Annotated in this window: 149 protein-coding genes, 3 tRNA genes and 1 other RNA gene (1 of these 153 only partly in view); 82 read left to right on the plus strand and 71 right to left on the minus strand. The window is 56.7% G+C overall.

The window, feature by feature from the left end; all coding sequences use genetic code 11:
• The 6 genes from PQU98_RS12870 to PQU98_RS12895 form a co-directional block, all read right to left on the minus strand.
• A protein-coding gene (locus tag PQU98_RS12870) for a methyl-accepting chemotaxis protein (protein ID WP_272745340.1) crosses the window boundary here: on the minus strand, nt 1–1355 show its 5' portion. Its footprint begins 328 nt before the window's first position; only the first 1355 of its 1683 coding nucleotides appear in the window; the start codon lies at nt 1353–1355; its stop codon lies beyond the left edge, outside the window.
• Nucleotides 1356–1508: 153 nt separating this feature from the next.
• Complete coding sequence (locus PQU98_RS12875; protein ID WP_272745341.1) at nt 1509–1913, minus strand: VOC family protein; 405 nt, start codon at nt 1911–1913, stop codon at nt 1509–1511.
• 1 nt (nt 1914) lies between these two features.
• The gene (locus PQU98_RS12880; protein WP_272745342.1) at nt 1915–2148 is read right to left on the minus strand and encodes a helix-turn-helix transcriptional regulator; all 234 of its coding nucleotides are present in this window, start codon (nt 2146–2148) and stop codon (nt 1915–1917) included.
• A 287-nt stretch (nt 2149–2435) separates the two neighbouring features.
• Nucleotides 2436–5261: a DNA polymerase I gene (polA, locus tag PQU98_RS12885; RefSeq protein WP_272745343.1), complete on the minus strand. Its 2826-nt coding sequence runs from the start codon at nt 5259–5261 to the stop codon at nt 2436–2438.
• Between the two features lie 78 nt (nt 5262–5339).
• Entirely contained in the window at nt 5340–5807 is a 468-nt protein-coding gene (locus tag PQU98_RS12890) for a lactoylglutathione lyase (RefSeq protein WP_272745344.1), read from the minus strand.
• A 5-nt stretch (nt 5808–5812) separates the two neighbouring features.
• Nucleotides 5813–6022, minus strand: a complete 210-nt coding sequence (locus PQU98_RS12895) for a zinc-finger domain-containing protein (protein ID WP_272745345.1) — start codon at nt 6020–6022, stop codon at nt 5813–5815.
• A gap of 192 nt (nt 6023–6214) precedes the next feature.
• Here PQU98_RS12895 and PQU98_RS12900 point away from each other — a divergent pair.
• Nucleotides 6215–6291 (plus strand) — tRNA-Arg (locus PQU98_RS12900).
• 239 nt (nt 6292–6530) lie between these two features.
• Here PQU98_RS12900 and PQU98_RS12905 read toward each other — a convergent pair.
• A tRNA-Leu gene (locus PQU98_RS12905) sits at nt 6531–6617 on the minus strand.
• Nucleotides 6618–6817: 200 nt separating this feature from the next.
• Here PQU98_RS12905 and PQU98_RS12910 point away from each other — a divergent pair.
• Complete coding sequence (locus PQU98_RS12910) at nt 6818–7774, plus strand: complex I NDUFA9 subunit family protein (RefSeq protein WP_272745346.1); 957 nt, start codon at nt 6818–6820, stop codon at nt 7772–7774.
• 52 nt (nt 7775–7826) lie between these two features.
• On the opposite strand, the gene PQU98_RS12915 is transcribed toward PQU98_RS12910, so the two are convergent.
• Nucleotides 7827–8633 (minus strand): undecaprenyl-diphosphate phosphatase, encoded by an 807-nt coding sequence (locus tag PQU98_RS12915; protein ID WP_272745347.1) that lies wholly within the window; start codon nt 8631–8633, stop codon nt 7827–7829.
• Nucleotides 8634–8756: 123 nt separating this feature from the next.
• Nucleotides 8757–9947 (minus strand): citrate/2-methylcitrate synthase, encoded by a 1191-nt coding sequence (locus PQU98_RS12920; RefSeq protein ID WP_272745348.1) that lies wholly within the window; start codon nt 9945–9947, stop codon nt 8757–8759.
• Between the two features lie 472 nt (nt 9948–10419).
• Between PQU98_RS12920 and fzlA the strand changes: the two genes are divergently transcribed.
• From fzlA to PQU98_RS12955, 7 genes are all read left to right on the plus strand, one after another.
• Nucleotides 10420–11112 (plus strand): FtsZ-binding protein FzlA, encoded by a 693-nt coding sequence (gene fzlA / locus PQU98_RS12925; RefSeq protein WP_272745349.1) that lies wholly within the window; start codon nt 10420–10422, stop codon nt 11110–11112.
• Between the two features lie 23 nt (nt 11113–11135).
• Nucleotides 11136–12299: a tRNA epoxyqueuosine(34) reductase QueG gene (queG, locus tag PQU98_RS12930; RefSeq protein WP_272745350.1), complete on the plus strand. Its 1164-nt coding sequence runs from the start codon at nt 11136–11138 to the stop codon at nt 12297–12299.
• A complete protein-coding gene (locus tag PQU98_RS12935) occupies nt 12296–13312 on the plus strand; it encodes a glycosyltransferase family 2 protein (protein WP_272745351.1) in 1017 nt (338 codons plus the stop codon). The genes queG and PQU98_RS12935 overlap by 4 nt, the downstream gene beginning before the upstream one ends.
• Complete coding sequence (gene pgi / locus PQU98_RS12940) at nt 13309–14916, plus strand: glucose-6-phosphate isomerase (RefSeq protein WP_272745352.1); 1608 nt, start codon at nt 13309–13311, stop codon at nt 14914–14916. The genes PQU98_RS12935 and pgi overlap by 4 nt, the downstream gene beginning before the upstream one ends.
• 75 nt (nt 14917–14991) lie before the next feature.
• On the plus strand, nt 14992–16413 hold the full coding sequence (locus PQU98_RS12945) for a serine hydrolase domain-containing protein (RefSeq protein WP_272745353.1): 1422 nt from the start codon (nt 14992–14994) through the stop codon (nt 16411–16413).
• A gap of 82 nt (nt 16414–16495) precedes the next feature.
• Nucleotides 16496–16801, plus strand: a complete 306-nt coding sequence (locus PQU98_RS12950; protein ID WP_272745354.1) for a hypothetical protein — start codon at nt 16496–16498, stop codon at nt 16799–16801.
• A complete protein-coding gene (locus PQU98_RS12955; RefSeq protein WP_272745355.1) occupies nt 16801–17967 on the plus strand; it encodes an SGNH/GDSL hydrolase family protein in 1167 nt (388 codons plus the stop codon). The genes PQU98_RS12950 and PQU98_RS12955 overlap by 1 nt, the downstream gene beginning before the upstream one ends.
• Here the strand turns inward: PQU98_RS12955 and PQU98_RS12960 are convergent.
• On the minus strand, nt 17958–19994 hold the full coding sequence (locus tag PQU98_RS12960) for an NAD(+) synthase (protein WP_272745356.1): 2037 nt from the start codon (nt 19992–19994) through the stop codon (nt 17958–17960). The genes PQU98_RS12955 and PQU98_RS12960 overlap by 10 nt on opposite strands.
• A gap of 283 nt (nt 19995–20277) precedes the next feature.
• Here PQU98_RS12960 and PQU98_RS12965 point away from each other — a divergent pair, with 283 nt between their 5' ends.
• Together PQU98_RS12965 and bamJ are read left to right on the plus strand one after the other, a co-directional pair.
• Nucleotides 20278–21480, plus strand: a complete 1203-nt coding sequence (locus tag PQU98_RS12965) for a threonine ammonia-lyase (protein ID WP_272745357.1) — start codon at nt 20278–20280, stop codon at nt 21478–21480.
• Nucleotides 21461–21958 (plus strand): BamJ family beta-barrel-assembly machinery protein, encoded by a 498-nt coding sequence (bamJ, locus tag PQU98_RS12970; protein ID WP_272745358.1) that lies wholly within the window; start codon nt 21461–21463, stop codon nt 21956–21958. Before PQU98_RS12965 ends, bamJ begins: the two co-directional genes overlap by 20 nt.
• Before the next feature lie 13 nt (nt 21959–21971).
• Here bamJ and PQU98_RS12975 read toward each other — a convergent pair whose 3' ends face one another.
• From PQU98_RS12975 to PQU98_RS12985, 3 genes are all read right to left on the minus strand, one after another.
• The gene (locus PQU98_RS12975) at nt 21972–24140 is read right to left on the minus strand and encodes an FdhF/YdeP family oxidoreductase (protein ID WP_272745359.1); all 2169 of its coding nucleotides are present in this window, start codon (nt 24138–24140) and stop codon (nt 21972–21974) included.
• 37 nt (nt 24141–24177) lie between these two features.
• A complete protein-coding gene (locus PQU98_RS12980; RefSeq protein WP_189484540.1) occupies nt 24178–24303 on the minus strand; it encodes an entericidin A/B family lipoprotein in 126 nt (41 codons plus the stop codon).
• 75 nt (nt 24304–24378) lie between these two features.
• Nucleotides 24379–26496: a M3 family metallopeptidase gene (locus PQU98_RS12985; RefSeq protein ID WP_438263874.1), complete on the minus strand. Its 2118-nt coding sequence runs from the start codon at nt 26494–26496 to the stop codon at nt 24379–24381.
• Between the two features lie 144 nt (nt 26497–26640).
• Here PQU98_RS12985 and PQU98_RS12990 point away from each other — a divergent pair, with 144 nt between their 5' ends.
• Together PQU98_RS12990 and PQU98_RS12995 are read left to right on the plus strand one after the other, a co-directional pair.
• A complete protein-coding gene (locus PQU98_RS12990) occupies nt 26641–27507 on the plus strand; it encodes a glutamate racemase (RefSeq protein WP_272745360.1) in 867 nt (288 codons plus the stop codon).
• A 32-nt stretch (nt 27508–27539) separates the two neighbouring features.
• Nucleotides 27540–28466, plus strand: coding sequence for a TraB/GumN family protein (locus PQU98_RS12995; protein ID WP_272745361.1), 927 nt, complete (start codon nt 27540–27542; stop codon nt 28464–28466).
• 8 nt (nt 28467–28474) lie between these two features.
• On the opposite strand, the gene PQU98_RS13000 is transcribed toward PQU98_RS12995, so the two are convergent.
• From PQU98_RS13000 to ahpD, 4 genes are all read right to left on the minus strand, one after another.
• Nucleotides 28475–29518: an alpha/beta hydrolase gene (locus PQU98_RS13000; protein ID WP_272745362.1), complete on the minus strand. Its 1044-nt coding sequence runs from the start codon at nt 29516–29518 to the stop codon at nt 28475–28477.
• 108 nt (nt 29519–29626) lie between these two features.
• Nucleotides 29627–31219 (minus strand): alkyl hydroperoxide reductase subunit F, encoded by a 1593-nt coding sequence (gene ahpF, locus PQU98_RS13005; protein WP_272745363.1) that lies wholly within the window; start codon nt 31217–31219, stop codon nt 29627–29629.
• Between the two features lie 177 nt (nt 31220–31396).
• Nucleotides 31397–31960 carry an alkyl hydroperoxide reductase subunit C gene (ahpC, locus tag PQU98_RS13010; RefSeq protein ID WP_272745364.1) on the minus strand — a complete coding sequence of 188 codons (564 nt, stop codon included), beginning with the start codon at nt 31958–31960 and terminating at the stop codon, nt 31397–31399.
• A gap of 98 nt (nt 31961–32058) precedes the next feature.
• A complete protein-coding gene (gene ahpD / locus PQU98_RS13015) occupies nt 32059–32616 on the minus strand; it encodes an alkylhydroperoxidase, AhpD family (RefSeq protein ID WP_272745365.1) in 558 nt (185 codons plus the stop codon).
• Nucleotides 32617–32762: 146 nt separating this feature from the next.
• Here ahpD and PQU98_RS13020 point away from each other — a divergent pair, with 146 nt between their 5' ends.
• From PQU98_RS13020 to PQU98_RS13055, 8 genes are all read left to right on the plus strand, one after another.
• Complete coding sequence (locus tag PQU98_RS13020) at nt 32763–33671, plus strand: hydrogen peroxide-inducible genes activator (RefSeq protein WP_272745366.1); 909 nt, start codon at nt 32763–32765, stop codon at nt 33669–33671.
• Between the two features lie 39 nt (nt 33672–33710).
• Complete coding sequence (locus tag PQU98_RS13025) at nt 33711–33932, plus strand: AbrB/MazE/SpoVT family DNA-binding domain-containing protein (protein ID WP_267525306.1); 222 nt, start codon at nt 33711–33713, stop codon at nt 33930–33932.
• Nucleotides 33929–34315: a type II toxin-antitoxin system death-on-curing family toxin gene (locus PQU98_RS13030; protein ID WP_272745367.1), complete on the plus strand. Its 387-nt coding sequence runs from the start codon at nt 33929–33931 to the stop codon at nt 34313–34315. The genes PQU98_RS13025 and PQU98_RS13030 overlap by 4 nt, the downstream gene beginning before the upstream one ends.
• A gap of 75 nt (nt 34316–34390) precedes the next feature.
• Nucleotides 34391–35227: a diaminopimelate epimerase gene (gene dapF / locus PQU98_RS13035; RefSeq protein ID WP_272745368.1), complete on the plus strand. Its 837-nt coding sequence runs from the start codon at nt 34391–34393 to the stop codon at nt 35225–35227.
• Complete coding sequence (mtaB, locus tag PQU98_RS13040) at nt 35220–36542, plus strand: tRNA (N(6)-L-threonylcarbamoyladenosine(37)-C(2))-methylthiotransferase MtaB (protein ID WP_272745369.1); 1323 nt, start codon at nt 35220–35222, stop codon at nt 36540–36542. Before dapF ends, mtaB begins: the two co-directional genes overlap by 8 nt.
• A 12-nt stretch (nt 36543–36554) precedes the next feature.
• The gene (gene ftsY, locus PQU98_RS13045) at nt 36555–37499 is read left to right on the plus strand and encodes a signal recognition particle-docking protein FtsY (RefSeq protein ID WP_272745370.1); all 945 of its coding nucleotides are present in this window, start codon (nt 36555–36557) and stop codon (nt 37497–37499) included.
• Between the two features lie 146 nt (nt 37500–37645).
• Complete coding sequence (locus tag PQU98_RS13050) at nt 37646–38278, plus strand: inner membrane-spanning protein YciB (protein ID WP_272745371.1); 633 nt, start codon at nt 37646–37648, stop codon at nt 38276–38278.
• A 93-nt stretch (nt 38279–38371) separates the two neighbouring features.
• A complete protein-coding gene (locus PQU98_RS13055; protein ID WP_272745372.1) occupies nt 38372–39037 on the plus strand; it encodes a MarR family winged helix-turn-helix transcriptional regulator in 666 nt (221 codons plus the stop codon).
• On the opposite strand, the gene PQU98_RS13060 is transcribed toward PQU98_RS13055, so the two are convergent.
• The 3 genes from PQU98_RS13060 to PQU98_RS13070 form a co-directional block, all read right to left on the minus strand.
• Entirely contained in the window at nt 39034–39345 is a 312-nt protein-coding gene (locus tag PQU98_RS13060; protein WP_272745373.1) for a hypothetical protein, read from the minus strand. The two genes, PQU98_RS13055 and PQU98_RS13060, sit on opposite strands and share 4 nt — an antisense overlap.
• Nucleotides 39346–39460: 115 nt before the next feature.
• Complete coding sequence (lra1, locus tag PQU98_RS13065; RefSeq protein WP_272745374.1) at nt 39461–40222, minus strand: L-rhamnose 1-dehydrogenase Lra1; 762 nt, start codon at nt 40220–40222, stop codon at nt 39461–39463.
• Between the two features lie 103 nt (nt 40223–40325).
• Nucleotides 40326–40733 (minus strand): helix-turn-helix domain-containing protein, encoded by a 408-nt coding sequence (locus tag PQU98_RS13070; RefSeq protein WP_272745375.1) that lies wholly within the window; start codon nt 40731–40733, stop codon nt 40326–40328.
• A 148-nt stretch (nt 40734–40881) separates the two neighbouring features.
• On the opposite strand from PQU98_RS13070, the gene rhmD reads away from it, so the two are divergent.
• The 6 genes from rhmD to lldD all read left to right on the plus strand — a co-directional run bounded on the left by rhmD (nt 40882) and on the right by lldD (nt 47350).
• Nucleotides 40882–42078, plus strand: coding sequence for an L-rhamnonate dehydratase (gene rhmD, locus PQU98_RS13075; RefSeq protein ID WP_272745376.1), 1197 nt, complete (start codon nt 40882–40884; stop codon nt 42076–42078).
• A gap of 60 nt (nt 42079–42138) precedes the next feature.
• A complete protein-coding gene (locus PQU98_RS13080) occupies nt 42139–43011 on the plus strand; it encodes a 2,4-didehydro-3-deoxy-L-rhamnonate hydrolase (RefSeq protein WP_272745377.1) in 873 nt (290 codons plus the stop codon).
• Entirely contained in the window at nt 43011–43757 is a 747-nt protein-coding gene (locus PQU98_RS13085) for an SDR family NAD(P)-dependent oxidoreductase (protein WP_272745378.1), read from the plus strand. Before PQU98_RS13080 ends, PQU98_RS13085 begins: the two co-directional genes overlap by 1 nt.
• A gap of 257 nt (nt 43758–44014) precedes the next feature.
• Nucleotides 44015–44920 carry an amidohydrolase family protein gene (locus tag PQU98_RS13090; RefSeq protein ID WP_272745379.1) on the plus strand — a complete coding sequence of 302 codons (906 nt, stop codon included), beginning with the start codon at nt 44015–44017 and terminating at the stop codon, nt 44918–44920.
• 68 nt (nt 44921–44988) lie between these two features.
• Nucleotides 44989–46065, plus strand: a complete 1077-nt coding sequence (gene rhaT / locus PQU98_RS13095; protein WP_272745380.1) for an L-rhamnose/proton symporter RhaT — start codon at nt 44989–44991, stop codon at nt 46063–46065.
• A gap of 148 nt (nt 46066–46213) precedes the next feature.
• On the plus strand, nt 46214–47350 hold the full coding sequence (gene lldD, locus PQU98_RS13100; protein ID WP_272745381.1) for an FMN-dependent L-lactate dehydrogenase LldD: 1137 nt from the start codon (nt 46214–46216) through the stop codon (nt 47348–47350).
• A gap of 75 nt (nt 47351–47425) precedes the next feature.
• On the opposite strand, the gene PQU98_RS13105 is transcribed toward lldD, so the two are convergent.
• From PQU98_RS13105 to PQU98_RS13115, 3 genes are all read right to left on the minus strand, one after another.
• Nucleotides 47426–49048 (minus strand): MFS transporter, encoded by a 1623-nt coding sequence (locus PQU98_RS13105; protein WP_272745382.1) that lies wholly within the window; start codon nt 49046–49048, stop codon nt 47426–47428.
• Nucleotides 49049–49202: 154 nt separating this feature from the next.
• Nucleotides 49203–50378 carry a beta-galactosidase BglB gene (gene bglB, locus PQU98_RS13110; protein WP_229807507.1) on the minus strand — a complete coding sequence of 392 codons (1176 nt, stop codon included), beginning with the start codon at nt 50376–50378 and terminating at the stop codon, nt 49203–49205.
• A 22-nt stretch (nt 50379–50400) separates the two neighbouring features.
• Nucleotides 50401–54351, minus strand: a complete 3951-nt coding sequence (locus PQU98_RS13115; protein WP_272745383.1) for a beta-galactosidase — start codon at nt 54349–54351, stop codon at nt 50401–50403.
• Between the two features lie 257 nt (nt 54352–54608).
• Between PQU98_RS13115 and PQU98_RS13120 the strand changes: the two genes are divergently transcribed.
• Entirely contained in the window at nt 54609–55868 is a 1260-nt protein-coding gene (locus tag PQU98_RS13120) for a rhamnogalacturonan acetylesterase (RefSeq protein ID WP_272745384.1), read from the plus strand.
• Nucleotides 55869–55871: 3 nt separating this feature from the next.
• Nucleotides 55872–56189 carry an L-rhamnose mutarotase gene (gene rhaM / locus PQU98_RS13125; protein WP_272745385.1) on the plus strand — a complete coding sequence of 106 codons (318 nt, stop codon included), beginning with the start codon at nt 55872–55874 and terminating at the stop codon, nt 56187–56189.
• 36 nt (nt 56190–56225) lie between these two features.
• On the opposite strand, the gene PQU98_RS13130 is transcribed toward rhaM, so the two are convergent.
• Complete coding sequence (locus PQU98_RS13130; protein WP_272745386.1) at nt 56226–57047, minus strand: DeoR/GlpR family DNA-binding transcription regulator; 822 nt, start codon at nt 57045–57047, stop codon at nt 56226–56228.
• Nucleotides 57048–57205: 158 nt separating this feature from the next.
• Nucleotides 57206–58588: an FGGY-family carbohydrate kinase gene (locus tag PQU98_RS13135; RefSeq protein WP_272745387.1), complete on the minus strand. Its 1383-nt coding sequence runs from the start codon at nt 58586–58588 to the stop codon at nt 57206–57208.
• 293 nt (nt 58589–58881) lie between these two features.
• On the opposite strand from PQU98_RS13135, the gene rhaI reads away from it, so the two are divergent.
• From rhaI to PQU98_RS13155, 4 genes are all read left to right on the plus strand, one after another.
• Nucleotides 58882–60189, plus strand: coding sequence for an L-rhamnose catabolism isomerase (gene rhaI / locus PQU98_RS13140; protein WP_272745388.1), 1308 nt, complete (start codon nt 58882–58884; stop codon nt 60187–60189).
• Between the two features lie 9 nt (nt 60190–60198).
• Nucleotides 60199–60954, plus strand: a complete 756-nt coding sequence (locus tag PQU98_RS13145) for a DUF1961 family protein (RefSeq protein ID WP_272745389.1) — start codon at nt 60199–60201, stop codon at nt 60952–60954.
• A gap of 82 nt (nt 60955–61036) precedes the next feature.
• Complete coding sequence (locus PQU98_RS13150) at nt 61037–62362, plus strand: oligogalacturonate lyase family protein (RefSeq protein WP_272745390.1); 1326 nt, start codon at nt 61037–61039, stop codon at nt 62360–62362.
• 16 nt (nt 62363–62378) lie between these two features.
• Nucleotides 62379–63446 carry a hypothetical protein gene (locus tag PQU98_RS13155; RefSeq protein ID WP_272745391.1) on the plus strand — a complete coding sequence of 356 codons (1068 nt, stop codon included), beginning with the start codon at nt 62379–62381 and terminating at the stop codon, nt 63444–63446.
• A 101-nt stretch (nt 63447–63547) separates the two neighbouring features.
• Here PQU98_RS13155 and PQU98_RS13160 read toward each other — a convergent pair whose 3' ends face one another.
• The gene (locus tag PQU98_RS13160; RefSeq protein WP_272745392.1) at nt 63548–65515 is read right to left on the minus strand and encodes a rhamnogalacturonan lyase; all 1968 of its coding nucleotides are present in this window, start codon (nt 65513–65515) and stop codon (nt 63548–63550) included.
• A 950-nt stretch (nt 65516–66465) separates the two neighbouring features.
• Here PQU98_RS13160 and PQU98_RS13165 point away from each other — a divergent pair.
• From PQU98_RS13165 to PQU98_RS13175, 3 genes are all read left to right on the plus strand, one after another.
• On the plus strand, nt 66466–70191 hold the full coding sequence (locus PQU98_RS13165) for a TonB-dependent receptor (RefSeq protein WP_272745393.1): 3726 nt from the start codon (nt 66466–66468) through the stop codon (nt 70189–70191).
• A gap of 204 nt (nt 70192–70395) precedes the next feature.
• Nucleotides 70396–73152: an exo-rhamnogalacturonan lyase family protein gene (locus PQU98_RS13170; protein ID WP_272745394.1), complete on the plus strand. Its 2757-nt coding sequence runs from the start codon at nt 70396–70398 to the stop codon at nt 73150–73152.
• The gene (locus PQU98_RS13175) at nt 73149–75020 is read left to right on the plus strand and encodes a glycoside hydrolase family 2 protein (protein ID WP_272745395.1); all 1872 of its coding nucleotides are present in this window, start codon (nt 73149–73151) and stop codon (nt 75018–75020) included. Before PQU98_RS13170 ends, PQU98_RS13175 begins: the two co-directional genes overlap by 4 nt.
• Here PQU98_RS13175 and PQU98_RS13180 read toward each other — a convergent pair.
• The 5 genes from PQU98_RS13180 to ccmA form a co-directional block, all read right to left on the minus strand.
• The gene (locus PQU98_RS13180) at nt 75007–75534 is read right to left on the minus strand and encodes a redoxin family protein (RefSeq protein WP_272745396.1); all 528 of its coding nucleotides are present in this window, start codon (nt 75532–75534) and stop codon (nt 75007–75009) included. The two genes, PQU98_RS13175 and PQU98_RS13180, sit on opposite strands and share 14 nt — an antisense overlap.
• On the minus strand, nt 75531–75698 hold the full coding sequence (gene ccmD, locus PQU98_RS13185; protein WP_272745397.1) for a heme exporter protein CcmD: 168 nt from the start codon (nt 75696–75698) through the stop codon (nt 75531–75533). The genes PQU98_RS13180 and ccmD overlap by 4 nt, the downstream gene beginning before the upstream one ends.
• Before the next feature lie 7 nt (nt 75699–75705).
• Nucleotides 75706–76425 carry a heme ABC transporter permease gene (locus tag PQU98_RS13190; RefSeq protein ID WP_272745398.1) on the minus strand — a complete coding sequence of 240 codons (720 nt, stop codon included), beginning with the start codon at nt 76423–76425 and terminating at the stop codon, nt 75706–75708.
• 187 nt (nt 76426–76612) lie between these two features.
• Nucleotides 76613–77302, minus strand: coding sequence for a heme exporter protein CcmB (ccmB, locus tag PQU98_RS13195; protein ID WP_272745399.1), 690 nt, complete (start codon nt 77300–77302; stop codon nt 76613–76615).
• Complete coding sequence (ccmA, locus tag PQU98_RS13200; protein ID WP_272745400.1) at nt 77292–77942, minus strand: heme ABC exporter ATP-binding protein CcmA; 651 nt, start codon at nt 77940–77942, stop codon at nt 77292–77294. Before ccmA ends, ccmB begins: the two co-directional genes overlap by 11 nt.
• A gap of 222 nt (nt 77943–78164) precedes the next feature.
• Between ccmA and acnA the strand changes: the two genes are divergently transcribed.
• The 3 genes from acnA (at nt 78165) to PQU98_RS13215 (ending at nt 84322) form a co-directional block, all read left to right on the plus strand.
• The gene (gene acnA / locus PQU98_RS13205; RefSeq protein WP_272745401.1) at nt 78165–80864 is read left to right on the plus strand and encodes an aconitate hydratase AcnA; all 2700 of its coding nucleotides are present in this window, start codon (nt 78165–78167) and stop codon (nt 80862–80864) included.
• A gap of 111 nt (nt 80865–80975) precedes the next feature.
• The gene (acnB, locus tag PQU98_RS13210; protein ID WP_272745402.1) at nt 80976–83561 is read left to right on the plus strand and encodes a bifunctional aconitate hydratase 2/2-methylisocitrate dehydratase; all 2586 of its coding nucleotides are present in this window, start codon (nt 80976–80978) and stop codon (nt 83559–83561) included.
• Between the two features lie 422 nt (nt 83562–83983).
• Nucleotides 83984–84322, plus strand: a complete 339-nt coding sequence (locus PQU98_RS13215; RefSeq protein ID WP_272745403.1) for a DUF2794 domain-containing protein — start codon at nt 83984–83986, stop codon at nt 84320–84322.
• On the opposite strand, the gene PQU98_RS13220 is transcribed toward PQU98_RS13215, so the two are convergent.
• Nucleotides 84323–85960 (minus strand): ArnT family glycosyltransferase, encoded by a 1638-nt coding sequence (locus PQU98_RS13220; RefSeq protein ID WP_272745404.1) that lies wholly within the window; start codon nt 85958–85960, stop codon nt 84323–84325. It lies immediately after the preceding gene.
• Between the two features lie 299 nt (nt 85961–86259).
• Here PQU98_RS13220 and PQU98_RS13225 point away from each other — a divergent pair, with 299 nt between their 5' ends.
• The 4 genes from PQU98_RS13225 (at nt 86260) to PQU98_RS13240 (ending at nt 93218) form a co-directional block, all read left to right on the plus strand.
• Nucleotides 86260–89553 (plus strand): TonB-dependent receptor, encoded by a 3294-nt coding sequence (locus PQU98_RS13225; protein WP_272745405.1) that lies wholly within the window; start codon nt 86260–86262, stop codon nt 89551–89553.
• 218 nt (nt 89554–89771) lie between these two features.
• Complete coding sequence (locus PQU98_RS13230) at nt 89772–90839, plus strand: agmatine deiminase family protein (RefSeq protein ID WP_272745406.1); 1068 nt, start codon at nt 89772–89774, stop codon at nt 90837–90839.
• Between the two features lie 25 nt (nt 90840–90864).
• The gene (aguB, locus tag PQU98_RS13235) at nt 90865–91734 is read left to right on the plus strand and encodes an N-carbamoylputrescine amidase (RefSeq protein ID WP_272745407.1); all 870 of its coding nucleotides are present in this window, start codon (nt 90865–90867) and stop codon (nt 91732–91734) included.
• A gap of 41 nt (nt 91735–91775) precedes the next feature.
• The gene (locus tag PQU98_RS13240; protein WP_272745408.1) at nt 91776–93218 is read left to right on the plus strand and encodes a hypothetical protein; all 1443 of its coding nucleotides are present in this window, start codon (nt 91776–91778) and stop codon (nt 93216–93218) included.
• A 354-nt stretch (nt 93219–93572) separates the two neighbouring features.
• Here the strand turns inward: PQU98_RS13240 and PQU98_RS13245 are convergent, their stop codons facing one another.
• The gene (locus PQU98_RS13245; protein WP_438263875.1) at nt 93573–94625 is read right to left on the minus strand and encodes a 1,9-bis(guanidino)-5-aza-nonane synthase; all 1053 of its coding nucleotides are present in this window, start codon (nt 94623–94625) and stop codon (nt 93573–93575) included.
• Nucleotides 94626–94884: 259 nt separating this feature from the next.
• Nucleotides 94885–96153 carry a type III PLP-dependent enzyme gene (locus PQU98_RS13250; RefSeq protein WP_272745410.1) on the minus strand — a complete coding sequence of 423 codons (1269 nt, stop codon included), beginning with the start codon at nt 96151–96153 and terminating at the stop codon, nt 94885–94887.
• Between the two features lie 382 nt (nt 96154–96535).
• Here PQU98_RS13250 and PQU98_RS13255 point away from each other — a divergent pair, with 382 nt between their 5' ends.
• From PQU98_RS13255 to PQU98_RS13275, 5 genes are all read left to right on the plus strand, one after another.
• On the plus strand, nt 96536–97357 hold the full coding sequence (locus tag PQU98_RS13255; RefSeq protein WP_272745411.1) for a phosphonate ABC transporter ATP-binding protein: 822 nt from the start codon (nt 96536–96538) through the stop codon (nt 97355–97357).
• The gene (gene phnD / locus PQU98_RS13260; RefSeq protein WP_272745412.1) at nt 97357–98406 is read left to right on the plus strand and encodes a phosphate/phosphite/phosphonate ABC transporter substrate-binding protein; all 1050 of its coding nucleotides are present in this window, start codon (nt 97357–97359) and stop codon (nt 98404–98406) included. Before PQU98_RS13255 ends, phnD begins: the two co-directional genes overlap by 1 nt.
• Before the next feature lie 10 nt (nt 98407–98416).
• Nucleotides 98417–99244 carry a phosphonate ABC transporter, permease protein PhnE gene (phnE, locus tag PQU98_RS13265; protein WP_272745413.1) on the plus strand — a complete coding sequence of 276 codons (828 nt, stop codon included), beginning with the start codon at nt 98417–98419 and terminating at the stop codon, nt 99242–99244.
• Nucleotides 99245–99342: 98 nt separating this feature from the next.
• Nucleotides 99343–100389 carry a substrate-binding domain-containing protein gene (locus PQU98_RS13270; protein WP_272745414.1) on the plus strand — a complete coding sequence of 349 codons (1047 nt, stop codon included), beginning with the start codon at nt 99343–99345 and terminating at the stop codon, nt 100387–100389.
• A 129-nt stretch (nt 100390–100518) separates the two neighbouring features.
• Complete coding sequence (locus PQU98_RS13275) at nt 100519–101565, plus strand: PstS family phosphate ABC transporter substrate-binding protein (protein ID WP_438263879.1); 1047 nt, start codon at nt 100519–100521, stop codon at nt 101563–101565.
• 59 nt (nt 101566–101624) lie between these two features.
• Here PQU98_RS13275 and PQU98_RS13280 read toward each other — a convergent pair whose 3' ends face one another.
• Nucleotides 101625–102698, minus strand: a complete 1074-nt coding sequence (locus tag PQU98_RS13280) for a glycosyltransferase family 4 protein (RefSeq protein WP_272745416.1) — start codon at nt 102696–102698, stop codon at nt 101625–101627.
• Nucleotides 102699–103019: 321 nt separating this feature from the next.
• Here PQU98_RS13280 and PQU98_RS13285 point away from each other — a divergent pair, with 321 nt between their 5' ends.
• From PQU98_RS13285 to PQU98_RS13300, 4 genes are all read left to right on the plus strand, one after another.
• On the plus strand, nt 103020–103688 hold the full coding sequence (locus PQU98_RS13285; protein ID WP_272745417.1) for a TetR/AcrR family transcriptional regulator: 669 nt from the start codon (nt 103020–103022) through the stop codon (nt 103686–103688).
• Nucleotides 103669–104217, plus strand: a complete 549-nt coding sequence (locus PQU98_RS13290) for a DUF924 family protein (RefSeq protein WP_272745418.1) — start codon at nt 103669–103671, stop codon at nt 104215–104217. The genes PQU98_RS13285 and PQU98_RS13290 overlap by 20 nt, the downstream gene beginning before the upstream one ends.
• Nucleotides 104218–104287: 70 nt before the next feature.
• Complete coding sequence (panD, locus tag PQU98_RS13295; protein ID WP_272745419.1) at nt 104288–104653, plus strand: aspartate 1-decarboxylase; 366 nt, start codon at nt 104288–104290, stop codon at nt 104651–104653.
• Between the two features lie 289 nt (nt 104654–104942).
• A complete protein-coding gene (locus PQU98_RS13300; protein ID WP_438263880.1) occupies nt 104943–106763 on the plus strand; it encodes a ribonucleoside-diphosphate reductase subunit alpha in 1821 nt (606 codons plus the stop codon).
• Between the two features lie 221 nt (nt 106764–106984).
• Here PQU98_RS13300 and PQU98_RS13305 read toward each other — a convergent pair whose 3' ends face one another.
• The 10 genes from PQU98_RS13305 to PQU98_RS13350 all read right to left on the minus strand — a co-directional run bounded on the left by PQU98_RS13305 (nt 106985) and on the right by PQU98_RS13350 (nt 116488).
• Nucleotides 106985–107953 carry a type II secretion system F family protein gene (locus PQU98_RS13305; protein ID WP_272745420.1) on the minus strand — a complete coding sequence of 323 codons (969 nt, stop codon included), beginning with the start codon at nt 107951–107953 and terminating at the stop codon, nt 106985–106987.
• 8 nt (nt 107954–107961) lie between these two features.
• Nucleotides 107962–108939 carry a type II secretion system F family protein gene (locus PQU98_RS13310; protein WP_272745421.1) on the minus strand — a complete coding sequence of 326 codons (978 nt, stop codon included), beginning with the start codon at nt 108937–108939 and terminating at the stop codon, nt 107962–107964.
• 2 nt (nt 108940–108941) lie between these two features.
• Complete coding sequence (locus tag PQU98_RS13315; protein ID WP_272745422.1) at nt 108942–110516, minus strand: TadA family conjugal transfer-associated ATPase; 1575 nt, start codon at nt 110514–110516, stop codon at nt 108942–108944.
• An 8-nt stretch (nt 110517–110524) separates the two neighbouring features.
• Nucleotides 110525–112090 (minus strand): CpaE/TadZ family protein, encoded by a 1566-nt coding sequence (locus PQU98_RS13320; protein WP_272745423.1) that lies wholly within the window; start codon nt 112088–112090, stop codon nt 110525–110527.
• Nucleotides 112091–112103: 13 nt separating this feature from the next.
• A complete protein-coding gene (locus PQU98_RS13325) occupies nt 112104–112769 on the minus strand; it encodes a CpaD family pilus assembly lipoprotein (protein ID WP_272745424.1) in 666 nt (221 codons plus the stop codon).
• A gap of 11 nt (nt 112770–112780) precedes the next feature.
• The gene (locus PQU98_RS13330; protein WP_272745425.1) at nt 112781–114226 is read right to left on the minus strand and encodes a type II and III secretion system protein family protein; all 1446 of its coding nucleotides are present in this window, start codon (nt 114224–114226) and stop codon (nt 112781–112783) included.
• Complete coding sequence (cpaB, locus tag PQU98_RS13335) at nt 114223–115140, minus strand: Flp pilus assembly protein CpaB (RefSeq protein WP_272745426.1); 918 nt, start codon at nt 115138–115140, stop codon at nt 114223–114225. Before cpaB ends, PQU98_RS13330 begins: the two co-directional genes overlap by 4 nt.
• A 293-nt stretch (nt 115141–115433) precedes the next feature.
• Nucleotides 115434–115949 carry an A24 family peptidase gene (locus tag PQU98_RS13340; protein WP_272745427.1) on the minus strand — a complete coding sequence of 172 codons (516 nt, stop codon included), beginning with the start codon at nt 115947–115949 and terminating at the stop codon, nt 115434–115436.
• A 60-nt stretch (nt 115950–116009) separates the two neighbouring features.
• Nucleotides 116010–116186, minus strand: coding sequence for a Flp family type IVb pilin (locus PQU98_RS13345; RefSeq protein ID WP_272745428.1), 177 nt, complete (start codon nt 116184–116186; stop codon nt 116010–116012).
• A gap of 122 nt (nt 116187–116308) precedes the next feature.
• The gene (locus PQU98_RS13350; RefSeq protein ID WP_272745429.1) at nt 116309–116488 is read right to left on the minus strand and encodes a Flp family type IVb pilin; all 180 of its coding nucleotides are present in this window, start codon (nt 116486–116488) and stop codon (nt 116309–116311) included.
• A gap of 373 nt (nt 116489–116861) precedes the next feature.
• Between PQU98_RS13350 and PQU98_RS13355 the strand changes: the two genes are divergently transcribed.
• Genes PQU98_RS13355 through PQU98_RS13365 form a run of 3 tightly spaced genes read left to right on the plus strand, consistent with a single transcriptional unit; the run spans nt 116862 to nt 118438 of the window.
• A complete protein-coding gene (locus tag PQU98_RS13355; RefSeq protein ID WP_272745430.1) occupies nt 116862–117293 on the plus strand; it encodes a pilus assembly protein N-terminal domain-containing protein in 432 nt (143 codons plus the stop codon).
• A gap of 9 nt (nt 117294–117302) precedes the next feature.
• A complete protein-coding gene (locus tag PQU98_RS13360; protein ID WP_272745431.1) occupies nt 117303–117869 on the plus strand; it encodes a TadE/TadG family type IV pilus assembly protein in 567 nt (188 codons plus the stop codon).
• On the plus strand, nt 117869–118438 hold the full coding sequence (locus tag PQU98_RS13365; RefSeq protein ID WP_272745432.1) for a TadE/TadG family type IV pilus assembly protein: 570 nt from the start codon (nt 117869–117871) through the stop codon (nt 118436–118438). Before PQU98_RS13360 ends, PQU98_RS13365 begins: the two co-directional genes overlap by 1 nt.
• Nucleotides 118439–118602: 164 nt before the next feature.
• Here the strand turns inward: PQU98_RS13365 and PQU98_RS13370 are convergent, their stop codons facing one another.
• Both PQU98_RS13370 and PQU98_RS13375 read right to left on the minus strand, forming a co-directional pair.
• A complete protein-coding gene (locus PQU98_RS13370; RefSeq protein ID WP_272745433.1) occupies nt 118603–120033 on the minus strand; it encodes an anthranilate synthase component I family protein in 1431 nt (476 codons plus the stop codon).
• Between the two features lie 323 nt (nt 120034–120356).
• Nucleotides 120357–121844 carry an AMP nucleosidase gene (locus tag PQU98_RS13375; protein ID WP_438263881.1) on the minus strand — a complete coding sequence of 496 codons (1488 nt, stop codon included), beginning with the start codon at nt 121842–121844 and terminating at the stop codon, nt 120357–120359.
• A gap of 251 nt (nt 121845–122095) precedes the next feature.
• On the opposite strand from PQU98_RS13375, the gene PQU98_RS13380 reads away from it, so the two are divergent.
• Nucleotides 122096–122512, plus strand: coding sequence for a PEGA domain-containing protein (locus PQU98_RS13380; protein ID WP_272745435.1), 417 nt, complete (start codon nt 122096–122098; stop codon nt 122510–122512).
• Here PQU98_RS13380 and PQU98_RS13385 read toward each other — a convergent pair whose 3' ends face one another.
• Together PQU98_RS13385 and PQU98_RS13390 are read right to left on the minus strand one after the other, a co-directional pair.
• Nucleotides 122513–123364 (minus strand): alpha/beta hydrolase, encoded by an 852-nt coding sequence (locus PQU98_RS13385; protein WP_272745436.1) that lies wholly within the window; start codon nt 123362–123364, stop codon nt 122513–122515.
• Nucleotides 123365–123396: 32 nt separating this feature from the next.
• The gene (locus PQU98_RS13390; RefSeq protein ID WP_272745437.1) at nt 123397–123600 is read right to left on the minus strand and encodes a hypothetical protein; all 204 of its coding nucleotides are present in this window, start codon (nt 123598–123600) and stop codon (nt 123397–123399) included.
• Nucleotides 123601–123702: 102 nt separating this feature from the next.
• On the opposite strand from PQU98_RS13390, the gene PQU98_RS13395 reads away from it, so the two are divergent.
• The gene (locus PQU98_RS13395; protein ID WP_272745438.1) at nt 123703–123963 is read left to right on the plus strand and encodes a hypothetical protein; all 261 of its coding nucleotides are present in this window, start codon (nt 123703–123705) and stop codon (nt 123961–123963) included.
• 38 nt (nt 123964–124001) lie between these two features.
• On the opposite strand, the gene PQU98_RS13400 is transcribed toward PQU98_RS13395, so the two are convergent.
• The gene (locus tag PQU98_RS13400; protein ID WP_303649586.1) at nt 124002–125048 is read right to left on the minus strand and encodes a ribonucleotide-diphosphate reductase subunit beta; all 1047 of its coding nucleotides are present in this window, start codon (nt 125046–125048) and stop codon (nt 124002–124004) included.
• A 237-nt stretch (nt 125049–125285) separates the two neighbouring features.
• Nucleotides 125286–126095, minus strand: a complete 810-nt coding sequence (locus PQU98_RS13405; RefSeq protein WP_272745439.1) for a tetratricopeptide repeat protein — start codon at nt 126093–126095, stop codon at nt 125286–125288.
• Nucleotides 126096–126203: 108 nt separating this feature from the next.
• Between PQU98_RS13405 and PQU98_RS13410 the strand changes: the two genes are divergently transcribed.
• A complete protein-coding gene (locus PQU98_RS13410; RefSeq protein ID WP_272745440.1) occupies nt 126204–127628 on the plus strand; it encodes a leucyl aminopeptidase family protein in 1425 nt (474 codons plus the stop codon).
• A 169-nt stretch (nt 127629–127797) separates the two neighbouring features.
• Nucleotides 127798–128664 (plus strand): C40 family peptidase, encoded by an 867-nt coding sequence (locus PQU98_RS13415; RefSeq protein ID WP_272745441.1) that lies wholly within the window; start codon nt 127798–127800, stop codon nt 128662–128664.
• Between the two features lie 71 nt (nt 128665–128735).
• Here PQU98_RS13415 and PQU98_RS13420 read toward each other — a convergent pair whose 3' ends face one another.
• The gene (locus PQU98_RS13420) at nt 128736–129377 is read right to left on the minus strand and encodes a c-type cytochrome (RefSeq protein WP_272745442.1); all 642 of its coding nucleotides are present in this window, start codon (nt 129375–129377) and stop codon (nt 128736–128738) included.
• A 267-nt stretch (nt 129378–129644) separates the two neighbouring features.
• Here PQU98_RS13420 and PQU98_RS13425 point away from each other — a divergent pair, with 267 nt between their 5' ends.
• The 3 genes from PQU98_RS13425 to PQU98_RS13435 are packed head-to-tail and all read left to right on the plus strand — an operon-like array spanning nt 129645 to nt 132001.
• On the plus strand, nt 129645–130370 hold the full coding sequence (locus tag PQU98_RS13425; protein ID WP_272745443.1) for a 3-deoxy-manno-octulosonate cytidylyltransferase: 726 nt from the start codon (nt 129645–129647) through the stop codon (nt 130368–130370).
• A 17-nt stretch (nt 130371–130387) separates the two neighbouring features.
• Nucleotides 130388–131233, plus strand: coding sequence for a prephenate dehydratase (locus PQU98_RS13430; protein WP_272745444.1), 846 nt, complete (start codon nt 130388–130390; stop codon nt 131231–131233).
• 6 nt (nt 131234–131239) lie between these two features.
• Nucleotides 131240–132001, plus strand: coding sequence for a class II glutamine amidotransferase (locus tag PQU98_RS13435; RefSeq protein WP_272745445.1), 762 nt, complete (start codon nt 131240–131242; stop codon nt 131999–132001).
• Here the strand turns inward: PQU98_RS13435 and PQU98_RS13440 are convergent.
• On the minus strand, nt 131998–132198 hold the full coding sequence (locus PQU98_RS13440) for a hypothetical protein (RefSeq protein ID WP_272745446.1): 201 nt from the start codon (nt 132196–132198) through the stop codon (nt 131998–132000). The genes PQU98_RS13435 and PQU98_RS13440 overlap by 4 nt on opposite strands.
• Before the next feature lie 145 nt (nt 132199–132343).
• Here PQU98_RS13440 and ffs point away from each other — a divergent pair.
• The 8 genes from ffs (at nt 132344) to PQU98_RS13480 (ending at nt 138973) form a co-directional block, all read left to right on the plus strand.
• An RNA gene (gene ffs, locus PQU98_RS13445) (signal recognition particle sRNA small type) lies at nt 132344–132439 on the plus strand.
• Nucleotides 132440–132522: 83 nt separating this feature from the next.
• Nucleotides 132523–133143 (plus strand): hypothetical protein, encoded by a 621-nt coding sequence (locus PQU98_RS13450; protein ID WP_272745447.1) that lies wholly within the window; start codon nt 132523–132525, stop codon nt 133141–133143.
• 33 nt (nt 133144–133176) lie between these two features.
• Complete coding sequence (locus tag PQU98_RS13455) at nt 133177–135042, plus strand: DNA polymerase III subunit gamma/tau (RefSeq protein ID WP_272745448.1); 1866 nt, start codon at nt 133177–133179, stop codon at nt 135040–135042.
• Nucleotides 135039–135368 carry a YbaB/EbfC family nucleoid-associated protein gene (locus PQU98_RS13460; RefSeq protein WP_272745506.1) on the plus strand — a complete coding sequence of 110 codons (330 nt, stop codon included), beginning with the start codon at nt 135039–135041 and terminating at the stop codon, nt 135366–135368. Before PQU98_RS13455 ends, PQU98_RS13460 begins: the two co-directional genes overlap by 4 nt.
• A 4-nt stretch (nt 135369–135372) precedes the next feature.
• On the plus strand, nt 135373–135975 hold the full coding sequence (gene recR / locus PQU98_RS13465) for a recombination mediator RecR (protein WP_272745449.1): 603 nt from the start codon (nt 135373–135375) through the stop codon (nt 135973–135975).
• Between the two features lie 289 nt (nt 135976–136264).
• Nucleotides 136265–137491 (plus strand): dual-specificity RNA methyltransferase RlmN, encoded by a 1227-nt coding sequence (rlmN, locus tag PQU98_RS13470; protein WP_272745450.1) that lies wholly within the window; start codon nt 136265–136267, stop codon nt 137489–137491.
• 156 nt (nt 137492–137647) lie between these two features.
• Nucleotides 137648–138106, plus strand: coding sequence for a DUF350 domain-containing protein (locus PQU98_RS13475; protein WP_189484429.1), 459 nt, complete (start codon nt 137648–137650; stop codon nt 138104–138106).
• Nucleotides 138107–138124: 18 nt separating this feature from the next.
• A complete protein-coding gene (locus PQU98_RS13480; protein ID WP_272745451.1) occupies nt 138125–138973 on the plus strand; it encodes a S1 family serine peptidase in 849 nt (282 codons plus the stop codon).
• Between the two features lie 14 nt (nt 138974–138987).
• Here the strand turns inward: PQU98_RS13480 and acs are convergent, their stop codons facing one another.
• Nucleotides 138988–140937: an acetate--CoA ligase gene (gene acs, locus PQU98_RS13485; protein ID WP_272745452.1), complete on the minus strand. Its 1950-nt coding sequence runs from the start codon at nt 140935–140937 to the stop codon at nt 138988–138990.
• A 258-nt stretch (nt 140938–141195) separates the two neighbouring features.
• On the opposite strand from acs, the gene PQU98_RS13490 reads away from it, so the two are divergent.
• From PQU98_RS13490 to PQU98_RS13500, 3 genes are all read left to right on the plus strand, one after another.
• Nucleotides 141196–141972, plus strand: a complete 777-nt coding sequence (locus tag PQU98_RS13490; RefSeq protein ID WP_272745453.1) for a creatininase family protein — start codon at nt 141196–141198, stop codon at nt 141970–141972.
• Nucleotides 141969–142487: a GNAT family N-acetyltransferase gene (locus tag PQU98_RS13495; RefSeq protein WP_272745454.1), complete on the plus strand. Its 519-nt coding sequence runs from the start codon at nt 141969–141971 to the stop codon at nt 142485–142487. The genes PQU98_RS13490 and PQU98_RS13495 overlap by 4 nt, the downstream gene beginning before the upstream one ends.
• A 143-nt stretch (nt 142488–142630) precedes the next feature.
• Nucleotides 142631–142807 carry a hypothetical protein gene (locus tag PQU98_RS13500; RefSeq protein WP_272745455.1) on the plus strand — a complete coding sequence of 59 codons (177 nt, stop codon included), beginning with the start codon at nt 142631–142633 and terminating at the stop codon, nt 142805–142807.
• On the opposite strand, the gene nth is transcribed toward PQU98_RS13500, so the two are convergent.
• Together nth and PQU98_RS13510 are read right to left on the minus strand one after the other, a co-directional pair.
• Nucleotides 142804–143439 (minus strand): endonuclease III, encoded by a 636-nt coding sequence (gene nth, locus PQU98_RS13505; protein ID WP_272745456.1) that lies wholly within the window; start codon nt 143437–143439, stop codon nt 142804–142806. The genes PQU98_RS13500 and nth overlap by 4 nt on opposite strands.
• Nucleotides 143429–143767 (minus strand): nucleoside triphosphate pyrophosphohydrolase family protein, encoded by a 339-nt coding sequence (locus tag PQU98_RS13510; RefSeq protein WP_272745457.1) that lies wholly within the window; start codon nt 143765–143767, stop codon nt 143429–143431. The genes nth and PQU98_RS13510 overlap by 11 nt, the downstream gene beginning before the upstream one ends.
• A 52-nt stretch (nt 143768–143819) precedes the next feature.
• On the opposite strand from PQU98_RS13510, the gene PQU98_RS13515 reads away from it, so the two are divergent.
• Together PQU98_RS13515 and PQU98_RS13520 are read left to right on the plus strand one after the other, a co-directional pair.
• Entirely contained in the window at nt 143820–144314 is a 495-nt protein-coding gene (locus tag PQU98_RS13515) for a low molecular weight protein-tyrosine-phosphatase (protein WP_272745458.1), read from the plus strand.
• Nucleotides 144315–144348: 34 nt separating this feature from the next.
• On the plus strand, nt 144349–144621 hold the full coding sequence (locus PQU98_RS13520; protein WP_272745459.1) for a DUF3144 domain-containing protein: 273 nt from the start codon (nt 144349–144351) through the stop codon (nt 144619–144621).
• On the opposite strand, the gene hslU is transcribed toward PQU98_RS13520, so the two are convergent.
• From hslU to hslV, 3 genes are read right to left on the minus strand one after another with little or no spacing between them, the layout of a single operon-like run.
• The gene (hslU, locus tag PQU98_RS13525; protein ID WP_272745460.1) at nt 144618–145919 is read right to left on the minus strand and encodes an ATP-dependent protease ATPase subunit HslU; all 1302 of its coding nucleotides are present in this window, start codon (nt 145917–145919) and stop codon (nt 144618–144620) included. The two genes, PQU98_RS13520 and hslU, sit on opposite strands and share 4 nt — an antisense overlap.
• A gap of 31 nt (nt 145920–145950) precedes the next feature.
• Nucleotides 145951–146475 carry a GNAT family N-acetyltransferase gene (locus PQU98_RS13530; RefSeq protein ID WP_272745461.1) on the minus strand — a complete coding sequence of 175 codons (525 nt, stop codon included), beginning with the start codon at nt 146473–146475 and terminating at the stop codon, nt 145951–145953.
• Entirely contained in the window at nt 146472–147029 is a 558-nt protein-coding gene (gene hslV / locus PQU98_RS13535) for an ATP-dependent protease subunit HslV (protein ID WP_272745462.1), read from the minus strand. Before hslV ends, PQU98_RS13530 begins: the two co-directional genes overlap by 4 nt.
• Nucleotides 147030–147089: 60 nt before the next feature.
• Here hslV and PQU98_RS13540 point away from each other — a divergent pair, with 60 nt between their 5' ends.
• The 3 genes from PQU98_RS13540 (at nt 147090) to PQU98_RS13550 (ending at nt 148439) form a co-directional block, all read left to right on the plus strand.
• Nucleotides 147090–147833 carry a HesA/MoeB/ThiF family protein gene (locus tag PQU98_RS13540; protein WP_272745463.1) on the plus strand — a complete coding sequence of 248 codons (744 nt, stop codon included), beginning with the start codon at nt 147090–147092 and terminating at the stop codon, nt 147831–147833.
• Nucleotides 147830–148246, plus strand: coding sequence for an MAPEG family protein (locus tag PQU98_RS13545; protein ID WP_272745464.1), 417 nt, complete (start codon nt 147830–147832; stop codon nt 148244–148246). The genes PQU98_RS13540 and PQU98_RS13545 overlap by 4 nt, the downstream gene beginning before the upstream one ends.
• A gap of 118 nt (nt 148247–148364) precedes the next feature.
• Nucleotides 148365–148439: transfer RNA gene (locus PQU98_RS13550), tRNA-Gly, on the plus strand.
• A gap of 131 nt (nt 148440–148570) precedes the next feature.
• Here the strand turns inward: PQU98_RS13550 and PQU98_RS13555 are convergent.
• The 3 genes from PQU98_RS13555 to PQU98_RS13565 are packed head-to-tail and all read right to left on the minus strand — an operon-like array spanning nt 148571 to nt 150272.
• On the minus strand, nt 148571–149251 hold the full coding sequence (locus PQU98_RS13555; protein ID WP_272745465.1) for a hypothetical protein: 681 nt from the start codon (nt 149249–149251) through the stop codon (nt 148571–148573).
• Between the two features lie 54 nt (nt 149252–149305).
• Entirely contained in the window at nt 149306–149431 is a 126-nt protein-coding gene (locus tag PQU98_RS13560) for a hypothetical protein (RefSeq protein ID WP_267525556.1), read from the minus strand.
• A 22-nt stretch (nt 149432–149453) separates the two neighbouring features.
• Nucleotides 149454–150272, minus strand: a complete 819-nt coding sequence (locus PQU98_RS13565) for a DUF6807 family protein (RefSeq protein WP_272745466.1) — start codon at nt 150270–150272, stop codon at nt 149454–149456.
• A gap of 123 nt (nt 150273–150395) precedes the next feature.
• On the opposite strand from PQU98_RS13565, the gene PQU98_RS13570 reads away from it, so the two are divergent.
• Complete coding sequence (locus PQU98_RS13570) at nt 150396–152444, plus strand: glycoside hydrolase family 97 protein (protein WP_272745467.1); 2049 nt, start codon at nt 150396–150398, stop codon at nt 152442–152444.
• 116 nt (nt 152445–152560) lie between these two features.
• Here the strand turns inward: PQU98_RS13570 and PQU98_RS13575 are convergent, their stop codons facing one another.
• The 4 genes from PQU98_RS13575 to PQU98_RS13590 all read right to left on the minus strand — a co-directional run bounded on the left by PQU98_RS13575 (nt 152561) and on the right by PQU98_RS13590 (nt 157880).
• Complete coding sequence (locus tag PQU98_RS13575; protein WP_272745468.1) at nt 152561–153145, minus strand: Smr/MutS family protein; 585 nt, start codon at nt 153143–153145, stop codon at nt 152561–152563.
• Between the two features lie 3 nt (nt 153146–153148).
• Nucleotides 153149–154579 carry a 30S ribosomal protein S6--L-glutamate ligase gene (gene rimK / locus PQU98_RS17140; RefSeq protein WP_272745469.1) on the minus strand — a complete coding sequence of 477 codons (1431 nt, stop codon included), beginning with the start codon at nt 154577–154579 and terminating at the stop codon, nt 153149–153151.
• 75 nt (nt 154580–154654) lie between these two features.
• Nucleotides 154655–157057: a PAS domain-containing protein gene (locus PQU98_RS13585; protein WP_272745470.1), complete on the minus strand. Its 2403-nt coding sequence runs from the start codon at nt 157055–157057 to the stop codon at nt 154655–154657.
• 124 nt (nt 157058–157181) lie between these two features.
• Nucleotides 157182–157880, minus strand: a complete 699-nt coding sequence (locus tag PQU98_RS13590) for a glutathione S-transferase family protein (RefSeq protein WP_272745471.1) — start codon at nt 157878–157880, stop codon at nt 157182–157184.
• A gap of 181 nt (nt 157881–158061) precedes the next feature.
• Between PQU98_RS13590 and PQU98_RS13595 the strand changes: the two genes are divergently transcribed.
• Nucleotides 158062–159240 carry a Yip1 family protein gene (locus tag PQU98_RS13595; RefSeq protein ID WP_272745472.1) on the plus strand — a complete coding sequence of 393 codons (1179 nt, stop codon included), beginning with the start codon at nt 158062–158064 and terminating at the stop codon, nt 159238–159240.
• Here the strand turns inward: PQU98_RS13595 and PQU98_RS13600 are convergent.
• Nucleotides 159230–160093 carry an alpha/beta hydrolase gene (locus PQU98_RS13600; protein WP_272745473.1) on the minus strand — a complete coding sequence of 288 codons (864 nt, stop codon included), beginning with the start codon at nt 160091–160093 and terminating at the stop codon, nt 159230–159232. The genes PQU98_RS13595 and PQU98_RS13600 overlap by 11 nt on opposite strands.
• A 153-nt stretch (nt 160094–160246) precedes the next feature.
• On the opposite strand from PQU98_RS13600, the gene PQU98_RS13605 reads away from it, so the two are divergent.
• Nucleotides 160247–161671 (plus strand): HD-GYP domain-containing protein, encoded by a 1425-nt coding sequence (locus PQU98_RS13605; RefSeq protein WP_272745474.1) that lies wholly within the window; start codon nt 160247–160249, stop codon nt 161669–161671.
• 6 nt (nt 161672–161677) lie between these two features.
• Here PQU98_RS13605 and PQU98_RS13610 read toward each other — a convergent pair whose 3' ends face one another.
• From PQU98_RS13610 to PQU98_RS13625, 4 genes are all read right to left on the minus strand, one after another.
• Complete coding sequence (locus PQU98_RS13610) at nt 161678–162196, minus strand: DUF4142 domain-containing protein (protein WP_272745475.1); 519 nt, start codon at nt 162194–162196, stop codon at nt 161678–161680.
• Nucleotides 162197–162531: 335 nt separating this feature from the next.
• On the minus strand, nt 162532–163293 hold the full coding sequence (locus PQU98_RS13615) for an ABC transporter permease (RefSeq protein WP_272745476.1): 762 nt from the start codon (nt 163291–163293) through the stop codon (nt 162532–162534).
• Complete coding sequence (locus PQU98_RS13620; protein ID WP_272745477.1) at nt 163290–164213, minus strand: ABC transporter ATP-binding protein; 924 nt, start codon at nt 164211–164213, stop codon at nt 163290–163292. The genes PQU98_RS13615 and PQU98_RS13620 overlap by 4 nt, the downstream gene beginning before the upstream one ends.
• A gap of 85 nt (nt 164214–164298) precedes the next feature.
• Entirely contained in the window at nt 164299–165195 is an 897-nt protein-coding gene (locus PQU98_RS13625) for a LysR family transcriptional regulator (protein WP_272745478.1), read from the minus strand.
• Between the two features lie 155 nt (nt 165196–165350).
• Between PQU98_RS13625 and amaB the strand changes: the two genes are divergently transcribed.
• Nucleotides 165351–166862 carry an L-piperidine-6-carboxylate dehydrogenase gene (gene amaB, locus PQU98_RS13630; RefSeq protein WP_272745479.1) on the plus strand — a complete coding sequence of 504 codons (1512 nt, stop codon included), beginning with the start codon at nt 165351–165353 and terminating at the stop codon, nt 166860–166862.
• Nucleotides 166863–166980 lie beyond the last annotated feature (118 nt).

Here is a 166980-nt window from a genome sequence, read left to right on the forward strand (position 1 = left end):
ATCTGTTGGTTAATTTCCTCAGTCGCCTTGGCGGTTTGCTGCGCCAGGGTCTTGACTTCCGAGGCCACAACCGCAAAGCCGCGACCCGCTTCACCGGCGCGGGCCGATTCAATGGTGGCATTCAGCGCCAGCAGGTTGGTCTGCTGGGCAATGGCCGAAATGATGTCGACAATGCCGGTGATGCGAGACGCCGCTTCCGACAGTTCATAGACAATGGCAGTGGTGGTATCGGCCTCGGTCACGGCTTCACGTGCCTTGGTGAGCGAGTGATCGACCTGACGGCTGATTTCTGCGACGCTGGCGCCCAGTTCTTCGGCAGAGCCTGCCACTGACGTGACGTTGGTACCGGCTTCTTCGGCGGCGGCAGACACTGAGGTCGCCTGAGCCGCAGATTCCTGCGCCGATGAGGTCAGTTGCTGAGCGGTGGCCTGCATTTCAGTCGCGGCGGCGGAGACCATTTCGACAATGCCGCCAACGGCGCCTTCAAACTGATCGGCCAGTTCAAACATAGCCTGCTTGCGTTGATATTCAGAGTCTTCGCGGGCCTTGATGGCTTCGGCTTCTAACGCGCGGGTGCGGATCATGCCATCCTTAAAGACTTCGACGGCGGCGGCCATATTACCGATTTCATTGGGTTCACCCAGGTTCGGGATCTTAACTTCGGTATTGCCGCCGGAGAGGGTGCGCATGGTATCGGCCATCTTGCCGATTGGGGCGGAAATGGTGCGGATCATCACAAAGCCGATGGCTACCGACACGGCGGCGGTGATGCCGAGCGCAATTAAAATCAACGTCGAGGCTTGTTTCCCCGCCGCGATGCCAGCAGCAGCGGCCTTGCCGCCTGCTTCGACCTGATAGGTGCGGTCATTGCGGATGGCTTCACGGAAGGTGCGGCCTTGATCCTGCATTTCACCGAGGAAGAAGGTCTGTGCGCCCATCAGATCGCCGGATTTGACCAGAGCAACATATTTGTCGCCATTAGCCTGATAGGTTTTCAGTTCGGCTTCGATCTTATCGGCGTGGGCTTTTTCGTCCGCATTGGCGATCATAGGCACGTAGTCGGCGTAAGTTTTATCCAGATCCCGGGCGGTCTTATCGACATTGCCGAAAATTTCCTGTTGCTGCTCACCGGTGGTGGTCAGGAGTTGGGATTGACGAAGCCGCAACAGTTCAAATGTTTGGGACAGATCGCCAAGCTGATTGGCGGTCGGCAGCCAGTTTGAGCCCAGATCATCAACGGTCTTATTGACCGTATCCAGGCGGTTAATCGAGAAAATCCCCAAGGCAGCGGTGCTTAAAAGGACGATGGCGAACGCGGCGATGACGCGCGCGCGAATGGTAAGACGGCTAAGCATGGAAAACCCCTAAGCTTAAAAACACAAACACTACTGACTAAAAACTTATGCCCCGACGCAACGCGCACATGACTTAAGCCTTCCTCGCTCCCGTCAGTAGGGTTAACCGCTTATGCTAAATAAAGTATGAATTGTTCCGCGCTGGCCGAAGCGTCAGGTGCTGCGGAAATTCAGTTCCAGCAGGACATTGTTGGGGTCAGCGACAAATATCTGACGCAGATTAATCGGCTTAACTTCGTTGGTGGCGTAGGTGAGGCCGCGCGCGGTTAGCCTGTCGATCATGTCCTCATAGCCTTCGCATTCAAAGGCGACATGGTGGATAGCGCCGGTCGGATCGCCGGGCACAACCTCACGCGGGATGGTGTTGTCGGTGCCAAACAGGTTGAGGTGAATAATGGCGCGGTCGCCCGTGTCATACAGCCATTGCCGCAGGGACGGATCACGCTCCGGCGCCACCCGCGCTTCAAGCCCCAAAAGGTCATGATAAAACGCAATCGTGCCCGCCATGTCGCGGGTTTGGATATTGATATGATCAAGGCGTTTGACGGTGACGGGCATTTTAATCGATATCCTTGGACAATTTCATGGTTTTTCGCCCGCCAATTTTTTGCAATGCCGGATTCTGTTCTAACGCCATAAGCGCGAGATGGGCTACTCTATCAATAGTATTAGATTGTTCCCATTTGATAATTGATTGACGAGTGATCTCTAACTCCGCAGCCAGTTCACTTTGAGTATAGCTGTTTTTTATGCGCCATTGTCGCACCCAATTGCCTTCAGGATTGAGTGTCATGGTTACGTTCCACCTCAATTTTAAAGCCGCAAAATGAAAGTGTGATGCGATAATATCGCTTGATCATCGTTGGCCAACCAACACGACTATTTTTTGTGGCTAGGATCAAATTAGTGTCAGTATTTTTTATGTCACTATTTTTTACATTTTGCATTTTTACGACTGCCCATAGCTGCTAATATAAGCAATTATCAATGAGTCTGGTTACTTAAAGGTTAATTTAGTACTAATTTTGAAATCCGGCCCAAAGTACACTGAGCGATAGCGAAGGACTTTGGGGCGAGGCCCTAATGCGCCTCATCCCAATTCAATGCTGCTTTCGCTTCGACGACCAGCGGCACGCTGATTTCAGTCGCGGGCAGGGGCGCTTTTTCCATCACCGACACAATCAGCGGCATGACGGCCTCGACCTCTTCGTCGGGGGCCTCAAAGATCAGTTCGTCGTGGACCTGAAGTAGCATTTTGGTTTTGAAACCCGCCTCAAGTAAAGCGCCCGGCATACGGATCATGGCGCGGCGGATAATGTCGGCGGCGGTGCCCTGAATCGGCGCGTTAATCGCCGCCCGCTCCGCAAACTGACGCTGACCGCCCGCCTTGGCGTGGATGTCAGGGATGTGGATTTTGCGGCCCATAATGGTGGTCACATAGGCATGGTCTTTCACGAACGCCTTGGTGGCATCCATATAGGCCTTGATGCCGGGGAAGCGCTCGAAATAGGTCTTGATGTAGCGTCCGGCCTCATCGTTCGGGATCGCCAACTGGTTAGCCAGACCAAAGGCTGAAATGCCGTAGATAATGCCGAAATTGATCGCTTTGGCGCGCCTGCGGATTTCTGAGGTCATCTCACTGAGCGGTACACCGAACATTTCCGACGCGGTCAGTGCGTGAATATCGATACCGTCCGAAAACGCCTTTTTAAGCTGTCCGATATCGCCAATGTGCGCCAGCAGGCGTAGCTCAATTTGGCTGTAGTCGGCGCTGATCAGGCGGTGGCCGGGTTTGGCGATAAAGGCGGTTCTGATCTTGCGGCCCTCACCGGTGCGGATCGGAATATTTTGCAGGTTCGGCTCATTGGACGACAACCGCCCGGTGGTGGTCGAGGCCAGATGGAATGAGGTATGGACGCGATCGGTTTTCGGATCGGCGACCTGATGCAGGGTGTCGGTATAGGTGCCTTTGAGCTTGGCCAACTGGCGGTAATCCATCAGGATCTTCGCCAGAGGAATACCCTGTTCGGCCAGATCCTCCAGCACCTTAACATCGGTCGCCCAGGTGCCGGACGCGGTGCGCTTACCGCCCGGCAGTTTTAACTCATCAAAGAAAATCTCACCCAGTTGTTTGGGGGAATTGAGGTTGAACGGACGCCCGACGACACCGTGGGCTTCCTGCTCCAGCGCCCCCATACGTACGCCGAAATCCTGCGACAGACCGCGTAAGACCTGCGGATCAATACGAATGCCGGTCAATTCCATGTCCGACAGCACGGTCGGCATCTTGCGCTCTAAGGTCTCGTAAACCGTCAGCAGACCGTTTTCCTGAAGGCGTGGTTTCAGCAAACGCCATAGCCGCAAAGTCACATCGGCATCTTCGGCGGCATACTTCGTGGCCTCAACCAGCCCGACATATTTAAAGCTTTTGGCCGCTTTGCCGGTGCCCGCCACCTGCTTAAAGGTAATCGGTGTATGGCCCAGATGCAGTTCCGACAGGGTGTCCATGCCGTGACCATGCAGCCCGCCCTCCAGCACATAGGAAATCAGCATGGTGTCGTCATAGGGGGTCACATCAATGCCGTGGCGTTTCAGAACGCTCAGGTCATATTTGATGTTCTGGCCGATTTTCAGCACCGACGGGTCTTCCAGCAGCGGTTTCAGAACCGCAATGGCATCACTCATCGGGATCTGCTGGAGCGCATCGCCAAAGGCCAGTCCGTCATCGCTTTCGTGGGCCAGCGGAATATAGCAGGCATCATTGGCACCCAGGCTCAATGATACGCCAACAAGACCCGAATGGGTGGCCGACAGATCATCGGTTTCGGTATCGACTGCGACATAGCCAAGTTTAAGTGCGCGGGCCACATAGGTTTTGAGGATGTCGATATCCTGCACACAAGCATAACCGTCGTGATTGAACGGCTCAATGACGCTGGTGACCGGCTTTTCACCGATATTGCCATAGAGCGGGCGCGATATCGGCGCGGACGGCGTTTTGGCGGCATCCAGACGGGCCTCTTCCAGCGCCGTGATCGCCCCGCCCATGCGGCGGGCCAGAGAGGCAAACTCCATCCGGTTCAGGAACGGTATCAAATCGTCGGCATTGGGATCTTTGAGCGCGAACGAATCGATATCAAATGGCGGCGGCACGTCATCGCGCAGCTTAACCAGTTCGCGCGACAGCAAAATCTGATCACGAAAATCGGTAAGGGCTTCGCGGCGCTTGGGCTGCTTGATCTCATGGGCGCGGGCGAGCAGGGCGTCAAGGCTGCCGTATTCGGCCAGCAATTGCGCGGCGGTTTTCACGCCGATCCCCGGTGCGCCCGGTACATTGTCGGCCGTATCTCCAATCAGGGCCTGAGCATCAACGACCAGTTCCGGTGGCACACCAAATTTCTCATAGACCTGTTCGCGGCCGATGGAGACGGCCTTGACCGGTTCCAGCATGGTGACGCGGTCATTCACCAGTTGCATCAGGTCCTTGTCGGAGGAGACGATGGTGACATCGAAATCCTGCTCCACGGCCATGCGGGCATAGGTGGCAATCAGGTCATCGGCTTCAAACCCTGATAATTCGACACTGGGCAGGCCGAACGCGATGGTGGCCTCACGGATCAGCGGAAACTGCGGGATCAGGTCTTCGGGCGCCGGCGGGCGATGGGCCTTATAGGCCTCATAAAGATCGTTGCGGAATGTCTTTGAGCCGGCGTCGAAAATAACCGCCAGATGGGACGGGCCGCCGTCGCCGCGGTTTTCCTTGATCAGCTTATAAAGCATGTTGCAAAAGCCGGAGACAGCGCCGACCGGCAATCCGTCGGATTTACGCGTCAGGGGCGGCAGGCCATGATAGGCGCGGAAAATGTAACCGGAGCCATCCACCAGAACCAGACATTTCCTGCTCATCTATCCTGCCCTCAATACGAATATATGGGGCTATACCTAAACCTATATACTGTCAGATCAAGTCAGGATTACCTAGCTTTACCAACTTCCGACATTCGGCATGGAGACCCACGGCTCGATAGGGGCTTTGGGTGGCCCCTTTTGCAGCAGTTCAATGCTGATATTATCGGGCGAGCGCACGAAGGCCATATTGCCGTCGCGCGGTGGGCGGTTGATGACCACGCCCATATCCATCAGGTGCTGACAGGTCGCGTAGATGTCGTCGACCTCATAGGCGAGGTGGCCGAAGTTGCGTCCGCCAGTATAGTCCTCGACCTTACCGTTTTCATCCGGCCAGTTATAGGTCAGTTCGACATGGGGTGCGGCGCGGTCGCCGCCATTGACCTCAGCCGTGGCCTTGTCAGCAGGGGCTGCCAGAAACACCAGGGTAAAGCGGCCCTGCGCACTCTCATGGCGGCGGACTTCGTACAGCCCAAGGCCCTTGCAATAAAATTCCAGAGACGCGTCAAGATCTTTAACGCGCACCATAGTATGAAGATAGCGCATCAAGATCAATGATCTTCGGGACGCGGTGACGGATCAGCATATTCGTGCGCGTGGTCCTTATGGACGAATTTGCGGTCGCAGTAACCGCATTCGACTTCGCCGTCCTGCCCCAGTTCCAGATAAACCATCGGATGCCCCAGCGCGCCGCCACCGCCATTACAACCGACTTTGTGGCTGTCCACATAGATGACTTCGGGGGGCTGGGTCGTGCTCATGTCTTGAAATACCTTTGGGCAGGGTGGGGGCCTTAATCAAGGTCATTAAAGCAATTGCGGCACCTTCGTCAATTTGGCGTTTGTAACTGGGCTGCGGAAATCGTGTGGGTGAGCCAAATTTTAAGTTGAGCGGGGCGCGGGTTTAGCATAGGTTCCGCCCGCGCAGGCCCCAAAGGGTTGCCCTGATCGTGCGCACCCGTAGCTCAGCTGGATAGAGTGTTGCCCTCCGAAGGCAAAGGTCACAGGTTCGAATCCTGTCGGGTGCGCCATAATCCATTAGAATGAATGTGTTGGTAGCTAAAATCTTGGCAGAAGTGCTCTTGATCTTCCTTATCTGATCCAAGATTATCACCTTCGCTTAAAAGGTGGTGCGTGTCGTCTCGTCGGACGCGGCATCTTGGACCCGGATGAGGGCGGACAAGCGCGTGCCACGGCGAACATTTCACCGTGTAAAGTACAAATTATAAGGGATTTTTCAAATTTTCCCGGACATATCCGGAAGACCTATTGGTGCCCAGGAGAGGACTCGAACCTCCACGACCGTTAAGCCACTGGCACCTGAAGCCAGCGCGTCTACCAATTCCGCCACCTGGGCACTTTATCATAGGTGCGGCTCTCAACCTTGTCGGCTGAGGAGGCGGACGTTTAACGACAAACTTTTATGGCGTCAATGGCTTATGTGACGAATATTCAAAACAATTTGTGCATGTTTTGGTAAGTGGCTTTCATCAGCCGTTGCGTAAGCGAAAACCTTACGCTAATTGGGGGAATGTAGCGATTATCCAGGGGTTTCCTATGGCGGAATTGGTCACGATCTTCGGTGGTTCGGGCTTTGTGGGCAAGCAGGTGGTGCGGGCTCTGGCCAAGCAAGGGTGGCGCATTCGTGTGGCGGTGCGTAAGCCAACGGTCGCCTATGACCTTAAGCCTGCTGGTGATGTCGGCCAGATCCAGGTCGTGCGCTGCGATGTGCGCAAAGAGGCCGATATCGACCGCGCGCTGGAGGGGGCCTCCGCGGTCATCAATCTGGTCGGTATTCTTTATCAATCCGGCGGTCAGAGCTTTGATGCCCTGCACCGTCAAGCGTCAACGACGATTGCTCAAAAGGCCGCGGCTCTGGGTATCAAGCGCTTTGTGCAGATGTCGGCCATTGGCGCTGATGCAAATTCTTCGTCGAAATATGCCGCCTCCAAGGGGCAGGCTGAAGCCGCTGTGCTTAAGGCTATTCCGACCGCCACCATTGCCCGCCCTAGCGTGATCTTTGGCCCGCAGGACGGTTTTTTCACCTCTCTGGCCTATCAGACCAAGATGTTCCCGTTCATGCCGTCAATTGGCGGTGGCAAGACGAAGTTCCAGCCGGTGTTTGTTGGTGACGTGGCGCAGGCCTTTGCGGCAATCATGTCGTCAGATGCGCATTTCGGTAAGACCTATGAACTGGGTGGCCCCAAGGTCTATAGCTTTAACGACGTCGTGAAATATGTCGGTCAGGAAGTGATGGCGCCCAAGCCGCTCATTTACATGCCGTTCTTTGTGGCCAGCGCCATTGGCATTGGCGGGGATTTGATGGCCGCGTTTGGTCTGCCGCCGCTGGTGACGACCGATCAGGTGCTGCTGTTGCAAAAGGACAATGTTGTGGGCGCGCAGGCAACGGGCCTCAAGGCTCTGGGTGTGGCGCCTACGGCGGTGGAATCGGTGGTGCCGGGCTATCTGTGGCGCTTCCGCAAGAACGGACAATTTGCTGTGGCCGTCGGTTAAGAGCGCTGAAGTCTTATTTAAAAAGCCCGCTGATGGTTCAGCGGGCTTTTTGTTATCTGAACACCACCCCGTAATGCAGCAGGATCAGGCCGGTAATGCCGACCGCCAGCCGCCATAGGGCAAAGACGCCATAGCCATGTTTGCTGACGAAATCGAGCACCGCACGCACCACAAACAGGGCCGTGACAAAGGCGGCGATAAAGCCGGTGGCGATCAGGCCGACATCGCTGAAATCCATCTGGTCGTAGGTTTTATAGATGTCATAGGCAAAGGCACCGGCCATAGTTGGCATGGCCAGAAAGAACGAAAATTCGGCGGCGGCCTTTTTCTCGACCTTCATCAGCATGGCCCCGATCAGGGTCGAACCTGAGCGCGACATGCCGGGGATCATAGCCAGACATTGAAACAGACCGATGGCCAGTGCCGTTTTAACGTCAATGCGCATGGCGTCATTGTGGGTGGGTGTCGGCGCAAACCGGTCAACCAGCCACAACAATATACCGCCGATGATCAGGGCGTAACAAATGGTCTGCGGCGATTCAAACAACACACCCTTAATAAAGTCGTGCAGCAAAACCCCCAACACTAACGCTGGCAGAAAGGCGACCAATATGCTGATCACAAAACCGCGGGATTGCGGATTGGACGGCAAGGTGATGACGACGTTCCACAGTCGGTTAAAATAAAGGCTGAGCAGGGCCAGCACGGCCCCCAGCTGGATCAGCACTTCAAACGTCTTGCCGGTCGTGCTGAAATTCAGGAAATGGCTGAGGAGCAGCAGGTGGCCGGTCGAGGACACAGGGATATATTCTGTCAGACCTTCGACAAAGCCCAGCAGCAACGCGATCAGATAATCCATGAATTTCCTCTTGAAGCGCAGCCTGACGGCTCACAAACACATAAGTCTATGCGACCCTAATGTACTGTGCGGGTATGACAAGAGGGTTAAGCTGCGCCTGCGAAAATGTTTATATTACGCTTTTCAGGGGTTTAAGGGGTGCTTGCCGATGTAGCGCAGGCGGGCCTTGGGGGCAGATTTGGAGGCGATCTGCTCAATGGCGTGGGCCAGCCAGCCCGCACTGCGACCTAAGCCGTAAAGGGTGAACGGCGCTTCCTTGGGCAGATCGAGATGGCGACCCAGCAAAGCAACGGCGAGCGAGAACCCGGCAGGGCGGCCGGTGAGGTCTTCGCCAACCTGAAGGATGGTTTTTAGGTCGTCGCCCATGTGAGGGGCGGCGGCCATCAGGCTTTCGGCGCGCTGCTTTTCGGAAGACGCGGTGCCGGCCTCAAAGCCGGGCAGCTCCAGCCCCTGATTGAGGTAGGTTCTGGCCACCAGTTCCGGATTGCCGTGGCGGCGCACCTGAGTGACATAGGCTTCGGCGCGGGAAATGCGGCCACCGAGCTTAGGTCCCATCAGGGCGGCAAAACCAGCCATGATCGAATTGGCCAGTGGTCCTTGCGTAGCGGCACTGACGCGCACGGCCAGAGTCGATTCATCCAGTTCGGTATCAGCCGACAGTACCAGAATACGGCGGATCAGGTCGATATCGCGCGGGTCATTGACCTTCCATCCACGCGCAAGGCGCTGGTGGAAAAAAAGACGCGGGCCGCCGTTGGTAACCGAATCGATCAGTTCGTTGAGCAGGCCCGCGGCCTCTAATTCAAGATCGCGTTCCGGCAGGATTTCCTGCATCGCCTCTTCTTCGAGGCGGCGGCTGAGCATGGCCATAACCCGTGCGCGCGGGCCGCCAGGAAAATTGACATCGGGGCGGGGCTTTAGGGGGCCGAACAGGTTGGAATTGTCGCTCTGCCACAAAAGCGTCGCCACTTGCTCGAAGTTTTCGCTCTCAGCAAGGGCAAGGCTGTCCTGGCCGCGATAATAGTGGCGCCCCTGAAAAGTAATCGAAATCTCGGAATCGATGGAGGCTTCGCCACGCGCCGGATTACCTGAGCTTATGATGTTGGGTGCGGGACGTGATGCGGGGGCTGCATGGGTATGGTCGCTGCGACCGGACAGGCGCTCAACATCGTCGAGGGAATAGAGACTTTTGCGCGGATGATCGGGATCGCTTTTGGCGGCGATACGCTGACGACTGACGTAGGCGTAGAGGGTTTGGGGCTTAACATCCAGACGCTCCAGCGCTTCGGCGCGGCTAATCCATTGACGTGTCATATGTTTTCCCTGTGTATGCGAACGCGAACTGACAATGCGATAATCAAGATTGACGACTTGCGGTAATTAGACACATTTTATATAAAAAATCCATTATTGATTCTGGTGCGAGTCAAGATGGATTTCGATAAAGATGTGCGTAAGACGCGTTTAGCTGCCGCTTAACTTAAAAACCGTCTATCCCTTGTCACACTTGAGTTTTTAGTCAGGCGTGAGCATGAGACAAATACTATCTGCTTAGGGAATAAGACGATAATGTGGCGGTGGTCTGCGTGGTCGATCACAGTGTTTTGAAACTAATAAATGTAAGAAAATCATAAGCATGGTGGGTATGGGAATGATTTCAAAGCTTTTCAGGCCTTATTTGCATCTCCTGCGGTAAAAGGCTTGCCGTGACCGTGCGCAATATGGTTTTACTCGTCCTCTTGGCTTGCGTCGCTGCGCGCGCGGCTTTTCAATTACGGTTTCGTTTATGAGCGCCATTGAGCGGCAGTTTTATCATTTTGCCTTTGACCCGGCTTCGCGCGTGGTGCGCATGGCGCTGGGCGAAAAGAAGCTTGATGTCACCGAAATCGCCGTCAAATACTGGGCGCCACCGGATGAATTGCTAAAGCTCAACCCGTCAGGTCTTTTGCCGGTGCTGGTTGAGAATTATGAAGACGGCCAAACCGTGGTGGTGTGTGAAAACCGCGCCATCTTAGAGCACCTCGAAGAACTGCCGCTGTCGCCGCGTCTGTGGCCGGTGCCGATGCAGGAGCGGGCCGAGGCGCGCCGTCTGGTCGGCTGGTTCGAGCGTAAGTTCGATTATGAGGTCAATGCCCTGCTGCTCTATGAGAAAATGGAAAAGCGATTGATGGGGCACGGTGCGCCGGATATTAACAATCTGCGCGCCGGGCGTGAGTCGCTGCGGGATCATTTAAGCTATTTTGAGGGGCTGCTGGAAACGCGCAACTGGCTGGCCGGACGGTCGATGTCCTATGCCGATTTCGTTTGCGCCGCCCACCTCAGCGTCATCGACTATTTCGATGAGATGAACTGGCAGAAATACCCACATCTTAAAACCTGGTACATGGTCATCAAGTCGCGGCCCTGTTTCCGGCCTTTGCTCAATGATATCCTGCCGGGAGTAACCGCGGCGGCGCATTATAAAGAACTTGATTTTTAGGTCAGGGTACGCCCAATGATCCCATGAAGGCGAAACCTAAAAAGCTGCCACCGGAGGCGTTTAAGGCTGCGGTCAGGACAGAGGCTCTGGCGCTTGGGTTTGCTGATCTGAGGTATCTCGATATCCCACCGTTATGGGCGGCGTCAGATCGCTTGAAAGCCTTTGTCGATGCCGGTCTGCATGGGCAGATGCAGTGGATGGAAGATACCTTGGAGCGCCGCGCTCATCCCACGGCCATGTGGCCAGATGCCAAAAGCGCAATTGTGCTGGGGTTTAACTATGGCCCCGACACCGACCCTTTGGAACAATTACAGAATCCCGATACGGCAAATATCAGCGTCTATGCCCGTGGCGATGACTACCACGACCTGATCAAGAAAAAGCTGAAAGCTTTAGGGGGCTATATCGCCCAAAACTTCGATTGCCAGCTTAAGGTCTTTGTTGATACCGCCCCCCTGATGGAAAAGCCGCTGGCCCATCTGTCGGGGTTGGGCTGGCAGGGCAAGCACACCAATCTGGTGTCGCGTCAGTTCGGCTCATGGCTGTTTTTAGGGGTGATCCTGACTGACCATGTGCTTGAGAGCGACACTTTTGAGCCTGATCATTGCGGGTCGTGTCAGGCCTGTCTGGAGGCCTGCCCGACTGATGCTTTTATCGGGCCCTATCAACTGGATGCCCGCAAATGCCTGTCGTACCTCACTATCGAATATAAGGGCGCGTGGCCGGAAGTGTTTCGCCATCAGATGGGCAACCGCATCTATGGCTGCGATGACTGTCTGGCAGCCTGTCCGTGGAACAAGTTTGCGCAAACAACACAGGAAATAAAGCTGGCTCAACGCGACGGGTTCGATCAGTTACGTCTGATCGATCTGGCGCAACTGGATGATGACGCCTTTCGCGCCCTGTTTGCCAAATCACCGATCAAGCGCATCGGGTTGGCGTCTTTTTTAAGGAATGTTCACTACGCCATTGCAAACTCATTCAAGGGCAATGCGTTGGCGGGAACTGAAAACGACGAGATGATCGCGGTGCTAAACGATAATCTGACACGCGAACATCCGGTGGTGCGGGCATCTGCCGTTTGGGCGCTGAAACAGGGTCTGAGTACGGACGTGTTTTCGGCTCTACGGGCGCTGCATATGTCCGAGACCGATCCCGATGTGCGGGCGGAATGGGACGGCGTATGACGGAAAGCCTCACATTTTCCATCCTTGTGGTCAGTTACAACAGCGCGAAGTATTTGCCGCGATGCCTTGATGCCTTGCAGACACAGGCCCTGCCACGTGAAACCTATGAGGTTATCGTGGTCGACAATGCCTCGGCCGATTTTGAGCTGGATGCGTGGCGGGCCCGCTATCCCGCTATCCGTTTTGAGCAGTTTGACGATAATCTGGGCTTTGCCGTGGCTAACAACCGCGCCGCCAAAATGGCCCATGCGCCCTGGCTGGTGCTGATCAATCCGGATGCCTTTGCGCACGACGATATGTTGCAGGCCTTGCAAGGGGCGATTAGCGATCACCCGGATGTGTCCCTGTTCAGCGCCCTGCAACTCAGCGCCAATCATGCCGGTAAGCTGGATGGTGCCGGTGACGGCATGATCGGGTTTGGGTTCAACTACCGCATGGGCTATGGCCACGATATTCCGGAGTCTCTGCCGGTGGGTGAGGTCTTCTCGGCCTGCGGTGCCGCCATGATGATGCGGCGTGATCTGTTTGAGCGGTTGGGCGGCTTTGATGAGGATTTCTATATCTATTGTGAAGATGCTGATCTGGGCTATCGCGCGCGTTTGCTGAATGAGCGGTGCCTGCTGATACCGCAGGCCAGAGTCGACCATATTGGCTCCGCCACCCTTGGGGCGCGTTCAGATTTCGCTCTGAGGTACGGTTATCGCAACCGGCTGTGGATGTATCTGAAAAATACGCCATTGCCGGTGATGGCTCTGACCCTGATTCCCCATGTGCTGATGACCATCGCGGTGATGATCAAAGATGCGCTATCGGGTAAAGGCATGATTGCAGGCGCTGCCGTTTGGGAAGCTTTGACCAACTTGGATCAGGTCTGGCGCAAACGCCGTGACATTCAGCGGTCGCGGCGCTTAAGCTCTTTACGCCTGCTAAAACTTTTGACATGGAACCCCTGTAAGATTGCCCGACGTGGTGTAGATATTCGCGGTATTGATGTGAAGGAGATGAGACAATGAGTGCGTTTGATGCGTTGAAGTCCCAGGCCAAGGCCGATGCCAAGGCCGCCATTGTCGATCATTTTGCGGCTGATCCGGCGCGGCTGGAGACCATGAGTCTTGAGGTCGCGGGGCTTTATGTCGATGTGTCCAAACAAAGCTGGTCTGACGCTGGTTTCAAATCAGCCCTTAAACTGTTTGAAACGGCGAACCTCAAGGGCGCGCAGGAGCGCATGTGGTCGGGCAAGGCGATTAATGTCTCTGAAAACCGTGCCGTTTTGCATGTGGCCCTGCGCGATTCCGACGCCAACAATCTGGGCCTGCGCGGGCCTGAGATCACTGAGGATGTCGCCTCGGCCCGCAAGGCGATGCAGGCCTATGCCGGGGCGATCCGGTCAGGCACCATCACCGGTGCCACCGGTAAAAAATTCAAAACTATAGTCCATATTGGGATTGGCGGGTCGGATCTGGGGCCACGTCTGGTCTATCAGGGGCTGGCGGGCCTCAATCCGGACATCGACATCCGGTTTGTGGCCAATGTTGATGGCTCAGAGCTGGCTTTGGCTCTGGCCGGTCTTGATGCGGAAGAGACCTTGGTGATCGCCGTTTCCAAGACCTTCACCACGCAGGAGACACTGGCGAATTTTCTGGCTGCCCGCGACTGGCTGATCAAACATCTGGGTGAGGATAAGGCCAAGGCCCATATGGCCGCCGTCTCCGCAGCGCCCGATAAGACGGGCGCCTACGGCATTGCCCCCGACCGCGTGTTTGGTTTCAAAGACTGGGTCGGCGGTCGCTATTCGCTGTGGTCGGCGGTGTCGTTGAGTGTCATTATTGCGCTCGGCTATGATGTTTACGAGCGGTTGCTGGCGGGTGCCTATGAGATGGATCAGCATTTCTACCATGCGCCGCTGAATAAGAACGCGCCGGTACTGCTGGCGGCGGCGCAAATCTTCAACCGCATTGGGCTGGATCGTCCGTCGCGCGCGGTGATCCCCTATGTCCATCGTCTGCGCCGTCTGGCGGCCTTCCTGCAACAGCTTGAGATGGAATCGAACGGCAAGCGGACCTCGCCGACCGGTGAGGTTCTGGCTTCCGCGACCTGTCCGGTGGTGTTTGGCGACGAAGGCACCAATGCCCAGCACGCCTTTTTCCAGATGCTGCACCAGAGCGAGGATGTCGTCCCGCTGGAACTGATCGCGGTTCAGAAAAATGCCGAGGCGTCCGTTGATATGCAGCAAAAACTGCTGTCGAACGTCATCGCTCAGGGCGAAGCTTTTATGGTCGGTAAATCCTACGCGACCGCCGAAGTCGAATGTAAGGCGATGGGGCTGGATGAAGCCCAGACCAAAATCATCGCCCCACAAAAGGTCTGCCCCGGCAACAAGCCGTCGACCACGGTGCTGCTGAACGAACTGACGCCGGAAAGCTTAGGCGCGCTGCTGGCGCTTTACGAGCACAAGACCTTTGCCGAAGGCATTGTTATGGGGCTGAACAGCTTTGATCAATGGGGTGTGGAACTGGGTAAGACGCTGGCGACCTCGGTGCTGAAAGACATCACGGGCGACACCATTGCCGCCCATGACACCTCGACCACGGCCTTGATCCAGCGCGTCAAGGGGTAGCGAACCTAACAGGAAATTCACTTGATTGTAGTGGCCGGTTGTCTGATCCTCCGGCCACACTTCAGGGGGATATCTATGTCTGTGTCGCGCCGTTTTCACATCAAATCTCTGCTGGCCTCTATCGGTCTGATCAGTTGTTCGGGCGTGTCGAAAGCCGCGGACTCTGACCTGATCGGCATATGGTCGGGGACTCTTACGGTGGGCGCTACATCCTTGCGTCTCCGGTTTGTCATAACTGACGCCAAAACGGCGAAGGTCATCAGCCTTGATCAGGGCAATGCCGAAATTCCGGCCAGTGAGGTCAAACTGGACGGCAACAAGGTGGTGCTCGGCTTTAAGTCGATCAAGGCCCGCTTTGAGGGCGAACTGACCGATAAGGACACACTGACGGGCACGTTCACGCAAGGGGCGGCTATTCCGCTGACCTTAAAGCGCGGTGAGACGATTGCCGAAACACCAGCCGCTGCCGCAGAACCGCTGACCCTGGCCTTGTTGCAAACCCTAAGAACCGGGGCCGGGACGCCGGCTCTGGGGGCTGCCGCTCAAGTTAAGGGCAAAGCTGCGGTTATTATTGTCAATGGGGCGCGCTCATCTGAGGACGAAATCGCCGTTCAGTCAACCGATCAGTGGCACTGGGGCTCAATCACCAAGTCCATGACGGCCACACTTGTTGCGCGTCTGGTCGAGGCGGGTAAGGTCAGTTGGGACACCCGCGTGGGGTCAGTGTTCACAAAAGACATCAACCCCGCCTATCTTGACGCGACGTTTCGGCATTTGCTTAGTCACCGGGCGGGTTTGCAGCCCAATATCGATATGTTCCATCTCATGGGCTATTCGCGCGATCCGTTGCCCGATGCCCGTGAGGAGCGCAAACGGTATACTCTGACGGCGCTGAAACAAAAGCCGGTGGGGGCTCTGGCCGAGACAATGGTTTATTCTAATAATGGCTATATAGTTGCCGGGGCCATGCTGGAAGACATCACCGGCCAGTCATGGGAAACCCTGATCAAGGCCTATGTTTTTGAACCTCTGGGTCTGACCTCGGCCGGTTTTGGCGCGCCGGGGCGGGCGGGCATGATCGATCAGCCGCTCGGCCATGCAGTCTTAGGCAAAACACGCAAACCGGCTCCGGTCGGGCCCAGAATTGCCAATGATAATCCCGTGGCACTTGGGCCTGCCGGGCGGGTGCATATGTCGCTGACCGACATGCTCACCTATCTGTCCGTCCATCGCGACCAGCCGGAAACATTTCTGAAAACGGCCTCATGGCAGACCCTGCACACGCCGCCGTTCGGCGGTGACTATGCTATGGGTTGGGTGGTGCGCAAAGATGGCGTCCTATGGCACAACGGATCGAACACCGTCTGGTACTGCGAAGTCATGGTAGACCCAAAAGCCGGTGTGGTCTGCGCCAGTGCGGGCAATGACGCCGCGCCGGAAACGCAAAAAGCGGTATCAACGGCTCTGATGAGTGCGTGCGCCGCTGTCTTGCCCTAGCTCAGACTTATCCGCCACCTGATCCCCGCATCATAAGGGCCGTTTAGCCTCAGAAGCTGGTTTTCCAGCAGAGGCTTAAACTATGCCCTATTCCCGCGATCGCGATCAGTTCCCGTCTTCCATGCCGACGCCGCAGAGTCAGGCGCGGCGCAAACATCCGATTACGCCCGGTGCGTCCGACCTTGATCCCTATGCCAAGGCCGTAGTGGTCCATGTCACCGGTGGCGGCCGCGCCAGCATCACCTACATCCCGACCGACAATGATGATACCCAGACCGTAACGGTCGAAGTGGCTGATGGCTGGGTCTCCGATACCTCGGTGCGCAGGGTATCGGCCCTGTCGGTGGTGGCCAGCGGCACGGCCAGCGTGTGGGGGCTATATAACTAATGCCCTCATTAGGATTAAAGCTGCCGCAGGTATCCGCCTTGCGCAGGCGGCGTGGTGTGAGCGGGCCGGTGGTGCCTGACCTGCCGATCTGGCGCGCCGCCCGTGCGGCGGTTACGGCGGGTGAGCGCAATGCCCGTATCCTGTGCATCGGCGATTCCACCACGGCGGGGCACGGGGCCTATGCGGCCGGCATGGGGGACAATAATAAGGCGGGGGCCTGGCCCACCCAACTGGCCGCTCTTATTAATGCCCGCGGCGGTACAGCGTCGTGGTCTTCGATCATAGGCAATAATAACGCCTCTGACACACGGCTTTATGATAACCAGGTGACCTTTCCTTCCGGTCAGGGCTGGAACTTTTCAACCGCTGCCGGTGTCGCCGGATCGACCCTGGGCGGTTACCATACAACCGCATCCGTCCATAGCCCGCCGTCGAAATACAATTTCGCGCCGATAAATGCCTGCGATACGTTTGAGGTCTATAACCCAAAAGCGGGGGGCAATGCGCGGGCGTGGATTTTGAGCGTCAATGATGGCGCTGATCTGGCAACGGTCTCGAATATGCAAACCCCATCGCCGCCGGGGGCGTTTGAAAAATATACCCTGACTACAGCTATGGGCGCCAATGTGCTCAATATTCGGGCGCAGAACACCGAGACCACCTATCTGGCCGGGATCATCGCCTATAATTCGGCGGTCAGGGAAATATCGGTGCTCAATGCGGGCTGGTCGGGGGCCAAGGCCTCCGATCTCAACAATGGCTCCGGTTATGCCTATGGCCCGGTCAATGCCATCAGCGTCTATGATCCTGATCTGGTGATTATCAATATCGGCATCAATGACGCTAATCAGGCCTCGCCCACGGCGACGGCCACGTTTATAAGCCATGTTCAGGCCGTCATTGCTGCGGCCAAGGCGGCGGGCACTGATGTGGTGTTGATGGCCCCGACCCCAATCGGCAGCAGCTATGCCGCCAATCTCAATACGCTGTCGGCTGCGATTTTGGCCCTTGGGGCCACGAACAGTTTGCCGGTCATCGATCTGCGTGCACGGTTTATCGATTATGCTACGGCTAATGGGGCTGGCTGGATGCGTGATACCCTGCACCCTAATGTCAGCGGTTATGCCCAGATCGCCACGGCGGTTGCTGATCTAATCTATAACTGATCGGGTACATTGGTGCGCAGTTCGTCCAGCCAAATCTTGGCGGTCGCATCGGACGGGGCGCGCCAGTCTCCGCGGGGGCTGAGCGCGCCGCCGGAGATCAGCTTTGGGCCGTTGGGCACGGCTGAGCGTTTGAACTGCGACGTTGTGAAGAACCGCCACAGGAACACCTCCATCCACTTTTTGATTTCGGCCAGAGTGTAGCTGCGCTTTTTATGGTCGGGATAATCCTGCGGCCATTGGCCAGCGTCCTTATCGTTCCACGCCTGCCAGGCCAGATAGGCGACCTTTGACGGCTTCAGGCCATAGCGCGTGATGTAGTACAGGGTAAAGTCCTGAAGCTCATAGGGGCCGACCTTATCTTCGGTCTTTTGCAAGGCCCCGTCGGCCCCGACCGGCACCAGTTCCGGCGAAATCTCGCGCTCCAGCACTGATTTCAAAATCCGTCCGGTACGGGCGTCGAACTCCTTAGTCGCCGCCCAACGGATCAGGTGCTGGATCAGGGTCTTAGGCGCGCCGCAATTGACATTGTAATGGCTCATGTGATCGCCGACGCCGTAGGTCGACCACCCAAGCGCCAGTTCGGACAGATCGCCGGTGCCAACCACAAAGCCCTTTTTCTCACCAGCCAGCCGGAACAGGAAATCGGTGCGCAGGCCTGCCTGCACGTTCTCGAAATTGATATCATAGACCGGCTTGCCTTCACCGTATGGATGGCCGATGTCCATCAACATGCGCTTGGCGGCCGGGCGGATATCGAGGGTTTCGCCGGTGATGCTCAGCGCCTTCATCAGCTTGAGCGCATCGGTCTTGGAGCCCAAGGTCGTGCCAAATCCGGGCATGGTGTAGCCGTGGATATTCTCGCGCGGAATTCCCAGCCGGTCGAACGCCTTGCACGCCACGATCAGGGCGTGTGTGGAATCCAGCCCGCCTGATATGCCGATAACGACATGCTTTGTGCCGGTCGATTCCAGTCGCTGCATCAGGCCATGAACCTGAATATTGAACGCCTCATAGCAGTCTTCATCAAGGCGGTGTTTGTTAGAGGGTACATAGGGAAAGCGCGGTACGTGGCGATGAAAATCGCTCAGGTCGTGGGGATGGTATTCAAAGAGCGCCGTCATCCGGCTCCGGTCGCTAAGTGTTTGCCTGGTGTCATTAAAGGTGCCTGTGCGCAGCCGTTCCTGCACGATACGGTCAACATCGACATCAGCAAAGGTCAGGGTTCCGCTGGCGAACCGTTCGCCTTCGGCCAGCAGGTTACCCATCTCATAAATCAGCGATTGCCCGTCCCACGCCAGATCCGTCGTTGATTCGCCCGGGCCCGCCGCGCTGTAGGCATAGGCACAGAACAGACGTTCTGATGCCGACGCGCACAGATTTTTACGGGCGCGGGATTTCCCAATGACAACAGGTGAGGCCGAAAGGTTGACAATGATCGTTGCACCATTGAGCGCTGACTGCGTTGCGGGTGTTTGAGGGGCCCAAAGATCTTCGCAAATTTCAACCCCGAACGTAAAGGCTTCGAAAGCGCGCGCCTGAAAGGTCTGGTTTGTGGTGACATACGCACTGTCGCCAGCCAGCTCAATCGTCGTTCCGGTCAGGTCGGCACCTGAGGCAAAGTATCGACGCTCATAATATTCACGATAGTTGGGAAGATAGGTTTTGGGCACGACGCCCAACACACGCCCACGATCAATGACTATCGCACAATTATACACGGAGCCGTCAATTTGAAGGGGGGCCCCAACCACCATAACGGCGCGGAGTGCTTGCGTTGCCTGAACCAGATCACTGACGGCTTGTTTGGCTGAGTCCTGTAACGTCTGCTGTAAAAACAGATCATCCAGCGAATAGCCGGTCAGGCTCAGTTCCGGGAAGACCACCAGGTCAGCGCCGGCCGCATCTGCGCGTTGGGCCAGCCGCAGATGTTCGGCCAGATTGGCCTGAGGATCGGCCAGATGCACCTTTGGGGTCACGCAGGCAATGCGCACAAAGCCATGAGAGGTGGATATGTCAAATTTTGGCATTTTTAAGATCTTTTGTGACGCGTGTTCGGCCATATAATGTGAATTTTAGACCAAAATTCATTATCAGGTAGCTATAAAATATGAAAAATTGTCAAAAATAATGATTTTATGAAATATGGATTGTAGAATATTGAAATATCATATCATATGAAATTAAAAGCCGTGCTTACGGGGATGTATAAAACTGCCCCTCAGAACCGTTGGTGCGGCCTTTTTTGTAGATGGAATGTAAAATCCGGTGCTAAGGGAAGGCCTCGTTTGCCCAACCGTAATCGGAATACCCATGAGTTTGACGTTTGACGATGTAAAGGCCGCCGCCCAGCGCATCGAAGGCCACGTACTAAAGACGCCGTTCGCCTATTCCCAGCGCTTGAGTGCCGTCACCAAGGTCAGCCTCTGGGTCAAGTACGAAAACCAGCAGATGACCTCCGCGTTCAAGGAGCGTGGCGCACTGAACAAGTTGGCGCAACTGACCGACGAGGAGCGCGCACGCGGTGTCTATGCGGCGTCAGCCGGCAATCACGCGCAAGGCTTAGCCTATCATGCCACGCGTCTTGGGATTCCGGCGACCATTGTCATGCCGCAGGGCACGCCGTTCGTGAAAATCCAGAAGACCCAGAGCTTTGGCGCCAAGGTGGTGATTGCCGGCGCCAATTACGACGAATCGTCGGCTCACGCGCAGGATCTGTGCCGCGAAGCCGGGGCCGTCTATGTTCACCCGTTTGACGACTATGATGTCATGGCGGGGCAGGGCACTCTGGCGATTGAGATGCTGGAGGCTGTGCCGGATCTGGATGTCATGCTGGTGCCGGTCGGTGGCGGCGGGCTTATCGCCGGCATGGCGGTCGCGGCCAAGGCGATCAACCCTAAGATCAAGGTCATCGGTGTCGAGGCGGCCATGTATCCGTCCTTTGCGGCCAAGCGCAACCGTCAGAATGTCGTCTCCGGCGGGGCGACGATTGCCGAAGGCATTGCGGTCAAGGAAGTCGGCGAACTGACCTTTGAGGTCGCCAATCCCTTGGTAGACGATGTCATCGTGATCGACGAATCCGATATCGAACGCGGCATCGCCATGTTCGTCAATGTCGAGAAGACCGTCTCCGAGGGCGCAGGGGCTACGGGCCTTGCGGCGGTTCTGCGCCACGCCGAACGGTTTGCAGGCCAGAAAGTCGGTCTCGTGCTTTGTGGCGGCAATATCGATCTGCGCCTGCTGGCCAGCGTGCTTCAGCGTGAGCTGGTGCGCGAAAAGCGCCTGGTGACCTATCGCATACTGGGCGACGACCGTCCGGGCATGCTGTCACGCATGGCCGATGTCATATCTGATAAGGGCGGCAATATCGTCGATGTGGCGCACAATCGCCTGGTGCTGGATGTGCCGGCCAAGGGGGCCGAGTTCGACATCATGGTCGAGACCCAGGACGCCCGCCATGCCTATGAAATCGAAGAAGCTTTGCGGAGAACGGGCTATGCGCTCAGAATGGATTAAACGTGCGATGGCGGCGGTTGCCGCTGTTAGCGTCATGGCGGTCGCGGCCTGCAACAAAGGCCCTGATCCGGTCGCGGTGGCGGCCAATGCCGAAGCCGGTAAGGCGTTCCTTGAGAAAACCGCCAAGGAAGAGGGCGTTAAGCCGCTCGAAGGCGGCATGTACTATAAGGTCGTGTCGTCACCGGCTCCGACCGCGCCGCAACCGGCGGTGACCGATACGGTCAAGGTGCACTATGAGGGCACGCTGATCGACGGCACCAAGTTTGATTCGTCCTATGATCGCGGTGTGCCGGCAGCGTTTCCGCTCAAAGGGCTGGTTAAGGCCTGGCAGATCGCTATCCCTAAGATGCACAAAGGCGATACCTGGATGCTCTATGTCCCGGCTGAAATGGGTTACGGCGATCAGGCGATGGGCCCCATTCCGGCGGGTAGTGTGCTGGTGTTCAAGATCGAACTGATCGACATTCAACCCAAATAGCTGACCAAGTAAATTAAGCGGCCCTTATACGCACCGGCGTCGATTTAAACGCCGGTGTGTGGCTGCGCGGATCGACGGCGGTGCCGGTCAGAATATTGGCCTCCGGATAATAGGCCATGACCGAGCCGCGCGCGATATCAAAGGCGCGCACGGTGACGTTTTCCATGATCCCATGATCGGAGCTAAGGGTTGCCTTACCGCCGTCACTGAGGCCATGTTCCGCCAGATCCGCCACATTCATCATGACGCTCCAGCGATCGTCCATACCGCGGTAGCTGTCCTTATACTCATAGACGATGGTGTTGAACTGGCCTTCTGAGCGCACCGTGGTCAGCAGCAAAGTGTCCCCACGCACCGGCGGCAGAGGCCGGGTAATAAAGCGGGCCTTACCGTCAGGTGTATGAAATTCCGGTGTGTGCATCAGCCGGCCGCGCACATGAAATTCGCGCTTGGCGACATCGATATCGGCAAGGTCTTCGAGACCGGGAACAATTTTAGCAATGGCTTCACGAATGGTTTTGTGGGCTTTAAAGGCCTGAAAATCGACGGGTGAGTCCGGCATCAAGCGCGTAGCCAGATCGCACAAAATATCGCTTTCCGGCCGCACAGTTTTCAGGCGCGTAATCCCGCCGTCCGACAGGCGCACATAGTTGAACATCGATTCCTGCGTGGTCGGCTGCCATTCTTCGTCGCGGGCCGTGACCGGCAGGATCAGGGCTTCGGAATCATCGATACCGTGGATATGGCCCTTGTTGAGCGTGGTGGTCAGATAGAGTTTAAAGCCCACCTGACTGAGCGCCTCCGCCGCCCATGAACTGTCTGGGTTAGCCTCATAAAGGTTGCCGCCCATTATCAGGGCCGCATCCATCTTACCGTCTGCTGCCGCCTTCATGCAGGCCATTGTATCAAGGCCGGTCTCAACGGGCAGGGTGAGTCCAAAGGCCGCTTCCATCTTCGCCATAACCTCTTTGGCCAGCACGGGCTTGACGCCAATGGTGCCGATACCCTGGACATTGGAATGGCCACGCAGCGGCAAAAGACCCGCGCCCACTCGCCCGATCTGGCCGCGCAGCAGGGCGAGGTTGGCGATATATTCGACATTATCGACGCCGTTCAGGTGATGGGTAATGCCCATGCCCCAGGCAAACACAGCCGATTTGGCCTTTGAGTAAAGAGCCGCCACCCGCTCAATATCGGCGCGCGTCAATCCCGTCGCGGCTTCGATCTCGTCCCAGCCGGTCGCCTCTATGTCGGCGCGGAACGCTGCGAAATCATGGCTATGCTGCGCAATAAAGTCGGTGTCCTCGGCCCCTGCGGCCAGCACGGCCTTGGCCAGCCCTTTGAGGACGGCCATGTCCGAGCCGATGCGCGGTTGCAGGTAATCCGAGGCGATAAAGTCTCCGCCCTTGAGCATGGATTTCGGGCTTTTGGGGATGGCGAATTTGACCAGTCCGGCTTCTTTGGCCGGATTGATGATCACCACTTCGCCGCCGCGTTCCCGGCATTTTTTAAGCTGATGGATAAAGCGCGGATGGTTCGATGATGGATTGGCCCCGATCACCAGAATGAAATCACACAGGCTTAAGTCTTCCAACTCAACCGTCGAGGTGCCGGTACCGATGGTGGTGCCAAGCCCTACACCGGTCGCCTGATGGCAATAGTAGGAGCAGTTATTGACATTGTTGGTGCCAAAAGCCCGCGCCAACAGTTGCAGCACAAACCCGGCCTCATTGGATGACCGGCCTGATGAATAGAAAAACGTCCGCTCAGGTGTTGTGGCCAAAAACCGGCGCGCCGCCAGATCCAGCGCGTCATCCCACGATATCGGCTCGAAACGGTCAGCATAACGGGATTTGTAAATAGGCGTCGATAGCCGCCCCAGATGTTCAAGCTCATGGCCATCCAGTTCACGCAGATCGGCCAGAGAATGGGTTAGAACTTCAACCGGAATGCCCGGCTGAATATCAGTCGACTGGGCCTGAATCGATTTGTTGCAGACGGAGGGGAACTCATCCAGTTCATTGGTCATGCCGCCGCGCTGCCCGCCCATGCCCAGCCCGCAGGCCTTGCAGGTATTGTGGGCGGTCAAGGCCTTGGCGGTGTTTTCCAAGCCGATGCGGCGGGCGGTTTTGAGCGCATAGAGCACTTTTTTGGGGCCACCGCCGACAATGGGTTTGTTCATCCTATCCTCCGCCGTGCAACAGACGGTGTACGCAAGGTTACTTGGTGGCTCTGTCCATCGCGTCACCAACCGATTCGATGTCGCGGCCAACGCCTTTGACGGTGTTGCAGGCTGACAGAACCGGCAGGGTAGCGATGAGGGCGATGATCAGCAGACGTTTCATGGGGCAACCTCTGAATAAAAAAAGGGACTCCATTGGTAAGACGGAGCCCCTGAATTAGCAATATATTTTGGTAGCTTACGCGACCGGGAAGCCGCGTTTGCGCATCAGGGGCGCAATGCCCGCATCGCGACCGCGGAAGTTACGATAGGCTTCTGCTGGATCGACCGTATTGCCGCGGCTTAAGACTTGCCGGACCAGCTTATCGGCCACGGTCTTGTCGTAGAAACCGCCTGCCTCGGTGAAGGCTTCGGCGCAGTCAGCGGTTAAGGTGTCTGACCACAGGTAGGAGTAATATCCGGCCGAATAGCCATCGCTTGAGAAGACATGGCCAAACTGCGGCGTGCGGTGGCGCATGACGATTTCGGACGGCATGCCGAGCTTGGTCAGTTCCTCACGCTCGAACTTATCGGCGTCGATATCGGCCCCGCCCGCCAGGTGCAGCTTCATGTCGATCAGGGCCGAAGCCAGATATTCGACCGTCCCGAAACCCTGATTGAAGGTGTCGGCCTTTTCGATCTTGGCGACCAGATCGGCGGGGATCGGCTTGCCGGTTTCAACATGCAGGGCGAATTTGTTGAGCACTTCGGGGGTGCCCAGCCAGTGCTCATTGAGCTGTGACGGATATTCGACATAGTCGCGCGCCACCGACGTGCCGGCCAATGACGGATAGGTGACGTTGGACAACAGGCCGTGGATAGCATGGCCAAATTCATGGAACAGGGTCGAGGCATCGTCCCAGGAAATCAGCACCGGCGAGCCATCGGCGGTTTTGATGAAGTTCGAGTTGTTGGACACGATGGTCAGGATGTCCTTGCCGTCCATGCGCGACTGCGAGCGGTAGGCGTTCATCCATGCGCCGGAGCGCTTACCCTGACGGGCATAGGGGTCGAAATAGAACAGCCCGATGAGTTTACCGGCGCGGTTAACTTTCCAGACGCGGACATCTTCGTGATAGACCGGCACATCGGTGATGGGCTCAAAGCTGAAGCCGTAAATTTGACCCGACGCCCAGAACATGCCCTCGACCAGCTTGTCAAGCTGCATATAGGGCTTGATGGCGTTTTCATCGAGGTCGTAGCGGGCTTTACGCACCTTTTCAGCATAGAAGCGGTAATCCCACGGGGCGATTTTGATTTTGGTGCCTTCTGCATCCGCGATCTTTTGCATGTCGGCCACTTCTTCCTTCACACGGGCAACCGCGGCAGGCCAGACGGCTTCCATCAGCTTAGTGGCATTGTCGGGCGTCTTGGCCATAGCGTTTTCCAGCCGCCAGTGAGCGTGGGTGGCATAGCCTAGCAATTGCGCGCGCTCAAACCGCAGCTTCAGAATCTTGGAAATCAGGGCGTTGTTATCGTGCGCCCCACCATTATCACCACGATTGACGAAGGCCTTCCAGATGATCTCGCGCGCACCACGATCAGTGCCAAAGGTCAGGAACGGATCAGCGGCTGAGCGGGTATTGACGATGCCGTACTGACCATCTTTGCCATTCTTTTTGGCAGTGGCGGCAGCACTATCGATATAGGCCTGCGGCATACCGTTTAACTGCGCCTTGGTCAGATAGGTGACCTGTTCTTCGTCGTGCAGCAGGTTGTCGCTGAACTGGGTAAACAGTCCGGCCAGTTCTTTGTTGATCTCAGCGATACGAGTCTTGGCGGCGGGCGACAGCTTGGCGCCTGAGCGCACAAAGCCGATATAGGTGACCCACAACAGACGCTTTTGTTCCGGCGTCAGGTTCATCTTGTCCTGATTTTGATAGACGCTCTCGACCCGCTGAAACAGGGCTTCATTCTGGCTGATCTCGTCGCTGAAGGCCGCCAGTTTCGGACTGATGACCTTGGACGCGGCCTGAACTTCGGGGGAGGACAGATTGCCGCTCCAGATACCGTAATAGGTATAGACGCGCTCAACCGCCTGCCCCGATTTTTCGAGGGCGACGATGGTGTTTTCAAACGTCGGCATGGATTTGACGCGGGTAATGGCGTCGATTTCCTTGCGCTGCATAGTCATGGCGTCATCAAACGCCGGCTCGAAATCCGAGACCTTGACCTTATCAAACGCCGGGACGCCACCATAGGGGCCGGTCCATACTGCCGTCAGTGGATTAGCGGCGGGTCCTTGCGCAAAGCCAACGGTGGGGGCTGCGGCAGCGGCGGCCATAAGGCCCAAAGTCGTGCGGCGGTCGATGGTCATGAATAATCCTCGTTATTTGTCACAATCGTCACAATAGAAATCATATGGGCGCTAAGCTGGCAAGTCACAAGACATATGGACGCGAACCGGGGCTTAGCTTAAGCATGGCCGTACGTGTTTGGCGAATTACGGATAGTTCAGATTATGGCGATTGGCGTTTTTGATTCCGGTGTTGGCGGGCTTACCATCCATCGGGCCCTGGTTGAGCGTTTGCCGTCTGCCGATTTTATCTATCTGGCCGATCAGAAACATGCCCCATACGGTGAACGGACGGGTGAAGACATCGTCAATCTGACCCGTCAAGGCTGTGAAACCCTGTTCGATCAGGGCGCGTCGCTGATTATACTGGCGTGTAATACGGCCTCGGCTGTGGCGCTACGGCGGCTGCAATCGACCTGGCTTTCCGACTATCGCAAAACCGCCGGACGACCGGTCAATGTGCTGGGCATTATCGTCCCGACCATTGAGGCCGCGACCGGCCTGCCGTGGGAGCATGAGGCTGAACGGCGTGGGCCGAAGATTGAAAACCTCGATATTCTGGGCCTGTTCTGCACTCGCGCGACGGCCAATTCACGCGTCTATGAGATCGAAATCGATAAGCGCCGTCAGGATCTGGCGGTTTTTGCTGAACCCTGTCCGGGGCTGGCCGATATGATCGAGCAGGGGGCGGATCGTGAGGCGTTGAAAGCCAAGATCGATAGTCATGTGGCGGCCCTCAAGGCCCGCATCGGGCGTGCGCCTGACCGGGCCATCCTGGGCTGCACCCACTATGAAATCGTCGCCGACCTGTTCAAAGCGGCTTTACCCGCCACCACTACCCTGATCCATCAACCGTCTTCGGTGGCCGAGGCGATGGGCCGCTACGTTGAACGCCATCCGGAATTTGATATCGGATCGTCGGGCAAGCGGGTGTTCCTGACGACGGGTGAGCCGAAAACCCAGTCGGCCCTGATTGAAACCTTTTGGGGCGCGCCTCTGACCTTTTCAGCAGCACAGGTCGCGGCCGCATAAAAACGGTCACATATTGGCTTTATGGGGGAATAATGCTCCGTATCGCGCTCTTTTTCACGGTTCTGATGCTCGCCGCGCCGCAGGTGCAGGCGGCGGACGAAGACTGGAACCACACCGAAGTCGTGGTGGCGGCCAAGCGTCCGCCGGGGCCGGCCCTGTGGCGCGTCAAAAAGGGTGAGGCCGAGGTGGTGATCGTCGGCATCCTGCCGGTCTTTCCAAAATCGCAAGGCTGGAGCCCAAAACGCCTCGAAAATGCGTTGCGCGGCGCCAAGGTGCTGATTACCCCGCCCGATGCCAAGACCAGTGCGGGTGATGCGGTGCGGGTTTTGCGCACCAAGGGATTGCCGGGGAAGCAGACACTGAAAGATGTCTTGCCGCCTGATCTGAATGCCCGTTTTGAAGCGACGGCCAAACGGGCCGGGGTGTCGGCCAAATCCTTCGTGCGTGACAAGCCGGTGTGGGCGGGGGCGCGCTTGCGGCGTGAGGTGCTGGAAAAGCGCCGCCTGAGCGCCGATGAGCCGACCGATACGATTGTACGCATCGCCCGCAGGCAGGGCGTGCCGGTCAGGCCTGCGGGTAAGTATAAAACCGGGCCGGTGCTGAAAGACCTGAACCGCCTGAGCGACCAGGATAGCGAGGATTGCCTACGTTATACGCTGGGCGATATTGACTTCAATATGGACCGCGCCCCCAAAGCCGCCGCCGCCTGGGCGGTCGGTGATATCCGCACCGTGCGCGCTAACTATCAGGGCGGGGTGATGGCCGCGTGCCTTGAAGGCTCAGACGTCGGGACGGCCATGCTGGAGCGCAGCGTCGATGACATTGTGGGCGCCATCAATAGCGGTCTGCAAACACCGGGCAAGACGGTGGTGATTGTGCCGCTGTCGCCCCTGCTGCGCCAAGGCGGCGCGCTGGATCAGCTACAGGCGCGAGGGTTGAAGATCAGCGCACCGGAATAGTCGAATATTCAGGGTTTGGCATCTTTGCGCGCCATTTCGACGACCCGTGTTATGGCATCAATCACGATATCGGGGCGATTGCGCTGAATGAAATGTCCGGCATCGGGGATAAAGATAAATTCGCCGCGAGTTGAGCGCTTGGCCAGTTGTTCATGGCCCGCCCGCCAGCCAGTGGTAAATTCAGCGAAACCGGCATCCGAATAAGAGGCATCCCGATACATCCGTCCTGCCGACAGGACGACCAAAGGCAGGTCGCCATAATCGCGCCGAGTCAGGCGTTCTTCCCGCCACATCAGGCTTTCGGGATGCTCAGCGGATGGGAAATAGTTCAGCGATTGGGACAGTTCGGCTTCATGCCATTTGGGATCGATCAGGGCCTGAACTGTATAGGCCTTCTCGGTCTCAGACATGCCGCCCGGTAGTTTGAAGCAGCCTTTCAGATCATCGCCGGTGAGTCGTTTCTCCCGCGCCATCTGGGCACATTTGGCTAGTTCGCCATTGCCCTTATCGATATCTTCCACAAGCTTGCGCCGGTCTTCGGGATTAGCGGGATTGTTCTGACCGGCAAAACCCGGATCGACCAGAACAAGGCCTGCTACATGGTCAGGAAAGCGATTAGTGTAGAGGGTGCCGTAGAACCCGCCGATCGAATGGCCGACGATGACAATCGGTTTAGTCTCGCCACGTAATTTCAACAGAGTACGCAGATCATCCGTGGTCGACGTGCCGGTGATGGGCACCGTTGGCGGATCGCTCAGGCCAAATCCGGCGCGGTCGTACACACAGGTTCGGGTAATTTTGGCGATATAGGGTTGCACAAAGCGCCAGTTGGGAATGGCCCCTTCGCCGCCCTGATCAAACACGACCGTCGGAGAGCCTATGCCTTCGCAGGCCATGTGCATCCGCCGCCCCCTGCCGACATCCGTCAGTTGCGGTGTGAGTAGTTCAGGATTTATGTGGCTGTCGGCGGGCTTATAAGATGCCGGTGTTTGCGCTGTTGCTACACCGGACCAAATTGCGGCGAGCATAGCTGCCGTTATAACTCTGAACATAATCATCCTCCCGTTTTTAGGCGGGAGGGTGAACTATATAGGGTTGTAATTCAAGTTATCGCGCAAAAGTACACTGAGCGTTAGCGAGGGACTTTTGCGCGAGTTAAATTACTGTGCCGCCATCGTATCCGCCGGGGCTGAGGTGCGGATCAGGTGATCAAAAGCCGACAGTCCGGCCTTAGAGCCTTCGCCCATAGCAATGATAATCTGCTTATAGGGCACGGTCGTGGCATCGCCCGCGGCAAACACACCTGACACAGACGTTTCAGCCCGGTCATTGATCTCGATCTCACCACGTGGCGACAAGGCGATGGTGCCTTTAAGCCATTCGGTGTTGGGCAGAAGGCCGATCTGCACGAAGATGCCTTCCAACTCAATCGTGTGGGCCGTGTCGTGGATGCGATCCTTATAGGCTAGGGAGGTGACCTTGGAACCGTCGCCATGAACCTCGGTCGTCTGGGCGTTGGTAATGACGGTCACGTTCGGCAGGCTATAGAGCTTGCGTTGCAGCACCGCGTCCGCGCGCAGTTCCGGTGCGAACTCCAGCAGGGTGACGTGAGCGACAATGCCCGCCAGATCGATAGCCGCTTCGACGCCGGAATTGCCGCCGCCGATGACCGCCGTGCGCTTACCCTTAAACAGCGGGCCGTCGCAGTGCGGGCAATAGGCCACGCCCTTGTTGCGGTACTGGTCTTCGCCGGGCACACCCATCTGACGCCAGCGGGCGCCGGTCGAAATGATGACCGTGCGCGATTTGACCGAGGCACCGTTTTCGAGTTTGACCTCGATCAAGCCACCGGGGACGCTGGCGGGGACTAAACCGACCGCCCGTTGCAGGTTCATGATATCGACGTCATATTCCTTGACGTGTTGCTCCAGCGCGCTGGCCAGTTTCGGGCCTTCGGTGTGGGACACGGAAATGAAGTTTTCAATCGCCATAGTGTCCAGCACCTGACCGCCAAAGCGTTCCGCGACCACACCGGTGCGAATGCCTTTGCGCGCGGCATAGATGGCCGAGGCTGCACCAGCCGGGCCGCCGCCGACGATCAGCACGTCAAATTCCGACTTGGCGTTGATCTTTTCGGCTTCACGGGCATGAGCGCCGGTGTCGATCTTGGCCAGAATTTCTTCCAGGCCCATACGGCCCTGACCGAACAGCTCACCATTAAGATAGATGCTGGGCACGGCCATGACCTGACGGGTCTCAACCTCCGACTGGAACAAGGCGCCGTCAATGGCAACGTGTTTGATCTTCGGGTTCAGCACGCTCATCAAGCTCAGCGCCTGCACCACGTCGGGGCAGTTCTGACACGTCAGAGAGAAATAGGTTTCAAAGCGCAGTTCGCCGTCGATATCGAGTGCCTTGACCTGCTCGATCACATCGGCTTCGACCTTGGGCGGATGGCCACCGACCCACAACAAGGCCAGCACCAGAGAGGTGAACTCATGGCCCATCGGCAGACCCGCAAAGGTTGCGGCCACTTCGGGGTTGTCAGCGCGCACGATATCAAAGGACGGCACGCGCTCACCGCCGGATGACACCTTGAGCGTCACCTTATCCGAGGCCGCCACGATATCTTCGAGCAGGTCAACCAGTTCGCGCGATTTTGCGCCATCATCAACATGCGCCACCAGTTCGATCGGCGTGCGCAGGTTTACCAGATAGGCTTTCAGTTGGGTCTTCATACCTGCGTCAAGCATGGCACGGCTCCAGTTTAAAAATCAGGGGAAAATCATTGTCTATATTCAGGCTCCGTAAAGCCTGGATATGGAAAATGTGAAAAGCGCCCGCAGGCCGCCCCAGAAGAACTTTCCAAGGGGCGCTTTTCTCAACGTCAAAGGGGGCGCATGGGGGAAAGATTGTTTCCCCCATGACCACTAGATCTTGCCGACGAGGTCGAGCGAAGGTGCTAAGGTCTTTTCGCCTTCTTCCCACTTGGCCGGGCACACTTCGCCGGGGTGAGACGCGACGTATTGCGCGGCCTTGACCTTACGCAGCAGTTCAGAAGCGTTACGGCCAACGCCTTCGGAGGTGATTTCCATGAACTGGATGATGCCTTCAGGGTCAACCAGGAAGGTGGCGCGGTCAGCCAGACCTACGCCCGGACGCATCACGTCAAAATTGTTGGTGATGGTGCCGGATTGATCGCCGACCATGTAGTAGTTGATCTTGCCGATAGCGGGCGAGGTGTCGTGCCAGGCCTTGTGCGAGAAGTGCGTGTCGGTCGAGACCGAATAGACTTCGACGTTCAGGTCCTTAAGGGTCGGGTAGATGCCGGCCAGATCTTCGAGTTCAGTCGGGCAGACAAAAGTAAAGTCAGCCGGATAGAAGAAGAAGATCGACCACTTGCCCTTGGTGTCGGTGTCGGAAATGTCGACGAACTTGCCTTCTTTATAGGCAGTGGCTTTGAACGGCTTGATGGGGGTGTTGATGAGCGCCATTGGTCTTCCTCGTGGTTGTGCAGTGCAGAAGTCACGGTTATTCCCAAAAGCGCCTCAAAAATCAAATCTATTTTATTTTAAATTTGTATAGATTTTTCTTATTGAGCCGCCTGCGGAATAATTTGAGCAATGCGCCCGTTTTCGGCGCGGATAACGGAAGAAATCGCATTGACCACGGCCGCGATTTTCAAGGCCGCCTGAACCTGCACATTGCTCATGCCGTGGCCCCGCAGGACTTTTTCGTGGGAATCCAGACACAGGCCACAACCATTGATGGCTGAAACCGCCAGTGACCAAAGCTCGTAATCAAGCTTAGGCACGCCCGGATTGGCCAGAACGTTCATGCGCAGGCTTGCGCGCAAGGATGCGTATTCCTGATTGTGCATCAGGTGCAGCGACCGGTAATAGACATTGTTCATAGCCATAATGGCGGCCGCAGAGCGGGCGGCGTCGGCGGCTTCGTCTGATAAAACGGCAGCGCTGGCGGCCTCAATATGCTGGATGACGTCGGCAACGCCTACGGCATAGGCGCAGGACAGAAATGTACCCCATTTCTGCTGTTCGCTAAGCAGGGTTTCATCAGCCAGATTGGTCAGATTAACCGAAAGGTCACGGGCATAGGCGGGTAATAAACGCGTAAGAGCTTCGAGCGACATATCGTTTTCCTCCAGTATTTTCTAAAGGTAATATAGGCCTCTTTTGCGATTTGTGCAGGTGTTTGGTCTGCGGCAAGAGCGCACAATGTGTTCAAATAATTTTGATTGATTTTGCATGTGCGATAAGTTTCCCTTATATGGAAGCCATGTTACCAACGCTCAGACAACTTCAGTATCTCAAACTGCTGGCCCACCACCAAAGCTTCATGGCGGCTTCCGAAGCGGCCCATGTGTCACAACCGGCCCTGTCGTCCGGCATAGCCGAGCTAGAGAAAATTCTGGGGGCGCGGCTGGTTGACCGGGCGCGCGGACAGGTGATCCTGACCAAGGTCGGCGAAGAAACCCTCAAACGCGCCGAAGATATTCTGGCGCGGGCCGAAGATCTGGTTGAGGCGGCTCAGGCCGCTAATCATCCGTTATCGGGCCGGTTCCGGCTGGGGGTTATCCCGACGGTGGCGCCCTATCTGCTGCCCAAGGCCCTGATCAGGCTGCGGCAGGATTTCCCGCATCTGAAGCTGTTCCTGCGCGAAGACCAGACGGCGCGGCTGATTTCGGCGCTGAAAAGCGGATCGCTCGATGCCGCTATTATTGCGCTGCCCTATGACTTGGGCGGACTGGATCACGCCTTTATCTGTAAGGATGCGATCGTGGCGGCGACGCCGTGCGATCATCCATTAGCGCGTGGCAGCAGCATTTCTCCGGATGATCTGAAACATGAGGAACTGATCCTGCTGGAAGATGGCCACTGTCTGCGCGACCATGCGCTGGGGGCTTGCCAGTGGAGCGGGGCCAGCGTCGATATGACCGGCCCGCAGACCCTGGCGGGTGGGTTTGCGGCGACCTCGCTCAATACGCTGGTGCAGATGGTCGGGTCTGGCCTTGGGGTGTCGCTGTTGCCGGCTATGGCGGTTGAGGCAGGCCTTGTAGGCAGCAGTGAAGTTTCAATCCGTCCACTGGCGTCCGATAAGGCGTTCCGCGATATCGTCGTCATCTGGCGCGCCGGGTCATCGCGTGCCGCCGAAGCGCGTCTGCTGGCCAAGACCTTGCAGACGTGATGGCAATTTGTTATAACTTTTGTTATAACGAGGTGTGTCATGGAACTCAAAATAACGAAAATCGGAAACTCTTTGGGGGTTATACTACCCAAAGAGGTTGCTGGGCACCTTAAGGTCGATAAGGGCGACAGCCTGTGGTTAAATGAATCTCCGGCAGGTTATACCTTAACGCCTTACGATCCAGAATTTAGCGTCCAAATGGATGCCGCCCGCGCCATTATGAAAAAGCGCCGTAATGTGCTGCGGGAATTGGCTAAGTGAGCGAATATCGCTGGCTCAGGGAAGATACGCTCTTAGCTATTCATGACGAACAACTTGCCGAACATGGCGGGCTGGCAGGGATTCGTGATCTGAAGCTTTTGCAGTCGGCGGTGGCGCGTCCGCAGCAGATCAGGCATTATGGGCAGCCCGATATTGCTGAATTGGCAGCGGCCTATGGTTATGGCATATCGCGCAATCATCCCTTTATGGATGGTAATAAGCGCACGGCTTTCGTATCAATCGAACTCTTTCTGCTTTTAAATGGTTTTGAGTTAACGGCGGATGATGCCGCCTGTGTGCTAACGATGCTAAGTGTTGCGAGCGGTGATATTACCGAAGTCACATTTGCAGACTGGATCAGAACGCATCTAAGCCCAACTTAGGCTTTTTCAACAAACCCCTACAGTTTTGCGCATTTTGCGACTATATAGCCGCCTATGACCCGTCCGTTTCTGAAGATGCCAATCCCTTTTTTAAAAATGAACGGCCTTGGCAATGATTTCATTGTCATCGATGCCCGCGATACTGGCTTTTCACCGCGCCCGGACGATATCCGCGCGTGGGGTGACCGTGCGTCGGGCATTGGCTTTGATCAGTTGATCGCCATCGAAGGGTCTGAGATCGGCGATGCGTTTATGCGGGTATGGAATTCCGATGGCGGCACGGTCGAGACCTGCGGCAATGCCCTGCGTTGTGTTGGCTGGGTTCTGGATAAAGATGGCGGTGATCTGACGATTGACACTCTGGGCGGGACGACGACGGCCAGGGTGCTTGAGGCGGATGCCCGCACCGGCATGGTCAGCGTCGATATGGGTAAGCCACGGCTTAACTGGGAGGAAATCCCGTTAAGCGAAGAGATGGACACGCTGCGGCTTGAACTACAAATCGGGCCGATTGATGCGCCGCTATATCACACACCGGTGGCGGTCAGCATGGGCAATCCCCATGTGGTATTTTTTGTCGATGATGTGATGGCGGTCGATGTTGAAAAATCCGGCAGCCTGATCGAGCATCACCCGCTGTTCCCCGAAGGCGTGAATGTCGAATTTGCACAGGTGATTGACCGCAATACGATCCGCATGCGGGTGTGGGAGCGCGGGTCGGGCATCACTAAGGCCTGCGGCACGGGTGCCTGTGCGACCTTAGTCGCAGCCGCCCGCCGTGGCCTGACTGAACGCCACGGCAATGTCATCATGGATGGCGGCCCGCTGCATATCCTGTGGCGCGCCGCGGATGATCATGTCATCATGACCGGGCCGGTTGAGGTTGAATTTGAGGGCCAGCTTGATGGCTGATACCCTGCATCCCCATCATCACGAACATGAGGCGTTGAACGAGACGCCCGACACACCGGTTAATGTCGCTACCGGCGTTGAAGTCGTGACGTTCGGATGCCGGCTGAATTCCTATGAATCCGAAGTGATCCGTAAAACCGCTGCCGGAGACGGGCTGGACGGGGCGATCATCTTCAACACGTGCGCGGTCACTAACGAAGCCGTGCGTCAGGCGCGTCAGGCCATCCGACGGGCGCGCAAAGAAAACCCGGACGCTAAATTGATCGTTACCGGCTGTGCAGCCCAAACCGATCCGGATACCTTTGCAAATATGCCTGAAGTCGATTTCCTGATCGGCAATGGCGATAAGGCCAAGGCCGGCTCATACTCCCTGACACCAGATAGTGCGCGCATTGTCGTCAATGATATTTTCTCTGTTAAGGAAACGGCGGGTCATCTGATTGACGGTCTGAAAGATCGTGCCCGCGCCTATGTCGAGGTGCAAAATGGCTGTGATCATCGCTGCACATTCTGCATCATCCCCTATGGCCGCGGTAATTCGCGCTCGGCGGCCGCCGGTGATGTGGTAGGCCAAATTCAACGGCTGGTCGGCGAAGGCTATAACGAAGTCGTCCTCACCGGGGTCGATATGACCTCATGGGGGGCTGACTTGCCCGGTACGCCGCAACTGGGGCATCTGGTGGCGCGTATCCTGAAACATGTTCCGGAGCTTAAGCGTCTTCGGTTGTCGTCCATAGATGCAGCGGAGATTGACGATACCTTGCTGCGCGCCTTTGCCGAGCAAGAGCGTCTGGCGCCTTATCTGCATCTGTCGCTGCAACACGGCGACGATATGATTTTAAAGCGCATGAAGCGCCGCCATAGTCGCGCGGACAGCATAGCTCTGGTCGAAAAAATCCGGGCGGTGCGTCCGGATATTGCTTTTGGGGCAGATATGATCGCGGGCTTCCCGACTGAGACCGATGAGCATTTTGCGGGTGCCCTGTCGCTGGTCGATGACTGCGATTTAAGCTTTCTGCATGTGTTTCCGTTCAGTCCGCGCCCGCAAACGCCAGCCGCGAAAATGCCGCAGCACCCGCGCCCGCTGATCAAGGCCCGCGCCGAGCAATTACGCGCCAAGGGGGCGCAGGCCCTGATCCGTCACCTTGATAGGCAAACGGATCGTGAGGTCATGGCTGTGGTCGAAAAGTCCGGTTTTGCGCGTGCGCCTGATTTTACCGAAGTGACCTTTGCGGGCGAGGCGGCCGTCGGTGGGCTTGCGCGGATGCGCATAACCGGCCATGACGGTAAACGCGCGATGGCTGAGCTTATTTAAGTCTGGATATTTATGAGCGACGATAAGAAAAAAGGCGGATGGCTGTCGCGATTGACGCAAGGCCTGACCAAGACCTCGACTGAGATCGGCCAGCAAATCACTTCGGTTTTCACGCAAAAACCTCTGGATGAAAAGGCGCTCGAAGACCTTGAAGACCTATTGATCGAAAGCGATTTCGGGCCGCAGATTGCTGCCGATATTGCTCAAAAACTGTCGCAGCAGAAGTTCAACGATCCTAAGGACACCAACGCCATCAAGGCTGCGCTGGCCGATGCCATTGCCGATGAGTTAAGCGGGCGCGAAGACACATTTGACGCCCTGTCGGGCCCCAAGCCCTATATCGTTCTGTTTGTCGGGGTGAACGGGTCGGGCAAGACAACGACCCTGGGTAAAATTGCCGCTGATCTGACCTCGAAAGGGGCGCGGGTTCTGATCGTGGCGGGCGATACCTTCCGGGCAGCGGCCGTTGAGCAGCTTAAGGTCTGGGCGCAACGGGCGGGTGCCGATTTCATGGGCCGCAAAACTGGCGCCGATGCCGCGGGTCTGGCCTATGATGCTTGCGTGCGCGCCAAAGAAGAGAACTATGATGTGGTCCTGATCGACACCGCCGGGCGTTTGCAAAACAAACAGCAACTGATGGATGAACTGCTCAAAATTGTGCGGGTGATTAAAAAGGTCATCGACGGCGCGCCCCATGAAACCCTTTTGGTCTTGGACGCGACGGTCGGTCGCAATGCCTTGGCGCAGGAACAGATTTTTGGCCGTCAGGCTTTTGTGTCGGGCCTGGTTATGACCAAGCTCGACGGTACGGCGCGCGGCGGCATTCTGGTGCCGATCGCCAAGGCGTCTGACGCGCCCATTAAGCTGATTGGCGTGGGCGAAGATATCGATGATTTACAGCCGTTTAAGGCACGGGAATTTGCCCGTTCTATGGTCGGCCTTGAGCCATTAGGTTAATTCTTTCTCCCCGTATTGACGGGGAGAAGGTGGCGTTCGATTTGTCGAATGCCGGATGAGGGGCATTGCAGCCTCTTGATAAGTTGCCCCTCACCCTAACCCTCTCCCCGCGAGCAGGGAGAGGGAAATTATCGCAGGATTTGTTTATGTCTGAACCGCTGAAGAAAAACGAAACGACCGAACCTGAGCCGGTCATCGCACCGGTCGATGCTGACGCACCGGCGCCCGTGGCCACCAACTGGGTCAAGATGGCGATCGATTTTGGGGCGCCGTTGATTTTTGCGCTGGTGTTTTTCACCACCAAAAACTTCATCTGGGCGACCGCTGTATTGGTCGCCGGATCGGCGATTGCGCTGATCGCAGGATTTGTGCTGGAAAAGCGGCTGGCGATCATGCCGCTGATTGCGGGTGTGGCGGCGATCATTTTCGGTGGGCTGACGATCTATCTTAAGGACGAAAGCTTTATCAAGATCAAGCTGACCATCCTCAATGCCCTGTTCGGCGCCGTGCTGATCGGCGGGCTGGTGATGAAAAAGCAACCGCTAAAAGCCTTGCTGGGGGAGACGTTGAAACTGAAAGAGGACGCTTGGGGCAAGCTTACGCTCTATTATGCCCTGTTCTTTTTTGTGGTCGCCATTGCCAATGAGATTATCTGGCGTACCCAATCCAATGATTTTTGGGTGGTGTGGAAAGCGTCGCTGTTTTTCGTCACCATTGGCTTTTCATTGGCGCTGACGCCATTTCTGATGAAAAATATGGTGGGCATGGATAAGGAATAGGCAAGGGTTGTCCGTGTGCGGATGGAAATGTCGTAATTCTGATATATAATGGTGCTTAGATGCCGCCACGATTGGTTTCGAGGTGGGGAATCTATGAAAAAGCATAAGGTTAAGCGCGTTATGTCCGCGAAAAGCGTTCTCGAAGATTCACCCTCCCATTTGCTGCATCGGGTTTTGCAAATCGCCCTTGATATCTATGGTTCGGAAACGGGCGGTACGGCTCTGACCCAACGTCAGTATGCGCTGCTGAAGGCGCTGGAAGGTTCGGATGGCCTGACCCAGACCGATCTGGTGCGCTCAACAGGCATTGATCGCTCGACGCTTGCCGATATGGTCGCGCGTATGACGACCAAAGGGCTTCTGGCGCGCGAGAAGTCCGCCCTTGATGCCCGTGCCAATCTGGTGCGGCTGGCTGAGGATGGGGTGGCGGCCCTTGCCGATATGACGCCCAAGGTTCTGGCGGCCGATGAGAAAATTCTGTCGCTGCTGGCCCCGCCCAAGCGCGACAGCTTTGTCAAATTGCTGCGTAAAATCACGTCTGCCCGTGAGGCGGAACTAAGTGCGCCTGCCCCCTTGAGCGATGAAGAAAAGCAGGCGCTGAAAGCCGCGAAAAAGGCCGCCAAGGCGACCAAACCTAAAAAAGATAAGAAGCCGAAAAAGGCGAAAAAGGCTGAGAAATTGCCGTTCCCGCCGCTCAGCGAAGGGGCGGATCTCAGTCAGGTCGATGCACCTGAACTGGTCAAAGAGCCCGAAGTTTAGACGATAATATTCAATAATGAGCCGGGGCGCAGGGGCGTCAGGTTTTCCGCGCCTGTATTGCTGGCGACATCGGCGGCTTTGAAGTTGGCTGGCGTCACGGCAGGCTGCACCTGCGTGCGGGCGGGGGCTATAGTTGCAGGCGTATTGGCCGTGGGTTGGGATGATGTATTGCCCAGAGCTTTCTGGAAAAAAGCCCGCTGAGCATCAAGGCGCGCGGTCTCTGCATTAGCAGGTGCCGCAGGCGCAGGGCCTACGTTTGGGCGGGCGCGCAGGGCATCAGCAAGGGACGGGCGAATCGGAGTGGCCATAACCGTAAACCTACATGAAAATCAGTGGTTATATGGTTAATATATCTTCACAAAAAACTTTGCCACCCGAAACAACTTCGGGTGGCAACAGAAACTCAAAAATGTACGTGAAGGTCTATTGCAGGTTCACGAACAAACCACCGTCCACCAGCAAGGACGCGCCGGTGACATAACCGGCCAGATCGGACGCGAGGAATACAGCCGGTCCCGCCATATCTTCGGGCTGACCCAAACGACCAAGGCAGGTGCGGCTCTCCATATATTGACGCTTGGCATCGTCAGCCAGATCGTCCTTATTGATGTCGGTCAATATGGTGCCGGGCAGCAGCGCGTTGCAGCGAATGCCGTGCTTGCCCAGCGCAATGGCGGTCGATTGCATCAGCGACAGGACACCGGCCTTGGTTGGGGTGTAATGGGTCTGATATTCACCGCCGACGAGGGCCGAGATTGAAGATACGGCGATCAGGGTACCCCCATGCCCCTGTTTGACCATCTGGTTGGCGGCGGCCTGAGACATATACCAGGCGCCGTGCAGATTGACGCGCAGGGTGCGTTCCAGCACCTCCTGCGGCATATCAAGGAAAGCGTGGAACGGGCAGATGCCCGCGTTCGACACAAAGCTGTCGATCTTGCCAAAGTGGTCTACGCCGGCCTGAATGAAGTCCTTGGCCGATTGCGGATCAGAAACATCGCCCTTAAGCGCGAAAGCTTCGCCGCCGGCAGCCTTGATTTCAGCCACAGTGGCCGAGGCTGCAGCATCGTCACCGGCATAGTTGATGCCGATTTTGGCACCATGTTTTGCGGCACCTACGGCTATGCCGCGACCGATCCCTTTTGAAGCACCGGTGATCAGCATGACTTTGTTTTCAAGCAGCATTTTTTCTCTCTTCGTTGTCTCAACCGTCCCAGGCTCTGAAACGTCCTGTTGTCCCTGTTTTGTTTGGCGTCGGGGTTTGGGCCCCTAAGCTCTCACTCTTTAGTCAGTCATCCTGAGCCAGTCGATCGCCTATGGTCTTTGCACATAGACGCACCGCCTCACTCAAAACCTCCATCCGTGCCGCACTGACCGGCATAGCGAACTTGCACAGTTCAAGTGTCGCCACCTGAACCCCTCCGGACATGACCGCGGCACTCAGACCCGGCTCTAACCGTAAGGCTTGCAGGCGCGGGCCAAGGGCATAACCGCCACGTGGCACAGTCACCAGATAGTCCCGTTCCACCAGTGCCGACGCCAGCCGGTAAGTGGTTGAGCGCGTCAGTCCCAGATCATTTGACAGTGCATTCAGAGACGAGGCGCCCCGGCTCACGGCTTCGATAATGTTCAGGCCCCGGATAAGAGTCTGACTGCCCGTGATTGGTTTTGCGTCGCCCTTGTCCTCACTGCGCATTATCATTTTCGAGATTGACGTTTTTTGCTCTGTAATATAGTCATTCAAGTCATATATTGGAACTAAAAGATTGACAAGCGTGGAAATGAGCATAATTGCTCAAATTTACGAATTTTCGATCATCCAAAGCAGGCCAAGGACTACACTCATGACATTCCCGAAGATTAAGCAGGTTCGCGCCTATGTGATTAAAGGCGGCGAAGGCGGCGGGGGCGCGGATTATCACGATCAGGGCGAAGGCCACTGGATCGACAATCACATTGCCACGTCGATGGGGCGTTATCCGGAATATCGCCAGTCACGCAAATCGTTTGGTATTAACGTGCTGGGCACTCTGGTCGTTGAGATTGAGGCCGATGACGGCACCATCGGTTTTGCCGTGACGACCGGTGGTGAGCCCGCCTGTTATATGGTCGAAAAGCACTTCGCGCGCTTCCTCGAAGGCCGCAACCCGTTTGAGTATGAGCGCATCTGGGATCAGATGTATTTCGGCTCTCAGTACTATGGCCGTAAGGGCATTGTGGTGAACGCCATCTCCGGCGTCGATCTGGCGCTGTGGGATTTGATGGGCAAGCTGCGCGGCGAGCCGGTCTATCACATGCTGGGCGGTGCGGTGCGCGATGAGCTGCAATTCTATGCCACCGGCGCGCGTCCGGATCTGGCCAAGGAAATGGGCTTTATCGGCGGTAAGATGCCGCTGTATCATGGCCCTATCGAAGGTGATGAGGGTCTGAAGAAAAACGTCGAACTGGTCGCGGATATGCGCTCAAAAGTCGGCGAAGATTTCTGGCTGATGTATGACTGCTGGATGGCGCTCGATGTCAACTATGCCACCCGTCTGGCCCATAAGTGTCATGAGTACGGTCTGAAGTGGATCGAAGAAGCCATCAACCCTGACGACTATTGGGGCTATGCCCAGCTCAAGAAAAACGTGCCGCAAGGTATGCTGGTCACGACCGGTGAGCACGAGTCGACCCGCTGGGGCTTCAAGATGCTGATGGACATGGGCTGCTGCGATATCATTCAGCCGGATGTGGGTTGGTGTGGCGGCGTAACCGAGCTGCTCAAGATTTCGGCTCTGGCTGACGCCAATGGCACTTTGGTCGTGCCGCATGGTTCATCCGTATACAGCTACCACTTCGTCATTACCCGCCATAACTCACCGTTCGCTGAGTTCCTGATGATGGCCCCAAAGGCCGATCATGTAGCACCCATGTTCCACCCGCAATTGCTGGGTGAGCCGGTGCCGGAAAATGGCCGCCTGAAAGTTACGGCGCTGGATAAGCCGGGCTTTGGGGTTGAACTGAACCCCGAAGTGAAGCTTTATCGCCCTTATGAGCACTGACTGCCTCACCCCAAAATGCTTTAGCGTTTTGGGGTGGATTATTATTTTAAGGATAACTCTATGAAACTCGTCCGTTTTGGCCCCAAGGGCCAGGAAAAGCCCGGTGTCGTTGATGCCGACGGAAACTTACGCGATCTGTCGTCGGTTGTGGCCGACATCACCGCCGAAGAGGTGCGCCTGTCGAAACTGGCCGGCCTGAAAGCCGCTGATGTCGCCGCCCTGCCGGTGGTTGAAGGTGATGTGCGCTACGGCGTGCCGGTCAAGAATATCGGTAAGATCATCGCCGTCGGCCTGAACTATGCTGACCATGCCGCGGAATCCAATCTGCCGGTGCCACCGGAGCCGATCTTCTTCACCAAGGCGATCACCTCGCTGTGCGGTGCCAACGATGACGTCATGAAGCCGCGCGATGCGACCAAGATGGACTGGGAAGTCGAACTGGGCATCATCATCGGTAAGACCTGCCGCTATGTCGAAGAATCCGAAGCCCTGAATCACGTCGCCGGTTATGTGCTGGTCAACGATGTCTCCGAGCGCGCCTTCCAGAAAGAACGCGGCACCCAGTGGGTTAAAGGTAAGGGCTGTGATACGTTTTGTCCGACCGGCCCGTGGCTGGTGACCGCTGATGAAGTCGGCAACCCGCAGGAACTGGATATGTTCCTCGACGTCAACGGCGTGCGTATGCAAACCGGCAATACCCGCACCATGATCTTCCCGGTCGCGGAAGCCATTGCCTATATCTCGCGCTTTATCACCCTGCAACCGGGCGATCTGGTCATCACCGGCACCCCTCCGGGCGTGGGCGAAGGCAAGAAGCCTGATCCGATCTACCTCAATGTCGGCGACAAGATGCACCTTGGTGTCTCAAAGCTGGGTGAGCAGCGCCAGACAGTTGTGGCGTTCAGCTTAGAAGGTCAGGAGATCATCGGTTAATGGCATACGCTAATCGTTACGACGGCCGTTGCGCGGTTATCACCGGAGCTGCCGGTGGTCTGGGTAAGGCCGCCGCTATCCGCATCATCGCCGAAGGCGGCAAGGTCGTCCTGTGGGATCTGAACGCTGAAATGCTGGAAGCCACGGCAACTGAAATCGGCGCGGCCGGTTTTGTGGCGCTGGATGTCTCAAAGCTTGAGGAAGTCTCGGCCGCGGCGAAAAAGTCAGCGGAAATCCTGGGCAAGATCGATATCCTGATCGCGTCGGCGGGCATCACGGGTGCTACGGTGCCGGTATGGGAATTCCCGGTCGATAGCTGGCTCAAGGTCATGGATATCAACCTCAATGGCCTGTTCTACTGCAACCGTGAGATCATCCCCTACATGCTGCAAAACGGCTATGGCCGGATCGTCAATGTGGCGTCGGTCGCGGGCAAGGAAGGCAATCCGAACGCTTCGGCCTATTCGGCTTCTAAGGCAGGCGTGATTGGCTTTACCAAGTCGTTGGGTAAGGAACTGGCGGGCAAGGGCGTGATCGTTAATGCCCTGACGCCAGCCACGTTTGAATCACCGATCCTGGCGCAATTGCCGCAGTCTCAGGTCGATTATATGCGCTCAAAGATCCCGATGGGGCGTCTGGGCATTGTCGATGAATCGGCAGCGATGGTGACGTTCATGGCGTCCGAAGAGTGCTCTTTCACCACGGCGTCGGTATTCGATACGTCGGGAGGTAGAACGACCTACTAGGTCGTTCCTCTCCCTCCGTTTCTTGGTTGCCCTACCGCTTCGCTGTTTGAGGGCATGGGCAGCAGCATTATTAATCCTCCTCCCTTGCGCAAGCGGGGGAGGTGGCATCTAAAAGCCCGTTAGGGCGCATAGATGACGGAGGGGGCATTCTGGCTTCGGTTGCCCCCTCCGTCGCGGTTTTCGCCCTTGGCGAGTCCCGCGCCACCTCCCCCGTACGCTTGGCTACAGGGGAGGAGATAAGAAAAATGGGGACGCGCATGAAACTGCCATTCGTAGATGCTCATATCCATCTCTGGGATTTGGAAAAGCTGCGTTACGACTGGCTGTCGGCGCCGTTTGACGATACCGGCGTCAATGGCTCGACCGAAGCGATCGCCAAAACCTATCTTCCGTCTCACTACCGTGCCGATGCCACCGGTTTTGATGTGCGAGGCACAGTTCATGTCGATGCTGGCGCGCGTGCCGATCAGGCGTTGAACGAGACCGAATGGTTGCAGGGTTTGTCTGATTCTGAGGGCCTGCCGACCGCGCTGGTCGCGTTTGCGGGTTTGAATGACCCCAATGTTGACGCCTTGTTGGAGGCCCACGCTCAGCACAAAGCCGTGCGCGGTATCCGCCATATCCTCAACTGGCATCCGGACAGTTATTTCAGCTACACCCCCGCTAATCTGCTCGATGATCCGCAGTGGCAGGCCGGTTATGCCCAATTGGCAAAGCATGATCTGTCATTTGATCTGCAAATCTATTCCAACCAGATGGCGCAGGCCGCAGAGCTTGCGGCGAAACACCCGAATATTCCGGTCATGCTCAACCACGCCGGCATGCCGGTGAAGGATGGTGCTGACCACATGGCGCGCTGGGAAGCGGGCATGAAGGCATTGGCGGCGCAGCCCCACGTCTGGGCCAAGATTTCCGGCATGGGCTTTGTCGAGCGTAACTGGACGACGGCGTCCATTCGCCCGCTGGTGCTTAAAGCCATTGAGATATTCGGCACGGATCGCGTCATGTTCGCCTCCGATGTGCCGACCGATAAACTGTTTTCTGACTACGCCACGATCATCAATGCCTTTGATGAGATTACCAAAGAATTTTCCGACGATGAGCGCCGCGACATGTTTGGCCGTAACGCCAATCGCGCTTACCGTCTGAATCTGGATATTTAAGAGCCCACACAAAGCGGGCCAAATGACCACCGGGAGTTAACGCAAATGTTTTTAAGGGAGACTTTTCGGTGCCAAATCCGATTTTAGGCGTGCTTTTTCACTGGATCGGCGGCTTTGCCTCGGCCAGTTTTTATGTTCCGTACCGGCGCGTGCGCGGCTGGTCGTGGGAAATCTATTGGCTGATCGGCGGCCTGTTTAGCTGGGTGTTCGCCCCGTGGATATTCGCGTCGTTACAAACCAAGGACCTTTTGGGCGTGCTGTCGGCGGCACCGGCGGATGTCTGGGGCCTGTGCGTGATGTTTGGCCTGTTGTGGGGGCTTGGTGGCTTAACCTACGGCCTGACTATGCGCTATCTAGGTCTGGGTCTGGGGACGGCGATTGCCCTGTCGCTATGTGCGTTTTTCGGCACCCTGATGCCGCCGATTGTCGATGGCAGCTTCTTCACTGAAATCCTGCCTACTACCCACGGCCAGATCGTGCTGTTTGGCCTGTTCCTGTGTCTGGCCGGTATCTGCGTCATCGGCATGGGCGGGGCCAGCAAGAACAACGACCTGCCCGAAGACAAGCGCCGTGAGGTGCTGAAAGAATTCGACCTGAAAAAAGGTATCTGGGTTGCCGTATTCTGTGGCCTGATGTCGTCATGCTTTGCCTATGGGCTGGCCTCAGGGGCACCGGTTCAGAAACTGTCGGCGGCGGCGGGGACTGATCCTCTGTTTGTCGGTCTGCCGGTGCTGTGCATGGTGCTGCTGGGCGGGGCGCTGACCAATATCCTCTGGTGCGGCTATCTGATCCTTAAGAATAAAACCGGTGCAGAAGTCACCCGCACTCACGCCCGTCAGGACGGCTCGCGCCCGTCGATCGGTATGAACTACATATTGTGTGCGCTGGCCGGTGTGACCTGGTATTTCCAGTTCTTCTTCTACACCATGGGCGAAAGCCAGATGGGCGAATATGGCTTCTCAAGCTGGACCTTGCACATGGCCTCGATCATCATCTTCTCATCCCTGTGGGGCTTTGCCCTTAAGGAATGGAAGGGTTCAAGCCGTAAGACCCTGACCTATGTGTTTGCGGGCCTGCTGTTGCTGATCGCCTCGACCGTCGTTATCGGTTATGGCAACTATATCGGCGGGGCGGGCGGCCACTAATCTGACTGACGCAAGTTCTGGCGTCAGCTTCAACTCTCTGTTTTGCCCTCACCCGAAAAGGTGAGGGTAAGGTATTTTTAACGCGCATCTTTTCCCAAAAACCGCTTCACACTTTTTGGGATGCGCTCTGCCTGTTTGGAATAGATCTATGATTATCTCTGCCTCGACCGATTATCGTGAAGCCGCCCGGCGCAAGCTGCCTGCGTTTCTGTTCCACTATATCGACGGCGGGGCCTATGCCGAACATACCCTGAAACGCAATGTCTCGGATCTGTCCGACATTGCCCTGCGTCAGCGGGTGTTGCGCGATATGTCGGCGCTGGATCTGACGACCAGGCTGTTTGATGAAACTCTGTCGATGCCGGTTGTTCTGGCACCGGTGGGTTTGACCGGAATGTATGCCCGCCGTGGCGAGGTTCAGGCCGCCAGAGCTGCGGCAAAAAAAGGTATTCCCTTTACGATGTCGACGGTTTCGGTCTGCCCGATCGAAGAGGTCGCCCCCAAGATTGACCGGCCAATGTGGTTTCAGCTTTATGTGCTGAAAGATCGAGGCTTTATGAAAAACGCACTGGAGCGTGCTCAGGCCGCCGGTGTGAAAACTCTGGTCTTTACGGTCGATATGCCGACCCCAGGTGCGCGTTATCGTGACGCCCATTCGGGGATGAGCGGCCCTAATGCTGAAATCCGTCGTATGGTGCAGGCTGTGCTTCATCCGTCATGGGCATACGATGTCGGGCTTATGGGGACACCCCATGATCTGGGCAATATCTCGGCCTATATGGGTAAGCCGACGGGGCTGGCTGACTATATCGGCTGGCTGGCCAACAACTTTGATCAGAGCATTTCATGGAAAGATCTGGAGTGGATCAGAGATTTCTGGAAAGGCCCGATGATCATCAAGGGCATCCTCGACCCCGAAGATGCCAGAGACGCCGTCAAATTCGGCGCGGACGGCATTGTGGTATCGAACCACGGCGGGCGTCAGCTTGATGGCGTGCTGTCGTCGGCGCGCGCGCTTCCGGCCATAGCGGACGCGGTTAAGGGCGACCTGACCATACTGGCGGACTCTGGCATTCGCACCGGTCTTGATGTCGTGCGCATGATCGCTCTGGGGGCTGATAGTGTGTTGCTGGGGCGGGCGTTTATCTACGCTCTGGCTGCGAAAGGTGAGGCAGGGGTGTCGAACCTGCTTGATCTGTTCGAGAAAGAAATGCGGGTCGCGATGGTGCTGACGGGGGCCAAGACGATTGCCGACATCACGCCGGAGATGTTGGTCAGGGCTTAAAAGCCACCGCCCGGCGAGGCCACAAAACGCACAATAAAAAAGGGCCGGTTTCCCGGCCCTTTTCGTGTCTGTCATTTACCGGCCCCGGCCCCACAGGGTGGAATATTTCCAGCCGGTCAGGTCTTCGACGATCTTGCCGCTTTCGGGTGTTTCCGGCTCGGTCGCTCCGGCGCGCAGACGCTCAACCTCATGAACCAGAACGGCGTGGGTCTTGGCATTGAGTTTAAACGTCCAGGACAGCCACGCCCCGATAAGCATCATCAAGGCGGGCCCACCAATCATCACCGCCACGATGGTATGCACGGCATCGGCGCTTTGCGGGATAAATTCGGTCGCTTCTTTGGGCGTAGGCACATAACCGCCGGCGTCGATCAGCCAGCCGGTGGCCACCAGCGCCAGAGACTGAGCCGCCTTACGGGTAAAGGTCATGACCCCGGCAAAGATGCCTTCGCGGCGCAGACCGGTTACGGCCTCGTCAACATCGGGCAGGTAGTTGTAAACTGACCACGGCACAAAGTTGAGTGTACCGCGCCCCAGACCGGCCAGAATGATCGGTACGAACAGCCAGAACGCCACACCGAAGTTCGACTGGCTAAAGGTCATGAACAGGTCACCATTCAGTGCCGCAAGGCCATCGGCAAAGTTTGCTGGCTGCGTCAGATAGAAGGCAAGGAACAGCAGCAGCGAGGCGATGACAAAGCTGATGGCGATGCGATAGGCCATGGTCGGGCCGGTCTTGATGACCACCTGAATGGCGACCATGACCGATACCAACTGGGCAATATACATCACCGTCATCATGGCCGAAATCATGGTAGTGGTATCGCCCTTGGACATCATGGCGCCGGCCGCCAGAACGGTGGCAACAAAGATCGGGAAGGCGGTGTTGAAGATGTCCTGAGACAGATAGCCGCCCAGATAGATGCTGATATGCTGACGAAACGCCTTCAGACGCAGGGTCGAGAACAGGTCGCCAAACATCTTGACTGGGATCATGGCGGCGGTTTTCAGAGACGGCGGTTCCGGCTGGTGGGCCAGTTCGTCCGCCGTATAGGGCCGCTCCCACGAAAAGACGACCACCAGAATGACTACGAGCGAGAACAGCACGCCAAAGATGGCGGCCATGATCAGGAAGGTGTTAGGGGAATCTGCTCCGCCGAAGTTGTCGATGATGAATTTCGGCAGGTAAGAGGCCAATATGGCCGAGGTCTGCGCAATGATCATGCGCGCACCGGCAAATTTGGCTTTTTCCTTATAGTCTTTGGTCATTTCCGCGGCGAGGGTTTCCCACGGGATCAGGAACATGGTGTAGACAAATTCAAAGAAGATGAACACCAGCAGGTAATACCAGAAGTTCTGGCCGGTGACGAATAGCAGAACGAACGATGGTAAAAGCGGGATGGTGATCATCAGAAAGATCTTGCGCCGCCCGATTTTGCGCCCGATCCAGGTATGGCGCAGATTATCGGAGATGTACCCGATCAGCGGGCAGGTAATGGCTTCCAGCAGACGCGGCAGGCCAAGGATCATACCGGCTTCGACGGCGCTAAGGTCGCAGAAGGTCGTGAAGAAGTAAAACAGCCAGCCGGTGATGACGGCCTGAGCGCCCGCGCCCAGCATGTCGCCGGAACCCCAGCCCCAGTAATTGTACCACTTCGGTTTACGATAGGCGGTTTCGCCCGTCGGCACATTGGCCATGTTTTAGCTCCAATCCCTATAGAACCTCCCCTGTTGCAGGGGAGGGTGGCCTGAAAGGCCGGGTGGGGTAACTACCGTTCGTATTTACCCCCTCTGACATTTTCGCTGACGCTCAAAAGTCAGCTCCCCCTGCGACAGGGGGAGTTCTTTACGCTTATATAAACCGATACATGAACTCGCCCATGGTCAGCAGGGCCATAGCCTGCCCGAACGGCATGGAGGTGAGCGGGATGTCTTTGTACTCCTGAATAGAATTGAACACCGGCGTACCAAACGATACCTGGGTCAGTTCACCCTCAGCATTGATGTGGGCGCGCACAGCCTTGGCGCCGCGGATGCCCATGGCTTCATATTCTTTGGAAATGTAACCCTTACGCACCGACTTCAGGATGCCGTAAGCGAAACCAGCCGAGGCGGCGGCTTCTTCATACGAAGTCTCATCATCAAGTATGGTGCGCCACAGACCCGACGGCGCCTGATATTGCGCGAGAGCTTTAACCTGCGCCTCAAGGGTCTCGATCAGGAACATGCGGAAGGCATCATCCTTGGGCAGGTTCAGCAGTTCGATAAATTCCGGGATGACGATGGTGACCCATGAATTGCCGCGACCCCACAGGGCATTGGCAAAGTTGTGGCGGCCTTCGAACGTCCAGCCGTGGAACCACAGGCCGGTCTTGCGGTCGGTCAGGTACTTGATATGCACCATGAACTGGCGCTTGGCTTCCTCCACGTAATGCGGACGGTTGAGCAACAGGCCGATCTTGGCCAGCGGCAGCACCGACATCATCAGGGTGTCGTCCCAAAGCTGCTGGTTGTTGACCGAGTTATAAACGATGTGCTGAAAGCCGCCCTCTTCGGTGCGCGGCAGTTCGTTATAGACCCACTCGGCCCAGACATCGAGATAGGGCAGATAGCGGCGGTCACCCGTGCGCTCAAACAGGTAGGCCAGGGTGATGAACGGGGCGACGGTATTGATATTGCGTGACGGCGAGCCTTCGGCAAAGCGGTCCTCGAACCAGTTGATCATGATGTCCCAGGCGCGCTTGTCGCCGGTCATTTCCCAGATCTTATACATGCCGTAAAGACCGACACCTTGCGTCCACTCAAAGCCGTGCCAGGCCTTGGTGTCGATGACGCGGCCATCGGTCAGGCGCAACAGAAACTCGCCCGACGTATCTTCGATATTGACCAGATTATTGATCAACAGATCGATGGCGTGGCGGTAATCGTCACGGTCGGCATCCAGAGCTGCCGACTGATGTTGCAGCAGCGGGTGGATGTTGAACGGGTCGGTTGGCTTCAGGATCTGGTTTTTTGTATTTACAGGCATGGGAGACACTTTACGGGGAGGGTTAGCGTTGCAGATTTTTCGGTGCGGGCATGACCTCAAGCGGCACCCCGCCACGGACGGTACGCAGATTGACCAGCTTGACCGGTTCGAGAGCATTCTCAGCTTTTCCGTCGGTTGTCACGGCAAAGCTGATGGTGTTTTCGCCGTTGGGGTTCAAAATCCCCGCCGGAATAACAAACGTGCGCTGCGGGCCGATATTGGCGATGAATTGACCCATGTTCCAGCCGTTGACAAAGATCAGGGCGCGGTTGGTGCGGTCAGAGCGCGGCTTTGAGGTATCACCGAATGCCAGCCCCATCTGCACATCATGATCCTTGGGCAGGTCAAGCTTGAACGTCGTGCTCAGCCAGTAGGTACCGGCGGCCGGTGGTGCGGCAGTAGGGCTTGCCTTATCCCAATCATTTTCTGTCGCGCAGCTTTTTCCCAAAACCGCGTCACACTTTTGGGGCTGCGCGAGTTTTTTACCGGGCAGATACCAGCCTTCACGCTCACCATAAAGGCCGCCATTGTTCATCGGGCCGCGCACCAGATCAGCGATCTTTTCGCCGCCCTTATTGCCCTGAATGCGCCAGTCGATCGGTACGGCAAAGCGGTTGCCACCTTTGGAGGTCAGGGACGCCGAAATCAGGCCGCGCGCTTCGCGGTGATAGTCGTCGGCCATCAGGTTCCAGTTATGCGAATTGTTGCGCACCATAACCGAGATGACATGCTTGCCCGGCGTCATGTCGGGCAGGGTGAATTTCACGCTGTCGGTGGTTTCCGGGAAGGAGCGGCCGGTATCCATTTCATCCTGACCGACAAACTTGCCGTCGATCCAAACCTGAATCATGCCAGCGCCGCCGCCGCCGTAGAACAGCTCAAGCTGATCGTTTTTGGCGTCGGTAATGTCGATGTGGCCGCGATACCAGACATCGCCGTGGTGGAAGCCGTAATCACTCATGCTGAGTGTTGGTTGACCGCGCTCCGGCGTCGTCCAGGTCTGGGCGGCGGAGGGGCGGGTGTCGGCCTTGACCCAGGCGCTGTCGTCAAAACCGGGTTGGGCTTCGGGCGAGTCCATGCGGCGGGCCCATTCGACGTTCGCCAGATCGGGCAGTGTGATGGCTTCTGGGCCGCGTGCTGATGATGTTTTGAAGCTGCCGTCGGATTGGGTGGTCAGGGTAAGCGCCTCGCCATTAAAGGTAGCGGCTTTGACAGTGGGGCCCCAAATCTCAAACGCGCTGTCCGCCGCCGTATCGCCGGTCAGGTTGAGCGTGCTGCCGTCGATCTTGGCGGTGCGCACAAGGGCAGGTGTCAGTTGCAGAACGGTGCCCTTTTCGGTGTCCTGACGCCACATATTAAAGCTGGTGGTCTCATCGGCGATCAGCAGCAGCATGGGGGTGCGACCGCCGCCGGAAATGCGCACACGGGTCAGGCCATTGTGCTGATAGGTCAGTTTCAGATCGCCTTTTTTGGCATCGAATTTCGAGGTGACCTTACCGGACAGAACCTCGACCTTGGGCGCGGAGGTATAGCGCAGAACCGTTTCGCCGTCCTCAAGGTTACGGCCATGCAGCAGGGCGATGTCCTGCTCACTGTTCTGGAAATGGGTCTGGATTTCCGAATTGGAATAGACCAGATGCTGACGCTCCATCGCGTAAGAGGCCAGTAGCATCTTGGCATCCTGACCATTGACGCGCACCGGGATCTTATAGGTGCCGTCTTTGGTGGTCAGGTCAAACGTGCCGCGATCATCGGTGATGGCATCCGACGGATTATGAACCGCCAACAGAATATGGGTTTTCAGCGTCGGGTTAAAATTATGATAGACCTTAAGCTTATCATTGGAGACCTTAAGCACCGGCCCCTTATCCATTTCGGCCAGCGCCTGTTCAGCGGCCTGAACGAACATACCCTGCTGCTTCAGGGCATAGGCTTTCTCACGCAATCCGCGGTCTTCGGAAATGGCGGCGCCATAGTCATAAGAGGTATAGACCACCGGCCCCGCCAGCCAGCCCCACGACGTGCCGCCGAACGTCATATAGACGTTGTGGATCGAAATACCGTTGATCAGGTTGGTGCCGTAAAACACCCGTTGATAGCCCTTGCCCTGACGCTTCGACGTACAGTCATAGGTGCCGTTGGAGCCCCAGTAATCGAACCAGCCGCCGCCCAGTTCTGCCGCAAAGCCCGGTGTTTTGGGCGAGGACAGGGCGCCGATCTTGGGCGCCGTTGTGCCATACATGCCCCAGTCAGGCGCCTTGTTCGGGCCGGAAGCATCAGCAAACACGTTGCAGGTGCCGCCGGGATAACCATCGAACGCATAGATATCGGTCGGGCCGGTATTGGCCCACGGTGCGGTCGAATCCTTTGGAGTCCAGTCCGGTAAGCGGCCGGCCGAATTGTGGAAGAACGGCACGGTGATGCCATCAGCGCGTGCCTTTTTGGCCAGATGGTTCATCTGGCGGACATGCTTGGGCTCAACCTTGCCCAGTTCGTTTTCCAGTTGGTAGGCGATGACCGTGCCGCCGCCATTGGTGACCTGATAGCGGGCGATAATGGCGTTGATCTGGGTCATCCACTCATCGGTAGCGGCCAGATAGAGCGGATCATCGGTGCGGGCTTCGGCGCGTTGGCGGAACATCCAGCCGGGATAGCCGCCGCCGGTCAGTTCGGCATTCACATAGGGGCCGGTGCGGGCAATGACATACATGCCCTCTTCCTTGGCGATTTGCAGGGCGCGCTCGACATTGCGGATGCCGGAGAAATCGTAAACGCCCGGTGACGGCGAGTGATAGCCCCAGTCAAAATAAAAGGCGACGCCATTGAAACCTGAGGCCTTCATCTTTTGGATGACATCGCGCCACAGGGACGGATTGGGCAGGCGGAACGGATGGATTTCGCCCGACCACACCATGATCCGTTCGCCATCGATCATCAGGGAGTTTTTATCCCAGGTGATTTTTTTGCCGACGTCTTGGGGTTTTGTGGCCTCAGTGAAGGCTTTGGGGTCTTCCGACAGGACGGTAAAGTGACGCACGACGCCGGACACACCGCCGATTTCCTTTTTCGGTGTCCAGGTCTTGAAGCCGTCAAGGCTGTCTGAATACCAGTAGTGCTTGGTCATGTAGTCGTCGAAATAGATGCGGTAACCACCATTTGGCAGTTTCACCAGCGCCTGACCTTCGCGCCAGCTACCCCAGCCGGCCCAGTCGCCGGTCTTTTCCAGCTTCCACGGTCCCAGCAGGGATTTGGACGTAGCCAGTTCGATAAACTTGGTCGTCTCGTTCTTGACAAAGGCGGTATAGCCTCCGTCGGTCGAGACCACAAACGTATCGATAAAATTGCCCTGCAGGCCCTGCATCGGCTTAGGGTCGGACCACTGCGAAAAATCAGCGTTCGGCTCAATCACATAGGCGCCGAACGGGCCCTTGGTGCCGCCTTTCGACAGGGATACCACGACCTTAAGCGAGCCGTCCGTATCGCGGAACCATTCCGGTGCCCAAACATTCGTCACGTCAGGCAAGGTCACCTTGACTTCGCGCACCAGTTCCCAGGTTTTCAGATCTTTAGCGCGGGCAATGCCGAAATCAGAGCCGTTCCAGTCGGTCGTATAGACAATATAATAATAGCCGTCCGAATGGCGGATAATCGACGGGTCGCGTAGCAGGCGCTTATCGGGCGTATAGACCTCGGACGCCAGCGTATTAAAGGTGATGCCGTCGGGTGAGGTAAACAGGCTGAGCGTGTTCTGCGATGTCGCCATAAAGGATGACATAATGAACACAGGTGCATTGTTTTCGGCGGCCTGTGCCGAGTTTGAGGTGACCGGTTTATTGGCGTCAGACGCCTGTGGGATGCCCAGTTCCTGCGCAAACGACCCAAAGGCCAGCGAGCCCATCAGGGCGGTCAGAAGTCCGATTTGCGAAACACGGCAAAGGGCTGCACGTTTGCGCAGCGATTTGGGGTAGGGCATCTAAAGTCCTCTGTACTTAAGTTTCCTCAACCAAAGTCCGGCGACGGTAAAACCGCTGGGTCTTAAACGCCCATACCCATCCGGCCGGTCATCAATCATCCATTAAGATGACATTGACTAATGCTCATATCAATGAAAAAATATCATAAACGAGCATCTTGGTGCTGAAATAAGGGCGGAATTTCATAATTATGATCAAAAATAATCAAAAAAATGGGACTAAGGCCCTCTTCGCGGCTCTGATGGTGAGCAGCGGAATGTTCGCCATTTCATCTGGTGCGGTGCTGGCTCAGGCTGCGGGCGCTACCGCAGTCAGCTATAAATTCACCCTTGATCCGGCATTTAAAGGTAGTGCTGACGCTATCAATCTGACCCCGGTACAAGCCTATGATGAGGCTAAGGGGTACGGCTTCACCAGCACCAAAGATGGCAATGAGCAAGCGCTGGCGGTGAAGGTCGCCCCCGGTGATTACCGTGTGCGCGTGACCTTGGGCAATAAAAAAGCCGCCAGCCGCACCTCCGTTTGGGCCGAAGACCGCCGCCTGATGATGGCACCTGTCACTCTGAAAAAAGGCGAGACCAAAACTGTAGAATTTATTGTCAATGTTCGTAATGCGTCACTGGCGACCTCGGAACAGGACGCGGCTAAGGCCCCGCGCGTTGGTCTGCGCGGCGATGAAGCCACTGAGAGCCGTACCTGGGACGATAAACTGACGGTCGCGTTTTCAGGCGAAGCCCCTGCCGTGCAGTCGGTCGAGATTGCACCCGTGACCGCACGTCGTGTCTTTATGGCGGGCGATTCTACCGTGACCGATCAGGGCGGCACGGACTATGCGTCATGGGGACAGATGCTGCCGCGGTTTTTGCAAGGTGATGTGTCGGTGGCCAACCATGCCCGATCGGGCGAGACGATGAAATCGTTCGTCACTTCCCTGCGCTGGGACAAGCTGCTGAGTGAGGCGCGGGCGGGGGATGTGCTGCTGATCCAGTTTGGTCATAATGACCAGAAGAAGCAGTGGCCGCGCACCTATGTCAGCGCGGAACAATCCTATCCGGCCTGGCTGAAAACCTTTGCCGCCGATGCGCAGGCCCACGGTATGAAAGTCGTGCTGATCTCACCGGTCTCGCGCCGCAGTTTTAAGGACGGTAAAATCAATAATACGCTGGCCGGTTATGATGACGCCGTGCGCAAAGTCGCGGGCGAACTGAATGTGCCGTTTATTGATCTGACCGCCAAGACGGCAACGCTTTATGAGGCGCTGGGCCCTCAGGTCAGCCCGAAGGCCTTCGGTAATGGCGGCAAGGACGGTACGCACCACAACGCTTACGGGGCATTTGTGATCGCAAACTATGTGGCGCAGACGATCACCGATCCGCAGAGCGGACTTGATCTGAGGGCCGCACCGGACTTCATCGCGTTTGATCCGGCCAAACCGGCTGATCCGCAAAATTTTGAACTCAAACCCACCGACTGGCCCATCATGCGCGAAGTCGTCACTAAAATCTCAGGGAACTAAATCATGACCCAAATTCATGGCTTTAAAATGCAGCTTAAACCCGGCTTTGAGGCCGAGTACCAAAAGCGCCACGACGAAATCTGGCCGGAACTGTCGGAACTGCTGCATGAAGCGGGGGTATCGGACTATTCGATCTTTCTCGACCCTGAGACCCTGACCCTGTTCGGGGTTTTAAAGCGCACCGATGACCATAAAATGGATGATCTGCCCAGCCTGCCGATCATGAAAAAATGGTGGGCCTATATGGCCGATATTATGGACAGCAATCCGGATAATTCGCCGGTGGCCAAGGATTTGAAGCACGTCTTCCACATGGCATAGGCTATAAAAAACCCCGGCTTTCACCGGGGTTTTTTCTTATTGATCTTCGGCTAGGATATCGACGACGCGGACGTCGATGCCTGCATCCTCAAGCCACAGCTTATCGCGGGTGCTGAGACCGGAATCGGTGATCAGAATATCGATCTCGGTCAGCGGGCAAACTGACAATGACGCGGGCGCATTGATCTTGGACGAGTCGGCCAGCACCACAACCTGTTGGGCGCGCTCGATAAGGCGGCGCTCGGATTGCACCAGCAGGGTATCGGTCTGCATCAGGCCATTGGGTGTGATCGCCTGCGCGCCGATGAACATGCGCTGGGCCGCAAAATTCTGCAGCATGCCATCCTCATACGGATTGAGGATGATGCGCTGCTCACGGAACAGTTCGCCGCCCGGCAAGGTCACCCGAATGCGGGTGCGATCAAGCAGGCTTTGCAGGATCGGGATCGAGGTCGTCAGCACATTATAGCTGTCGTTCGGCATGATCGAGGCCAGCATATAGGTGGTCGTGCCGCCGTCGATGATCATCGACATGCCAGGCTTCAACAGGTCAAGCGCGGCACGGGCAATGGCTTTTTTGGCGGGGGCGTAGTGAATAACGCTCTCGAAAAACGGCGCCTGACCGGTCAGGCTGTTGCGGCGGTCGTCGCTGGTGGCCTTAAGGCCGATATGGGCACCTTCGATGCGCATGGCACCGCCACGGACGCGCAGCAAATGACCCAGTTCATGCAATTCGTTCAGATCGCGGCGGATGGTAGCGGGGGAGGCCCCAAGTTTAGCCGTCAACTCATCGACCGATGTGACGCGATCCGGATTAAGCTCATCAATGATCAGTTTCCAGCGATCCTGAAAGTGCATGTACGGTCCGTCCCCTTGGTTTTTATTGTCCCGAACGGCGACGCAAAGCCTGTGTGTCCAAACGCGGACGGGAATCATGATTAAAGATGATTGAATATATTAAACAGGTTTTTCGCGCTTGTCGAATTTATGTTCACAATATGAAACTAAAGACTGTTTCACGCGGCTTGACCGGTCTCCAGCAGGGCTTGCGACCAGATCGAGCGGTATTGCACAACCTCGTCTTTCAGCAGCGGGTCAATGCGCCGGTAATTGGGCGCGGGCGGTGTCGCCTCATGATAATAGGCGATGGCTCCGGCCCCCAGGGTAACCCCATTTGAGGTGTCATTGACATAGACTGGCGTGTTTCTGACCGAGGCGATCAGGGCGCACAGGTGAGGGTGGCGGGCCGCTACGCCTTCGATCAGCAGCGGGCCATCGGCATGAATGAGGTTAAGGCAGGTATCGCTGACCATAGCCAGATAGAGCTGACCTAAAGCGGCGCGGTGGGCCGGGGTATCGACCTTAAGGCCGCGAATTTCGCCGCGTCGGCCTTGGTACGGCCCGCCGGCATCATCGAAACTGGGCAGGGCCATAGCGCCGTCCCGCATAACGGCCTGAGTGATCGCCGGATCGACATCGGTTGAGGTCATGCCGTGGGTAATCAGGTCATAGGCCCGTCCGCCCATGAAGCGTGAGCAGGCAACCGGATTGCCGAACACATCGACCTTGGCCAGACAGTCGCGGTCGGCCTTAAGGTTATCGACCGGCGTTTCAGGGGCTAGCGCAATGAACCATGTTCCGGTCGACAGCATGGCGGGGGGAGTGAAGGACGGGTCGCGATGCTGGCGCACAATGACCGACGCCAAAGCGGCATTGGTATCGTGTAATCCGACCAGCACCTTGCAATCACGGCTTAACCCCGTGGCATCGGCAATGTCGGGGCGCAGAGAGCCCGCTTCGTCCCAGGCGTTTTTAAGCTCAGGGAAGCGCTCAACCCAGCCCTGACGAATAGCCATGGACGAATAGGTTTTTTGCAGCGGTGCCCACAGGTCGGTGTGGCACCCCATTGAGGTGACTTCGGTAGTCAGGGCTCCGCTTAAGCGCCAGGTCCAGTATTGTGGATAGCTTAAGATCCAGCGCACCCGCTCGAAAAATTTCGGGTCTCTGCGCGCGTGCCAATAGATCTGGCAGCCCATGTTCAAACCGTTGGGCAGGCTGGGCGACAGAGTATGCGAAAAATGCGGCCGGATGGCATTATAGGCTTCGCGGTAAAGCTGCGGGATAGCGGCTTCGTAGTCCTGAATTGGTTGCAGCAGCAGACCGTCTTCGCTCAGGAAGGCGCAGGTAGCACCATGAGTGACCGGGATAATGCGGTCAATATCATAGCGGATCGAGAGTTCACGCAACTGGCCCAGAAACCAGCTATGGAGGCGATCAACATCATAGGCGGCATAAAGGTGCGCATGCAGGCGTGGCGTTACCACCCGGCGCTCATTAAGAATCTGGCCTTCGTGGTTTATTATGCTGACCTTGGCAAAGCTTTTGCCGATGTCCAACACGACGCAAACCGTGTCTTTTTGCCGGATGTCTCCCAACCTGTGGCCTCTTGTCGTTTCCCGATTACCATCTTTGCTGCCGCTCTGTGGCGGCTTAAGCCATCCAGACTATAACATTGCCGCAAACGGTGCAATCAACGCTGCGTGTTTATGACGCAGAGGTGTCAATAAGCCACCCAATGTCATATAAATACCATAGACATGAAAAAAGACTGACAAACCGACCAGTTACCGCCATAAAGCGCGTGTGAATGTGTACCCGTTCGTGATGCGGGACTTAAGAACGAGGCCAGATCATGAGGCACGTGGTGGCGACGCCAGTCATTACCCCGGATCAGATAGACGCAAGTAATGCCCGTCTGGAGGCTGAGGCCGTGCGCGATTACGCGCATCTTGGGGAACAACTGGCGCGCCGCGGTGTAGATATCGAAGATATTCTGGCCGACATCATGGCGTTCAAGGTCGCGGTGCCAAGCTGGGGGATGGGCACTGGCGGCACGCGATTTGGGCGTTATCCAATTGCCGGCGGACCCAATAACCTGTTTGAAAAACTAGAAGATTGCGCCGTCATTCAACAGCTGACGAAGGCCACACCGCGGGTGTCGCTGCATTTTCCGTGGGACAAGGTCAAGGATTACGACGAACTGAAAGGCTTTGCGGCATCGCTGGACTTAGGGTTTGATGCGGTCAATTCCAATACCTTTCAAGATCAGGCAGGGCAGAGTTTGTCCTATAAGTTCGGCTCCCTGACCCATGCCGATGCTCCCACCCGTCAGCAGGCGATTGAGCATAATCTGGAATGTATCGAGATCGGGCAAAAATTAGACGCCAAGGCCCTGACGGTCTGGCTGGGCGATGGCTCCAACTTTGCGGGGCAGAGCGATTTTACCCGCGCGCTGGAGCGTTATCTCGATAGCATGGCGGTGGTCTATGCCGGTTTGCCCGATGACTGGCGGGTGTTTATGGAGCATAAGCTTTATGAGCCGGCCTTTTATTCGACGGTGATTCAGGACTGGGGCACGTCAATTTTGTGCGCCCAAAAACTGGGGCCCAAGGCACAGTGTCTGGTCGATCTGGGTCATCATGCGCCCAATGTGAATATCGAAATGATCGTGGCGCGTCTGGCGCAGTTTGGTAAGCTGGGCGGGTTCCACTTCAACGATTCCAAATATGGTGACGATGATCTGGATGCCGGGTCGGTCAATCCGTTCCAGTTGTTTCTGGTGTTCAATGAGTTGGTGGAAGCTAAAGGCCGCGATCCGCAATGTTTCGATCCGGCCTACATGCTGGATCAGTCGCACAATATTACTGATCCGATCGAGAGCCTGATGATGTCGGTGAACTCGATCCTGCAAGCCTTCACCAAGGCGCTGCTGATTGATCGTGTGGCTTTGCGCGGCCATCAGGATGGCAATGATCCGCTGATGGCTCATGCCACGTTGAAAGAGGCCTATGACACCGATGTGCGGCCGATTCTGAAAATCGCACGCCTGAGAACCGGTGCGGCGATCGATCCGCTTGGCGTCTACAGGGCATCAGGTTATCGCGCACAAAAAGCTGCCATTCGTGTCACTCAGGGCGCGACCGGCGGCGGTATTGTTTAGGAGTAAGCTATGATTTCGCGGCGGCAATTGGCAGGCGGTTTAAGCGCAATGGGCCTGATCGGTGCCACTCAGGGGGCCTCGGCCTCAGACAGTCAATGGCCGCAGGCCGGTGAAATCATCTATCACAACCCCTTGGCTAAACCCGAAGATGTGGCGGGCTTTAAGCTTGAGGGCGAGGCGAAAATAAGCTTTGAGCGCGGCCGTATGACTCTGCAAAACGCGCGCGATCCGGGCGAAGGACAGGCCTCCAATTTCGTCTTCTGGTGCCCTGAAGTCTTTCTCGACAATATCGAAATTAGCTGGAAATTCTGGCCGGTGGCGGAACCGGGCCTGTGTATCCTGTTTTTTGCGGCGGGCGGTATGCTGAACGGTAAGCGCGTCCATGTGCTGGATAAGGGGCTGAAACCACGCGCCGGTATCTATGATCAATATACCCAAAGTGATGTCGACGCCTTGCAGATCTCCTATTTCCGCCGTCGATGGCCGGAGGAGCGAGCCTTCCATCTGGCCAATCTGCGTCGTGCGCCGGGGTTTATTATGCTGGCTCAGGGCGCAGATCCTCTGCCGGATGTTGAGGATGCCACCCCGCCTTACACTATCAAAATCCGTAAGACTCCTAAGGCCGTCGATTTCCTGATAAATGACCTGCCGGTGGTGCATTGGGATGTCACCCCCGGCAGCCCGTCCTCAGGGTCGATCGGGTTCCGGCAAATGGCGCCGCTGATTGCCGACTATGCCGATCTGACGGTGCGTAATCTGGCCTAGCGTGCGCAAATTTGCGTGATTATGATTGATTGCTGCCGATTTCGCGCTACTGTCCCAACAAAATTGTTTACAGGGATATATCATGCGTAAACGCACGTTTCTGACCGGCATGGCCGCTGTGGCCGCCATGCCTGCTCTTTCCACTCAGGCGCAAACAGTAACCAAAGACATCCCCGTCGAATGGGTCGATGCTGACACCGGCCACCGCGTGCGCCGTGTCTCGACCGAGGATAATTCCAAGTTCCTCTATTTCCACGACAACGCCTTTACCGGCGATGGCAAGTGGATGGTGTTTAACGGCCCGAACGGCGTCATGAAGGCTGAGATCGGCACCTGGAAGGTCTCGCCTCTCACCAAGGTCAAAAACGCCCACCTGTTTGAAGTGATCATGGTGTCGCGCAACTTACCCGTAGTCTATGTCCGTCAGGCCAAGGTGCAGGGCAATGGTAAGGGCGCGGACGGGCTCGATTATTTTGCCGTCGATATCAATACGGGCAAGGTGACGCTGGTCGCCAAAAATGTCGGCGGCTGGATCGGGTCGGTCAATGCCGATGACACCCTGCTTTTGGGGGTATGGGCCGAGCGTCATTATGAACTGCAACCGGGGCCGAAAGTAGCCAATACCGACGGCGGCTACAATGCCGTAGGGCCAGACGGCAAGCCGCTATCGTTTGCCGCCGCTAAGGAAGTGCGCATGGCTGACCGGCTGGCGCAAAATATTCCGATGGAAATCTTTACGCTCAACATCAAGACTGGTGAGCGCAAGGTTGTGACGGCCTCGACCGACTGGCTGAACCATATTCAGTTCTCGCCGACTGATCCGCAACAAATCATGTATTGCCACGAAGGGCCGTGGCACATGGTTGACCGCATCTGGACCATCCGCACTAATGGCTCAGATAAGCGCGATATCCACAAGCGCACCATGAATATGGAAATCGCCGGCCATGAGTTCTTCTCCTTCGATGGTGAGCAGATCCTCTATGACCTGCAAACCCCGCGCGGTGAGGATTTCTGGCTGGCCTCTTACAATCTCAAGACCGGAAAGCGCATCTGGTATCATATGGAGCGCAACGAATGGTCGGTACACTTCCAGATATCGCGGGATGGCAAGCTGTTTGCCGGTGACGGCGGCGATGAGGAAATGGTCGCCAAGGCTAAGGACGGTAAATGGATTTATCTGTTTGAACCGGAGATCATCGAGGATTTAGGTGTGTCTGCGCCCAACGCGGCTGAGCTGGTGCGGCCGGGTAAGCTGAAATCGACCAAAATCCTCAACATGGCCAAGCACGATTATCGCGTCGAGCCGAACCTGCAATTCACGCCCGATGGCAAGTGGCTGTTGTTCCGTTCCAGCATGCACGGCCCGATTCATACCTATGCGGTAGAAGTGACCAAAAGCGCTTAAAGCATAAGGAGGGGGGATGCGTAGTTTAATGGCAGCGGCGGTCATGGTCATGACTGCCGCGTTTGGGGCCGTCGCGTCCGGTGGTGTGGTTCAGGCGGCTGAGGACACCTATAAGGGCAATGATGGCACCATTGACCAAGCGGTCTGGGCTGACGGACGGGTGTGGCTGCGGTCAGCCGCCGGGCGTCTGAGCTATATCGAACCTGACCGCGACGAAAGGGTTCAGGTCAATGTCGCCGATGAGCGGGTGATCAGTCTGTGCCGTGACGAGAGTGATCTTGTGGCGCTGACGGCGGAATCGCGCGGGCAATATCCGCGCACCCTGCGTCGCCTTGAGGGCAATCAGTGGCGGGTTATGGCGGCGTTCAACGATGATGGTCAGCATGTTAGGGGCATGATCTGCGACCGTGGCCGCATCACTATTGTCACCTCCAGTCATGTGATTGATGTGCGCGAAAAGACGGTGCGTCTTACTAAGCTTAAACAGCCCTTGCGCTTTTCACATGAGGCTCATGTGCTGGCTAACGGCGGCTATGTCTATGTGGGTATGGATGCCGGTGAATGGGGCGGCGGCCTACACCGCATTGACCGGCGCACGTCCGAGATTGTGACGATAGGCTCTGAAAACGGCCAGTGCGGTGATGTGCTCTACCCGGAATGTGAGCCGGTAACTGGTATTGTACACATTCCGTGGAAGCCGGACTGTGTGGCGGTGACCACGGGATTGGCGCATTTGTCGACAATGCGTGGTGCGCTGATTGAGGTTTGCGGCACTGAGTACCGTGTTGTGCTGCAAAAAGACTATCAGCCGGCTCCGCCCATAAAGCCGGATGCGCAATATCCCGTTGGTCATGTGCCGTTTCTTGGGGTTTACGCGAAAAACGGCGTGTTAACGGCCCTGACCGCCAGCCATGCCTATGAATTCCGTAACGGCAAGCTGGTGCGTGAGCGCAAACTGCCGCCGCGTGAGATTTTGGGCGGTGTTGGCGCAAGCTTTGGTGATGCGGATATCGTGCGGGTGCAGCCCTATGTGCAAACCAAGGATCATAAGGCTTATGGTTATCCGCTTCTGGTCGTGAAATAGACGCAGCCTGCGTCCGGCAATATGGCGGCAGTGTTACGCATAAAAACACACCCTGAGGCCATGTGGCGCTCAGGGTGTTTAAAGAGAATGGTGTGTCTGTCTTACTTGCCGACCTTGATATTGGCTTTGGGCGGGGTTTTCATGCCTTCACCCAGATAATAGCTGACATGTGGCGGCTGATTATAGGCGGTGTTCTGCCAGGCGATACCGGCGCGATAAACCGGATCGTGCATAAGCGTGGTGAACCGGTATGTCGTCGGGATATTGGTCGAATAGATGCGCAGAGCCGTGTTGTCGGTCGTCCGCATAATGACCTCTTCGCGCCAGTCACCCAGAATGTCGGCCTGAAGCGCCGGGTTGGACTTGGTGCCGTTATTCGACGTCGTATCTGCCATTTCAAAAATGACGGGCGAGTCGTTGGTCTTCCAGTCCCACTTGAAGATCTTATTGCTATCCAGCAGTTCGCGCGTCAGATCGCCGTCCCACCAGATCGCAAAATTCATGGAGCGTGGGCGTTTGTCCGAGATGATTTCGCCCTTAGCGTTATAGAGATTGGAGGAATTGGAGGCCCATGATTCTGTTCCCAGATGGCGCGGGTCGATGTCGGCTGAGACGCCGCGTCCGGTATCCTTATCCGCCGGCGTCGACCACAACATTTCGCCAGTTCTGGCATCCAGCATGGCCGAGCCGCGGTTGCCTGAGTCGCGCATGCTTTCATGGACGCCAAATTTCTCAAGGCCCGGACGGGTTGGGTCAAGATCGGAGACGTGCATGGCGTCACCATGCCCCAGCCTGGCGGTCCAGAGCGGCTTGCCGTCGGAACTCAGGGCCATAGACCCATAAATGATTTCGTCCTTACCGTCTGAGTTTACATCGGCGACCGACAATTGGTGATTGCCCTGACTTGAATATCCGTCCGGTACGCCATCAGCCTTGGAATCGAAATACCAGCGCAAGGACAGTTTGCCATTTTTGAAATCGTAGGCTGACACCGTCGTGCGGGCATAATAGCCGCGCGCCATGATGGCCGATGGGTGAACGCCGTCGAGCCAGGCTGTCCCTGCCAGATAGCGATCCGATCGGTTGGCATAGGCATCACCCCAGCGCTCTTTCATTTCATCGCCGGTCGCCTCAAAGCCCTTGCTGCCGCGGGTATTGGCGAAATCAACCGTGTCGAGCACGCGACCGGTCGAGCCCTCAAAAACGCTCAAATATTCCGGGCCCTTGAGGATGCGCCCCTTAAGCTGGGCCATCAGTCTGCCGTCAGGTGCGACCACCGATCCCGTGCGGTCATTTTGCGCCAGTTCGCCGCCGGATTCCACCCAGTTGGCATTGGCATCGCCGATGACTTTGCCTTGCGCGTCTTTGCTGCCGTCAGCCGTTTTGACAATCAGTTCGGCCTTGCCGTCACCATCATAGTCCGCGACCTGAAACTGAGTATAATGAGCGCCGGCGCGGATATTGTGCCCCAGATCTATACGCCAGAGTTGTTTGCCCTCAAGTGTGTAGGCATCAATCAGCACATTGCCGGTATAACCGCTGTGGGCGTTATCCTTGGCGTTGGTCGGATCCCACTTAAGGATGATCTCATAGCGGCCATCGCCGTCCAAATCACCGACCGAAGCATCATTGGCGGTGTAGCTGTAGGCCTGACCATCCGGCGTTGTGCCGTCAGCGGGCTTGTTTAGCGGAATATTGAGATAGCCTGCGCTCCAGACCTTGGCTTCAGGGCTGGTAGCTATTTCTTTGCCTTTAACAACGGCCGCCACTTTGTAGACCGAAGCCGGTGTTCCTTTTTTATCGACGAAGTTGGTGGATTTTAGCGCCTTAGGTGTGATTTTCTGGCCATCGCGGTAGAGCGCATAAGTAGTGCCCTTAGCATCATCACCGAGTTGGCGCCAACTTACGAAAATACCATCCTGGGCGCTGACCGCTACGACGCCGCGATCAAGTCTTTCCATCTGACGCGGTGAGGTTTGAGCATGGGCAGATGTAAAGCTAAGGGTTAGCGCTCCTAATATTGGTAAGATGGCGCCGCTGTGCTTAAGATGACGTTTCAGATCAAACATCTGATATCTATCCTTAAATTCTGTGGTTTCCCCGGTGTTAAAGGCTGGCCCTGACGGGTCGAGTATATCCGTGGTGCCTTTTATTTTGTCAGACAGGCTACGCGCTTGCGACGCAGTTCACAAGTTCATTTTGATCGATTGTGCGCGATATTTATCAAGTGCATGAATAAGCAAAAAAAACGGTGAGAGCCAAGGGACTGGCTGTCACCGCTGTCAGTGGTAGCTTTCGGACGCGCCAAAAGCCACTTCGGGAAGGTTATCTCGATGACTAAGGCAAGAAAAATATGCCTATGAAATCAGTGAGATGAGGCCGGCAAAACGCTTGAAATGAATTGCAAGAGTTATGCTGTGTTGAAATAGTAATATAATAATCGAAAATGAGCAAGATTAATCATCGGTAATCTTCACTTTAATTTCTCACAGGAAGAGCATAAATAAGCATAAAGGCATATAAATACCGCATTTGGCTTAGTCGATATTTGAATAACTGATTGTTATTTATGAATATTTAAGTGGCGCTGTGAGGCCGTATATTCTGGTATGGCATTCCCCAGCGATAAAACTGTATCGAAATGTGGCAGCAAGATTGAAAAATTGTGTTCTTTTTGTAACGCAGATCAACTTATCTGACCAATTTGACAGACAATATGGCGGAAATGATCAAAATGTATCTTGACTTGCCATATTCAATCAACAAAGGTTGTGGCATCCCATCGGGTTGATAAAGCGAGGCCGACTAACGGTCCGAACAAAAGGGAGATGACACCGGAAACCATCCGTTCGCGGAAGGGCTTGCGAATGCAATCGGGCGACTAAGTCTCGTCACGATGCGTTCAGGGCCTCGATGCGTCGGAGCCATTGTTTCCGGTCATTGTAATGAATGTGCAGGCGGGGAATTCAGACCTGTACGGATTACGTTCTCCTTCAACCCGCGGGGCAGGTGCCTACACATGGCGCCGGGCTTTGAAAAAGCCAGCACCAGGAGGACTATTTTGATGTTTACTAACCGTAACCGGTCATTCGCCAAGGCCTTGCAGCAAGGCACGGCCATGACCCTTGTTTCCATGATGGCGCTGTCGGGCGTGGCTGTGGCTCAGGACGCGATTGTATCGTCCAGCCAGGCTGGCGCTCCGGTCGCCGCCGCCGCCGAAGAAGACGTCCAGGAAGTGGTCGTCGTCGGTACCCGCGCTGCTCAGCAATCGGCGATCGACCGAAAGAAGCGTGCAAGGACGGCTACAGATTCGATCGTAGCCGATGATGTTGGCTCGTTCCCGGATCGCAATCTTAACGAAGCTATTTCACGCGTTGCTGGTATGGGCATTACACGCGGCGAAACGGGTGAAGGTGAAGGGCTTACCTTGCGGGGTAACGGGGCCGATCTTACACGGGTCGAAATGGACGGCATGTCCGTGGCGTCGTCAGGCTTTGACCTTGCGGTCGGTGGAACATCAGGACGGGCGTCCGATCTGCGCGAACTGCCTGCCGATTTGATCAAAAGCGTCGATGTGGTCAAAGGTAATACTGCGGACATGACAGAAGGCGGGCTTGGCGGTTCGGTTCAGATCAAAACGCGGTCAGGCCTTGACTTTAAGAAGCCTTATTTCTTAATGCGTGTTGCTGCTGACCGTAACTCGCTCAGCGAGCGTTGGTCGCCTGACATCAATATTCTGGCTTCACGCAAGTTCTTAGATAATCGACTGGGTGTTATATTCAATATGACATCTACGCGCCGTCTGAATGACAGCCATCAATTGAATGCGGCGGGCGCTAATAATGCGGCCGGTTATAACCGTTTCTTTGATTTCGATAATTCTGCTGAAAAGACGTTTGAGTTCAATCCGTCTTTAGTCACGGGTGTTGGGGCTAACGATCCGGCGGCAACATGGGCGCTGGCTTCAGGTTCCGGCACATTTAATGCTCTGACTCCGGTCGAAATCGTTACGCGCTCGGCCAATGCCAACTCCAAGGCAGATTGTATGGCTGCGTTTCCGCTCTATACAACTGCGGAACTAAATACTATTACTCCGGGCTCAAACAATGCCAACCGTGCCGCTGCGCAAGCGCAACGTGTTAGTGAGCAAGTCACCTGCTTAAACCAGTGGAACGATTATTCGCCGAGTCTTGTTCGTGACACTAACCTTACCCAATACGAAGACCGTATGGCCTGGGATGTTCGTTTCGACTATAAGGTTACCGATAATCTTTCTGTTTACTTAAAGTACGCAGTTGCAGACCGCACCCAGGAAGATATTCGCCGCAACCGCACGCGCGGGGAAATTGGCCGAACGACAACAGATACTCGCTTCGTAACGCCTTCTCTGGTAACGAATACAAATATCCCATATGGCAGCGTTAATACTATTTCTGCCGTCCCCAACAGTGGTTATTATATATATAATGCCGGCTCGCCAACGGGTTCAATTACGCTGGACAGTACTCTGGGTGGCTCTAATGTTGGCCATGCTTTCCAGAACTATGGTATCGGTGTAAACGTTGTGCCGGGTAGTGTTGTGGTTGATGAAAATCACTACCTGACAGAGTTTGATATTACGAATGCTTCGGTGAACTACGATAATATCCGGAATGACCAGATCTGGGATAATGATTATCTGCTCGTCGGTGGTGAGTATCGCAAGAATAACCTGTACGTCGAATTTCAGGCCAGCCGCAGTGAATCCAGCTACACGCGATATGATAAGCGTTTTCGTCGAAGTGCTGCCTATGGCACGGGAACTATGAAAGTCCTGCCGAGCGGGTTATGGACGTTTGAGTTCCCCGACGGCTTCAATCCCGACAATATGGTCAATTCTGTCGTTCTGAACGCGCCTGTAGGCACCACGCAGGCTGCCCGCGATGCGGCTGCCCGTTATACGAATACGGTTGGTTTCGATTATTCACCACGACTGGTCGAAAGCTCCGAAGATGCGGCTAAGTTTGATGTAACCTATCGCATGCCGGATTTCCCAGTACTCAAGCGCTTTAAGGCGGGGGGCAGTTATCGCAAAATCCTTAACGATTCCTGGGGTGGGGGCGGTTTCTCGCCATCAGCGGGCGTGTTTGTGCCGACCAATAACCTTCGTGGTGTCTTAAGGGCTTGTGAAAATCAGGCAACGACCACAGCGGCGAATGCGTGCGTGTACGGATACGTACCTAATGTAACCACGGGCACCACTTTCCGTCATGGGACGCAAACCATGACCGTGGCCCAAATGGTCGCAATGTATGAGAACAGCATTGAATACAATGACGGTGCGTTCATGCCTGATTATGAAGGCGTTAGCGGTCTTAACCTCTGGAATACAATTGATGTTGATAAGGCATTCGAACAAATAGCGGGTACTGTTAACTATAACTTTGACTGCCTGAAAGTTTGCACGGGTAGCGACGGAAAAGAGTATGCTCAACCGGTCGGTATTTCCAACGAAGAGATCACCGCCGCTTATTACATGTTCGATTTCGAGCAAGAATTACCTTTTGATATGCTGTTCGATGGTAATTTCGGTGTGCGTATGGTGCAGTCGAAAGTGGCGGCTTCTGGCTCGGTGGTACTTGCCTCAACTCGTAAGAATTTTACGGATGACAACAACCCGGCAAATGACTGGAATCTGACGGACGGCTTTAGCCGCGTTACGACCACCAATATAAATAAACCTGTTGCTATTGAGCGTGAGTACACGGATTGGTTGCCAAGCTATAATGCCAATCTATGGCTTGTTCCCGATAGGGTTGTGATGCGCTATGCGTGGTCTAAAACTGTTGCGCGTCCGCCGATTGCGCGCCTATTTCCAGGTGGCACCTGTACTGTTGATGAACGTATCGAAGATCTCATTGATGCCGGAGATCCTGATCTTGACATGAACTGCACAACTTTTGGCAATCCAGACCTGAAGCCTTACACGGCAACTAAAAACAATACCTCTCTGGAGTGGTATGTTAACAGAGATACCTTCCTCGGCCTGTCTTATTACCGCCAAAAAGTAAAGATTGGCGGGCCGATTCTTCTCAGAGTTACCGATCAGCCCGTGTTTTCCGGGACTGATGAAGTTGACCCTGTGACCGGGCGTCCGTTATCGGACTTCCTGTTTACTTATAACACCTACATCAACGGCCCTGGATATACTCAGTCAGGTTGGGAGTTCACCTCCAAAACGGCTCTGACGTTCTTGCCTTGGAAACTTCGCCATACGGGTGTTGATTTCAACATTTCCACCAATAAGTCTGCAGGAGCCGCGGGCTACATCGATCCAATTACGGGAGAAAACGTAGGTATTCCGGGCCGTCCTGATTACTTTGCAAACCTGGTTGTATGGTATGATGATGGCAAGACAAATGCCCGCATCGCCTATCAGGCACGGTCGCAAGTACTAAGCTGCGTCTCGGCTTGTGGTAATAATGCTGACAATGCTTATGCCTTCCCTAACCAGAACCCGCTGAACTTTGTCCGTCTGCCCTATAACCCCGGAGAGCCTTACTATACTCGGGAATACGGTTATCTCGACGCCAAGGTCACGCATAAGCTTCGTCCAAACATTGAGCTTTACTGGGAAGGCCGTAACCTTCTTCGTGAGGCCAGTGTAAGCGAAGGGTCTCGCGGTTTTGCAAACTCTGAATACGCCTGGTCTACTACATATGGCGGTCGCCGCTTTATGGTCGGTCTGACGTACAGAATGGAATAGTTCGAGTTGAGTAAGCGTACATCGTAACCCGTACTGCCGCCGCCTGAGTAATCAGGCGGCGGTTTTTTGTTGATTGATGTTGACATAAGTTGCGTAATGGCGTCTGGTTTAATCAAGATCGGCCATTGGTATGACCAATTCTTGCGCCGGATAAGCGCCAATGCTGCGTATAAGCCGTAGATCACGGAAACAAGGGTAGGGCAGATGTTGTCTCATATAATCTCACGTCGCCACATGTTGCAGTCGGCGGCCGCCTTGGGTGCTGTAGCGTTTGCGGCCGGTAGTGGCGTTGCGCAGGCCGCCACGGGGCAGGTGGCTGGCAAAGGCAAGCCGGTGTCTGCCACGCAACTGTCATGGCTGGATAAGGTTACGCCGTTGCAGTTTGACGGTGCGACCCTTGGGGTGCCGTGGCCGCGTGGTACGGTCAAGGCCACTCAGGCGCTGAAACTTACCGGAGTTGATGGGCGCGAAGTGGCGTCGCAGTCATGGCCGCTGGCCTACTGGCCGGATGGATCGCTGAAATGGTCGGCCCATGCGGTCGCAGGTGCTGAGGGCCTGACGGGGGCCTCTGTCGTTATGGGCAAGCCCGCCGTGCCGGCCAATGCCGTGCGGGTGACCCAGGCCGCAGCCATGATCACGGTCAAATCCGGCGACTTAAGCTGGCAGGTGCCGACATCGGGTGAGGCCCTGATTGCCTCGGCCACCAAGGGCGGGCGCACGACCCTGCGTGACCTGAAACTGGTGGCGCGTTCGCAGGATCAGGCTGATCTGGAGGTCACCGGCAGCGTCACCCAATCTCAGTTCACCTCAAAAGTCACCAAGGTCACGGTTGAACAGACCGGGCCGGTGCGGGCGGTGCTTAAGGTTGAGGGGACGCATTCGGGTAATGGCCGCGACTGGCTGCCGTTCTCCGTGCGCCTCTATTTCTATGCGGGTACGGAAAGTGTGCGTATCGTCCATAGCTTCATCTTTGACGGCGACCCGTTCAAGGACTTTATCCGCGGGCTGGGGGTGACGGCCAAGGTTGCTATGTCCGATGAGACCTATAACCGACACATCCGCCTGTCGGGCGAAGGTGTCGGTGTATGGGGCGAAGCCGTGAAGCCGCTGACCGGCCTGCGCCGTGATCCGGGTAAGGCATTCCGTGATGCGCAGGTGGCCGGTAAGGCGATCCCACCGATCGCGGGTATGGCTAAGGCCGTTCAGGACGGCTTGAAATGGATACCGGAATGGGGTGATTTTTCGCTGTCGCAACTGACGCCCGATGGCTTTACGGTGAAAAAACGCACCGAAAAAGGTCACGCCTGGATCGATTCCAACGCCGGGACGCGCACCAAGGGGCTGGGTTATGTCGGTGGGGCTGCGGGCGGCGTGGCGCTGGGCTTCAAGGATTTCTGGCAAAGATCACCGACCGCCATCGATATCCGCAACGCGCACACCGATCTGGCGGACATTACGGCCTGGCTGTGGTCGCCGGACGCCCCGGCCATGGACGTGCGCCCCTATCGCTCGGCCGGTGAGATGGATACCCACCCGGAAGAGATCGAAGGGCTGAACATCACCTATGAGGATTACGAAAAAGGCTGGGATACGGCCACGGGTGTGGCGCGTACCTCTGAGCTTAATCTGTGGGTGCTGAACACCACACCCAGCCACGAAGTCTTTTCCGGCATGGCCGAACGTGTCGCCAATCCGCCGCGCCTGATGGCGTCGCCGGAGCGCATTCATGCCGCCGGGGTGTTTGGTGACTGGGATGTGGTCAACGCCACGACGCCGGCCCGCAAAATCCTCGAAGACCGTCTGACCTATCAGATCGAGTATTATATGCAGCAGGTCGAAGCCCACCGCTGGTACGGGTTCTGGACTTACGGCGATGTCATGCACACCTATGATGCCGACCGGCACATGTGGCGTTATGATATCGGCGGCTATGCGTGGGACAACTCGGAACTCTCGACCGATCTGTGGATCTGGTACACGTATCTAAGAACCGGTCGGGCTGATGTGTTCAAGTTCGGTGAGGCCATGACGCGCCAGACCGGCGAGGTCGATGTCTATCATCTGGGGCGCTTCAAGGGCTTTGGCACCCGTCATGGTGTGCAGCCGTGGTCGGATTCGTCCAAGCAGCCGCGCGTCTCCAATGCCGCCTACCGCCGCATCTATTATTACCTGACCGCCGATGAGCGGGTCGGTGATCTGATGCGCGACCTCAACGAGTCTGATTTCTCGCTCAAGAATGTCGATATTTCGCGTAAACTACCGCCGTCGCCGGAGCGTGAAACCCCCGATGGCATCGTCAATTCGTCGTTCGGCACGTCTTGGGGATCGTTCATTTCGGCTTGGCTGACCGAGTGGGAGCGTACGGGTGATACCAAATGGCGTGACCGGATCATCAACGGCATGGTCACGATTGGCGGCCTCAAGCGCCGCTGGTTTGCCTCGTCGGCGCCCTATGATCTCAAGACCGGTAAATTCCTGGGCGAAGGTGACTATATCGCCATTTCGCACCTCAACGGTGTATTCGGGGTGGTTGAGATGAGTTCCGAACTGCTGTCGCTGATCGATGAGCCACTGTACCGTAAGGCCTGGCTGGAATATTGCCGCTATTATAATGCGCCGAATAATGAGCTTCAGGCCTTGCTCGGTACTGTGCCGCGCGGGCGTAACCTGCGCGATTCCCATTCGCGCCTGACGGCCTATGCGGCCTTCCATGAAAAGGATCGGGCCTTGGGTCTGCGGGCGTGGAGCGAGTTCTTTGGCAATGAGGGGCGGGAATCCGATGGCGGCTTAGGCCGCCGCACCACCCGCATCGACGGGGTAAAAACCCTGCGGCCACTGGATGAGGATAACAGCCTGTCGACCAATGGCACCGCGCAGTGGGGACTGGCCGCGATCCAGAACATGGCTCTGATCGGCGACAGCCTTGATGAAGCCGCCAAGATCGCCGGTGTTGTGCAATGAACCGGCGTGATCTGATGAAGGGCGTGGCTACGAGTGTGGCTGCTGCGGCGTTTCTGCCGGCGGTTGCGGCGCGCGCTCAAACCATAGCTAAACCCGCTATCGTGATGGCCAATGCCTCGGCGCGCACAAAAATCGATCTGTCCGGTGAATGGCATGTGTCGATTGATCCGTACCGAGCAGGCCTTGTCGATGCGGTTGGTGATCCGTCAAAGCCGCGGCACTGGCGCTATGCCGATGTCAATGTGCAGGAGGCCGAGGTCAAAAACCCCGGCACCTTCTTTGAGCAGGATATGCGCCGCTCAGGCACGGTGACCCTGCCGGGTTCGTGGAACGCGCAAAAGCCGGAGTGGCGTTATTATGACGGGCTGATGTGGTATCAGCGCGTTCTGGAGGCCAAACCCGAAGCGGGTCGGCGGGCGTTTCTTTATTTCGAGGCATCCAACTACACCACCCATGTTTATCTGAATGGTAAGAAACTGGGCGTCCATGTCGGCGGGTTTACCCCGTTTGCCTTTGAGGTCACGGATGTACTGCGCGATGGCGAAAACCGGGTGACCCTGGGCGTTGATTCTGAGCATGACGCCAATGCCGTGCCGCCGGTGATTACCGACTGGGATATATACGGTGGCGTGACCCGCCCGATCCGCTTTCTTACCACGCCTCTGACCTATATTGATGACGCCTTTGTGCGGTTGGGGCGGGACGGGATTATCCGCGCGTCGGTAGCGCTTAACGGGGCCTCGGCGGCGGGGCAGAAGGTGGTGCTGACCATTAAGGGCCAAAAGGCGCTTGCGGCCACAACGGATGCCAATGGCAAGGCTGAACTCAGCGTCAAGGCGCCGAAATCGCTTAAGCTGTGGACGCCGGAAACCCCCACCCTGCATGAGGTGCGGATTGAGGCCGCCGGTGATGTGTTCACCGACCGGATCGGTTTCAGGACGGTCGAAGTCAAGGGCGAGGATATTCTTCTCAATGGTAAGCCGATCTTCCTGCGCGGGATTTCGCACCATGAGGAAGAGATCGGCACCAACCCTGCGCGTGTGATTACCGAAGACGCCGCCCGTAAGCTTCTGACCGAGATCAAGACGGGACTGAACGGCAACTATGTCCGTCTGTCGCACTATCCGCACTCGGAAGTGACTGTGCGCTTGTGCGATGAGATGGGCCTTCTGGTGTGGAGCGAAATTCCGGTCTATTGGGCGGTCAATTTCGGCAATCCCGATACGCTGAAAATCGCGCAAACCATGCTGACCGAAAACATCCTGCGCGACCGTAACCGCGCGTCGGTTATCATCTGGTCGATCGCCAATGAGACGCCGCAGACCGAGGTGCGCAATCAGTTTTTGCGCACACTGGCGCAAACGGCACGCGATCTGGATGAAACCCGTCTGGTCAGTGCGGCCCTGCTGGTTGAGCGCAAAATCGTCGATGGCCATATCGATATGCACATCGATGATCCGTTGATACCTGCACTCGATATCATGTCGGTCAATACCTATAATGGCTGGTACGGCGATGATAAGCTGGAAGCCCTGCCGGCGACGGTATGGCGTGCCGATGTCAAAAGACCGCTCATCCTGTCCGAGTTCGGGGCCGATTCCAAAGCCGGTTTCCACGATCCGCAGCTAAAGCGCAAATATTCGGAAGAGTATCAGGCCGATTATTATCGCAACACGCTGGCGATGGCCGATAAGATTCCGTATCTGCGCGGCTTATCGCCGTGGATTTTGAAGGACTTTCAGGCTCCGCGCCGTCAGCACCCGATCTATCAGCAGGGCTGGAACCGCAAGGGTGTGATTTCGGAAACCGGTGAGCGCAAGCTGGCGTTCAATGTCCTGTCCGATTTCTATAAGTCTAAAATGAATTAATTTTTGCCATCAACTCATCGGCCTGTTGCTGATCCAGCGGGCCGGTGATTTTATCAATAATCACCCCATTGGGGCGCACCAGATAGGTTTCCGGTACGCCGGAGATACCCAGATCAAGACCCATATCGCCGGGTTCATCGCTGATGACGACGGCGTAAGGGTCGCGGTGTTTGACGAGGTAGTTCAGACTATTGACCGGTGTGTCTTTGTAGGCAATGCCGATGATAACCGCGCCTTTGGATTTCATATCGAGCAGAAACGGGTGTTCGGCCAGACATGGCGTACACCAGGACGCAAAGATATTGACCACGACCGGTTTATCGTAAGTCGCGGCTATGGTTTTCAAATCGCGCAGCTCAGCGGTTTTCAGGTCGGGCAGGGCGCGTACGGGCACCGGCTGTCCTACCAGCTCACGCGGCTGATATTCGGTTTTTTTGTGGAAATTGAAATAGCCGAATACGCCCACCAGAGCGGCCAGCACGATCAGCGGAATGAAAGCGAACAGCCGTTTCATATGTCGGATTTAACGTCTTTCAGGGCATCCTGAAGCGCGTCGAGTTTTGTCTTTTGCAAGCTTCGGGCGCGCACGGAGGCGATCACCAGCGCGCTCAGAGCCACAAAGGTCGCCCCATAGCAACCCCAGACGTAAAACCCGTACTTGCCCATGTCTAAGTCCATCACACCCTCACTGGAAACTTAAGCGCGCCCGCAGGGTGCGGTAGCGGCGGGTGATGATCTCAGCATCTATGCGCACCAGCCACAGCCAGACGAACAGGGCATGAAAGGCCGCGGTCATGACCAGCAGGGGCCATAACATTTCCGGCGCAATGGTCGGGCCATCCATGCGTACAACCGAGGCACCCTGATGCAGGGTGTTCCACCAGTCGACGGAAAACTTGATAACCGGCAAATTGACTAATCCTACCAACGCCAGAATGGCCGTGGATTTGGCGGCGCGCACTTCATCGTCAATGGAGGCATGAAGCGCAATATACCCGATATAAAACAGAAATAGCACTAAAACCGACGTCATGCGGCCGTCCCATTCCCACCATGTCCCCCACATCGGCTTACCCCACAGAGAGCCGGTGATCAGGGCCAGAGCGGTGAAGACCGCACCGATGGGGGCAGCGGCTTTGGCGGCGGCATCGGCCAAAGCATGACGGAAAATCAGGCCGAAAAATGAGGCGATCCCCATGATCAGATAGACCATCATCGCCATCCACGCCGCAGGCACATGCAGGTACATGATGCGCACGGTATCGCCCTGCTGATAATCTTCGGGTGAGGCAAAGCAGAGATAGAGGCCCCACGCAAACAGCACCGCCGCCAGCCCGCCAATATAGGGGCGGATTGGGGCAAAGACGCGCGTAAATCGCTCAGGGTTAGCCAGCCAGGTGATCATGGTTTCGACATAGGGCTTTTGCGGCGTTCGGACAAGTCTCTTAAGGACTCTCCTTCTTGGAGGGGGAGCTGCATTTTAGTGCTCGCATTAAAATGCAGAGGGGGTAAATCTTACTTGTGAAAATCACCCCCTCTGAAATTAAATCATAACTGACTTAATTTCAGCTCCCCCTGCATCAGGGAGAGTTCTAAGACAGTGCACTTTTGAGCGCAGCGCCCATCGCAATCGGCCCTAGAGCCAGCGCAAACAGGGCGTAGGCGCAGAGCAGGCTCAGGGCTTGGGTAATGGGGGCGCCGGTAAGATAGGCCTGCATCAGCCCGGCCCCGAAAATGACCGGCGGCACATAGAACGGCAGCACCAAAAGGGCGATCAGAACACCGCCCTTGCGGGTGCCGAGGCTCAAAGACGCGCCAATACCGCCGATGATGGCAAAGCTTAAACTGCCAAGGATGGCGCCGATCAGGCTGATAAACGCCGCATCCACAGGCGCGCCCAGAATGATCATGACAAAAGGTGTGAGCACCGCCAGCATCAGTCCCGTCCCCAGCCACTGCGCCAGACATTTCAGCAGGGCGATGACTTCCATAGGCAGAGGCCCAAGGCGCAATATATCAAACAGGCCATCCTCGTAGTCGCGCTCAAACAGCCGCTCCAGCGACAATAGCGAGGCCAATGCCAGACTGAGCCAGGTCAGGCCGGGCGCGACCCGCGACAAGGTGGTGCTGTCGGAGCCCAGGCTTAACGGGATCATGGCCATCAGGGTCAGATAAAATCCGACCGCCAGTAACGGCCCGCCACCACGGGTCAGGGACAGGCTAAGGTCACGCTTAAGCAGGGACAGGGCCGCATGGGGGGCCACGTTGATCTTAGTCGACAAGGGCCGCCTCCTGTGCCTTCAGGTCAGGCCGTGTCAGGTGGACGATGCGCGTCTCAAACGGCAGCGGATCATGGACGGCGGCGATGATGATGCCGCCATCGCTGAGATGATCCTGCATCAGGCGGGCGGCTAAATCCCGCTGGTGAGCATCGAGGGGTGACATCGGCTCATCCAGAAGCCACAGTCTGCGCGGTGCAATCAGTAGCCGTGCCAGTGACACCCGGCGTTTCTGACCGGCGGATAACAGCCGCGTTTCCAGATCCAGCAGAGGTGACAGGTTTAAGTATTGGACTGCGAATTGATAATTATTCTCATTTGCGTTTAAGTATTGCGCCTGAAACCTAAGCTCCTGCTCTGTGGTGCGGGTGGGGCTTAACGCATCGTGGTGGCCGAGATAGTGGATAAACTCTGTGCGAAATCTTATGGGATCAATCAGGCCGTGGTCGTCAAAGGCTGATATTTTACCCGTTTGGGGCGAAAAAAAACCGGCTATGGCCCGTAGAAGCGTGGTTTTACCGACGCCGTTCTGGCCGGTCAGGCTTATGGCGTCGCCACTTCCTACTTCCAGATTCAGATTTGAAATCAGAAGGTTATAGCCTTTTTTCAGGCTGATCTTGTCAAGTGTCACGCTCAGCGACATGAAAACGACGTCCCAATCATTCAAAATAACCCTAAAATATGTTGGGGCCTTAATAGACGAAAAGCCATAACAAGTTTAGAAGGGCAATTGACCGCCTGACTTTGGCATCGCGTCGCGTAAGTGTGGAACCCTGTGAGTTCCCCTTTCATGCGCGCGATCAAGAGACAAGAAATGGCCATCGGGGCTGTTTGTAGGGGCGGTCATATTGAAAAGGAAGCTAAAATGTCTTCACACGACAGCTTTAAGTCGCATGCCACCCTTGAGGTTGGCGATAAATCCTACGATTATTATAGTTTGCCTGCCGCCGAAGCCGAAGGCCTTGGCAATGTGTCGCGCCTGCCCACATCGCTTAAGGTGCTGTTGGAGAACCTGTTGCGCAACGAAGACGGCGTATCGGTCACCAAGGCCGACATTCAGGCAATCGCCAACTGGGTCGATAATAAGGGTTCGGTTGAGCACGAAATCTCCTTCCGTCCGGCCCGCGTGCTGATGCAGGATTTCACCGGCGTGCCCGCCGTGGTTGACCTGGCCGCCATGCGCGATGCGATGGTCAAGCTGGGTGCCGATCCGGCCAAGATCAACCCGCTCAACCCGGTTGATCTGGTGATCGATCACTCGGTCATGATCGATTATTTCGGCACGGCCGATGCCGCCACAAAGAATGTCGAGCGCGAATATGAGCGCAATATCGAGCGCTATAACTTCCTGCGCTGGGGTTCGTCCGCGTTCAATAACTTCCGCGTGGTGCCTCCCGGCACTGGCATCTGCCATCAGGTAAACCTCGAATACCTGGCCCAGACCGTGTGGACCAATGTGGCCGAGGGCAAGACGGTAGCGTATCCCGATACGGTGGTCGGCACCGACTCGCACACCACCATGATTAACGGCCTGAGCGTACTGGGCTGGGGCGTCGGCGGGATCGAAGCCGAAGCCGCTATGCTGGGCCAGCCGATCCCGATGCTGATCCCCGAAGTGATCGGTTTTAAGGTGACCGGTAAGCTGCCCGAAGGGGCGACGGCCACCGATCTGGTGCTGACTATTACTCAGATGCTGCGCAAAAAAGGCGTGGTCGGTAAATTCGTCGAATATTTCGGCAACGGCCTGCTGTCGCTGACCCTCGAAGATCAGGCGACGATTGCCAATATGGCCCCGGAATATGGCGCGACCTGCGGCTTCTTCCCGATCTCTCAGGCGACCATTGATTACCTGACCGCCTCGAACCGTGAGCCTGAGCGCGTAGCGCTGGTTGAGGCCTATGCCAAGGCGCAAGGCCTGTGGCTCGATCCGGAAAATGATCCGGTGTTCACAGATACTCTGGAGCTTGATCTGGCAACCGTCGTGCCGTCGCTGGCGGGCCCCAAGCGTCCGCAGGACCGCGTGCTGTTGACCGAGGCGGCGTCAGAATTTGCCAAGTCTCTGGCCGGTGAATTCGGCAAGGGCGGCGAGGCCTCCAAGGAAGTTGCAGTTGCCGGTACGGACTATAGCATTAATCACGGCGATGTCGTGATTGCCGCCATCACGTCCTGCACCAATACCTCCAATCCGTCCGTGTTGATCGCTGCGGGTCTGGTGGCGCGCAAGGCGCGCGCCTTGGGTCTGACTTCAAAGCCTTGGGTCAAGACCTCGCTGGCACCCGGTTCCAAGGTTGTGACCGATTATCTGGATGCGTCGGGCCTTTCCGCCGATCTCGATGCGTTGGGCTTCAACCTGACCGGCTATGGCTGCACCACTTGCATCGGCAACTCCGGCCCGCTGCCGGAAGCCGTATCGGCGGCCATTACCGAAGGCGACCTTGTGGCCGCCTCCGTCCTGTCCGGTAATCGTAACTTTGAAGGCCGCGTCAATCCCGACGTGCGCGCCAACTATCTGGCCTCCCCGCCGCTGGTGGTCGCCTATGCGATCGCCGGTTCGCTCAATGTCGATCTGACGGTTGATCCGATCGGCACGGGTTCAGATGGTGGATATGTCTACCTTAAAGACATCTGGCCATCGAACGCGGAAATCGCCGAAATTCAACGCGCCAATGTCACGCTCGATAAGTTTAAGGCTCGTTATTCGGACGTGTTCTTAGGGGATGAGCACTGGCAGGCCATTAAGGTCTCCGGCGGTCAGACCTATGACTGGGAAGGCTCATCGACCTACGTCGCTAACCCGCCCTATTTCGAGGGCATGACCATGACCCCGGAAAAGGTCACGGACATCGTTGAGGCCCGCGTGCTCGGTATCTTTGGCGACTCGATCACCACCGACCACATCTCACCGGCCGGCTCGATCAAGAAAACCTCGCCTGCCGGTATCTGGCTGACCGAGCACGGCGTCGAAGCGTCGGAGTTCAATTCGTATGGTGCCCGTCGCGGCCACCACGAAGTCATGATGCGCGGCACCTTTGCCAATATCCGCATCCGCAACAAGATCACGCCTGAAATCGAAGGCGGCGTTACCAAGCACTTCCCGTCGGGCGATGTCATGCCGATCTATGATGCGGCTATGCGCTATAAGGGTGAGGGCCGTCCGCTGGTGATCTTTGCCGGTAAGGAATACGGCACCGGCTCGTCGCGGGATTGGGCCGCCAAAGGCACGAAGCTTCAGGGTGTGCGCGCGGTGATCTCGGAATCGTTTGAACGCATCCACCGCTCGAACCTGGTCGGCATGGGTGTGCTGCCGTTGCAGTTCAAGGTTGATGGCTGGGCCAAGCTCGGCCTGACCGGTGAAGAGATCGTCACCATTCGCGGGCTTGAAAATGTCCAGCCACGTCAGGAACTGATTGTTGAACTGTTCCGCCCCAGCGACGGCAAGATGGCCCGCTTCCCGGTCCGTTGCCGCATCGATACCCCGACCGAGCTTGAGTATTACAAAAACGGTGGGGTTATGCCGTTTGTGCTCAGAAACCTGGCTCGTGGTGTCGTTGACGCCGCTGAATAAGCCTTTTAGCCCCGCCGGTTTGCGCCGCGCGGGGTTTTTCCTGTTCAACTTTTCGCATTTGCGATATGGCATGGATGATCCGTGCCCGACATTCATTCAAGGTTTTTTCCCATGCTTGAAGCTTACCGCGCCCATGTGGCTGAACGCGCTGCCATTGGCATCCCGCCCCTGCCGCTGACCGCCATCCAAACCGCCGAAGTTATCGAACTGATCAAGACCCCACCTGCGGGTGAGGCCGACTTTCTGCTCGACCTTCTGACCTACCGTGTCCCCCCCGGCGTGGATGATGCCGCTCAGGTCAAGGCGTCGTTTTTGTCGGCTGTGGCCCACGGCGATTTTCCGGTTGAACTGATCTCACGCGAACGCGCCACTGAGCTTTTGGGCACGATGGTCGGCGGCTATAACGTCAAGCCGTTGATTGACCTTCTGACCGATGCCGTGGTGGGAAAGATCGCTGGTGAAGCGCTCAAGAAAACCCTTCTGATGTTCGACTTCTTCCATGACGTTGCCGAACTGGCCAAGGGCGGCAACGCCAATGCCAAGGAAGTCGTTCAGTCGTGGGCTGATGCCGAATGGTTCACCTCACGCCCCAAGGTGGCTGAGCGGATTACGGTTACGGTCTTTAAAGTCACCGGTGAGACCAATACGGACGATTTGTCGCCCGCGCCGGATGCCTGGTCGCGTCCGGATATCCCGCTTCATTACCTTGCCATGTTGAAAAACACCCGCGACGGTATTACCCCTGAAGAGGACGGTAAGCGCGGGCCGATCAAATTCATCGAAGACCTGAAGATGAAAGGTCACCTCGTCGCCTATGTCGGCGATGTGGTCGGCACTGGCTCATCGCGCAAATCGGCGACCAACTCGGTCATCTGGGCGACCGGCGAAGACATTCCTTATGTCCCGAATAAGCGTTTCGGCGGTGTGACGCTGGGTGGCAAGATCGCCCCGATCTTCTTCAACACGCAGGAAGATTCCGGCGCCCTGCCGATCGAAGTTGATGTCACGGACTTCCACATGGGCGATGTCATCGACATCTATCCCTACAAGGGCGTGATCGAAAAGAACGACGTCAAGGTCGCGGAATTCGCGCTCAAATCCCATGTTATCCTTGATGAGGTTCAGGCCGGTGGCCGTATCAACCTGATCATCGGCCGCTCCCTGACCGCCAAGGCCCGTGAGTTCCTGGGCCTGCCCGCTTCGACCGAGTTCCGTCTGCCGGTGCCGCCCGCAGGGTCTGACAAAGGCTTTACTTTGGCGCAGAAAATGGTCGGTAAGGCCTGCGGTTTGGGCGAGGGGCAGGGCATCCGTCCCGGAACCTATTGCGAGCCAAAGATGACGACCGTCGGGTCTCAGGACACAACCGGCCCGATGACGCGCGATGAGTTGAAAGACCTCGCCTGTCTCGGTTTCTCGGCTGATCTGGTTATGCAGTCGTTCTGCCATACGGCGGCCTACCCAAAGCCGGTCGATGTGAAGACCCACCGCGAACTGCCGGCGTTTATCTCGAACCGTGGCGGCGTGGCCCTGCGGCCCGGCGATGGGGTCATCCACTCCTGGCTCAACCGTCTGCTGCTGCCCGATACGGTCGGCACCGGCGGGGACAGCCATACCCGTTTTCCCATCGGGATTTCCTTCCCCGCCGGGTCTGGTCTTGTGGCCTTTGGGGCGGCCACGGGCGTTATGCCGCTCGATATGCCGGAGTCCATTCTGGTGCGCTTTAAAGGTGCTCTGCAACCCGGTATTACCCTGCGCGATCTGGTCCACGCCATCCCGTACTATGCCATCAAGCAGGGTCTGCTGACGGTGGCCAAGGCCGGTAAGGTCAATGAATTCTCCGGCCGTATTCTGGAAATCGAAGGTCTGCCGAACCTGAAGGTCGAGCAGGCGTTTGAACTGTCCGATGCCTCGGCCGAGCGTTCGGCGGCGGGCTGTACCGTCAAGCTCAACAAAGAGCCGATCATCGAATATATGACCTCGAACATCGTGCTGATGAAAAACATGATCGCTGATGGTTATGCTGATGCCCGCACGCTCAGCCGCCGGATCAAGGCGATGGAAGACTGGATCGCCAATCCGGTGCTGATGGAGCCTGATGCCGACGCTGAATATGCCCACATCATCGACATCGACCTGAATGAAATCGTTGAGCCGATCCTGTGTGCACCGAACGACCCCGACGATGCCCGTCTGTTGTCGGAAGTGGCGGGTACACACATCGACGAAGTGTTTATTGGTTCATGTATGACCAATATCGGCCACTTCCGGGCGGCGTCTTTGTTGCTGAAAGACAAGAAGGACATCCCGACCCGTCTGTGGGTGGCGCCGCCGACCAAGATGGACGCGGCTGAACTGACCAAGGAAGGCCATTACAACACCCTTGGCACCGCCGGGGCGCGTATGGAAATGCCGGGTTGTTCTTTGTGCATGGGTAATCAGGCTCAGGTGCGCGAAGGGGCGACCGTCGTGTCGACCTCGACCCGTAACTTCCCTAACCGTCTGGGCAAGAACTCCAACGTCTTTTTGGCATCAGCGGAACTGTCGGCCATTGCCTCTAAGCTTGGCCGTCTGCCGACCCTGGAGGAATATCATGCCGATATGGGTGTGGTGAATGCGGCGGGCACCAGCGTCTATCGCTATATGAACTTCGACCAGATCGAAGAATATGCCGAGACCGCCAAAGAGGTCGCTGTTTAATTTTAGAAAGCCCCATCGGAAACGGTGGGGCTTTTAGTATTGCGGGTACAAAAAACGCCTGTGCCAAGGGGATGGAGCACAGGCGTTTTTGATGCGTTTTAGTTTTTTAGTTGCCCTACCGCGATGCTGCTTGAGGGCTTTAGAGAGGGACTCTAAGTTTTATCGGTTGAGCCGCCCCGAACCGGTTCGGGCTGTGGGGGGGCTGTTCAGGGGGGAACCCGCTCTTGGCGGCCCAACCGACACACATATATTTACGCGCCAAACGGGCGAATGAACGGCGAAATTAAGGTCATTTATTGTTAGCTTCATTTTGTTTGGAAGCGTGGTTTTGGCGCTTCAAATTGCGTGTGAATGCCTTGCCAATCTAAGCGACTTAGGGCGTACTGTGGTGGTCTGTATTACCTCGACAGGTTTGATCCGGCATGAGTATTCAGGATTTGGGTAGCTCCCATCCCGCCCCGCGCGGCCCGGTATTTTTTGAGCGCAAGGAGCTGGAAATGATCCTGCGCCTATACGGGCAAAAGGTGGCGTCGGGCGACTGGCGCGATTATGGCATCGACACCTTTACCGACGCGGTATCGTTTAATGTGTTCCGCCGCACCAGCGAGGCGCCGCTATACCGCATCGAAAAGCGTCCGGCCTTAAGCCGTAAACAGGGGGCGTTTGCGGTGTTTAATCAAGCCGGTTTGATCCTGAAACGCGGGCGCGAACTGGCACCGGTTCTGGCGGTTCTGGATAAGACGAAATTGAACCTGCTCTGACTATTCGTGCACCTTGCCATCGACGATCGGGTGGCCCGTCGCCGGATCACGTGGGGCGCGGGCAAAGTCATAACCGTAGAACAGCCTGATATCACGTAGCCGCTTATGATCGATCGGCACCTGAACCAGACGCGGCTCAGTGGTGCGTCCGAAATCCTGACGCATATCGATGACAAAACGATCCGTCAGATTGGCCAGAAGCACATTCTGTCCGGTCTCTGACGTCAGTGGCATATGGGTTTCGCTGTGGGAATGAGGGTTAAGTTCACGCACCCAGTTTTTAAGCGGAATATCCGGATGGGCCTTAAACCAGTCACGGCCGTAATAGGCCATCGAGTTGTATAAGAACCGGTCATCGACCGCGATTGCGCTCAGGCGTTCGCCGCGCGCCAGGGCGGCTTCGGCCTCGGTCAGCACCACCTGCGTGGCTGCTTCCCAGCCGCGGGCGCGTTTCATGCCCGACGCCATGCCCATAGCCTGAGTGGCGGCGGGTGAGGTGATGCCGTACATGAACGCTGACATGATCAGAACCTGTATGGCGAGGCCGCCCCACAAAGCCACAGTAATAGCTGTTTTCACAATGCCCTTGCGGCGGTAGGGCAGAGACGTAATCACCCCGTAAAGCCAGGTCGCTGCCAACAGGCTGCCCGGTACATAGGCTGAGGCCGCCCAGTTGGCATGGGCCCGCGACAACAGGGCCTGAATAGTGACGAACAGCAGTGGTGGCAGTGCAAAACAGATTAGCATCAGGTCGCGGTTACGCGACCCGCCACCCAGTTCTGTATCGGGTGATACCGGTGCGCGGTTAAGGGCAAAGGCGATCAAACCTATGACCAGCATCCCGAACGGCAGCGGGCCGAATACGCCGAACTGATGGCTTATGAAACGTAACATCGACAGGGGATGGAACAGCGATCCCTGCCAGTTGGCATTGTCGGCGGTGTGGGCCACGGTCTGGAAGCCGTGGGTGGCGTTCCAGATGATATTGGGCGCGATCACGGCAGCGAAGGTTAAAACCCAGATAAACAGGGCTTGCCATGACCAGCGCGACCGGGCGCGCGGATCAAAGGCGGCATGGATGATCGCGCCTAACAGGAAATAGAGACAGGCATATTTGCTCAGGAACGCGCCGCCAAAGGCCAACCCCAGCAAAAAGGCGGTGATTAATGGCCGCTTTCCGCGACCATGCAAAAACTCGACATAGACCAGAAGACTGAGCGACAGGAAAAACAGCAGGCAGGCGTCGGTGGAGATTACGCCCGACGACAAGACAACCCCCGGCATCAGGCTATAGATCAGGGCCGCCAGAGCGCCCACTTTTTCATTATAAAGCCGCTTGCCGGCAAACAGCAGCGCCGTGGCCGATCCTGCGTGCAAAAGTGGCGCAAACAGCCGCACAAAGCCTTCGCTATTGCCGCCGATGGCGGTCGCCAGATGAATGACCCACGCGATCATTGGCGGCTTAGAATAGTAGCCGAAATCCAGCTCCCGCGACCAAAGCCAGTACTGGGCCTCATCCGGATAGAGATCGAGATAGGTCGTAAACAACAAGGCCACGCGCACGACGGTGAGGGCGGCGATGGCCAGCAGACTGATGTGCGTCAGAGACAGACGGGAGGTGGTGGAATTGGAGGTCATGAGCACATCGCATTATACAGGATAGCGTGAGGCGTATCCTAAACCGAGGCCCCTTTCAACGGATAGCTTGCGGCAATCTTGTGGCGCGAATATGTGACAATAAAGGCGCATCTGGTTTCCAACGTCACAAATGTCACAAAACCTTTGCAGATTTCGCTCAAAAAGCGGCTGAAAAGCTACTAAAGGATTAACACGTTTTGCACCTGCGAGGCGTTGTGGTCTTTAACTGGCCGCCATCTCCATGCGGTGCGGTGTAGTTTTAATTCAAACCTGTAACTCTGGAGAGGGGATACTCCACTATGATGAATCATTTGAAATACGGCGCAGCTGCGTCCGTGTTGGCCCTTATGTCGGTGAGCGCTGTTTACGCGCAGGAAACCACCGGCGGCATCCGCGGTATGATCAGCGACGAAAGTGGTGCGCCGGTTGCGAATGCATCGGTTGAAATTCTCCACACGCCGACTGGTCGTAAAGTTCAAACAACGACCGACGGCAGCGGTTATTATGGCGCGACTAACCTGCGCGTTGGCGGCCCTTACACCGTGACGGTAACCGGCGCTGGTTTCGAGGCGAATTCGCAATCAGTTGCTGCGATTGGTATTGGTGATCCGGCGGCAGTAGATATTGTCGTCGAAAAAGCGGGTCAGGTTCAAGAGGTGGTTGTACGCGCCAGCCGTCGTCCCGTAGAGCCCGGCCGTACCCGCATCTCCGGCGAAGCGGTTGAAATGTCGCCGTCTCTGAACCGCGATATTCGCGACTTAGCGCGCAAATCGCCTTACGCGACGCTTGATCCGACCAATTCGGATGCCCTTCTGCTTGGTGGCCAAAGCAATCGTTCTAACGCCATCCTGATCGATGGTGTCAAGCAAGGCGATGACTTCGGTCTCAATGCCAATGGTTATCCGACACAACGTTCGCCAATCTCTATCTCTGCTGTGGAAGCAGTCAGTGTCGATGTGGCGCCTTTCGACACGCAGTACGGCTTCTTTCAGGGCGGCGTGGTCAACGTCGTCACGAAGTCTGGCGGCAATGATTTCCACGGTGGCCTGTTCTATGAGAAGCTGGACGACTCATTACGCGGCGACTCTTATGTCGGCAGTGATGGTGTGGCACGGTCTTTGACGAGCAAGTTTGAAGAAAAGACCTGGGGCGCACAATTGTCCGGCCCGATCATTAAGGACAAACTGTTCTTCTTTGCATCGTATGAAGACTTTGAAGGCGCTGAACCGACCATTTTCGGCCCCAGCGATTCTAGTGCAGCGACAAAAATTCCCGGCGTCACAACCGCAAACATTACCCGCATCACTGATATTCTTAAGACAAAGTATAACTTCGATCCGCTCGGCTATACGGCTGACGAACTCGCTTACACGGATGTGAAAAAGCAAGTTAAGCTTGACTGGCAAATCAACGACAACCACCGTGCCGTGGCGTCGTGGCAGGAAACCCTGAGCGAGCGCATCACGGACACCGGCAACACGTCCACAGGTTCTACACCTTCGCTGGGTCTGCTGTCGAAGTGGTACACCCTGCAATCGAACCTGAAAACCTACAAGCTGCAGCTTTTCTCCGACTGGAACGAGAGCTTCTCGACCGAAGTTTCCGTTTCACGTAAGGAAGTGGTCAATATTTCCAACCCACTGGGTGGCGATGACTTTGCTGAATTCCGCGTCTACATTGCAGGCGGCACGGGCTCTAGCGTCTACGCAGGCCCTGACATTTCCCGTCAGGCGAACGCCCTGACCAATGATGTCGACAACTACCGCGTGCGGGGTACATATCGTTGGAACGATCATACCTTCACGGCTGGCTATGAGCGTGAAGAAGTTGAAATCTTTAACCTGTTCGTTCAGCGTGCAACCGGCCAGTATGTATTTAACTCAATCGACGATCTGGATAACAAACGTGCCGCCTCGGTTCAGTATTCCAATGCGGCCAGCAATGACAAAAATGACGGTGCAGCTCAGTTTGGTTACGCCGTAAACACGGTCTATGTTCAAGATGAATGGCGTCTCAAGCCGAACCTTACCGTCAAGGCCGGTATTCGCCATGACTGGTATGAATCTGACGACAAATCCAAGTATAATCCGTCGTTTGCCGCCAACTACGGTTTCCGCAACGACAAGAACCTGAACGGCCTTAACTCGTTCCAACCGCGCATCAGCTTTAACTGGCGTCCGGAAATCGATACCGGCCTGACCGTTTATGGTGGCATCGGCAAGTTCCAGGGCGGTTCGCCGAACGTCTGGATTTCCAACAGCTACTCTAACCCTGGCAATCTGACGGGTTCGGTCACCTGTAACCGTACGGGCACGACCTCTGTTGCCAACTGTGGCAGCGGCGTGAATCTTACGGGTGTTCTTGATAATGTTGACGGCTTCAATGTTGCCCAGGCTATCAAGGATCGCAATACGATTTCGGCAAATGCTGGCACCGGCAATGTCAATGCCATTGCGCCTGATTTCGATCTTGCTCAAATCTGGAAGACTTCGATCGGCGTTCAAAAGCGCGCTGATCTTGGCGTCCTCGGTGAAGACTGGTTGTTCCGCGTAGAGTACCTGAAGACCAAGGTTGACAAGGCGCTCTACTGGTACGATGTGTATCTGGAAAAAGCTCAAACGGGTACGGCACCTGACGGTCGTCCGACATTCTTTGCCACGACCGTTAACGGGGCGGCTCGCACGAACCGTCAGGACGTTGTTCTGGCCAGCACCGATAAGGGCGAGGCCCAGCAGATTATGTTGGCGGTCAGCAAGAGCTGGAATGATGGTTGGGCTCGCGGCCTGAACATGGATGTCAGCTATACGCGCTCCGACTCGAAAGACGTCAATTCCGGCACCAGCTCGGTTGCGACTTCAAGCTACCGTCAGAACGCCGTATATTCGCCGAACGAAGCAATTCTCGCGACCTCCAACTTCGAGATCAAAAACAGCCTGAACTTCTCGGTCAATTATAGCCGTAAATTCTTCGGTGATTATGCGACCAAGGTGGGTATTTTCGGTCAAAAGCGTTCGGGCCTGCCTTATAGCTTCACCTATGACGACAATAGCTCAACCACTCTGGCTCAGTCGGGGATGTTCGGCGAAGTTGGACTTTATACCTCAACCGATCGCCAATTGCTCTACGTCCCAACGGCTGACGCTAATGGTAATGTGACGGCAACCTCTGATCCGTTGGTCAAATACGCTGCGGCTTTCAATGTGGCTGCGTTTAACACCTACCTGCAGGAGACGGGCCTTATTAAGTACGCCGGCTCGATTTCGCCGCGTAACGCCTTCAAGTCACCGGATCTGACCACGGTTGATCTGCACCTTGCCCAGGAACTACCGGCATTCTTCCCAAATGGTTCCAAGCTTGAAGCCTATCTTGACATCCGTAACCTCGGCAATCTGCTAAATGACGAGTGGGGTGTTCTGGAGCAGTATAGCTTCCCGTACTTCCGTAACGAAGTGGTAGCGCGCAACTGTCAGGTCGCGTCGTGCACTGCCGGTACGGGTAACTTCTATCAGTATGACTCCTTCACCAAGCGTCAGCCATCGGTAAACGTCCGCTCGGTTTATCAAGTGAAAGTCGGCGTTTCCTACAAGTTCTAAGATCGTCTGATATTAGAACCTGAAAATCAGCGGCTCCTGTTTTATGCGGGGGCCGCTTTTTTGTGCAACTAAGACACGCACTTGTGTTTTTTTGTGCGCGCAGGCGTCTGGCCATAGGCAAGACCTTTTCTTATGTGTATGAGGCGCTTAAAGAGGATAGCGTAAGGTCAGCCGTATAAATGACCACACAATTTACCTGCATAGCCCGGACGTTTTGAATGACCAAGAATGTGCCTGCCGCCAACGGCTTTTCCGATGATCGTGTTGTGCCGGCGGAGTGGGAACCCCATCAGGCCATGTGGCTGGGCTTCCCCAGTCATGAGAACCTGTGGCAGGAAGATCTTATCCCGGCTCAGGCCGAAGTGGCCGCTTTGGCGCGCGTGCTGGCCGAAGCCGGTGATGAGCATGTCAAGCTGATGGTTATGGGCGATGCGGCCCGCAAGGCCGCCGAAGACATGCTGGGTGACCTGAAAAAAGTCGAGATTATCGACGGCAAATTCGGTGATATCTGGTTCCGCGATACCGGCCCGATCTATGTCTCGCTCGATAAGGACGGTAAAGATCATCACGCCGCTCGTCCGATCAGCTTTTTGAACAATGGCTGGGGGGGCAAGTACCACCTGAAATATGATGATCAGGTTGCCGCTCAGATTACCACGGCTGATGGTCATGTCTCTGAATTACATGAATTTATTCTTGAAGGCGGATCGCTGGATCACGATGGCTTTGGCACGGTTCTGACGACGCGGCAATGCCTGCTCAATCCGAACCGTAATCCGGACTGGACGCAATCGACGGCGGAGCAGGCCTTGACCGAGGCTCTGGGGGCCAAGAAGGTGATCTGGTTAGGCGATGGTCTGCTGAATGACCATACTGACGGCCATATCGACAATCTGGCACGTTTCGTAGCGCCGGGGGTCGTCGCCTGCCCGGTCGCGTTTGGCACGGATGATCCCAATGCTGAAATTTACGATACTACGGCCAAATTTCTCAGCCAGCAAACCGATGCGCGCGGCATGCCGCTTCAGGTCGTGCGGATACCATCCCCCGGAAAAACGCTGGATGAGGATGGCGAAATCATTCCGGCTTCCCATATGAACTTTCTGATCGCCAACGATTGTGTGGTGGTGCCGATATACAATGATCGTCCCGGCGAAATGGCTGTGGAAGCGCTGCAAAGCCTGTTCCCGGAGCGGACGGTTCTGGGGCTTTCGTCCGAAGCCATTCTGACCGGCGGCGGGTCGTTCCACTGCATCAGCCAGCAAGTGCCGTTAATCCGCGCGTAACCTGCGCCTTATCTGAGTATTGCTCATGACCCGCACCCTATCTGTGGCCGCCATTCAGACGTCTTACGGCGATGACATGGTCGCCAATATCAAAAAGACCGAAGCCTTTGTGCGCGAAGCCGCCGCCAAGGGGGCGCAGGTCATCCTGCCGTCAGAGCTGTTTCAGGGGCCGTATTTCTGCGTCTCTCAGGAAGAAAAATGGTTCGCCACCGCCTATGAATGGCGCAGCCATCCGGCGGTGATCGCTATGGCCGAACTGGCGCGGGAACTGAATGTTGCCATTCCGGTCTCGATCTATGAGCGCGAAGGCCCGCACTATTTCAACAGTCTGGTCATGATTGACGCGGGCGGTGCAGCCTTGGGCGTTTACCGCAAGAGCCATATTCCTGATGGGCCGGGCTATCAGGAAAAATACTATTTCCGTCCGGGTGATACCGGTTTTAAAGTCTGGGACACCAAATTCGCCAAGATCGGCGTCGGTATCTGCTGGGATCAGTGGTATCCGGAAACGGCGCGCTCAATGATGCTGATGGGGGCGGAGATTTTGATGTATCCGACGGCGATCGGGTCGGAACCGCATGATACCTCGCTCGATACCGCCGCCCCGTGGCAGCGCGCTATGCAGGGCCATGCCGTATCGAACGTCGTGCCGGTAGTGGCGTCAAACCGCATCGGCCATGAGCAGGTAGCTGAGGCCGGTCAGACCTTCTATGGCCACAGCTTCATCGCCAACCATCGTGGCGATCTGGTTGAGCAGTTTGGGGCAAAGGATGAAGGCGTGCTGGTGCACACGTTCGATCTGGATTACCTGAACACCCATCGTGCGGCCTGGGGCTTTTTCCGCGACCGCCGCACCGATCTTTATGGGGCATTAGCAAGCGGCCGGCCGGCTTAATTTATATTGCTTTCCAAGCAGCCCTGAGAAATGCTCAGGCTATGGTTGGTAAAGACACAAATAATGAACGGCTTTGGCTGGGACTGTGCGCCCTGACCGGAGCCGTTTTTTGCCTTCTGTTTGTGATCAATGCCCGCCGTGGCGGACTGTGGACCGATGAGCTGTTTACGGTCTGGGCGACTGATCCGTCAATCACGCCGTGGCAGCTTCAGTTTGACCGCCTACGCTATGAAACCAACCCACCGCTGCATTTCTGGCTGCTGTATGGCTTAAGGCACGCGGTGCCGGAGGCGCGTTTGGCGGGGCTGCTACTGAATGTTGCGGTGGTCGTGGCCACGGTAGCCGCGATTGTCATGACTATGCGCCGCGATGACCGGACGAAGCTGGGCTACGGGCTGGCGATCCTGTTCTTGCTGAATAGCGCGCCGCTGATCTACGTACAGGAATTGCGCGCCTATATGCTGGCGATGGGGCTTTGTGCGGTACTGGCCGTGCTGGTCATGCGGTTTATCGCGCATGGTCTTGGTCAGTTGGTGACGCTGGCTGTGCTCGGCGCGGTGACGGCCTTGAGCCATGTCTACGGGGCGCTGTTTGCCGGAGCACTGGCCGCGGGGATGGTCGTGGACGGTATGGTGTCGAGGCGCACGGAGGTCTGGCGGGCGGGGCTGATCCTTGGGGCAGCGTGCAGCGTGCCGTTCCTGATCTGGTTTATGGGCGTGCATCATCAGGAAGGCGGAACCCTGCGAAATATTGGCTGGATCAGCTTTGCGCCGGATCATATCAAAAGCACTGTTGATGGTATTGGGCGGGTATTTATCGGGCCGGTTTGGGCGGTGGCAGCATGGCTGCTAGTGCTGGTGGTCACCTTAAGTTCGCCTGTGTTTCGCCGGTCGTGGATGATCGTCGCGGTGGCGGCGGTGATCTTTCTGATCGGGCCATTTGCGATCTCGGCCAAGGTGCCGATCCTGCATTACCGTTATTTTGCGGTCGGGTTTCCGACGCTGATGCTGCTGCTGGCGATGACGGTTCATGAGGTCTGGCGCGCGGAGCCGTCGCGGTTGCGCAAAGGCGCAGCGGCCATTCTGGTGCTGATCCCGGTGATGATGAGCCTGCCGGTGTCGTGGGCGGAACTGAGCGCCAAGCCTGTCTGGCGCGGGGCAGAAGTGGTGCGGGCAAATGCACAGGCGTGCCCTTCAAAGGCGGTGCGCGGCGTGACCTATAATGATGCCAAGGTGCAGCCGATTTTTCCATTTACCTATGAGTATCTGTTGCGCGGCACGGGCCTTAAGGTCACGGGTTCAGATAAGATGACCGATGTGGCCGATATTGATTGCCGTATAGTGGCCTGGGTCGAACATAATGGCTTTATCAGTGAAACGACCGATGAGGCTCTGTTGTTGGAGCGACTGAATCTGACCAACCGTGAGCGGGTGCCTCTAACCATTCATCGGCACCCGAACGGCGTGGTCATTTTAAAGCACTGACCTGTCCGCCCACTCCAAGTCATGGCCGCGGCGCCTCGCCGCCCGCGCCGCAAATAGAAACGGCCGTCCTTCTTTTTGGAGGGGGGCAAGCCCGCGTCTTTTGCGTTCAGCAAAAGCGCAAAGGAAAGACTCGTCCTTGCCGCACTGTCGTTTGATATAGAAACGGCCGTCCTTGGGGGGCAAGGACGGCCGCGCATGTCGCCGGTTTCGAGGGGGGGGATGATTCCGGCGACTGACTTAGGGGCGATGAAGATTTCGCCGTTGCGAAACATCATAGCCGATGGGTGTTACATAAGTCCTAATCCCAAAAAGGAAAGAGGTAAAATGAGTGAATCCTCATTTTTTATGACATTTTTATAAGAATAGCTTGGTCCAGCCGCGGGCTTCACGGTTCTTCCAGGCGCCACGGTGATAGGCGTCCGAGGCGATCAGCGGCACGACCGTTGTCGCTTCTGCGAAGACCATTTGTTCAAATGTGGTATCGACCTTGCCCCACGAAGCGGCTTCCTTAAGGGTCGAGGATGAACAGGCGCCGTCACGCACGTCAGCGACCGTGATCTGCACGGCATATTTGTGCATATCGGCTTCGACGCCGAGGATTTCAGCGCAGACGACCGTGTCCTGGGCAAAGTTCTTCGGCACGCCGCCGCCGACCATGAACAGGCCGGTGGTACCCGCGGCGATCTTGATGTCGGTCAGTTCGCGGAAATCGGCAACTGCGTCGATCATCAGGTAGGGCTGCTTTGCGGCGATGCGCTCTTTCTGGTGTTTGACCAGGCCGAAACCAGCAGACGAGTCGACAAAGGCCGGGCAGAAGATCGGCACATTGTTCTCATAGGCCGTTTGGATCAAGCTTCCAGCCTTCTTGGCATTGCCTTCCGACAACCACTTGCCCATCTCCCAGATGAATTCGCGCGAGGAATAGCCACGTGGCTCAAGGCGGTTGCAGATCTCAAGGATCGTGTGGTCGCAAGCCTGAAGCTCTTCTTCGTCGATATAGGTGTCGTAGATGCGGTCGATATAGTTGTCACGCAGGACATTGTCATCAACGGGGCCTGCGGCCTGATAGTGCTTGAAGCCGAGCGCTTCGAAGAAGTCCATGTCGACGATCGAAGCGCCGGTGGCGACCACGGCGTCGATCATGCCGAACTTCACCATGTCGCGGTAGACGTGCATGCAGCCGCCCGCCGAGGTCGAACCGGCCAGAATTAGCCAGGGCGAGCAGGCCTTGTCTTCGAGGGCCATGTTGAAGATGTCGGCGGCACGGGCGGTATCGCGCGACGAAAACGACATCTTGCGCATCGAATCGATGATCGGGCGGGCGTCGTAGGAGGTGATGTCGACGTGCTCTACGGTTTCGGCGAGCAGGGCGGCTTTGGTGTTTGATTGGGGGGTATCAGCGTTCATCTCTTGGTCCTTTGAGAGGAGATTAAGGTGGACGCCCGTCATTGATCCGTTATCCCCCAGACGGTGCGATGGGGCGGGAACTGCGCTCAAGCAGCGAAGCGGTAGTGCTGCTCGAAATTAATTGTGGCTGCCGTATAAACCAAGCGAAAGGCTTTGGCAAATAAGGTTTCGATGAGCGTTTTGTGACACCCTCAAGAACTCCTCCTGTTGCAGGGGGAGCTGACCTTTAAGCGGCGCTTAAAGATCAGAGGGGGTATCCCTACTTGCTCCGCTTCTTGCCGCGTTTGCCGCCTTTGGGGCGGTTGAGGCGCACGACCTTATTGTCTTCATAGGTCTCAAAGACGCTGCGCGGGGTGGCGATATGGCGCGGGCCAAGGCCGAACAGTGAGGCCATCGGCGCATCGTCCATGAATACCGTATCGGTTTGGCCATAGCCGTTAAAGCCGGTCGCCATAGCCACGCCGTAAGCGCCCAGCATCCCGATTTCGATATAGTCGCCTTCGCGCACATCGGCCGGCAGCCAGAACGGCCCCGGCATGTGGTCGATGGAATCGCAGGTCGGGCCATAGAAACGGAACGGGCGCAGTTCGCCTTCGGCGTCAGTGCCATCCGCGCGCACCAGCTTGACCGGGAAAGGCCATTTGGCATGGGTAGCGTCAAACAGTGTGCCGTAGGAGCCGTCATTGAGGTACAGCGCATCACCTTTGCGCAACTCAACGCGCGTTAGCACCGAGGTCGATTCCGCCACCAGCGAGCGACCGGGTTCGGCCCACAGTTCCGTCGTTTCGTGGACCTTCATGTCTTCAAAGGCGCGGTCGATGACATCCATATATTCGGCCAGAGACGGCGGCACCATGCCAGGATAAACCGACGGGAAGCCGCCGCCGACATCGACGATATCAGCAAACACGCCGGCGCGCACCAGTGAGCGCGATGCGGCGGACATGGCGGCCGCATAGGCGGTCGGGCGCATACACTGTGAGCCGACATGGAAAGAGATACCCATCAGATCCTGCGTGGCCTGACGCGCGGCCAGCAACAAAGCCGGGGCCTCATGGGCCTGAGCGCCGAACTTATTGGTCAGTGGCAGGTTCGAGCCTTCGCCAGAGGTCGCCAGACGCACGATCAGGTTCAGATCCTTGGCATTGCCGGTAGCGTCCTGAATCTTGCGCAGTTCATCATGAGTATCGAGGCTGAAGGTGCGCACGCCGTAATCAAAATAGGCGCGGGTAATGGCCGACCGGCTCTTGACCGGGTGCATGAAGGCGAGGCGTGCTTCGGGAGCAAGGGAGCGCACCAGTTCGACTTCGCCTAATGAGGCCACATCGAACGACGATATCCCCGCATCGCGCAGGGTTTCAATTACCCATGCGGATGGATTTGCCTTAACGGCGTAAAAGACATCGCCTTTAAAATTTGCCTGAAACCATTGGGCCGCGACGGAAACGGCAGCGCGTCGCACCATAGCGACGGGACGTTCCGGAGACTGCTTGCGGACCAGGTCCAGGGCCGTAGGGAAGATTTCCATCCACCACACCCAAGATAAAAGTTAAACCCAGACCGACGTTAGCAGAGTGTTTCTCTAGCCTCATGACCAGATGTCGCCATCTGACCCGCATGAGACCGCATGTTTCGGGGTCCGCCGGAAGCGCGGAATATATAGATATAGGCCCCGGTGTAAAGGCCTGAATTATGAAGTTTAATATAACGAAGTTATTAAATTAACCCTATGATCTGCTTTTGAAAGTTTGCAGGTTTTGGTTTGGCTCCGTGACGCTTTTTGGCGGGCGTGACATACCGAAGTGGTTGCCAAATGTACAAAACTTGGGCAAGGGTAGGGACGTTAATCATTTGGTGACGCTGTTGTTTGATCCGCAGCGTGGTTTTGCGTGAAATTTGGGGGTATAAATATGCCGCAGCCGCTGGTCGAGGTGAGCGCTGTCTCCAAAACCTATACGATCAAGGCCGACGGTACCAAACCGCGCGGGGTGCTCAAAGCCCTCAACAATGTCTCCTTCACTATGGATAAGCCTGAACGGATCGCTCTGATCGGGCCATCGGGTTCGGGCAAATCAACCCTGTTGCGTTCGATTGGCGGGTTGCTGATCGATGATGCCTCAAGCGGTGACATCAAGGTCATGGGGCAGGCGATCCAGTCCAAAGGTCGTCTGGCGCCCAATGTCCGTCAGGCGCGCATGAATCTCGGCATGATCGCGCAACAGTTTAATCTGGTCGGGCGCTTAAGCCTGTTTACCAATGCAGCTCTGGGGCATCTGGGCAAGATGGGTGGCCTGCGTGGCTTCTTCGGACTGTGGTCAAAAGCTGAGAAAATGGCCGTTATGCGTGCCCTTGATCATGTCGGGGTGGCTGCAAAAGCCAATCAACGCGCCAACACCTTATCCGGCGGTCAGCAGCAGCGCGGCGCCATTGCCCGCGCCATCGTGCAGGATGCCAAGGTCATTCTGGCCGATGAGCCTGTGGCCTCGCTTGATCCGGTGACGGCGCGCAAGGTCATGGAATTGCTGGTCAAGGTCAATACTGAAGATAAGGTCGGGGTGATCGTCACCCTGCATCAGGTTGACTATGCCAAACGCTATTGTGACCGGATACTGGCGCTCAAGGACGGGGTTATCGTCTATGATGGCCCGGCTAATGGCCTGAGCGGTGACACACTCAAAGATATCTACGGCGAAGAAATCGAAGACGCCTACTGGGAAGGAGCGGTATCCTGATGCTGAAGCGCAAACATTTTATCTTGGGCGCGATGGCCGCTGTGGCAGGGGCAGGGTGGCTTGGCCTGTCGTCATGCTCAAAGCCCCAAGATGCCAAGGCTAACCCCGAAATCGCCTTCTCGGTGCTGTCGGTCGAAAAGGCGCAGGATCTTGAGAAACTGTGGACGCCACTGTTTGAGGATATGCGCAAGGAAACAGGCCTGAATATCCGCCCGTTCTATTCGTCGAACTACACGACCCTGATCGAAGGGATGCGTTTCAATCAGGTGCAGGCGGGCTGGTTCTCCAATGCCGCAGGGCTTGAGGCTATTCGCCGGGCCGAAGGCGAAGTGTTCGCCCATTCGACCTATCCTGACGGGGTCGAAGGCTATACCTCCGTCATCATTGTCCCCGCCAAATCGACGCTGACGGCGGAGCAACTGATTAAATGCGATAAGACGCTTAATTTCGGCATGGGCGATGTCAAATCGACCTCAGGCACCTTGGCGCCGCTGACCTATTTCTTTTTGCCTGCGGGCAAGGAGCCCAATACCTGCTTCAAGAATGTCCGCTCCGCCTCCCATCAGGCCAATATCGAAGCCGTGGCCGCCGGAGTGATCGATGCCGCGACCAATAATTCGACGGCGCTGTGGGAGCTTGAGGAAACCAATCCGGAAAAGTTTGCCAAGATCAAGGTGATCTGGAACTCGCCGGTACTGCCTAATGACGTGCTGATCTACCGTAAGGATCTTGATCCCGCTGCTAAGGAAAAGCTGCGCTCGTTTTTCCTGACCTATGGTACCGGCGAAGGGGCTGAGGCTGAGCGTCAGCGCGGGGTGCTGCGCGCCCTTTATTTTGGTAATTTCAAGCCCGATGACAACAATCACTTCATTCCGGTGCGTTTGATGGAGGCCACTCAGGCCCTTCAGCAGGCCAAAAACAGCGGCGATGCCGCGGCCGTTGAAAAGGCCCAGAAGGCCTATGATGACATCAAGGTCGAAGAAACCGCCTATCTGAAAAAGGCTCCGCCGGTGCAGGCCAAGGCGGATGCGTCCGCTTCGGCTGAGTAAAGAGCGTTTCATGACCAAAACCGCCGCCTCAGATATGGCCACCCAAGATATAGCTTCACTGGCCCCGCCGACGACCTCGTTCGTGTCGCGCCTGATTACTTATGGCGGCTGGGCGATACTAATCATTCTGCTGGTGACCAGCTATAAAGCCGTCGAGATGGGCAATATCTCGCGGCTGGTCGAAAAGTGGGGCAATACCCAGTCGGTGCTGGCCGAATATATGCACCCCAATTTTTCGGACTGGCGCAACTATGTCGACAAGATGTGGCTGACGATCCAGATCGCCATCTGGGGCACGGTTTTATCAGTCATTATGGCTATTCCTCTCAGCTTGCTCTGTGCGTCGAACATCGCGCCGCAATGGATTGTGCAGATCGCCCGTCGCCTGATGGACATATTGCGTTCGGTCAATGAACTGGTCATGGGGACCCTGTTTCTGGTGGCCGTTGGGCTTGGGCCTCTGCCGGGTGTGCTGGCGTTGGCCCTGCATAATACCGGCGTTCTGGCCAAGCTGTTTTCTGAAGCGGTCGAAGCCATCGACGTCGCCCCGGTCGAAGGCGTGCGTGCCACCGGTGGCAACCGTTTGCATGAAATCGTCTGGGGGGTGTTTCCGCAAGTGGCACCGCTATGGACCTCGTTTGCGCTTTACCGGTTTGAATCGAGTGCGCGCTCGGCGACCGTGCTGGGCCTGATCGGGGCGGGCGGTATCGGTCAGGTGCTGTTTGATAATCTCAACAGCTTTGACTATGCCCGCACCTCAGCGATTGCGATTGTCATTGTGGTGGCAGTGACGGCCATCGACTTCTTGTCGCAGGCCATTCGTAAGCGGTTACTGTAAATTCTCCGAAGGCGGACAAAATGCGGCGCGAGGCATATTCAAATTCATAGAATTGTCATATAGGCGGGTTAAAACCCTCCGACATCAGGAGAATTTCCATGAAAAAGATTATTGTGGCCGCTGCCGCCTTGGCTGTGTTCGCCGTTGCCGGTTCAGTTTCGGCTCAGGCGTCACGCGATTATGTCTGGGCCGCCGGTTCATCAACCGTGTTCCCGTTCACCACCCGCGTCGCTGAAAACTATGCCCGCAAATCAGGCGCTAAGGCCCCTAAGGTGGAATCTTTGGGTACCGGCGGTGGTTTCAAAGCTTTCTGCGCCGGCATCGGTGCCGGTACGCCGGATATCGCTAACGCCTCGCGCCCGATGAAGAAGTCGGAATTCGACGCCTGTAAAGCCAAGGGCGTTAACGACATTCTGGAAATCAAGATCGGCTATGACGGCATCGTTATCGCGACCGACAAAAAGGGCAAAGACTATAATTTCCGCGATGTCGATTTCTATCTGGCCCTGTCCAAGGATGTGCTGCGCTACGGCCAGTACGTAAAGAACCCCTATAAGGGCTGGCATCAGGTCAATCCGAACCTGCCCAAGAGCAAGATCCTGATGTACGGGCCGCCGACCACTTCCGGTACCCGTGATTCCTGGAACGAACTGGCGCTTGAGGCCGGGGCATCCAAGTTCCCGGCCCTTAAGGCGTTGAAGGAAAAAGACGAGAAGGCCTTTAAAGCCCGCGCCGCCACCGTGCGCGAAGATGGCCTGTGGGTTGATTCCGGTGAAAACGACAATGCCATCGTCGGCACCCTGACCAAGACGCCGGGCGCTTTGGGCGTATTCGGTTATTCCTTCTATGAAGAAAACATGGATAAGGTAAAGGTGGCCACCATTAACGGTGTGGCGCCGACCCCTGAAAACATCGCTACCGGCAAGTACCCGGTGTCGCGTTCGCTCTATATCTACGTCAAAAAGGCTCACATCGGCGTCACGCCGGGGCTTGATGCGTTTATCAATGAGTATGTCTCCGATGCAGCGACGGGCAAGGGCGGTTATCTGCAACAGCGTGGTTTGATCCCGCTGCCGGTCGCCGAACATGCGGCCATCAAGGGCGGCATCAAGACCTTGAAGCCGATGGCGCGTCCGAAGTCGTAAGCGCAAGCTTGGGTTGAAAATGAAAGCCGTCCCTGCCTCGTGGTGGGGGCGGCTTTTTTCTGTGACTGGTTTTTGTCACGAAACTGTCATATGAAGCGGCCTCACTCACGGAACCGCTGTCCTATGTATATGCCGCTTTTGTCTCTCTGTGTTGCCGCTCTTATCGCTATGTCGCCCCTTTCGGCTTCTGCACAGATGCAGCGCGACTATGTGTGGGCGGCCGGGTCATCTACCGTGTTTCCATTTGCGACGCGCGTGGCTGAATACTACATGCGCAAATATGGCACTAAGGCGCCTAAGATCGAATCGCTAGGCACCGGCGGCGGCATCAAGCTGTTCTGTTCAGGTTTGGGCGGCAGTACCCCTGACGTTGCCAATGCGTCCCGGCCCATGAAGCCATCTGAGTACGAGATGTGCCAAAAGAACGGCGTTGGGGAGATTATCGAACTTCAGATTGGCTATGACGGTGTCGTCATAGCCATGAACAAGCAAAACCCGGATTATGATTTCCGGCTGGATATGCTTTATCTGGCCCTGTCCAAAGATGTGCTGCGGTACGGGGCCTTCGATCCCAACCCCTATGTGCGCTGGAGCCAGATTTCGGCCGGATTACCAGACCGCAAAATACTGGTGTACGGCCCGCCGTCGACCTCCGGCACGCGTGATGCCTTTGTGGAACTGGGCATGGAAAGTGGCGGGGCGGCCTATCCGCTGCTGAGGGATATTAAGACCCGCAATGAAAAGCGTTTCAAGCAACTGACCGGTTCGATCCGCGAAGATGGGCGCTACGTCAACGCCGGCGAAAACGACAATGCGACCTTAAGTGTGCTGACCAAGACGCCGGATTCGCTCGGTGTATTCGGCTATTCCTTTTATGAGGAAAATAAGGACAAGGTGAAGGTCGCCAAAATCGACGGTGTTATGCCGACGCCAGCGGACATCGCGTCCGGGCGATACCCCCTGGCGAGGTCCTTGTTTATATACGTTAAGAAAGCCCACCTGAGCTTTGTGCCGGGTCTCGAAGGCTATATGAACGAGTTTGTGTCCGATGCGGCCGCTGGTAAGGGCGGTTATCTCAAAGGTCGCGGACTCATCGCGCTGGATGACAAACTACATGATCAGGTCAAGCTGGCCGCCCGCACTCAGGTCGTGATGAGCCCGCCCGATGCGCATTAAAATTGACGCGCATCTTTTTCCAAAAACCGCTTACGCTTTTTGGGATGCGCTGAAGCGTTTTAAGCTGTCTTTCGCCGTTTGCGGATCGGGTTAAGCGCCTTAAGACGGGTCCAGATTCGGGCTTTTTCCGGCTGGGGCAGGGGCTGGAGATTGCGCACAAACTCTTCGGCGCAGGCTCGCCACGAGAATTTCTCGGCATAGGCGCGCACGTCTTTCGGATCGAGCGTTAACGCCTCTTCGATGGCGATTTTCAGGTCGTCATTGATAACGCCAGCATTTGAGCCCGGAATGATGTCGATGGGGCCGTGGGCCGGGAAAGCCGCGACTGGCGTGCCGGTCGCCATAGCCTCTAGAATCACCAGTCCGAACGTGTCGGTAAGCGACGGGAACACAAACACATCAGCATCGGCATAGGACCGCGCCAGCTCGTCGCCAAAACGCGGGCCGGTAAAGACAGTCTTTGGGTACTTAACCTTAAGCTCTTCAAGTTGCGGGCCGCCGCCGACAATCACCTTGGTGCCGGGGACATCGAGCGACAAAAAGGCTTCGATGTTCTTTTCAACCGCCACGCGCCCGACATAGGCCATGATCGGGCGGGGCAGGTCATGATAAATCGGCTCAAGGTCAGGGCGGAACATGACGGTATCGACACCGCGCGTCCACGGAGAGACATTTTTGATGCCGTGGGCCTCAAGGTCTTTTTGCAAGGTCGGTGTTGCCACCATGACCCGGCCTGACGGTTTATGGAACCAGCGCATATAGGCATAGCCGACACTGAGCGGCAGCGGCAGGCGGGCGGAGACATATTCCGGGAATTTGGTGTGATAGCTGGTGGTGAACGGCAGGCCCCATTCCACGCACACCCGGCGCGCAGCAAGCCCTACCGGCCCTTCGGTGGCGATGTGAACGGCATCTGGGGCGTACATCAGGATGCGCTCGCGCACCTCTTCGTAACAGCCGAGCGCCAGCTTGACTTCTTTGTAATCAGGCCAGGAAACGGTCTTGAACTCATTATATTGAATGATTTCAAAGTCATGACCCAGAGCGCGGCATTCATCCAGCGTGCGCTTCAATGTGGTCACGACCCCGTTGACCTGAGGTTCCCACGCATCGGTGGCCAGCAAGATACGCAAGGCTTTAAGCTTCCCTCTCACCTGAAATGAACGCGCCGGCGAACATCAATTTCACATGCAACATCACAGCTAACCATCCTATAGCTTAAGATGATCCGCTATGTCAGAGTTATTTCTCATATTTACGACATAGGGTAGACTGAAAATGCGGATAAAGCGGCACTTGCGTGTGAATTTGTTGAAATGCAAGCTTGCCACACCGCGCAAATGCCTTAATTAGAAAGGATAAGCCAAGGTTTGCACTGCACAATACGCAAATTTAGCCGCACTGTCGGTATAATGTGGTACAAGCCCTAAAGAAAGTTGTTTCAAAGACCTGCCATGAGCGATCGCCGTAAAGACATGCCCGTTAAGGACCCGGCTTCAAAGGATGTGACCCCGCGCGATACGCCGAAGTCGCGGCGCACCCGCACGCAGATTCTCGATACCGCCATGCGGTTGTTCGCGGAACTGGGTTACGACCGTGCCGGCAATGCCGCTATCGCCGAGGCCTGCGGTCTGACGCGCGGGGCGATGCTGTATCATTTTCCGACCCGTGAAGCGCTGGTCGAAGCCGCGGCCTGGTATATACATGCCGCCAGAGAGGCTATGTTCGAGGCGGAAGCCGCCAAGCTTAAACCCGGTCAGGATGCGCTGGACGGGGCGGTCGATGCTTATTGGCGCCTGCTGTCATCCGTGCCGTTCTCAGCCTTTTTGGCGCTTGAGCGGGCGGCCCGTCAGGATGCGGATGTTGCCAAGGCCATTCGTCCGGCTCAGGAAGCCTTTGATCAGGGCGCTATGGGCAATGCCACGCCGGGCTTTATCACGGCCGGGATCGATGCCCGCTTTCAGGCCAGCCGCGATCTGGCGCGCTTTGCCCTGGATGGTTTGCACCGTGCGGCCCTGACCTATGATCAGCCCGAACGCGTTGAAAACCTGATCAATGTCATTAAACGCGCCCTGCATATGCTCAACCGCAAGGGCGATGTGCATGATCTTTGGGTTGATTAAGCCCTCACAGGTCATCGACTTCTGGCGTGAGGCTGGCGCTGAGGCGTGGTTTGCCAAAAACGATGACTTCGATGCCCGCTTTACCGCGTTTTGCCACGACCTGCACATGCAGGCAGCGGCGCGGCGGCTGGATGACTGGGCGCAGACGGCGCAGGGGGCGCTGGCCCTTCTGATTTTGCTGGATCAATTTCCGCGTAATGCCTTTCGCGGCACGGCCCATATGTTCGCTACTGATCCACTGGCGCGCACGGTCGCAGAGGCGACCATTGCCGTCGGTCAGGATATGGAGATTGAGCCTCTGCTGCGCGGTTTTATCTATCTGCCATTTATGCACTCAGAGGATCTGGCCGATCAGAAACGCAGTGTGCGTCTGAATACGCCGCTAGGTGGCGACAGTTTGGAATATGCCATAGTTCACCGCGACATCATTGCCCGTTTTGGCCGGTTTCCACACCGTAATACGGTGCTGGGGCGCGCAACGACACCGCAGGAGGCGGCCTTTCTGGCTGACGGTGGCTTTGCGGGTTGAGAATCGTCTGGCCTGACGGGGGCATAGCTGGTATTTCCGGCGCCTTTCATAGTTTACCCCGTGGCCCATCATGCGTTTTCTGCTCCGTTCCAAAATCCACAATGCCTATGTGACCGAAGCCAATCTGGCCTATATCGGCTCGATCACCATTGACGAAGACCTGATGGATGCGGTCGGTTTGTGGGAAGGTGAAAAGGTTCTGGTGGTGTCCAATACTTCGGGCGCGCGGCTTGAAACCTATGTCATTACCGGTGAGCGCGGATCAGGCAAGATTGCCATGAATGGGGCGGCGGCACACCTGATTGCCGAAGCTGAGCAAATCATCATCATGGGATTTGAATTGACCTCTGATCCAGTTGTCCCCAGAGTCGTGCTGGTTGACCGTGAAAACAAGCTTGACCGGTACTTGTCGGAAACCCCTTCGACGATTCTTTAATCCGTACACGCCGTAGGGGAAATCGGCCAATCCCAAGCCCTGTTTGGGATCGCTTAAACACCCACAGGGTTATGCACTGCGTTAGGACTTTTTTAACCAAAAACCGTTTGACGAAACCGCGTTTCAGGCCCCATATTTGGTTCGGGCAGTAGGGGTCGGCACTAGATATAGTGTTCACGCTATAGGCTTTGTGAGCTCCGGGCTGGAGCGTTTTTTGCTTTTTTGGGTGAGTTGTATGTCCGTAAATGATGCCGTCAAGCGTGAATCCGTGCCGATGATGAAGTCCTTTATGGAGGTTCGCCCCAAGGCGCGCGCCGAATTCAAGCTGGTAAAACAAGTGGTTACCGATCCGTCACGGGATGCCGTGCTGACTGACTTCGGCAAAAAGACTCTGGATGACCGCTACCTGATGCCGGGGGAATCCTATCAGGATATGTTTGCGCGTGTGGCCACCACCTATGCCGACGACGCCGAACATGCCCAGCGCATCTATGACTATATTTCGCAATTGTGGTTCATGCCGGCGACGCCGGTGCTGTCGAACGGCGGTGCGTCGCGCGGTTTGCCGATCTCGTGCTTTCTGAATTCGGTGCCGGACAGCCTTGAGGGCATTGTCGGCACCTGGAACGAAAACGTCGCTCTGGCGTCGAACGGCGGTGGTATCGGTACCTATTGGGGCGGCGTGCGCTCCATCGGTGAAAAGGTCAAGGGTGCCGGTCAGACCTCAGGCATCATTCCGTTTATCCGCGTGATGGATTCGCTGACCTTGGCGATCTCTCAGGGGTCGCTGCGCCGCGGTTCGGCCGCCGTCTATATCGATATCCACCACCCTGAAATCGAAGAATTCCTCGAAATCCGCAAGCCGTCGGGCGACTTTAACCGTAAGGCGCTTAACCTGCACCACGGCATTTCGATCACTGACGAATTTATGGAAGCGGTACGTGACGGCAATCCGTTCGGCCTGCGCTCGCCCAAGAATGACGAGATCATCAAGTTTGTCGATGCCCGTGCCCTGTGGCAGAAAATTCTTGAAATCCGCATGCAGACGGGTGAGCCCTATCTGATCTTTGCCGACACCGTGAACCGTGCGATGCCGCAGCATCAGCGCGAACTGGGCCTGAAGGTGCGTCAGTCGAACCTGTGCGCGGAAATTATGCTGCACACCGGCGCTGACCATCTGAACCGCGACCGCACCGCCGTATGCTGCCTGTCGTCGGTCAATGCCGAGACCTTCCTGGAATGGCGCGATCACCCGCGCTTTGTCGAAGACATCATGCGCTTCCTCGATAATGTCCTCGAAGACTTCATCCAGAGCGCGCCCAATTCTATGGAAGCGGCGGTATATTCGGCGCAACGTGAGCGTTCGGTGGGCTTAGGCCTGATGGGCTTCCACTCCTTCCTGCAATCTCAAGGGGTTGCGTTTGAATCGGCTATGGCCAAGTCGTGGAATCTGCGCCTGTTTAAGCACCTGCGCCGTGAAGCCGACAAGGCGTCCGTCAAGCTGGCTGAAGAACGCGGTGCCTGCCTCGATGCCGCCGAGCGCGGCGTCATGGAACGCTTCTCGCACAAATTGGCCATCGCGCCGACCGCCTCGATCTCGATCATCTGCGGCGGGACGTCGGCAGGTATCGAGCCGATTCCGGCCAATATCTATACCCATAAAACCCTGTCGGGTTCATTCGCGGTCAAGAACCCTTATCTCAAGGCGCTGCTGGCCGAAAAAGGTCTCGATACGCTCGAAATCTGGGATTCGATCGTGGAGCATGAAGGCTCGATCCAGCATCTGGACGCTCTAAGCGACGACGAAAAGGATATCTTCAAAACCGCGTTTGAAATCGATCAGCGTTGGGTGGTTGAACTGGCCGCTGACCGTGCGCCGGAAATCTGCCAGTCGCAGTCGCTCAATATCTTCCTGCCCGGCGACGTCGATAAGTGGGATCTGCACATGCTGCACTGGACCGCGTGGGAACAGGGCGTCAAATCGCTTTATTATCTGCGTTCAAAGTCGGTGCAACGCGCCGCCTTTGCGGGCTCGGAAGGCAAGGAAGCGGTCGTGTCGATGGCCAATGCCGCTAAGACTGACTATGAAGAATGCTTGGCTTGCCAGTAAAAATCGCGGTCTTTGGCCGATTATGTCGTTGCCGTCGCTTGCAGGTACTATCTGTACCTGCGGCGCTAGGCGCCTAATACTCGCCACAAATCTCACGATTTTTAATCAGCGCAATAGTAACAAAAGCAAAAAATCCCATTGGATAATTCCGATGGGATTTTTTCGTTATTGACCCATCTCAAAGTATTTTGGCCAGAAGGGCCACAAACTTTGAGATGAAATCACTTCTTCATATCCATGATCTTGAGGGCAACAGGGCCAAGGATCACCAGAAACAGCACGGGTAAGAAAAACACGATCATCGGCACGGTCAACTGTGCCGGCAGGGCGGCGGCTTTTTTCTCGGCGGCCGACATACGCATTTCGCGGTTTTCCTTGGCCATGACCCGCAGGGCCGACCCCAGCGGCGTACCGAATTTTTCCGCCTGAATCATGGCCGTGCACACCGACTTGATGCCGGGGTGGTTGGTGCGGCGTGACAGGCCCTCATAGGCCAGACGGCGTTCCGGCAGGTAGGACAGTTCCGCCACCAGCAGGGATAACTCTTCGGCCAGCTCAATTGAACTGGCGCCGATTTCCTGTGACACTTTCTGAATGGCGCTTTCGACCGACATGCCGGCCTCAACGCTGATCAGCAACAGATCGAGCGCATCGGGAAAGGCCGCGACAATGGAGTCCCGGCGCTTGGAGGCCAGGTTTTTAATATAAATGTTCGGTGCATAATAGCCGGCGACCAGTGCGCCCACGACTGCCAAAAGCTTCATATTCGGCTGCATCACACCCGGATTAATCACCAGCACATAAAGCGCTGCGGAGGCGGCCAGCACAAACGGCATGACAAAACGAAAGAAGTAAAAGGTCGAAACCGGACGTGGGCCGCGAAACCCGGCCATGGCCAGACTGTCGACCACCTTGGGGTCTTCGAGCAGGGTCTTAAGGTTCAGCCGCTCAACGATCTGTTTGTAAACGCCTTCGTCACGTTGTCTCAGGCCGGAATCCTTATTGATGTTCAGGCGCGATTGGCGGCGCAGTTCGTCACGGCGGTGAGCGACGGCCTTGAGGCGCTTATCCAGTTCCTGGCCGGTGACCATGCTTTTGCCGATGGTGATGCAGGTGAAGAACACAAGCACCGCCACCCCGATCGCAATCAGGTTACCCGGTTCCATGATGAGGGCGGCAAAATCAGTCATGTGTCCGTCTACATCTTGAAGTTAATCATTTTACGCATCGACAAAATGCCGAGCCCCATCCACACCAGACCGGCCGCCAGCATCATCTGACCGCGCGGATCGGTAAACATGACGCGGATATAGTCAGGCCGCGACAGGAAAATCATGACAGCCACGCCCGGCGGTAGCGAACCGATGATCGAGGCTGAGGCAATGGCTTCGGACGACAGGGCCTTAACCTTTTCGCGCATCATCTTACGGGCGCGCAGGACGTTCGACAGGTTTTGCAAGGCTTCGGCCAGGTTGCCGCCGGTCTTTTGCTGGATCGCCAGTACAATGGTGAAAAACTTTAGTTCCGGCGTCGGCAGACGCTCATACATGATGTCGAGCGCTTCGACGATCGTTCGGCCGCCACCTATATTGTCGACCAGCCGCTGAAATTCCGGGCCAAGAGGGGCCGCACCTTCACGGGCAATGACTTTTAGTGAATCGTGTACCGGCAGGCCCGATTTGATGCCGCGCGTCAGGATATCGAGGGCGTCGGGGAAATCACGGGTGAATTTCTTCTGGCGACCATTGGCCATAAAGCTTAACACCCAACGCGGCAGTCCGTAACCGGCGCCAAAGCCGGCACCCAGCGCCACAAGGGCATTGGGTTTAAGTAAAAATACACCGACCGCGCACACAACCCCCAAAATAACGCTGGTGACCCAAAAACGGGTCAGATTGGGGGTTAAACCGGCATGGGTCATACGCGCTGTCAGGGTCAGGCGCGCTTTGCGTTCCTTGCGCTCAGCCTCTTTCAGTTGCAGCATGATGGCCTTGCGGCGTTCTTCGGGGGTGCGGCTTTGGCTTTTCTGGCGCTTGGCGCGGCTGGGATCCGCCGCAGCAATGGCCTGAGCACGCTTGACGGCCACCTGAGAACCGTTGCCGTCTGACGTCAGCACATAGCCAAGGCTGGCCAGAATGACGAAGCTCAAGACCGCAATGAGGATTGTGGTGAGCATGGTTATTCTGCCGCGTCCAAAGCTTCAGCCAGTTCGCGCTCTAAGCCGTAATAGCGGGCGCGATCCCAGAAGCGCGGGCGGCCGATGCCGGTAGAGCGGTGGCGGCCCATGATCTTGCCGTCTTTGTCCTCGCCTTCGATGTCATAGATAAACAGATCCTGGGTGATAATCACATCGCCTTCGAGGCCCAGAACTTCGGTGACGTGAGTGATACGGCGTGACCCGTCACGCAGACGGGCGGCCTGCACAATGATATCAATCGAGCCTACGATCATTTCGCGGATGGTTCGCGACGGCAGGCCATAGCCGCCCATAGTGATCATCGATTCCAGACGCGAGATAGCTTCGCGCGGGGAGTTGGCGTGCAGTGTACCCATCGATCCGTCGTGGCCGGTGTTCATGGCCTGAAGCAAATCGAAGGCTTCGGGGCCACGGACTTCGCCGACGATGATACGCTCAGGCCGCATCCGCAGACAGTTCTTAACCAGATCGCGCATCGAAATCATGCCTTGACCCTCAAGATTGGGGGGACGGGTTTCAAGGCGCACCACATGCGGCTGCTGAAGCTGTAGTTCGGCAGCGTCTTCGCAGGTCACGACCCGTTCGGTCGGGTCAATAAAGGCGGTGAGCGTGTTGAGCAGGGTTGTCTTGCCCGAACCGGTACCGCCTGAGATCAGCACGTTACAGCGTGATGCCCCGATAACGCCTAAAACCCGCGCGCCTTCGGGGCTGATGGATTTAAACTCCACCAGATTGCGCATAGTCAGCTTGTCTTTTTTAAACTTACGGATGGTCAGGGTCGGGCCATCGAGTGCCAGTGGCGGGGCGATGACGTTCACCCGCGATCCGTCGGGCAGACGGGCGTCACAGATGGGGGAACTTTCATCGACGCGGCGACCGACCTGAGAGACGATCCGCTGACAGATGTTCATCAGTTGCTGGTTGTCGCGGAAACGGACATTGGTCAGTTGCACCTTGCCGCCGACTTCGATGAACACGCGCTGAGCGCCGTTCACCATAATATCGGCGATGTCGTCGCGCGCCAGCAGTGGCTCCAGCGGGCCATAGCCCAGAACATCGTTGATGATGTCCTGAATCAGGTTGTCCTGCTCGGACACCGACATGGAGACGTTTTTGATGGCCACCAGTTCGGCGACGATATCGCGGATTTCTTCGGCAGCCGCCTTGTGATCGAGCTGAGCCAACTGGGCCAGATCAATCGTGTTCAGCAGGGCGTTGAAAATGGCCGTCTTGGTCGCGTGATAGTAGTCCGACTGCTCACGCACGATCTCGGTGACCGCCTGCGCCTTATGCAGTTGATCCAAACCTTGCGCCAGTTTAGCGGTCGCGGGGGCAGCTTCACGTTTTTCCGGAACGGCGTCGGGTTTGCGAGCAGGCTTTTCCGCCGCGCGGGCTTTTTCGGCAGATGGTTTGCCGCCTAAGGCTTGGGTGCGTGTGGCCGCAGGTTCGGGGGCGGGCTCAGCCACAGCCACAGCCACAGGGGCACCTGCCGCCGAGGGCGCGGGCTTGCTGCCAAAGCCGCTTTTTACCTGTTCGCCGGGACGCTTTCCAAACACCTATGGCCTCACTTCTTGAACAGCTTGGCGAGGAAGGATTTGGGTGCCTTGACCTCGACCTGACGGCCGGTGAGTACAGCGGTCAACTGGGTCAGGCCTTCGTGTACCTTTGAGGTCGGGGCGCATTCGGCAATCATCTGACCGTTATTGGAGGCCTGACCGAACAGTTTGGCATCAAAGGGGATCACGGCGGCGGGCGTCAGGCCAATGGCGGCGGTGAAATCCTTGACCGGAATTTCCGGGCGGCCGGGCATTTCGGTCTGGTTCAGCACCAGCTTAGGCGCGGCGTCATTGGGCCGGAAGGTTTTCAACAGGTCGACAATGTTCTTGGCATTGCGCAGTGAGGCCAGATCGGGCGTTGCCACAATCACCACATCATCGGCGGTAATAAGGTTTTTCTTCAGCCACGGCGTCCAGACATGGGGCAGATCCATGACGATATAGGGGGCGGATGAGCGGATTTTGCGCGTCACGTCCTCATAGGCATCTTCACCGGCGGTGTAGTCCTGATCGAGCGAGGCCGGGGCCGAAAACAGCGACAGGCGCTCCCCGCACTTGGTCAGCATCCGGTCGAGCAGCACCGGATCAAGGCGGTCAGGCTCATTGAGTGCATCGGCCATGCCCTGCAGCGGGTCCTGATTGAAATCGAGACCGGCGGTGCCGAACGGCAGATCGTAATCGACAATGACTGTGTTCGATTGCAGGCTTTCGGACAGGTTGTAGGCAAAATTGTGGGCCAGTGACGACGATCCTGCCCCGCCGCGGGCACCGACAAAGGCAATCGCACGCCCGACAAATGGTGTGTCGGGGTCGGTAAACAGCGACGCGATCGACTTGATTAGTTGCAGGGGCTGAACAGGGGCCACCATATATTCGCTGACACCCTGACGCATCAGCTCACGGTAGAGCTGGATGTCATTATGGGCACCGATGACCACGACCTTGGTGCCGGCATCGCAGACCTGAGCCAGATCGGTCAGTTCGTTCATCAAATCACGGCCACGCGAATGGCTTTCGACGATAATCAGAGAGGGTGTTGGCTGATCACCATAGGCATGGATGGCTTCGGATATGCCGCCCGTGCGCACCATGCACTGGGCGCGGGTCATGCGACGATCGGCAGATACGGTCTCGCAGACCTGAGCGCTGTCATCGGATTCCATGAAAAAATGAATGCCGATGCGCGGGATCGATACCGTATCGTAATCGTCATCATCCATGAACGGGTTGATCGCGGGTGCACTGTAGGCCGCTGAGGTGGCGGGCCTTAGGGGGATATCGGCTTCGTCCAGAAACGGATCGGTAATGCCGCCCACAGTGCTGGCTTCTACGCGCGCTAAAGATTGACTGGACAAGGCTTGGGGCGCCAGTTCGGGGGTGATCAGATCCAGATCGCCCTCATAGTCTTCGTCGAAGTCGTATCCGGCCTGGGCTGTGTTGTGGGCCAAACCCTGACCAAAGCTGTCATTCGCATCAAAGGTTTCAAACGGATCGGGTACATTGCCGACCGATGGAAAAGCATCGTCGTCGAAAGGATCTTTAATCCGGCTATGTGAATTCGGTGTCGCAGACATGGTTGACCTTACCTCACTGAACCGCGTCGGAAATGGCAGAGGCGGCGGCGGCATTATCCTCAGAAGCCGTGACTTCGCCCTTACGGTATTTATCCATGATAACCGACTTGCGGCCGGCATCAGATGGTGTGCTCGCGGCAGGGGCGGCGATGTCGCGCGGATCAGCGATCTGAGCCGCCATATTGGCCGTCACGGCGCAACCATAGTTGGCGTAAGGGGTGTTGCTGGCAGTGCGCGACAGGTTTTCCCACGCGCGGTTACAATCCGGCCGATTCGCTCGGTAGCTAATCAGCGTCAGGGACACGATATCAGTCGGGTGCTCGGTCATTGTCTGAAGCTTAAGCGAGCGGCCATCGACGCCTTTGGCCATCAGATAATCGCTGACGGTGCGGCCATGATCCATAGCTGCAGGGCTGGGGCCGGTGGTGATGATGACATCGGCGTTTGTGGCACGGGCACTGAGGTTATTCAGCGCCGTCATCTGGTTGGCCGACAGATGGTCCGTCTTAAAACGCAAATGTACCGGCGCATCTTCTCTGGCCTGCGCCTCAAGCGCATACTGCGTGGTCGGCAGTACCGGGGGCAGAACCGGGGCGCTGGCCGTGGGCTGACCATCCGTGACGCAGCCTGACAGCAGCGCACCACCAAAAAAAAGAGCCGGGATCAGAGCTGTTTTCATCTTATCAACTCCTATTCGATCACATAGCCGACAGGGGCCTGATAGCCGGAACCGGCGCCGCCAGAGCCTTGCGGAGGCTGCCCACCGCGATCCTTGATGACCTTGTTCATATTGCCGATAAAGGTGCTGGACAGGTCGTGGGCGATTTGCAGATTGTCAGCCGGACTTTGCAGGGCATCCGGGCGGGTGGGGGAGACGATATAGGGGGTGACGATCACCACCAGTTCGGTCTCCCGGTTCAGAAAATCGCGCGACCGGAACAGGCTTCCGATAACGGGCAGGGTGGTCATGCCAGGCAGGGCGTCTACGGCCTGACGATATTCCGATTGCAACAGGCCCGCGATCATCAGGGATGACCCGGACGCCATTTCCACGCTGGTTTCAACCCGACGGACCGAGATGGCCGGAATGTTGAGAGTGTCGGTCAGGGATATCGATCCGTTGGCCGACAACTCAGATACTTCGGTTGACAGTTTCAGCGCGATGCGCCCGCTCGACAGCACAACCGGCGTGAAGCCTAAGCCGACGCCAAAGGGTTTGAACTCAACCGATATTCGGCCTTGGTTATCCTGACCCGTCGGTACTGGAAACTCACCACCCGCCAGGAATTTGGCCGATTCACCTGAAACCGTCGTCAGGTTAGGCTCTGCCAGCGTGCGCATAAGGCCAACGCGCTCAAAGGCTTCGATGGTGGCATCAACGGCACTCAAGCCCGACGACGCTGGATTAGACTGGGCATAATTGCCCGTTAATCCCCCCAACAGCACGCCATTGATGCTGTAGCCGGGGCTATTGGTGAAGGTGAAATTGTCTCCACCGCCCAAACGTCCAATAATGGCATTGGTGTCAAAACCCAATTGTTTGATGGTTGAGCGTTGTACTTCGGCCACGCGCACCTTGAGCATGACCTGATCCTGCCCGCGGATGGACAGCATGTTGATGACGTCTTCGGGCTTTTGTACGAACGACGCCGCCAGCCGCTGCACCTGATCGGCCTCGCCGTTGCTGGACACCATACCCGAGAGCAGGATCTTGCCGTTCAGACTCTGGGCTTCGACCTGCGCGCCGGGGAACAGGCGTGAAATCGTCTCGGACAACTGATCGGTCGGGGCATCGACGCGAATGCTAAGGTTCAGGATCTGGCGCCCCAGACCGTCAAAGAAAATGGCGTCCGACTGACCCGGTGCGACGCCCAGCACAAATATGCGCTTGGGTGTTTTCAGCACGGCATCGGCGACAGTAGGGTTGGAGACAAACACATCGCGCGCTTCGACCGGCAGATCGACAATGGCGGAGCGGCCTTTGGGCAGGTTCAGAATCTCAGTCTTCACAGTACCGGTCTGGGTCGTGACGGCCATGCCTGAGCCAAGCGGTTCCGCGGACGCTTTATGGCCGGCACAGGCAAGTGCTGCGGCGGCCATAAGGGCCGGAAGGATAAAAGGTTTTAGTTTATTCATCGGGCGACTGTGACCTCCGATGCCTGACCGTTGCGGAAGACACGCACGGTATTGGTGGCCGTCTGTGTATCTTGTGAATTCACCCGCCCGCTGGCGGCGCCGACATCGGCATAAGAGCGCAGCATCAGTGACAAAGACCCCTGAGAGCGGGCCAGGGCCAGCGCCTGACCATCTTCGGGCGCCAGTTCAAGGGTCGCCGTGGCGCCGACAACGGCGGCCTGATCAGCGGCGGCCTGAATGTTCTGATCGATCGCCAGAACCTTGATATTACGCAAAACCGGCTCGACAATATACTGGTTGCGCCCGCCATTGGTGCTTGGGATTTCGCGACTGACCATGATGTCGACGCGGTCGCCGGGCAGGATAAAGCCCGCGGCGGCATTTTCGGCGGAAATCGGTACCGCCATCGCGCGCTTGCCCGGCTCCAGCATCACGGCCATGAACCCGCCCTCGTCAGCGCGGACGATCTTACGGTCAGTGATCGGCTCGTTCTTGGTGATTTCTTCGCGCACCACACCGTTCAGATAGCCTTCCATGCCCTTGGTCGGGGCCATCGCTTTTTCAGCGACTTCACCGGCTTTTTTAGCGGCCGTCTTGACCTTGGTTTCGACCTTGGTTTCTTCTTCGGGCGGCAGAGGCACCGTGACCTCGCCATCGGTGGTGTAGGCGGCGGTCAGTGAGGCTTCGGGCCATTCCATCCAGGTCAGATCCGCTTCGGCCAGACGCTCACCGGGCTTTAGGTCGCGGGCGGCGACCAGCACCTTGACGGTCGGTACCTGCACGGCGGCGACGGCAACCTGTGAGGCCGAGGCCTGCTTTGAGCCCTTACCGGAAACCAGTCCGCGCACGACAAAGGCCAGCAGCAGCGCTGCAATAGCAGCCACCCCGAACACGACGATGCGTGATGCCTTCATAAAACCTTATCCCTCAGTGCTGACGCGCCTAATGGCGTGCAGAATGAATCAACTCAGATTGACCATGTATTAAGGGTGGTTAACGTCTGCCTAAAGAAAGGCGGTCATGTGTTAATTTATTAATTTGACGGTGTTTTTCCATCTTAAGAACCTCCCCTGTTGCAGGGGAGTCTCTCCTCCCCACGTGTGGGGAGGTGTCGAGTTTACGAGACGGAGGGGTACGGACGGCTATATACCCCTCCGTCAGCCTTAACGGGCTGCCACCTCCCCATGAAATGGGGAGGAGATTCAGATTACAATCCCGCCAGCTTAAACAACGCGCCGTGCGGGGCGGCCAGCAGCGCACCGGCGAAAATCGCGACACCATAAGGCACGCCGCCCTTATCGGTCATCAGGCGTTTCTGCCACTCGGTCATGGTCTCAGTGCGTTTAAAGACCTTGCGTAAAATCAGGAACAGCAGGGTCAGTGCGCCCCCGGCGATAGCCACATAAAACACAAACGGTAGTGTGGCGCTAAGGCCCAGCCACAGGCTGGCGGCTGTCATCAGTTTAGCGTCGCCGCCGCCCATCCATCCGGCGGCAAACATGGCCATACCGGCCAAAAGCACGCCAAACGCCAGCAGGGTATGCAGGCCAATCAGGGGCAAGCTTAAGCCCAGCAACAAGGCGGCCGGATAAAAACCGCCAGCCAGAATAAGGCACAGGCGGTTGGAAATGGTCATGGTACGGATATCGCTGATCGCCGCCCACAACAGGCAGGCCGGGTAGATAAGCATAAAGGCGGTGACTGATATATTCAGCAGAGTCATGACACTAAAAATCCAAAGTCAAATGAACCTGCAGAAAAGCACTAAAACCCTTAGAAGAGTTTAAGGTGTTCTGGAGGTTACCTCTTCAATGCTCGCACTGATCTTATCGTACATTTTTTCGTTTTCGTCAGCGACCTGGGATATTGCCGTTGCAACAACCAGAAACATCAACGCGGCTATAAGTCCGTATTCGATGGCGGTAGCCCCGCGTTCGTCCTCAATAAAGGCTTTAATCATTGTGCCTTCCTTAATTGAAAGCTGAGTAGGTGTCCGCCGCATACACTCATAGTAAAAGGCCGCAGATACCTGCGCATCTGCGGCCTCTCATGTTTTATATCGGGTCGATCACGACCTGAACATTAACCTGCGTTAGCAGCCGTCAGTTCGTCTTCAACGTTCTGGAAGGTGGCTTCCAGTTGGGTGCTCATCGTGCCCAGAACGGTGATCAGAGCGACGGCGATCAGGGCAGCAATCAGGCCATATTCAATGGCCGTTGCGCCGGATTCGTTCTTGGCGAAAGACTTTACAAACTTGATCATGAGGAACTTCCTTACAGATTAGGTTAGAGTAATTGATCCATTTACTTGTTTCGGGCCCCTGTAAATGGGTCAATGGCTCCCGAACACGAGAATGAATTTAGCGAACTGTGATTAATTACGAGTAAACAAATAAGGGATTTGTAAAATTATCTATAGTTAACTGATATTTACTATGAATTGATATTAACTTTAATTTCTATTAATCATAGTTTTCGATGAATTAATTCATATTTTCCACGTTAATATTGCATTTAGTATTTTTAAATATTTTTTGTTTACCACATTTCCTAACCGGACGCTTAGGGCTTTCGCCTAATATGTCCTCATGCGCCTCGTTTTGACGGGGTTTATCAAGACCAGAATGGATTCTTATATGGCCTTAATATTCAAAGCCGCCGCGACTTTCGGCCTGTCAGTTATCGGTTTTGCGGCCCTTATGGCCTCGCCCGCGACCGCGGCGCAAAAGCTGCAAATTGAAAAGAACCATTCTACACGTGTTTCTTTGTCGGCGCCTGCGGGCAATGTCATTGTTGGTAATCCGGATATCGCCGATGTCACTGTGGTCGATACGCGCACAATATTTATAGTGGGCCGCAGCTTCGGGCGCTCAGGCGTGACCATTACCGATAAGTATGGCCGGGTGATCTTCGACAGCGATGTGGTGGTGGGCCAGGCGTCCAATGGTAAGGGCGTCGTCAATGTCTATAAGGGGCTTAAGGCGTCTTCGGTGGTTTGCAGCCAGATTTGCCAACCGCAGGACGATGCGGCGGGCGGGCCTGCCACCGAAGTGGCAACGGTGCCGTAAGTTGTGGCCATGATGCTGGGCAAATATCGCAAAACCTTACAACGGATACGCGCCCGGGCGATGGCCAGAGCGATGGCGGGCGTGCGCGATCGCAAAGGCGCTGTCGCCGTTGAGTTTGCCCTGATCGCTATCCCTTTTATTATGCTGATTTTCGGCTGTCTGGAATTGGCGCTGTTTATCATCGTCAGTGTGCTTTTGGATAATGCCACCCAGTCGGCCGCGCGTGAAATCCGCATGGGTATTCTGACCGGCGAAAACTCCGATGCCACCAGCTTTCGCCAGCAAATCTGCGACAATATGGGCTGGGTGGCCGCGACCTGCATGAGCGACCTTCAGATCGATGTCGAAACTTTTGACAACTTCGCGCTGGTCGACATGACGCCGCCGATCGAAGACGGAGAATTCGAAGAGGCCAATTTTAGCTATGATCTGGGCGGGTCAAGCCAGATCCAACTGGTCAGCGCCTATTATTCCTACACCCTGATGACGCCGCTGCTGAATGCAGGCATGTCAACCCTGTCGAATGGCGATGCGGTTTTGACCACGCAGGTTGTCTTTAGAAACGAGCCGTTCTGATGGGTATTATGCGTCGCCTCAATCCGCTCAATACACTGCGCCGGTTCGTCAAAGACCGGTGGGGCGTATCGGCGCTGGAATTTGCTTTGATCGCGCCTATTCTGATTACGCTTTATCTGGGCCTGGCAGAACTGGCCCTGGGCATGATGGCGTCGCGCAAAGCGTCGCATCTGGCCGCGTCCGTGGGGGATCTGGCTGCGCAGTCGGAAAGCCTGACCAACGCCAATATCACCGATTTGTTCGAGATTGGCGATAACATTATCAATCCTTTTGAGGGCGGCGCCGCGCTCAAGATCAGGCTAACCTGCGTGACTATGGGGACCGACAATAGGGCTAAGGTCATCTGGAGCGACACCCACACCTGGACTGAAAAAAATACAGATGCGTCGCCGGTGATTACGGCCATTACCACAACTCAGTTACCTGTCGGCCAAAGCCTGATCGTGACTGAGGTGGAATATGATTACGATTCCCCTCTACATAGCTTCCTGCCAGCGACATCGACCTTTGACGATGTATTCTATCACCATCCGCGCAATGGCAGCGTGGTGGTGCGCAAATCGTCTTAATGATCCAAAGAACCTCCCCTAATTTTAGGGGAGGATGTCACGGAGTGACAGGTGGGGTTAATCTGGCCGGGGTTTGACCCCACCTCCGGCCCTGTCGGCCTCCTCCTCCCCTCCATGAGGGGAGGTTCTAAGAATGCGATAGCCCTGCCTGCCTCAGGGGAGTTCTAACTAACCGTCCCTTCGAGTACCGACCGGATCAGCTTGAGCTTGGTCTCGGTCTCGATACGCTCCTCATGCGGCACGCTGTCGGCGACGATGCCGCCGCCGGCACACACCCGCAAATGCCAGACGCTGTGGTCGTCTTTTTCAAGCGCTATAGTGCGGATCAGGACGCTTGAGTCCATGCCGCCTTCGGCATCAATCACCATCAGCGACCCGCAATAGGGGCCGCGCGGGGCCTCTAATTCCTGAATGACCTTAAGCGCCTGCACCTTGGGCGCGCCGGAAATCGAGCCGGGCGGGAAGGTGGCGCAGATGACATCGGCGGCATCAAGGCCGGGCGAAAGCTGCCCCGTCACGGTCGAGACCAGATGGTGCACGCTGGGGTAGGTTTCAAGGGCGTTGAGCGCGGTTACCTTAACCGATCCGACCTCACTGACCTTGGACAAGTCATGGCGCATCAGATCGACAATCATCAGGTTTTCGGCGCGGTCCTTGGGGCTTGTCAGCAGGGCGTCACTTAAAGTTTTATCGGCGGTGGGGGTGGCGCCGCGCGGGCGGGTGCCTTTGATCGGGCGCGTTTCCAGATGGCCGTCGGATCGTAAAGATATGAACCGTTCCGGGCTGTTGGAAATGATGGCGCGCCCTTTTAGGCGTAAGCCTGCCCCAAAGGGAGCTGGGCCCGCCCGGTTAAGGTCACGCAAAACACGGCCCAGGGTTACATCATCTTTCAGCGTGCCTTGCCAGCCACGCGCCAGATTAGCCTGAAACAGGTCGCCGGCGTGAATTTGCTGGATCAGGTTTGCCACCTTATCTTCGTGCACCTGATCGCTGGTTTCTAAGGTGAGAGGGGCCTGTACCAGTGGGCCGGAACGGATCAGGCCGGTTGCCGGATGTTTGAGCGCGGCGTTAAAGGCTTTGCGCATCATGTCGGCGGCATTGCGCGCGGTATAGTCATCGCGGCCGCGGCCCAATGACAAAAGCGTGCGCGTTCTGTGATCAAAGGCGAGAACAGCGGGGTAACGCAGGATATGTAACTCAGGCCACGCCTTACGCCCTTCGATACGGAACGGACGCTTTTTTAAGGATTCAAAGCGCATGCCCATCTCGAATGAGGCCAGCGCGATTACACCGCCGGTAAAGGGTGGCAGGTCGGTGACGGTATCGCCGCTGAGTTTCGCGGGGGATTTGCTCTGCTCAAACGGTAGAATCGACTGTTTCAAAAGACTTTTCGGGTCTGTGTCGTCTTCAAACTCCAGCGTGGTCACACCATCAGGATAGCAACTTAAGTACGACCATCTCCCTTGCGGGCCGCCATCGGAAATCAGGCCTACGCTATGGTCGGCTTCAAACCATGCCTCGAACAACGTCTCCGGCGCTACGAATGGCAGCCGGATCACATGCAGGTGACTTAGAGGGGTGGCGAAGGCCGACATTCACAACTTCTTGATTCGATAATAACCATTTGAAGGATCACACTAATACTAGGTTAAAGCCCCTTTTCGCAACTGCCCTCTCTTGGTGTTGTCGTATGGAGCCTTAAGCCTATGGATGGAGGTCCATTGATCCTTATGTGCGCCCAAATCATACCAGATTTCGGGCGCATATTTTTATGTTGATCACCCCAAAGTTGCCCTTCGGGTACTTCGGGGTGGGGGCATATAGTCAAATCTGAATTTGGGGCGGCCCTTCATTCAGATTTGGCTTTTTATTCCACCCGAAACCTATTGGCGCGACGCGCCAAACCTTCGGGTGAGCATCACCGAAATGGCGGTTCATCAAACGCGCGCAGCTTACGTGAATGCAGCCGCGACCCGGCATCGCGCAGGATATCCATCGTCTTGATACCGATGTCGATATGCTCAGAAATCGCCCGCTCATAGAAATGGTTGGCCTGACCCGGCAGTTTCAGCTCCCCGTGCAGCGGCTTATCCGACACACACAGCAGCGTGCCGTAAGGCACCCGGAACCGATAGCCTTGGGCTGCCAGGGTGGCGCTTTCCATATCGATGGCCACCGCACGCGACTGTGAAAAGCGGATGGCGCTTAAGGAATATCGCAGTTCCCAGTTGCGGTCATCGGTGGTGACGACCGTGCCGGTGCGCAGGCGCCGCTTAAGCTGATCCGGGTTTTCGCCGGTAACTTCGACGCAGGCCTGTTGCAGGGCGACCTGAACCTCGGCAATGGCGGGGATGGGGATTTCGACCGGCAGCACATCATCCAGCACATGATCGTCACGCAGGTAAGCGTGGGCCAGCACATAATCGCCGATGCTTTGCGACGGGCGCAAGCCCCCGCAGTGGCCGATCATCAGCCAGGCTTGCGGGCGGGTCACCGCCAAGTGGTCGGTTATGGTCTTGGCATTCGACGGTCCGACGCCGATATTGACCAGTGTAATGCCCTGACGGTTCGGGGCCAGCAGGTGATAGGCTGGCATCTGGTGCTTACGCCACGGCGAATTGGCGATCAGCTCCAGCGGATTTGGGGTGTCGCGCGTGATCAGCAGGTTGCCGCAGCACGACAGGGCGGTATAGGGGCTGTTCGGATCTTTGAGTTGTTCCAGCGCATATTTGACGAACACATCGACATAGCGATGATAGTTGGTCATCAGGATATAGCCCTGAGTGTGTTCCGCCGGGGTGCCGGTATAGTGCTTCAGGCGGGCCAGCGAAAAGTCCGAGCGCAGGCCGTCAAACAACGACAGCGGGTGCGAACCATCGGCATTGCGGACTTCGTGGCCGTCGGCGACTTCGTTGCCGATCAGGGCCAGTTCGGTCGCCGGGAAAAATCGCGCCAGATCAACGGCCGAGACGCTGTTGAGATCAAGGTCGGCGCCATCCAGCACATAGGGGTAGGGGATTTCCTGATCCGACAGGCCGACCTCGATCGTGATGTCGTAATCCTTTTGCATCAGCGCGATCTGTTCTTCGATGAAGTCGCCGTAAAGGTCAGGGCGGGTGATCGAGCCGGCATAGACGCCGGGGCGCGAAAAGCGGGCAAAGGCGCGGTTGACGAACGGGTGGCGATGCCCCAGCACCGGCGTATCCTCGTCGTCGTCTTCATCGACGCCGTTCCAGGTCACGATAAGTTTGGGGTAACAATAACGGCCCTCGGCGCGCAGAGCCTTTGACGGCTTGGTCTTATTGGCCAGATAGGCCTGAAGGTCGGCCTGTAGCTGCGTCACCGAAGTCTGATACAGGGTTTTAAGGTGGTTTACGGCGTCATGGGCCGTGGCGTGTGTCGTTATATTTTGTGTTGTCATGGCGATACCTATCATGGACGCCGGGGTTTTACCAGTGGTTGCCGCCGCGGCATTTTGAGGGAACCTGCCGCATAAACATGACGTCCATATTATGTCTGGAAACGTGATTGCTGCAACTGCGAATACAGCCACAGGGAGAATTTTGTTTGCGAGGTCAGTCGGCCTCTGTTACCTCTCACACTGAGCCTGATTCGATACATAAGGTTAGGGGCGGGGCTCAAAGAGGGGTTAATACCATGAAAAAATTAGTTTTAGTGGCCGCAGCCGGTGCTGCGCTGGCCGCTTTGTCAGGCTGCGCCACCATCACGCGCGGTACCAATGATGTGTTCGTCGTTGAAACCGATCCGGTTGGGGCGTCCGTTAAAACATCGCACGGTTATTTCTGTGACGCCACGCCGTGCTCCATCAAAATGCCGCGCAAATCTGAGTTCGATGTCACCATCACAAAGGCGGGTTACAAGACCTGGACCGGCCATGTGACCAACAAAATCTCAGGCGGCGGCGGTGCGGCTATGGCGGGCAATGTTCTGGTTGGTGGGATCATTGGCGCGGCCGTTGACGGATCGTCAGGGGCCATGAAGGATCTGGTGCCCAATCCCCTGATCGTCAAACTGGAAAAAGAAGAAACGCCTGCCGTCGCGGCGGTTCAGTAACTAACCGACAGCCATCAGGAACTCAGCCACGTCTTTGCGTACCGGCGCCTTATTACGGAACGGGACAGAAAAGGCGGCGGCGGTGTCCTGATGGCTGATGTCGTCATAGAGTTTCAGCGTCACGGCATTGCCTGAGGCCCTGAGTTTTTGCGCCATGACTTCGGAATTGCGCACGCGGGCGATGGTGTCGGCGCGACTGTGGATCAGCAAAAAGCGTGTATCCAACTTACGCACATGGTTGATGGGTTGGGTCTCCCGCGGTCGCGGCCATTGCCCAAACGCATTGATGGTCGACTCCACATCATAGGGATAAAAATCATACGGCCCGGCCAGCCCGATCATGGCTTTGATGGCGATATCAGGGATATATTGCGGATCAAGCGTTAGCATCATCGCGTTATAGGCCCCCGCCGAATGGCCCATCAGAATCAGTTGTTCAGGATCGCCGCCATGAGTGGCGATGTTCGCATGGACATGCCGAACGGCCGCCGCGCTATCGGTCAGGAAATCGGGATAGCGCACTTCCGGCACCAGCCGGTAATCGGGCATGGCGACAACATAGCCTAAGGCGGCCAGTGATCGCCCCATCCAAGCATAATCGTCCTTCGAGCCGGAATTCCAGCCACCGCCGTAGAAAAACACAATGACGGGAAGGTTTTGGGCTCCTTTTCGCGGGCCATAAATATCATAGCTGCGGCGCGGGCCGTCGCCATAGGCAATGTCACGCGCCAGACGTTCGCTGTCGCCATCCTTGGGCGTTAAGGTATTGAATGCGCTTAAGGTATTGCAGCCGGATAAGGCTGCGGCCAAACCTGATAAGCCTATAAACGATAAGAAGCTACGTTTGTTCATATGTCGCTTACGTGCCGGGCGGTGATTTGGATTTACTGCAGATGCGGCTTGACCGGTTCCGGCTCATGCAGATGGGGTTCGGCCTCATCTTCGGGTGTGTAGAGCGGATAAAACAAGCCAAAGCTTGCGGCCATATCACTCAAAGGGGCGGCAAGATCGCTTAAGGACAGACTAGTGATAAAGGTCAGGTTGGTCATGGCGAACACGCTTGATGAAAATGCGGGCTGTCTGGCCACGCTATGTCCGTAAGCATAAGAAAGCGATGCGAAGCTATAGGCATGATAGGGCTTTGCGTGACCGCGATTGCCCTATATGACGCACAGTCACGGAGGATGGTCATGAAAGAACTTGGTCAGGCATTGTGGCATTCGCTGACGGTGATATCGGCGACGCTGTTTTGGCTGTTGAGCCTGATCTATGTGTTTGTCGCCTTCACGTCGTTTGGGTTCAATGCAGGTCTGTCGTTTCAGCTTTTGGGGCTGGTGCTGGCACTACATGTGGCGCGTGCCCTGCTGACCCCGCGCTTTGCCTCCGTCAAGGTCGGCTATGTGATCGGCGCGGCGGTATTGTTTGGGCTGATGCTATTTTCGCAGGGGTAGCTTTTTCCTCCCCTTTGAAGATAGGGGAGGAAAGAGAATTAGTTCGTGCCCAGCGTGGCGTCGGAGCGTTTTTTCATCAACTGATCAAACGCGCCCCAGACCCCTTCGCCGCCGGTCCACTGACCCTTGGTGGCGGCCTTTGAATATTCCGTGGCGCGGGCCTCAAAGAAGTTGGCGTGTTCAACGCCCGACAGCAGAACCTGCAACCACGGCAGAGGGTTTTCCTTGACGCCGTAGACTTCCGGCAGTTCCAACTGACGCAGGCGCCAGTCGGCAATGTAGCGGATATATTGCTTGATATCGTTCGGCGTCATGCCTTCGACCGGGCCCATCTCGAACGCCAGATCGATGAAGTTGTCTTCCATCATCACCACGTTCTTACAGCAATCGACGATATCATCGGCCACAGCCTTGGTGACAGCACCCGTTTCCTTGTTGAAGGCGTGATAAAGCTTGATGATGCCTTCGCAGTGCAGGCTCTCATCGCGCACCGACCACGACACGATCTGGCCCATGCCCTTCATCTTGTTGAAGCGCGGGAAGTTCATCAGCATGGCGAACGACGCAAACAGTTGCAGCCCTTCGGTAAAGCCGCCGAACATGGCGAGCGTCCGGGCAATATCGGCATTGCTGTCGACGCCGAATTTCTGCATGAAATCGTGCTTATCGCGCATGGCCTGATACTGCATAAACGCGCCGAATTCCGACTCCGGCATGCCGATGGTTTCCAGCAACAGCGCATAGGCGGCGATATGGACGGTTTCCATATTACCGAACGCGGCCAGCATCATCTTGATTTCGGTCGGCTTAAAGACGCGCGCGTATTTTTCCATGTAGTTGTCCTGCACCTCAATGTCGGATTGGGTGAAGAACCGGAAAATCTGGGTCAGCAGGTTGCGTTCATTGTCATTGAGCTTGGCGGCCCAGTCCTTACAGTCCTCGCCCAGCGGCACTTCTTCGGGCAGCCAGTGCACCTGCTGCTGCTTTTGCCAGTAATCAAACGCCCAGGGGTAACGGAACGGCTTATAGGCACCCGACGGGGTAAGCAGGCCAGGCAAGGAAGAAGCAGACGTGATGAGGCTCATGAACTATATCCCGAATCGTAAGCGACGCGATTGAACTGTCGCCTATATCACCACAGTTTGTGGTTAAGGCTAGGTTAATATCTACATATTGTGTGTGTTTGTCGGTCTGGTTTGGGGATAATTTTATCCGCCGTGATCATGCGGACTCATTAAGCACGCAGATCAATTCGGCTACTCGTTAACACGGTTGATCACGGTGCGCATCCGGATTTTTTGGGCTGTGACAATAAATCTGGATTAACTGCCGGCCTTGAGGGCTTCCCACGTTCTGGTGTTGGCAGGGCCGTTCAGGCTGTGGTGCAACCAGACCAGATTGGCATCGGCGACGGCGGGCGGCAGGTCGCGGCGCAGCAGGGCCTCAGCCTCGGTCATCTTGCCCTCAAGGCCTAAGATCAGCGCCAGATTTTGACGCATGGCCAAGGTCGCCGTCGGCTGTGCCACGGCGCGGCGGAGCAGGGCTTCGGCCTCAGGCAACTTACCTGCCGATGCGGCCGATATGGCCTTATTGGTGAGGACGGTCGCATTTTCCGGTGATAACTTAAGCGCCTTATCCCATGCGGTTTGCGCCTCAGCACCCCGTTTGGACTGATCATAGGCGACCCCGATCAGCGACCAGTTTTGCCAGTCGTTCGGTTTCAGCTTCAGTGCCTGATCCAGCGGTTCAATGGCGTAAAAGCCGTTGCCACTGGCAATATGAGCACGAGCGGCGGCGGTCAGGGCCTCGACATTATTCGGCGCAAACAACAAAACGCGGTGGGCGACATCGGCGGCCTCATCGAACCGGCCAAGGGCACGTAAAGACTGGCTGAGGTCAATACCGGCCTGGGCATCGGTCGGGCTGCGGTCAAAGGCACGGGCGAAATAGGCCGACCGGGCCAGAGGATCGGCGCGCAGGGCCTCCTCACGATTGACCGGCAGAACCGCCTTATTGGCGGGAGCAGCGGCGGGCGCCTCGGCTTTTTTCTGACCAAACGGAAAGGCTTGGGCGGCGGGCGATATCACCATCAACGCGGCGGCGGTGATGATGGCGGATTTGAGTAAGGCCATGCGCAAGGTTCCGATATGACTCAAAAAGAGCGGCGGCGTTAAGATTTCAGTGACAGCGATGAAGATAGGGTTAAAACCGTTAAAACTGCGCAAACCTGAGACCCGAAAATGGCCAAGCCGCTGAAATCCACGTCAAATGCCTCTGGCAAGTCCGCCCCCGATCATCTGATCATTGCGGTGTTTGAGGATGAACTGGCGGCCCGACTGTCAGAAACGTCCCCGGCGACACGCGCCTATGCCAGTGCGCGCGCCTTTACGGCCCGTGCGGGCACTTTGATTTTACTGCCGGAAGGCAAGGGGGTGACGGCCTGGTATGGCCTTGGGGCGCGTAAGGCCTATAACCCGATGCTGTTTCGTGCTCTGCCGCCGCAACTGCCCAAGGGGAACTGGGTGCTGAAGGCCGATGCCGGCCTTGATCGCTGCGCTATCCATGCGGCGTGGGGCATGGGGGTTTACGGTTTTGACCGCTATAAGGGCGAGGGCGGCAAAAACCAGAGAGGTGAGGTCAAACTCGACACCGCCGATCTGACGCCGGCGCAGATCGGGGCCGTGGGCCATGAGGTGGCCGCCCATAATCTGGCGCGTGATCTGATCAATACCCCGGCACAGGATATGGGGCCTGCCGAGCTTGAGGCCGCCGCCCGTGCGGTGGCGGATGAGTGTGGCGCCGAGATTGCCGTTATTACCGGCGATGAATTGCTGGCGCAAAACTATCCGGCGATCCATGCGGTCGGTCGGGCAGCGCCTGAGTCTCGTGCGCCACGCTTTATCGAGATCACCTGGTCGCCTATCGGCAGCGAGGGCCTGCCGATCCCAACAGTGGCCCTGGTGGGCAAGGGCATTACCTTTGATACCGGCGGGCTGAATATGAAGGGCGGGGCCGGTATGGCCCTAATGAAAAAGGATATGGGTGGTGCCGCGCATGTGCTGGCGCTGGGGCGCTGGATCATGGCGACCAACCTGCCGGTAAAGCTGTCGATATTGTTATGTGTCGCGGAAAATTCGATCGGCGGGGAGGCTTTCCGGCCGGGTGATGTGCTGTCTTCGCGGGCAGGGCTGACGATTGAGGTTGGCAATACCGATGCCGAAGGACGGCTGGTGCTGGCTGATGGTCTGGCGCGCGCCTCTGAGATCAATCCTGATCTGACGCTCGATTTTGCGACGCTGACCGGTGCGGCGCGGGTAGCACTCGGCCCGGAAGTCGTGCCGTTCTATTGCGATGACGAAGAGATTGTCCGCCGTTTGGAAATCGCCAGCCTGTCCGAACATGACCCTCTGTGGCGGATGCCGCTGTGGGCGGGATATAAGGACGCGCTGGAATCTGACATTGCCGATATTCGCAATGACCCGCAAGGCTGGGCGCAGGCCGGATCGGTGACGGCGGCCCTGTTCCTGCAACGCTTTGCCCCCACAACCGGCGTGTGGGCGCATTTTGATATCTATGGCTGGAACCCGCGCGGGGTGCCGGGCTATCCGGCGGGGGCCGCGGCCCATACTCTGCGGGCGGTGTATCGTCTTATCAAAGGGTTATAACCCTTTGGCGGTGAACACTAAAAATTAAGGCTGGCTGTTAACGGGGTTTTCGTATCCTTTGTGTAGGATCGGGTTTGACTAAAGCATTTTCAGAAGAAGTGGACACCGTTTCTTCGCCCGAAAATGCGTAACGAAAACTAGTATTCCGTACAGAAGGTTTGGACGCTTTATGGCGCATGAACGTGACCCCCGATTTGATCCGCGTCTCACCCCCTATAAGGACGGTGTGGCCGAGATTGCCTTGCAAGGCGTCATTACGGCGGCGCGCTATGTGGTGGGTGAGCTTCTGACCTGTAATGTCACCTCGGCCGCCATGTCGGATGAGCCGGGTGCCCATGCCGAACAGTCGAGCCAACTCCTGTTTGGTGAGCGCTTCAAGGTCATTGAGCGCAAGCATGACTATGTCTGGGGCCAATCAATGCGCGACGGCTACGTCGGTTATGTCCATGCGGGAGCCTTCACGCCGGACTGGCATTTGCCGACCCATTTTGTCTCGACCCTGCGCACCTTTGTATTTGCCGATACCTCGATCAAATCGCCGATCAAAAAGATCCTGAGCCTAAATTCGTTGGTCAGCGTGACGCGCGAAGAGGGCCGGTTTTCGTTCATCAACGATCTGGGCTGGGTCTATACAGCCCACCTGAGCGGCTTTGACCGTTTTGCAGGCGATTATGTCGAGGTGGCCGAAACCTTCCTTCACGCGCCCTATCAGTGGGGTGGCCGCGAAAGTATCGGGGTTGATTGTTCGGGGCTGGTGCAGCAGGCGCTTTATGCCACGGGCCGGTCGTGCCCGCGCGATACCTATATGCAGGCGGCAGAACTGGGCGACGTGATTGAGATCGGCGCTGATTTTAGCGGTCTGCAACGCGGCGATCTGGTCTTCTGGAAAGGCCATGTGGCGATTATGATGGATGCCGATACCATCATCCACGCCAACGCCTTTCACATGAAAACGGCGATTGAACCGTTGAAAGAGGCCGTGGCGCGCATTGAGGCCAGCGGCAACGGCCTGCCGACGGTTTTCCGCCGCCCTTAAAGAAGTAACCACGCATCAAAAAAAGCCCTGCGAAATAAATCGCAGGGCTTTTCTGTTTTGGTTGTTTGAATTTAGTGGGCTGCGGGAGCCGCTGCTGGCGCTGCGGCAGGGGCCGCTTCGCCGGCTGCCGGAGCAGCGGTTGTGGCCGCACCCGGTTGACGGGCCGGATCGGGCGCAGGCACCGCATAACCTGCAGAGCCATGAGTCTTAAGCCAGGCGATCAGGTTGACGCGGTCTTCAGGTTTTTTGATGCCGGCAAAGGCCATCTTGGTGCCCTTGACCCACTTACCCGGTGCGCCGAGGAAGTGATAAAGCTCATCATAGGTCCAGTTTGGCGCTGGGGCTGCGTGAGCCTTCATGGCGTCCGAATAGGCAAAACCGGCATGGCCCGCCGTGGGACGGCCGACAATGCCGTTCAGGCCGGGGCCGGTACCATTCGCATCAGTAACCTGGTGGCACGACGTACATTTTTTGAACTGGGCTTCGCCAGCGGCCAGATCAGCCGTCGCCAGAACCGTACCCCAATCGGGCAGGATTTCAGGGCCGGCAGCCTCGCCACCTTCGGCGACTTCGGCGACTTCGATCAGGTAGCCCGGCTTTTCAGGCTTTTCGGTGTGGTAGATCATGTCGGCGCCGATGCGCACGCCCATAATGGCAAGGGCCGTGGCCAGGCCCGCGCCCATAATCATATTCAGTTTAAGGTCACCGCTCATTCAGATCACCAATCATGGGGCTCAGCCGCCCTCAAGAAGTTTATTCCATGCCGAACTATAGCCTTATCGGATGATTCCTTAAAACTATGTTCTTGCGCAGACTATTAGAGTGTCAGCGCATTTGGCTTGCGTCTGGCTCTCTGACACGCTACCGCGAAAGACGCAAGGCGCGTTTGCCGCTTTTTGCCGAAAAAGCCTTGTGAGTGTGGCAAATCGCCGCATTTTCAAAACGGTTGCAACCGCCTGATAGGGTGAGAGTTTATAGATATGACATCGCTGGTTATTATTCCTGCCCGAATGGCCGCCACCCGTCTGCCGGATAAGCCTCTGGCCGATATTGCGGGCTTGCCCATGATCGTGCGGGTGATGAAGCAGGCGCAGAAAGCCCGCGATGTGCGTGTGGTCGTGGCCGCGGGTGACCAGCCGATTGTTGATGCTATTGTGGCCCACGGCGGAGAAGCGGTTCTGACCGATCCGGCCCTGCCATCGGGATCTGACCGAATCATGGCGGCATTGCGGGCGGTTGACCCGGAAGGCGCCCATGACATTGTGATCAATCTTCAGGGCGACATGCCGTTTGTCGACCCTGAGGTCATCAGCCGAACTATCGCGCTTTTGAATGATCAGCCCAAAGCCGATATTGCAACCCTTGTAGCGCCTGAACATTCCACTGCTGACCGCACTAACAAAGATGTGGTCAAGGCGGTGCTGACCACATCGGGTAAAGCCTTGTATTTTACCCGATCGACCCTGTTTGGCGATGCGCCGATCTGGCGGCATATTGGCATCTATGGCTACCGGCGGGCTGCATTGGAGGCCTTTACCGCTGCCCCGCCATCACCGCTGGAGACGCTTGAAAAACTTGAGCAATTGCGTGCGCTGGAAATGGATATGAATATCTATGCGCTGGTGGTAGAGGACGCGCCCCTGTCGGTCGACAATCCGGCAGACCTGACCGATGCCATTGCCTATGCCCAAGCTAACTCTCTTTAAGTTTTGCGGACTGTAACATGTCAAACCCTCAAAGAATCGCCTTTCAGGGCGAACCCGGCGCCTTCAGCCATCAGGCCATAAAGCGCTGGTTTCCCGGTGCCGAAGCGGTCGCCCATCCGACTTTTGAGGAAGCGTTTGCGGCGGTGCGTAGCGGTGAGTGTGACCTTGGTATGATTCCGGTCGAAAACTCTCTGGCCGGGCGGGTGGCGGATGTCCATCACCTGCTGCCCCATTCGGGTTTGAAGATCATCGGGGAGCGCTTCCTGCCGATCGAAATGAATCTGATGGTCAATAAGGGCGCGAAACTTGAGGATATCAAGGTGGCGGCCTCCCACCCTATGGCCCTGATGCAGTGCCGTAATTCCTTGCGCGAACTCAACATCTTACCGGAAGTGTTTCACGATACGGCGGGATCGGCCCGCGCCCTGAAAGACAGCGGCGCTATGGACCGGGCGGCAATTGCCCCCGAAGTGGCGGCAGAACTTTACGGCCTTGAGATCATCCGCCCGAACCTTGAAGACGCGCGCCACAACACCACGCGTTTTCTGGTGCTGACGGGTGAACAGAGCGTGGTCGACCCGGCGCCGGAAACCCGTTGCGTCACCACCTTTGTGTTTCGGGTGCGCTCGATCCCCGCAGCGCTCTATAAGGCGCTGGGCGGGTTTGCCACCAACAGCGTTAATATGACCAAGCTGGAAAGCTATTCGGAAAACGGCTCGTTCTCGGTGACGTTTTTTTACGCGGATGTCGAGGCGCGCCCCAGCGACCGCGCCCTTCAACTGGCTATGGAAGAGCTGAAATTCTTTGCAACGGATGTCGAGATTTTGGGCGTCTATCCGCAGGATGAGTTCCGCAGGAAGTAAAAGACTATGTGCGAACTTCTGGGCATGAACGCCAATGTGCCGACCGATATCCGCTTCAGCTTTGCCGCCCTGGCGAAACGCGGCGGTGACACCGGCCCGCATAAGGATGGCTGGGGCATCAGCTTTTATGAAAACAAAGGCTGCCGCAGCTTTCATGACCCGAACCCGTCGGCGCAGTCGGAACTGGCGGCGTTGGTCAAAAATTATCCGATCAAGAGCCGCATGGTCATCGCCCATGTCCGTAAGGCTAACCGCGGGCGGGTGGCGCTGGAAAACACCCACCCGTTTACCCGCGAACTGTGGGGGCGGGCCTGGACGTTTGCGCACAATGGCCAGCTTAAGGGTGTCAAGGATTTACCGCTCAGTTTTTTCAGGCCCATAGGTACAACCGACTCCGAGCACGCCTTTTGTTTTGTGATGGATTATCTGGTCAAGACCTTTCCCGAATGTCCGCCGCCCAAGGTGCTGGATCGGGAAATCTCGGATCTGTTTGCGCAACTACGCGGCCTTGGCGTGTTCAATACCCTGCTGACCGATGGGCGCTCAATGTACGCGTCATGCTCAAAAAAGCTGTGCTATATCAAACGCGAAGCGCCGTTTGGTCGGGCAACCCTGATAGATGAGGACGTGCAGGTTGATTTCGCGGCCGAGACCACGCCGGACGATAAGGTCATCGTTATCGCCACCCAACCTTTGACGCAGGATGAACTATGGACGACGGTTGTGCCAGATAGCACGCTGATTCTACGTGGCGGTGAGGTTGTTTAGCTTGTCAAAAAGTGACTGAGGTAAACGACAGTAAACACGCTTTGGAGCGCGGTGGCTGTAACCGCCAAACCCAGGCCGATCCATTCCAGATAAGACCGTTTCAGCGACAGCTTGTCTTCATTGAAATGGGCGGGTTCGACATCGTAGTTTTCGACGAAGATATTGTCCTGATTATTGGGATGGGCATGTTCGGTCATGATCGTCCTCCTTTTATGAGTTGGAAGCAGCATAATCCGTTTGCTGTAAGGCTTTAAGACGCATGTTCGTGATCGGTGTAAGCGGGCTGTAAAATGCTCCTTGAGATTCCCTCTTGCATCCGGGAGCCAAAATACGCATATAGCGCTTGAGATCGCGCGGGCGAAGGCCTCGCCAATCTGGTCAGGGCCGGAAGGCAGCAGCCACAACGAATTCACCTTCGGGTCGCGCGGTCTCACCTATTCCCCAAAAAATCTATCTCGTAATGAATGATCAAGGTTATCGAAACCATCTAGCGATGGGGCGTGTAAATTTGAGGGGGGATTATGGCGTCAGATTATATGCGGACTGATGAAAGGCTAGAACTTATCAATGCGCTTGAACACAGCGCTGAAATTTCTGATAAAATTGAAGAAAATCCAATATTTTGGAAATGGTTAATCGTCGCTTTCCATAATGCCCTACAGGGTGCATTCGTTTGCTACTTAGATGGCTCCATTACGGGCTTGGGTACATCTGGATTGAGTGTACTCGATGATCACAAAAAAGATGATCATAACAATCAGCTTCAAACTCTACGTTGGCTAAATGGTGATATGGATGGTGAAATGCCAAATCCTAAATTGGCCCCAATCAGGAAGCTTTATCAGCGATTGTCTGAGGTTGAATACGTTGGAGAATGGAATGTAGTCGTTACCAGTAGAACGACGGATTCGGCATTGAAAAGATTAGTCGATTTCCGAAATGAGTTCATACATTTCACTCCGAAAGGCTTGTCAGTTGAACTCAACGGTTTTCCACAAATGGTGCTAACACTGTGTGATCTTGTTGAGGTGTTGGCTCTGGTAAAGCCAACATACAGCCGACATATGGACGAAGCGAAGAATTCTCGATTAGCAGATGCTTTATCCAAGCTTAGAGCAAATATGGGTGCTTTAAAGTACTGACGCCTTCGACAAATGTGTCTATAGATTTCCTTTATGAGCGATTTTCCTGAAGCCGATGATCCGTTTGCCACCGATGACGAAGATGAGCGTGCTAACGCTGCGCTTTTTGAGCACAGTGAGCGCGATGATCTGACGGCGGATATTTTCGGTGACACGGCACCTGCAAAGACGCCGAGCGCCCCGGCGCCGCTGACGTCCGAAGCCTATACGGTGCTGGCGCGCAAATACCGTCCGCGCACCTTTGAGGATCTGATCGGTCAGGAAGCGATGGTGCGCACTCTGTCGCACGCCTTTGCTACCGGCCGGATCGCCCATGCCTTTATGCTGACCGGTGTGCGCGGGGTAGGGAAAACCACGACGGCGCGGTTGCTGGCGCGCGCGCTCAATTACGAATCTGAGACCGTACATGGCCCGTCGGTCGATCTGACCACGTTCGGCGTCCACTGTCAGGCAATCATCGAAGGCCGCCACATCGATGTGCTGGAACTCGATGCCGCGTCACGGACCGGTGTCGATGCCATGCGTGAACTGCTGGAGAGCGTGCGTTATGCGCCGGTAGAGGCCCGCTATAAAGTTTACGTCATCGACGAAGTGCACATGCTGTCGACGGGGGCGTTTAACGCGCTCCTGAAAACGCTCGAAGAACCGCCGCCCCACGCCAAGTTTATCTTTGCGACGACCGAAATCCGTAAAGTTCCAGTCACCATCCTGTCGCGCTGCCAGCGCTTTGACCTGCGCCGGGTTGAACCGGAAACGCTGGCACCGCACCTTGAGAAAATCTGCCGCCTCGAAGGCGCTCAGATTGAGCCGGACGCCATCGCCCTGATTGCCCGTGCCGCCGAAGGCTCGGTACGCGACAGTTTGTCCTTGCTCGATCAGGCGCTGGTGCAGGGCGATGAAGGCCAGCCCGTATCAGGTGAGTTGGTGCGCGACATGCTGGGCCTGGCGGATCGGTCAGCCACACTGAACCTGTTTGAAAACATCATCTCCGGCCAAATTCAGGACGCTTTGCCGGGGTTCCGCACGCTCTATGGTTACGGCGCTGATCCGTCGCAGATCATGGGCGATATGCTGGAATACTGCCATGCCTGTTCGGTGGCCAAGGTGTTAGGGGCCGAAGCCACTCGCTTGCCTAAAGAAGCCGCCGAGCGGGTGACCCTGCTGGGCGCGGCCTTGTCGGCGGGGACTTTATCGCGCTTGTGGACCCTGATGCTTAAGGCGTTTGAGGAAGTGCGCCGCGCACCAGACCCTGCGGCGGCGACTGAAATGGCGTTGGTGCGGTTCTGCTATGTCTCTGACCTGCCGGGGCCGGAAGCCCTGCTGAAGCGGCTGCAGAATGGCGAAGACCTGCTGGCGGGGGGGACGCCTCAAGGCCCAACGGGCGGCGGGGGTGGTGTGAGTGCGCAATATCGCGGCGCCAATTCCAATGCGGTCGTAATGATGCGTCCGCACATGCAGGCCGCACCGCAGATTGAACTGAACAGCTTTGCCGATGTCATGGCCCTGATCGAGCAAAAGCGCGAAATTGGGTTGCGCGTTGATGTCGAGCGTTATGTGCGGTTGGTGTCGTTCATGCCGGGGGCTATCACCTTTGAGCCGGCACCCAATATGCCCGCCGATCTGGTGCGCAAACTGTCCTTACGTCTCAAGGAATGGACGGGTCAGCGCTGGCTGATCGCCACCGACGGGCAGGGCGGGGCGGAATCGATTTATGAGCGCGATAAGCGTGAAGCCGATGAAGCGCGGTCGGCGGTGCTGGCCGATCCGTTTATGACCCAGCTTATGGCCACCTTCCCCGGTGCCAAAATGACGGGTTTCCGCAAAAAACCCAAGCCGGTTGACACAACGCCTGAAATTCCTACATCTGCCGATGAAACTCCCGATAAGGATGACGACTGATGGATATCAACAGTTTGATGAAGCAGGCTCAGGCCGTGCAGCAGAAATTTTCCGAAGCCCAGAACAAGATGAGCGCCACGGTCGTGACCGGCACATCGGGGGCGGGTCTGGTCAGTCTGGATCTCAAAGGGGCGGGTGAATTGTTGTCGCTTAAAATCGACCCCAGCCTTTTGTCCGAAGACCCGGAAATCCTGAGCGACCTGATTGTGGCGGCCCACGCCGATGCCCGTAAAAAGCTGGATGAGGTTAATGCCAACCTGATGAAGGATGCGGCCGGGCCGTTCGGCGGGATGGGGGCTTTCCCCGGCATGCCGAAAATCTTTTAATTAAATGGCGATTGGCGCAGGCCCCGAAATTGAGCGATTGATGGCGCTGCTGTCTAAGCTGCCGGGGCTTGGGCCGCGCTCGGCCAGGCGGGCAGCATTAGCTTTGCTTAAGCGGCGTGAACAACTGCTGATCCCGCTCACCAACGCCATGCAGGACGCCGCCGATAAGGTCGAATCGTGTCGGATATGCGGGGCTTTATCGACGCAAAATCCGTGTGCGACCTGTGCTGATCCGGGCCGCGACAAAACCATGATCTGCGTGGTCGAAGAAGACTCAGCCCTGTGGGCGATGGAGCGTGTGGGCGCGTTTAGCGGGCGTTATCATGTGCTGGGCGGGCTGTTATCCGCTCTGGACGGCGTGCGGCCTGAAGACCTGCGCATCGACGGACTAGTTGAGCGCGTGCGCAGTGGTCACATCACCGAAGTCATCATGGCCTTGCCCGCCACGGTCGAGGGGCAAACCACAGCTCACTATGTCGCCGATCGCTTAAGGCCGCTAGGGAATGGCGTGCAGATCACCTATCTGGCCCGCGGCGTGCCTGTCGGCGGGGACCTCGACTGGCTGGATGATGGGACCATATCCCACGCCTTCAAGCAACGGCGTTAAAGCCTTGAGTTTGGCGATCTGCGGCGTTGTCGTCGCTTGCAGGTACTAGTTGTACCTGCGGCGCTAGACGCCTGGCATCTCATCCAAACTGAAGGCTTTCCTCGTCGTGCCTCAAATCTCACGATTTATATCTCCTCCCTATTGCGCAGCAATGGGGAGGTGGCGGTGAGCATCGCGAGCCGACGGAGGGGGGATTTGCGCCGAGGGTTGTTTTACGCTATAAGGTTCGGATTGGCAGGTTTAACCCTGCCTTTTTTAGTTTCCCGACATTGTCTGAGAGCCCCCGCCCGTGGCCTATACGCTTGACCTGAGTTCCAAACCTGCCGCCGCACCTGCCCGCGTCAATATCACCGGCCTGACGCGTCAGGGACTGATCGACGCCCTGGCAGACTCCGGTGTGGTTGAGGCACGCAAAGCCAAGATGCGCGCGACACAGATCTGGCGCTGGGTGCACCATTTCGGGGTCACCAGCTTCGATCTGATGACCGATATCGCCAAGGATCAGCGCGGGCCTCTGGCGGAAAAATTCTCGCTCGACCGTCCCGAAATCATTGAACGTCAGATATCAAATGACGGTACGCGTAAGTGGCTGATCCGCATGGCGCCCGGCATTGAGGTCGAAAGCGTCTTTATTCCCGGCGTTGGTCGCGCCGGGGCTTTGTGTGTATCGTCTCAGGTTGGCTGCACGCTGAACTGTTCTTTCTGTCATACCGGCACGCAAAAGCTGGTGCGCAACCTGACGGCGGCGGAAATCGTGGCGCAGGTGCAAATCGCGCGCGATGACCTTGAGGAATGGCCGTCCCCGCGTGAGGCGCGCAAACTGTCCAACATCGTCTTTATGGGCATGGGCGAGCCGCTCTATAACCTCGACAGCGTGGCCGACGCGATTGATATCATTTCCGACAATGAGGGCATCGCCCTGTCGCGCCGCCGCATCACGGTATCCACGTCCGGCGTGGTGCCGGAATTGACGGCTTTGGGGGAGCGCACCCAAGCCATGCTGGCGATTTCACTGCACGCCACCAATGATGAACTGCGCGACATGCTGGTGCCGCTCAATAAGAAATATCCGCTCAAGGACCTGATCGCCGGTATCCGCACCTATCCGGGTATTTCCAATGCGCGGCGCGTGACCTTTGAATATGTCATGCTGAAAGATGTGAACGACAGTCCCGCCGAAGCGCGCGCCCTGATCAATCTGCTCAAAGGCATACCGGCCAAGGTCAATCTGATCCCGTTCAATCCGTGGCCCGGCACCAATTACCAGTGCTCCGACTGGAAGACGATTGAGGCCTTTGCCGCCATCCTCAACCGCGCCGGCTATGCCTCACCGATCCGCACCCCGCGCGGGCGCGATATTCTGGCGGCCTGCGGTCAGCTCAAGTCCGAGAGCGAGAAGCAGCGCGCCAGTGAAACGCGCCGTCAAGTGCGCGACGGCCCAAATCGCGATAATATCGTCAGGGTTGACCATATCGACGGCCTGCCGTTTGGACACTTGGTCGAGGATGCGGATTAAACCCGCGTGATAAACCCGTCTTGGGGGAAAACCGTCGCAATATCTTAGGAATTTCCGGTTATATTGAAATGATTGACAAAGGCCCATCACGCGTCATGGTCTGAACGCGCGGTAAAACGGTCTTGAAGATTATCAAAGCGGCGGGGCATAGGCTTTATGATACCTGATTTTCTGAACCCGGAATTCCTTATCCCGGAAGCCTTGCGCCCTGAATTTCAGGCGTTCGGCACGGGGTTCCCCGTCACCCTGCTTCATGCCGGTGTGACGCTGTTGATGCTGATGATCGGCACGGCGGTCTATGCGTTTCTGACACCCTATAAAGAAATCAACCAGATCCGTGACGGTAATTCGGCGGCGGCAGTGGGCTTTGGCGGGGTGATCATCAGCTTGGCCATTCCTTTGGCGACGTCGATGTCGGCCTCAACCTCAATCCGTGAGATTGTGATCTGGGGCGGGGCTACCATCCTGTTGCAACTGTTCGTGTTCCGCATTGTCGATTTTCTGTTGTCGGGCCTGCCTGAGCGCATCAATGAGGGCGAAGTGTCGGCTGCGGTGTTGCTGGTGGCGGCAAAGCTGGCCGGGGCCATTATCCTTGCCGCTGCCGTAGCGGGCTAAGATCAGGGAGGGCAGCAGGTGAAACTCGACTGGCTGCTTTATGGGGTTGCGCTGGCGGTGGGCACGATTGTGACTGTCAACTGGCGCGACCAGTCGATGGCGCCGCCCGCACCGCCGCCGCCCAGCGCGTCGGAGATTTCCCTGCTGGCCAGTTTCAGCCCGTTCGCCCAAGGTTCGATCATCAGTTTGCCGAGTGGTGAGGGCGTGGCCACCCAGATTGACTATACGGGTACGGCTTTTTCAGTATCGCCATCCGGTGAGTGGATCATTGCCCGCGACAGTATCCGCAATTGCGCCTACCCGTTTTTAAACATCGGTGGCAATCTGGGCGTGCCGTTCAAAATCCGCAAATCGGCCAAATCTGAACTGCCAAGCCATGAGAATTACGAGATTGCAGTCACCTCCGGTGGCACACGGCCCTTACCATTGGCCGATCCGGCAACACTTAAGGTCGGGCAGCGTGCCTTTATGCCGGGTTTTCCGCGCGGCGAGGTCGGCGAAGCGACGGGCCGGTTTATCGGGCGTACCACCTTATCGAAATCCAAGCGTTTTGAGGCCAATGAATCCGTACTGGCCTGGGCCGAGGCGGGCCATACCCATGATCTCAAGGGCAGCCTGAACCAGCTTATCGGCGGTCCGGCGGTTAATACGTCGTCTCAGGTGGTCGGCATCACTCTGCGCCACAATCCGCGCCGGGGCCGGATCTATACGTCTACGCCGGAAACCCTGCACGCTCTGGCTAATCCGCCGTCACGCCGCCCGGACTATGACCGCGAAGAAACGATCACACGGCGGAACTACGGAACCGTGTCCGATAGCTTCCGCCGTGAGTACCGTGTCGCTCAGGTAGGGTGCTTGCGCACCTGAGCGGTTACGTGGCTTTAGGCATCGATTTTAAGATTGGCGCCCTTGATCAGGTCGGCGACAACCGATGGATCGGCAAGGGTTGAGATGTCGCCCAGGGCTTCGGGCTGGCCTTCGGCGATCTTGCGCAAAATCCGGCGCATGATCTTGCCGGAGCGGGTCTTGGGCAGGCCCGGGGCCCACTGAATGACATCGGGTGAGGCGATCGGGCCGATCTCCCGGCGCACCCAGTTGCGCAAGGTGACCTTTAGCTCTTCGGTTGGTTCCACACCCTTGACCAGGGTCACAAAGCACCAGATGCCCTGCCCCTTGATGTCATGAGGGAAGCCGACCACGGCGGCCTCGGCCACGGTTTCGTGGGCGACGAGCGCGCTTTCAACCTCAGCCGTGCCGATACGGTGGCCGGAGACATTGAGCACATCATCGACGCGGCCGGTGATCCAGTAATAACCATCCTCATCGCGTTTAACGCCGTCGCCGGTGAAATACTTGCCGGGATAGGTTGAAAAATAGGTCTCGATAAAGCGGGCGTGATCGCCGTAGATTGAGCGCATCTGACCAGGCCAGGAATCAGCGATACACAGATTACCTTCGGTGGCACCACTCAACAGTTTACCCTCTGCATCGACAATGACCGGTTTGACACCGGGCAGAGCGTACGAGGCTGAACCGGGCTTAAGTGGGGTCGCCCCCGCTACCGGCGTGATAAGGTGTCCGCCGGTCTCGGTCTGCCACCAGGTATCAACGATCGGGCAACGACCATCGCCGACAACATTATAGTACCACAACCACGCTTCGGGATTGATCGGCTCACCGACCGACCCCAGCACCCGCAGGGAGGCGCGCGACGTTTTTTTCACCGGCTCATCGCCTTCGCGCATCAGGGCGCGGATGGCGGTCGGTGCGGTGTAGAAAATATTGACCTGATGCTTATCAATCACTTCCCAGAACCGGCTGACGGTCGGATAGTTCGGCACGCCCTCAAAGATCAGCGAGGTCGCGCCATTGGCCAGCGGGCCATAAACCACATAGGAATGCCCCGTAACCCAACCGACATCGGCGGTACACCAGAACACATCACCAGCCTGATAATCGAACACGGTCTTAAAGGTATAGGCTGCCCACACCAGATATCCGCCGGTAGTGTGCAGCACACCCTTGGGCTTACCTGTCGAGCCGGACGTATAGAGGATGAACAGGGGATCTTCGGCGCCCATCGGTTCGGCCGGACATTCCGCGCTCATCTCATCAAGGACGCAGGCGATGTTGATGTCGCGGTCCCCGTGCTTCAGCATGACATCACAAATATCGGCGACGACGAACACATGCTTCACGTCGGGACATTGCAGCAGGGCCAGATCGGTATTGGCCTTGAGCGGGATCTTTTTGCCACCGCGCACACCTTCATGGGTGGTGACGACAAACTCTGACTTACAGTCCAGAATCCGCCCGGCCAGACTGTCCGGTGAAAAGCCGCCGAACACCACCGAATGGACAGCACCTATGCGGGTGCAGGCCAGCATGAAATAGGCCGCTTCCGGCACCATCGGCATATAGATGGTGACGCGGTCGCCTTTTTTGACGCCGTACTGCTTCATCAGATTGGCGCGTTTATTCACCTCAGCCGCTAACCGATTGTAGGTCACGCTGTAGGAGGTGCTGGGATCGTCGCCTTCAAAGATGAAGGCTACCTGATCGCCGCGGTCTTTCAGGTGGCGGTCGATGCAGTTCTGGCTGACATTGAGCTTACCGTCATAATACCAGCGGATGCGGAAATCATCGCGATTGAACGACACGTCCTTGATTTTGGTGAAGGGCTCTATCCAATCCAGCGCTTCCCCCAGAGTGCGCCAGTGGGCGTTTTCATCGGTGGCGACCAGATCATGCTGGGCCTTGAGCCCCGCGGCATCGACGGTTTGCGGGCGCAGAAAGCCTGCGGGCACGGGAAAGAGTTGTTGATCACTCATCTGTGGCGTTCCTAAACTGTTTTATTTTATCCCAAAACCGCATCACAGGTTTTGGAATGCACTTGGCACGGCGCGGCTTGGCAGCCCGCGTCTTGTTTTCCCTCAAAACATGGGATGAAATCGGAGCAGAGTCGATAGAACCAATGTTAAAAAACGCAAAAAAACATTAGCTTTCCCCGGGCAAACTGTCGCAAATTCCGTCAGGCGCGGCTATCTGCTTCATAAGGCTGTGTGGTGATGACCTAAAGAGTACCTGATATGATCCTGCATTTATCAACCTGGCCGGAAATCGAGCAGTTTTTAAGCGCCTCGAAAACCGTGATTATTCCTATTGGTTCCAATGAACAACATGGCCCGACCGGATTGCTGGGGACGGACTGGCTGTGTCCGGAAATCATTGCGCACGCGGCTGAAAAACTGGCGGCTGAGCGGGATGAACAGGTGCTGATCGCACCGACCTTTAATATCGGCATGGCCCAGCACCATCTGGGGTTTGCCGGTACGATTTCGCTGCGGCCCTCGACCTTTATGGCGGCGATTGAGGACTGGGTGATGTCGCTGGCGCGGCATGGTTTTGAGCGCATCTATTTCCTCAATGGGCATGGCGGCAATATCGCGACCATCGAAGCCACTTTTTCGGAGATTTATTCGCGCTATTCCTATCGTGGTGAGGTCTGCCCGTTTGCGCTGAAACTGACCAACTGGTGGGATTTGTCAGGCATAGCCAAAATGTGTTCGGTCATGTTCCCGACCGGCCACGGCAGCCATGCTACACCGTCGGAAATCGCCATCACCTATGCCGCCTACCCGGATCAGGTGCGCGATGTGGTGCCGGAGCCGAAGATCGCGCCGACCGGCCCGATCCGCGAAGCCGCCGATTACCGCGCGCGCTTCCCCGATGGGCGCATAGGCTCAGACCCGACTCTGGCCAGTATCGAAAAAGGCCAGCAACTGATCGATGCGGCCGCCGACAGTCTGTTGAAGGACATTGCCAGATTTAGCGCCGAAATCACTCCAGAAAAGGTCGGCTCTTGAAACTGATAACGACTGAGCGCCTGATCCTGACGCCAATGACGGTCGATGATTTCGAGCCGTTATGCACCCTGTGGCAGACCGAAGACTTTGTGCGCGATATTACCCGTCGTCCCCTGACACCCGAAGAAGTGTGGATGCGTCTGCTGCGCGATATCGGCCACTGGCAGGTGTTCGGCTATGGCAACTGGGCCATCCGGTTAAAAGACAAGGGCGACTGGATCGGCAGCGTCGGGATTTTCAACTATATGCGTGACATCGAACCCACCTTTGATGCCCCGGAAATGGGCTGGGGGCTCGATCCGGCGTATCACGGTCATGGTTATGCGCGGGAGGCGGTGAACGCGGTGCTGGGTCTGGCCGACGGCGATCTGGCGCTGGAGCGCAGCCTGTGCATGATCAGTCATGAGAATGAATCGTCGCGGCGTCTGGCCCGTAAGGCTGGGTTCCGATACCGTCATGACGTGACCTATCACGGCGAAATTGCCAGCGTTTTCGAGCGCTTACGCCCCGCCTGAAGCCTATACGGTTTTGTGTCTCACGTGACTGTTATTGAGCCGTGATCCCCTTGTCGTTAAACTTATGTTTACAATTGTAAACATTCGACGTAATTTCCGCGCTTATTTCACTCGCGCTTCAGGCGTTTTTTTGGGAGGGTTATATGGCGTTATTCAGGACAGACGAAACCAAACCGGTAAACCTCTACGCCATGATTTTTCTGCTGGCCGTGTTGGTGCTGGTAGGCTTTTCTCTCGGCCGCACGATGGTGAAAATGTCGGCTAATGACTGCGCCCCCGCCGTAGAAGGCACCACAGCGACGCCGGGCCTTTGCCGCTAACTTACACTGATCTTCGGGCATAAATCCGCAACGATACACTGCTCACACATGGGCTTACGCGCCACGCAGGTATAGCGCCCATGCAGGATCAGCCAGTGATGGGCCCGCGTCAGCCATTTTTGCGGAATAATCGCCATTAACTGCGCTTCGACCTTATCGGGGGTATTGGCGTCGGCGATCCCTAATCGGTGCGACACACGATAAACATGGGTATCGACCGCAATGGCCGGTTCGATATTCAGTTCATTCAGCACAACGCTGGCGGTTTTGCGGCCCACACCCGGCAGAGCCATCAGGGCGTCGCGATTGAGCGGCACCTGCCCGCCATAGCTGTCGATCAGGATCTGGGACAGCTTAATGACGTTTTTGGCCTTGGTACGGTAAAGCCCGATCGAGGCGATCATGGCCGACAGTTTTTCCTCACCCAGGGCCACCATATCGAACGGATTATAGGCCAGATCGAACAATGGCTTTGTGGCTTTGTTAACGGCTTTGTCGGTGGTCTGGGCTGACAGCGCAACCGCCACCACCAGCGTATAGGGATTGATGAAATCAAGCTCGGTCTTCGGATCGGGCTTATCGGCCTCAAAGCGCGTAAACAGCTTTTCGATCAGGCGAGGATCAGGCCTCATGAGACTCTTCCGCCATCACCGTTTCCCACTTTAGCCATTTCTCAGAAATGGCGGCATTGAGATCAATGCCTTCTGCACGCGCCATCAAAAGCAACATGCACATGACATCGGCCATTTCCATCGCCACATCGTGCCGGGCGGTCGCCTCATCCCGCCTTGAGCGGCCAGTCATGGCCAGATAGCTTTGGGTGAGTTCACCCATCTCTTCCTGAAGTTTCAGTATATGCCAGTCGCCGCCCCGATCGACATCATACACCCGGCCATAACGATCAGAAATCGCCTTGAGACGGTCGATAAAGCTTTCCAGTTCGGGGAGGGGCTGCGACATGGTGTTCACTCTGCGTTCCGGATTATTATTAGGTTGATTCCAGCGCAGAGCAATGCCACTAAACCCCATGATCTCGGTTTTGTTTGTCTGTCTTGGCAATATCTGCCGCTCGCCTCTGGCCGAGGGTGTGTTCCGTCATAAGGTGGCTGAGGCTGGGCTTAGCGACCAATTTTTCATCGATTCCGCGGGCACGGGTGGCTGGCATGCTGGCGATCCGCCAGACAGGCGCTCCATTGCCGTCGCCGCCCGCTATGGCATTGCGATCCATGAGCAGTGTGCGCGCAAACTGGTGCGCGAAGATTTCGACCGGTTCGACCTGATTTTGGGGCTGGATCGCCAGAACCTCAGCGATATCCGCCGCCTGCAACCGACAGGAACCAAAGCGAAAGTCGGGCTTTATCTGGAGCAGGCCTTGGGGCTGCGCAAGGATGTCCCCGACCCTTATTACGGCGGGCCTAAGGATTTCGAGACAGTGTATGGTCTATGTGAAGACGCCAGTGTCGCCCTGCTTAAACAATTGACAGGGCCTGATTTCGCCGCCACATAAGATCAATATCAATCATAAAAGAGCAGGGCGTTATATGTCGGATAATAATCAGGATATTTTTGTCAAAATGGCGTCTGGCCACATTGATCTGGCCAATACCCACAGCAAGGATGCCGACTATGAACTGGTCGCCATTGCCTTAAGCCATGCCGCCGCCCGCTATAATGCGTTTATGGTATCGCAGAATGTGCCCGTCGGACAGATGGCCTCAGAGCGTGACAAGCACATCGACCATCTGTCCGGGCAGTTCCGCGAGTTTCTGACACAGCACTATGACGGCTATGTGCAGGAAGCCGCAAAGGCTTAAAGTATATACCGGCTCAGGTCGGCATCCCCGGCAATTTCACCGAGTCGTTCTTTCACATAGGCTTCGTCGATCAGGATGGTCTGGCCCGATTTGTCTGAGGCCGTGAAGGAAATATCCTCCATGACCTTTTCAATGACGGTATGCAGCCGGCGGGCGCCAATATTTTCGACCTTGGCGTTCACTTGCGCGGCGGCGGCGGCCATCTGAGCGATCGCGCCGTCATCGAATTGCAGATCGACGCCTTCGGTCTGCATCAGCGCCTGATTTTGCTTAATCAGATTGGCTTCGGGCTCCGACAAAATCCGGCGGAAATCATCCTGAGTCAGGGCCTTAAGCTCAACCCGGATCGGCAGGCGACCCTGCAACTCCGGCAGCAGGTCCGACGGCTTTGCGACATGAAACGCGCCCGACGCAATAAACAAAATATGGTCGGTCTTGACCGGCCCGTGCTTGGTCGACACCGTGGTGCCTTCGATCAGCGGCAGCAGGTCGCGCTGCACCCCTTCGCGGGAAACATCGGCCCCGCCGCGCTCGGATTTCGAGGCCACCTTGTCGATTTCATCAAGGAACACAATGCCTTCGTTTTCGGCCAGGCTCAGGGCTTCTGCCGTCACCGATTCCTGATCCAGCAGCTTATCGCTTTCTTCGGACAGCAAAATCGGCTGGGCGGCCTTGACCGTCAGGCGCACGGTCTTTTGTTTGCCGCCCATAGCTTTTGACAGCATTTCACCGATGTTGAAATTGCCGCCCGGCTGGCCCGGAATTTCAAAAATGCCCGCGGTCGGCGGCGCTTCATTGACGCTGATCTCAATCTCTTTGTCGTCCAGTTCACCGGCGCGCAGACGCTTACGGAAGGTATCGCGGGTGGCGGGCGATGACCCGGCCCCGACCAGCCCATCGAGCAGGCGTTCTTCGGCGGCGGCCTCCGCCTTGGCGCGCACACCGGCGCGGTTCTTTTCGCGTACCATCAGCATGGCGGCTTCGACCAGATCGCGGACAATCTGATCGACATCGCGCCCGACATAGCCGACTTCGGTAAATTTGGTCGCCTCAACCTTGATAAAGGGCGCATTAGCCAGCTTCGCCAGACGGCGGGCGATTTCGGTCTTACCCACGCCCGTCGGCCCGATCATCAGGATGTTTTTCGGCGTGATCTCATCGCGGATGTCATCAGAGGTCTGCTTGCGGCGCCAGCGGTTGCGCAGGGCCACGGCCACGGCCTTCTTGGCGTCGTTATGGCCGATGATGTAGCGGTCAAGTTCGGAGACAATTTCGCGGGGTGAGAATGTGTGAGACATGTATTCAGAGTCCAAGTGTACAGGTGCCGGTTCAGACCGGCTTTACATAGGCGGCGGTCAGATCACGCGCCCGCACCATCAGTACCAGCCCATTGGCGCGGGTATGGTCGGTGGCGGTAAAGCCAGCGCGTTCGCACGATTTAACAGCGGCAATATTGGTCGCATGCGGGGCGGTGCGCAGGCACAGAGCGCCCTTGTAAAACAGGCCGTCCGCGGCCTTGCTGAGCACTTTTGCGCCTAAACCGTCACCGAGGTGTGAAGCGTCCCCTATGAACATATCGAACAAAAACGTGCCTTTGGGATTTTCGCTGTAGCACGGGCTGTCGGGTTCATGGTCGGGATTGCACTCGTAGCACTGAAAATAGCCGATCGGCTGATCGCTATGGGTGATGATAAAGGCCGTGGCATTGGCGGCCCCGATATAGGCCAGGGCATCTTCAACGCCGTCTTCGGCCGTCTGGCAATCGCTCAGCCACCATTTCTGGACATGCGGCGACGCCATCCACAGCAGCAGCAATCCGGCGTCATTATCGGTTAATGGACGAAAGGAGATCACGGATTAAGCACCTCAAGCGTCAGGTGATCATTGGTGTAGACGCAGATGGATGAGGCGATTTTCATAGCCTTACGGGCGATCTGTTCCGCGTCCTGTTCGTACTCCAGCAAAGCCCGCGCCGCCGACAGGGCATAGGTGCCGCCAGAGCCAATGGCGGCGACCCCGTCTTCGGGCTCCAGCACATCGCCTACGCCGGTCACGGTCAGGATATGGTTCTTGTCGGCCACCAGCAGCATGGCCTCTAACCGGCGCAGATACCGGTCCGTGCGCCAGTCCTTGGCCAGATCAACGCAGGCCCGCGCCAACTGATCGGGATATAGCTCAAGCTTGGCCTCCAGCCGCTCCAGCAGGGTAAAGGCATCCGCCGTCGCCCCCGCAAAGCCGGCCAGCACCTTACCGCCGGCCAAGGTGCGCACCTTACGCGCGCCGCCCTTAACGATGGTCGGGCCCATCGAGACCTGACCGTCACCGGCAATTACGGTCTTATTGTTTTGTCGCACGGCGACGATGGTGGTGCCATGCCAGTTCGGAAACGGAGAATTGTGTTCGCTCATGTTGTCTTACTTGGCGGTTTTGAGCTTGTGATTCAAGTGTTGTGATGCCATTTCGTTTAAATGCTCAACGATGATGAACTCGACCGCTACGCCCGCCATATTGTGCTGAAGGAAATCGGCGGCATGGGCCAGATGCGCCTTAAGGGGGCGAAGGTGCTGATTGTGGGCATGGGCGGCATAGGTTCACCGGCAGCGCTTTATCTGGCGGCGGCGGGGGTGGGCACGCTGGGGCTGCTGGATGATGATGAGGTGTCGGTCTCGAACCTTCAGCGGCAGGTGCTGTACGCCACGAATGATGTAGGGGCGTCCAAGGCCGGTCAGGCCAAGGCCCATCTGGAAGGGCTCAATCCCCATGTGGCGTGCATTGTTCATCCGGTGCGACTGACGGAAGATAATGCGGACATTATTGCTGGTTACGACATCGTGCTGGATGGCTGCGATAATTTCGAGACACGGTTTTTAGTCAACCGGATCTGCGTGCAGCTTAACAAACCGCTGGTGTCGGCGGCGTTAGGTCGCTGGAGCGGGCAGGTGGCGACCTTTGAGGGTAAGCCCTGCTATCAGTGCTTTGTGCCCGACATTCCCCCCGATGCGGAAACCTGCGAACGGGTAGGGGTCGTGGGCGCTCTGGCCGGTGTGATGGGGTCGATGGCCGCCTTAGAAGTGGTGAAACTGATCACCGGCGCGGGCAAGGCGCTGACCGGGCGATTGCTGATCTATGACGGCCTGTCGGGGGAAAGCCGCACCATCCGTATCCCCCCTGAGCCTTACTGTCCGGTCTGTGCGGTCAAGGGGGGCACATGACGCTTGATCAGGTTTTTATTCTGGCCTTTCTGGCCCATTTTGGCTGGGTGGCCATGCTATATGTCTGGCTGACGATTGAGCGGCAATCGGCGGTGGCTAAGGGCGAGGTGCGCATCGGTGATTTTATCCGCGCCGGTGCCGATCCTGAGCGCTCAAATCGCGTCGCCCGCAACCTGTCGAACCAGTTTGAACTGCCGGTGTTTGCCCTGTTTGCCGGTCTGTTTATCTATCTGTCCGGTCAGGTCACGCTGATCGATGTGGCGGCGGCGTGGCTGTTTCTGTTCGGGCGCGTGGTCCATACGGGGGTGCAGACCCTGACCCGCAATGTGCCTCTGCGCGGGATGGTGTTTGTGATCAACTTTACAGGGGTTGTGATCCTGATGACCCGCGTGGCGTGGATCGCGCTGATCTAGGCTTTCGCAAACCATGTGGAAAAATCGGATTTTTTCAAAAAGAGGGCTTGCAAGGCCAAGGGCTTAATGTCTATAAGGCGCACCTCTTCGGCGGACATGAACATGACCGCGCAGATGAGCGGGCGTAGCTCAGCGGTAGAGCGCAACCTTGCCAAGGTTGATGTCGAGAGTTCGATCCTCTTCGCCCGCTCCAAACACTCTCAGAGTGTTTTGGTTTTTAGATTTCTCCAAATTTCACCATAAATCTAATTAGCTCTAGTATTAGAAACGACATTTTTGGGCATCTTGGCGCTGTTGTTCCTAAATGCTTATAGGCAGCATGGCTTAGAATTTCTCAAGTTCAGTTAGCCAAATCTCAAATTCTTCACCGATCATATTGTACTCGCCGATAAACAATCCTAATGAAGCGTTCATTCCACTCAAAATGGTGGTTTTTACAAAAGCCATCCGATCGCTATTTTTTGTAATCAGCATATTGAACTGATCGTGTCCAAGCCTTGTGTATAAGTTTGCTGTACCTTTATGGTTAGGGTGCGCAATCTCACTAAGAACATCGTATATTTCGCTGAAAGACGGGATTTTCTTGGCTAATTTTTCCACTAAGGTCTTGATATTAATCGCCTCTGGAAATGCTTTGTCGTTCTTATACCCCATCAAGAGACGCATTAAAACGTCGTCCAAACTGTCAGACGTAAGCGCTTCACGCCCTTTTAGGATACTGTAAAGTTTGTGCTGTAGCGCTACGCTTTCCATGACGCCGCGTACCAGCAAAGCAGCGGCAACATTGTTGTCGGTCTTCCATAAAACGATTGCAGATCTAGCCAATTCTTCAGTGCGCCAAATCAAGCTTTCTCTAATGATCAGCAGTTTATATGGTGCTTTTGAAATGACGCCTAATGCGCCCACGTCAACCATGTTTGGAAGGCTTTGTGATAGAGTAGATATTTGATCCTCAACGCTCTGAAGCATTTTATCAAGGTCAGCGTCTATTATGGAGTTTGCCATATTTAAAAGCATTCCTATGATTTTTGCTCGACTTGTCGTTACAGCCTAAGTTGCTTACTTCCACAGTTCATCATCGTCATTCTTGGGCTCGTCGGGGATGTTTTTGAACAGGGCATAGGTAAAGACCAGCGCCGCCACCAGAAACACAATCAGCCCGATCGCTATACTCCAGATATTCATGATCTCCCCCCCGGATGCGGCCCTAAACCGCCTGACGCCAGTTAAGGTGGATATTCAGCGGGGCCTCCATATCGACCGGCACAGAGCCTAAGCCGGGGTAGGCGGCGTTTTGCATGCTTTTTTCCTGGCGCAGCACCCAGGTGGTCCACGGCGTGCCATTGATCAGGCAGGACAGCTCAATCTCATCGGGCATATCGGGCCGCAGGGGCCAGCTAAAGGCCACGGCATCACCGGTTTCAACCGCCGCAAACTGGGCCGTCACGGCCTGACCTTTGGTGCGGATCGTGATGTCTTCGGAATGGAGGAAGCGCACGCTCGGCCCGCCATAGCCTTTATCGGGCGTGCCGCCCAAACTCAGGCCCGCCACTAATGCCTTGAGCGTGATATCGACGCTAAACCGGCGGCCATGCTCATCATCAGGATGGAGCGTAATCACCACGGCCTCATCCATGATCGGCAAATCGGCGTCATGCTTGGTCGAGTACCAGCGGTAATGGCCGCGTAAGCTATAGTTGCCGCTTAGGTCTTCGACATGTTCAAAGCTCAACGGTTCAAAGCGGATATTGTGGCCTTCCCAGCCATCGGCGATCTTTTCGCCCAGCAGGTAGATTTCCCGCCACGCCCAGAACAGGCCGCGCTGATGGTGGTGATCTTCGGGGGTATTTTCGGTCAGCACCGCGCCTGACAGGCCATGAACCGGATGGATATAGTTCATCCGCCACGGCTCATAGTTGCGGCACGGCGCGAAATGGTAGGTCATGACCGGCTTATTGCGGTGGTACAGGCGCACATAGGTCAGGCCCTGTTCGGCTTTCCAGCCCGTCAATACCGCGTTTGCCATCACAACCTCCTAAGCCTTAAAACAATTTGTAATAGGAATTAAGCCTTGACCGCCGCCTGACTTTAGGGTGCCTTAACACCCATCAAAAAGAAATGCCGAACGGCACACATCAGGGAAGCGATCATGGCCATTAAAACCAACATACTGCACGCGTGCGCCTTAGTTACACTCATCTGCGCCGGTCCGGCAGCGGCGGAAACCTTTACCGCCGCCTCACCCGATCAGCGCAACCGGATCGAAGTCACTCTGACCGATAAGGGGCTGACCTATGCCGTCAGCCGCAATGGCAAGGCGGTCATTACGCCCTCAAGCCTTGGTCTTACCCTGCAAAACCGTCCGCCATTCGGCACCGCCATCGGGGCCGGCGGGTTTACGCTTATCGATCAGAAAACCACGTCTGGTGCCGATCAGTTTACGCTTCCTGTCGGCAAGGTAAAGTCCGTAAACGCGCGGTATAATCAAACTGAGTTTACTTATGTAGCGGCCACCGGCGACGTGAAAACCTTAAAGCTGATCGTGCGCGCCTATGATGACGGGGTAGCGTTCCGATATGTGATCCCCAAGCAGGACGGGGTGGCGACGTTCGACCTTCAGGACGAGATGACCACGTTTAGTTTCGCCGCCGATTACGACTGCTGGGGGCTGAATCAGGGGCGGTTTGAAAACAGTTTTGAGGGCGAACATGACGCCATCAAGGCGTCTCAGATGCGGGTGTTCCACCTGTTTCAGGCCCCCGTCGTGTGCGATACCGGCGAGGCGGCCTTTGCGATCGCGGAATCCAACCTTAAGGCCTATCCCGGCGCCTATTACACGGCGCTTAGCGACGCCAGTTACGGCGTTAAGGTCGTGCTGACCCCGCGTAAGGACAATGACCCCGGCGCGCGCTTTAACACCCGTGCCGCACGTATTGACGCGACAAACGGTTTTGAAACCCCGTGGCGGGTGATCATGCTGGGCGATCAGCCCGGAAATCTGATTGATAGCAACCTGATCAATGCCTTGGGTGAGCCATCGATCGTGGCCGATACCTCATGGATCAAGCCCGGCCTGTCGGCGTGGGACTGGTGGAACGGCAACGATTTCCCTTTGCCTGCGCCCCACAATGCGAACGGTCAGAAATCCGGCATGAATACCGCCACCTATAAGGCCTATACCGATTTCGCGGCAGACCTTGGGTTGGAGTATATCCTGATCGACGAAGGTTGGTCGATGGGATCGACGGTGGAGCCCAATGCGGCGGCCGATGTCACTAAGCCCAAGCCCGAAATGGATATGGCGGAGATCATCCGCTATGCCAAATCCAAGGGGGTGGGGGTGTGGATCTGGCTGCAATGGCAGCAACTGGATAACCAGATGGATGAGGCTTTGGCGACCTATGAGCGCTGGGGTATCAAAGGCATCAAGGTCGATTTCCTGAACCGCAATGATCAGGAGATCATGGACTATTACCAGCGGCTTCTGACCAAGACGGCGCAGCATAAGATCATGGTCGATCTGCACGGCGCGTTTCCGCCGGCGGGGCTGACCCGCACCTATCCGCACTACATGACTCAGGAAGGCGTTCTGGGGGCGGAGAACAACAAATGGAGCCGCCGGATCACCGCCCATCATAACATCATGCTGGCCTATACCCGCGGTCTACTGGGGCCGATGGACTATACGCAGGGCGGGTTCCGTCATGCGACACCGGCGGAGTTTCCGTCAAAGCAAAGCTTTATCAACCCCTATGTCATGACGACGCGCGGGGCCGCTCTGGCCATGTATGTGGTCTATGAGAGCCCGTTTGGCATGGTGTCGGATTCGCCGCCTGCGTATCGTAAGGCAGACGGCACTTGGGAAGACGGTGTTGATTTTATCAAAGCGGTTCCGGCGTCATGGGATGAAACGCGGTTTATCACGGGTGAGATCGGCCAAAGCGTGGTCATCGGCCGCCGGTCGGGCAAGGACTGGTACATTGGCGCCATGACTGACGATCAGGCCCGCGCCGTGACCGTGCCGCTGGGGTTCCTGGGGGATGGTGCGTATGGCGCCAAACTCTGGCAGGACGGGGCTACGATCTCGACCCTGAACGTCAGCGACGCCAAGGTGGATAAGGCGCAGACGATTACGCTGAAACTCGCGGCCAATGGCGGGGCGGTTGTGAAACTCAGCCCGGCGGGTAAGAAAAAGTAAGAACCCCTCTCCCTGCTTGCGGGGAGAGGGTTGGGGTGAGGGGCCTATGCGGAAGAGTGCCCCTCATCCGGCTCCAATGCTTGGAGCCACCTTCTCCCCGTACACAGGGAGAAGGATTATCGCTGGCGCTTTTTGAGCGCCACATACAACGCGCCGGAGCCGCCGTGGCGGGTATGGGCCTGGGATATGCCCGCGACCATGTATGACATAGCCGGATCGGCCAGCCATTCCGGCGCATTGCGTTTCAGGATGCCGTTTTCAGCCATGCCTTTGCCGGTAATGACCAGAATAGCGCGGTAATCATTGGCATAGGCCTGCTGCACAAAGGCTTTCAGGCGGGCCTCAGCCGCGATCTGGTTCAGGCCATGCAGGTCAAGGCGGGCCTCAATCGGGTCGCGTTCGCGGGTGATGCGGCGTTTGCGTTTCGGCTCAATCGGATCGGGTTCAAACGATGCGGTGCGCACCAGCCGGTAACCGCCGTCAGGTTTAATGGCATCCCCGATTTTGAACGGGGTCAAAGGCTCAGGTTTGGGCAGCGGTTTAGCGACCATATCGGGCATATCGCGAACCTGAACCACTTCGGGCTCAGTCGGTTTGGCGGGCGCTATTTTGCGGGAGATTTTGCGCGAAATATAGGGCCGCACGGTCGCGGTCACCAGGGCCCAAAGCTTTTGATCTTCGCTTTTTGAGCCCTTCGCCACCGTTTACTCTCTCCGCAATAACCTTGGGCTTTTGGCCCCTAAACGCTGTATCGGCCGCATCCGGCCCTCTATGTGGCCGATGATCAGGTCGGCGACCTTAACGCCTGAGGCCTTTTCAATGCCTTGCAGGCCCGGTGAGGAATTGACCTCTAAGACTTTCGGGCCGGTTTTGGAACGTAAAATATCAACACCCGCGACCTGTAAGCCCAAAGCGCGGGCGGCCTTTACCGCAATCTGAGCCTCTTCGGGCGAAATGTCCACACTGAGCGCGTCGCCGCCCTGATGGAGATTGGCGCGGAAATCACCGATCTTGGCGCGGCGCATCATGGCCGCCACGACCTTATGGCCAATGACAAAACATCTCAGGTCTTCGCCGTCGGCTTCCTTGATGAACTCCTGCGTCAGCAGTTCGGCATCTAAATCGCGAAAGGCGGAGATGACGGATGATGCCGCCAGCCGCGTATCGGCCAGAACCACCCCGCGGCCTTGTGCCCCCTTGGTCAGCTTAACCACCAAAGGCGCGCCGCCCACGAGGTCGACCACATAGTCTGTATCCTTTGGGCTTTTGGCAAAGGCGGTCACCGGCATAGGGATGCCTTTGCGCGCCAGAACCTGCAGCGCATGGAGCTTATCGCGTGACGCGGCAATGGCGTTGGAGCGGTTGAGGCAATAGGCGCCGGTGGTCTCAAACTGACGCACGACCGCCAGACCATAGCTGGTCATGGGCACACCGATGCGCGGGATGACCACATCGAATTGCGGCAGAGGCTTGCCGTCATAATGCACTTCGGGGCGCAGGACATTGATGTTCATATAGCAGCGCGAGGTGGTGATGGCCTCAATGACGTGGTCGCGGCTTTGGGCGGCGTCGATAATGGCGCGGCTGGAATAGTTGCTGGCATCCTGAGTGAGCAGGGCAATGCGCAAAGGCCTGCGCACGGCGGGGGCTTCAGAACCCGTATAGACCTCATATGAGCGCGGCGGCAAAATCTGCGACCGGACCGGATCGACCAGCGCGCCCATGCTTTCCAGAGCTTGCCGGCCCAGCAACATGCGATACGCCATGCCTTCGCGGTTGGTCAGGGAAACCTCGATCGGGATCAGGCGGCCTTCGACATCAAGGCGGGTCTCGATGAAGTAGCGTAATTCGGTTTCGCCGTTAGATGAGGTGACTTCGCGCTGTCCGATAATATCCGCCGAACAGACGACTTCGACATCATGGCGACCGGCGATCGGATTGACCACAAAGCGCACCCGTGGCCTGCTCTGCGTTCCGAACGGTTCTATATCGACGGCATGCAGTGATGAGGTGCGCGCACCCGTGTCGACCTTGGCCTTTATGGCCGGAAGTCCCAGATCCGGCAGCCCCAGCCATTCTTCCCAGCCAAAGGTCAGCGGCATGTTGAGAGATGTATTCAGGGGGGCGTCGGTCATGAAAAATCCTCTGGCTACGGCCTATCTTATCTTTGGCCTTAGCGATGATCCATGACGGATTTTTGACTTTGAGCGCTAGTCTTCATCCGCTTGCGTAAAGGCCTGCAACTGGCGGGTCAGGCGTTCGCCGCGTTTGCCAGCCACAAGTGCGGCCTCGGACAGGCGGCGGATGTTCTCAGGGTTGTTCGACTGCTTTTGCATCATGTCGAGCGCGCCATTGATGACATGCAGCATCTGGCCGAAATCATTGGCGACATTAAAGGTCAGGCGACCCGCCGTTTCATATTTCTGGGCCTGTTGCAGGGCGTCGTCCAGTTTGCGCGCTTTTTCTTCAAGTGAGGCCTTGCTGGCGATGGCCGAGTTGAGGGATTGGCGCAGATCATCAAGTTCGTCGCGCAGCTTGGTAAGCTCAGTCATATCAACGGGGGCGATAACGGGTTCGGGGGCGGTTTCGATGATGGGGGCAGGCATCAGATGTTCAATCTCAAACGCCATGCCGATCAGGCCGTCAAAGACGCCATGATCAAATGACGGTGTAATCTGTTCCATGAGGCGGACATAGTTGCCCTCACTATCGCGCACGCGGTAGCTAACTGAGCCGCCGCGGCTGCCGGTCATGAAATCTTTAAGCGTATCAAACAGCGCGGCCTGATCATCAGGGTGGACGGGATCCAGGAAGCCTTCGCCCATAAATTCGTGAGCCATCAGTCCGGTCAGGTCATGCCAGTCGGCCGACAGGCTGATCAGGGTCGGTGTACCGCTGCGTAAAGCCCACACGCGGGTCAGTTTGGATAAGGTTTGCGCCACCTCTCTGGCGGACGGAACCGCTACAGGTTCTGGTTCGGGCTCCGGTTCGGGTCTCGATTTCAGGGCGTCGATTTCGGCCATCAGGGCGCCTTGCGCTTCAGCGGTGGCATCCTCCTGCGCTTTAGCCACAGTCTCAGCCATGACCTGTTCCATGCGGGAGCGCTCAGAGGCTATGGCGGCTTCGATCTGTCCGGCAATATCGGTTTCAGCCTGTGCCAAGAGCTCGGCCTCAATGGCGGGTCTGAGGCGGGCTTCGATCTCTTCGATCGTTTCTATGGGTGTCGCTTCAGGCGTCTCGGCGGGTTCGGCAACGGGCGCGGCGGCTTCGGGTGTCGCCTTAGCCTTGTAGCTGCTGATATCGAGCGCTATGCCCGACACGTCGCGGGTGCCATCATCACGGGTGTCTGCGCGGCCCTTAAGATTGATCCAACGCAGCGGCTGATCGGTTGGCCCGACCCGCAGTTCAATATCGAGTGTATCGCTATCCCCGGCCATCAGGGCGGCAAAGGCTTTGTCGGCAACGGCCTGATCTTCATCGGAAATCAGGGTGGGCCCGCCTATGGTTTCGCGTCCGATAAGACGGCGCATACCTTCGTCTTCGACAATGGTGTCGGCGTCGCGATCATAGACCCACACGCCTACCCCCAGATTAGCGCGGGCGGTTTCGGCCTGACGCAGATCCTCAAGCGCCTGTGCGGTGTCATCATCCAGCGGGATCGGTGCCGGTTCGGCAACCGGAGTGGCCAAGGATACCGGTGCGGGCACAGCCATGACCGTCAGGCCCTGATCGGCACCATCAGGCGTGTGCACTTTCCAGGCGCTGACCATAACCGTTTGCGCCGTGCCATCGGCGCGTTTCAGGCTAAGCGTTTGCGGGGCGGGCGGGTGATGAGCGGCCGCATCGGCCTGAACCTGCGCCAAATAATCGACGGCGTGCTGGAAATCCGTATCGTTGACGAAACTTTGGGCCCAGCTTTGCCCCAGACTGTCGTCGCGTGTGGTCGACAAAATATCGACCGCGGCCCCATTGAGATCAAGCACCTTGCCCGCCAGATCAAGGCCCCAGAACGGCACAGCCGCAGCGGTGAACCAGTGGCCGCGCCACACACCGGTGATATCACCAATGCCTTCGCCGGCCTGAGATTCGATTTCGACAAAGGCCGCACTTGAGCCGGTGATTTCACCGTGGGGGCTGACGATCGGCATGGAGGTGACCGAGATCATCACCTTACCGCGCGTCACCGGGTGGGCCAGCATGTGCTGAAAGCCCTTAACCGTCTGGCCACGAAGCGTGCGCGCAATCGGCAAAAGATCCGGCGGGATCATGCGGCCATCGGGATAGGTGATCCCCCACGTCGCCGAGTGAAAGCGCAGCCCGATCAGTTCAGAGTCCTTACGGCCCAGCAACTGATGGGCGGCCTTGTTGGCAAAGGTGAATTTTCCGGTCAGGTCGGTTTCGACCAGCGCCACCGGTACAGCGTTGAGCACGTTAAAAATACGGCGCTCTAAGTTATCGACCTTGCGGTCCGAATTGTGCAGCAGGGTCTGGAACTGACGCACCTGAAAGGTTTTCATGACCGCGATCACGCCACAGGCCAGCGCCAGAAACAGAAGAATACCGGCGGCGGCGCCCAGCACCATTACCAGATCGGCTTCAGTCTCCAGCAACATAACAACCCCTTTTTACCGCACGCGCAAACCTGATCTTCGAAGGTGCAGTGTGCATTTACGACACACTACGCCCTTCAGTTGTCAGTTTTAGCAAGAACTGTACCTATATGCCCTGCAGGGGGAATTATACAGGTTCAGCTTGGGCGCGGTAGTCGGCAATCACGTCACCGGCGGCCTCAAGCTCGGCCTCATGGTCCGGATCGCGGGCTTTTTCGGCCAATGCCGCTTCGTACCAGATCTGCATCGACTCCAGATCCAGCAGGCGCTCGACATAGGCGGCTGATTTGGGCGACAGTTTAAGGCCATAGCTGCGCACCCGAAACGCTACCGGACAGAAAAACGCATCGACGGCGGTAAACTTATCGCCCGCGAGATAAGGCCCGCCAAAACGCTTCAACCCATCCAGCCACAGGGCCTCCAGCCGGTCGAGATCCTTTTGCAGCGCCGGGGTGATGTCGCGCAGTTTGATGCGCACGCCGCAGTTCATCGAGCAGGTGTTACGCAGGGCTGAAAACCCGGAGTGCATCTCAGCCGCCGCCGACCGCGCCCAGGCCCGCGCGGCGTGGTCCTTCGGCCAGACAGACGGGTGCTGCTCATAGACATATTCGGCAATCGCCAGAGAGTCCCACACGGTTACGCTGTGTTCCGTCAGACAGGGCACAAGACCGGTTGGCGAGAATTTCAGAAACTCAGGATTTTTGCCGTAACCGCCTTTGAAGAAATTCATATGCTCGACAAACTCAATGCCCAGTTCGCTTAACAGCACCCACGGACGCAGCGACCATGACGAATAGTTCTTATTGGCGATGTAGAGGTTATACATGGACAGTCACCCTGTAAGGTTATGAGTTCAAATAATTATATTACGCTTTGGCTGTGGCTCCAAGTCGGATCAACCTGGGCCATTTCACCGGTTACGCGAAATTTACCGTATCCGCATTGACCCTTATGGGCTTATTGGTCATGATTTCCCATCAACGGATCAAAGACCATCGGGGGATAGCATGAGCGCGGTAGAGGACAATCATCAGGCCACATCATCCTTAGTGGCGCGTATCCGTCATATCCTGCTGCAGCCATCTTTGGAATGGGACAAAATCGCTGAGGAGACGACTACCGGCAAAGATGTATTCAGCCGTTATGTGCTGATACTGGCGGCCATCCCGGCACTGGCCAGCCTGATCGGCAGTCAGGTTTTTGGCGTCAATGCCTTCCTGTTCAGCGTTAAGCCGCCCCTGTGGCAATCGGCCCTGTCGGCCCTTTTGATTTATGGCCTGTCCCTGCTGTCGGTGTGGATTTTGTCGCTGGTCATCAATGCCCTGAGCCCGACCTTTCAGGGCGAAAAGAACGCGACCGAAGCCTATAAGGTGGCGGCCTACAGCAATACGCCCGGCTGGCTGGCCGGAATTTTCAGCCTGATCCCGCATCTGGGGGTGCTGGGGTTGCTGGGACTTTACGGCATCTATCTGATGTATCGCGGATTGCCGCGCCTGATGAAGTCGCCGGTCGAGAAATCAACGACCTTTACGCTGGCGGTGGTTGTGGTCGGCATCGTGGTAAATCTGGTGCTGTTTGCGGTGGTGGCCCCCGTCATGGGGTTGGTCAGCGGGGCCGGGGCCAATATCGCCGCCAATACGCCGGCGGAGGTGACCATCAATGGCAAAACCGTTGACGTGACGGGCCTTGAAGCGGCGGCGCGCAAGATGGAAGATGCCGCCGAAAAAATGCAAAATGCCGAAGCGATAAAGGTTGTTGACCCCAACCTGCTCGAAGGGTTGATGCCCGCGATGGTGGCGGGGGCTGCCCGTGGTGAGGTGACCACCAGTGCCAATTCGGTCGGGCAATATTCGGGCTCCAGCGCTGAGGCTCAATACCTGATCGAAGACGGTAATCTCAACGTCAAGGTTACCGATATCGGGGCTATGGGCGCCATGGCGGCGCTGGGCACGGCTATGAACGTCAATTCGAGCCGAAAGGTCGGTGAGTCTTACGAGAAAATCACGACCGAAAATGGCCGGTTAGTCTCGGAATCCTATGATGCCGATACCAAGCACGGCAAATATTCGGTGCTGGTGTCAGAGCGGATTCTGATCGAGGCTGAGGGCGACAATGTCGAGATGGCAACCCTGAAAAGTGCCGTCGATGCGGTGGGACTCACCCGTGCGGAGAAGCTTATTCAGTAGGTTTTTTCGCGGCTTTACTCAGCCCCAGAAACGGCCAGACGCTGCGCTCATAAAGGCCGTCACGCACCAGGGTCGAATGGCCGGAACCGTCATAACGGGCAAAAGTTTTGGGCTGATTGGCCAGATCATAGAGCCTTACTCCGTGGTGAAACGGGATCACCGTATCGCGGTCGCCGTGGGCGATCAGCACCGGAATGTGCACATCCTTGATCCGGTCGCGCGACAGGTATTTGTCCTTCATCAGAAAGGACACCGGCAGCAAAGGATAGCGCTCCTGTCCGACATCGGCGGCGGCGGTGAACGGGGCCTCCAGTATCAACGCGAGGGCCGGACGTTGGGTCGCAAGCCAAGTGGCCACGCCTGAGCCCAGTGAATGGCCATGAATGATGATCCGTTCCGGCTTATAGCCCTGCGCGGTCAGCCAGTCATAGGCCGTGGCGGCATCGGTGAATAACCCCTGTTCGGTGGGGGTGCCGGTTGATCCGGCATAGCCGCGATAAGACACAGCCAGAAACCCGACCCCTTCGCGGTGCATGTGGATATAGCGATCCGACTGGTCGTGAATGCCTGAGCCCTGGCCGCCGAAAAACAGGATTAGCGGCTTGTCCTCGTCCGGCGGCAGATACCACGCCCGCAGGGTTTCGCCATCGGGGGTCTTAAGGCGGATGTCTTCGATGTCCGGCACGCCATCGACCTTGGGGGTTGTGACGGTGGTGACCTTTTCATACAGCATGTTTTGCTGATTGAAGTAGATATACCCCAGGATCAGCAGATAAATCGCCAGCGCCACCACCAGCGCGATCCGGCCGATGAGGGAAAAGAGTTTCAGAGCGCCTGAGCGATGACGGGGCATGGTGGTGTCCGGGTTATACTACGCGTAGTAAGCGTGCATAACCTGAATCGTGTGCCTGCGCATCAGCCGATGGGGTGTAAATCAATATTAAGCCTGATGGGATAGGCTATCCTGATCTGAGGACATTACCTTAACGGTAGGGAAGGTCACATCGTGCAAAAGGCACCGAGATTGCCGGATATTGCGGCAAAAAGCCTCAGGCTGTCCGAACTTTTAGGAGCCCTGTCGCACGCGCTTGATATGACCGAAGGCCAGCCAGAAGGACACTGCGTGCGCTGTGCCTATATCGGCATGCACATGGCCGATGAGCTGGAGCTTAACGACCGGCAACGGTGGGAGCTTTATTATGTCCTGCTGCTTAAGGATCTGGGCTGTTCGTCCAATGCCGCGCGCATCTGTCAGCTTTATCTGACCGATGATTTAAGCTTTAAGCGTGACTTTAAGGAAATCGATTCCGACCTGTCCAATATCTTGGGCTTTGTCATGTCGCATACCGGACTGAAGGCCGATCTGGCCGCACGGTTTCGCGCGACAATTAACATCTTTCAGAATGGCGGGGAGCTGTCGCGCGAACTGATTGAGACCCGCTGCACGCGCGGTGCCGATATTGCCCGCCAACTGCGCTTTTCCGAAGCCGTCGCCATCGGCATCCGCGACCTTGATGAGCACTGGGACGGCAAGGGGCAGCCGCAAAAGCTCAAAGGCCGTGAGATATCGCCCTATGCCCGTATTGCGCTGCTGACGCAGGTGGTCGATGTCTTCAACACCAGTCATGGCCGGTTGGCGGCCATCAATGAGGTTCAAAAGCGCGCAGGCACGTGGTTTGAGCCGGAAATGGCCGACGCGTTTCTTGAGACCTCGGCCCGGCCCGGTTTCTGGGAAGGCCTGTCCGATACGGATTTGAACGCGCAGGTTTACGGCCTTGAGCCCGCCAGTCGCGAAGTCGAACTGGATGAAGATTTCCTGGATGATATCGCGATCGCCTTCGGGCAGGTGGTCGATTCCAAAAGTCCCTATACCGCCGGTCATTCGGCGCGGGTGGCGCTCTATACCGACATGATGGGTGAGGTTCTGGGCCTGGACGATCACGTCCGGCGCTGGCTAAAGCGGGCGGCCCTTTTGCATGATGTTGGAAAGCTTGGGGTCTCCAACACTATCCTCGATAAACCGGGTAAGCTTGAGGGGGATGAGTGGGTGCAGATGCAAAACCACGCCCTCTATACCGAGCATATACTGTCGCGCATTTCGGCCTTTGCCGAACTGGCGCAGATCGCCGGCGCTCACCATGAGCGCCTTGATGGCAAGGGCTATCCGCATGGCCTGGCGGCCGATCAGATCAGCTTTGAAACCCGCATCATCTCGACAGCGGATTTCTTTGACGCCCTGACCGCTGACCGGCCTTACCGCGCGGCCATGCCGGTGGGGAAGGCGCTCGATATCATCGGCGATAGCGTCGGTTCCGCCATCGATCCGGTCTGCTATGAGGCCCTGAAGCGCGCCATAGATCTGATCGAACGCAACGGCAGCGATGACACCCTGATGATTGATGGGCAGGCCCCGGTTATGAAGGTGGCGTAAGCCGTTTTACTGACAGCTTGCCTCAGTCACGGGCGCAAATTGCTGAAGGTGGTGGCTGAGATAGGACAGGGTGTTGGTGGCAAAAAATACCAGCGTCTTATCGGCTCCGGTTTCGATATATTGCTCACTAAGCACGATCAATTCCATATAAAGCCGGTTCTGCGCGTCGATATAATCGTAGTCGAAATCTGACGATGAGACGAGGGTAAGCGCGTCCAGCCGTCTGGTGTGGCGATCATCCGGGTGCTGATCAAGCCCGACATTCAGATGCGCACCCTGAACTGATGTCAAAAGGGCTTCGGCGGTCCATATATGGGCCTCGGCCATCTGGCGGGCATAGTCGCGCACTTCGGCCCGTTGTGAACGCTCAATGGCCAGCCGATGCAGTTTAATGGCACAGCCATTGAGCATGGCGGCACGCGCGGCAAACTGTGCGCCCGTCAGGCTGCGGTTAAATTTATGGGCTGCCGGAAAGGGCAGGGCGTTTGACAGCAAGGCCGTCAGATTGTGGGGAGACATGAACATTGAAAATCGCCTTGAGGTTGGAGCGCGGCAACCGCGCGGACAACCCATCACACACCAAACTTTTTTATTTGCCTGAGTTTACCGTTTGCGGTGGTTCAGACCTATGGGCAGCCTGACGGGCGATTCTCACCGTTTCTGGATTTTAACGTCTTGTGGATAAGTTCGGAAGTGGTTTAGGCGCAATAATTGTAAAATGTCCGTAATTGGATGGATTAGTGCGGAATGATTTTTTGAGGAATCATTCCGCTCAGGCCGCCACCAGCGGCGCGGCCAAGGTGGCGTAGCCACTGCCTGGTAAGGGCCAAAGACAAATGCCGACGAGGGACTAAAGAAACCTAGGTGCGCAAGCGGTATCCTGTCTTGAATACCCACGAAATAATAGCGACACAGATCGCCATAAACAGAACTGTCATCCCTAAGCTGACGGCGATATTGACATCGGCCTTGCCGTAGAAGGTCCAGCGAAAGCCGTTGACCAGATAGACTATCGGATTGAACAGGGTCACGGTCTGCCAGGCAGGGGGCAACATGCTGATGGAATAAAATGTGCCGCCGAGAAAGGTCAGGGGCGTGATGATCAGCATGGGCACGATCTGAAGCTTTTCAAACCCGTCAGCGATGATGCCCAGGATAAATCCGAACAGGGAAAAGGTCACCGAGATCAGCACCAGATAACCGGCCGTGGCCAGAGGATGCACAATCTCAAACGGCACAAACAGGCGCGCGGTGGCAAGGATTATGGTGCCGATAATGACCGATTTGGTGGCGGCGGCCCCCACATAACCCAAAATCACTTCGCCTACCTCAACGGGTGCAGACAGCACCTCATAGATCGTACCGGTAAAACGCGGCAGATAGATGCCGAACGATGAGTTCGATACGCTTTCGGTCAGTACTGTCAGCATGATCAGGCCCGGCACAATGAACGCGCCATAGGATACGCCGCCGATCTCAGTCATCTGGCTGCCGATAGCCGAGCCAAAGACGATGAAATAGAGCGAGGTAGACAGGACAGGGGAGGCGATGCTCTGAAAAATGGTGCGCAGGAACCTGTTCATTTCAAAGCCATAGATGGCCAATACACCGTGCAGATTCATACCTTGTCCTCCACCAAAGTGACGAAAATGTCCTCCAGCGAGGAGCGGTTCATATTGATGGACGTGAAATCCAGACCCGACTGTGCCAGTTTTTTGATCAGATCGGCTGGTGCTTCGTCGGTTTCATCGCCGTCAATCACATAGGTCAGGGTCAGGCCGTCATCGGACACGACCGGCGTGTGGCCGCTGATAGTGGGGGCGGTATCAACGGGTTCCTTCAGGCCAATGACCACTTCGGTGCGGCCTAGTTTGCGCATCAGGGCCGTCTTATCCTCGACCAATATGATCTCGCCCTTGTTGATCACGCCGATGCGGTCGGCCATGTCTTCGGCTTCTTCGATATAGTGGGTGGTCAGGATGATGGTCACACCCTGTTCCCGCAGACGGCGCACCATCTGCCACATATCACGGCGTAACTCTACATCGACGCCAGCGGTGGGTTCATCCAGAAACAGAATCTTCGGCTCATGGGACAGGGCCTTGGCGATCAGCACGCGCCGTTTCATACCACCGGACAGGGTGGCGATCTTGGCGTCCTTCTTGTCCCACAGGCTGAGGTCTTTAAGGATTTTTTCCAGATATTTTTTATTGGGGCCAAGGCCAAATAAACCGCGGCTAAAGGCGACCGTGTTCCACACCGTCACAAACATGTCGGTCGCCAGTTCCTGCGGCACCAGCCCTATCTTGGCGCGGGCGGCCCGGAAATCTTTGGAGATGTCGTGGCCATCGGCGGTGATGGTGCCGCCGGTCGGGCGCACCAGTCCGCACACGGCACCTATAAGGGTTGTCTTGCCGGCGCCATTCGGCCCCAGCAACGCAAAGATTTCCCCGCGACGGATATCGAGGTCTATGCCTTTGAGCGCCTTATGGCCGCTGTCGTAGGTTTTCTCCAGCCCTTTGATGGCGATGATCGGCTCCACGGCAACCCCTTATGTGTTTATGTACCGGTTCGGACAGATATAAGGCGGTGGGCGGCAGACGCAATGCGGAATGTGTAAAATTATCTTAACGGAACTGCGCCGTTTCATTTAGCAGCCATTGCCGGAAGGCGTTAAGCGGCGGATGCTGGGCGCGCTCATGTGGCCAGGCCAGATAATAGGCCTCCTCACTTTTGAGCGGCAGATCAAGGGCGCGCACCAGTTGCCCGCTCGACAACTCTTCCTCAATCAGAAAAATCGGCAACAGCGCCACCCCAAGCCCTGAACGGGCCACTTGCGCCGCCGTGGCAAATTGGTCCAGCAACATGCCCTGCACGCTTTCCGCGCCAGCACCATAAGCATTCAGCCAGCGCTCCCACGCATCAGGCCGTGATGTCAGATGCAGCAAGGGCGCCTGACGCAGATCGCCCGGCTCGCGGAAATCATAGCGGGCTTTAAGCTGAGGGCTGCACGCCGGGACGACCTCTTCGGTGCGTAGCAGGGCCATGTCCGTGCCGGGCCAGTGCGAATGACCGAAGTGAATGGCCGCATCGATCGTCTCCAGCCGGAAATCGAACGTGTTAATGCGGGTTTTTAGGTTCAGCGTAATGCCCGGATGTTGGGCCAGAAAGGTCGGCAGACGCGGGGCCAGCCAGCGCGCGCCAAAGGTCGGCAGTATGGCCAGGTTAAGCGTGCCCCCCATCGGATTGGCGCGCAGATTAAGCGACGCGGTACGGATAGTTTTCAGCGCTTCGCGGATTTCGCGCGCATAGGCTTCGCCGCCGGAGGTCAGGCGCACGGTCTGGCGCTCCCGGTGGAACAGGTTAACCTCCAGTTGTGCCTCTAACGCAGCGATCTGGCGACTGACAGCGCTCTGGGTCAGGTTGAGTTCACGGGCGGCGGCAGTGATTGAGCCCAGACGAGCCGTGGCCTCAAAAGCGGACAGGAGTGACAGTGACGGCAAAAAACGGCGGGGTGACAGCATGTCATGCAATTTCAGAATGAGATGTTGCCAAAATAGTCAGTGTTATTAGCATTGTTATTGGCATTTATGCACGGTAAAACAGGTTGTAACATTACGCAAGCGAATGATCTTTGCGTCTTGCATTGCCGGATGCCGATCCGGTTGGGAGGTTCGTCATGAGCGCGGATACACGGATTTTATTGGAAAGCCTCGGTGTCACATCCGGCCACATCGGCGGAACCTTAAAGGTGCATTCGCCCAATACCGGTGAGTTAATTGCCGAGGTGGTGGAAACCTCAGTGTCTGAGGCGGTGACCCACATTGAGGCCGCCCATCAGGCCTTTTTGCAATGGCGTCTGATCCCGGCGCCCAAGCGCGGTGAACTGGTGCGTCTGTTTGGCGAAGAGTTGCGGGCGCATAAGGACGCGTTCGGTAAGCTGGTTTCGGTCGAAGTCGGCAAGATCACGTCCGAAGGTCTGGGCGAAGTGCAGGAGATGATCGATATCTGCGATTTCGCCGTCGGTTTGTCGCGGCAACTGTACGGTCTGACGATTGCGACCGAACGCGCCGATCATCGCATGATGGAAACCTGGCATCCGCTCGGTGTGGTCGGCATTATTTCGGCCTTCAATTTTCCGGTGGCGGTGTGGGCGTGGAATGCCTGTCTGGCGCTGGTGTGCGGCGATGCCATTGTGTGGAAGCCGTCGGAGAAAACCCCGCTCACCGCCCTTGCGACCCATGCCCTGTTTAACCGTGCTTTGGATCGATATAAGGCCGCGGGTTATGAGGCGCCGGAAGGGCTGTCGGCGCTGCTGATCGGCGGCAAAGAGGTTGGTGAAGCCTTGGTGGCGCACGACAAGGTGCCGTTGGTCTCCGCCACCGGATCGACCGCTATGGGCCGTGCTGTCGGGCCAAAACTGGCCGCCCGTTTTGCCCGTGCCTTGCTGGAGCTGGGCGGCAATAACGCCGCGATTATCGCGCCAAGCGCCGATCTTGATCTGGCTTTACGCGGCGTGGCGTTTGCGGCTATGGGGACCGCCGGTCAGCGCTGCACGACCCTGCGCCGTTTATTTGTCCATGACAGTATTTATGATGCCTTCGTGCCACGGCTGAAGCAGGCCTATGGCTCCGTCAAGGTCGGTCATCCGCTGGAAGAGGGCACCCTGATCGGGCCGCTGATCGATGCGCACGCGTTTCAGGGCTTCGAGAAAGCCCTCGACGAAGCGCGCGGTGTTGGCGGCAAGGTAACCGGCGGTGAGCGCGTCGATATCAATGGCGCACATAGTTACTATGTCCGCCCGGTTTTGGTCGAAATGGACGCTCATATCGGGCCGGTGTTGCGGGAAACCTTCGCGCCGATCCTTTATGTCATGCGCTATTCGGATATCCGCGACGCGATTGATCTGCAAAACGCGGTGGGGGCAGGGCTGTCGTCGTCGATCTTCACCAACGATGTCCGCGAAGCTGAACTGTTCATGTCGGCGGCGGGCTCGGATTGCGGCATTGCCAATGTCAATATCGGGCCGTCCGGTGCCGAAATCGGCGGCGCTTTCGGTGGTGAAAAAGAAACCGGCGGCGGGCGTGAATCGGGCTCAGACTCCTGGCGTGCCTATATGCGCCGCGCCACCAACACCATCAACTATGGCCGGACGCTGCCGCTGGCTCAGGGGGTCAAGTTTGATGTTTAACTGGTTCGATCCTTTCCTGCTGGATGCGCAGTTATCCGACGAAGAGCGGCTGATCCGCGATGCGGCGCACGACTATGCGCAAAGCGCGTTGATGCCGCGGGTTTTGCGCGCCTATGCC

It is taken from the genome of Asticcacaulis machinosus (assembly GCF_028550435.1).
Taxonomy (GTDB): Bacteria; Pseudomonadota; Alphaproteobacteria; order Caulobacterales; family Caulobacteraceae; genus Asticcacaulis; species Asticcacaulis machinosus.

What these genes read in the sequence shown, in the direction of transcription:
- PQU98_RS13570 (WP_272745467.1), top strand. Translation starts at nt 150,396, where the DNA reads ATGGCCATTAAAACCAACATACTGCACGCGTGCGCCTTAGTTACACTC.
- lldD (WP_272745381.1), top strand. Translation starts at nt 46,214, where the DNA reads ATGATTATCTCTGCCTCGACCGATTATCGTGAAGCCGCCCGGCGCAAG.
- PQU98_RS13490 (WP_272745453.1), top strand. Translation starts at nt 141,196, where the DNA reads ATGATCCTGCATTTATCAACCTGGCCGGAAATCGAGCAGTTTTTAAGC.
- lra1 (WP_272745374.1), bottom strand. Translation starts at nt 40,222, where the DNA reads ATGCTGCTTGAAAACAAAGTCATGCTGATCACCGGTGCTTCAAAAGGG.
- PQU98_RS13060 (WP_272745373.1), bottom strand. Translation starts at nt 39,345, where the DNA reads ATGGCCACTCCGATTCGCCCGTCCCTTGCTGATGCCCTGCGCGCCCGC.
- PQU98_RS13240 (WP_272745408.1), top strand. Translation starts at nt 91,776, where the DNA reads ATGGTTGGTAAAGACACAAATAATGAACGGCTTTGGCTGGGACTGTGC.
- acnB (WP_272745402.1), top strand. Translation starts at nt 80,976, where the DNA reads ATGCTTGAAGCTTACCGCGCCCATGTGGCTGAACGCGCTGCCATTGGC.
- acs (WP_272745452.1), bottom strand. Translation starts at nt 140,937, where the DNA reads ATGAGTGATCAACAACTCTTTCCCGTGCCCGCAGGCTTTCTGCGCCCG.
- PQU98_RS13520 (WP_272745459.1), top strand. Translation starts at nt 144,349, where the DNA reads ATGTCGGATAATAATCAGGATATTTTTGTCAAAATGGCGTCTGGCCAC.
- bamJ (WP_272745358.1), top strand. Translation starts at nt 21,461, where the DNA reads ATGCGCTCAGAATGGATTAAACGTGCGATGGCGGCGGTTGCCGCTGTT.
- acnA (WP_272745401.1), top strand. Translation starts at nt 78,165, where the DNA reads ATGTCTTCACACGACAGCTTTAAGTCGCATGCCACCCTTGAGGTTGGC.
- PQU98_RS12980 (WP_189484540.1), bottom strand. Translation starts at nt 24,303, where the DNA reads ATGAAACGTCTGCTGATCATCGCCCTCATCGCTACCCTGCCGGTTCTG.
- PQU98_RS13325 (WP_272745424.1), bottom strand. Translation starts at nt 112,769, where the DNA reads ATGAAAACAGCTCTGATCCCGGCTCTTTTTTTTGGTGGTGCGCTGCTG.
- ftsY (WP_272745370.1), top strand. Translation starts at nt 36,555, where the DNA reads ATGAGCGACGATAAGAAAAAAGGCGGATGGCTGTCGCGATTGACGCAA.
- PQU98_RS12875 (WP_272745341.1), bottom strand. Translation starts at nt 1,913, where the DNA reads ATGCCCGTCACCGTCAAACGCCTTGATCATATCAATATCCAAACCCGC.
- PQU98_RS12895 (WP_272745345.1), bottom strand. Translation starts at nt 6,022, where the DNA reads ATGAGCACGACCCAGCCCCCCGAAGTCATCTATGTGGACAGCCACAAA.
- phnD (WP_272745412.1), top strand. Translation starts at nt 97,357, where the DNA reads ATGCTGAAGCGCAAACATTTTATCTTGGGCGCGATGGCCGCTGTGGCA.
- rhaI (WP_272745388.1), top strand. Translation starts at nt 58,882, where the DNA reads ATGAGGCACGTGGTGGCGACGCCAGTCATTACCCCGGATCAGATAGAC.
- PQU98_RS13245 (WP_438263875.1), bottom strand. Translation starts at nt 94,625, where the DNA reads ATGAACGCTGATACCCCCCAATCAAACACCAAAGCCGCCCTGCTCGCC.
- hslV (WP_272745462.1), bottom strand. Translation starts at nt 147,029, where the DNA reads ATGAGCGAACACAATTCTCCGTTTCCGAACTGGCATGGCACCACCATC.
- PQU98_RS13255 (WP_272745411.1), top strand. Translation starts at nt 96,536, where the DNA reads ATGCCGCAGCCGCTGGTCGAGGTGAGCGCTGTCTCCAAAACCTATACG.
- phnE (WP_272745413.1), top strand. Translation starts at nt 98,417, where the DNA reads ATGACCAAAACCGCCGCCTCAGATATGGCCACCCAAGATATAGCTTCA.
- PQU98_RS13300 (WP_438263880.1), top strand. Translation starts at nt 104,943, where the DNA reads ATGGAGGTTCGCCCCAAGGCGCGCGCCGAATTCAAGCTGGTAAAACAA.
- PQU98_RS12915 (WP_272745347.1), bottom strand. Translation starts at nt 8,633, where the DNA reads ATGGATTATCTGATCGCGTTGCTGCTGGGCTTTGTCGAAGGTCTGACA.
- PQU98_RS12910 (WP_272745346.1), top strand. Translation starts at nt 6,818, where the DNA reads ATGGCGGAATTGGTCACGATCTTCGGTGGTTCGGGCTTTGTGGGCAAG.
- pgi (WP_272745352.1), top strand. Translation starts at nt 13,309, where the DNA reads ATGAGTGCGTTTGATGCGTTGAAGTCCCAGGCCAAGGCCGATGCCAAG.
- PQU98_RS13400 (WP_303649586.1), bottom strand. Translation starts at nt 125,048, where the DNA reads ATGAGCCTCATCACGTCTGCTTCTTCCTTGCCTGGCCTGCTTACCCCG.
- PQU98_RS13510 (WP_272745457.1), bottom strand. Translation starts at nt 143,767, where the DNA reads ATGTCGCAGCCCCTCCCCGAACTGGAAAGCTTTATCGACCGTCTCAAG.
- PQU98_RS13160 (WP_272745392.1), bottom strand. Translation starts at nt 65,515, where the DNA reads ATGTTTGATCTGAAACGTCATCTTAAGCACAGCGGCGCCATCTTACCA.
- rhaM (WP_272745385.1), top strand. Translation starts at nt 55,872, where the DNA reads ATGACCCAAATTCATGGCTTTAAAATGCAGCTTAAACCCGGCTTTGAG.
- PQU98_RS13440 (WP_272745446.1), bottom strand. Translation starts at nt 132,198, where the DNA reads ATGACCGAACATGCCCATCCCAATAATCAGGACAATATCTTCGTCGAA.
- PQU98_RS13070 (WP_272745375.1), bottom strand. Translation starts at nt 40,733, where the DNA reads ATGCGCAGTGAGGACAAGGGCGACGCAAAACCAATCACGGGCAGTCAG.
- PQU98_RS13455 (WP_272745448.1), top strand. Translation starts at nt 133,177, where the DNA reads ATGAGCGATTTTCCTGAAGCCGATGATCCGTTTGCCACCGATGACGAA.
- PQU98_RS12960 (WP_272745356.1), bottom strand. Translation starts at nt 19,994, where the DNA reads ATGCCAAAATTTGACATATCCACCTCTCATGGCTTTGTGCGCATTGCC.
- PQU98_RS13165 (WP_272745393.1), top strand. Translation starts at nt 66,466, where the DNA reads ATGGCGCCGGGCTTTGAAAAAGCCAGCACCAGGAGGACTATTTTGATG.
- PQU98_RS12995 (WP_272745361.1), top strand. Translation starts at nt 27,540, where the DNA reads ATGCTCCGTATCGCGCTCTTTTTCACGGTTCTGATGCTCGCCGCGCCG.
- PQU98_RS13190 (WP_272745398.1), bottom strand. Translation starts at nt 76,425, where the DNA reads ATGATCACCTGGCTGGCTAACCCTGAGCGATTTACGCGCGTCTTTGCC.
- PQU98_RS13540 (WP_272745463.1), top strand. Translation starts at nt 147,090, where the DNA reads ATGCTCAACGATGATGAACTCGACCGCTACGCCCGCCATATTGTGCTG.
- PQU98_RS13355 (WP_272745430.1), top strand. Translation starts at nt 116,862, where the DNA reads ATGGCCTTAATATTCAAAGCCGCCGCGACTTTCGGCCTGTCAGTTATC.
- PQU98_RS13250 (WP_272745410.1), bottom strand. Translation starts at nt 96,153, where the DNA reads ATGGAAATCTTCCCTACGGCCCTGGACCTGGTCCGCAAGCAGTCTCCG.
- recR (WP_272745449.1), top strand. Translation starts at nt 135,373, where the DNA reads ATGGCGATTGGCGCAGGCCCCGAAATTGAGCGATTGATGGCGCTGCTG.
- PQU98_RS13370 (WP_272745433.1), bottom strand. Translation starts at nt 120,033, where the DNA reads ATGTCGGCCTTCGCCACCCCTCTAAGTCACCTGCATGTGATCCGGCTG.
- PQU98_RS13565 (WP_272745466.1), bottom strand. Translation starts at nt 150,272, where the DNA reads ATGGCAAACGCGGTATTGACGGGCTGGAAAGCCGAACAGGGCCTGACC.
- PQU98_RS13285 (WP_272745417.1), top strand. Translation starts at nt 103,020, where the DNA reads ATGAGCGATCGCCGTAAAGACATGCCCGTTAAGGACCCGGCTTCAAAG.
- PQU98_RS13555 (WP_272745465.1), bottom strand. Translation starts at nt 149,251, where the DNA reads ATGGCAAACTCCATAATAGACGCTGACCTTGATAAAATGCTTCAGAGC.
- PQU98_RS13305 (WP_272745420.1), bottom strand. Translation starts at nt 107,953, where the DNA reads ATGACTGATTTTGCCGCCCTCATCATGGAACCGGGTAACCTGATTGCG.
- PQU98_RS13560 (WP_267525556.1), bottom strand. Translation starts at nt 149,431, where the DNA reads ATGAATATCTGGAGTATAGCGATCGGGCTGATTGTGTTTCTGGTGGCG.
- PQU98_RS13450 (WP_272745447.1), top strand. Translation starts at nt 132,523, where the DNA reads ATGGCGTCAGATTATATGCGGACTGATGAAAGGCTAGAACTTATCAAT.
- polA (WP_272745343.1), bottom strand. Translation starts at nt 5,261, where the DNA reads ATGAGCAGGAAATGTCTGGTTCTGGTGGATGGCTCCGGTTACATTTTC.
- PQU98_RS13310 (WP_272745421.1), bottom strand. Translation starts at nt 108,939, where the DNA reads ATGCTCACCACAATCCTCATTGCGGTCTTGAGCTTCGTCATTCTGGCC.
- PQU98_RS12945 (WP_272745353.1), top strand. Translation starts at nt 14,992, where the DNA reads ATGTCTGTGTCGCGCCGTTTTCACATCAAATCTCTGCTGGCCTCTATC.
- PQU98_RS13180 (WP_272745396.1), bottom strand. Translation starts at nt 75,534, where the DNA reads ATGAAACGGCTGTTCGCTTTCATTCCGCTGATCGTGCTGGCCGCTCTG.
- PQU98_RS13395 (WP_272745438.1), top strand. Translation starts at nt 123,703, where the DNA reads ATGAAAGAACTTGGTCAGGCATTGTGGCATTCGCTGACGGTGATATCG.
- PQU98_RS13425 (WP_272745443.1), top strand. Translation starts at nt 129,645, where the DNA reads ATGACATCGCTGGTTATTATTCCTGCCCGAATGGCCGCCACCCGTCTG.
- PQU98_RS13380 (WP_272745435.1), top strand. Translation starts at nt 122,096, where the DNA reads ATGAAAAAATTAGTTTTAGTGGCCGCAGCCGGTGCTGCGCTGGCCGCT.
- PQU98_RS13385 (WP_272745436.1), bottom strand. Translation starts at nt 123,364, where the DNA reads ATGAACAAACGTAGCTTCTTATCGTTTATAGGCTTATCAGGTTTGGCC.
- PQU98_RS12880 (WP_272745342.1), bottom strand. Translation starts at nt 2,148, where the DNA reads ATGACACTCAATCCTGAAGGCAATTGGGTGCGACAATGGCGCATAAAA.
- PQU98_RS12990 (WP_272745360.1), top strand. Translation starts at nt 26,641, where the DNA reads ATGGCGATTGGCGTTTTTGATTCCGGTGTTGGCGGGCTTACCATCCAT.
- PQU98_RS12950 (WP_272745354.1), top strand. Translation starts at nt 16,496, where the DNA reads ATGCCCTATTCCCGCGATCGCGATCAGTTCCCGTCTTCCATGCCGACG.
- PQU98_RS13330 (WP_272745425.1), bottom strand. Translation starts at nt 114,226, where the DNA reads ATGAATAAACTAAAACCTTTTATCCTTCCGGCCCTTATGGCCGCCGCA.
- PQU98_RS13590 (WP_272745471.1), bottom strand. Translation starts at nt 157,880, where the DNA reads ATGTATAACCTCTACATCGCCAATAAGAACTATTCGTCATGGTCGCTG.
- rhmD (WP_272745376.1), top strand. Translation starts at nt 40,882, where the DNA reads ATGACATTCCCGAAGATTAAGCAGGTTCGCGCCTATGTGATTAAAGGC.
- dapF (WP_272745368.1), top strand. Translation starts at nt 34,391, where the DNA reads ATGCCAATCCCTTTTTTAAAAATGAACGGCCTTGGCAATGATTTCATT.
- PQU98_RS13405 (WP_272745439.1), bottom strand. Translation starts at nt 126,095, where the DNA reads ATGGCCTTACTCAAATCCGCCATCATCACCGCCGCCGCGTTGATGGTG.
- PQU98_RS13345 (WP_272745428.1), bottom strand. Translation starts at nt 116,186, where the DNA reads ATGATTAAAGCCTTTATTGAGGACGAACGCGGGGCTACCGCCATCGAA.
- nth (WP_272745456.1), bottom strand. Translation starts at nt 143,439, where the DNA reads ATGAGGCCTGATCCTCGCCTGATCGAAAAGCTGTTTACGCGCTTTGAG.
- PQU98_RS13105 (WP_272745382.1), bottom strand. Translation starts at nt 49,048, where the DNA reads ATGGCCAATGTGCCGACGGGCGAAACCGCCTATCGTAAACCGAAGTGG.
- PQU98_RS13365 (WP_272745432.1), top strand. Translation starts at nt 117,869, where the DNA reads ATGGGTATTATGCGTCGCCTCAATCCGCTCAATACACTGCGCCGGTTC.
- PQU98_RS13225 (WP_272745405.1), top strand. Translation starts at nt 86,260, where the DNA reads ATGATGAATCATTTGAAATACGGCGCAGCTGCGTCCGTGTTGGCCCTT.
- aguB (WP_272745407.1), top strand. Translation starts at nt 90,865, where the DNA reads ATGACCCGCACCCTATCTGTGGCCGCCATTCAGACGTCTTACGGCGAT.
- PQU98_RS13360 (WP_272745431.1), top strand. Translation starts at nt 117,303, where the DNA reads ATGATGCTGGGCAAATATCGCAAAACCTTACAACGGATACGCGCCCGG.
- PQU98_RS13085 (WP_272745378.1), top strand. Translation starts at nt 43,011, where the DNA reads ATGGCATACGCTAATCGTTACGACGGCCGTTGCGCGGTTATCACCGGA.
- PQU98_RS13430 (WP_272745444.1), top strand. Translation starts at nt 130,388, where the DNA reads ATGTCAAACCCTCAAAGAATCGCCTTTCAGGGCGAACCCGGCGCCTTC.
- fzlA (WP_272745349.1), top strand. Translation starts at nt 10,420, where the DNA reads ATGAGCGCCATTGAGCGGCAGTTTTATCATTTTGCCTTTGACCCGGCT.
- PQU98_RS13275 (WP_438263879.1), top strand. Translation starts at nt 100,519, where the DNA reads ATGCCGCTTTTGTCTCTCTGTGTTGCCGCTCTTATCGCTATGTCGCCC.
- ccmA (WP_272745400.1), bottom strand. Translation starts at nt 77,942, where the DNA reads ATGTCGCTGAGCGTGACACTTGACAAGATCAGCCTGAAAAAAGGCTAT.
- PQU98_RS13320 (WP_272745423.1), bottom strand. Translation starts at nt 112,090, where the DNA reads ATGTCTGCGACACCGAATTCACATAGCCGGATTAAAGATCCTTTCGAC.
- ahpC (WP_272745364.1), bottom strand. Translation starts at nt 31,960, where the DNA reads ATGGCGCTCATCAACACCCCCATCAAGCCGTTCAAAGCCACTGCCTAT.
- PQU98_RS13290 (WP_272745418.1), top strand. Translation starts at nt 103,669, where the DNA reads ATGATCTTTGGGTTGATTAAGCCCTCACAGGTCATCGACTTCTGGCGT.
- PQU98_RS12975 (WP_272745359.1), bottom strand. Translation starts at nt 24,140, where the DNA reads ATGAACAAACCCATTGTCGGCGGTGGCCCCAAAAAAGTGCTCTATGCG.
- PQU98_RS13600 (WP_272745473.1), bottom strand. Translation starts at nt 160,093, where the DNA reads ATGCCCCGTCATCGCTCAGGCGCTCTGAAACTCTTTTCCCTCATCGGC.
- ahpF (WP_272745363.1), bottom strand. Translation starts at nt 31,219, where the DNA reads ATGCTTGACGCAGGTATGAAGACCCAACTGAAAGCCTATCTGGTAAAC.
- PQU98_RS13080 (WP_272745377.1), top strand. Translation starts at nt 42,139, where the DNA reads ATGAAACTCGTCCGTTTTGGCCCCAAGGGCCAGGAAAAGCCCGGTGTC.
- PQU98_RS13215 (WP_272745403.1), top strand. Translation starts at nt 83,984, where the DNA reads ATGAGTATTCAGGATTTGGGTAGCTCCCATCCCGCCCCGCGCGGCCCG.
- rimK (WP_272745469.1), bottom strand. Translation starts at nt 154,579, where the DNA reads ATGACCGACGCCCCCCTGAATACATCTCTCAACATGCCGCTGACCTTT.
- PQU98_RS13020 (WP_272745366.1), top strand. Translation starts at nt 32,763, where the DNA reads ATGTTACCAACGCTCAGACAACTTCAGTATCTCAAACTGCTGGCCCAC.
- PQU98_RS13090 (WP_272745379.1), top strand. Translation starts at nt 44,015, where the DNA reads ATGAAACTGCCATTCGTAGATGCTCATATCCATCTCTGGGATTTGGAA.
- PQU98_RS13500 (WP_272745455.1), top strand. Translation starts at nt 142,631, where the DNA reads ATGGCGTTATTCAGGACAGACGAAACCAAACCGGTAAACCTCTACGCC.
- PQU98_RS12920 (WP_272745348.1), bottom strand. Translation starts at nt 9,947, where the DNA reads ATGACACGTCAATGGATTAGCCGCGCCGAAGCGCTGGAGCGTCTGGAT.
- PQU98_RS13585 (WP_272745470.1), bottom strand. Translation starts at nt 157,057, where the DNA reads ATGTTGCTGGAGACTGAAGCCGATCTGGTAATGGTGCTGGGCGCCGCC.
- PQU98_RS13350 (WP_272745429.1), bottom strand. Translation starts at nt 116,488, where the DNA reads ATGATCAAGTTTGTAAAGTCTTTCGCCAAGAACGAATCCGGCGCAACG.
- PQU98_RS13170 (WP_272745394.1), top strand. Translation starts at nt 70,396, where the DNA reads ATGTTGTCTCATATAATCTCACGTCGCCACATGTTGCAGTCGGCGGCC.
- PQU98_RS13115 (WP_272745383.1), bottom strand. Translation starts at nt 54,351, where the DNA reads ATGCCCTACCCCAAATCGCTGCGCAAACGTGCAGCCCTTTGCCGTGTT.
- PQU98_RS13055 (WP_272745372.1), top strand. Translation starts at nt 38,372, where the DNA reads ATGAAAAAGCATAAGGTTAAGCGCGTTATGTCCGCGAAAAGCGTTCTC.
- ccmD (WP_272745397.1), bottom strand. Translation starts at nt 75,698, where the DNA reads ATGGACTTAGACATGGGCAAGTACGGGTTTTACGTCTGGGGTTGCTAT.
- bglB (WP_229807507.1), bottom strand. Translation starts at nt 50,378, where the DNA reads ATGCCTGTAAATACAAAAAACCAGATCCTGAAGCCAACCGACCCGTTC.
- PQU98_RS13155 (WP_272745391.1), top strand. Translation starts at nt 62,379, where the DNA reads ATGCGTAGTTTAATGGCAGCGGCGGTCATGGTCATGACTGCCGCGTTT.
- PQU98_RS13175 (WP_272745395.1), top strand. Translation starts at nt 73,149, where the DNA reads ATGAACCGGCGTGATCTGATGAAGGGCGTGGCTACGAGTGTGGCTGCT.
- PQU98_RS12890 (WP_272745344.1), bottom strand. Translation starts at nt 5,807, where the DNA reads ATGCGCTATCTTCATACTATGGTGCGCGTTAAAGATCTTGACGCGTCT.
- PQU98_RS13410 (WP_272745440.1), top strand. Translation starts at nt 126,204, where the DNA reads ATGGCCAAGCCGCTGAAATCCACGTCAAATGCCTCTGGCAAGTCCGCC.
- PQU98_RS13025 (WP_267525306.1), top strand. Translation starts at nt 33,711, where the DNA reads ATGGAACTCAAAATAACGAAAATCGGAAACTCTTTGGGGGTTATACTA.
- PQU98_RS13475 (WP_189484429.1), top strand. Translation starts at nt 137,648, where the DNA reads ATGATACCTGATTTTCTGAACCCGGAATTCCTTATCCCGGAAGCCTTG.
- PQU98_RS13595 (WP_272745472.1), top strand. Translation starts at nt 158,062, where the DNA reads ATGAGCGCGGTAGAGGACAATCATCAGGCCACATCATCCTTAGTGGCG.
- PQU98_RS12955 (WP_272745355.1), top strand. Translation starts at nt 16,801, where the DNA reads ATGCCCTCATTAGGATTAAAGCTGCCGCAGGTATCCGCCTTGCGCAGG.
- PQU98_RS13145 (WP_272745389.1), top strand. Translation starts at nt 60,199, where the DNA reads ATGATTTCGCGGCGGCAATTGGCAGGCGGTTTAAGCGCAATGGGCCTG.
- PQU98_RS12965 (WP_272745357.1), top strand. Translation starts at nt 20,278, where the DNA reads ATGAGTTTGACGTTTGACGATGTAAAGGCCGCCGCCCAGCGCATCGAA.
- PQU98_RS13150 (WP_272745390.1), top strand. Translation starts at nt 61,037, where the DNA reads ATGCGTAAACGCACGTTTCTGACCGGCATGGCCGCTGTGGCCGCCATG.
- PQU98_RS12935 (WP_272745351.1), top strand. Translation starts at nt 12,296, where the DNA reads ATGACGGAAAGCCTCACATTTTCCATCCTTGTGGTCAGTTACAACAGC.
- PQU98_RS13610 (WP_272745475.1), bottom strand. Translation starts at nt 162,196, where the DNA reads ATGTTCATGTCTCCCCACAATCTGACGGCCTTGCTGTCAAACGCCCTG.
- PQU98_RS13270 (WP_272745414.1), top strand. Translation starts at nt 99,343, where the DNA reads ATGAAAAAGATTATTGTGGCCGCTGCCGCCTTGGCTGTGTTCGCCGTT.
- amaB (WP_272745479.1), top strand. Translation starts at nt 165,351, where the DNA reads ATGAGCGCGGATACACGGATTTTATTGGAAAGCCTCGGTGTCACATCC.
- ahpD (WP_272745365.1), bottom strand. Translation starts at nt 32,616, where the DNA reads ATGTCGCTCGAAGCTCTTACGCGTTTATTACCCGCCTATGCCCGTGAC.
- PQU98_RS12985 (WP_438263874.1), bottom strand. Translation starts at nt 26,496, where the DNA reads ATGACCATCGACCGCCGCACGACTTTGGGCCTTATGGCCGCCGCTGCC.
- PQU98_RS13050 (WP_272745371.1), top strand. Translation starts at nt 37,646, where the DNA reads ATGTCTGAACCGCTGAAGAAAAACGAAACGACCGAACCTGAGCCGGTC.
- queG (WP_272745350.1), top strand. Translation starts at nt 11,136, where the DNA reads ATGAAGGCGAAACCTAAAAAGCTGCCACCGGAGGCGTTTAAGGCTGCG.
- PQU98_RS13420 (WP_272745442.1), bottom strand. Translation starts at nt 129,377, where the DNA reads ATGAGCGGTGACCTTAAACTGAATATGATTATGGGCGCGGGCCTGGCC.
- PQU98_RS13515 (WP_272745458.1), top strand. Translation starts at nt 143,820, where the DNA reads ATGCCACTAAACCCCATGATCTCGGTTTTGTTTGTCTGTCTTGGCAAT.
- cpaB (WP_272745426.1), bottom strand. Translation starts at nt 115,140, where the DNA reads ATGAAGGCATCACGCATCGTCGTGTTCGGGGTGGCTGCTATTGCAGCG.
- PQU98_RS13220 (WP_272745404.1), bottom strand. Translation starts at nt 85,960, where the DNA reads ATGACCTCCAATTCCACCACCTCCCGTCTGTCTCTGACGCACATCAGT.
- PQU98_RS13340 (WP_272745427.1), bottom strand. Translation starts at nt 115,949, where the DNA reads ATGACTCTGCTGAATATATCAGTCACCGCCTTTATGCTTATCTACCCG.
- PQU98_RS13435 (WP_272745445.1), top strand. Translation starts at nt 131,240, where the DNA reads ATGTGCGAACTTCTGGGCATGAACGCCAATGTGCCGACCGATATCCGC.
- hslU (WP_272745460.1), bottom strand. Translation starts at nt 145,919, where the DNA reads ATGTCTCACACATTCTCACCCCGCGAAATTGTCTCCGAACTTGACCGC.
- PQU98_RS13120 (WP_272745384.1), top strand. Translation starts at nt 54,609, where the DNA reads ATGTTCGCCATTTCATCTGGTGCGGTGCTGGCTCAGGCTGCGGGCGCT.
- PQU98_RS13625 (WP_272745478.1), bottom strand. Translation starts at nt 165,195, where the DNA reads ATGCTGTCACCCCGCCGTTTTTTGCCGTCACTGTCACTCCTGTCCGCT.
- panD (WP_272745419.1), top strand. Translation starts at nt 104,288, where the DNA reads ATGCGTTTTCTGCTCCGTTCCAAAATCCACAATGCCTATGTGACCGAA.
- PQU98_RS13000 (WP_272745362.1), bottom strand. Translation starts at nt 29,518, where the DNA reads ATGTTCAGAGTTATAACGGCAGCTATGCTCGCCGCAATTTGGTCCGGT.
- mtaB (WP_272745369.1), top strand. Translation starts at nt 35,220, where the DNA reads ATGGCTGATACCCTGCATCCCCATCATCACGAACATGAGGCGTTGAAC.
- PQU98_RS13230 (WP_272745406.1), top strand. Translation starts at nt 89,772, where the DNA reads ATGACCAAGAATGTGCCTGCCGCCAACGGCTTTTCCGATGATCGTGTT.
- PQU98_RS13415 (WP_272745441.1), top strand. Translation starts at nt 127,798, where the DNA reads ATGGCGCATGAACGTGACCCCCGATTTGATCCGCGTCTCACCCCCTAT.
- PQU98_RS13615 (WP_272745476.1), bottom strand. Translation starts at nt 163,293, where the DNA reads ATGAATCTGCACGGTGTATTGGCCATCTATGGCTTTGAAATGAACAGG.
- PQU98_RS13545 (WP_272745464.1), top strand. Translation starts at nt 147,830, where the DNA reads ATGACGCTTGATCAGGTTTTTATTCTGGCCTTTCTGGCCCATTTTGGC.
- PQU98_RS13130 (WP_272745386.1), bottom strand. Translation starts at nt 57,047, where the DNA reads ATGCACTTTCAGGATCGCTGGAAACTGATCATTGATGAGCTTAATCCG.